The 193,131-nt window shown below is 61.8% G+C and carries 157 protein-coding genes and 4 tRNA genes; 71 read left to right on the forward strand and 90 right to left on the reverse strand.

From position 1 onward, the window contains the following. Positions 1–228: 228 nt before the first annotated feature. The 6 genes from cas4 to ABD833_RS00030 are packed head-to-tail and all read right to left on the reverse strand — an operon-like array spanning position 229 to position 7,100. A complete protein-coding gene (gene cas4 / locus ABD833_RS00005; RefSeq protein WP_345070119.1) occupies positions 229–732 on the reverse strand; it encodes a CRISPR-associated protein Cas4 in 504 nt (167 codons plus the stop codon). Between the two features lie 11 nt (positions 733–743). Then, positions 744–3,059, reverse strand: coding sequence for a CRISPR-associated helicase Cas3' (cas3, locus tag ABD833_RS00010; protein ID WP_345070120.1), 2,316 nt, complete (start codon positions 3,057–3,059; stop codon positions 744–746). A gap of 9 nt (positions 3,060–3,068) precedes the next feature. Beyond that, complete coding sequence (gene cas7p / locus ABD833_RS00015; RefSeq protein ID WP_345070122.1) at positions 3,069–4,007, reverse strand: type I-PGING CRISPR-associated protein Cas7/Csp1; 939 nt, start codon at positions 4,005–4,007, stop codon at positions 3,069–3,071. Between the two features lie 27 nt (positions 4,008–4,034). Further along, positions 4,035–5,702 (reverse strand): hypothetical protein, encoded by a 1,668-nt coding sequence (locus ABD833_RS00020; RefSeq protein ID WP_345070123.1) that lies wholly within the window; start codon positions 5,700–5,702, stop codon positions 4,035–4,037. Continuing rightward, the gene (locus ABD833_RS00025; RefSeq protein ID WP_345070125.1) at positions 5,671–6,402 is read right to left on the reverse strand and encodes a hypothetical protein; all 732 of its coding nucleotides are present in this window, start codon (positions 6,400–6,402) and stop codon (positions 5,671–5,673) included. The genes ABD833_RS00020 and ABD833_RS00025 overlap by 32 nt, the downstream gene beginning before the upstream one ends. Before the next feature lie 23 nt (positions 6,403–6,425). After that, positions 6,426–7,100, reverse strand: a complete 675-nt coding sequence (locus ABD833_RS00030) for a CRISPR-associated endoribonuclease Cas6 (RefSeq protein ID WP_345070126.1) — start codon at positions 7,098–7,100, stop codon at positions 6,426–6,428. Between the two features lie 191 nt (positions 7,101–7,291). Here ABD833_RS00030 and ABD833_RS00035 point away from each other — a divergent pair, with 191 nt between their 5' ends. Both ABD833_RS00035 and ABD833_RS00040 read left to right on the forward strand, forming a co-directional pair. Then, positions 7,292–10,141 carry a bifunctional transaldolase/phosoglucose isomerase gene (locus ABD833_RS00035; protein ID WP_345070127.1) on the forward strand — a complete coding sequence of 950 codons (2,850 nt, stop codon included), beginning with the start codon at positions 7,292–7,294 and terminating at the stop codon, positions 10,139–10,141. Positions 10,142–10,345: 204 nt separating this feature from the next. Beyond that, a complete protein-coding gene (locus ABD833_RS00040; RefSeq protein WP_345070128.1) occupies positions 10,346–10,552 on the forward strand; it encodes a DUF551 domain-containing protein in 207 nt (68 codons plus the stop codon). A gap of 184 nt (positions 10,553–10,736) precedes the next feature. Here the strand turns inward: ABD833_RS00040 and ABD833_RS00045 are convergent, their stop codons facing one another. The 6 genes from ABD833_RS00045 to ABD833_RS00070 form a co-directional block, all read right to left on the reverse strand. Next, a complete protein-coding gene (locus ABD833_RS00045; protein ID WP_345070129.1) occupies positions 10,737–13,286 on the reverse strand; it encodes an alpha-amylase family glycosyl hydrolase in 2,550 nt (849 codons plus the stop codon). Positions 13,287–13,602: 316 nt separating this feature from the next. Next, positions 13,603–13,989 carry a DUF3037 domain-containing protein gene (locus ABD833_RS00050; RefSeq protein ID WP_345070131.1) on the reverse strand — a complete coding sequence of 129 codons (387 nt, stop codon included), beginning with the start codon at positions 13,987–13,989 and terminating at the stop codon, positions 13,603–13,605. After that, on the reverse strand, positions 13,967–14,764 hold the full coding sequence (locus ABD833_RS00055; RefSeq protein WP_345070132.1) for a HipA family kinase: 798 nt from the start codon (positions 14,762–14,764) through the stop codon (positions 13,967–13,969). Before ABD833_RS00055 ends, ABD833_RS00050 begins: the two co-directional genes overlap by 23 nt. Before the next feature lie 667 nt (positions 14,765–15,431). Continuing rightward, entirely contained in the window at positions 15,432–16,790 is a 1,359-nt protein-coding gene (locus ABD833_RS00060) for a leucine-rich repeat-containing protein kinase family protein (RefSeq protein WP_345070134.1), read from the reverse strand. A 581-nt stretch (positions 16,791–17,371) separates the two neighbouring features. Next, complete coding sequence (locus ABD833_RS00065) at positions 17,372–17,593, reverse strand: hypothetical protein (protein WP_345070135.1); 222 nt, start codon at positions 17,591–17,593, stop codon at positions 17,372–17,374. A gap of 293 nt (positions 17,594–17,886) precedes the next feature. Beyond that, positions 17,887–18,078: a hypothetical protein gene (locus ABD833_RS00070; RefSeq protein ID WP_345070136.1), complete on the reverse strand. Its 192-nt coding sequence runs from the start codon at positions 18,076–18,078 to the stop codon at positions 17,887–17,889. A 777-nt stretch (positions 18,079–18,855) separates the two neighbouring features. Between ABD833_RS00070 and ABD833_RS00075 the strand changes: the two genes are divergently transcribed. Beyond that, entirely contained in the window at positions 18,856–21,201 is a 2,346-nt protein-coding gene (locus ABD833_RS00075; protein WP_345070137.1) for a bifunctional YncE family protein/alkaline phosphatase family protein, read from the forward strand. A 112-nt stretch (positions 21,202–21,313) separates the two neighbouring features. Here the strand turns inward: ABD833_RS00075 and ABD833_RS00080 are convergent, their stop codons facing one another. Beyond that, positions 21,314–22,402: an AI-2E family transporter gene (locus ABD833_RS00080; protein ID WP_345070138.1), complete on the reverse strand. Its 1,089-nt coding sequence runs from the start codon at positions 22,400–22,402 to the stop codon at positions 21,314–21,316. Positions 22,403–22,700: 298 nt separating this feature from the next. Here ABD833_RS00080 and katG point away from each other — a divergent pair, with 298 nt between their 5' ends. Then, positions 22,701–24,953 carry a catalase/peroxidase HPI gene (gene katG / locus ABD833_RS00085; protein WP_345070139.1) on the forward strand — a complete coding sequence of 751 codons (2,253 nt, stop codon included), beginning with the start codon at positions 22,701–22,703 and terminating at the stop codon, positions 24,951–24,953. Positions 24,954–25,214: 261 nt separating this feature from the next. Here the strand turns inward: katG and ABD833_RS00090 are convergent. Both ABD833_RS00090 and ABD833_RS00095 read right to left on the reverse strand, forming a co-directional pair. Continuing rightward, positions 25,215–25,286, reverse strand: a tRNA-Glu gene (locus ABD833_RS00090). 194 nt (positions 25,287–25,480) lie between these two features. Beyond that, positions 25,481–25,552: transfer RNA gene (locus tag ABD833_RS00095), tRNA-Glu, on the reverse strand. A gap of 358 nt (positions 25,553–25,910) precedes the next feature. Here ABD833_RS00095 and gap point away from each other — a divergent pair. From gap to ABD833_RS00110, 3 genes are all read left to right on the forward strand, one after another. Then, positions 25,911–26,918, forward strand: a complete 1,008-nt coding sequence (gene gap, locus ABD833_RS00100) for a type I glyceraldehyde-3-phosphate dehydrogenase (RefSeq protein ID WP_345070140.1) — start codon at positions 25,911–25,913, stop codon at positions 26,916–26,918. Between the two features lie 116 nt (positions 26,919–27,034). Beyond that, a complete protein-coding gene (locus tag ABD833_RS00105; RefSeq protein WP_345070141.1) occupies positions 27,035–27,913 on the forward strand; it encodes a diacylglycerol/lipid kinase family protein in 879 nt (292 codons plus the stop codon). A 260-nt stretch (positions 27,914–28,173) separates the two neighbouring features. Continuing rightward, the gene (locus ABD833_RS00110) at positions 28,174–28,524 is read left to right on the forward strand and encodes a translation initiation factor (RefSeq protein WP_345070142.1); all 351 of its coding nucleotides are present in this window, start codon (positions 28,174–28,176) and stop codon (positions 28,522–28,524) included. 86 nt (positions 28,525–28,610) lie between these two features. Here ABD833_RS00110 and kdsB read toward each other — a convergent pair whose 3' ends face one another. Next, positions 28,611–29,363, reverse strand: coding sequence for a 3-deoxy-manno-octulosonate cytidylyltransferase (kdsB, locus tag ABD833_RS00115; RefSeq protein ID WP_345070143.1), 753 nt, complete (start codon positions 29,361–29,363; stop codon positions 28,611–28,613). 252 nt (positions 29,364–29,615) lie between these two features. On the opposite strand from kdsB, the gene ABD833_RS00120 reads away from it, so the two are divergent. From ABD833_RS00120 to ABD833_RS00135, 4 genes are all read left to right on the forward strand, one after another. Beyond that, positions 29,616–30,590, forward strand: coding sequence for a septal ring lytic transglycosylase RlpA family protein (locus tag ABD833_RS00120; RefSeq protein WP_345070144.1), 975 nt, complete (start codon positions 29,616–29,618; stop codon positions 30,588–30,590). A 334-nt stretch (positions 30,591–30,924) separates the two neighbouring features. Then, complete coding sequence (locus tag ABD833_RS00125) at positions 30,925–31,683, forward strand: TIGR02757 family protein (protein WP_345070146.1); 759 nt, start codon at positions 30,925–30,927, stop codon at positions 31,681–31,683. A gap of 408 nt (positions 31,684–32,091) precedes the next feature. Next, positions 32,092–34,512, forward strand: a complete 2,421-nt coding sequence (locus ABD833_RS00130; protein ID WP_345070148.1) for an endonuclease MutS2 — start codon at positions 32,092–32,094, stop codon at positions 34,510–34,512. Positions 34,513–34,809: 297 nt separating this feature from the next. Beyond that, positions 34,810–35,205, forward strand: coding sequence for a cupin domain-containing protein (locus ABD833_RS00135; RefSeq protein ID WP_345070149.1), 396 nt, complete (start codon positions 34,810–34,812; stop codon positions 35,203–35,205). A 183-nt stretch (positions 35,206–35,388) separates the two neighbouring features. Here the strand turns inward: ABD833_RS00135 and ABD833_RS00140 are convergent, their stop codons facing one another. The 5 genes from ABD833_RS00140 to ABD833_RS00160 all read right to left on the reverse strand — a co-directional run bounded on the left by ABD833_RS00140 (position 35,389) and on the right by ABD833_RS00160 (position 42,006). Continuing rightward, positions 35,389–37,683 (reverse strand): phospholipase D-like domain-containing protein, encoded by a 2,295-nt coding sequence (locus ABD833_RS00140; RefSeq protein ID WP_345070150.1) that lies wholly within the window; start codon positions 37,681–37,683, stop codon positions 35,389–35,391. Positions 37,684–37,819: 136 nt separating this feature from the next. Beyond that, complete coding sequence (locus tag ABD833_RS00145; RefSeq protein ID WP_345070151.1) at positions 37,820–38,203, reverse strand: fibronectin type III domain-containing protein; 384 nt, start codon at positions 38,201–38,203, stop codon at positions 37,820–37,822. Between the two features lie 247 nt (positions 38,204–38,450). After that, positions 38,451–39,473 (reverse strand): UDP-N-acetylmuramate dehydrogenase, encoded by a 1,023-nt coding sequence (murB, locus tag ABD833_RS00150; RefSeq protein WP_345070152.1) that lies wholly within the window; start codon positions 39,471–39,473, stop codon positions 38,451–38,453. A gap of 117 nt (positions 39,474–39,590) precedes the next feature. Further along, on the reverse strand, positions 39,591–40,997 hold the full coding sequence (locus ABD833_RS00155; protein ID WP_345070153.1) for a sugar MFS transporter: 1,407 nt from the start codon (positions 40,995–40,997) through the stop codon (positions 39,591–39,593). Between the two features lie 139 nt (positions 40,998–41,136). Beyond that, positions 41,137–42,006, reverse strand: coding sequence for an SDR family oxidoreductase (locus ABD833_RS00160; RefSeq protein WP_345070155.1), 870 nt, complete (start codon positions 42,004–42,006; stop codon positions 41,137–41,139). 147 nt (positions 42,007–42,153) lie between these two features. On the opposite strand from ABD833_RS00160, the gene ABD833_RS00165 reads away from it, so the two are divergent. The 8 genes from ABD833_RS00165 to ABD833_RS00200 all read left to right on the forward strand — a co-directional run bounded on the left by ABD833_RS00165 (position 42,154) and on the right by ABD833_RS00200 (position 51,183). Further along, positions 42,154–43,335: a THUMP domain-containing class I SAM-dependent RNA methyltransferase gene (locus ABD833_RS00165; RefSeq protein ID WP_345070156.1), complete on the forward strand. Its 1,182-nt coding sequence runs from the start codon at positions 42,154–42,156 to the stop codon at positions 43,333–43,335. Positions 43,336–43,618: 283 nt separating this feature from the next. Continuing rightward, positions 43,619–44,434: a mechanosensitive ion channel family protein gene (locus ABD833_RS00170; RefSeq protein WP_345070157.1), complete on the forward strand. Its 816-nt coding sequence runs from the start codon at positions 43,619–43,621 to the stop codon at positions 44,432–44,434. 125 nt (positions 44,435–44,559) lie between these two features. Further along, positions 44,560–46,797 (forward strand): DNA helicase RecQ, encoded by a 2,238-nt coding sequence (gene recQ, locus ABD833_RS00175; protein WP_345070158.1) that lies wholly within the window; start codon positions 44,560–44,562, stop codon positions 46,795–46,797. Positions 46,798–46,960: 163 nt separating this feature from the next. Continuing rightward, the gene (locus tag ABD833_RS00180; protein ID WP_345070159.1) at positions 46,961–47,662 is read left to right on the forward strand and encodes a DUF2306 domain-containing protein; all 702 of its coding nucleotides are present in this window, start codon (positions 46,961–46,963) and stop codon (positions 47,660–47,662) included. A 31-nt stretch (positions 47,663–47,693) separates the two neighbouring features. Further along, a complete protein-coding gene (locus tag ABD833_RS00185) occupies positions 47,694–48,479 on the forward strand; it encodes a hypothetical protein (RefSeq protein WP_345070160.1) in 786 nt (261 codons plus the stop codon). Positions 48,480–48,622: 143 nt separating this feature from the next. After that, a complete protein-coding gene (locus ABD833_RS00190) occupies positions 48,623–49,429 on the forward strand; it encodes a helix-turn-helix domain-containing protein (RefSeq protein ID WP_345070161.1) in 807 nt (268 codons plus the stop codon). A gap of 136 nt (positions 49,430–49,565) precedes the next feature. Beyond that, entirely contained in the window at positions 49,566–50,285 is a 720-nt protein-coding gene (locus ABD833_RS00195; protein WP_345070162.1) for a pirin family protein, read from the forward strand. 184 nt (positions 50,286–50,469) lie between these two features. Continuing rightward, complete coding sequence (locus ABD833_RS00200) at positions 50,470–51,183, forward strand: GAF domain-containing protein (RefSeq protein ID WP_345070163.1); 714 nt, start codon at positions 50,470–50,472, stop codon at positions 51,181–51,183. A gap of 44 nt (positions 51,184–51,227) precedes the next feature. Here the strand turns inward: ABD833_RS00200 and ABD833_RS00205 are convergent, their stop codons facing one another. Further along, positions 51,228–52,220, reverse strand: a complete 993-nt coding sequence (locus ABD833_RS00205; RefSeq protein WP_345070165.1) for a Brp/Blh family beta-carotene 15,15'-dioxygenase — start codon at positions 52,218–52,220, stop codon at positions 51,228–51,230. A 203-nt stretch (positions 52,221–52,423) separates the two neighbouring features. Continuing rightward, positions 52,424–53,191 (reverse strand): bacteriorhodopsin, encoded by a 768-nt coding sequence (locus ABD833_RS00210; protein WP_345070166.1) that lies wholly within the window; start codon positions 53,189–53,191, stop codon positions 52,424–52,426. Between the two features lie 661 nt (positions 53,192–53,852). Here ABD833_RS00210 and ABD833_RS00215 point away from each other — a divergent pair. Both ABD833_RS00215 and ABD833_RS00220 read left to right on the forward strand, forming a co-directional pair. Then, entirely contained in the window at positions 53,853–54,230 is a 378-nt protein-coding gene (locus tag ABD833_RS00215) for a transposase (protein ID WP_345070168.1), read from the forward strand. Then, positions 54,227–54,811, forward strand: a complete 585-nt coding sequence (locus tag ABD833_RS00220) for an IS630 family transposase (protein WP_345070309.1) — start codon at positions 54,227–54,229, stop codon at positions 54,809–54,811. The genes ABD833_RS00215 and ABD833_RS00220 overlap by 4 nt, the downstream gene beginning before the upstream one ends. Before the next feature lie 117 nt (positions 54,812–54,928). On the opposite strand, the gene ABD833_RS00225 is transcribed toward ABD833_RS00220, so the two are convergent. From ABD833_RS00225 to ABD833_RS00245, 5 genes are all read right to left on the reverse strand, one after another. Continuing rightward, positions 54,929–56,794 carry a M2 family metallopeptidase gene (locus ABD833_RS00225; RefSeq protein ID WP_345070169.1) on the reverse strand — a complete coding sequence of 622 codons (1,866 nt, stop codon included), beginning with the start codon at positions 56,792–56,794 and terminating at the stop codon, positions 54,929–54,931. A 422-nt stretch (positions 56,795–57,216) separates the two neighbouring features. Further along, positions 57,217–58,161, reverse strand: a complete 945-nt coding sequence (locus tag ABD833_RS00230; RefSeq protein WP_345070170.1) for a zinc-dependent peptidase — start codon at positions 58,159–58,161, stop codon at positions 57,217–57,219. Between the two features lie 200 nt (positions 58,162–58,361). Beyond that, positions 58,362–58,559 carry a hypothetical protein gene (locus tag ABD833_RS00235; RefSeq protein ID WP_345070171.1) on the reverse strand — a complete coding sequence of 66 codons (198 nt, stop codon included), beginning with the start codon at positions 58,557–58,559 and terminating at the stop codon, positions 58,362–58,364. A 190-nt stretch (positions 58,560–58,749) separates the two neighbouring features. Then, positions 58,750–60,132 carry a DEAD/DEAH box helicase gene (locus ABD833_RS00240; protein ID WP_345070173.1) on the reverse strand — a complete coding sequence of 461 codons (1,383 nt, stop codon included), beginning with the start codon at positions 60,130–60,132 and terminating at the stop codon, positions 58,750–58,752. Between the two features lie 316 nt (positions 60,133–60,448). Next, positions 60,449–61,393 (reverse strand): YihY/virulence factor BrkB family protein, encoded by a 945-nt coding sequence (locus ABD833_RS00245; RefSeq protein ID WP_345070174.1) that lies wholly within the window; start codon positions 61,391–61,393, stop codon positions 60,449–60,451. A 102-nt stretch (positions 61,394–61,495) separates the two neighbouring features. Between ABD833_RS00245 and ABD833_RS00250 the strand changes: the two genes are divergently transcribed. After that, a complete protein-coding gene (locus ABD833_RS00250) occupies positions 61,496–62,014 on the forward strand; it encodes a DUF2062 domain-containing protein (protein WP_345070175.1) in 519 nt (172 codons plus the stop codon). Between the two features lie 291 nt (positions 62,015–62,305). Here ABD833_RS00250 and ABD833_RS00255 read toward each other — a convergent pair whose 3' ends face one another. The 6 genes from ABD833_RS00255 to ABD833_RS00280 form a co-directional block, all read right to left on the reverse strand. Continuing rightward, positions 62,306–62,932 carry a hypothetical protein gene (locus tag ABD833_RS00255; protein WP_345070176.1) on the reverse strand — a complete coding sequence of 209 codons (627 nt, stop codon included), beginning with the start codon at positions 62,930–62,932 and terminating at the stop codon, positions 62,306–62,308. A 107-nt stretch (positions 62,933–63,039) separates the two neighbouring features. Beyond that, positions 63,040–63,996 (reverse strand): enhanced serine sensitivity protein SseB C-terminal domain-containing protein, encoded by a 957-nt coding sequence (locus ABD833_RS00260; protein ID WP_345070177.1) that lies wholly within the window; start codon positions 63,994–63,996, stop codon positions 63,040–63,042. Between the two features lie 225 nt (positions 63,997–64,221). Beyond that, positions 64,222–64,650: a c-type cytochrome gene (locus ABD833_RS00265; RefSeq protein ID WP_345070178.1), complete on the reverse strand. Its 429-nt coding sequence runs from the start codon at positions 64,648–64,650 to the stop codon at positions 64,222–64,224. Continuing rightward, positions 64,647–65,339, reverse strand: a complete 693-nt coding sequence (locus tag ABD833_RS00270) for an SCO family protein (RefSeq protein ID WP_345070179.1) — start codon at positions 65,337–65,339, stop codon at positions 64,647–64,649. Before ABD833_RS00270 ends, ABD833_RS00265 begins: the two co-directional genes overlap by 4 nt. Then, a complete protein-coding gene (locus ABD833_RS00275; RefSeq protein ID WP_345070181.1) occupies positions 65,336–65,773 on the reverse strand; it encodes a hypothetical protein in 438 nt (145 codons plus the stop codon). Before ABD833_RS00275 ends, ABD833_RS00270 begins: the two co-directional genes overlap by 4 nt. A gap of 78 nt (positions 65,774–65,851) precedes the next feature. After that, a complete protein-coding gene (locus tag ABD833_RS00280; RefSeq protein ID WP_345070182.1) occupies positions 65,852–66,328 on the reverse strand; it encodes a DUF4112 domain-containing protein in 477 nt (158 codons plus the stop codon). Positions 66,329–66,497: 169 nt separating this feature from the next. On the opposite strand from ABD833_RS00280, the gene ABD833_RS00285 reads away from it, so the two are divergent. Continuing rightward, positions 66,498–67,487: an aldo/keto reductase gene (locus ABD833_RS00285; protein WP_345070183.1), complete on the forward strand. Its 990-nt coding sequence runs from the start codon at positions 66,498–66,500 to the stop codon at positions 67,485–67,487. Between the two features lie 435 nt (positions 67,488–67,922). Here ABD833_RS00285 and ABD833_RS00290 read toward each other — a convergent pair whose 3' ends face one another. Beyond that, the gene (locus ABD833_RS00290; protein WP_345070185.1) at positions 67,923–69,371 is read right to left on the reverse strand and encodes a diadenylate cyclase; all 1,449 of its coding nucleotides are present in this window, start codon (positions 69,369–69,371) and stop codon (positions 67,923–67,925) included. Between the two features lie 216 nt (positions 69,372–69,587). On the opposite strand from ABD833_RS00290, the gene ABD833_RS00295 reads away from it, so the two are divergent. Continuing rightward, positions 69,588–69,845 carry a hypothetical protein gene (locus ABD833_RS00295; RefSeq protein WP_345070187.1) on the forward strand — a complete coding sequence of 86 codons (258 nt, stop codon included), beginning with the start codon at positions 69,588–69,590 and terminating at the stop codon, positions 69,843–69,845. A gap of 125 nt (positions 69,846–69,970) precedes the next feature. Here ABD833_RS00295 and ABD833_RS00300 read toward each other — a convergent pair whose 3' ends face one another. Then, positions 69,971–71,188 (reverse strand): BaiN/RdsA family NAD(P)/FAD-dependent oxidoreductase, encoded by a 1,218-nt coding sequence (locus tag ABD833_RS00300; protein WP_345070188.1) that lies wholly within the window; start codon positions 71,186–71,188, stop codon positions 69,971–69,973. 147 nt (positions 71,189–71,335) lie between these two features. Between ABD833_RS00300 and ABD833_RS00305 the strand changes: the two genes are divergently transcribed. After that, positions 71,336–72,523 (forward strand): cation:proton antiporter domain-containing protein, encoded by a 1,188-nt coding sequence (locus tag ABD833_RS00305; protein WP_345070189.1) that lies wholly within the window; start codon positions 71,336–71,338, stop codon positions 72,521–72,523. Positions 72,524–72,681: 158 nt separating this feature from the next. Here the strand turns inward: ABD833_RS00305 and ABD833_RS00310 are convergent, their stop codons facing one another. Next, positions 72,682–74,460, reverse strand: a complete 1,779-nt coding sequence (locus ABD833_RS00310; RefSeq protein ID WP_345070191.1) for a chloride channel protein — start codon at positions 74,458–74,460, stop codon at positions 72,682–72,684. Between the two features lie 779 nt (positions 74,461–75,239). On the opposite strand from ABD833_RS00310, the gene ABD833_RS00315 reads away from it, so the two are divergent. After that, complete coding sequence (locus ABD833_RS00315) at positions 75,240–75,464, forward strand: hypothetical protein (RefSeq protein ID WP_345070192.1); 225 nt, start codon at positions 75,240–75,242, stop codon at positions 75,462–75,464. Between the two features lie 613 nt (positions 75,465–76,077). Here ABD833_RS00315 and ABD833_RS00320 read toward each other — a convergent pair. Continuing rightward, positions 76,078–76,512, reverse strand: coding sequence for a nucleoside deaminase (locus tag ABD833_RS00320; protein ID WP_345070193.1), 435 nt, complete (start codon positions 76,510–76,512; stop codon positions 76,078–76,080). 215 nt (positions 76,513–76,727) lie between these two features. After that, entirely contained in the window at positions 76,728–79,673 is a 2,946-nt protein-coding gene (locus ABD833_RS00325; RefSeq protein WP_345070194.1) for a PD-(D/E)XK nuclease family protein, read from the reverse strand. A 126-nt stretch (positions 79,674–79,799) separates the two neighbouring features. Here ABD833_RS00325 and ABD833_RS00330 point away from each other — a divergent pair, with 126 nt between their 5' ends. Next, positions 79,800–79,997, forward strand: coding sequence for a GldL-related protein (locus ABD833_RS00330; protein WP_345070195.1), 198 nt, complete (start codon positions 79,800–79,802; stop codon positions 79,995–79,997). Positions 79,998–80,076: 79 nt separating this feature from the next. Here the strand turns inward: ABD833_RS00330 and ABD833_RS00335 are convergent, their stop codons facing one another. Both ABD833_RS00335 and ABD833_RS00340 read right to left on the reverse strand, forming a co-directional pair. Further along, the gene (locus ABD833_RS00335) at positions 80,077–81,369 is read right to left on the reverse strand and encodes a TCR/Tet family MFS transporter (protein WP_345070196.1); all 1,293 of its coding nucleotides are present in this window, start codon (positions 81,367–81,369) and stop codon (positions 80,077–80,079) included. Positions 81,370–81,615: 246 nt separating this feature from the next. After that, entirely contained in the window at positions 81,616–85,068 is a 3,453-nt protein-coding gene (locus ABD833_RS00340) for a UvrD-helicase domain-containing protein (protein ID WP_345070197.1), read from the reverse strand. A 103-nt stretch (positions 85,069–85,171) separates the two neighbouring features. On the opposite strand from ABD833_RS00340, the gene ABD833_RS00345 reads away from it, so the two are divergent. Then, on the forward strand, positions 85,172–85,720 hold the full coding sequence (locus tag ABD833_RS00345) for a DUF4274 domain-containing protein (RefSeq protein WP_345070198.1): 549 nt from the start codon (positions 85,172–85,174) through the stop codon (positions 85,718–85,720). A gap of 52 nt (positions 85,721–85,772) precedes the next feature. Here ABD833_RS00345 and ABD833_RS00350 read toward each other — a convergent pair whose 3' ends face one another. Then, positions 85,773–86,192 (reverse strand): acyl-CoA thioesterase, encoded by a 420-nt coding sequence (locus ABD833_RS00350; protein ID WP_345070199.1) that lies wholly within the window; start codon positions 86,190–86,192, stop codon positions 85,773–85,775. Positions 86,193–86,619: 427 nt separating this feature from the next. On the opposite strand from ABD833_RS00350, the gene ABD833_RS00355 reads away from it, so the two are divergent. Beyond that, on the forward strand, positions 86,620–86,811 hold the full coding sequence (locus ABD833_RS00355) for a cold-shock protein (RefSeq protein ID WP_073110051.1): 192 nt from the start codon (positions 86,620–86,622) through the stop codon (positions 86,809–86,811). Between the two features lie 501 nt (positions 86,812–87,312). Beyond that, positions 87,313–89,214, forward strand: coding sequence for a DEAD/DEAH box helicase (locus tag ABD833_RS00360; RefSeq protein WP_345070202.1), 1,902 nt, complete (start codon positions 87,313–87,315; stop codon positions 89,212–89,214). Between the two features lie 97 nt (positions 89,215–89,311). Here ABD833_RS00360 and ABD833_RS00365 read toward each other — a convergent pair whose 3' ends face one another. Beyond that, complete coding sequence (locus ABD833_RS00365) at positions 89,312–89,764, reverse strand: PA2169 family four-helix-bundle protein (protein ID WP_345070203.1); 453 nt, start codon at positions 89,762–89,764, stop codon at positions 89,312–89,314. A gap of 413 nt (positions 89,765–90,177) precedes the next feature. Between ABD833_RS00365 and ABD833_RS00370 the strand changes: the two genes are divergently transcribed. After that, the gene (locus ABD833_RS00370; protein WP_345070205.1) at positions 90,178–92,631 is read left to right on the forward strand and encodes a TonB-dependent receptor; all 2,454 of its coding nucleotides are present in this window, start codon (positions 90,178–90,180) and stop codon (positions 92,629–92,631) included. Positions 92,632–92,856: 225 nt separating this feature from the next. Here ABD833_RS00370 and ABD833_RS00375 read toward each other — a convergent pair whose 3' ends face one another. Next, entirely contained in the window at positions 92,857–94,113 is a 1,257-nt protein-coding gene (locus tag ABD833_RS00375) for a BaiN/RdsA family NAD(P)/FAD-dependent oxidoreductase (RefSeq protein ID WP_345070206.1), read from the reverse strand. A gap of 233 nt (positions 94,114–94,346) precedes the next feature. Next, positions 94,347–95,201: an NAD(P)-binding domain-containing protein gene (locus tag ABD833_RS00380; protein WP_345070207.1), complete on the reverse strand. Its 855-nt coding sequence runs from the start codon at positions 95,199–95,201 to the stop codon at positions 94,347–94,349. Positions 95,202–95,312: 111 nt separating this feature from the next. On the opposite strand from ABD833_RS00380, the gene ABD833_RS00385 reads away from it, so the two are divergent. After that, complete coding sequence (locus ABD833_RS00385) at positions 95,313–96,182, forward strand: SDR family oxidoreductase (protein ID WP_345070208.1); 870 nt, start codon at positions 95,313–95,315, stop codon at positions 96,180–96,182. Between the two features lie 224 nt (positions 96,183–96,406). Here ABD833_RS00385 and ABD833_RS00390 read toward each other — a convergent pair whose 3' ends face one another. Both ABD833_RS00390 and ABD833_RS00395 read right to left on the reverse strand, forming a co-directional pair. Beyond that, a complete protein-coding gene (locus tag ABD833_RS00390) occupies positions 96,407–97,258 on the reverse strand; it encodes a LysM peptidoglycan-binding domain-containing protein (RefSeq protein ID WP_345070209.1) in 852 nt (283 codons plus the stop codon). Between the two features lie 80 nt (positions 97,259–97,338). Beyond that, positions 97,339–97,638: a hypothetical protein gene (locus tag ABD833_RS00395; RefSeq protein WP_345070211.1), complete on the reverse strand. Its 300-nt coding sequence runs from the start codon at positions 97,636–97,638 to the stop codon at positions 97,339–97,341. Positions 97,639–97,743: 105 nt separating this feature from the next. Here ABD833_RS00395 and ABD833_RS00400 point away from each other — a divergent pair, with 105 nt between their 5' ends. Then, a complete protein-coding gene (locus ABD833_RS00400) occupies positions 97,744–98,502 on the forward strand; it encodes a glycosyltransferase family 2 protein (protein ID WP_345070212.1) in 759 nt (252 codons plus the stop codon). 110 nt (positions 98,503–98,612) lie between these two features. Here the strand turns inward: ABD833_RS00400 and ABD833_RS00405 are convergent, their stop codons facing one another. From ABD833_RS00405 to ABD833_RS00420, 4 genes are all read right to left on the reverse strand, one after another. Continuing rightward, complete coding sequence (locus ABD833_RS00405; protein ID WP_345070213.1) at positions 98,613–99,353, reverse strand: DUF4386 domain-containing protein; 741 nt, start codon at positions 99,351–99,353, stop codon at positions 98,613–98,615. Between the two features lie 419 nt (positions 99,354–99,772). Then, positions 99,773–101,071: a metal-dependent hydrolase family protein gene (locus tag ABD833_RS00410; RefSeq protein ID WP_345070214.1), complete on the reverse strand. Its 1,299-nt coding sequence runs from the start codon at positions 101,069–101,071 to the stop codon at positions 99,773–99,775. Positions 101,072–101,163: 92 nt separating this feature from the next. Next, positions 101,164–103,407 carry a S46 family peptidase gene (locus ABD833_RS00415; RefSeq protein ID WP_345070215.1) on the reverse strand — a complete coding sequence of 748 codons (2,244 nt, stop codon included), beginning with the start codon at positions 103,405–103,407 and terminating at the stop codon, positions 101,164–101,166. Between the two features lie 108 nt (positions 103,408–103,515). Continuing rightward, a complete protein-coding gene (locus tag ABD833_RS00420; protein WP_345070216.1) occupies positions 103,516–104,016 on the reverse strand; it encodes a YkvA family protein in 501 nt (166 codons plus the stop codon). Between the two features lie 261 nt (positions 104,017–104,277). Between ABD833_RS00420 and ABD833_RS00425 the strand changes: the two genes are divergently transcribed. Continuing rightward, entirely contained in the window at positions 104,278–104,808 is a 531-nt protein-coding gene (locus tag ABD833_RS00425; protein WP_345070218.1) for a DinB family protein, read from the forward strand. A 386-nt stretch (positions 104,809–105,194) separates the two neighbouring features. On the opposite strand, the gene ABD833_RS00430 is transcribed toward ABD833_RS00425, so the two are convergent. From ABD833_RS00430 to ABD833_RS00440, 3 genes are all read right to left on the reverse strand, one after another. Continuing rightward, a complete protein-coding gene (locus tag ABD833_RS00430) occupies positions 105,195–105,815 on the reverse strand; it encodes an AlbA family DNA-binding domain-containing protein (RefSeq protein ID WP_345070219.1) in 621 nt (206 codons plus the stop codon). Positions 105,816–106,028: 213 nt separating this feature from the next. Beyond that, positions 106,029–106,907 (reverse strand): SDR family oxidoreductase, encoded by an 879-nt coding sequence (locus ABD833_RS00435; protein WP_345070220.1) that lies wholly within the window; start codon positions 106,905–106,907, stop codon positions 106,029–106,031. A 165-nt stretch (positions 106,908–107,072) separates the two neighbouring features. Beyond that, a complete protein-coding gene (locus tag ABD833_RS00440) occupies positions 107,073–107,501 on the reverse strand; it encodes a DUF3127 domain-containing protein (RefSeq protein WP_345070221.1) in 429 nt (142 codons plus the stop codon). 150 nt (positions 107,502–107,651) lie between these two features. On the opposite strand from ABD833_RS00440, the gene ABD833_RS00445 reads away from it, so the two are divergent. After that, positions 107,652–108,611 (forward strand): isoaspartyl peptidase/L-asparaginase family protein, encoded by a 960-nt coding sequence (locus tag ABD833_RS00445; protein WP_345070222.1) that lies wholly within the window; start codon positions 107,652–107,654, stop codon positions 108,609–108,611. Between the two features lie 132 nt (positions 108,612–108,743). Here the strand turns inward: ABD833_RS00445 and ABD833_RS00450 are convergent, their stop codons facing one another. Both ABD833_RS00450 and ABD833_RS00455 read right to left on the reverse strand, forming a co-directional pair. Then, a complete protein-coding gene (locus ABD833_RS00450; protein WP_345070223.1) occupies positions 108,744–109,637 on the reverse strand; it encodes a cyanophycinase in 894 nt (297 codons plus the stop codon). Between the two features lie 117 nt (positions 109,638–109,754). Further along, positions 109,755–111,539: a M1 family metallopeptidase gene (locus ABD833_RS00455; protein ID WP_345070224.1), complete on the reverse strand. Its 1,785-nt coding sequence runs from the start codon at positions 111,537–111,539 to the stop codon at positions 109,755–109,757. Between the two features lie 281 nt (positions 111,540–111,820). Between ABD833_RS00455 and ABD833_RS00460 the strand changes: the two genes are divergently transcribed. The 3 genes from ABD833_RS00460 (at position 111,821) to ABD833_RS00465 (ending at position 115,529) form a co-directional block, all read left to right on the forward strand. Beyond that, positions 111,821–113,572 carry a L,D-transpeptidase family protein gene (locus ABD833_RS00460; protein ID WP_345070225.1) on the forward strand — a complete coding sequence of 584 codons (1,752 nt, stop codon included), beginning with the start codon at positions 111,821–111,823 and terminating at the stop codon, positions 113,570–113,572. 426 nt (positions 113,573–113,998) lie between these two features. After that, positions 113,999–114,562, forward strand: coding sequence for a helix-turn-helix domain-containing protein (locus tag ABD833_RS19285; RefSeq protein ID WP_425553543.1), 564 nt, complete (start codon positions 113,999–114,001; stop codon positions 114,560–114,562). A 796-nt stretch (positions 114,563–115,358) separates the two neighbouring features. Then, the gene (locus tag ABD833_RS00465; protein ID WP_345070227.1) at positions 115,359–115,529 is read left to right on the forward strand and encodes a hypothetical protein; all 171 of its coding nucleotides are present in this window, start codon (positions 115,359–115,361) and stop codon (positions 115,527–115,529) included. 110 nt (positions 115,530–115,639) lie between these two features. Here ABD833_RS00465 and ABD833_RS00470 read toward each other — a convergent pair whose 3' ends face one another. Both ABD833_RS00470 and ABD833_RS00475 read right to left on the reverse strand, forming a co-directional pair. Next, a complete protein-coding gene (locus ABD833_RS00470) occupies positions 115,640–116,113 on the reverse strand; it encodes a hypothetical protein (RefSeq protein WP_345070228.1) in 474 nt (157 codons plus the stop codon). A gap of 189 nt (positions 116,114–116,302) precedes the next feature. After that, entirely contained in the window at positions 116,303–117,682 is a 1,380-nt protein-coding gene (locus ABD833_RS00475; protein ID WP_345070229.1) for a DEAD/DEAH box helicase, read from the reverse strand. Between the two features lie 235 nt (positions 117,683–117,917). Here ABD833_RS00475 and ABD833_RS00480 point away from each other — a divergent pair, with 235 nt between their 5' ends. After that, positions 117,918–118,472, forward strand: coding sequence for an NUDIX domain-containing protein (locus ABD833_RS00480; RefSeq protein WP_345070231.1), 555 nt, complete (start codon positions 117,918–117,920; stop codon positions 118,470–118,472). A 76-nt stretch (positions 118,473–118,548) separates the two neighbouring features. Here the strand turns inward: ABD833_RS00480 and ABD833_RS00485 are convergent, their stop codons facing one another. Next, on the reverse strand, positions 118,549–119,100 hold the full coding sequence (locus tag ABD833_RS00485) for a hypothetical protein (RefSeq protein WP_345070232.1): 552 nt from the start codon (positions 119,098–119,100) through the stop codon (positions 118,549–118,551). Positions 119,101–119,337: 237 nt separating this feature from the next. Between ABD833_RS00485 and ABD833_RS00490 the strand changes: the two genes are divergently transcribed. The 6 genes from ABD833_RS00490 (at position 119,338) to ABD833_RS00515 (ending at position 124,518) form a co-directional block, all read left to right on the forward strand. Further along, positions 119,338–119,547 (forward strand): hypothetical protein, encoded by a 210-nt coding sequence (locus ABD833_RS00490; RefSeq protein WP_345070234.1) that lies wholly within the window; start codon positions 119,338–119,340, stop codon positions 119,545–119,547. Continuing rightward, a complete protein-coding gene (locus ABD833_RS00495) occupies positions 119,544–120,425 on the forward strand; it encodes a UDP-2,3-diacylglucosamine diphosphatase (RefSeq protein ID WP_345070235.1) in 882 nt (293 codons plus the stop codon). The genes ABD833_RS00490 and ABD833_RS00495 overlap by 4 nt, the downstream gene beginning before the upstream one ends. A gap of 36 nt (positions 120,426–120,461) precedes the next feature. Then, entirely contained in the window at positions 120,462–121,472 is a 1,011-nt protein-coding gene (locus ABD833_RS00500; protein ID WP_345070236.1) for a glycosyltransferase family protein, read from the forward strand. Positions 121,473–121,514: 42 nt separating this feature from the next. Continuing rightward, the gene (locus tag ABD833_RS00505; RefSeq protein ID WP_345070237.1) at positions 121,515–122,984 is read left to right on the forward strand and encodes a GH1 family beta-glucosidase; all 1,470 of its coding nucleotides are present in this window, start codon (positions 121,515–121,517) and stop codon (positions 122,982–122,984) included. 66 nt (positions 122,985–123,050) lie between these two features. Beyond that, complete coding sequence (locus ABD833_RS00510) at positions 123,051–123,614, forward strand: GNAT family N-acetyltransferase (protein WP_345070238.1); 564 nt, start codon at positions 123,051–123,053, stop codon at positions 123,612–123,614. Between the two features lie 37 nt (positions 123,615–123,651). Continuing rightward, on the forward strand, positions 123,652–124,518 hold the full coding sequence (locus ABD833_RS00515) for an ADP-ribosylglycohydrolase family protein (RefSeq protein ID WP_345070239.1): 867 nt from the start codon (positions 123,652–123,654) through the stop codon (positions 124,516–124,518). Positions 124,519–124,889: 371 nt separating this feature from the next. Here ABD833_RS00515 and ABD833_RS00520 read toward each other — a convergent pair. After that, positions 124,890–124,963, reverse strand: a tRNA-Asp gene (locus ABD833_RS00520). A gap of 250 nt (positions 124,964–125,213) precedes the next feature. Here ABD833_RS00520 and ABD833_RS00525 point away from each other — a divergent pair. The 4 genes from ABD833_RS00525 (at position 125,214) to ABD833_RS00540 (ending at position 130,392) form a co-directional block, all read left to right on the forward strand. Beyond that, a complete protein-coding gene (locus ABD833_RS00525) occupies positions 125,214–125,369 on the forward strand; it encodes a hypothetical protein (RefSeq protein WP_425553545.1) in 156 nt (51 codons plus the stop codon). A gap of 439 nt (positions 125,370–125,808) precedes the next feature. Next, the gene (locus ABD833_RS00530; RefSeq protein WP_345070241.1) at positions 125,809–126,207 is read left to right on the forward strand and encodes a PD-(D/E)XK nuclease-like domain-containing protein; all 399 of its coding nucleotides are present in this window, start codon (positions 125,809–125,811) and stop codon (positions 126,205–126,207) included. An 885-nt stretch (positions 126,208–127,092) separates the two neighbouring features. Then, a complete protein-coding gene (locus ABD833_RS00535; RefSeq protein ID WP_345070242.1) occupies positions 127,093–127,554 on the forward strand; it encodes a hypothetical protein in 462 nt (153 codons plus the stop codon). A 498-nt stretch (positions 127,555–128,052) separates the two neighbouring features. Continuing rightward, on the forward strand, positions 128,053–130,392 hold the full coding sequence (locus ABD833_RS00540) for a T9SS type A sorting domain-containing protein (RefSeq protein WP_345070243.1): 2,340 nt from the start codon (positions 128,053–128,055) through the stop codon (positions 130,390–130,392). Here the strand turns inward: ABD833_RS00540 and ABD833_RS00545 are convergent. Both ABD833_RS00545 and ABD833_RS00550 read right to left on the reverse strand, forming a co-directional pair. Beyond that, the gene (locus tag ABD833_RS00545) at positions 130,379–130,711 is read right to left on the reverse strand and encodes an integrase core domain-containing protein (protein WP_345070244.1); all 333 of its coding nucleotides are present in this window, start codon (positions 130,709–130,711) and stop codon (positions 130,379–130,381) included. The two genes, ABD833_RS00540 and ABD833_RS00545, sit on opposite strands and share 14 nt — an antisense overlap. 525 nt (positions 130,712–131,236) lie before the next feature. After that, positions 131,237–131,310 (reverse strand) — tRNA-Asp (locus ABD833_RS00550). A gap of 300 nt (positions 131,311–131,610) precedes the next feature. On the opposite strand from ABD833_RS00550, the gene ABD833_RS00555 reads away from it, so the two are divergent. From ABD833_RS00555 to ABD833_RS00575, 5 genes are all read left to right on the forward strand, one after another. Further along, positions 131,611–132,558: an acetyl-CoA carboxylase carboxyltransferase subunit alpha gene (locus ABD833_RS00555; RefSeq protein WP_345070312.1), complete on the forward strand. Its 948-nt coding sequence runs from the start codon at positions 131,611–131,613 to the stop codon at positions 132,556–132,558. 84 nt (positions 132,559–132,642) lie between these two features. Beyond that, positions 132,643–133,488, forward strand: a complete 846-nt coding sequence (locus tag ABD833_RS00560) for an MBL fold metallo-hydrolase (protein WP_345070245.1) — start codon at positions 132,643–132,645, stop codon at positions 133,486–133,488. Between the two features lie 18 nt (positions 133,489–133,506). Then, on the forward strand, positions 133,507–134,268 hold the full coding sequence (locus tag ABD833_RS00565) for a patatin-like phospholipase family protein (protein WP_345070247.1): 762 nt from the start codon (positions 133,507–133,509) through the stop codon (positions 134,266–134,268). A 134-nt stretch (positions 134,269–134,402) separates the two neighbouring features. Further along, complete coding sequence (locus tag ABD833_RS00570; RefSeq protein ID WP_345070248.1) at positions 134,403–134,978, forward strand: 1-acyl-sn-glycerol-3-phosphate acyltransferase; 576 nt, start codon at positions 134,403–134,405, stop codon at positions 134,976–134,978. 56 nt (positions 134,979–135,034) lie between these two features. Further along, positions 135,035–135,529, forward strand: a complete 495-nt coding sequence (locus tag ABD833_RS00575; RefSeq protein WP_345070249.1) for a hypothetical protein — start codon at positions 135,035–135,037, stop codon at positions 135,527–135,529. A gap of 163 nt (positions 135,530–135,692) precedes the next feature. Here the strand turns inward: ABD833_RS00575 and ABD833_RS00580 are convergent, their stop codons facing one another. Then, a complete protein-coding gene (locus ABD833_RS00580) occupies positions 135,693–136,355 on the reverse strand; it encodes a DUF4159 domain-containing protein (RefSeq protein ID WP_345070250.1) in 663 nt (220 codons plus the stop codon). Positions 136,356–136,520: 165 nt separating this feature from the next. Between ABD833_RS00580 and ABD833_RS00585 the strand changes: the two genes are divergently transcribed. Both ABD833_RS00585 and ABD833_RS00590 read left to right on the forward strand, forming a co-directional pair. Further along, positions 136,521–137,102, forward strand: a complete 582-nt coding sequence (locus tag ABD833_RS00585) for a Crp/Fnr family transcriptional regulator (protein WP_345070251.1) — start codon at positions 136,521–136,523, stop codon at positions 137,100–137,102. Positions 137,103–137,148: 46 nt separating this feature from the next. After that, entirely contained in the window at positions 137,149–137,874 is a 726-nt protein-coding gene (locus tag ABD833_RS00590) for a hypothetical protein (protein ID WP_345070252.1), read from the forward strand. A 13-nt stretch (positions 137,875–137,887) separates the two neighbouring features. Here ABD833_RS00590 and ABD833_RS00595 read toward each other — a convergent pair whose 3' ends face one another. Beyond that, a complete protein-coding gene (locus ABD833_RS00595) occupies positions 137,888–138,604 on the reverse strand; it encodes a 16S rRNA (uracil(1498)-N(3))-methyltransferase (RefSeq protein WP_345070253.1) in 717 nt (238 codons plus the stop codon). Positions 138,605–138,668: 64 nt separating this feature from the next. Between ABD833_RS00595 and ABD833_RS00600 the strand changes: the two genes are divergently transcribed. Then, positions 138,669–139,427 carry a plasmid pRiA4b ORF-3 family protein gene (locus tag ABD833_RS00600; RefSeq protein WP_345070254.1) on the forward strand — a complete coding sequence of 253 codons (759 nt, stop codon included), beginning with the start codon at positions 138,669–138,671 and terminating at the stop codon, positions 139,425–139,427. A 127-nt stretch (positions 139,428–139,554) separates the two neighbouring features. Here ABD833_RS00600 and ABD833_RS00605 read toward each other — a convergent pair whose 3' ends face one another. Then, the gene (locus tag ABD833_RS00605) at positions 139,555–140,340 is read right to left on the reverse strand and encodes a S1/P1 nuclease (protein ID WP_345070255.1); all 786 of its coding nucleotides are present in this window, start codon (positions 140,338–140,340) and stop codon (positions 139,555–139,557) included. 446 nt (positions 140,341–140,786) lie between these two features. Next, positions 140,787–142,406 carry a phosphoenolpyruvate carboxykinase (ATP) gene (pckA, locus tag ABD833_RS00610; RefSeq protein ID WP_345070256.1) on the reverse strand — a complete coding sequence of 540 codons (1,620 nt, stop codon included), beginning with the start codon at positions 142,404–142,406 and terminating at the stop codon, positions 140,787–140,789. Between the two features lie 251 nt (positions 142,407–142,657). Between pckA and ABD833_RS00615 the strand changes: the two genes are divergently transcribed. Then, on the forward strand, positions 142,658–144,394 hold the full coding sequence (locus ABD833_RS00615; protein WP_345070257.1) for a peptide MFS transporter: 1,737 nt from the start codon (positions 142,658–142,660) through the stop codon (positions 144,392–144,394). Between the two features lie 201 nt (positions 144,395–144,595). After that, a complete protein-coding gene (locus tag ABD833_RS00620) occupies positions 144,596–145,162 on the forward strand; it encodes a transposase (protein WP_345070259.1) in 567 nt (188 codons plus the stop codon). Between the two features lie 243 nt (positions 145,163–145,405). Here the strand turns inward: ABD833_RS00620 and groL are convergent, their stop codons facing one another. From groL to ABD833_RS00665, 9 genes are all read right to left on the reverse strand, one after another. Further along, complete coding sequence (groL, locus tag ABD833_RS00625) at positions 145,406–147,046, reverse strand: chaperonin GroEL (RefSeq protein ID WP_345070260.1); 1,641 nt, start codon at positions 147,044–147,046, stop codon at positions 145,406–145,408. 41 nt (positions 147,047–147,087) lie between these two features. After that, a complete protein-coding gene (groES, locus tag ABD833_RS00630) occupies positions 147,088–147,378 on the reverse strand; it encodes a co-chaperone GroES (RefSeq protein ID WP_073109933.1) in 291 nt (96 codons plus the stop codon). Positions 147,379–147,622: 244 nt separating this feature from the next. After that, positions 147,623–148,018 carry a preprotein translocase subunit SecG gene (secG, locus tag ABD833_RS00635; protein ID WP_345070261.1) on the reverse strand — a complete coding sequence of 132 codons (396 nt, stop codon included), beginning with the start codon at positions 148,016–148,018 and terminating at the stop codon, positions 147,623–147,625. Further along, the gene (locus tag ABD833_RS00640) at positions 148,018–149,346 is read right to left on the reverse strand and encodes a hypothetical protein (protein WP_345070262.1); all 1,329 of its coding nucleotides are present in this window, start codon (positions 149,344–149,346) and stop codon (positions 148,018–148,020) included. Before ABD833_RS00640 ends, secG begins: the two co-directional genes overlap by 1 nt. 279 nt (positions 149,347–149,625) lie before the next feature. Continuing rightward, positions 149,626–150,159, reverse strand: coding sequence for an LptE family protein (locus tag ABD833_RS00645; RefSeq protein WP_345070263.1), 534 nt, complete (start codon positions 150,157–150,159; stop codon positions 149,626–149,628). Continuing rightward, the gene (locus tag ABD833_RS00650; RefSeq protein WP_345070264.1) at positions 150,140–151,471 is read right to left on the reverse strand and encodes a sigma-54 interaction domain-containing protein; all 1,332 of its coding nucleotides are present in this window, start codon (positions 151,469–151,471) and stop codon (positions 150,140–150,142) included. The genes ABD833_RS00645 and ABD833_RS00650 overlap by 20 nt, the downstream gene beginning before the upstream one ends. Before the next feature lie 55 nt (positions 151,472–151,526). Beyond that, complete coding sequence (locus ABD833_RS00655; protein WP_345070266.1) at positions 151,527–151,901, reverse strand: four helix bundle protein; 375 nt, start codon at positions 151,899–151,901, stop codon at positions 151,527–151,529. 68 nt (positions 151,902–151,969) lie between these two features. Beyond that, positions 151,970–153,409 (reverse strand): tRNA (N6-isopentenyl adenosine(37)-C2)-methylthiotransferase MiaB, encoded by a 1,440-nt coding sequence (miaB, locus tag ABD833_RS00660; RefSeq protein ID WP_345070268.1) that lies wholly within the window; start codon positions 153,407–153,409, stop codon positions 151,970–151,972. 325 nt (positions 153,410–153,734) lie between these two features. Further along, positions 153,735–153,971, reverse strand: a complete 237-nt coding sequence (locus ABD833_RS00665) for a hypothetical protein (protein WP_345070270.1) — start codon at positions 153,969–153,971, stop codon at positions 153,735–153,737. On the opposite strand from ABD833_RS00665, the gene ABD833_RS00670 reads away from it, so the two are divergent. Then, on the forward strand, positions 153,970–154,608 hold the full coding sequence (locus ABD833_RS00670) for a CatA-like O-acetyltransferase (RefSeq protein ID WP_345070271.1): 639 nt from the start codon (positions 153,970–153,972) through the stop codon (positions 154,606–154,608). The two genes, ABD833_RS00665 and ABD833_RS00670, sit on opposite strands and share 2 nt — an antisense overlap. A 79-nt stretch (positions 154,609–154,687) precedes the next feature. Here ABD833_RS00670 and ABD833_RS00675 read toward each other — a convergent pair whose 3' ends face one another. The 6 genes from ABD833_RS00675 to ABD833_RS00700 form a co-directional block, all read right to left on the reverse strand. Continuing rightward, positions 154,688–155,998, reverse strand: coding sequence for an anthranilate synthase component I family protein (locus ABD833_RS00675; RefSeq protein ID WP_345070272.1), 1,311 nt, complete (start codon positions 155,996–155,998; stop codon positions 154,688–154,690). A 119-nt stretch (positions 155,999–156,117) separates the two neighbouring features. Continuing rightward, on the reverse strand, positions 156,118–157,632 hold the full coding sequence (locus ABD833_RS00680; RefSeq protein ID WP_345070273.1) for a tetratricopeptide repeat protein: 1,515 nt from the start codon (positions 157,630–157,632) through the stop codon (positions 156,118–156,120). A gap of 148 nt (positions 157,633–157,780) precedes the next feature. After that, on the reverse strand, positions 157,781–158,533 hold the full coding sequence (locus ABD833_RS00685) for a zinc ribbon domain-containing protein (RefSeq protein ID WP_345070274.1): 753 nt from the start codon (positions 158,531–158,533) through the stop codon (positions 157,781–157,783). Then, positions 158,523–159,623: a Nif3-like dinuclear metal center hexameric protein gene (locus ABD833_RS00690; protein ID WP_345070275.1), complete on the reverse strand. Its 1,101-nt coding sequence runs from the start codon at positions 159,621–159,623 to the stop codon at positions 158,523–158,525. Before ABD833_RS00690 ends, ABD833_RS00685 begins: the two co-directional genes overlap by 11 nt. Positions 159,624–159,752: 129 nt before the next feature. Continuing rightward, positions 159,753–161,162: a dicarboxylate/amino acid:cation symporter gene (locus ABD833_RS00695; protein WP_345070277.1), complete on the reverse strand. Its 1,410-nt coding sequence runs from the start codon at positions 161,160–161,162 to the stop codon at positions 159,753–159,755. Between the two features lie 132 nt (positions 161,163–161,294). Then, positions 161,295–161,984 carry a uracil-DNA glycosylase family protein gene (locus tag ABD833_RS00700; protein ID WP_345070279.1) on the reverse strand — a complete coding sequence of 230 codons (690 nt, stop codon included), beginning with the start codon at positions 161,982–161,984 and terminating at the stop codon, positions 161,295–161,297. Between the two features lie 355 nt (positions 161,985–162,339). Between ABD833_RS00700 and lpxK the strand changes: the two genes are divergently transcribed. From lpxK to ABD833_RS00720, 4 genes are all read left to right on the forward strand, one after another. Next, entirely contained in the window at positions 162,340–163,395 is a 1,056-nt protein-coding gene (gene lpxK / locus ABD833_RS00705) for a tetraacyldisaccharide 4'-kinase (protein ID WP_345070280.1), read from the forward strand. A gap of 7 nt (positions 163,396–163,402) precedes the next feature. Continuing rightward, positions 163,403–165,352 carry a putative porin gene (locus ABD833_RS00710; protein WP_345070281.1) on the forward strand — a complete coding sequence of 650 codons (1,950 nt, stop codon included), beginning with the start codon at positions 163,403–163,405 and terminating at the stop codon, positions 165,350–165,352. Between the two features lie 62 nt (positions 165,353–165,414). Further along, the gene (locus tag ABD833_RS00715) at positions 165,415–166,041 is read left to right on the forward strand and encodes a MiaE family protein (protein ID WP_345070282.1); all 627 of its coding nucleotides are present in this window, start codon (positions 165,415–165,417) and stop codon (positions 166,039–166,041) included. Positions 166,042–166,127: 86 nt separating this feature from the next. Next, entirely contained in the window at positions 166,128–166,592 is a 465-nt protein-coding gene (locus ABD833_RS00720) for a hypothetical protein (RefSeq protein ID WP_345070284.1), read from the forward strand. 69 nt (positions 166,593–166,661) lie between these two features. On the opposite strand, the gene ABD833_RS00725 is transcribed toward ABD833_RS00720, so the two are convergent. Both ABD833_RS00725 and ABD833_RS00730 read right to left on the reverse strand, forming a co-directional pair. Then, positions 166,662–168,518 (reverse strand): glycoside hydrolase family 2 TIM barrel-domain containing protein, encoded by a 1,857-nt coding sequence (locus ABD833_RS00725; RefSeq protein WP_345070285.1) that lies wholly within the window; start codon positions 168,516–168,518, stop codon positions 166,662–166,664. Between the two features lie 203 nt (positions 168,519–168,721). Beyond that, on the reverse strand, positions 168,722–169,999 hold the full coding sequence (locus ABD833_RS00730) for an asparagine synthetase B (protein ID WP_345070286.1): 1,278 nt from the start codon (positions 169,997–169,999) through the stop codon (positions 168,722–168,724). Positions 170,000–170,231: 232 nt separating this feature from the next. On the opposite strand from ABD833_RS00730, the gene ABD833_RS00735 reads away from it, so the two are divergent. Together ABD833_RS00735 and ABD833_RS00740 are read left to right on the forward strand one after the other, a co-directional pair. Continuing rightward, positions 170,232–171,470 (forward strand): ABC transporter permease, encoded by a 1,239-nt coding sequence (locus tag ABD833_RS00735; RefSeq protein ID WP_345070287.1) that lies wholly within the window; start codon positions 170,232–170,234, stop codon positions 171,468–171,470. A gap of 945 nt (positions 171,471–172,415) precedes the next feature. Further along, positions 172,416–173,084: a hypothetical protein gene (locus tag ABD833_RS00740; protein ID WP_345070288.1), complete on the forward strand. Its 669-nt coding sequence runs from the start codon at positions 172,416–172,418 to the stop codon at positions 173,082–173,084. Positions 173,085–173,519: 435 nt separating this feature from the next. On the opposite strand, the gene ABD833_RS00745 is transcribed toward ABD833_RS00740, so the two are convergent. From ABD833_RS00745 to ABD833_RS00765, 5 genes are all read right to left on the reverse strand, one after another. After that, positions 173,520–175,625 carry a tetratricopeptide repeat protein gene (locus tag ABD833_RS00745; protein ID WP_345070290.1) on the reverse strand — a complete coding sequence of 702 codons (2,106 nt, stop codon included), beginning with the start codon at positions 175,623–175,625 and terminating at the stop codon, positions 173,520–173,522. Positions 175,626–176,951: 1,326 nt separating this feature from the next. Continuing rightward, positions 176,952–177,386 (reverse strand): hypothetical protein, encoded by a 435-nt coding sequence (locus ABD833_RS00750; RefSeq protein WP_345070292.1) that lies wholly within the window; start codon positions 177,384–177,386, stop codon positions 176,952–176,954. 344 nt (positions 177,387–177,730) lie between these two features. After that, a complete protein-coding gene (gene mtaB / locus ABD833_RS00755) occupies positions 177,731–179,077 on the reverse strand; it encodes a tRNA (N(6)-L-threonylcarbamoyladenosine(37)-C(2))-methylthiotransferase MtaB (RefSeq protein ID WP_345070294.1) in 1,347 nt (448 codons plus the stop codon). A gap of 189 nt (positions 179,078–179,266) precedes the next feature. Continuing rightward, the gene (locus ABD833_RS00760) at positions 179,267–181,975 is read right to left on the reverse strand and encodes a M14 metallopeptidase family protein (protein WP_345070296.1); all 2,709 of its coding nucleotides are present in this window, start codon (positions 181,973–181,975) and stop codon (positions 179,267–179,269) included. A gap of 423 nt (positions 181,976–182,398) precedes the next feature. Beyond that, positions 182,399–184,255 (reverse strand): LTA synthase family protein, encoded by a 1,857-nt coding sequence (locus ABD833_RS00765; RefSeq protein ID WP_345070297.1) that lies wholly within the window; start codon positions 184,253–184,255, stop codon positions 182,399–182,401. 283 nt (positions 184,256–184,538) lie between these two features. Here ABD833_RS00765 and ABD833_RS00770 point away from each other — a divergent pair, with 283 nt between their 5' ends. Next, a complete protein-coding gene (locus ABD833_RS00770) occupies positions 184,539–186,728 on the forward strand; it encodes a glutamine synthetase III family protein (protein WP_345070298.1) in 2,190 nt (729 codons plus the stop codon). A gap of 129 nt (positions 186,729–186,857) precedes the next feature. On the opposite strand, the gene ABD833_RS00775 is transcribed toward ABD833_RS00770, so the two are convergent. Next, positions 186,858–187,286, reverse strand: coding sequence for an STAS/SEC14 domain-containing protein (locus tag ABD833_RS00775; protein ID WP_345070300.1), 429 nt, complete (start codon positions 187,284–187,286; stop codon positions 186,858–186,860). Between the two features lie 46 nt (positions 187,287–187,332). Between ABD833_RS00775 and ABD833_RS00780 the strand changes: the two genes are divergently transcribed. Together ABD833_RS00780 and ABD833_RS00785 are read left to right on the forward strand one after the other, a co-directional pair. Then, a complete protein-coding gene (locus ABD833_RS00780; protein ID WP_345070302.1) occupies positions 187,333–187,494 on the forward strand; it encodes a hypothetical protein in 162 nt (53 codons plus the stop codon). A 24-nt stretch (positions 187,495–187,518) separates the two neighbouring features. Beyond that, positions 187,519–188,613 carry a DUF6438 domain-containing protein gene (locus tag ABD833_RS00785; RefSeq protein WP_345070303.1) on the forward strand — a complete coding sequence of 365 codons (1,095 nt, stop codon included), beginning with the start codon at positions 187,519–187,521 and terminating at the stop codon, positions 188,611–188,613. 124 nt (positions 188,614–188,737) lie between these two features. Here ABD833_RS00785 and ABD833_RS00790 read toward each other — a convergent pair whose 3' ends face one another. After that, positions 188,738–189,259, reverse strand: a complete 522-nt coding sequence (locus ABD833_RS00790; RefSeq protein ID WP_345070304.1) for a hypothetical protein — start codon at positions 189,257–189,259, stop codon at positions 188,738–188,740. A gap of 147 nt (positions 189,260–189,406) precedes the next feature. On the opposite strand from ABD833_RS00790, the gene ABD833_RS00795 reads away from it, so the two are divergent. Further along, a complete protein-coding gene (locus tag ABD833_RS00795) occupies positions 189,407–190,384 on the forward strand; it encodes an NAD(P)H-quinone oxidoreductase (RefSeq protein WP_345070305.1) in 978 nt (325 codons plus the stop codon). A gap of 342 nt (positions 190,385–190,726) precedes the next feature. After that, positions 190,727–192,796 (forward strand): (E)-4-hydroxy-3-methylbut-2-enyl-diphosphate synthase, encoded by a 2,070-nt coding sequence (gene ispG / locus ABD833_RS00800; RefSeq protein ID WP_345070307.1) that lies wholly within the window; start codon positions 190,727–190,729, stop codon positions 192,794–192,796. The last annotated feature ends 335 nt before the right edge of the window (positions 192,797–193,131 follow it).

The following is a 193,131-nucleotide window of genomic DNA, read 5'->3' on the forward strand; positions in this document are numbered from 1 at the left end:
ACCGTTTCCGAACGGCTGAAATGGAGGCTGCTTGCATCCAACAAAACTAACTCAAACAGCTTCTAAACAGATAGTAGGTTTTTCTCATCGGACCACGGATTTATCGGATTAGACGGATGACGCGGATTTCGTAGTCGATTGAGCTGAATACGCGAATACTTTCGTGCTCTTCCGGCAACCGGCAACACACAACTGGCAACCGGCAACTCACAACTTACAACCGGCAACTCATTCCCCCACGTAGCAGAACTCGTAGTAGCTGCACTGCTTGCAGAGCGGCTTGTTGATGACGGGTGGGCACTCCGTACTGCTTACGATCTGCTCAATGGCAGCTTCCCACTGCGGAATGGCAGCCCGGTCGGCGTCGGTGAGCACCACGGTTTGCGTCTGGCGTAGCTTGGGGTATTCCAGTATTCCGGTTGGCCCGGATACGCCATGTCGTTCGAGCACGTAGAGGTAGTATTGGAGCTGCGCGATGCTGGCGTGTTCCAGCTTATCGGAGCGCTTGATTTCGTGGATTACCCGATCCTGCGGATCATAGAAATCGATCTTGATACCGTCGATCTGAATTTCGCGGTAGCGCGCCGCCCGTTGCGGGTAGCTGGTCAGGTGCAGCAGGGAGCCATCAGCCACGTTGTCATGCGTCTGCTGAAAGCTGATGCCGTGGTGAAACAGCCACAGCTTGCGGTGGCAGATGTGGTAGTAGTTGACGTGCTTGCCGGTGATGCGCATAACAGTATCTGTTAATCGTCCATATCATCGTTTCTTTCCTGCGCTTGCTCATAAAGCATCAGGCCCATTCGAGAAGAATAGTATTTGGGCTTCACAATGAATATTTCTTCGGCGTCGCTACCAATATGGATGGTGTGCTTTTCCAGCATACCCAGCTTGATGCCCCGGCTGTACTCATAGATTGGGATAGTAATGCTGTACAGCAAAGCCCATTCACGGAAAGCAAACCAGTTGGGAAAGGTTGACGGGTCGCTGTCATCTTCTGGGAAAGGTGAATAGGTTACGTTTGCGAAAACGGCCTTTTGAGCATCAATATCACGGCTTTTCCAGGCGTGCGTGGAATCGTCTTCTTGGTCTATTTCCTCGAAGGGCAGAATGAGCCAGTTGGTTTTCACTGAGTCCTCCAACTTTCGTCGGTTGTCCCGTACTTCTGCGGTTTCAGGCACTACTTCAGGGTATAGATCATTCACCAAATCCACAAACCGCTGGGCTGAGTACCGGCCGGGTTGTAGCCACGTCTGAGATTTGCGTAGAGTATCTGTCATTTCCCAGCCTACGCCTTTGCGAAAATGCCCGTACGGTGCGGGATAAAAACGGAGCTTGCCCTCCTTGTCTAGTTGGTGAGGCTCTACGAGGTACAATTCGCCTACCACATGATTGCCGCCCTTGTCTTTAAAGCGGGCCAAGCGGCCTACACGCTGCGTCAGGCGGTCAATCGGGCAGAGGTCGGAAATCATCAGGTTTGTGCTGATGTTAACGCTCAATTCACCGATTTGGGTGAGAATAGCCACGCCGTGCTGCCGGTTCACTTGCCAGGCCTCAGTGCCCAGCATCCCTTTGAGTTGCTCCTCAATGGTCGCTTTGTCTGGCTCCGTGAAGCGGGAGTGATAAAGCACTACGTCATCAAAGCCACGTTCCGCAAACCACCGTCGGTAAGCCTGCGCCCGCCGGACCGTGTTGGCATAAATAATCAGCGGAGTTCCGTCGAGGCCGCGCTGCAGGAGTTCGGCAACATCGTCCGGCGACGCGCACGGCCCGGCTTGGTAGAGGCGGCAGCGGGTTCGCTCAGAATCGGAGGTGTCTTCCTGAATCGTGTCGGTGAGTTGCCCGGCATCTGCATAAAGTTGGCGGGCCGATTCCGGGATGGTGGCGCTCATCACCAGTACGGACACATCCAGCAAACGCAACGCCCGTAGCAGCACCACCATGTTGCGCTGAGTGAAGTCGTCGTAAAAGTCGGCTTCATCAATCACTACACAGCTGTGCGCCAACGCCCAGAAGATGCCGTGATGGTCTTCGCGGGCACCCGTCAGGCAAATGCACAGGTGGTCAATAGTCGTGACGGTAACGGGCGTTTCCAACTGCCGGGCGTAGGCCAACTCCTTTTTCCAGTCGGCTTCGCCTTGCACCGTGGGCTGGGCTTTAGCCTGAAACCACGCGCTGGAGTGATATAGGCCAGTACTGCTCAAGGCTTCCGTCACGGCAATAGACAAGGCATTAGCCGTAAAGCGCGTGGGCATAGCAATGACCAACCGATCGGCCCGGCCCATTTCTATCTGTCGTTGCGCCCACAGCAGCGACGCATCAGTTTTACCGGCTCCAGTAGGAGCCCGCAGAATGGCGAATGGCTCATCCCATATCTGCGTAACTAATTGCTGAACGCCTCTTTTCTCGCTATGAGGGAACGTGTAGGCAAACGGCCGGAAGGCGGGCACCGGCTGACCTTCTTCCAGGGCACTGGCGCGGTGGTCGGCGAGTTGCAAAATAGCTCTTGGGCCGTCGTATTCGTAGCGTCGCGCAATGGCCTGGTCGAACGCATCCCGTAAAGTTGGGTCGGTAAATTCACCGCCTTTGCTGACAAAATGCTTCCAAAGGGCCTGGTAGTTCAGCGTTTTCTGCCAACGTTTCTCGTGCTTCTTCCCAAGTTTGCCGTGGTGGGCCGCAATAGCTGTGTAGCCGCAAACAGGAAGTGCCTTGTCAGCCGAAAGGTTGAGCCGTACCAACGACTCCATTTCGTGTCGTATGCCGGCCTTTTGCAGATTTGCCCCGGTGGTAAAGCCGCGTCGCAGAAACTCCTGGTAGTCTTGCTGACACGCCTGCTGCCAGTCGTCGTGCAGCTTGCCTTCATCGTGCCAACGGGCCGCCGTATCTACCAGCGTAGGCAGGTTGCGACCGGTGCGGGCCAAGTACTTCTGCGCCAGGAAGGGCCGCGCCGCAAGCAGACGGGCGGCCTCCTCCTGTACGTGTTGGGTATGGTCGGCAAGCGTAATGGGCTGGCTGGAGCCGTCCGCTTGTTTTTGCCCTTTTGGTTTGGCGAGCGGCTCCATACCCGAGGCCTATTTCGTGTTGGTTTCAAACTGCGCCGTAGTCAGAAGCGCTGCGCCGGGGTTGGGGTCGTAGAGGGTATTCGCCGCGAGAAATGCTTGCGCCTTCTGGTACGCCTCAAATACACTATCGGCGTCGCTGGCCGTGTCGTCGCCCAGGAAATAGGTGGCTCCCCGCGCTTCCAACTCACGCAGGATATTGCGCTGCTCCGGTGAGCCATCTTCGGCCTTGAAATAGCGGCAGGCTTTGCGGGAAAGGCGGTTGTCAAACACAATCAGCACTTTCTGCGGCTCTCCCGACACGGCGTTCCGAGCTTGGTTGGCGTAGTCGGTGAGCGAAGCCGTGGCTTCCAGCGCCAGCCGGATACGCCGCTTCCGCTCGGCTTCGTCAATGTGCTTCACGTATTCGGTGGCGACGTGCATTTCGCTCTCGTAGCGAAAACGCTTCCGGATACCTACCGCGCAAACATCCACGAAGAAGCTCATCAGCATATCATCTTCCTCCGAGAACTCGCGGGTGGCTAACGCCTGGCTTTTTGAATCGGCTCCTTTTTCTGCCAGCATTTTCAACCGAATAAGCAGATCGCGGCCGATTTCGCTGCTTTTACGGGCTACGGCGGGGGTGGCCGACAGCGGCGCGGTACGCCGGCCCGAATAGCTTTCTTTGGCCGTTTGCAGGAAGCCGCCCAAGTCAGCCCGCAGGTCGCGCTCTACCACGTTGGTTACCCCGTCGCCATTGGAGACGTAGGTGTCGGCTTTCTGTTCGTCGTCGGCATTCAGGCGGTCCAGGGCCGAGAACAGCGCGTGGCGCTGCATCTGCCCGGAAATATATACACGGCCATCGGGCCGGCGCTTGATGGAGGAGGCATTGCCCAAAATCTTTTCGCCGCCATTGGCAATATGGTCGCTCATGGGAGCCAGCAGCGTAACCAGAATTCCTTTGATAATCATAACCTGAGAAGTGAGTGCGTGAAAGAATTAGTTGTTGGGCAGGTCAGAAATACTGACGGGTTCAGTTTCGGCGGGCGTTTCAGCTACGTTTTTTGCCTTGGCTTTGCTGCGCAGACGCATATAGGCTACCAGCAAGTGCGTGGCGTCCTGCTGGGAAATCTCGCCGGTGGCCGTGGCGTCCATGAACCGTTCGGCGGCGGCCGGCGCATCGTCCTGCAACAGGCGGCCGGCGCGGGTGGAAATGCGGAAAAGCAGGTCCTGGGGGGACTTGGCACTCATAGCCGCACTCTCAAATTCCACCAGTATTTTGGCCTTGGCTTTCTTCACCAATTCCTCTTGGTTGGCGACGCCTGTACCAACGTCGTCGCGAGCCACGAGGTAGGCCGTCGTATTGAGCCAACGGCCCAAAGCACCCGCCGACCGTACAATTTCAGAGTCAATGTTCATAAAGTATTCGTTGAAGAGTGGGGCTAGTTCGGGGGCATATTCCGCACGGAACGCCAGAAAATCGATAAAGGCTGGCCGGGAAAAAAGCTGGAGAAACCGGGCGGCCGTGAAGTAGAAAAGTTGGTAGGTGGGATTGTCGTAGCGCCGCTGCACGTCTGGTTCCCGGTACAGCACCGTGTCACGGTACAGACTAGCCAACAGGCTGGATAACTCGTGCTCCAGGGCCAGCCGCGTCACATGATGCCCGAAATGCACCTGCTGAATCTTGTCGTAGGACACGATATAAAGCGGCGCATCAGCTAGGCTGTTCAGGACGCGGGCAGCCCATTCCGTTTCCCTGGCCCGGTGCGCCCAGCGGCCGATGGCCCCCAGCAGTCCAATGGTGCCGAAGGCATCCGAGTTCTGGGGCGCGAACGGGTAGTTGCCTGCATGGAGGCGGGGCCGTTTGTATTCGGAAGTGGTAACGACGGCTTTTTTGGCCTTGGCTGGTTTAACCTGAGTGCTTTCCTTCGGCGGTTGCTTCGCGGGCAGCGTGGCTATCATCAACTGGCTACCTACGTCGCCAACCTGCATAGCATTGAATAACCCAATGAATTGCAGTAAATCCGGCAGCTCTAGATCAGGAATAATAGCAGTATTTAAAATTGAATCCGATGACCCTGACTTCTGCCAGCCGGCAGGTTTGAGCGGAGTAAGCGTTGTAATGATGGTGCAAGCAGCCTCCAATAAGGTGCCTTTGGGCGGCGTTTGGGAAGCAGTACCATTGTTGATTTTAGCGGTAGTTGGCGCAAACGAGCGGCTTAGCTCTACAGCACTACCGAGTGGCTTTTGGGCGCGTAAAGCCTCCAGAATCAATACCGCGTTTTTGAAAGTATCCTTCGCTCCGCCGTCGATGGTAACCACGCTGGGATATAGGTAGAGTCCTTTGGAAGCTAACCCGGCCGACTGCACAAGATTACTGTCTTCCAGCAGTTCGCTTCTGCGCACCGGGGCAAACGTGAGTTCGGTCGTATGCTGCGGGTCATCGAAGGTGCGCATCCGAAAATGTCCCATGCCATCTTCGATAGACAACGCCAATGATTCCCGCAATACATCTTCAGAAACTTCGTCCGCTAATTCGGCCTGAAGAATAGTGATAGCTAAGCCGTAGCGAGAATAGGGGTGCGCCAACTGGTTGAATAAGTCAACCAGAGTTTCTGTGGTCTTTGTCATACCGCTATTGCTGAATAGTCTGCCAGGAAGCTTCAATCCAGCCGTCGTTAGAACCCAGATAGAGCGGAGCCGCTGGGTTGTTGGTAGCAGCTTGCAACGCTTCCAGCAAGGCCGGAGACGTTTCTACCGTTATCCGGTAGTTGCCCGTTGGCTCCACATACTCCCGAGGCGTCGGGCTGGAATAGTACTGCGGGAAGTGGGGGCGGAGTACGCCGATATGTATTTCATCACCTTCCTCAAAATCCTGAAGCAGCGCCGCCCCTTTTTTGGCACTGCCCGCATCAGAATACTTGATGCGTTTGCCCCGCTCGGCATTCATTATCGGAATAGCCTGCGCATCATAGTTGCGGCTGCCGCCGGGGAAGTTCTTGCCCTTCAAATGCTGCGTCCATAAGTCATCATAGTGCATCAACGGCGGCACGATGACCACCCCGAACCGAACATGCCACTGCAGTAAGCTTTGGTAGCCCACGCCGGAGCCGATTACGTCTTTTAGCTTATGCTGTTTTTTCAACTTCGCGAATAGCTGCTTGCGCTCCACATCACTGATGTGCCAGCCTAGGGCGTTTTCCAGCATCCCCCACAGCATATGGTCAGTTGGCTTGGGTTGGCTGCGGTAGTATTTGCCGGGCATTTTGGCTACCATAGAAAGGGGAGCCAAGGCTTCAATTTCCAAAACCGCTCGGGCAGAGAAGTCAGGCGTTTGAAGTAACAGTGATAATTCCTGCTGCATCATGAAGAGAATAAATAGTAAGTCAATTACTCCAGCGCCCCGCACCCCAGCCCCGTCGAGTCGCCCACGCCTACGCACCAGGCGAAACGGATCTGCTCGGCCGTGCCCGTGACAATCACGGGGCACTGGCTGGCGCGGCACTGCACCTGCTTGTAGCGGAAGAGCTTGGTTTTCGCGCCCACGTAGTCCCGGTCGAAGCGGACGGCAGCGCCGGTATCGTCGAGGCCGGCCTGGCAGAGCTTGCGGCGCAGGGTTTGGGTCAGCAGTTCGTCGGTACGCAGATTTTCATAGGTGAAATGGTCGGCCGCGGCCCCCAGTTTGGCTTCCGGTGCGAGGTACTTCACGAACACCGGGCTCAGCACCCGAAACCACTGCTCCCCATCCTGAAACGGGGGCGGCGAAAGCAGCCGGGCATCCCGCACCCGCAGGCCCTGACCCAGCCCGGCCTCCCGCACTACGCCACTCACGAGGGCGTGAATTATGCGCGGGTCGTGGGCGGAAATGGACCAGTGGGCCCCGTCGCGGAACCGCAGGCCGCCGCGGCTGCCCTGGCCGCCGCGCAGCCACGAAAGCGAGTAGAGCGAAAGGCCGTCGTGCAGGTCGTCATCGTGGCCCAGCCAGCGGTGAAAAGCGCCTTTCAGCACCGACAGATGATCGAAGGGGAGCAGCTCGTCGGCCGTCAGGTATAGTTGTAAGCGCATCGATCTGACTAAAGTAACCGGAATGAGAATCTAAATAGATTAGCAAGGAGCACTATTATATTCAGCCACACAACCCCGGCGCTAAATAAAGATCAGGGGGGCGGTGAAGCCCTTTTCCAGAAAATTGCCGGCACCTGTCCGGTTGCCAGAATTCTTTCCTGAACTTTGGCGCTTCCATCAAGCTCCCGTTTATGAACCCTCTCGTTGCCATCCGCGAATTCGACCAAAGCATCTGGCTGGACTTTATCCGCCGCCAAATCCTGATCAACGGCGAATTGCAGCGGCGCATCACCGACGAAGCCCTGCGCGGCGTGACGTCGAATCCGGCCATCTTCGAGAAAGCCATCGGCGGCTCCGACGACTACGATTCGGCCATCCGCAGCCTGGCTTTGCAGAATAAGACCACCGACGAAATATATACCGCCCTGGCCGTAGCCGACGTGCAGCACGCCTGCGACCTGTTCCGCCCGCTCTACGACAGCGCCGACAATGTCGGCGACGGTTACGTGAGCCTGGAAGTATCGCCCGCCCTGGTCAATGATACCGCCGGTACCATCGAGGAAGGGCTGCGGTTCTGGCAGGCCGTGAACCGGCCCAACGTGATGATCAAGGTGCCCGCTACCCTGGAAGGGCTGCCCGCTATCCGTCGGCTCATTGCTGAGGGCATCAATGTGAACGTGACCCTGATTTTCGGCCTGGAGCGCTACCGCCTGGTGGCCGACGCTTTCCTCGCGGGCCTCGAAGACCGGGTGCAGGCCGGTCTGCCGATTGACCACATCGATTCCGTAGCCAGCTTCTTCCTCTCGCGCATCGACGTGCTGCTGGACCCGCTGCTGGAGAAGCTCGCGGCCGAAGGCGGGGAGAAAGGCGCCCTGGCGCAGTCGATGGTGGGCGAGGTGGCCCTGGCCAGCGCCAAGCAGGCGTATCAGATCTACCAGGAGATTTTCAGCGGCCCACGCTACTTAGCCCTGAAAGCCCAGGGCGCCGCTACCCAGCGCCTGCTGTGGGCCAGCACCGGCAACAAGAACCCCAACTACGACGACCTGAAGTACGTCGAGAACCTCATCGGGCCCAAAACGGTGAATACCGTACCGGTTGAGACGCTGGATATTTTCCGGGCCCGGGGCATATCGGCGCACCGGCTGGAAGACGGAGTTGACAAGGCGCGGGAAGTGCTGCGCCGCCTGCCCGAGCTGGGCATCGACCTGGAAGAGCTGACCAACCACCTGGAAATGGATGGGGCCAGGAAATTCAACGAACCCTTTGGTAAACTAATGGCCTCCCTGGACCAGAAGCGTCAGCAGGCGCTAACCGCAACCGTAGTTCCCGCCACGCTGAGCCTGGGCCGGTACCAGGCCGCCGTGGACGCCCGGCTGCAGCAATTCAACGCCAGAAACTTCACCACCGGGTTCTGGAACAAGGAGGCGTCGCTCTGGGTGCCGGATGCCGCCGGCCAGCAGAGCATCCGCAGCTTTATGGGCTGGCTGCGCGTGGCCGAAACGATGGTGGGTGCCGTGCCGGAAATCGAGCAGTTCGTCCACGAGGTGAAAGCGGCCGGCTTCAAGCACGTGGTCGTGATGGGTATGGGTGGCAGCACTATGGCCCCCATCGTATTCAAAGAGTCCTTCACCAAAGGCGAAAACGGCTTGCCGATGTCGGTGCTCGATACCACCGACCCCGGCACGGTACGCCAGATTGCCGACGCGGTGCCGCTGGCCGAAACGCTGTTTATCGTGGCCAGCAAGTCGGGCACCACGGCCGAGCCCCTGGCCTTCGGCGACTATTTCTACGACCGGCTCCGGCAGATCAAGGGCGACAAGGCCGGCGAGAACTTCGTGGCCATCACCGACCCCGGCTCCCAGTTCGTGACCTCGGCTACGGAGCAGGGCTACCGCCGCATCTTCCTGAACTTTTCCGAAGTGGGCGGCCGGTTCTCGGCCCTGTCGTACTTCGGGCTGGTGCCGGCGGCGCTCTACGGGCTGAACATCGGCGAAATCCTGGAGCGGGCCATTCGCATGATGCGGGCCTGCGGCGCCTATGGGGCCGTGGACCACAACCCCGGCCTGGAGCTGGGCGTGGCCCTGGGCGTGCTGGCCCAGCAGGGCCGCGACAAGCTCACGCTGATCGTGCCCGATTCGCTCAGCGACCTGGGCCTCTGGCTGGAGCAGCTCATTGCCGAAAGCACGGGCAAGGAAGGCAAGGGCATGCTGCCCATCGCCGGCGAGCCCGCCCGGGAACCGGCCGTGTACGGGCAGGACCGCGTGTTCGTGTACGTGGGCTACCAGAACGAGGCGGACGCCGCCAACCAGACCAAAATTCAGGCCCTGGAAGCTGCCGGCCACCCCGTCATCCGCATTCTGATGGACGAGCCGCTGGACCTGGGAGCCGAGTTCTTCCGCTGGGAGGTGGCCACGGCCGTGGCCAGTGCCGTACTCGAAATCAACCCTTTCGACCAGCCCAACGTGCAGGCCGCCAAAACCGCCACCGACAGCCTGATGAAGGTGGTGCAGGAAAAAGGCCGGCTGCCCGAAGGCGACGCGCCGAAGGTGACCGAGAATGGCGTGGCCTACTACTCCGCCGTGGGTGGCAGCAGCGCGGCCGAAGTCGTCCACAGCTTCTTCGCTCAGGCCCGCCCCGGCGACTTCCTCAACCTGCAGGCCTACCTGACCGAGTCGGCGGCGCTGAACGAAAGCCTGCTGACGCTGCGCACCCAGGTGCAGGAGCAGCTGCACCTGGCTACCACCTCCGGCTACGGTCCCCGCTTCCTGCACTCCACCGGCCAGTACCACAAGGGCGGCCCCGACCAGGGTCTGTTCGTGCAGTTCACCATGGACCACCCGCAACACGTGGATCTGGCTCTGCCCGGCCGGTCGTATTCCTTCGGCACGTTCAAGAATGCCCAGGCGGCCGGCGACCTGCAGGCCCTGCGCGACTACAACCGCCGCACCCTGCGCATCCACCTCGGGGCCGATGCCGAGCAGGGTCTGCGCACCGTATTGGCCGCGCTGCAGGCGGCCCCACTCGCGGCGAGCAAGGCGTAAAGGCGCATCCTGAAAGGCAGAATGCAAAAAGCCGGAGCGGTAGCTCCGGCTTTTTGTTGGGGTAAACACCCACGGATCAGGCCCGTATGTCCCAGGCTCACGATTTCATAACCCAGGATTTGCCGGGGGGTGCTTACTTTTGGCTCGTGCCGCGGATTTAGCGGTTGCCCCCGGGCCGGGTTTTCATTTACCAGTCGTACTGCCATGGAATGGATTACCCGCGCGGAACAGCTGCCCACGCCCAATCAGCGGGTGCTGGTGTATGTGCCCAGCGCCTGGTTCGATATTATCGTGGCTCAGTATAAGCCCGGCTCGGGCTCCAAGCACGCCTTTATCAAGCCGGATTCCAATGGCGTGGAGCGCTACGTGAAAGGCGTTACCCACTGGATGCCGCTGCCTCCCGCACCCTAGGCCGTGGTGAGTGGTGCCACGACTTTTTGGTCGTGGTACCACTATCGTCGAAGGACCGTCGGCACCGGTAAAGCCCTCACTCAGGAAAGCTGGGACCCGCACTATCGTTGAACGGGACCCACGCATCAGCAACGATAGTGGTACCACGACCAAAAAGTCGTGGCACCACTCACCACGGCCCGCGCTAGTGCGCTACCACCAGCCGCTGCATCGACACGCCCTGGCTCGTCTGGACGCGCAGGAAGTAGGTGCCGTTGGCCCAGGGGCTGGTATCGAGCGTGTGGCTGCGGCCGGCGAAGCTGGTGGTGTGCAGCAGCCGGCCGCTGAGGTCGTACACTTTCAGCTGGACGGAGGATGGCAGAGCCTTGGGAAGTTCCAGCCGCACCAGGCTGGCCGTGGGGTTGGGGTAGAGGCTGAACGAAGTCAGCCCGGCCGCCGCCGCCGTCGGGGTGGGCATGGTCGGGGTGAGGTGGAGCAGCCAGGTCTGGTTGGCGGCTAAAGCTGGTAGGGGAGTAGTCCAGCCGCTGAAGCCGCCCTGCCCGTCGAGGGTGACCTGCCCGGCGGCCTGCCCGGAGTACCGCTCCGTGACCTGGTAGGTGCCGGCCGGCAACGACGACACGGCCAGCGACAGGGCCGGGTTGGCCGCCGCGGTGCTGCTCAGGTTGGCGACCACGACCACGGCTTCCCGCTCATACACCCGGGCGTAGCTGACGATGCTGGCCGCCGCGCCCGTTACGGGCAGCAGGTAGCCTTTACGCAGCGCGGGCTGGGCCATGCGCAGCGCAATCAGCTTTTTGTAGTGGCTCAGCAGGGAATTGGGGTCGGCCTGCATGGTGGCCACGTTGAACTGCGCGTAGTTGCCATTCACGGCCCGCCACGGGGAACCGGTGGTGAAGCCCGCCTGGGAACCCGCCGTCCACTGCATGGGCTTGCGCTTGTCTTCGTCGGGGCCCGCGCCCAGCATGCCTACTTCCTCCCCGTAGTAGAGGAAAGGAACGCCGGGCATGGTCAGGTAGAGGGCGGCGGCCTGTTTCATGCGGGCCATGTTGCCACCCAGCACGCCCAGGGCGCGGTTCTGGTCGTGGTTGGTGAGGAAGGTGGCGTACTGCAGCCTGGGGTAGGTGTTGTTGATCAGCGTGAGCTGATTCCGCAAGCCCGTGGCGCTGCCCGAGCTCACGGCGCTGAGGATGGCGGAGGCCAGGTCAAACTCAAAGCAGGCATCCAGCCGCTGGTTAAGCACGTAGGGTACTACGGTCGGGGTAGGGCCCCAGGCTTCGCCCACGGTGAAAGCATTCGGGTTCACGGCCCGCACCGTATCGTGAAATTCCTCCAGCAGGCTCATCGTTTCGGGCGTATTTTCGATGGTCGACCCATTCTCCACCAGGTACTTCACCGCATCGAGCCGGTAGCCGTCTACCCCCTTCTTCAGCCAGAAGCGGGTGGCATCCCACATGGCGGCTTTAAGCTGCGGATTGCGCCAGTTCAGGTCGGGCATTTCGCTCCAGAAATAGCCGTAGTAGTAGCTGCCGTTGCGCAGGTACCAGCCCGGCCCCGGGTTCGTGGCCGACCAGCGGTACCAGTCGCGGTACGTGTTGGTCGGGCTGCTCAGGGCCTGGGTAAACCAGGGATGCTGGCTGGAGGAATGGTTGAGCACCAGATCGATGATGACTTTGATGCCCCGGGCGTGGGCCGCCGCCAGAAAGGCTTCGAAGCCGGCCATGGTGCCGTAGTCGGCCTCGGTGGCCTTGTAGTTGGTCACGTCGTAGCCGTGGTAGCTCGGCGACTCCATCATGGGCATCAGCCAGAGGGCCGTGATGCCCAGGTCGGTGGTGGTGGCGGGGTTGCCGTCGTTGAGGTAGTCGAGCTTGGCGGTGAGGCCGGCGAAGTCGCCCTTGCCGTCGGCATTGGTGTCGTAGAAGCTGCGCACGAATACCTCGTAGAAGACGGCATCATTCCACCAGTGCGTAGGGTAGCCCGTGAGGGAAGGACCGCAGACGTCGCAGGTGCCGAAGCAGGTGGTAGGCACGGTAGTTACGGCCGCCAGAGCTTCCACCACCCGGGTCAGCTGGCCGGTGCCGTCGTCGGTGCCGCAGGCGGCGGGCACGGCCTCGGCGGCCGTCAGGCGGCTGCCGTTGACGAACGTATACTGAAACCGGCCCGGGGCCGGCAAGGCTACCGTCACCTCGTAAATCTCGTCGCCGTTGGTGTCGCTGAGGGCAATGCTGGTGGGGTCCCAGTTGGCCCCGTAGCCGGCCAGGGCCTGAAAGTTGCCCACCACGTGCACCCCGTCGCGCGAGACCGTCTGCCCGCGCATATTCACGGAGAATACCACCTGCGTCAGGCAGCCGCCGAAGCTGACGGCGGGCAGCCGCCGGTTCGCGGCCCCCAGCGTCACCTGCCGGTTCACGTTGCCGCCGCCATCGTTGAGGCCGCACTCAGCCGGGACGATTTCCGCCCCGGGCCAGGAGTTGCCGTTCACGAACTTGTAGAGGTAAGTACCGGCCGGAACCGTCACCGTCAGCTCGTAGATCCGGTCATTGTCGGGGTCGGTGAGGAGCGTGGTGGCCGGGTTCCAGTCGCCCCCGAAGCCGGCGGCGTTCTGGAAGTTGCCCGCCACGCGCACCCCGGCCGGCGCCACCGTCTGCTGGCTCATATCGACCCGGAAGGTGAGCTGAGTAGCCGAAGCGCCAATGCCACTGGCCAGAAAAAGGAAGAACAGGAAGAGGTGTTTCATGGGTGGGAGTGGGCGGCTGAGGCGTTTTTGTTGCGGAATATTTTCCCTAAAGATAACGGCAATAGGACTTACGCAAAACCCTCCTGGTGCCATTTCACGCAGTGTTTCGCAGGGTTAAACCGCAGTGTTTCGCAGGGTTTAACGTCCTCGCACTGCGAAACACTGCGGTTTAACACGGCGAAACACTGCGTGAAAGCATTTTGCGTAAGTCCTATGCAAGTGCCGCACTCGGCGGGCGGGAAATACTGGCCCCGGCAGCGCCCGGACCAGCAGGGCGGGGAGTTCCGGTCTGAGCAAGGCAAGGTCTGGGAAACAGCTACAGCACCAGCTGACTCAGCAGCCGAAGCAGCGTTGCGGCCGCGTCCTCGCACCGGCCGGGATGCACGGCCGAGGTCTGCACCACGGTGCTGCGGGTGGCCGTGAGCCAGCGGAACCGCGACGCCGGCGGCAGCTGCCCGATGGTGCCGCCTTCCTGCCGGCCCCGGCAGATCTGCTCGAAGGCCCGCAGGCGGGCCGTTACGTCCGTCAGGTCCAGCCCGTCGCCGGCCAGGGCCTGCAGCCGGGCCTCGGGCAGCGCAAACCGGGTTTGTAGAAACCCCTGGGCGGCGCAGTACACGATAACGCCGACGTTGATGAACTCCTCGCGCTCTACCCGGGGCACCACGCGCAGCACGGCGTACTCAAATAAGTGCATTGCGGGCATGTTGAGCTTCCTGAACAAAGGTATCGGCGGTGGCCAGGCGGTGTTCTAAAAACCGCACGTAGTTTTCACGCTGCGCCGCGGCCGACTGGTTGGAGCCCTCTTCCGGGAGCCACTCGTCGGGCACCAGGGCCACGATGGCGCGGATCCGGGCCGGAGTCAGCCGGGCCCGGCTCCCGGCATCCACGCTTGCCAGCTCGGTGGCCTGGGGCAGCAGCACGTGGTCTTTCACCTGGGCAAACGGGCGGCTTTTGGGCTGTGCCCAGTCCGGCCCGGCGTGGTGCACGTAGAGGGCCGCGCCGTGGTCGATCAGCCACAGCTCCTTATGCCACATCAGCATATTGGTATTGCGGGCGGTGCGGTCCACGTTCAGCGTCAGGCAGTCGAGCCACACAATCTGCGAAGCCAGGTACGGCTCGATGGTGGTGACCAGCGCGTCGAAGGTGATGGCGCCGGACAGGTAGTGCAGGGCCAGGTTGCGGCCGGTGCTGGCGCGCAGCAGATCCTGGATTTCCTCGTCGGGCTCGGTACGCCCGAAGGCTTCGTCGAGCTGGCCGAACACCAGCTCCGGCACCCGCAGCCCCAGGGCCCGGGCCAGCTCGCCCACAATGAGCTCGGCAATCAGCGCTTTGACGCCCTGGCCCGCGCCCCGGAACTTGAGCACGTACAAAAAGCCGTCATCGGCTTCCACCAGAGCCGGCAGGGAGCCGCCCTCCCGGAGCGGAGTCACGTAGCGCGTCACCTCCACGGTGCGGAGCTCAGGAATAGATTCGGGCATACAAAGCGTAAAATCAGGAACAGCCAGCGCAAAGGACCGCTAATTACGCGGATTTCCACCTGTATCCGGGGCGTTCCGGCGTGGTGCCACGACTTCTTCAGTCGTGGTACCACTATCGTTGAACGACCACCCCGGCGGAGGCGGCGCACTACACGGGCCTTCTTCAGTCGTGGTACCACTATCGTTGAACGACCACCCCGCACTAACTCAGTCGTGGTACCACTATCGTTGAACGACAACCCCGCACTAACTCACTACTGTTACGCCGGGTGAGATGGGCTGCCGGCTGTGAGAAGTCAGGAGCTAGGGGCTGGAAGCCAGGATTTGAGGGAGCAGGCGTTAAAAGAGGCAGGAACGAAACGGGTGACCAGGCCGACGCGCCTTACATCGGCACCCTGCTCGTCTGCTGCCTTCCCGCTTTCAGCTCCTCAAACCGGGTTTCAGTAATGCCCCGCGGAACATCAGTTACCACTATCGTTGAACGACAATGCCGCCGACGCCGGTGGGTCGACGCCGTCAGGACACCATTCTCATTGAACGCCAATCAGGGCAGTGGCACGAAACCGGGGCCTTTCGCGACTTTACGCGGTACTAGCGTTGGGCGGCGCAGCTGTCATCGTTCAACGATAGTGGTACCACGACCAAAAAGTCGTGGCACCACCCGCCGCTACTGAAGCTGTGCCGCCCGCGGCAGATCCTGCTGGACGGTCGTCAGGGTCTGCAGGATTTCGGCGAACAGCGGCCGCGCCGCCACGGTTGGCTGCGTACACCGCTCCTGCAACGTCTGTAAGGAGTGGGAGGCTGCCGGGGATGTCGCCAGGTCCGGGCAGTGCGCCAGGAGCTCTTCGAGCAGGCAGCCAAATGCCCGCGCTTCCAGGCGCTGCAAGGCCGGGGCAGTTTTGTGATCTTCCGGATCAAAGAAACTGGCCGCCCCAAAATCCCCCAGCAGACAGTCGCCGGCGGGCGTGGTCATGATGTTGTGGGCGTACAGGTCGCCGTGCAGAATGCCGCGGGCGTGCAGGTGAGCGGCAGCGGCGGCAATACCGCGGGCAATGCGCAGGGCGGCGGCCAGCGGGAAAGCGGTGCCGGGGGCGTATACGTCGCGGGTGCAGGAGGCGAAGCTGGGTGGCCCGGCCAGGTTCCCGAACCCCGGGTCAATCAGGGTCAGCACCAGTCCTTCCGCCCCTTGCGGATGCCCACCCACCTGGCCCTCGACGCCCACCAGGTTCGGGTGGGGGCCGGCGCTGATGCAGGCGGCCATTTCGCTGTGCGGCAGTCCGTCGCTGGTCAGGGCACCTTTGAAGAGCTTCACGGCCACGGCCCTGGCCGGGGTACCTTCGCCGGGCTGCCACCGGGCCTGGTAGATGACGCCCGAGGCACCTTCGCCCAGCTGCTGCTCCACCGCCAGCCTGGGCCAGGCGATGGTGTCGATGGGGTGCCGGGCTAGGGCGGCGGCTTCAGAGGGCGCACAAAACGGGTTGCCGGCGTAGGCCAGCCAGCTCAGGCGGGGCAGGGCCAGCAGCCATTCGGGCAGCGCCGTAAGCTGGTTGGCGGCCAGGCGCAGCAGCTCCAGCCGGGTGCAGTTGGCCAGGGTAGCGGGCAGGTCGCGCAGCCGGTTGCCGGCCAGCATGAGCTTTTGCAGGTGCGCACAGTTGCCCAGCTCCGCGGGCACCGATTCCAGCTGGTTGTCGGTCAGGATCAGCCAGCGCAGGGCCGGGGGCAGGGCGGCGGCGGGCAGGGTCCGGATCTGATTGGCCTTGAAGCCCACCATGCTCAGCTGCGGGCACTGCCCCAGCACCCCGGGTACGGCGGTAAACTTATTGTCGGAGCAGAACAGGATGCGCAGCTTGCTCAGCCGCCCCAGGTCAGCGGGCAGCACCGACAGGGCATTGCCCGACAGGTTGAGAATTTCCAGCGAGTCGGCCAGGTTGAAAATCTCGCGGGGGAATTCGGTCAGCCCCGCCGCTAAATTCAGGTATCGGGTGCCGGCCAGCTCTCCGGCGCGGAGTTGGTCAAGGGTGTGCATGGGGCAAAGGTCGCTCGGCCCGGCCAGAGCTGAAACAACCGGGCCCAATACTTACGGGCCCCGGTCGGTATCTCAGCATAGGGAAGCCGGCAAAAAGGGGCCTCGAAGCCCGGGGCCTGTCCCGATGGCCCACCAGGCCAACTGTTTTTTGCGGTCCGCTTGACCTGCCACTCGCGCTACCGGGGCGGCAATAGTACCTGCTGTTCCGCGGGGCATTACTGAAACCCGGTTTGAGGAGCTGGAAGGTAGAAGCCAGGAGTTATAGCGGTTTCGCGAACCATAAAGCCGGAATGTAGAGACGCATATTTGCGTCTTGTCGCCCGCGCCGCTGTTCCGGTATCGTTCAACTACGAGACGCAAACGGGCTTCTCTACATCCGGCTGAGCACACCGTTCGCGAAACCGCTATAGGCTGTTGTAGCCGGTTGCGACAACCGCAAGCCGCACTCGCACAAAACCCATTGTTATAGCGGTTTCGCGACCGGTGTACCCCTTTTAGCGTTCAAGTCTCTGTCTTACAGTGTAAGGCCATCAATAATTAGGCATATCGTTCAAGAAACCGCTATAACTGCAGTATTTTTTTTAGTAAACTACTGTAATTACTTCGCCTTGTTTATCTAATATGAAATTTTTTTCAGGATTTGAGTTGTTAATTTTTTGATTAAGATCTAAATGGTAGATACTAATTTTTTCAGAATCAATATTTATATTTTTCTTTTTTGCATCTAACATTATCCAATAGGGAGCAAAAGCCCAAGTTGTCAATGGAAAAGTCAACCCTGGTAAAAAAAGCATTAAACTCATAAATAAACCTTTTGTTGAATCTCCATAGTCTAATGACCAACAAAACAGAAAGTAGAATACTCCTGTCAAAATTGAATTAAACAGAGGTCTATTTTTATAATAATTGTCTGTCTATTTCAATCTCTAAACTTTCTCTGGTGTCGTCTTGCCATTACCGCTAACGTTCGAGGCTTGGCGATGTGGCGGATTTCGAAGCACAAAACTTCAATTTTGTACTAAACTTCAATTCAAAAACGGAACTTGAATTTAGCACTAAACCCGCCATATTGCCAAACCGATGTTAGTGGCAGTTTTTATTTTTCAGTTTCTTTCTTTTTTTTCTTAAATGTTAGAAATATACTGATAATAAATACTATAAGGTAAAGAAAACCTAATGCTTGCTTTCTAAATACAAAATTTTGAAAATCAAATTCTCTAAGCAATGCCAAACCTAATGGGAATGCTATAAGAGCAAAACCAATATTAAAACCTATTTTATCTTTCATGTTTTTAATGTTTTGTTAGTTGTTTCGTTCGGTTTGGTAAAATTGCCACTAACATTCGGGTTGCCGCTACTCCACGACGCTGCAAGTAGCGGCAATCCGGCCATAGTACGCTACTGAGTAGCGCAATCTAACCCAAATCAGGTGGGATTACGCTACTCCTTGCTTCAGACGCCAAAGTTATCCGACGCAGGGCTGAGGCGCTGGGTGATTCCACGCATATTATAGCGGTTTCGCGAACAGTGTGGCTGCCGGTCCGGCGGCTACCAGCCGTCGGGCCGGTTGTCGCTTGAGCAATGCCGCCTGAACAGCGTTAGCTAACGGAAACCGGCCCGACGGCTACCAGCCGTAGGGCCGGTTTCCGTTGGCCCGGGACGTTCAACACCCGCTTCCGGCGACCAGTCCGGAGCAGCGAGCACTGGCTATACTGTTCACGAAACTGCTATAGCAGCCAGCAGCCAGCATACGAGCCGGTTGCCGATGGAAGGCGCGTCGGCCTGGTCACCCGTTTCGTTCCTTTATCTTTTAACCCCTGCTCCCTAAACTTCTGACTACCAGCTCCTGACTACCAGCTCCTGACTTCTCACCGCCGGCAACCCACCTCACCCGGCGTAACAGCAGATAGTAACCGAAACGTAACATCCGGCTAATCCCCGCCCGGGCGTACCTTCGCGGGCGTACCAAACGATGCTTGTGATGCGACATTCTCTTGTCTGGTTAGCCGGGGCCGCGTGGGCTCTGGCGAGCTGCACTGCCGGTAGCCCCGCGAGGCAAACTGCCGTGGTCCCGACTGCCGCGGAGCAAACGCTGCTGCCCAATGGCTGGAAACTCTCGCCCGCCGGCCGTCAGGTTCCGCTCGGCGACCTGCCGCTGAACCTCATCGTGTCGGCCGATGGCCGGCTGGCGGCCGTGACCAACAACGGCTACGGGGCCAACACCATCCAGCTGCTCGACCCAGCTTCGGGGGCCATCCTCAGCGAGCAGAAAGTGCCGGCGGCCTGGGTGGGCCTGGCCTTTGGGGCCGATAACAAGATGCTGTACGCTTCCGGTGGGCAGCACAACCGCATTCACTGCTTCCGCATCGAGGACCGCACGCTGGTGCCCGACAGCGCCCTGGTGCTGGGGGCGCGGTGGCCGAAGCAGAAAATCGGCGTGGCCGGCCTGGCCGCTGACGCGCGGCGGGAACGGCTCTACGCCGTCACGCGCGAAGACAGCGCCCTGTACACCTTCGACCTGCGCACGCGCCGGCTGGTGCAGCGCACCAGGCTGCCCGCCGAAGCCTACACCGCCGTGCTGGCCCCCGACGGTACGGCGCTCTACGTCTCGCTCTGGGGTGGGGCGGCCGTGGCTATAGTCGATCCGGCCACGCTGCAAGTGGTGGCCTCGGTGCCCGTCGAAAGCCACCCCAACGATATGGTGCTGACCCGCGACGGGCGGCGCCTGTTCGTCGCCAACGCCAACAGCAACTCCGTTTCAGTCCTCGATACCCGCGCGCGGCGCGTGCTGGAAACGCTGAGTACGAGTCTGTATTCGCCGGCTCCTGCCGGCAGCACGCCCAATGGGGTAGCGCTGAGCGCCGATGAGCAGCAGCTCTTCATTGCCAATGCCGACAACAACTGCCTGGCCGTATTCGACGTGGCCACGCCGGGCGTGAGCAAGTCGCTGGGCTTCGTGCCCACGGGCTGGTACCCTACGGCCGTGCGCACCGCCGGCCGCACCCTGCTCGTTACCAACGGCAAGGGGCTGACGTCGCTGCCCAACGGTGAAAGCGGGCCGAATCCGGTCCGCAATCAGTCGGATGAGGCCCGGCAGTACATCGGCAGCCTGCTGAAAAGCAGCCTTTCAGTGCTGCCCGTCCCCGGGGCTGCCCAGCTGGCCGCCTACGCCCGGCAGGTGTACGCCAACACGCCTTATACCAAACAGCGGGAAGCGCAGCCCGGGGTGCCGGCCGGCAACCCCGTGCCGCAGCGGGTAGGGGACGCCTCGCCCATCAAGCACGTATTCTACATCATCAAGGAGAACCGCACCTACGACCAGGTGCTCGGCGACGTGAAGGGTGGCAACGGGGACGCCAGCCTGTGCCTGTTCGGTGAAAACGTGACCCCTAATCACCACGCCCTGGCCCGCGAGTTTGTGCTGCTCGATAATTTTTACGTCGACGCCGAAGTCTCGGCCGATGGCCACAACTGGAGCACGGCGGCCTACGCCAACGATTTCGTGGAAAAGTCGTGGCCCGGCAACTACTCCGGCCGCGGCGGCAGCTACGACTTCGAGGGCGGCCGCGGAGCCGTAGCCGAGCCCAAAGACGGCTTTCTGTGGGACTACTGCCAGCGCGCCGGCGTGAGCTTCCGCAGCTACGGCGAGTTTGTGTACAAGGGTAAAGCCACCGTGAAGGGCCTGCGCGGCCATATTGCCGACGACTACCCGCCCTACAACCTGCTGGTGACCGATGTGGACCGCGAGAAAATCTGGGAGCGGGACTTCGACCGTCTGCTGGCCGCCGGGCAGGTGCCGCGCCTGAGCATCCTGCGGCTGCCCAACGACCATACCATGGGCGCCCGCACGGGCCAGCTGACCCCCCTGGCCTACGCCGGCGACAACGACCTGGCGCTGGGCCGCCTCATCGAGCACCTTTCACAAAGCCCGATCTGGAAAGAGGCGGTGGTGCTGGTGGTGGAAGACGACGCCCAGAACGGGCCTGACCACGTAGACGCTCACCGCTCCACGGCCTACCTGGCGGGCCCGTACGTGCGGCGCGGCGCGGTAGTGCACACCATGTATTCAACTTCGGGCATGCTGCGGACGCTGGAGCTGATCCTGGGCCTGCCGCCCATGAGCCAGTACGACGCGGCCGCTACGCCGCTATGGGAGTGTTTTACCAGCTCTGCCAACGCCCGGCCCTTCGTGGCGCGCCCCGCGCTGGTCGATCTGAATGCCCGCAACACGGCGTACAACCGCAGCTCCCGCCAGGCCGAGGGCTTCGACTTTTCCAGGGAAGATGCTGCCCCCGACATCCCCTTCAACGAGAACATCTGGCACGCCGTGCGCGGTGAGGCCAGCGTGATGCCCGCCCCGCGACGCAGCGCCTTCGTGCGGGCCGCCGCCGAAAAGGACGATGATGACTGAGGCGTTACAGCGTCTTGCAGGGTATGGAGGGAGGCCGCCGGCGTGGTGCCCACGGAATTTCCGGCGCAGGAATCCCGTGGGCACAGTCTTTTGCCGGCCGCTGCTCCCTGGGCTAAGCTTTGCGACGAAACACCCGTTTCACTTGCTTCAGCCACCGGGGCTCGCGCATTTCGTCTTCGAGCAGGTAGGCGTAGGGGTGCAGGGCCGGCACGTGGCTGCACCCGATGCGGATAATGGCCAGCAGGGGCTCAAACAGAATCATGCCCGGAATGCCCCACAGCAGCTCGCCGAGCACCACGGCCACGATGGTGAACAAGGGACTCAGGTGCAGCGCCGACCCCATCACCAGGGGCTCAATAATGTTGTTGTCGATAAACTGGGCCAGCACAATCACCCCGATGGTGGGCAGCACCAGGCCCGATTCGCCGCCGGCCAGGGCCATGACCAGCGGGAAGGCCGCCCCGATGTAGGCGCCGACGTAGGGCACCAGCGTCGGCAGCACGGCAATGACGCTCAATAGCAGCGCATTCTTGAGGCCGATGATGGAAAAGCCGATGGCGTACACGGCGGCTATAAAAACCATGGACAGCAGCCGCCCCACCAGGTACTGGCCGCCTACTTTGCTGATCTGGTCCAGCATGCGGTCCACCTCCGGCCGGTTGTCGGGCGTGGCCAGCTGCAGGGCAAACTGCCGGAACTTGCGGCGCTGCCAGAGCAGGAAAAACAGGTAGAGCAGCACCAGTACCAGCCCGCCGACCACCCCCAGCAGCCCTTTCAGCGAAGTGCCCACGAACCGGCTGATAGACTGCGACACCTTGGCCAGCTGCTCGCGCACCAGCTGCACCTGCTTCTGCGGGGCCACGCCGAACTTCTCCTGCACCAGCTGCTGCCCTTTCGCCAGCTCCTGATCGAGCCGGGCCTGCAGCTGGGGCCAGTCGTCGGCAATGCGGGAACCCTGCTCACTAATCAGCCACGCCAGCCCGCCGATAAAGGCCAGTACCAGCAGCAGGCATACCAGCGCGGCCCCGGCTCGGCCCAGGCCGCGGCGCTCCAGCCAGTTGCTGACCGGGCGCAGCAGCATGGCCAGGAGCAGGGCAAAAGCCAGCGGAATAAAAAACAGGCGCCCCACATACAGCAGGGCCACCGACAGCAAAGCCAGCAGGAGCAGACCATTGGCGCGGGGCAGGGATATGCTGCGCATAGAAAAGAAGAGGAACAAGGATAACGCCCGCGCCGGTTAGAGCTTCGTGGGTCCAGCGGCAGCTGCTGCTGCCTACGGGCGGCTTGAGTTTCCTGTTGCCGCGGCCCGGCCCCCGGAGCCGGGAGATGGGCCGGTTGCCGGCCAGCGCGCTTCATTGCCTGCGCCTGCCGAAGCCCTGCAGCCGCTACGCCAGCTTCCCGCGACCATCCACCGGGTCGCGGAACCTCTCCCCTGGTAAAAGCACAAACTTTTCCGTGAAATTCTCATTATACTGGACGAAGTAAAACTCACTTGCAAGATGGATAACCCCGCAAATACCCCGCCCCCCGAAAACTCAATTCTCTACGAGCTGAATGAGCCCGCGGCCCAGTGCCCGTTTAGCAGCGGCGCGCTGAAGCAAAGCGCCGGCGGTGGTCGCACCAACCGCGAGTGGTGGCCTAACCTGCTGAAGCTAAGTATCCTGCGCCAGCACGCGGACTTGTCCAATCCGCTGGGTAAGGATTTCAACTACGCGCAGGAATTCAGGAAGCTCGACCTGAATGCCGTCAAGCAGGACCTGTTCGACCTGATGACGGATTCGCAGGACTGGTGGCCGGCCGACTACGGGCACTACGGCCCGTTCTTCGTGCGCATGGCCTGGCACAGCGCCGGCACCTACCGCATCGGCGATGGCCGGGGCGGCAGCGGCTCGGGCGCCCAGCGCTTTGCGCCCCTCAACAGCTGGCCCGACAATGCCAACCTGGACAAGGCCCGCCTGCTGCTCTGGCCCATCAAACAGAAGTACGGCCAGAAAATCTCCTGGGCCGACCTGATTGTGCTGGCCGGCAACTGCGCCCTGGAGTCGATGAACTTCAAACCCTTCGGTTTCGGCGCCGGGCGGGCCGATGTCTGGGAACCGGAGCAGGATATTTACTGGGGCCCGGAAACCGAGTGGCTGGGCGACAAGCGCTACACCGATACCCGGGAGCTGGACAACCCCCTCGCCGCCGTGCAGATGGGGCTCATCTACGTGAACCCGGAAGGCCCGAACGGCGAACCGGACCCGCGGCGGTCGGCGCACGACATCCGCGAAACCTTCGGCCGCATGGCCATGAACGACGAAGAAACGGTGGCCCTGATTGCCGGCGGCCACACCTTCGGCAAAACCCACGGGGCAGCCAACCCCGGCGAACACGTGGGCAAGGAGCCCGCCGGAGCCAGCATGGAAGAGATGGGCCTGGGCTGGCGCAACAGCTTCGGCCAGGGCCACGGCGGCGACACCATTACCAGCGGCCTTGAAGGCGCCTGGACCCGGACGCCCGCCCAGTGGAGCAACGACTACTTCGATAACCTGTTCGGCTTCGAGTGGGAGCTGACCAAGAGCCCCGGCGGGGCGCACCAGTGGCGGCCCGTAAATGGTGGCGGTGCCGGCACCATTCCCGATGCCCACGACCCGGTCAGGAAGCACGCCCCCTTCATGCTCACCACCGACATTGCCCTGCGGGTAGACCCGGCGTATGAGGTGATTTCGCGCCGCTTCCACGAGCACCCGGACCAGTTCGCCGATGCCTTTGCCCGGGCCTGGTTCAAGCTCACCCACCGCGACATGGGCCCGAAAGAGCGGTACCTGGGCCCCGAAGTGCCCACCGAAGAGCTGCTCTGGCAGGACCCCATTCCGACCGTTACCCATCAGTTGGTTGACGACCAGGACGTCGCGGCCCTGAAAGGCCGGATTCAGGCTTCCGGCTTGTCGGTGACCCAGCTGGTCACGACCGCCTGGGCGTCGGCGTCCACCTACCGCGACTCCGATAAGCGGGGGGGCACCAATGGCGGGCGTCTGCGCCTGGCACCCCAGAAATACTGGGCCGTAAACAACCCCGCCGAGCTGGCGCCCGTGCTGAAAACGCTGGAAGGCATTCAAGCGGAGTTCAACGGCGCCCAGGCCGGCGGTAAGCAGATTTCGATGGCCGACCTGATTGTGCTGGCGGGCGGCGTCGGCGTGGAGCAGGCCGCGCAGCAGGCCGGCCAGCCGGTTACGGTTCCGTTTACGGCCGGCCGCGCCGATGCCTCCCAGGCCCAAACCGACGTAGTGTCGTTTGCGGCCCTGGAGCCGGCCGCCGATGGCTTCCGCAACTTCCTGAAGTCCCACCACAAGGCGGCGGCCGAGGAAATGCTGGTCGACAAAGCCCAGCTTCTGACGCTGACCGCGCCCGAGCTGACGGTATTGTTCGGGGGCCTGCGGGCCATCAACATCAACTTCGACCAGTCGCAGCACGGCATCTTTACCAACCGTGCAGGGGCCCTGACCAACGACTACTTCGTGAACCTGCTCGATATGGGCACCACCTGGCAGGCCACGTCGGAGGCGCAGAACACCTTCCACGGCCGTAACCGCAAAACCGGGGAAGTGAAGTGGACCGGCACCCGGGTAGACCTGATCTTCGGCTCCAACTCCGAGCTGCGGGCCCTGGCCGAAGTGTACGGCTGCTCGGATGCTCAGGAGAAGTTCGTGCAGGACTTTGTGGCGGTGTGGAGCAAGGTGATGAACCTTGGCCGCTTCGACCTGGCCTGATGGTAACGCCGTTGGGGCGGCGGGAGTACCGCTATAAAATTGAGTAGCAAAAAGAGGTGGCCTTGCCAAAGGCCACCTCTTTTATTTGGCAAAGCTGCCCGGCCGCGCTGACTTTCGGTTCGCCGTCCTGGAGGAAGAAGTGCTGTTTTCAGGGGAGTTTTTCGGAGTAGGGATGGGGAGGGTCTGCAAATGCAGGCCACAAAAAAAAGCCCGTCTCCAAAACTGGAAACGGGCTTTCTTAGTCTCAAAACGAGCGGAATGTAGTCCGTAGGGGAATCGAACCCCTGTTGGTAGAATGAAAATCTACTGTCCTAACCCCTAGACGAACGGACCAGATACGGTGCCGACCTCGTTTTGATGATGCAAAGGTAACAAGGAAGCAATGCAGCGCAATACCTGATCCAAACTTATGTCCGGATGGCCGGCCGAACCGGCTGCCCCCCGGCAGCAAGCCAAGCCGGAGATATTGCTGAAAAACAAAAATGGCCTCTACGCTAACGTAGAAGCCATTTCAAAACGAGGGGATGTAGTCCGTAGGGGAATCGAACCCCTGTTGGTAGAATGAAAATCTACTGTCCTAACCCCTAGACGAACGGACCAGATAGTGTGCCGACCTCGTTTTGATGATGCAAAGGTAGCAACGCAAACCGTTGACGCAATACCTGGTCCCGAAAAAAGGTGCCGCAGGAAGCAAATGGGCTGACTTTCAGGGGAAAAATTTTTTGGCGGCGCGGGTTTCGGGACCATCGGCCGCGGGTTCCGGCCGGCGGGTATCGGAGCAAATGAACAGGGGCGGTCGGAGGCTTGAGCGGTAGGGAAGAGGCGGGGCGCCGGAGCCCGACAGGCCGGCTATTTCGTTATCGTACGGATTGATTTGGCGAAGTTGGCTGCTCCCTGTACCTTCGCTCCGCGTTTCCACCCGGTGCAATCGAGTACCGTTAACCCCCATTCCCCATTATGGCTAAAATAAAAGTCGCCATCAACGGCTTCGGCCGCATCGGCCGTCTGACGTTCAAGTCGCTGCTCGGCCGCGACAACGTGGAAGTAGTTGCTATCAACGACCTCACCGATAACAAGACGCTGGCTCACCTGCTGAAGTATGACTCCGTGCATGGCCGCTTCGACGGCACCGTAGCCTATGATGAGGAAAGCCTGACGGTAAATGGCGTGCGCATCGCGGCCCTGGCCGAGCGTGACCCCAAGCTGCTGCCCTGGGGCAAAATGGGCGTGGATATCGTCCTCGAATCGACGGGCCGCTTCGTCGATGAGGCTGGCGCAGGTCAGCACATCACCGCGGGGGCCAAGAAAGTCGTGATTTCGGCTCCGGCCACCGGCGACATCCCAACCGTCGTGCTGGGCGTAAACGAAGACATCCTGACCGGCGACGAGACCATCATTTCGAACGCCAGCTGCACCACCAACTGCCTGGCCCCAATGGCTAAGGTGTTGGACGAGGTATTCGGCATCGAGAAAGGCTACATCACCACGGTGCACGCCTACACGTCCGACCAGAACCTGCAGGACGCGCCGCATAAAGACCTGCGCCGCGCCCGCGCCGCCGCCTACAGCATCATCCCCACCAGCACCGGTGCCGCCAAGGCCGTGGGCCTGGTACTGCCCCAGCTGAAAGGCAAGCTCGATGGTTTGGCCATGCGCGTGCCCGTGCCCGATGGCTCGATGACCGACCTGACCGTAGTGCTGAAGAAAGAAGCCACCAAAGAGCAGATCAACGCCGCCCTCAAGGCGGCCGCCGAGGGCCCGATGAAAGGCATCATTGAGTACACCACCGACCCGATTGTCAGCATCGACATCGTGGGCAACCCGCATAGCTGCATCTTCGACTCGGAGCTGACCTCCGCCAGCGGCACGCTGGCCAAGGTAATCGGCTGGTACGACAACGAAACCGGCTACAGCACCCGCACGGCCGACCTGATCCAGAAGCTGGGTGAGGGCATGAGTAAGTAAGCGCTGCCGTAAAGCGACTACCTGTGAGAAGCCTGCCCGGTTCGGGTGGGCTTTTCTGTTGGGGCCGGTTCTGTCTTTTCCAACCTTTCCGGCACCGCCGCGTTTTTGTGCCGACTATGCCCGCCAAGCCCCGCCTCTGCTTTCTGATTAACCCCAAGTCGGGCACCGACCGGCGGCAGGATGTACCCGCGCTTATTGCCCGGCACCTCGACCACGCGGCCGTGGACCACGAAATCCGCTTCACCCAGCACGCCGGCCACGCCGAAGCGCTGGCCCGGCAGGCCGCGGCCGAAGGGTTTCGGACGGTGGTAGCCGTGGGCGGCGACGGCACGGTGAACGAAGTAGGGCGGGGGCTGCTGGGCACGGCCACGGCCCTGGGCATTCTGCCGCGGGGCTCCGGCAACGGTCTGGCCCGCCACCTGCAGATTCCGCTGAGTCTGCCCGCCGCCGTGCAGCGCGTGTGCCGGCCCACCTTTCAGCGCATCGACGTGGGCCACATCAACGGGCACGCCTTCTTCTGCACCGCCGGGCTGGGGTTCGACGCCCACGTAAGCCGGCACTTTGCCCAGGCCGGCACCCGGGGGCTGAGCACCTACGTGAAGGTGGCCCTGCGCGAATACCGCCACTACCGCCCCACCGCCGTAATGGTGACCCTGAACGGCCAGACCCTGCAAACCGACTGCTACGTGCTGGCCTTCGCCAATGCCGCCCAGTACGGCAACAACGCCTACATCGCGCCCCTGGCCGATATCCGGGACGGGTTGCTGGATGTCTGCCTGATTGATGCGCTGCCCTTCGGCCGGGCCGTACGCGTCGGGCTGGGGCTGGCTCTGGGCAACCTGCCCGCCTCCGGGGCGGCCATATTCCACACCAGCAACCATATTCACGTCCAAACCGCCGCTCCCCTGGGCTTTCACATCGACGGCGACTACGTGGGGGAAGCTCACGACTTCGAAGTAGCCCTGACCCCGCTGGCGCTGGAAGTAGCCACGTAGTGGTAGTGCTGAAACGGTAAATTTTCAGGTTCTGTCATCCTGAGCATATCGCGCTTTAAGCGGTGACGAAGGACCTTCCTCTTCGCTGCCACCAACCCCTGTTCAACGCCCACAGCCCTTTTTCGCCCCCAACAGGAAAGGGCTTTGCTCAGTTAAGCGCCTTCCCTGCTACACAACCAGGGAGGTCCTTCGCCGGTGGACGCCAGATGAGGGATGACCGCCGACCCGCCCGCTCACGCGCCATTTCATAAATTCGCCCCATGAAAGCTGATAAAAACCGCCATAGCCGCGAAGGCATCGTGTACTCGACCAGCGCCGACTTTGAGTACCAGCACGGCGCCGCCGAAGAAACCCCGACGCTGCCGCCCCCGCAGCAGAACCTGCGCGTGCAGCTCGATAAGAAGTCGCGCGGGGGCAAGCAGGTCACGCTCATCACCGGCTTCGTGGGCCAGGATGCCGACCTGCAGGCCCTGGGCAAGCTGCTCAAAACCAAGTGCGGCGTGGGCGGCAACGCCAAAGACGGCGAAATCCTGATCCAGGGCGACTTCCGCGACAAAGCCCTGGCCGTGCTGCTGGAGCAGAAGTACAAAGCCAAGAAAGCCGGCGGGTAAGGGGTTAATTAGTAATTAATAATTAGCAATTAAGAATTGCCCCATTTCTCCTGAGAGGGGCGTTAATCGTAACCCATTACTAATTCTTAATTACTAATTCTTAATTGCCGCAAGGCTCTTCCCACGTCTTCCGGGGTGTCGATGCCGATGGTTTCGAGGGTGGTTTCGGCGGTGAGGATGCGGTAGCCGTTTTCCAGCCAGCGCAGCTGCTCCAGGCTTTCGGCCTGCTCCAGCGGGGAAGGCGGCAGCAGGGTGATGTCGGCCAGCACGTCGGGGCGGTAGGCATAGAGGCCGATGTGGCGCAGGTAGCGGTGGTAGCCCAGCCAGTGGGCCGGCTCGTGCTGGCGCTGGAAGGGCAGGGGATGGCGGCTGAAGTAGAGCGCGTAGCCCTGGGCGTCGAGCACGACTTTGGGCAGATGCGGGCTGAACAGCTCCTCGGTGCTGATAACCGGCTTCACCAGCGTAGCCAGCTGGGGCCGGGGCTCCTGTTGGAATAAATCGACCAGGGCATTTATCTGGGCGGGGTGAATAAAGGGCTCGTCGCCCTGGATGTTGATGATGCAGTCGGCCACGGTGCCGAGCTGGCGGTAGGCGTCGAACACCCGGTCGGTGCCGCTGGGGTGGTCGGCGGCGGTGAGGATGGCTTCGCCGCCGAAGCTTTCTACGTGGCGCAGGATCCGGTCATCATCGGTGGCCACCACCACCCGGCTCAGGTTGGCCTGCCGGGCCTGCTCCACCACGCGCTGAATCATGGACTTACCACCCAGATCGACCAGCGGCTTGCCGGGCAGGCGGGTGGAGGCGTAGCGGGCGGGGATGATGCCGATGGCGTTGAGCATGGGAGTGGAGTGGAAGGGCAGAACGAAGCGGAAGGAGCCGAAAGTAGCGGGATTTTGGCTTGGGAAGCAAAGAGGCCCCAAATTGGCTAAGCGCCGGGTAACCCACCCGCTAATCCAAGCCTTGCGGCCGATGGGCCATTTGGGCCGCCCACCCAACGATTATTTATTTATCTTTCGGCAGCCTTTAAGCTGCTGACCGCGGGCCGCTCTTCTGATTCATAGTCCCTGGTCTTTCCCCCGCAAACCGTCCGTATGACCCGTTTTTCGTTGCTGTTTGCCGCCTTTGCCTGTTCTGGTTTTGCTGCTTCGGCCGCCGTGCGGCCCACCATTCTGCCCGATTCCATCGGCGTGGAATACCGTAATAATAAAGTCCTGATCAAGCACCGCGTCGCGCCCGGCGAAACGCTGTACGGCATTTCGCGCCGCTATAAAGTGCCCGTGGAGCAGATCGTGGAAGCCAACCCCAAGCTGGAAGGAGCCCTCGGGGCCGGCCAGATTGTGCTGGTGCCGCGCACCCGCGTGGTGCTGACTCCGCCCGGTGCGCCTAAAACGGCCACCGCGGCCGGCCCGGCGGCCGCACCCAACCCGGCCGCCCGGGGCCTGGCCGCTGATGCCCGGGGCAACAAGGTATACAAGGTGGAAAAAGGCCAGACCCTGTTTTCCATTGCCCGCCGCTTTGGCCTGTCGCCGGCCGACATAGCCCGTCAGAACAACATGGCTGCTGACGCCGGCGTCCGCATCGGCCAGACGCTGATTATCGTGCCTGCGGGCGGTGCTGCCGCCGCGGTACCCCCGGAAGCTGCGCCGGTAACGAAAGCTGCTTCGGTGCCGGCCCCCACCAACCGGCCCGAGCGCGGGGACGAAACCGAGCGGGAAAAGGAGAAGGAAACGGCGGGCGCTACTGCCGCCGTGCTGCCGCCCGCGAGGGAAGAGGCTCCCGAAAGAGTCAGCGAAATCGTCCGCAAGGTGACGGAGAACGGGCTGGCCGCCGTTATCGAAGGCGGCGGTACCGACAAGTACCTGGCCCTGCACAAAACGGCCCCGGTGGGGACTATCATGCAGGTGCGCAACATCATGAACGGCCAGTCGGTGTACGTGCGCGTGATCGGGCAGCTGCCCGATACCGGTGAAAACAGCAACGTGCTGGTGCGCATCTCGCGCCGCGCCGTGCAGAAGCTGGCCACGCCCGACTCCCGCTTCCGGGTCGAAACGTCCTACGTGCCGTAAGGCAGAAGACTTGTTCCTAAATACAGAAAAGCGCAAATTCAGCGGTCATGCTTCATCTGGCGTCCGCGCAGTCGAAGCATCTCTACCGCTTTGTTGCTGTAGCATTGATTACTAATGCGGTAGAGATGCTTCGGCTGCGCGGACGCCAGATGAAGCATGACGTTCTTTTTTCATTATTGCTTATTCGGGAACAAGTCTAGAAGCTAGAAGTCAGGAGTTAGAAGCCAGAATCCCTGGCAGCTCGGCGGGTATGCTCGTGGCTGGATTCTTCTTATGTATTCAGAGCCGCTAGCTATCTTCAACTCCTGACTCCTGACTTCTAGCTTCTTCCGAGTTGACTCACGCCCAGACTCTGCAGCTGCTGGAGCAGCGCTACGCCCACTACAACCGGCCCGCGTTCATCCAGGACGACCCGATTCAGATTCCCCACCGCTTTACGCAGCGGGCGGATATTGAAATCAGCGCCCTGTTTGCCGCCCTGCTGGCCTGGGGGCGGCGGCCCACCATCATCAGCAAGGTCACGGAGCTGCTGCGCCGCATGGACGACGCGCCCCACCAGTTCGTCACCCAGCACCAGGAGGAGGATCTGAAAAAGCTGCTCGGCTTCTGCCACCGCACGTTCTGCGACACCGACCTGCTCTACTTCGTGCACTGGCTGCGCTGGTACTATGCCGACCACGACACCCTGGAAGATGCCTTTCTGACCGGCAACACCCAGCGCGAGCGGCTGGAAAACTTCCATACGCTCTTCTTTAGCCTGCCCGACGCGCCCCCGCGCACCCGCAAGCACGTGGCCACGCCCGCCCGCGGCTCGGCCTGCAAGCGCGTGAACATGTACCTGCGCTGGCTGGTGCGCCGGGATGATAAAGGCGTGGACTTCGGCCTCTGGACCCGCCTGCCCATGGCCGACCTGATCTGCCCCATCGACGTGCACGTGGAGCGCCAGGCCCGGCAGCTGGGGTTATTGACCCGCCCGGTAGTAGACTGGCGCGCCGCCGAGGAGCTGACGGAGAACCTACGGCAGTTCGACCCGGCTGATCCGGTGAAGTACGACTTCGCGCTGTTTGGGCTGGGGGTGGAGGAGAAGCGGTAATGCGTTTAGCGGTTACGCTCATCCCGAAATGCGTATTCGCGCCCCGGCGTTAAACAGCTCCCGCATCGAGACTACAGGGAGCTCGTCTCTACAACCGTCCTCCGGTTTTTTGCGCCCCGCTACATCACCCCGCGGCGGTTTCACAACCGGTGAACGTGCCGGTCCGGCGGCTCTTTTCAAGCCGTCGGGCCGGTTGCCGCGCGCACGAGCACTTCTGCCGGATATAGCACCGTCAGCTGACGGCGACCGGTCCGACGGCTGAAAAGAGCCGCCGGACCGGCGCAAACGACACGGATACCATTCGTGAAACCGCTACAACTAATTAGTAACCCCGGCGAATCTTTCGCCCGGCCCCGAATGTTTACTTTTACATTCCTTTCTGAATAGCCCTATTACGCAGCACCTGATTTGATTCTTCCCCAGAACTTCGAGCACAAAATTGGCTTCGCGCAGCTGCGCGACATGCTGGAAGGCCTGTGCCTGAGCGCCCTGGGTCGCCAGTTCGTGGCCAAGATGAGCTTCCAGACCAAGCACGACCAGCTGCTGAAGCTGCTCCAGCAGACCGACGAGTTCCGCTTCCTGCTCAACAGCGGCGCCGACTTCCCCAGCCAGCACTACCACGACGTCAACCCCCACCTGGTGCGGGCTGCCCTGCCCGGCGCTTACCTCGACGTCAGCGCGTTTTTCGCCGTCAAGATGAGTCTGCGCACCATCCGTCAGGCCCTCACCTTCTTCACTCAGGCCGAGGAAAGCCTCTACCCCACGCTGCGCCTGCTCGGCATCGGCGTGCAGGTCGACCGCAACCTGCTGGCCAACCTGGACAAGGTGGTGGACGACGACGGCAACGTGCGCGACAATGCTTCCCCGCTCTTGTCGCAGCTCAAGCAGGAGCTCATTGGCCGCCAGGGCCAGCTGCGCAAGCAGATTGCCGGCATCCTGCGCCACGCCAAGTCGGAGGGCTGGGTGCCGGGTGATGCCGAGCCCACCATCCGCGGCGGCCGCCTGGTGCTGCCCGTCATTGCCGAGCACAAGCGCCGGGTGAAGGGCCTGATTCACGATGAGTCGGCCTCGGGGCAGACGGTGTTCATTGAGCCGGAAGCCGTGTTTGAGCTCAACAACGACATCAAGGACCTCGAAAACGGCTACCAGCGCGAGCTGATCCGCATCCTGACCACCCTCACCGACCAGCTGCGCCCCCACATTCCGGACCTGCGCAAAGCCTACCAGTACCTGGGGCTGCTCGACTTCGTGCGGGCCAAAGCTCTGCTGGCCCGCCGCCTCGAAGCCACCCTGCCCACGCTGGACCCGCGTCCGCTGATCCGCTGGCAGACCGTGCGCCACCCGCTGCTCTACCTCACCTTCAAGGAGCACTTCAAGGACAGCCCCCGCGAAGTGGTGCCGCTCGACATTGAGCTGAACCCCGACCGCCGCATCCTGCTGATTTCGGGTCCGAACGCCGGGGGCAAGTCGGTGAGCATGAAAACGGTGGGCCTGGTGCAGTACATGCTCCAGTGCGGCCTGCTCATTCCGGCCGCCTACGGCTCGGAGGCGGGCATGTTCGACGACATCTTCCTCGACATCGGCGACGAGCAGAGCCTGGAAAACGACTTGAGCACGTACTCCTCCCACCTGCTGAGCATGAAGCAGTTCGTGACCCTGGCCAACAAGCGCAGCCTGGTGCTCATCGACGAATTCGGTACCGGCACCGAGCCGGCCCTGGGCGGGGCCATTGCCGAGGCCGTGCTCGACCAGCTCAACCGCGCCCGCGCCTTCGGCGTGATTACGACCCACTATACCAACCTGAAGAACTTCGCCGAGCGCACCGAAGGCGTGGTGAACGGGGCCATGCGCTACGACCCCGAACGGCTGCAGCCGCTCTACCGCCTGGAAATCGGTAAGCCCGGCTCGTCGTTTGCCATCGAAATTGCCCGCAAAATCGGCCTGCCCCGGCAGATTGTGGAGCGCGCCACTCAGCTCGTGGGCAAGGACAAGATTCGCTACGACCGGCTGCTGGAAGGCCTGGAAAAGGAAAAGGCCGAGCTGGAGCTGCGCACCGCCGAAGCCGAAAAAGCGGAGCGGCGCATGAAAAAAGCCGCCCAGGAATACCAGGACCTTAAAAAGCACCTCGACGAAACCACCCTCGAAGTGCTGCGCGACGCCAAGGCCAAAGCCAAGCTTTTGCTCCGCGACACCAACCAGCAGATCGAGGCCACCATCCAGGAAATCCGCATCGGCCAGGCCGACAAGGAAAAGACCCGGGATGCCCGCCACAAGCTCGACACCTTCGTGCGCGAAAAGCTCCAGCTGGAGCCGCCCAAGCCCAAAGCCACCCGCGAGCTGGCCGACGCCGCCACCCTCAAAGCCGGCGACAAAGTGGCCCTCATCGGCCACGACGGGCACGGCGAAATCATGAGCGTGAAGGGCAAGACGGCGGAGGTTTCCTTTGGCGGCATGAAAACCATCGTCAAAGTGGCCATGCTCGAAAAGCTGGGCCGGGCCGAAATCCGGGAGCGGGAGAAAAAGTCCGAGCGGCTCAGCTACGCCGTATCGGGCGCGGGCATCGACATGACGGGCCGCATGAGCAACTTCAGCCCCAACCTCGACCTGCGCGGGGAGCGGGCCGAAGACGCCCTGCACAAGATCATGGCCTTCGTCGACGACGCGGTGATGTTCGGCATCCCGGAGCTGCGGGTGCTGCACGGCCGCGGCAACGGCGTACTGCGCCAGGTAGTGCGCGACTACCTGCGCTCCGTCCGGGCCATTGCCAGCGTCGCCGACGAGCACGCCGACCGGGGTGGCGACGGCGTGACTATTGCGGTGTTGAAGTAGGGCAAGCAGGGCAGTATCCCGACAAAGCTTATATTAGCTGAAGTCGATACTGATTGGTATTCCGGGCCGTCAGCCACGCTACCCCGGTAGGGTGGCTGACGGCCCGGGGGGCTTCACCTCTACAGCGCGGAAGTCATGGAAAGAAGAAAATTTATTCTGACCACGCTTGCGGTGCCGCTGACCGCTCTGCCCGGTTTCCCGGGCCAGGGCAAACGGTCCGGACCGGGGTTCAAAGTAAAGGCCGGGGAAGGCCGGCGGCATGGGCACCTCCAGCTTACCGGGGTCAACGTCAATAGTATGGATGTAAAGGTCTCCGGCCGGGATACGGCGGGGGGCCTGGCCATCTTCGAGCAGACCAGCCGTTCCCCCGGCCGGGGCACCCCCCTCCATATCCATCCTTTTCAGGACGAGGTTTTTTACGTGCTCGAAGGCGAGTATTACTTTCAGGTAGGCGCGGAAAAATATTCCCTCACTACCGGGGAATGTATTTTTCTGCCCCGCCAAGTCCCTCATTCCTGGATTCAGGTAAGTGCCACGGGCCGCATGACCGTCACGTTCCAGCCCGCCGGCAAGCTGGAAGAGTTTTTCGTGGCCCTGGCCGCTTTAAAGGTCCCCCCGACCCCCGAAGAACTGGCCCGGATTTTCGCGGCCCACGATATGCAGATAGTCGGGCCGCCCGTGACCAGGGGGTGAGGATGTGCCGCTAAGCTCCGGCCTGGTAAAACCCGCGAAGCGAGGGGCGGATAGTACGCTATGTGCGCCAACGCCTGCAAACCCGCTACGCTTGCAGCACCCGCCCAGCCGGAGCACAGCAACCATAAAAAAGGCGGCCCCCGATCCGGGGGCCGCCTTTTTGGGCCTTGTAATCAAGGATGGTTACTCCACTACCACGCGGCTGACCTGCGTCGATTCGGGCGTTACGATCTGGACCAGGTACAGGCCGGCACGCAGCCGGGTGGCGTCCACGCTCACCTCCTGGCCGTTGAGGGGCTGGGTTTGCGTGAGCACGACGCGGCCGGTGGCGTCACGCATCGTGATGGTGGCCAGGCGGGCCTGGGCCGCCTCAATGCGCAGCTGGAACCTGCCGGTGGTCGGGTTCGGGTACACTTGCACGCCGGAGCCCCGCACCTTGCCATTGCGGGTGGCCAGCACCAGCACGCAGGGCGTAATGCCTTTGTTCTGATCCGTGATACGGCGGTAGAACTCCTGGTAGTACTGGTTCACCACCTTCGCATCGTGGACGATAAGGGTGTTTTCGTCGTTTTCGGTGTTGGCCGACAGGCTCCAGTTGTGGGAGCCCACGAATACCTGCGGATCGGAAGCCGAAGCGCCGGCGTCCATGATGGCGTACTTGTGGTGCATGATGCCGGGCACGTTGTTCACCAGGGCCCGGGCGCCGACGGCGGTTTTGATGGTGCGGAAAATGCCGCCCGAGGCCGGGCTGCTGGTCGTGTCATCGACCAGAACTTCCGAGCAGCCGGCAATGCCGCGCAGCAGCACCTGGTCGCGGATGGCGCGGCCAAGGTCGCTCTGGGTGATGAGCATGGTGGCAATGTGCAGGTCGTTGTCGGCGGTCTGAATGGCTTCGATCAGGCGGCCGTTCACGTTGTCGGTCGGCGAGAACCACGATTCTACGCTCTTGCCGCCGATGTTGAGGTAGTGGGGAGTGTTGTCGGTTTTGCGCGAGCCGAACAGGGCCGTAGCCTGGGTGCCGGCACCCCACATTTCGTTCATCTCGATGCTGTATACCCGGGCCAGCGACTGATCCTGAATGGCAATGGCGTTGTTGCGGTCGGAGCTGAGCTGGGCCGGCGTCCAGTTGGTTGAGCCGGTCCACACCCACGGAATGTTCGGGTTGGCGCTGTTGGCGTCGATAATCACGAACTTGTTGTGCATGATGTTCATGGCCGTGTTGCGGCCCAGGCGCGGCACGCTGGCCGTCAGGTTCTGCACGCTGGCGTTGAGGTTGTCGGCCTCAAACAACACCCGCACGGCCACGCCCCGGGCGTGGGCCGCGTTGACGGCCGTCAGAATAACCGGGCTGTTCCAGTTGTAGACGGAGATGTCCAGCGTCTGGGTGGCCTTGTTGATGTAGCGGGCCACGGTGTCGGCAATAGCGCCGTTGGGCAGGTACACGGCGTTGTTGCCGGGCAGCGCCAGACTGGTGTTCACCGGGTTGGTGAAGTAGGTGCGCATCTTGCCCGACGACAGCGAGGCCGTAATCATGGGCACCACGCGCGACTCCGACAGGCCCACCGAATTGGTGGAGCTGGCTTTCACGTGATACACCGTGGCGGGCTGCAGACCCGTAAGGGCCAGGCTGTGCTGGGTGACGCTCGTAGCGCTGGTTACCGCCGTGAAGGGACCGGTGGCGGAAGTGGAATATTCCAGCTTGGTGTTGCCGGCGTTCTGGGTCACGAAGCCCACCGTGAAGCCGGTGGTGGTGATGTTGGCAGGCCGGGGCGAGGTAATCAGGTTCGGCGTGTTGCCCTGCAGAAAGTCGGTGTAGAGGCGGGGCAGCAGCTGATAGCCAGTGATGCCGGGCGCCGTGTTGGTGAACTGGCTCATGATGCCGATGGCGTCGAACACTCCGGTCGGGGAGGGCTTGCCGATCAGCCCGTTGGGGCCGTTGGAGCCGGCATTGACGAAAAGCACCGTCGCGGCGTTGTTGTTGATGCGGAAGGTGGTGCTGGAAAACGCCGTAACGGGGCTTCCCGCCACCGTGTTGATGGAAGTCAGGCCGTTGAAGCGCACCAGCTGTCCTTCGTACTGCTCGGCGAAAGCGGCCGAAATACCCGCCGCCGCGAACACCACGGGCACGGGCATAGGCCGGTTGCCGGCCAGTACCGTAACGGAGGTGACGGGGTCAAGCTCCAACAAACCGCGAAAATTCTTGAGCGTCCCGGTCACCTGGATACTATCCCCCTGGTTGATGCCCGCCACCAAAGCCGGGGAGTAGGCCGCAATGCCGGCCGTACCATCCTGCAGGTAGCGGATGTCGCGCAGCTCCGGACCATTGGTGACCACGCCCCGCACCGTAACCGTGGCACCGGACGTGTTAAAGGCCGGACCCTGAGCCCGGGCCGCGGCAATACTGATAACCGTCTGAGCCAGCGCCGCCGGCAGACTTACCCCAAGCGAAAGCAGGGCCAGAAGAGTAAATTTTTTCATGCAGATCGTAAAAGTGACAACCGAAAAGCTTAGTGGAAATTCAGGGGGCAAATATCCTGATTTTCAGCCAATACCCCGTCAGCCCCAGGTTAGGGAAATGTTATAAAGTTGGCGGTGGGCGTTGCCGCGCCCGGTCCTATTCGCGGCCGGGCGCGACTGCCGCACCGCGCAGGCGGTTGGAGGGGCGCTTTTGGGTATCCGTGCTCACGGGCCCCGCCGCGGCCGAGGAGGTTCCTGCGCCATTCACCGACGACACCTTCACGGAGTAAACGATGCCCGGCGGCAGGTTTTTCAGCACCACGTTGCGCCGGGTAGTGGGGGTGACGTTCATACCTACAGTGCCCGGTTGAGCGGTTTTACCGTACTCCACCTTCGTGTCGCCGGCATTCTGGGTGGTGAAAGCGACGGTGAACCCAATGCTGGTCATTCCCGTGGGCACGGGCTTTTCCACCACGTTAGGCAGCCCTTCGCCCAGCCCCACATCACTGTACAGACGGGGTAACAGCTGACCAGGCAGCATGGCAAAAAGCGTAGCGTTCCTCCTACCTGGAGAGAAAGGCGAGGGAGTTAACGTGAGAAAGAGGTCCTCCCGAAACCCTGGCACGTCATTGCGAGCATTCGGCGCCTGAAGCCGAGGCCGGGGAGTCTCGTCTGCTGACGTTGCCAGCCTGATCTGACTACCATGGCCCGCGGGATATCTCGCTAGGGCGCGACCTGACGTTCTTTCGACTGCCTGAACCGCTTCATGCAGCAGGGCGAATATCCAGTCACAGAATATTCACCTCCGGGTGGAGCTCTACGCCAAACTTCGCCCGCACGGAGGCAATAATCTCGTGGGCCAGGTCGCGGATAGCGGCTCCCTGGGCCCCGCCGTGGTTGACCAGTACCAGGGCCTGCTGGTCGTGCACGCCGTGGGCCCCGAAGCGGCGGCCTTTCCAGCCGCACTGCTCGATGAGCCAGGCGGCGGGCACTTTTACGCCCCCGGGCACGGAGTAGCCGGGCAGGCCGGGGTAGTCGGCTTTAAGGGCTTCGTACTTGGCCCGGGACAGCTCGGGGTTTTTGAAAAAGCTGCCCGCGTTGCCGATCTGGGCCGGGTCGGGGAGCTTGCTGCGGCGGATGCGGATGACGGCCTCGCTCACGTCCTGGGGGGTGGCGGCCTCGATGCCCATGTCGGCCAGGGTAGTGCCGATGGCCCCGTAGCTGGTGTTGAGCTGGTGCCGGCGGCGCAGGCGCAGCACCACGCCCGTCACGATAAACTGGTTGCGCAGCGGACCTTTAAACACGCTTTCGCGGTAGCCAAACCCGCACTGCTCGTAGGTGAACGTGCGCAGCTGCCCGGTGCTGATTTCCACGGCCTCCAGGTGGTCGAAGGTGTCCTTCAGCTCGGCCCCGTAGGCCCCGATATTCTGCAGCGGGGCCGCGCCGACGGTTCCCGGAATCAGCGACAGGTTCTCAATGCCACTCAGCCCCTGATTCAACGCGTACTGCACCATGCCGTGCCAGGATTCGCCCGCCCCCGCCCGGACCAGGGCCGTGTCGGTGGCCTCATCCTGGGCCGTTACTTCCAGGCCCAGAATTTCGTTTTTGAGCACCACGCCCATAAAATCCTGGGTGAAAAGCAGGTTGGAGCCACCGCCGAGCACGAGCGTCTCCTGTTGCTGCACCTCGGGCAGCGCCAGCAATGCCCGCAGCTCCTCCACGCTGGCAAAGCGGGCAAACAGGCGGGCCTTCACGTCGAGGCCAAAGGTGTTGTAGGCGCGCAGGGAAACGTTTTGTTCGAGCAGGGGCATGGGCTGCGTTTTTGGTTATTGGTTTTTGGTTGTTGGTTTTTGGTTGTTGGTTTTTGGTTGTTGGTTTTTGGTTAACTCTACCGAAACCAGCCCAACAACCAAAAACCAACAACCAGCTTACCGTACCCGGTAGCCGCTCAGGGCGTAGAACAGCAGGTATACGTAGCAGAGCATGGGCACCACGAAGGCCACGCGCAGGCCGCCGCCGTGGGTGGCAATGAAGCCCATCAGCGGCGGAATCAGGGCCCCGCCCACGATGGCCATAATCAGGTAGGAGGAGCCTTGCTTGGTGAACTGGCCCAGCCCGGTAATGGCCAGCGGAAAAATCACCGGCCACATAATGGAGTTCATCAGCCCGCAGAGCACGATGAGCCACAGGGCCGTTTCGCCCTGGCTGAGCAGGGAAGCCCCGACCAGCGCGGCCCCGGCCGCGCAGACTGCCACCAGCAGGGCGCGGTTGGGGAAGCGCAGCAGCAGCGGAATGCCCACCAGCCGCCCGATCAGCGAGCCAAACCAGTACGACGACACCAGCACCGCGCCCACGGCTTTGGTGAAGCCGCCGGTAGTGTCAATGGGCTCGGCCTGCTGGCCGAAGAGCACCAGGGCGTAGTTGGTGGCCACGTTCAGGCCCCGCACCAGACTCTGGGTGAAGCCCGACAGCTGCTGAATGCCCTGGCTTTCGCCGTAGCGAATCAGAAACGAGCCCAGCCCGACTTCCACGCCCACGTACACGAAAATAGCCACGATGCCGAGCACCAGATGGGGGAAGCCCAGGGCGCTGGTACGGCGGGTAAGCGCTTGTCCGGCAGTAGTTTCAGTGGCATCATCGGCGTCGATGCCCTCGAGGTCGGGCAGCCGGACCAGGAAGAAAAAGACGCCCGCCAGCACCACCAGAAACGCGGCCAGACCCATATAAGGGCCTTTTACGAGCTGCGACTCTTCGCTCAGGCGCTGGGCCAGGGGCAGGGTTGCCAGCCGGGCTTTCAGCGCCACCGAGCCGCCGAACAAAATCAGGCCGCCCACCAGCGGGGAGAGGCTGCCGCCGAAGTTGTTGGCCACGCCCACGATGCTCACCCGCGCCGCCGCCGACCGGGCCGGGCCCAGCACACTCACGTACGGATTGGCCGCCACCTGCAGCAGGGTGATGCCCGCGCCCAGCACCGCCAGCGCCGTGAGAAACAAACCGAACTGCCGGGAGTCGGCGGCCGGAATGAACAGCAGGGCCCCGCCGGCCATCACCAGCAGCCCCACGACGATGCCGCGCTGGTAGCCGAGCTTTTTCAAGACCCAGCCCGCGGGCAGCGACATCAGAAAATAGGCCCCGAAAAAGGCCGACTGTACGGCCGAGGACTGCAGATCAGTGAGCTGGCAGACGTCCTTGAGGTAGGGCATCAGCACGTCGTTGAAGTTGGTGACGGCCCCGAACAGGAAAAACAGGGTCGTCATCAGCAGCATGGGCCCGGCGTAGGAGCGGGCCGGGGCGGCAGTGGTGGCGGGAGCAGCAGAGGAAAGAGGAACGGCCATGCAGGCGGGAGTGGGAAAGAAGTGGGCCTTAAAGATAGGCATTACCCGCAAGGCCCGCCGCCCCGCCGCCCCTGCGCCAAACGAAAACAGCCAGCCCCCGCTGAAGGAGCTGGCGGCTGACGGCATCGGCCGGGAGCGCCTAGCCGTTGACCACGTCGCCGCCGTTGGGGTGCAGCACCTGGCCCGAGAAGTACGAGGCGTCTTCCGAAGCCAGGAACACGTAGGAGGGCGCTACTTCCGACGGCTGCCCGGCGCGGCCCATGGGGACGTTGTGCCCGAACAGGGGCAGCTTGAGCAGGCCCAGTCCCGTCACGAACGGCGTCCAGATCGGGCCCGGCGCCACCGCGTTGACCCGGATGCCCTTCTTGATGAGCTGCAGCGACAGGGCCCGCGTGAAGGACACGATGGCGCCCTTGGTGGACGTATAGTCGATAAGCTGCTCGTTGCCTTTGTAGGCATTCACCGAGGCCGTGTTAATCACGGAGTCGCCTTCCCTGAGGTGCTTCAGCGCCGCCCGGGTGATGCGGAACATGGCGATGATGTTGAGGTTGAAGATGCTGTCCAGCTCGTCGTCCTGGAGGTCGGCGAAGTCGTCGTGCCAGGTTTGCTCGGCGGCGTTGTTGACCAGCACGTTGAGCTGGCCGTACTCGGCCACGGTGCGGTCCACGATCTGCTGGCAGAAGGGCGGCTCCCGCAGGTCGCCGGCCAGCAGCAGGCAGCGGCGGCCTTCGGCCTGCACCAGCTGCTGGGTTTTCTCGGCGTCTTCCTGCTCGGTGGGGAAGTACACGATGGCCAGGTCGGCGCCCTCGCGGGCAAAGTGCACGGCCACGGCCCGGCCGATACCGGAGTCGCCGCCGGTGATAAGCGCGATTTTGCCCCGCAGCTTGTCGGCGCCCTGGTAGGTGGCGCGGATGTACTCGGGCGCCGGCGTCATTTTGGCTTCGATACCGGGCTTGCCGGCCCTCACATCCTGGTGTTGCGGGGGAAAGAGACTTGGCTGGTCAGACATGCGGTAGGAGGTGAAGAGGTGGGGTAAAGCAGATCTAACGCAGGCCACGCCGTAGGGTTGACGCTACCGGCGCGCCGGATAAAGCCGCGCATTCCAGGGAAGAATCCCGACCTTTGCCGCTTCACTTTACTTCTAATGCCCCGCCCCATGTCCGAAAACCGCCGCGACGCTTCCTTTTTTATGACGGCCACCACCCAGTTCGGGCTGGAGGAAGTGCTGGCCCAGGAGCTGCGCCAGCTGGGAGCCAAGATTGAGAAGATCGGGCAGCGGGCCGTGGAATTCACGGGTACCAAGCAGCTGCTCTACGAAGCCAACCTGTGGTGCCGCACCGCCGTGCGCATCCTCAAGCCCTTCGCCCACTTCCAGGCCCCCGACGAAAAATCCCTCTACCGCGAGGTGGGCCGCCTCGACTGGAGCGAGTATATCGGGGCCGACCAGACTTTCGCCATTACGGCCGTGGTCAACAAGTCCTCCTTCGAGCACTCGCTCTACGTGGCCCAGCTCACCAAGGACGCCATCGTGGACCAGTTTCGTAACCGCACCGGCGTGCGGCCCAGCGTGGACGTGAAGACCCCGGATATTCGTCTGCACCTGCACATGATTGAGAACGAAGTGGTGCTCAGCCTCGACTCGTCGGGCGACTCGCTGCACCGCCGCGGCTACCGTCAGCAAACCAACGCCGCTCCGCTCAACGAAGCCCTGGCGGCGGGGCTGCTGCTGCTGACCGGCTGGGATGGTAAAAAGCCGCTTATTGACCCCATGTGCGGCTCGGGTACTCTGCTCACCGAGGCGGCCCTGATTGCCCAGCGCATTGCCCCCGGCCTCTACCACCAGGGCAAATTCTGCTTCCAGAACTGGGCCGACTTCGACCTGTCCCTCTGGGAGTCGGTGCGCATGGATGCGCGCGGGGCCCGGATCGACGAACCCCAGGCCTATCTGGCCGGCTCCGACCTGTCGCCGGAGTTCATCGAGCTGGCCCGCCAGAACGTGGCCGCCGCCGATCTGGAAGACTACATCCGCCTGGCGGTGCGCGACGTGAAAGACGCCGTGGCGCCCGCCAACGAAGCGCCCGGCCTCGTCATCATGAACCCCCCCTACGGGGAGCGGATCGGGGAGGAGGAGGAGATGGACGCGCTGTATAAGACCATCGGCGACACGCTCAAAACCAGCTTCCCGGGCTACGACGCCTATATCTTCACCGGCAACCTGGAAGCCGCCAAGCGCGTGGGCCTGAAAGCCTCGCGGCGTACTCCGCTCTTCAACGGCCCCATCGACTGCCGGCTGCTCAAGTACGAGCTCTACCAGGGCTCCCGCAAGGTAAAAGAGTAACTGAGGTTACGCCGTGGGCGGCGGGTTGCCGTCTGTTAGAAGTTAGAAGCCAGGAGTTGAGGAAGCAGGGGTTAAAGAGGAAGGAACGAACGGGTGCCCAGGCCGACGCGCCTTGAATCGGCAGCCGGCCCGTACTCAGCCTCCTAGTTTCTGCCTTCCCGCTTCTAGCTCCTGACTTCTAACTCCTAGCTCCTGAAACAGGGTTTCAGGAATGCCCCGCGTCACCTCAGTTGCTTATACTCACCCCAGCTTGCCTGTCCTCACCCCACCGCCGCCGCTCCCTATGAACCAGCTTACCACCTACGCCCAGCAGCTCCAGACCTTGGTCGTGCTGTATCTGCCCCGAGTATTTATGGCCGCGCTGGCGCTGGGAGTAGGGTGGTGGGTGATTGGTCGGGTCAGCCGCGTTATTGCCAAAACCACCGCCCGGCTCGACGTCTCGCTCCGCTCGTTTCTGACCAGTCTGGTCAACATCGTGCTGAAAGTGCTGCTGCTGATTTCAGTGGCCGGGATGGTGGGCTTCGAAACCACCTCGTTCGTGGCCATTCTGGGCGCGGCGGGGCTGGCCGTGGGCCTGGCCCTGCAGGGCACGCTGGCCAACTTCGCCGGTGGGGTGCTCATCCTGATCTTCAAGCCCTACGTGGTCGGCGACGTGATTGAGAGCCAGGGCAAGTCGGGGGAAGTGCGGGAAATCCAGATTTTCAATACCATCCTCGTCACGCCCCAGGGCGACACCATCATTCTGCCCAACGGGGCCACCTCCAACAACGTCATCGTCAATAAAACGGCCCAGAACCGGGCCCTGGTCGAAATTCCGGCCGAAATTGACGCCGCCAACGACCTGGCCACCGTGCGGGCCTGGGCCATTCCGCTCATGCTGGCCGATGCGCAGGTGCTGCCTGATCCGGCCCCCGAAGTGGTCGTGACGGCGCTGAAGCCCGGGGGCATGGCCGTGGCGTTTCGGGCCTACACCCACGCCGGCCAGAACCTGCCCGCCTACGGCCGTCTCATTGAGCAGCTGCAGCAGGCGCTGGGCCGGCAGGGCGTGAAATGTCCGGTACCGGTGTCGCACACCTACACCCGGGTGCTGCCGGAGTAGAGCGGGGGCCAGGCGCAGAGGAGCAGTTCATGACCGGGTGGTAGCGCACGATTTTCAGGCGGCTGGGGTTAGCATACTCTGACAAAACTGCCCGAACTCCCGTTTTACCGTCGTATTTTTACCGCATGTTATTTGCCCCCGAAGCCCTCACGCCGACGCTCGAATCGGCCCGGCGCGTCCTGAAACAGTATTACGGCTACGATTCCTTCCGCCCCATGCAGGAAGACATCATCGCCAACATCATGGCCGGCCACGACACGGTGGTGCTCATGCCCACCGGCGGCGGCAAGTCCGTGTGCTTCCAGGTGCCGGCCGTGGTGATGGAGGGCGTGTGCGTGGTGGTGTCGCCGCTGATTGCCCTGATGAAGGACCAGGTGGAGGCCCTCAAGGCTAACGGCATCTCGGCCGAGTATATCAACAGCAGCGTGGGCCAGGCCGAGCAGAACTCCATTGCCGGCGACTGCCTCAACGGCCACCTCAAGCTGCTTTACGTGAGCCCCGAAAAGCTCGTCTCCCCGGGCTTCACGCAGTTTCTGAAGCGCCTGCGCATCAGCATGTTCGCCATCGACGAGGCCCACTGCATCTCGTCCTGGGGCCACGACTTTCGCCCCGAATACACCCAGCTCAAGCTGCTGCGGGAGCAGTTCCCGCAGGTGCCCATCATTGCCCTGACGGCCACCGCCGACCGCCTCACCCAGCGCGACATTCAGCAGCAGCTGAAGATGCACGAGCCCCGGGTGTTCCTCTCCAGCTTCGACCGGCCCAATATCAACCTCATCGTGCGCCCCGGCCAGGACCGCGTAGCCGGCATCCTGGAGTTTATCGAGCGCCACCCTAACGAGTCGGGCATTATCTACTGCCTCTCGCGCAAGCAGTGCGAAACGCTGACCCAGAAGATTCTGGCCAAGGGCATCCGCGCCGGCTTCTACCACGCCGGCATGACCTCTAACCAGCGCAGCGCCGTGCAGGAAGGCTTTCTGAAGGACGACCTGCAGGTGATCGTAGCCACCATTGCCTTCGGTATGGGCATCGACAAGAGCAACGTGCGCTGGGTAATGCACTACAACCTGCCCAAGAACATCGAGGGCTACTACCAGGAAATCGGGCGCGGGGGCCGCGACGGGGCCCCGGCCACGGCGGTGCTGTTCTACAGCTTCGCCGACGTGATGAGTCTGCGCGACATGCTCACGAAAGACAACCCCAGCGTCACCCAGCTCAACCTGACCAAGCTGGAGCGGATGCAGCAGTTTGCCGAGGCCGCCAGCTGCCGCCGCAAGATCCTGCTCAACTACTTCGGCGAAACCCTGCCCCAGGACTGCGGCAACTGCGACATCTGCCGCAACCCGCCCACCACCTTCGACGGCACGCTCATTGCCCAAAAGGCGCTGTCGGCGGTGGTCCGGATGCGGGAGCGGGGCAGTATCGGCCTGCTCATCGACGTGCTGCGCGGCATGCGCAACCAGGCCGTGCTCAGCGGCGGCTACGACCAGATCAAGACTTACGGCGCCGGCGCCGACCTGCCCTATCTGGACTGGTACAGCTACATCCACCAGATGCTCAACGACGGCCTGCTCTACATTGCCTACGAAGAGGGCTACGCGCTGAAAATTACCGAGCTGGGCAAGCTCGTGCTCCAGGGCCAGCGCCAGCTGCCGATGAAGAAGTTCCAGCCCGCCGAGAAAGCCGAGAAGCTGCCCCGGGGCAAAAAGGCTCCGCGCGGCAGCGGCAAAACCACCGACGCCGGCTCTGACCTGTTCGAGAAGCTGCGTCAGCTCCGCAAGCGCATTGCCGACGAGCAGAACGTGCCGCCCTACGTGGTTTTCTCCGACGCTACCCTCCAGGAAATGGCGGCCGAGCGGCCGACTTCCCGCGTGGCCATGCTGGCCATTTCGGGCGTGGGTATGAAGAAGTTCGAGAACTATGGCGAGCAGTTCATCCGCGAAATCCTGGCCCAGGGCGGCACCCCCACGCCCGATGACGCCGCCGAAGCCGACCAGCAGACTTCCCTCGACCCCGAAGATGAGCAGGTGCCGCGCCCCCGCCGCACCCGCGAGGCCGGCGACACTCACGACAACACCTTCCAGCTGCACCGTCAGGGGCTGAGCGTGGACGAAATTGCCGAGCGCCGCAGCCTGAGCCCCGGCACCATCCGCTCCCACATCGAAACCCTCTACGCCAAGGGCCAGCCCATCCGCCTCGAGGAGTTCCTGAGTCAGAGCGAGTACGCCGAAATCATGACGGCCCGGGCCCAGCTCGGTGGCGAGCCCCAGCTGCGCGACCTGTTCGACCACCTGCGCGAGAAGTACGACTACTTCAAGCTCCGCCTGGCCGGGCTCTACCAGCAGCGGCTGAGCGGGAAGTAGGAAGGAAGAAGGCATAAAAAAGAACGTCATTCCGAGCGCAGCCGAGGAATGACGTTCTTTTTTATGCCACGCTGAGCCCCACCGAAAAAATATTCCCTCTATTCAATCATAAGAATATACCAGCCGCGTTGTACTGGCCGCGCCCCGCACCAACCTGCTGACTATGCCCGCTGCCCCAACTTTCCCCCGCACCCTGCAACTTCTGGCCGGCGCCCTGGTAGCCGCCTTCGCGGGGCTGATGGCGACCAAAGTCTGGCCCTACCTGAGCTTCGAGCCGGGCATTCATTTTCTGACTACCAAGTCGGAGACGACGAATGCCAACGGGCTGTTCCGGGTGGGGTTTTACGTACACATTACCAGCAGCCTGTGGGTGCTGGCGGCGGGGCTGGTGCAGTTCTTCCCGCGCTGGTTTCCGGGCCGCGCCACGTTGCACCGTAACCTGGGCAAGCTCTACGTGGCCTCCATTCTAGTGCTGGCCGCGCCTTCGGGACTGATTCTGGCCGCCTACGCCAACGGCGGACTGGTGGCCAAAGTAGGTTTCACGCTGCAGTGCGTGGTGTGGTGGCTCAGCACCTGGCAGGCTTACCGGCTGGCCCGGCAGCGCCGCTGGGAAGAGCACACCGCCTGGATGATCCGCAGCTTCGCCATCACGCTGGCCGCCCTGAGTCTGCGCGCCGAAAGCTACCTGCTCTACTACCTGTTCGGCACCAAGCCCATCGAAACCTACCTCACCGTGACGTGGCTGTCGTGGACGGGCAACCTGGTGCTGGCCGAAGTGCTCATTCAGGCCGGCGCGGCCCGCCGACTGTTGCGCGGGGCGCGGTTTGCGGCTCCGAAAGTATCCGCTGAGGCCGTGGCGGCTTAGTTAACCCGACAATCCACTTTCCTGCTTTTCCATGAAACTGCTACTGCTTCTGCTGGTGCTGTCGGCTGCCGTACGGGCTACCCCACCCACCAAATTATCCCGGCCGGCGGCCCGCAAGCCCGCAGTTGCCTTGTCGTCCCCGGTATTTTTCCGGCAGCACAACCTGGCGCCGCTCTGGGCACTGAATGCGCAGTCGGGCCAGCCGCAGGTGCTCATTGGCTGCATGGGGCCGCAGTATCGGCGGCTGGAACTGGTCTACGAAAGGGTGCGGCGCGATAGTAAGAACCGGCAGTTGTACCATGTGTGGGGCCAAAGCCGGGAGCGGGAGCGAATCATGCCTTTCCGCGGCACCATCCTGCTGACGGCAGTGAAGAAGGTGCGCCCGCAACACCCGGCCGAGGACTTCCGGGCCCTGGCGCACTACCAGGCCGCCGGCCGGTTCCGCTTCCGCGAAGACCCCGCCGGGGAAGGTAGCGGGCAGCTTTCCGGCACGCTCACCATGACCTTCTCGCGCGTTGCCGGCGGCCTGGCCTACATGCCGGGCCAAAGCGGCGGCTGGGACTACCCGATGCCTGGCGAAGGCAGCCGGTTCACCAGCACCTGGACCAGCGCCGCCCACCCCGAGCCGGTGAAGCTGGTGTGGGCCACCAACTTTATGGACATTGCCAACACGGTCATCGAGCGGTTCCTCATCGGCGACCGGGGCGTGCACATCAACCCCAAGTACGCCCGCCTGGGCTGGAGCCGCTACTGGGAAAATGACGAGTGGTGGGCCGAGGCCGGTACCGTTGTGGCCCGGACAACCCCGCTACGCTGACGCAGCCGGGGCCAACGGAATGGAGGGGGACTTTTTACGAAAAAAATTAAAGCTAATTGAATTAGTAAATCAGCGGCATTGTTGCTAATTTCACGAGCCGGTTTCCCTTTGATGTCGAAGCCTTTCCCGGCTCCCTATCCGCGATGATTAACACGAACCTGAAATTCTGGCGGCGCGAACTGAGCCTGACGCAGGCCCAGATGGCCGAAAAGCTGAATATAAAACGCTCCCTGGTAGGGGCGTACGAAGAAGGCCGGGCCGAGCCCAAGCTCAGCACCCTGGTCAACATGGCCCGCCTGTTCGGCATCACCCTCGACTCGCTGGTGACCAATGACTTCACCAAGAAGAGCGTTCAGAAGGCGGCCCTGCGCCAGCTGGAGCCCGTCGCTTCTACCGATCCGAACCCCACGCGGCCGGCCGGCAACCTGCGCATTCTGGCCCTCACCGTCGATAAGGACCAGAATGAGAATATTGAGCTGGTGCCGCTCAAGGCCAGCGCCGGCTACCTCAACGGCTATGCCGACCCCGAATTTATTGAGGAGCTGCCCAAGTTCCGCCTGCCCATGCTCAGCACCGGCGGCACCTACCGGGCCTTCGAAATCGCCGGCGACTCCATGCTGCCCATCGCTTCGGGTACCGTCATCGTGGGTCGCTACGTCGACGACTGGCTGACGCTGAAGGACGGCACGCCCTGCGTGGTGGTGAGCAGCAAGGAAGGCATCGTGTTCAAGCGCGTGTTCAACCGCCTCAAGGAAGGGGCCACGCTCTCGCTGCACTCCGACAACCCCGTGTACTCGCCCTACGAAATCGACGTGGAGGACGTAGTGGAAATCTGGGAAGCCAAATCCTATATCAGCAGCACGTTCCCTATTGCCGACCTCTCCCTGACGCGTCTGGCCAGCATTGTGCTCGATTTGCAGCAGCAGGTCAGCACCATGCGGAAGGTATAGGCTCAGTTCTTTGAAAGATAGCCAAGCCAGTTCGTCCCGTCGAGCTGGCTTGACGCTTTTGGGGAGTTGCTAACTTCGCCCCGCCTTGGCGCGTATGCGGTAGGCAGTTTGCCCCCAGTCTAACCTTCCGACCACCATGCTGAAATATATTCCCGCCTCCGACCGTCATCATGCCGCCCCCGTGAGCTGGCTGAGCAGCTATTTCCTGTTTTCGTTTGCGGATTATCACGATCCTAAAAACATGCACTTCGGGCCGTTGCGGGTATTCAACGACGATAGTATCGCGCCCAACTCGGGCTTTCCCCAGCACCCGCACTCCGAAATGGAGATTGTTACCCTGGTGCTCGACGGCGAGGTAACCCACGAGGATACGATGGGCAACAAAACCAGTATCCCGAAAGGAGAGGTGCAGCGCATGACGGCCGGTACAGGTATGGCCCACGGCGAGATGAACCGCTCCGACAAGCCCCTGCACATCTACCAGCTCTGGTTTCTGCCTAACCAGAAGGGCCTCGCCCCTAGCTACGAGCAGAAGGACCTTAACTTTCTGGATTCCAAAAACGAGCTGATACCGCTGGTGTCGGGCCAGAAAGTGCTGGAAGACGTGGTGTATATGAACTCCAATTCTACCATCTACTGGTCGAATCTGAAGGAAGACAAGGAAATTGAGTTCAAAACTTTTCCTATCCGCAATACCTTCCTCTACGTGCAGGAAGGCACCATCTTCGTCAACGGCACCGAGCTGGGCCCTAACGACCAGGCCCGGATGACCGACGAGCACGTGGTGCAGATCCGGGCCAAAAAGGCTGCGCAATTCATTCTGATTGACTTGCCCGCCAGCGAAGCCAACTACTAGAGCGTGTGGACACTTAACGAAAAAGGCGGTCATGCTGAGCTTTCCGAAGCATCTCTACCGCTTTTTTGCGGCAAAACGTTCGGTAGAGATGCTTCGACAAGCTCAGCATGACTGTTTCAATGGCTTCAAAGGCCCTTTTAGCTAAGTGTTCACACGCTCTAAATAACGGGGTGATTCCCACTATATGACCACCAATTTTCCGGATTCCCTGGTGCCCGCCCACGACGCGGCCCGGCTGCGGACGCTGCACCAGTACAACATCGTCAATACCACCCCCGAGCCGATTTTTGATGACTACACGGCTTGGGCGGCGCAGCTGTTTAATACCCCCATTTCCCTGATTTCTCTCGTTGATGACGAGTACGTGTGGTTTAAGTCGGTGACCGGGGCCGAGGGAATTTCCGGCCTGCCGCGGGTGGAAAGCATGTGCTCGGCCGCCATTTTACAGAACGAGCCGGTGGTGACGTCCGACTATAAGCCGGAGAGTTGCACCCTCATCAAGCCCGATGTGGCCCAGGCTATTGGGCTGAAGTTCTACGCCGGGGCCGCGCTGCAAATGCCCGATGGGGCCCGCGTGGGGATGCTGGCCGTTATTGGCCGGGAGTTCCGGCAGATTTCGGAGCGGGAAAAAGCCGTGCTGGCCCGACTGGCCGCGTTGGTCAGCCAGACCATCGATCTGCGGGCCCGCTATCTGAAAGGGCAGCAGCAGGAAGAATGGGAAACAGCCCAGAGCGAGCTGGCCGACACGCTGGACGAAAACTCCGCCCTGGCCCGCTACCTGAACTCCCGCAACCAGGGTATCGACTACGAGGACGACGAAGTAGCCCAGCTTATCGGGCGACGCCTGGATGGCCTGGCCAGGGTATTGAAGCGGCGCATGGCGCAGGTGGCGGGGTAGACTGAGCGCGAAGAGCTAAACTGTTTCTGGCTGAAAAGGGTGTTTCAGCGCCAACGGGCAGCATCCATGCCTAGCGTCACGAGAAGTGCGTGCGGCAGAGTGACGACTGAAGCTACCAGCAGGGCCAGACTCACGAAGACCGACCCCGTAGCCGCCCGCGACCAGGCTACGCCGTACAGTATGGCCAGACCCGCCAGGCTGAGGAGTAGCAGGGGGGCGGAGCGCCGCAGGAAAAAGCCCAGCTCAGTTCGTAGGGCCGGTCGGCGGCTAAGCAGCGGACGACCCATGAGCTGATTCATTCGCAGCACGTGCTGTAAGCTGTGCCAAAACACAAAGTACACGCCGGCCGACAAAATCGGGGCCAGAGCCATGAGTAGGATGGTAAGCAGCAGCACTTCCAGCATATCCGTTCGGGCCACCCCGCCCCGGTTCTGGCGGAAGTAGCTACCCCACAGCAGCAGGTGCCCCACGGCTACCGAGGGCCCTAACAGGACGGCGGTTTGGGCAACGGCCACCGCCCTCACGGGCATTGCACCGCCCAGCGTCAGCAAATCGTTGATGATGGTTCTTGTTTCCTCGGGCCAATATCCCAGGGGCACGGCAAACAGCAAACCGCCGCGCAACAGGCTATGGGCTATCCATTGGCCGCGATTAGGGGCAAGCGCTGGTGCATCGGCCGAACCCCAGTGCCAGGCCGTCAGCCCAAAAAACAGGGCTACTGCCGCTGCGGGTTGCCACCACCAGAGCAGACCCACTGCTAAGGCCAGCCCCAGGTAGCCAATCAGAAAGCCCGCCCAGTAACGGAGCCGTTCGCGGGCCAGGGCCGGATGAGTGGCCGGCACCACAAACTGGTCGCAGGCCCCGTGGGCAACCCCCAGCAGCAGCATGCCGGCTAGTAGTAGCGGGGCCAGCAGCCAATGGGCCAGGCCAGGGGCCAGCAACCCCACTGCCACCGCCACCAGCACAAACCCGTAGGATGCGCGGCGGGGCAGAGCGGCACCCCAGGCAGGTCGATTGATAAGCGTAAGCGGTGACATTATGTTCCGTGATAGTATTCCAAGCTCGTAACCTTCGCGCAAGCCCTAAGGCTGGTAACCCCTTATAAAGTCATTCCCGCCCCCGCAAAGAATTTGTGGAAAGCGGGAATGAGCTTATGAGTACCGGTGAGTACCCCATCAAATCAGGTATTCAGGCCGACATAGCAGTTTGGCAGCGCGTCTGCCCGTACCTGGTTTTAGCGCTAAGCAGTCGGGGACAGTTCACGAACGGCCGCGGCGCTTTTGCCGGAAGCCGCAATGCCGTACACGACCAGGCCAAACCCGATCTTGTTGATGGCATCAGCAATGTTGTAGAACAGGTCGACGTTGGAGGGCTGCCAGCCTAAGCCGATGTTCAGCAAGCCACCCGGCATGCACATGTAGCCAATCGGGTAAATGGCCCAGCCAACGAGGACAAACCACGCCAATGCCCGGATACCCTTGATGACAATGGCGTCACCGGTGCTATTGGCCAGCTGCGCTACCTCGCCAAACCAGGCGCTGTAGAGGATGTATACGTAGCCCAGCGTAGAGAGCGTACCCCACAGCATGGAGTGCCCGGCGGAGCCATCGGTAAAGGCTTCGCCGATGTAGCCGGTCACCAACATGAATACGGCGGCTGCGATAAGCTTCCACAGCAAGCTGATTTTAGCCCCTGCCGCCTTGGTCAGCAGGTAAAATTCCACGACCATCAGCGGCACCGTAAGGGTCCAGTCGATGTAGCGCAGGGCCGTGGGCGTCTTACCGGTAGACAGGTAATAGTCGCGCATGTAGTAATAGTGGATGGCGGCAATGCCCGTGATAAGGGCTGACACCAACAGGGAAAGCTTCCACTTGCCCTCTACACTCCCACGCTCGGCAAAGAAGAAGACCGAGGCCGCTAGCATCGCCATGTACCCGGTAAAAAACGTGAAAGCAACCGGATCGTCAACCCGAATGTCGACTAGACCGAACAGTACTGTTGTGAGCATTTTGTTGAAAGTTTTAGGGTGAATTGTTAATCAATCCACATATATAGCTGAAAATTCCTTTGATGCCGCAACACTTAGTGGATTAGAGGCTAACTATTTTTTATCCTGCTGACTATGAGGAGTAATATGTAGAATCAGGTAAGCCGTTATTAAGCCCGGCCAAAGCCGCGCGCTGACAGCGTGATACTATTGGTGAGGTAGCAGCGGATGGCTGACCAATGCCTTGTTCTCCGTGCGATTAGGATCAATCCGCGTTTCAGATCAGCGCGTATCCAGCGGTCCGCAACCGGAACGGGAAGCCGCCCCGGCCGGGCTGGCCGCTCCCTGCACTCCTGCAACCAGAGTCTCGGCGACGAAGATGAATGGAGTAGCCCAGCTCATCGAGCGGCGTCTGGACAGCGTGGGCAAAGGGCTCAAGCGGCGGATGGCGCAGGCGGCGGGATACAGCGGTTTCGTGAACGGTGTGGCTGCCGGTCCGGCGGCTTTTTCAGCCGTCGGGCCGGTCGTTGCTTGAGCAATGGCACCTGAACAGCGTCAGCTAAGGGAAACCGGCCCGACGGTTGAAAAAGCCGCCGGACCGGGACATACACCGTTCGCGAAACCGCTATAGCGGATCCGTGAACGGTTCGGCCATATTTTACCGGAAGCCGTAGACCAGTGGATGAAACCGTACTCGCTTGATTTACGCACCCGCGTGGCCGTCGCCTGCCACGCGCCGGGCGCCTGTAAGACGGAGGTGGCGCACCGCTTTGGCGTGAGCCGCTCGTTCGTCAAAGACCTGGTGCGCCGGCAGGCGACCACCGGCTCGCTGGCCCCCAAGCCCGCCCGGGGCGGGCGGGCCCGCTACCTCGACGCCGACGCGCAGGCCTGGCTGGTGGCCTACGTCGGCCAGCACGCGGATGCGACGCTGGCCGAGTTGGGCGCCGCCTGGCAGGCCCAGGGCGGGCGGCCCGTGGGCCAGACCTGTATCTGGCAGGTGCTGGACGCGCACCGGCTGCGGCGTAAAAAAAAAGCCAACACGCCGCGGAACGCGACCTGAAGCGGGTCGGTGAGGCACGCAAGCAACACGTCGAACACGTGTGTACCCGCTCCGACGTGGCCCGGTTTCACTTCCTGGACGAAACGGGCTTGCGCCTGGACTACGCCCGCACCCATGCCCGGGCTGTTGGCGGGGCCCGCGTGGGCGGGGCGGGGCCGCTAAGCCGGGGCCGGTCACTCACCTTGATCGGGGCGCTTTCCGGGCGCGGGATCGGGGCCGGGCAACTGCTGGACCGGGCGCTAACCCAGTGCGGCTTTGCCTTCTATGTGGCCTACTGCCTGGCCCCGACGCTGCGCCGCGGGGATGTACTGGTGCTCGACAACCTGCCCGTGCATCACCCGACCGGCTTACGCCAGTGGCTGGCCAAGCGCGGCGTGGAAGTCGTGTTTCTGCCGCCCTACTCGCCCGACTTCTCCCCCATTGAGCAGGCCTGGAGCAAGCTCAAAAGCAAGCTGCGCACCGGTGCCGCCCGGTCCTATGACGCCCTGAAAAACGCCTTGTACGAGGCCATCGACTTGATTACCAGCCAGGACGCCAAAAACTGGTTTGACCACTGCGGCTATCACACCCAAGTTGCCTGATAAGTGGACGAACCGTTCGCGAATCCGCTATAAGTGATAAAATGATAAAAGAGTGATACCAGAAAAAGCCTCATCCGTAACCGGTGAGGCTTTTCAATTCCTGTAGACGGCACAAATCTACATCGTGTATCTGCGTCCCTTGTTCTGCTGCTTCAAATACACCATCAGCGGCTGGAAATACTCGACCATGGCGCGGGCGGACAGGTCTTCGCCGGTTTTCTCTTTCAGCACGGCCCGCCAGTCCTTGCTAGCGCCGGGGCGCATGATGTCGGCCAGGAAGGTGCCCACTTCCTTGCTGCCGTAGTAGTTGGTGGCGTGCGGGTCCTGCTTGAGGATTTTCCTGGCAATGTGGTCGTGGAGCTGGAACAGGATGACGTACGATAGGGCGTAGTCGTAGTACTGGGCGGGGTCGTCGTTGATGTGGGTCTTGGTGGCCGGGTCGAGGTACTGCTCGCCGCGGGCGGTGGGCGGCACGATGCCCTGGTACTTTTTCACCAGCTCCCACCAGCGGGCGTTGAGCTGGTCAGCGGGGAGCTTATCGGCGTAGAAGCTGTTTTCCCACTCGCTCATCACGCCCGAAGAGAAGGGAATGAAGGTCACGTAGTGCAGCGCTTCCTTGAGCAGCGTCTGAGTCTGGTCAGTTTTGGCTTTCGGGTCCTGCAGGCCCAGGCCCACCAGAAACGGCTTCTGGGTGGCGGCCAGGCCCATCAGGCTGCCCATGGCTTCGTGGTAGGCGCGGTTGGCCCCGGCCCGCAGCAGCACCGGCACCCCGGGGTTGGTGTAGGTGAGGTAGTAGTAGATGTGGCCCAGCTCGTGGTGGGTGGTTTCGTACCACTCGGTGTTGGGCTCCACGCTCATCAGGCTGCGCACGTCCTGATTGAGGTCCATGTGCCAGGCCGAGGCGTGGTTGTTCTTCTTGTAGGCTGCGCCCTTGGGCAGCGGGTACAGACTGCTTTTCTCGTAGAACACCGGCGGCAGCGCCGGGAAGCCCAGGCTCTGGTAGAACCGCTCGGCCTGCTTCACCTGCCACTCCGCGCCCTTTTTGGCCAGCGTAGCGTCCAGGTTCACGCCTTTCACCTCCACCATGGCGCTCCAGTCCTGACCCCAGCGGTTGGGCAGCCAGGAAGCGGGCAGGTAATCGGGTACCTGCTGCACCTGGTATTTCCTGGCCAGCTCGTAGCGGGCGTAGGTGTGCAGCTCGCGGTAGAGGGGGCGCAGCTCGTCGTTGATCTTACGCACCAGCGTCATCATCTCTTCCCGGCTCAGACCGTAGTCGGAAGCCTGGTAGGTAAAGTAGTCGGGGTAGCCCAGGGCCTGCACGGTTTCATTGCGCAGGCCGCGCAGGTTCAGCAGCCCGTCCTTGAGCGTGGGGCCGATGGCTTTGCTGGCTTCCCAGATGGCCTGGCGCTTTTTGGGGTCGTTTTCCTGGCGCAGCAGCTCGTCGAGGTCGTTGGTCGTGACGGACTTGCCGCGGTACTTGTAGTCGAAGCCGTAGAGCTTTTCGGTTTGCCGGGTTTCGGCCTTGATGCGGCGCTTCACCACGGCGGCAATGGTCTGGGGCGAGTTGGCGGCGTTGTAGAGGGCCGCCTGGAGCTGCTTGATCTGGAATTCCTGGAGCTGGTCCTGGTGCCCGAGCAGCTGGCGCAGGTTGTTGATGTTGTCGGCGCTGCCGGTGAAGGCGGCCATGGCCTCGTTGGCCCGGGCCGTGGCCACGGCGTTGGTCGAGTCGCCGGCCACGATGCGGGTGTTGGAGCGCCACTCCGCCGCCGTCGACTGGGTGTAGAGCCGCTGGTACTCGGGGGAGTAACCCGCCAGAAACTCATCGGCCTGCCGGCCCCAGTCGACCGGCGCGGGCGGGGCCGCCGGCGGAGCAGTTTCGGCGGTGGTAGTTGCGGCAACAGGGACTTTGGCGGTGGGGGCGCAGGCCCAGAGTGCCGGGCCCAGCGTGGCCAGGGTCAGGCCGGAGACGAGGAATTTCTTCATGAGAAGTACGAGGAAGCCGTGAGAATTCTGGCCGCCAAAGTACTACTTGCCGCCGAAGTAATGCGAGCTGGTCTTGCGCTGTCCTTGCGAGGCCAAAGGCCGAAGCAATCCGTCCGCTGAAATGGACCGAGTCTGTTTAAAGCAAAAGCCCCGACGTTGGCCTACGTCTTGTCCTTCCCCAAACCTTTTGTAGCGGCCGCCCCGGAGCTTTCACGCAGGGTCCCGCAGGGTAAAAGCGCAGGGTCTCACCGTGTTTTCACTGAATGGCACTGCGAGACCCTGCGCCTTAACCCTGCGGGACCCTGCGTGAACTACATCCGGGTAAGCCCCGACGTTGGCCTACGTCAGGGTTTACTGAGGGAACCAGGGGTTCTTTATTGCCCCGGACGGATTGCTTCGCGTAGCTCGCAAGGACCGAAAATCTAGGTGGCCTGCTCCGGCTGCAATAAATGGCAGTCCTTATACTTCCTGCCGCTGTCGCAGGGGCAGAGGTCGTTGTGGCCGAATTTACGCCGGGAGCGGAGGGTTTTCAGCCACTCGCGTGGGTCAGTGGCAAAGCGCAGGAAGCGCTTCTTCGGGTTCTGGCGCAGGGCCCGGGTGAGCAGCTGATACAGCTCGGGATGGTTTTCCTGGAGCTTCTCCGGCTTCTCGAAGAAATACTCCGTCACGACGGCGAAGAACTCGGCCTCATTGGTGCCGCCATAGGAGTTGATGTCGGAGTTGCCGGCCCGGATGGCTTCAATTTCGCGGGCCATTACCTCGGCCCAGGGCTGGAGCAGCTCGGGCGGCAGGGCCAGGCCGGGCACCCCGTCAATCACGCCATCGGCTTGGTCTAGCAGGTGGGCGAATTCGTGGATGCCGACGTTCTGCTTATCCATGCCATCCTGAAAGCCCTGCTCGAGCGAGGCCTTTGACAGGTGCATGTAGTGGGAGGTCTGGAAGTTGCGGACGCTGCCCAGCAGCTGGCCCTGCAAGGGCGTCGTTTCCTGGTTCGGGTTGCGGGCTTCCTGCCAGGCATCGGGCACGATAAGCACCTCGCTCAGGTTGCCGTATTCCCAGTCGCGGAAACCGAAAATGGGAATGACGGCTGAGGAGGCCACCAGCACCCGGGTCACCTCGTCGACGTCGGTTTGCACGCCGGTGATGCGGGTCCGGGCCAGGAAAACCTGGACTTCGCGCTCGAAGCGCTTCTTCTCGTCTTTCGACAGCGACAGGTAAAACGCCACGCGGGTGGCCAGGATCTGCCGCCATTCCGCCGGAAAATCGGCGGCCAGAGCGGCGGCTTTCACCCGGGCATCGCGGCTGACGTAGCGGTAAAACAGGAACAGCACAACGGCCAGCACGGCCAGCCAGACCAGGTAATTCATGGCCCCGTTAACGATGGGGGCAGGTTTAGGTTGTAGCGTAAGGTGGGCTCCAGCCCGATGTAGAGACGCGACACTTCGCGTCTCAATCGTTGCTGATGGTATTTATGCTCCTCGCGAAGCGGTTCGCGAAAACACAGTAGGGTGCGGGGCTTGCCCCCGCCCGTGGTAGAACGAGTATAAGCGGCGCATTGCCGGGGCGTTCAACGCCAGGGACGCGAAGTAGCGCGGCCGTACCCTGCTACCACTGCGGCAGACTCCCGGAGCTTGTCGCGCAATAGCTGCTGCAAGCCAGCGTCCAGGAACGGATACGTATCCGGAATGCGCAGAATAATGACGGGCGTATCGACCAGCGCGGTGCCGAACTTCTCCCGCAGCCGGTCGGCGTGGCGGCGCTCCATCACGAAGATGGCCTCGGCCCAGCCCAGGTGCCCGGCCGTGACGCGCGCCCCCGCCCCGGGCTCGGTACCGGCCGCGCGGACTTAGTAGTGCGGGTGCGCGTCGAAAAGCCGTTCGGCCGTGAGGCTGCGCCAGCGGTTCTGGCTACAGATGAACAGTAGCTGACGGGCGTCAGCGGGGACGGAATCTGGTTTACTCAACAACCGAAACGCGAATCTTGCGGCCCTTGATCTTGGCCCCCGTCACGCGCTGGGCCACTTCCTGGGCCTGCATCCGCGGCACGGCCACGTAGCTGTAGTGGTCGAATACTTCGATGTGGCCGACGTCGGCGCGCTCCAGGCCGCCGTGGGCCACGAACGTACCCACCAGGTCGTGGGCGCTGACCTTATCCTTGCGGCCGGCCGAGACGTGCAGCGTGATGCTGACCGGCTTGGGTGCTTTGGGGGCCGCCGGCGGCAGGGCCGGGGCGTGCAGGGGCTTCCACTGAATGCTTTCGGCAATGGCCCATTTCTGCACGTGGGTCTGCTCGTGGGGCGTGGCCAGAATGTGGGCCGTGCCCACGGCGCCGGCGCGGGCCGTGCGGCCAGCCCGGTGCTGGAAGGCATCGGCCTTGTCGGGAGCGTCGTACTGAATCACGGTGTCGAGGGCCGTCACGTCGAGGCCGCGGGCGGCTACGTCGGTGGCTACCAGCACCTGGGAGGAGCCGTTGCGCAGCTTCATCAGGGCTTTGTCGCGCTCGGGCTGGGGCATTTTGCCGTGTAGCACCTCGGCCGCCACGCCCCGGCCCTGCAGGAAGCGGGTCAGCTCCACGCACCGGTCGCGGGTGTTGCAGAACACCAGGGCGCGGCCGGTTTCGGGCTGGCTCAGCAGGTGGAGCAGGGCGGCGGGCTTCTTCTCCACGGGACCGACCTGGCCCAGCAGGGTCAGGTTTTCGGGCAGCTTGCCTTCTTCCTCCGACGACTGCACCACCCGGGGACGGGTGAGGTTGTTGCGAATCAGCAGCAGCACCTTGTCCGACATCGTGGCCGAGAACAGCAGGGTCTGGCGGCGGCGCGGCAGGCGCTTCACAATCTCCACCAGCTCATCCTGAAAGCCCAGCTCCAGGAGCTTGTCGGCCTCGTCCAGAATCAGCACCGTGAGCTGGTTAGGCACGATGGAGCGGCGCTCAAAGTGGTCGAGCAGGCGGCCGGGGGTGGCTACCACGATGTGGGGCGGCTGGGTGAGGGAAGCGGTTTCCTCGCGGAACGCGTGGCCCCCGTAAAAGGCCGCTACCCGCAGGCCTGGCAGGAACTTACCGAGTTTCTTGAGCGCGTCGCGCACCTGCAGAGCCAGCTCCCGGGCCGGCACCAGCACGATTACCTGCACGGCATCGAGCTTCAGATCGAGGTTCTGCAGGATGGAGAGGCCGTAGGCGGCGGTTTTGCCCGAGCCGGTGGGCGCCTGGCCGGCTACGTCCTGCCCGGCGAGGGCCATCGGAATTACCTGTTCCTGAACGGGGGTGGGGGTGGTGAAATTCAGCTCTTCCAGGGCTTGCAGCAGGGAAGGGGCGAGGCCAAGGTCGGCGAAAGAGGGCATGCGAAACGAAAAAGTTGACCGCAAAGGTACGCCGGATTTTGGCGGGAGTCCGCAGCGGAGTGGGCGGGTAGCGGCTCGAAGCCGGAAGCTGGCGGAAGTCCAAAGCCGCAGGCGGGGCTTCCGGCCACCGGCAAGAAGTCCGTCCCCGGACTAACGGGAGTGGAAAGACCCTTTTTGCGGCGGTTATGCAAGTCTGGAGACTTGCGGCGTGTCGGGGCTGGAAGTCACACCGGCTGCGCCGGCTTCAGACTGCCGCCAGAATGCGTTTGGGGCAGCGGACCGGATAGCAACCGGCTTGAAACGACTTTCAGGATTGCTACTCCCTTTCTGCCGGCAGGTCGACCAGGCGGTAGCGCACGGCGTTCTTTTTGGGGCGGATGTCGATGCCCGCGTAGTGGGCGTAGGCTTTGGTGAAGCAGGCCCCGAAGTAGAAAATCATGGCGCAGTAGAACACGAACAGCAGCACCAGCACGATGCTGGAGGCCTGGCCGTAGATGGGCCCCAGGTTGCGCGGCACCAGCAGATGGCCCAGCACGAACTCGCCCAGGTCGAAGAGTACGGCGGTGAGCACGGCTCCGCGCCGCACCGCTTTCCACGGGACGTGGGCGCTGCTCAGGTTACGAAACGTGACGCTGAACCACACGGCCAGAATCAGCAGGGACGTAATGTGGTTGAGGCCCTGCACCAGGAAATAGGCGAAGTCGGCATCGAAGTCCTGGATGTAGTCGGCGAAGAAAGCCAGGGCGGCATCGGTCAGGAAAGCCAGCAGCGACAGCAGCCCGGTGGCCAGCAGCAGGACCAGGGAGCGGGCCCGCTCCTTCACGATTTTAGCAAAGCGCCCCGTCCGGCGGGCCGGGCGCACCTGCCAGAGCTCGTTGAGCGAATTCTGAATGACCACGAACAGGGTGGTGGAGACGAACAGCAGAAAGCCGAACCCCAGCCAGGTGAGCAGGCGGCTGCGCTCCACATTGGTCACGTTGAGCAGAATCTGCTCGACCAGCTCGGCCGCCGAGGTGCCCAGCAACGCCGAAAGCTTGGCCAGCAGCAGCACCCGCACCCCCGAGGCCGTGTACAGCGACCCCAGCACCTGGATAAGAATAATCAGGATGGGGGGCAGGGCAAACGTGGTGAAGAACGCCGTGGCTGCTCCCAGTCGGAGCGGGTCGTGCATGCCCAACTCGGTGCCCGCGCGGCGCAGCAGGAAAAAGAAATCGGTCCAGACTTTGGCCCGGGGCTGACCCGGCTCACGTACTTTTGTCATCGAAAGGGCGTACTTCCCGCGGCGCAGTGCCATTTGAAGGCGGGCTACGAAGGTAACGCGCCGCCGCCGTAACGCCCCGCTTTCCTTACCGTCCCGATTGTCGTGTCTGCTCCGCTACCGCTTCTTCCGCCGCCTACTCCGCCCCGGCCCATCGGCTGGGTGCGCCGCTACCTGCTCGACCCGCTGCGCAATCTGCTCCGGCAGGGGCTCACGCCCTCGCAGCTTTCCCTGACGGTGGCTTTGGGTGTGGCGTGCGGCCTGGTGCCAATATTGGGCGTTACGACCCTGCTGATCACCTTTCTGGCCGTGCGGCTGCGGCTGAACGTGGCGGCCATGCTGCTGATCGGACATCTGATGAGCCCGGTGCAGATGCTACTCATTATTCCGATGCTGCGCCTGGGCGCGCTGGTCTGGCCCAGCGAAAAAATGCCCGATCTGACGTTGGAGAAGCTGAAGTATTTGTTTGCGCACGACTGGGGGGGCGCGGTGCAGCTGCTCTGGCACGCCAGCGTGGGAGCGGCCGTGCTCTGGGCCCTGGGCATGGTGCCGCTGGTGCTGATCCTGAACTTCGGCCTGCGCCCCGTGTTCCGCCGCCTGCTGGCCCGACAGGGCAGGTATTAGGGCAGGTCCGAGCGGAAATTGCCCCGTTATTTAAAAGGCCAACTTTTAACACAGTTCATGTTAAGGGACAAAAGGGAAAGATTGCACTTCCCCACTGCCCCTGAAATCCTGTTTGCCCAGGCCCGGGAATGCGTCTGGTTTCGGGTTTACGAAACTCATCCCTTCTGCCAGTTTCGTGAACTTTGAATCGTAGACGGGTTTCGTAAACTCGTGCCGACCAGCAGGGGGGATTTAGGCACTGGGTGCCGAGCTGCTGCTGGTCGCTCAAGTAAAGGAGCGTTTTTAAATTTGCTACTTGTGCCAAGCCAGTGCGAAATCCAGCCGTGGCTGCAGACTTTGCTGCACTCGCGTGATTTTGGCCACGGCCCCGATGCTGCCTTCCACATATAGCCGCGAACCCAGCGGTAGGCGCATACCATACTTCAACCCCACCGGGTAAGCGACGCGCAGTTCGGGCACCTCAACCAAGTTGCCGGTGGCGAAGGGAATTTCGGCCAGTAGCGCAAAGTAACGGGCGCAGTTGGCGCGCACGTCGCGGCCATGCAGCTTGCGCTTTTCCAGCGTCGTGTAAAGGCGGGCTTCGGCAAGGGCATAGGGCGTAATACCATTGGTCTGGTAGCTGCGCCCGAAGGATTTGTCCAAGACTTCAATGAATCGGGCACCAACGGGCGGCGGGGCGTCGGTGTCGTAAAACGAATAGTGTACGCCCAGCCCGTACAGCACCGTGATGCGGTCCGTAAGGCCGCGCTCCTGCGAGACAGCCAGCCCCAGGTAGTTGATGCCAGCGGCTGTTATTACCTTTTCCACCTGCGCTACGGGAGGCTCGGGCGCTATTGCGGACTGCGCTTGAACTGAAAAGGGCCGCACTAAGGCGATGAGTAGCGCGGCGGCGCTCAGGTGGATGCCGGGAAGTAACATAAGTGGTCCTATAGCGGAAAGAGGGTCAAAACTAATGCCCAAGTAGAGGATATAGGATTGCCAGAAACCAAGTTCAGCGAAACGGTTGTTTCGGTATTCTCCAAACCCTAAACCCGCTTGTAAATCGGCTCTACGGTGGTGAAGTACTGGTTGAGCGGCTCTGCGGCATTATTGGGGTCGAGTACCAGCACGTCGACCAGCTCATGGTCGCTGATGTTGCCCTGCACTACCGGGCCCAGCTCCTGCAGGAAAGCGGCATCATTATCGTCGGTGTGGAAGGCCAGCAGCAGGCGGGGTGGGGCCGAGTTATCCTGCAGCTGGGCCTGGGCAATGTACACGGCCTGGATAGCCGGCTTCTCCGCGCTGAATGTACGCAGGGCCTCAAGCAGGGGAGTGGGGTAATCGGCGGGCTGACCCAGCATAACGGGAATCTGCTGCCCCAGAGCCTCAGTGCCGCCGGGGAACAGGCGACCCGCCAGCAGGTCGGCCAGCTCATCGGCCGGGAGCAGCTTGCCGGCGGCCGAGAATGGGTTCAGGGCGCATTCGGCCCCCTGCACCATCTGGAAGAAATCGAGGCCCCGAATGCGCAGGTAAGGCACCGAGTCGACCTCCATGCCGCCTTCGTAAAGGCGCTCTACGGAGCTGAATACCGGAATCTTGCCGTCGTTGAGCACCTGCAGCTGAATTTCCATGCCCTCGGCGGGCTGGACTTCGCCACCCGGCTCACCCTCTTTGGGCTGCATCACCAGCACCAGCTCTTCCCCCAGCAAAGCCCGGTAGAAATCCGGGCGGGCTTCGGGCTGATTGGCTGCGCTCATCAGCAGCTGCTCCAGAATATTGACCGGCTCAAACGGTGGGGCCTGGGGCAGCGGCGGCATGAGCGGCATTGGGGGCATTGGCGGAATGGCGGCCGGCACCGGCGAGGTGTAGCTGGCCCCTTTATAGCGCGGCCCGGCCGGGGCGGCCGCGGCAGCATCGGAACCAGCCGGGGCCGGGGCCGGAGTGGTGGGCGCGGCCGGCGCGGCGGAATCTTTTTTGGATTTCAGAAAGTCGAACAGACCCATGACGAAAAAGTGGATTGGATACGCAAGCTAGCGAGGATTGCGGAAGATTTCAGCCTCCCCGGCCCGTAGAAATGACTTTGTTCGTAGCCGTTTGGTTCCCAAAGAATTGGCCGCCGCCAGGGCCGGGGCCAACGATCATGAGGGTGGGCCGGTCAGCCGGCCGGGGGAAAGCGCTGCCTCCCGAAGGTTGGCAGTGGGCCAGCACCGGGACGACGGATGAGAGGGCTACTGGCCGTCGCTGGCTCCGCAGGCCTGCAGCTGCTCCGAGACTTCCCGAATGGTGAACACCTCCTGCTCATTGCCCCAGGATGTCTGCACGAAGTTCAGCAGGTTGGTGATCTGCGAGTCGGTGAGGTGGGAGTCGGCGGCGGGCATGGGCTGGTTGTACTCGATGCCATTCACCACCAGCGGGCCCTGCACCCCCTTGCGGATCAGGCAGGCCAGCGCAGTCCGGTTCTTCGCCAGATAATCGGCTCCGGCCAGGGGCGGAATCAGGCGCTTGAGCCCTTCGCCCTGCGCTCCGTGGCAGTTGGCGCAGTGCGAGGCGTAGATCTGGCCGCCCTCGTTCTGCCGCTCGGTAAAGCAGCCCGACAGGCCCAGCGCCGCGCCCAGCAGGGCCGCCGCTCCCAGCAGCAGGGGTCGGAAGATTCTCATCGGCCGGCTTTCTGATCCTGCTCCACTTCCCTGAGCAGCACGGGCAAATCGTCCAGCAGGCGCTGCACTTCCAGGGGGTTCATGCCGTCGTACACTCCCCGGATGCGGCGCTGCGGATCAACCAGGGCGAAGGCCCCGCTGTGGGCGTAGCCGCCGGGTACTGCCTTATCAACCTGGGCCGCCGTCATATAGGCGCGGGCCAGGGCAAAAATCGTGTCGTGGGGAGCGGTGGCAAAGTGCCAGCGGGCGGCATCCTGGATCCCCAGCCGCTGGGCGTAGTCGCGCAGCACCGGGATGGAATCGTGGGCCGGGTCGATGGTATGGGACAGGAAGTTTACCCGCGGGTCGCCCTTGAACTGGTCGTACACGCGCAGCAGCTCGCTCTGCATTTTAGGGCAGATGCTGGGGCAGGTGGCGAAAAAGAAATCGGTGATATAGACCTTGTTGGCAAAGGTCTGATTAGTGATAACCTGCCCGTCCTGGTTGGTGAGGCGGAAGGCGGGAATCGTGGCGTATAAGGTGTCGGCGGCGCGGCCATCGGCCCGGGGCCGTACCTCCCGCTCCCCGATGTAGGGCAGGCGGTCAGTGGCGGCCGTATTGGTATCGGCAGAGCAGGCAGGCAGCAGCCCCGTGCTGCCCAGGGCTGACAGGCCAACGAGGAGGGCGCGGCGCAGAAAGTTAAAGGTCATTGAGCGGAAGGTTTGGGCGAAGCCGCAGCCTGCTGCAGTACCAGGCGGGCCGAATCGAGGCTCCGGGTCATGAGGCGGGCAACGGAATCAATTTTAAGCTGCTGCACCGCGAAATACGCCAGCTTGCGCGGCCCGGCTATACTGTCGGCCGGGCGCTGGTAGTGGTGCATCCAGTCCATCATGGCCGCGTCGGCAGTCAGCAGAGCCCGGCGGTGGCGGCCGGCGGTTACGGTATCAACTCCCGGGGCGCCCTGAAGTTTCTGCCGCAGGTCGTAGAGCTCATCCATGCGGGCCATAAGGGTGTCGTGGCTGGCCAGCACGGCTTTTTCAGCCTGCTCGGCCTGCTGGGCGGGCGTAGGCCGGGGGCCGCAGGCCGCCAGCGAAATCAGCGTCAGCGCAGTCAGGCCCGGGAAAACAAAGCGGAGGATTTTCACGCCCCAAAGCTACAACGCGAAGGGCGCAGTAGCACGGCTCCGCCCGCAAATCGAAAGGAGCCCGGCGGGCGGCGGGGCTTACTGAACGTAGTTCCAGCCCCAGCGCACGAGCTGGTACCCGGCCCAGCCGGTCAGGGCAAACGTGGCCAGCAGCCCCAGCATGACTACCACCAGTAAGCCCCGGCCGCTGCCGCTGTGCCTGCCTTCGGCATAGTGCCGGCGCAGCAGGGCTACGTTGCGCTCATTGCTTTTGAAGGCGAAGTCGAAGAGGTTGCCCAGCAGGGGAATGGCCCCGACAAGCGTATCGAGCAGGATGTTGAGGGCCATGCGCACCACCACCGCCCCGCTGGCCCCGTGGCGCATCATGGTCATAAGCAGGGCCCCCGACACGGCCAGCGTCGACAGGTCGCCGACAACGGGCAGCAGGCCCAGCAGCGGGTCGAGGCCGAAGCGGAACTGCGTACCGGGCAGGCGGAACTGGCTGTCCATAAGGTGAGCCACGCGCTCCACCCAGCGCAGGCGCTCATCGGCATCGAAGGAAGTAGGGGCAGACATGGGTTGGCGGCGGACGGGCATCATCGGCAGGGTTTTTCCGTCTTAAACGAAGCCGGCTGAAAAACGACGGTCCCGGCGGGGCAGATTAAACCCCCACCCCAGCCAGGGAAGGCCGGTATCCGTAGGAGTTACGGCCCATTATTCTCGGCTCCCCTTACAACAACTCGTTATGGAAACCAGAACCCTGGGCCGCACCGGCCTGCGCGTATCCGCCCTCGGCCTCGGCTGCATGGGCATGTCCGACTTTTACGGGCAGCCCGACGACGCCGAAAGCACCCGGACCCTGCACCGGGCCTGCGAGCTGGGCGTCACCTTCTTCGACACGGCCGACATGTACGGCCCTTTCAAAAACGAGGAGCTGGTGGGCAAAGCCCTGCGCGACCGGCGCGACCAAGTGGTGCTGGCCACCAAGTTCGGCATCCTGCGCGACCCCAACGACCCTGTCAAGCGCGGCATCAGCGGCCGGCCCGAGTACGTGCGTCAGGCCTGTGAAGCCAGCCTCAGGCGCCTCGGCACCGACTACATCGACCTGTACTACCAGCACCGCGTCGATCCGGCGACGCCCATCGAGGAAACCGTGGGCGCGATGGCCGAGCTGGTCAGCGAAGGCAAGGTGCGCCACCTGGGTTTGTCCGAAGCGGCTCCCGCCACCGTGCGCCGGGCCGTGGCCGTCCACCCGATTGCGGCCCTGCAAAGCGAGTATTCGCTGTGGAGCCGCGACCCGGAAGATGAGATTCTGGCGGTCTGCCGCGAGCTGGGCGTGGGCTTCGTGCCCTACAGTCCGCTGGGCCGGGGCTTTCTCACGGGTCAGATTCAGCGCTTCGACGACCTGAGTGCCGACGACTACCGCCGCCACACCCCGCGCTTCCAGGGCGAGAACTTCCAGCGCAACCTCGATCTGGTAGCCCGGATCCGCGACTTGGCCGCCCAGAAAAGCTGCACGCCCGGGCAGCTGGCCCTGGCCTGGGTGTTGGCGCAGGGGGCTGAGGTGGTGCCTATTCCCGGTACCAAGCGCGTGACCTACCTGGAAGAAAACCTGGGGGCGCTGCAAGTATCCCTGACCGCCGCCGAGCTGCGCCAGATCGACGAAGTAGCGCCCGTGAATGCCGCCGCCGGCCCCCGCTACCCCAGCGCCATGATGGGGTCCGTGAACGGGTAGATTTTAATGTGCGAATGATTAATGTGGAGAATGGGCTAAATGACAGAACTACATTTGAAGCTGTTTAGTAATTCGGGTTTTTTTAAGCGTTTGTCATCCTGAGCAGAGCGAAGGACCTTATCACGCCTGGTATTTTGTCAAGCGAGTACCATTCAGCCGTGATAAGGTCCTTCGCTCTGCTCAGGATGACAGCTTTTTCAACTTCCTAAACAGCTCCTTTAGCCCATTCCCCACATTAATCATTCGCACATTAAAAAATGTTACCGAGGCTGTTTAGGGTTTCGAAAAAGCTGTCATCCTGAGCGGAGCGAAGGACCTTATCACGTCCGTACCACTTGGAATTAGGCCAACATGAGCAGTCGTGAGAAGGTCCTTCGCAAGCGGACGCCAGATGAAGGATGACAAACGACGAAAAAACCGAAACCCCAAACAGGTTCACCGCTTCATCGGCGGCAGCAGGTCAATCAGGCCATCTTCGCTGACTACGATGGCAATGCAGGCGTAGCGGCTGCTTTCCACGTAGCGCAGGGCCGAATTGTAGCGGGAGCCGCGGGAGGAGTCGCCCTTTTCGGTAGCCAGGCCATCGAGAATGGCCCCGATGGCGTAGCAGGTGCCGGCCGGATCGATAAACACCGCCCCGTCGATGTTGGTGACCAGGCGCAGCACCGAGGGCGTCATGATGCGGGGCGTCACGCGGAAGCACTGGCGGGTGAGGCGCACCGCTTCCCTGGCCGCGCCCTCGGAGATAACCAGGATGGTGCCGTTGGTTTGCCGGCTGGCTTTCTGGGTCAGCTCCCAGAGGTAGGCAATGCCGGCGGCGTCCACGGCCGGAAACACGCGGTGAATGGCGCGGGTGAAATTCTGCTCATCTACCCGCCCCTGGGGCAGGCGGGGCGTGTTGGTCACTACCTTCATCATCACCTGCCCGTTGTGGCTCAGGTCCCAGCTGTAGTGCTTGGTAAAGTGAACGGTAAACAGGGGCTCGTAGTGCGGATCGGTGGAATCGACGAGGTGTCCCAGACCGAACACATTGGAGGCATCCGTGATCAGGGCAGTGCGGTCCTCGCTCAGCTCCAGCAGCTTGCGGATAGAGCGGTGGTCGCGCAGGGTAATGGGGCTTTCCAGGGTCAGCACTGGGACCACAGCCGGGTGGTGGCGGCGGGCCACCAGCATGGTGCCGATGCCTTCGTCGCCCTCGTGGCGCAGGGCCGCCACGCCATTGCAGGCATCGTAAAGGCCGTGGTTGCCGGCGGCGGGCCGCAGCATGAAGCGGCGGCCGGCGGCGCGGAGCACTTCGTTGTAGTCGCGGTCCAGCACGGGCCGGTCGTCGTCGAGGTCCGTTTCGCGCAGGCCCCGGGAGCAGTCCTGCAAAAACTCCTGCACCGCCGCCGACAGCAATGAGTTGGACCGCAGGCCCACCTGGGGTGGCAGGGCATAGTAGCTGTGGTAGGTTTCGGCCGAAAGCTGCAGCACCACCACCACCAGGTAGCCGTTCAGACTCACCGGCAGGGAGCAGAAGCTGATGCGGTCTTCCCCGTGGTGCTCAATCAGGCCCTGGAGCAGCTGCTCGGTGGCGCTGCGCATCAGGTCGTACCAGCGCAGCTTCTCAAACCGGTCGTGGTCGGTGGGGTGCAGGTGATAAACCACTTCGCGGGGGCCGTCGGGCTCCAGGGCGGCGGCGCGGAATTTCACGTCGGCAAAATCAGCGGGCTGGTAGCGGTGGCCCGGGGGCTCAACGACTACGGCCTGGGGCTCGTCGGTTTCGCGGGCGGAAGCCAGGCCGAGCAGAAAAACCTCGGGCTTCAGATTACGGTCGAGCAGATTGAAAACACCATCGGCAAAGAGTTGGGCCGTGACGCGAAACAGGCTTTGGTGGTCCCACATGGGCAATTGGGGGCGGGGCAAACGGGCGGGTGGAAAGGGCGTGAACCGGAAGGTACGGGAAAACGCCGCGGAAGGTGGGGCGGGCGGGCCGTAAGATTCTGCCGGGCTTCGCTCAACAACGATGGCCCGATCAGGTTATGAGAGCAGAAACCCCCGCCCCGGCTTGTGAATAGTCGGCAACGGGTGTAACTTCGGAGACCCAGCCGTTGCCCTGCCATGTTTTTCGATATCATTCTGGCTTTTGCGTGTGCCCTGTCGTTTTTACCCCTTACCACGGGGTATTGCGCTTACAGCTACGGCCGCTCGTTCTGGCTGTGGTTTGTCCTGGGCTGGGTGCTGCCCATCGTCTCGTTCTTCATCCTGTTTGCCCTGCTCTACCGCAAGGAAATGAATGGCGGCGAACAGGCCCTGGCCGAGGCCAAAGCAATCCTGGCCGCCGCCGAAGCCCGGAGTGTGCGGATCGAAGAAGAATAGGAAAAACCAGGCTGATCCTGCTACAGCAGCTTCCCCGGACCAGTAACCTGGGTGCTGTTTTCCGGCCAGGCTTCGGCTTCGATCCGCACAGCGCGCTGGCTTTTCAGGCGTAACCTGCCCCCGCATTACCGCGCCGCCAGCCATGCCTGCACGCCCCGGGCGGCCCAGGCCCCGGTGCTGAAGCAGCCCTGGAGCAGGTAGCCGCCCGTGGGGGCTTCCCAGTCCAGCATTTCGCCGGCCACGAATGTGCCGGGGCGGCGGCCCAGCATCAGCTGCTCGTCCACCTCTTCCCAGGCCACGCCGCCGGCCGTGGATATAGCCTCGTCCAGCGGCCGCAGCCCCGTTACGGGCACCGGTAAGTGGTGCAGCAGGTGGCCCAGGGCTTCGGGCGTGGCGGTGGCCTCCGCCGGCGCCAGCTCCCGCAGCAGCGTCGGGACAGGGTGGCCCAGGCGCAGGGTTTGCTCCAGGAATGCCGCCAGCGACTTACCCCCGCGGGGCTTCCGCAGCTTTTCCCGGAGCTGCTCCGGCGTCAGGTCGGGCTTGAGGTTGAGCAGGAGCGGCGCCGGGTTTGCGGTGGCCAACGCGGTCCGCAGCGCGGGCGTCAGGGCGTAGACCGGCGTACCTTCCAGGCCATAGTCCGTGAGCATGATTTCGCCGCGAATCAGCGGGCCGCCGCAGCTCAGGGCCACGTTCTTGAGCGGTACCCGGCCGGTTTTTGCCCGCAAAAAGGCCGACCACGCTACTTCCGCCCCGCAGTTGGCCGGGGCGAAGGGCACGCACCGCACCCCGATTTCCTCAAAAGCGGCGACCCATTGCCCATCCGAACCGGTTTTGGCCCAGCTGGCTCCGCCCAGGGCCAGGACGGTGGCGGCGGGCTGGACCCCGAACTCCTGCCGGGTTCTCTCATCGCGCAGCCGTAGTCCCGCAGCGGTGAAGCCCAGCCAGCGGTGGCGCGTATCGATTTCGACGCCCAGGGCCTGCAGCCGGAGCAGCCAGGCGCGGAGCAGCTCCGCCGGTTTGTAGCTGGCCGTCGGAAACACCCGGCCGCTGGTGCCCACGAAGGTTTCCAGCCCCAGGCCGGCTACCCAGTGGCGCAGATCAGTGGGGGAGAAGTGGGTCAGAAACCGGGCAAAGTGGTTCTGACGCGGGCCGTAACGGGTTTCAAAAGCCGCCCCCGGCTCGGCGTTGGTCAGGTTGAAGCCGCCGTGCCCGGCTACCAGAAACTTGCGCCCCACCGTGGCCTGGGCCTCGTATACCCGCACGCGGTGGCCGGCTTCAGCTAAGTGCTGGGCCGCCAGCAGTCCGGCCGGACCACCCCCGATAATGGCAACAAAAGAAGACATACGCCGCAGTAAACCGGCCGCAAGGTACGCGGGCTGCCGTTGTGAGCTGCCGGTTTCGGGTGGCTCGTTGCGGACTACGGGCTGGAATCAGCAAAAAAACTGCCGCGGCCGTATAGCCGGGCTGATCGTTACACCAAACCAGCGCTTATGGGGCCGTATACTATTCTGATCGGGCTGAGCATTGCCGTCATCCTGTCTTACCTGTTCGACCTCGCGGCCCGCGCCACCAAGGTGCCGTCGGTGCTTATGCTGCTGCTCACCGGCATTGCCCTGCGTCAGGCCGCCGACTACACTGATGCGGTCATCCGGATTCCGCCGGTGGTGCTGCAGCTATTCGGCATCATCGGTCTGATTATGATTGTGCTGGAAGGCGCCATGGACCTCAAGCTCAGCCGTGACAAGGCCCCCCTGATTCGCCGGTCTTTCCTGGCCGCGTCTTTGATGCTGGTGGTACAGGCCGGGGCCATTGCGCTGCTGCTGCACGCCTACGTGGGGGCGCCGCTCCAGACTTGTCTGGTCAATGCCGTGCCCCTGGCCGTTATCAGCAGCGCCATTGCCATTCCCAGCGTGGCCAACCTGCTGGGCGAAAAGCAGGAGTTCATCGTGTACGAAAGCACGTTTTCCGATATCCTGGGCATCATGTTCTTCAACTTTGCCCTGCAGGATGATTTCGCCCAGGGCATTTCCGTCATCACCTTTTCCCGCGACGTGGTGGCCGTGGCCCTGGTGGCGGTGGTTAGCACGGCCGTGCTGGCGTTTCTGCTCGACCGGATCCGGCTGCACATCAAGTTCTTTCTGATTTTCGCCTTCCTGATCCTGATCTACAGCCTCGCCAAAAAGCTGCACCTCTCGTCGCTGCTGGTGGTGCTGGTATTCGGGCTGGCCGTGAACAACGCGGAGCTGTTTCTGAAAGGCCCGCTGCAGCGCTGGTTCCGGCCCGAGCGGCTGGCCGGCGAGCTGCACCAGTTCAAGAGCATCACCGCCGAGTCGGCCTTTCTGATTCGCACGTTCTTCTTTCTGCTGTTCGGGTTTTCCATTACCATCAGCAGCCTGATCAGCGTCACTCTGCTGGTGCAGGGGCTACTGATTGTGGCCGTGCTCACGCTTATTCGCTACCTCTACCTGCGCTTCGTTGCCCGCACCAGCCTTATTCCCGAGCTGTTCATTGCCCCCAAGGGCCTGATCACCATTCTGCTGTTCTACAGCATTCCGCCGCAGCATTCCATTGGCGAAGTCAGTGAAAATATCCTCTTCATCGTCATCCTGCTCACCGGCATCCTGATGATGATTGGCCTGCTGCTGGCCCGCGAAGAGCCGGAGCTGGGGGAGTATTGAGTTGCCTGTTGTGAGTTGCCTGTTGCCAGTTGCCAGTTGCTAGGTTGTTCTGCTGGCCGTTAGATACTGGCAACTGGCAACTGGCAACTCACAACTGGTAACTGGCAACTGGCAACTCACAACGGGCAACTGGCAACTGGCAACTCACAACGGGCAACTCACTCGGTTTCCTTCAGCAGTTGCCGGCGGTAGTTGGAGAGGATGACGGACTTGCGGATGAAGCCCACGTAGCGGCCGTTGCTGGAAACGGGCAGGGCGTACACGTCCAGCTGCTCCATGCAGCGCAGCGTGTCGAGCATGGTATCGTCGGGGTTGACAATGGCCGGGGGCGGGGTCATCAGGTCGCGCACCCGGGTGGTGGTGTAGTGCTCGTCGTCGAACAGCGCGTCGCGTACGGTATCGAGCGTGACGATGCCCACCAGGCGGCCCCCGTCGTCGACCACCGGAAACAGGTTGCGGTGGGCGTGGCGAAACACGGTCACCAGCTCCCCCAGGGTGCTCTCGGGATGCACCTGCACGTAGTCGGTCTGAACCAGGGAAAGCGGATCAAGCTGGGACAGCAGGCCCCGGTCGCGGTCGGCGTGCATATGCACGCCCCGGGTCACGAGCTTGCGGGTGTACACGGAGTACGGCTCGAAGTACTTGGTGATCAGGTAAGAGCTGGACGAAACCACCATCAGCGGCACGAACAGGGCGTAGCCCCCGGTGATTTCCGCAATCAGGAAGATGGCCGTGAGCGGGGCATGAATCACCCCGGCCAGCGTGCCGGCCATGCCCAGCACGATGAAATGCACCTCCGAAATCGGATACACCCCGCTCAGGTTGATAAGGCGGGCAACGATGAAGCCCATCAGCGCCCCGGCAAACAGGGACGAGCCGAACATGCCCCCGTTGCCGCCCGAGCCCACCGTGACGCAGGTAGCAAACACCTTGAGCAGCATACTGGCCGCGGCTACCAGCAGCAGGATCCACACGTTTTCGTCGCGGTACACCGAGAAGATGGAATTGTCGATCAGGTGCTCGGGCTGCCCGCTGAGCATGAGCTGCACGATGTTGTAGCCCTCGCCGTACAGCGGCGGAAACAGGAATACCATAATGCCCAGCCCGAACCCGCCCAGCACCACCTTGCGGAACGTGCCGTGCCAGCGCTCAAAGAACTTGTCGGACCAGAAGTAGATCCGGATCATGTATACCGACAGCAGGGCCGTAAACAGTCCCAGCAGCAGATAAAACGGAATGCCCTCCACCGGCCAGCTACTGGTAATGAGTACGAAGGGCTGACCCGCGTACAGGGCTTTGGAAACCACCGTGGCCGTGGCTGAGGAAATCAGCAGGGGAATGAAGAAGGGGGCCGATAGCTCGGAGAGGATAACTTCCACCGCGAACAGCACCCCCGCAATGGGGCTGTTGAAGATGGCCGCCACGCCCGCCGCGGCCCCGCAGCCGACCAGCAGGCGCCGCTCGCGCTGGCCCACCCGCAGAATCCGGCCCAGGTTGGAGCCCAGCGCCGAGCCCGTAACGGAAATAGGGGCTTCCAGACCCGCCGATCCGCCGAAGGAAACCGTCAGAAAGGAGGTGATGAGCTGCGAGTAGAGCTTGCTGCGCGGCACGATACTGCTTTGCCGGGCAATGTTGTAGATGATGGGGCCGATGCCCCGGCTCAGGGTGCCATTGAGAAAATAGCGGGTGAAAATCACCGTCAGGGCAATGCCGATAATGGGGTAGAGGAAAAGGGCAAACACGCGGTCCTGCTCCGGCACCCAGGCGTAGAGCAGGGTTTGCACCTCGTGGACCGAGGTTTTTACGGCTACCGCCGCCAGTCCCGCCAGGGCCCCAACCAGCACGCTTACCAGAATCAGGTAGACCCGGTCGTTGACGTGACGCAGACGCCACAGCAACAGAGGACGCAGCAGCCGATGAAGGTAATTTTTGGGCATTGACTAAACAGTAGCGGTTGGTCGGCCCCGCTTCACCGTGACCCCGACCCTTCTACCTCAACGCATGATACTCAAAAAGGGGTATTAACTGGGTGTGAAACCGGAAAAATAACCTCCCCTGTCCTTCGTCGGGCCGGGCAGTTCAGGGCCGCGCTGCTGCACATCTCCTGCGAGCGGGGCCGGGGGAACAGCGAGAGAAAAGCAGTTGAAACGTACCGCAGTCATTTGTTGCGGGGCGTAAAAACGAAGTCGCTGAGCCAGGAAAAAGAGCCCGGGATGATGGCTGACTGCCTCAAAAAGGGACAGCTGTTTTACTCTTACAGCGGGTTCATGATTGGTGTACGCTCCGGTCCGGCGGCTTTTTCAGCCGTCGGGCCGGTCGCCGCCAGAACAACCCGCCAGCATGAACCAATATCCGCGAACTTCGACCGGCCCGACGGCTGAAAAAGCCGCCGGACCGGAGCCAATGACCGGTCCACCGCTTCCGAAACCGCTGTAACGGATGATCATTTTCAGAGAAGTAATTCAGCACTATAGAACGGGCTACTCGTTGTAAAAAAATGTAATGTTCTGCACTGCTGGCTGGCGGTAATTAGCAGAGGCTATTTTTTACGATATCCATTCTGCCATTGGGAAGGAAAGCGTAAATTATTTTTATCAGGATTTATTTTTTTAGTCCGGCAACCTGGTTAGTGATTGGGCGTAAGGAAATTTGTAGTTTCTTTGTTTCAGAAATTAAAAAGGCACAACCCACAAAATTTACCATGGCAACAACAGATTTGAATAAATTTCAGCAGCTTCTGAAAAGCGCGGAGAGCAACGAGCTAGTGCTGAGCCAGGTTCGCAAGAGCATGGATAAAGTGCGTACCCTGCTCGATGAGATGAACGCCATCCTCGATCCGGCTTATTCCCCGGAGCGCAAAGAGCGTAAGCCCCGGGCCGCTTCTACCGGTACCACCGGAGCCCGTCGTGGTCGTCCAAAGAAAGATCAGTCGGCTGACTAGTTTGGTCGATTCCTGAAACAGCAATACCCCCGACAAGCCATTGTCGGGGGTATTGCTGTTTTGATGCTATAGCCCAGGCAGATTTTTGGCCAGGCAAGTAGAGGGTGCTCGATTAAAAAAAATGACAATTACATCCAGTATTTTACTGAATTAATGCTGATTTGCCAGGGCTTTTTGATCAGCAGAAGATGAAGCTGTTAGAGTTGTTCCCAAATACTAAAAAGGAGGCGTCATGCTTCATCTGGCGTCCGCGAAGTCGAAGCATCTCGCGTGCTGACGCTGGAATTAGCAATCAGACATCAGCACGCGAGATGCTTCGACTTCGCTCAGCATGACGTTCTGTTTTTTTGGATGTTTGAGTATTTGGGAACAGGTCTGTTTAGTAATTCAACATGTTTGTCATCCTTCATCTGACGTATGCTTGCGAAGGGCCTTCCTCGGATATCCTGTCAAGCCGGGTTAAACGAGCAAAGCCCTTTCCTATGGCGCGGAGAAGGATTTTGTGCGTTGAAAGGCGTTTTAGAGGGCTGCGGGAGGAAGGTCCTTCGCTCTGCTCAGGATGACAGCCGACAAAAAAAGTCGAATTACTAAACAGCTTCGATTTATAATTTGCTTACAGCTCCATAATATCCTCGTTCCAGAGCGTAGGTTCGGCTTCGATAAATTCCGCCATCATCTGCACGCACTCGTCCAGATCGAGGTCAACTACTTCTACGCCGTGGCTTTCCATAAACTCGCGGGCCCCGTCGAACGTGCGGGATTCGCCCACGATTACCTTCGGAATTTTAAACTGCACGATGGTGCCGGCGCACATAAAGCAGGGCATGAGCGTGCTGTAAATTACCGTGTCGCGGTAGGTGCGCTGGCGGCCGGCATTGTTTAGGCAGTCCATTTCGCCGTGCTTAATCGGGTTCAGCTCCTGCACGCGCTTGTTGTGGCCTTTGGCCACAATTGCACCGTTGCGCACGAGTACCGAGCCGATGGGAATACCGCCTTCCCGGCGGCCCAGGCGCGCTTCATCAATGGCGGCTTGCATGAATTCATCCATGGTAGTTAGGTTTTAGGAAAACGCACAAAGCGCGTTTTAGTGGAAAGCAAAGGTAGGGCTGGCGAATATAGCGCGGTGCCGCGCAATGTTGGCGTAGGAAAAAAAGAACGTCATGCTGAGCGAAGTCGAAGCATCTCGCGTGCTGACTTATGATTAGTAACTCAACATCAGCACGCGGGATGCTTCGACTTCGCTCAGCATGACGACGGATTAAATTACCGCGCACAGATTCCCCGGTACGGGCAATACTCACAGCGCTTCAGATCGTCGGTTTTGCGGATTGGCTCGGCGGGGTCCAGGATGTGTTTCGCTAATTTCCCAATCAGCGCCTCGCTGGCCTGGAGAAACGGCTGGCCGTCGGCGGTAATAAACGACATATCAGCCGTCAGCAGCCCTTCGCTGATGCTGCGCAGGGACATAATGGCGGCGTCGGCGGCGGGGCGGCCCTGGCTTTCGAGCATGTAGCGGTAGAGCCAGAGCTGCCGCACCTTTTCCGGGCCGGATTCGCCATCCGTCAGCAGCTTTTCGAGGGCGGCGGGCGCGTCGCCCTTGCTGTTGAGGCGGAGCTCCGCCGCCCGCACCATCCCGGTTTTGTAGTCCACCACGCGCAGGCGGCCGTCGGGCAGCTCGTCGAGCCGGTCGGCGGTGCCGATGAGGCGCACGGGCAGGGTGGTGCCATCGTCCAGGGATATGAATACCGTGGCGTGGAGCTTGGCTTCGAGGCCTTTGATGCGCAGCGGCAGCATGTTGGGCTGCGCCGGCAGGCTTTCGAGGTAGCGGCGCACGAGCTGCTCGGCCACCTGGCCCAGCACGTGGTTGAGGCCTTCGTCGGGGCGGGCATGGTGCTCCTCTTCGGCCTGCCAGAGGGCGTCGGCCACTTCCTTCGGCACGCGCAGCAGCAGGTTCGGAATGTCGTCGGCGGTCAGCTCCCGGCTGTCCTCGGCGAAGGGCAGCAGCAGCATTTCCAGGGCCTTGTGCACGGCCGTGCCGAAGCCGTCGGCGCCCAGCTTTTCCTCTACCTCATCGTTCTCGCTGAATTTGGCCAGGCGGTTGAAGTAGAAGCGCAGCGAGCATTTCAGGTACTCGTTCAGGGCCGAGGGCGAGAGGCCGTTTTCCAGCCGGGCGCGCAAAGCCGCCAGCATTTCGGCATCTTTTTCCAGCACCAGGTCGCCCTCGTAGCCATCCGTCACGGCTTCCTCTTCCACCACCGTAGCCGTGAGATTGAGCAGGGTGAGGTTGGGGTTCTGCGGAGCTAAGTCGTGCTCCAGCTGGAGCAGAAAGCGGCTTCTTTCGCCGGTGCGGGTGCCTTCGGCCCCGGGCAGCACGTGCACCAGATCGACGTGGCGGGCGCGCTGGAGCAGGCGCCAGAAGGTGTAGGCGGTGGCGGCTTCGTGGTCGGCGTAGGTGGGCAGCTGAAACTGGCTGAGCAGGTCGTAGGGAAACAGGGAGCCGTGGCGCTTGGGCGCCGGCAGCACGTTCTCGTTGCAGCTCAGGATGATGACGTGGTCGAAGTCCAGGGCCCGGGTTTCGAGCAGGCCCATCACCTGAATATCGGCAATGGGTTCCCCGCTGAAGGGCAGGCGGGTGCTGGTCATCTGGTCGTAGAGGAAGCGGCGGAAGGAGCGCACCGACAGCCGCTGCTCCCGGCAGTCGAACACCGAATCGAGCCGCTTGACCAGGGTATAAAACAGGTACAGGTACTCCGCCTCGATGGCCGAATGCTGGTCCTGGTACACCTGTTTGAGCAGGTTGATGAGCGTGTAGCAGGCCGCGATGATGTCGTCGCAGGTGTCCCAGGTTTTGAACAGGGCCTCAATGAGCGGGTGGTGCTGGCCCAGCTCTTCCAGCTCAGTGGCGGGCAGCAGCACGGCGTTGCGCCGCACGATTTCGCGGCACACCTTATCCAGCAGCCCGTGGTACCGGGGCTCGTTTTCCTGGCGGTTCTGCCAGAGCTGGAAGCGGCGCAGAAACGGGTGGCCCAGCAGCTTGGTCACGGCCAGGTGGTGGTAGCGGGGCACGCCGTAGTCCTGGCCGTCGGCGCCCTCGCGGATGCCGGTGAGGTGGACTTCAAACAGCAGATCCACGAGGTTGAACAGGGGCGTGCTCTGGAAGCTCAGACCCATGGTCACGTTGTAGTCGGGCACCACGGAGGGGGGCAGGCCGTGGAGCACGGGCAGCAGCAGGGTTTCGTCGGGCAGCACGATGGCCACGGTGCCGGTGGGGTGGCGCTGGCGGGCTTCGGCCAGGAGCTGGCCGGCCACTTTGCCCTGCATGCTGGCATTGGCCACGCCCACGAAGCGCACCTCCCGCTCCAGCCCGCGCAGCAGGTTGGCCGGACCGCCAAACACCTCATTAGGCAGCTCCCAGCGCTGGCGGTAGCGGCGCAGGTGCTGGCCGGCGCGGTTGGGTGAATCCTGGTCCAGGTAAAACGCGTCGCCGTCGAAGCGCACCTCGGCCCGACGCTCTTTGAGCAGCAGCTGAATCAGCTTTTCCTCGGCCCGGGAGAGGTAGCCCAACCCCAGAAACACGTGCTGGGGCAGCTCTTCACCCTGGTTGATACGGGCCGTGAGCTTATCCACCGCCAGCCGGTAGGCCAGGCCGGGGTAGGCCACGTGCTCTTTGATCATGCGCTTACGCAGCTCCCGGTACACCTTTTCCAGGTCGTCCCAGAACTTGAAGTAGGCCCCCGTCATCGACTGGGGCGCGGGGTCCTTCGACAGCTCCCAGCGCTCCAGCGCCTTGGCCTGCGACAGGTACTCAAACACCTTGGCCGGCACGGCCAGGTTCTGGTCGAGGCTGGAGAAGTCCTGGAGCAGGAGCGCCGACCAGCCCACGAACCGGTCGAAGTCCAGGCTCGGGTCGATGTCGCGCAGGATGTCGAACAACATGAGCTGAAGCGTGATGGGCTCCTCGACCTGCACGCCGGCCAGCTCCACCATGTAGTCTTCCATGGCCGCCACGCGCGGGCTCCACAGCGCCTCGCCCGCGCCGGTGGCCATGGCCAGCTCGTTTTTCAAATACACCACCGCCCGCCGGGTAGGCACCACCACCACCAGCTCCGAGAGGTCGTCCGGGGCGTAGCGCGTGGTCAGCTCGCGGGCCATCTGGGCCAGGAAAGAGGTGGTGGCGACGGTAGTAGGAGTTGGGGAAGTGACGGGCATAGCGGGTAATCCGGAATCGTAGCCGTTCAAGAGGCCAGAGAAGGCTTAAAAGTAAGCGGTGGGGAAATAGCCGAAGACAATACCTCGATATTGCCTCCTGCCACCAAAGGCCTGCAATACTTTTTTATGAAAGCGAAATACGGCCTTATTCTGTTTGTTCTGGGTTTTTGCCTCCAACTGGTCGGAGCGCTGTTCAAGATCATGCACTGGGTACCTGGGGATACGCTGCTGATTATCAGTACGACGCTGATGGTGGCGGGAATGCTGCTGTTCGCATACAAGCGGCTCACCCACCCGAAAGTGAAGGACTTTCTGAACCGGTGAATAGCGCTGCCCGCATACCTGGCTCCGGCTGAGCTTGTCCTGTTTCGGCGCAGGCTGATTGCGGGAAAACAGCGGCCCTTTACCGATGCGCCTCCGTGGCATTGGGCTCCACCAGCTCCCTAGCCCCCGACGTAGCAGCGGGCACTACGTAATTAGCCAAGGAGCGCATAGCCAGCAGCATACTGATGACCGTGAACACCGCCCCGGTCAGAAAGGCCGCGCCGGGGAAATGCACGGGGGCTTCGGGCCCGGTGAAAAACGAGAACAGGTTGGTCATCATCGGCGGGCCCACAATGGCGGTGAGGCTGACCAGGCTGGTCAGCGCCCCCTGCAGCTCGCCCTGTTCATTGGCCGGCACCTGCCCCGACATGATGCCCTGCAGGGCCGGACCGGCAATGCCGCCCAGGCAGTAGGGCACCAGGAAGGCAAACATCAGCCAGCCCTTATCGGCAAAGGCAAACAGCACGAACCCCACCGCGTACAAGCCCAAGCCGATAAACACCGAGCGTTTCGGTCCCAGCTTCGGATTGACCACCCGAATCAGCAGGCCCTGCACCAGGGCCGTCATCAGGCCCACGGCCCCCAGGGAATAGCCCACCCACTTCTCCGTCCAGCCGAACTTGTACATGGTGTAGTACGCCCAGGTGCTCTGCGTGGCGTGGCCCGCCAGGTAGATCATAACCAGGGAGCCCACCATCCCCAGAATCACCGGGTAGCGCTGAAGCTGCCGCAGGGAGCCCACCGGGTTGGCCCGTTTCCAGTCGAAGCGGCGGCGGTGGTCCTGGTCCAGGGACTCGGGCAGGATGAAGTAGCCGTAGAGCCAGTTGCAGAGCGTGAGCCCGGCGGCGGCCAGAAACGGTACCCGCGGCCCATACTGCCCCAGCAACCCCCCGATTACCGGCCCGATGATGAAGCCCAGCCCGAAGGCCGCGCCAATCAGGCCAAAGTTCTGGGCCCGCTTTTCGGGTGGGCTGATATCGGCGATGTAGGCCGAAGCCGTGGAGAAGCTGGCCCCGGTGATGCCCGCAATGATGCGCCCCACGAACAGCCATCCCAGGCTGGGCGCGAAGGCCAGAAACAGGTAATCGAGGCCGAAGCCGAACAGGGCCACCAGCAGCACCGGCCGCCGCCCGAACTGGTCGGAGAGGTTGCCCAGCACCGGTGAAAACAGGAACTGCATGCTGGCAAAGGCAAACATCAGCCAGCCGCCGTACCGGGCCGCCTCACTCAGCCGCTCAGCCGGCGTGAGGTGCCCGCCCAGAAACTGGCCAATCAGCTTGGGCAGCACCGGAATGATGATGCCAAAACCAATCACGTCCAGCAGTAGCGTAACAAAGATAAACCCGAGAGCAGCCTGGCGTTTGTCGGACATAGCAGAGAAAATGGGCGGGGCCACAAGGTAGGCAGGACGCGTTGCTTATTCTGTCATCCTTCATCTGGCGTACGCAGCGCGAAGGACCTTCCTCGGATAGCCCGGACATCATTTTAATTGAGCAAAGCCCTTATCCGTTGCGTGCGGAAAAGGGCTTTGGGCATTGAAAGGAGTTTGGCAGTGACGAAGAGGAAGGTCCTTCACTCCGCTCCGCTGCGTTCAGGATGACAGACGAGTTTTTTGGTCCTAGAACACCACTACCTCTTCCGTATCAAAGTAGTAGAGCACGCACTGCACCTCGTGGTAGCGCAGCTGCCGGAATAGCTTAGCGTACTGCTGCAGGTGCTGGCGGTGCTGGTCTTGGGGCGGCGGAATTTTAAAGTCCAGCAGCGTGACGCGGATTCCGGCGCGGCTGCGGGCCCCGCTGAGCGCCTCAAACACTACCCGGTCGGGCTTGTAGTCGCGCAGCTTCACGCCGCCCACCAATATTTCCCGCTCCGTCTCCACCGATACCTCCGGGCTGAAATACCGGGCCAGGGCCGGGTTGGTGACCACCTGCCGCAGCTTGGCTACCAGCTCCGGCTTCTCGCGCAGGCTAATCAAGCCTTCGGCTACGAGCTGGGTGGCCACGCGCTCCACATCCGAGGCCAGCACGAGGCGGCGCAGGGCGTAGTGCAGCTTGCGGTTCCACTCGTTGCGCACCTGCTGCTCGTCGAAGTCGAACACCGTGCTGGCGTGGCGGCGCAGGCGCAGCCGCTCCTCCCAGGGCGCGGTAGCCAGATTCAGGAGCGGATAGTCGGTAGGTTTCTCGGTTTTGGTTTTTGGTTTTTGGCTTTTGGCCCCGCTGCCCCGGGCCAGTACGAAAGCCACCTGCTCGTCGTCCCATTGGTTGGTATCGACCAAAAAGCGGTGCAGCAGCTGGCTCACGGTGCGGGCCGCGGCTACCGGCGCATCGTCGGCGGCGGCTTTGGTGGGGCGGGGCCGCTCGGCAATGGCGTAGAGTCGGTGGCGGGGGCGGGTGAAGGCCACATAGAGCATGTTGAGGCCTTCGAGGAAGGTTTTTTCCCGCTCCTCGGTGTACTGGGCGGCCAGTGGCGTGTGCGTCAGGGCGCTGCTGAGCGGCACCACGGCCACGGCCGGCATCTGGCTTAGCGGCTTATCTTCCTCGGCCAGCCGGCCCCAGAGCAGGGTGTTGCGGTGGGGCTCCAGGCTCCAGTCGGCAAAGGGCACGATGACCACGCCGTAGGCCAGGCCCTTAGCCTTGTGCACCGTGGTGATGGTAATGGCGTCGCGGCCGCCGGGGGCGTTGATGCTCAGGGCGCTTTTGCGCTGGTCCCAGTAGGCGAGGAAGTTGTTGAGGTTGTTGCCGAAGCGCAGGCTGTATTCCAGGGTCAGGTCGAGGAAGCGGAACAGGTACTCACTCTCGCCGTTGCGCCCCAGCAGCCCGAACGTGCCGATAAGCCGCTCGGTCAGCTCGTACAGGCCCAGGTTGCCGACCTCGTGCTCCTGCACGTCGTAGCCCAGCTCGCGCAGGTGGTCGAAAAAGGGCTCGGCCGCTTCCTCCTTCGCCAGCTCCCCGATGATCCGGGCCCGGGCCGGCGTGGGTGCCAGCCGCCGCACTACTTTATCCACCAGCAGCAACGCCTCGGCCCGCGACAGGGTATCAATGGGCTGATTCAGCACCCGGAAAATGGCCACCAGCAGGTTCACCACCTCCGCGAATTCCAGGGACAGGGAGTCGGCCGAAATAATGGCATAGCCGCGCTCCTTCAGAAACTTGGCCACCAGCCGGCTGCTGTTGCGCGTGCGGCAGAGCACGGCCACGTCGCGCAGCTCGAAGCCGTCGCGCAGGGCCTGCTCCACCAGCTGCAAAGTCAGGTAGAGCGTGCTTTCGTCGTAGTCCAGCGTAGCGCCTTCGCGGTGGCCGGGCAGCATCTCACCGGTGTACGCGCTGGCAGTGGGGGAGAAGTGGCGGGCCGGCGCATCGTTTTGGGTGAAGAGGATTTCGACGTGGCCGGCCTCACCCCCCCTGGCCCCCTCTTGCTTAGGAGAGGGGGGCGAGGGGTGAGGTACTTCCTGCTTGAATCCTTCGTCATAAATTCCCTGCACCAGCCCAAACTGCGGGTGCGTCCGGCTCACCTGGGCGAAGAAGTCGTTGTTGAACCCGATAATCTCCGCCGCCGAGCGGAAGTTGGTATTCAGCGACACCGATTCCAGGGTCTGGTCCAGCGTCAGGTACCGCTCGCGCAGCAGCTCCTGCATCTCGGGGTCGGTGGCGCGCTTATACAGGTGTTCGGTTTCGCCCTTGTGCAGGCGCAGAATCTGCTCCATTTCCCCGCCCCGCCAGCGGTAGATGGCCTGCTTGGCGTCGCCTACGGCCAGGCTCAGGTTGTCGGTCGATACGGCGTTTTCGACCAGCGGCAGCAGGTTGTTCCACTGCAGCACGGAGGTATCCTGAAACTCGTCGATGAGCAGGTGCTGGTACCGGTCGCCGAGCCGCTCGTAGAGAAACGGTACCGGCTCGGTGAGGACGATGCTGGCAATACGGCGGTTGAATTCGCTGATGAGCACCACGTTCCGCTCCCGGCTCAGCTGGTCCACAATCTTGCTCAGCTCGCTCAGCAGGGAGGCATGAAACAGGTAGGGCTGCATCCCGCTCAGCAATAAGTAGCCGGGCAGGTGCAGAGCCCGCAGCTGCTCCAGGTCCCGGAAGGCGTCGTGCAGCGTGGGCCTGATGGCTTCGATGCGGCTTTTGAACGGCTCCTTGTCGCCAGCCCCGCTGCTCCACTTGCCCGAGTCGGCCACTTTGCTGGCGGTAGCGGTAGGGGTGTTGCCGTCTTCGAGCCAGCGCGCCCACTTGGAGAAGTGTGTGTACACGCCGTTGGCTCCGCCCGCCAGCTGCGCCGGCTCCAGCCCCTGGCTGCTGATGGCATCCAGCGCCTTTTGCGCCGCCAGCTGCACTTCAGCCTCAATCTCCTGCCGGCGCTTGCGAATAGCTTCGTGGAGGCGGCGGAAGTCCTGCATCGTCAGCAGCTGGAGCTGGCCCACGGCTTCGTGCACGCTTTCGTTGAACAGGTACTTGCCGAACTTCACCAGCTCGTCGGGCAGCGTATTCCAGCTTTTGCCTTCCTCGGCCTTGCCCAGCGCGTACTCCGCCAGCGTTTTCGACAGCAGCGCCGAGTTGGGGTCGCGGTTCACCTTGTCGAGCAGTACGGCCACGGCGCTTTGCAGCACGGCCTCGGTATCCAGCTCCACCTCAAAGGTGGCCGGCAGGCCCAGCTCCCGGGTAAAGGCCGTCACGATGCGCTGCACGAAGGAGTCGATGGTGCTGACGGCGAAATCGGCGTAGTGGTAGAGCACCAGCCGGAAGGTTTCCTGGGCCCGGCGCTGCACTTCCTGCTGCTGTTCGGCTGCGGTATCGAGGCGGCGCGGCAGCTGCCCGGCGGCCCACAGCTCGGCCGTCACTTCGGCCAGCAGCGGTTCGGCCTGACCTTCGGTAGGATAAGCAAACCGCCGCAGGGCCCCGATAATACGCTCCTTCATTTCCCCGGCCGCGTCGTTGGTAAAGGTGATGGCCAGGATGCTCTTGAAATAAGCCGGGTCTTCCGAGCCCAGCGCCAGCTTCAGGTATTCCTTGGTCAGCTGGTAGGTTTTGCCGGAGCCGGCGGACGAGGAATAGATGCGGAAGGTGGCAGGCATAGGAGAGGGGAATAGCAGGGTGCAAAATAGCGGATAAGCGCCGGGAACCTTACTTTTGAAGGGCGCTTACACCTACAAATACTTTCAGTAAACCAATAATTCGATGAGATTAATAGGTGTAAAAAGGACGAGGTTCATCGTTGATAATTTTTTTGAACAATCGTTTCAAGGGAAAGAACCCGGCAAATCTCAGTTTGATAAACTCAACTCATCCACAGAGCTACATTACCTTGCCTCCATCTATAACTGGGATGATGGAACAGCGTTATTGGAATGGGTTGTGAACCATTCCAAATGTGATAGAGCAACAGCATTGATGATATTCTGGCGCTCAGAGCCGGATTTCTACACTCGTTTCAATAGTGAGAGCGAAGCTGATTTTGAAGCTGATGTATTCAGGCTGGTAAGATTGATAGTTTCGAATTTTGAAGCCAATAAGTACAAGAAAGCCAGTTTAGAGTATAATCCTGCCAAAGAAGGATATGATGTGGATTACGTCGATCCGAAGGAGAAATGGAGTATTCCCAACAACCTCAAGATTTCGGTTAAAGGAAGCCAGGTTTACTCTGTTGTAGATATAATGAATAGTTTGAAGTCATGGCTGAAAGCCTTGCAGAATAGGCGCAGGAGGCAAAAGCGAAGAAAAAGGTAACACCTGTATTGAAAGCGGTAATGTATTAGCGGCTTTCAGTTTGTAGCTTACCCTATACCGCCTCCCGCAGCCGCTTAATCACCTCCTCCGTCACCCGCCGCGGCCGCAACGTCTGCGGGTCGAGGAAGGCCCATTGGGTTTCGGCCTCGCAGAGCAGCGCGCCGTCGGCCACCCGCTCGATGCGGGTGAAGCGCTGGGACTGCGCCCCGCGTACGTCGCCCACCCAGGTGGTGCAGCGCAGCTCGTCGCCCAGCAAAGCCGGTTTCAGGTAGCGGATGCGGTGTTCCATCACCACCCACATATAAGGAGTAGGAGCGGCGGTGGGTGGGTAGGCCGTCAGCCAGTGGGCGCTGGCAATATCCTGCACCCAGCGCAGGTACTGCACGTTGTTAGCGTGGTTGAGCTCGTCAATATCGGCTGCCACGACCTGGATGGTGTGGGAGAAGCGGAAGGATGCGGTGGTGTTATCCATAAGTGGAGGCAAAGAAACGGCTTGTTCGTCAGAAGGCCGGGGGTAGAGGCAACGGGCAGCCGGGAGAAGCCTAAGCTGCTTCTTCCGGCTCCGAATGCGGCGCGCCGCAGGGGTAAAGTCCGGCCTTCTACCACTGCCCGCCGGGTCCGAAAGGTGGGTTCAGCGCCGAATGAGCACCGGCCGCTGAATATTTATGGGTGGTTCACAAAAACTTAAAACCCGCTTTAAACGGAATAGCGGCAGTATTTGGCCCGGTCCGCCACCCACCCGGCACTTTATCCGTCACCCACCCTAACTACTCTGGGGTAAAGTCGTATATTTGCCTAAGTCTTAGAAACGTGCATCACGCCATCTGCAAGCTGTTCCGCAAGGGGCCATAGCAGATTTCATGGCCACTTTGCTTAGATGACATACATAATCAAACAACATGCAGACAGGAACAGTAAAATTCTTCAATGACACCAAGGGCTTTGGCTTCATTAAAGTAGACCAATCAGGTGAAGACATCTTCGTTCACGTAAGTGACCTCGTTGATGAGATTCGCGAAAATGACAAAGTGCAATTCGAAGTTGCACAGGGCAAAAAAGGCCTCAACGCCGTAAAGGTGTCGTTGGTTTAGTTTGACCTCTCATCTTCGGATGAACCAAAGAAGCCCGCAGCAATGCGGGCTTCTTTGCGTTCAGGGTATTTCCTGAGAAATTACCTGTCATCCTGAGCGTAGCGCAGCGGAGTGAAGGACCTTCCTCTTCGGGTCTGCCGAACTCATTTCAGCGCCCAAAGCTCTTTCCCGCACCCTATGAAGAGAGCTTTACTCATTTAAAAAGGCCTGTGCGCTGCTCAGAGGAAGGTCCTTCGCCGGCTCAGGATGACAGGCTGGTTGTGATAACCTCCACAATAGAGTTTAGGCATCCTGCTTTTTATAATAAAATTCTCATACCTTTGCAGCCGCATTGAGAACGGCCATGTTCCGCGCAGCATTGGCTGCAGTAATCTAACAGGCTGGCCGCCTTCGTCTTCCGTCCGTTGCTTCCGTCGCTTGTCGTTGTTGTTGAGTGGGAGAGGAACGTCGCTGAATAAGCTGTTTTCAGAGCTAGTGTCTCCCATTCCATCAAACTAAGTCATGGAAAAAGTAAAATTTGAAGAGCTGAATCTCTCGGAAGAGATGATGCGCGCAATTTCGGACCTCGGCTACGAGGAAGCTTCCCCGATCCAGACCGCCGCTATTCCAGTCCTCATGGCGGGTCAGGACGTTATCGGTCAGGCCCAGACGGGTACCGGTAAAACCGCCGCGTTCGGCATTCCCGCCATCGAAGGTGTTGATACTGACAGCCGCGCCGTCCAGGTGCTGATTCTGTGCCCCACGCGTGAGCTGGCGGTGCAGGTTTCGGGCGAAATCCAGAAGCTCGGTAAGTATAAGCGTGGTCTGGCCGTCGTGCCGATCTACGGTGGTCAAAGCTACGACCGGCAGTTCCAGGCTCTGGAGCGCGGCGTGCAGATCGTAATCGGCACGCCCGGCCGCGTGATGGACCACCTCGAGCGCGGTACGCTGAAGCTGGATAAAGCCACCAAGATTATCCTCGACGAAGCCGACGAAATGCTCGACATGGGCTTCCGCGAGGACATCGAGATTGTGCTGAGCAAAATGCCCGAGGAGCGCCAGACGGTATTCTTCTCGGCCACGATGAGCAAGCCGATCATGGAGCTCACCAAGAAGTATCAGAAAAACCCGCAGATCGTAAAAGTCAACCACCAGGAGCTGACCGTTACGAACATCGAGCAGATGTACTACGAGGTGCGCAACCCGATGAAGAAGGACGTGCTGTCCCGTATCATCGACATGTACAACCTCAAGTCGACCATCGTATTCTGCAACACGAAGCGCATGGTCGACGAGTGCGTAGCCGAACTCCAGGCCCGCGGCTACTTCGCCGACGGTCTGCACGGCGACATGGGCCAGCAGCAGCGCCAGAACACCCTTGACAAGTTCCGCAAGGGCACGCTCGAAATTCTGGTCGCCACCGACGTAGCCGCCCGCGGCATCGACGTGGAGAACGTGGAAGCCGTCGTGAACTACGATTTGCCGGCGGACGAAGAGTACTACGTGCACCGCATCGGCCGCACCGGCCGCGCCGGCAAGCTGGGCAAAGCCTTCACCTTCGTGAGTGGCCGCGACATCTACAAGCTGCGCGACATCATGCGCTTCACCAAGGCCAACATCAAGCAGGAGCGGATTCCATCGTTTGAAGATGTGTCGGAGGTGAAAACCACGCTCTTCCTGGCTCAGATCAAAGACATCATCGAGAAAGGCAAGCTGGAGAAATACGTCACCCGCGTGCAGCGTTTGCTGGATCAGGAAGAAGGCATCACGTCGCTGGACGTGGCCGCTGCTCTGCTCCGCATGACGATGAAAGAAGACAAGCAGGCCGAGAAGAGCCTCGAAGCCGGCCGCCAGCAAGGCGCCGTGCGTCCGGGCTTCACCCGTCTGTTCGTGACGATGGGCAAGAAGGACCGGGTGCATCCGCGCGACATCGTGGACCTGATTGCCGAAAACACCGGCCTGACAGGCAGCAAAGTCGGCGACATTGCCCTCTACGACAAGTTCAGCTTCGTCGAAGTGCCTTCCGAGTTCGTGGAAGAAGTTATCGAGAAGCTTGGCCGCAGCTCTATCCAGGGTCGTCCGGTAGCTTTCAACATTGCTACGCCGCGTCAGGAAGGTGATGCGCAGCAGGAAGGTAACACCCGGGGCCCCGGCGGATTCGGTGCCGAAGATAATCGTCCCGCTCGCCGGGCTCCGTATGGCAACCGCGAAGGTGGTAGCTCCTACGGTGGTGGTCAGCGTGGCGGCAGCAGCTTCGGCGGCAACCGCGGCGGCAGCTCTTACGGCAACCGGGAAGGCGGCAGCAGCTACGGCGGCGGTAGCCGCGAAGGTGGCTCATCGTACGGTGGCGGCTATAAGGGCAAGCGCGAAGGCGGCAGCTCGTATGGCAGCGGCGGCGGTGGCTACAAAGGCAAGCGCGACTAATCGGCGCAACGTTTAAGCACTAAAAAAGCCTCTCCGATTATCGGAGAGGCTTTTTTGTGTTTGAGGTACCCGTGGGGAAAGTCCCTGCGATTGGCGATTACTTCTTCTCGGAAGCATCGCGCAGGCTGCGCATTTCGTCGTGGCCCTGCTGTATGCCCTGGTACTGCTTTTCGATTACGGTTTTCAGGCCGGCGGGCAGGTCCTGGGCTTTGAGGGCCGTCTGGTAAGCTTTCTTGGCGTAGTCTTCGCCCCGCTCGCACTCAGCGAGAATACTGTGGCGGTCTTTGCTGGTGACGATGCTTTTCAGGTTGATGAAAGCCCGGTGAATGGTGCCCGTAACGGAGCTTTCTTCTTCGGGATGCAGGTTGAGCTTGTGCATCTGGTCTTCCAGCTCCGTGATGTAACCGGACCGCTGGGCCGCGTATTTCTTAAAGGTCTCTTTCAGGTCCGCGTCTTCCACGTCGGTTATCGCCTCGGCGTAGCCTTTCTGACCATCCTTGAGCGTTTCGATAAGTTCGTTGGCGAGGGCTTGGGTTGCTTTGGTTTCCATGGGGTAGTGGGGTAGAATTGAAGGAGGGGAAACGAATTAGTGTTTCTCTTTACTGCCCGGGCGCTGTTTGGGTTGCGGCGGGTAGTCTGCCGGACGAAGGAGCCCGAGCTGTTCCAGGTAGTCAAAGGCGTGCTTTATTCGTGGATTCCGCTGTGCAGCAGTCCGGCCGGCGGCGCCGGGGTCCGGGCGGGCAGCCACGCCGCAAAGGTGGCCAGGTCGGCCGGCGGCCCGCTGGCGGAGCGGGGTTACTCAAAAGCTTCGGCTTGCTCTAGGAGCTGCTGGAGAAGGCGGTAATTTATACTGGGTAAAGCAACAAAGACCCTCGGCGAAAGGGGGGTGAAAAAATACTTGGTGGATAAGCATATAGCATTTGATTTAGTTTGTGTGGTATCAAACCAAATAAGCCCAATATCATGCGACTTTTCTACCTGCTTGTCTTGTTCCTGCTGGCTTGCGGACACGCCGGGTTAGCCCAGAATACCGGGGTGCTCAGCGGCACCGTACGCGACCGGGCTACCCAGCAAACCTTGCCGGGCGTGACCGTGGCGCTGGAAGGCAGCACCCTGGGCACCGCTACCGACGAGCAAGGTCGGTTTCGGCTGACTGACATCCCCACGGGCAGCTACAATGTGCGCGTAAGCTTCGTCGGCTACGAATCCTTGCTGCGCGCCAACGTGGTTATCACTTCCGGCAACGCCAACATTGTGAGTTTGGAGCTGGTGCCGGCGGCCCAGGCGTTGGGGGAGGTGACCGTGACGGCCAGCCGCGCCATTCGGGTGGCTACGGCCGAAACTCCCCTGAGCGTGCAGCGCCTGAGCGTGGAGGAAATCAAGAGCAACCCGGGGGGCAACTTCGACATTTCCAAAGTGGTGCAAAGCCTGCCCGGCGTGGGCGGCGGTGGCACCGGCGGTACGGCGGGGTTCCGCAACGACATCATCATCCGGGGTGGGGCCCCCAACGAAAACGTGTACTATCTCGACGGCATCGAGGTACCGGTCATCAACCACTTCCAGACCCAGGGCTCGGCCGGCGGGCCGGCGGGCATGCTCAACGTGTCGTTTATTGAGGACGTGACGCTCAGCTCCTCCGCTTTTAACGCGCGCTACGACAATGCCCTGAGCAGTGTGCTGCAATTCCGGCAGCGCGAGGGCAACCCCGACCGCACCCAGGGCAACGTGCGCCTGAGCGGTACCGAAGTGGCGGCTACCCTGGAAGGCCCACTCACCCAGAACACTACCTACCTGGCCTCGGTGCGCCGGTCGTACCTGCAGCTGCTGTTTAAGATCATCGACCTGCCCATCCGACCCGATTACTGGGATGCGCAGTTTAAAGTCACCACTAAGCTGTCGGCTAAAACCAGCATTACCCTGCTGGGCCTGGGTGCGCTCGACCATTTTGAGGTAGCCGTGCCCCGCAAGTCGACGCCCGAAAACGACTATATCCTGCGCAACACGCCCTCCAGCGACCAGTGGAACTACACCGTAGGGGCTTCGCTGCGGCAGCTCCTCCCGCAGGGCTACCTCAACGTGGCGCTGAGCCGTACCCAGCTCGACAACCAGGTCGATTTCTTTGAAGGCGGCACCGCGTTCCGGGGCGATGAAAGCCGGCGCGTCTTGCTTACCCGCTCGGGTGAAGCCGAAAACAAGCTGCGCGTGGACGTGAACAAATCGGTGGGCAAATGGCAGTATGCCTACGGGACCGTGGGGCAGTGGGTGGAGTTCGACTCGCGCTACTTCAACCGCCTGCGCCGGGCGGTGCTCAACCCCGACGGCACCGTGCAGCAGCCGGGCGTAGACGTGACCTTCACCTCCGACTTGTCGTTTGCCCGCTTCGGGGCTTTCGCCCAGGTTACCCGTTCCCTGCTGCCCGCCGATCGGCTCACGCTGTCGGCGGGCTTGCGGGCTGATGGCAACTCGTTCACCGACGACGGGGCCAACCTGCTGCGCACGCTGTCGCCGCGCCTATCGGCCTCCTACGCCTTGGCCGATAAGTGGAACCTGAACGCCAGCGTGGGCCGCTACTACAAAATCCCCCCTTCCACGCTGCTGGGCTTCCGCGACGAAACCGGCCGGCTGGTCAATAAAAACAACCGCTACGTTGCCAGCACCCACTATGTAACGGGCCTGGAGTACCTGCCCACGCCCAGCACCCGCTTTACGCTGGAAGGCTTCTACAAGCAGTACCGCGACTATCCGGTGAGCGTGCGCAACGGCATTTCCCTGGCCAATCTGGGCAGCGATTTTGTGGCGCTCGGCAACGAGGCCGTACGCAGCACCGGTCGGGGCCGGGCCTACGGCAGCGAGTTCTTCTTCCAGCAGAAGCTCACCAAAAACCTGTTTGCGGTGGCCGCCTACACCTTGTTCTGGAGTGAGTTCAGCGGAGCCGACGGCCGCTATAAACCTTCCGCCTGGGACACGCGCCACCTGGCTTCGCTGCTGCTGGGTCGCAAGTTTAAGCGCGGCTGGGAGATGGGCCTCAAGTACCGCTTCGCGGGTGGTGCGCCCTACACGCCCTTCGATTTCGAGGCGTCGCGCCAGAACTACCTCACCCTGGGCCAGGGCATTTTCGACTTCCGCCGCCTGAATACCGAGCGGCTGAACAGCTTCCAGCAGTTCGACTTTCGCCTCGACAAGAAAATCAACTGGCCTCGCCTCACCCTGGATCTGTACCTGGACGTGCAGAATGCCTTCGTGCTGAAAAGCCCGGCCCCGGCCAGCTACACCTTCGAGCGCACGCCCGACAACAGCGACTTCGTGACTACCGACGGGCAGCCCGTGCGCCCCGACGGGTCGAACGCCGTGCCTACGCTGCTGCGCAACGATGCCGCCACGGTGCTGCCTACCATTGGCTTTATCGTGGAGTTTTAACCTGTTCTCACATCTCTGCCGGGATGGCCACCGCCACGCAGGCGGGGGTATTTGCTGCTTGCCGGGGCCCCGGGATGCGGCGTCTCACCGAGCTGCCGTACCGGATCTGCCGCCAGACCGGGTGCCGGTGGGCATACCCGCGGCAGGCCTCAACCCCAACGGCGCAGCGTTGTGTCGCGGGACCTGACAGCCTGCTCCGGGTGAAAATCCTTGGCGCGAAAGAGCCTAACGGCCAGCTTCTTTGGGCTGGCCCAGGGCCCGCCCGGCCAGGAAACCGGTGGTCCAGGCGGCCTGGAAGTTGAAGCCGCCGGTGATGCCGTCGATGTCGAGTACCTCGCCGGCGAAGTGCAGGCCGGGGTGGAGGCGGCTTTCCATGGTTTTCATGCTCACCTCGCTGAGTGGAATTCCGCCGCAGGTCACGAATTCCTCCTTAAAAGTAGTTTTTCCCCGCACGGCCAGCGGCATGCGCAGCAGCAATTCAATCAGTCGGTTCTGGGTTTTGGCCGGCAGCTCGCTCCACCGAACTTCGGCGTCTACCCCGGCCTGCTCCGCCAGGTTGCGCCACAGGCGCTGCGGCAGGCCGAACAACGCATTCGACAGAACTACTTTCCGGCCGTTATCGGTGCGAAAGGCGTGCAGCCACTGGCGCAGGGTTTCTTCGGTATAGGTCGGAATCCAGTTGACCAGGGCGGAGCCGATATACTGCAGCTCGTGGAGGCGGCGGGCGCCCCAGGCCGAGAGCTTCAGCACGGCCGGGCCGCTGATGCCCCAGTGGGTAATCAGCAAAGGCCCTTCGTAGTCCAGCTTTTCGCCCGCCAGCACCACCCGCGCGTGGGGTACGCTCACGCCCATCAGCTCCTTGAGTGGTGAGGCCGGCACGTTAAAGGTAAACAGGGACGGCACCGGCTCCACCACGCTGTGTCCCAGGTCGCGCAGCCAGTTGTAGCCCTCCGATTTGGGCAGGCCCCCGGTAGCTACCAGCAGGCGCCGCACCGTCAGAACCCGGGGCGCCGCGCCGGTCAGGTGCAGGGCAAAGCCGCCGCCCGGCAGCGGCTCAATACGCTCCGCGTTGGTGCTGGTCAGCACCCGGACGCCGGCGCGGTGGGCGGCGTCGAGCAGGCACTGGGCAATAGTTTCGGAGGAGTCGGTGGTGGGAAACATGCGGCCATCGGCCTCGGTCTTAAGCGGTACGCCCCGCTTTTCGAACCACTGCACCGTATCCTGGGCCCCAAACTGATGGAAAGGCTCCTTGAGCTGTTTGGCCCCGCGCGGGTAGTGCTGGATCAGCTGAGCCACGGAGCCGCAGTTGTGGGTCACGTTGCAGCGCCCCCCCCCCGATACGCGCACTTTGCCGAGCAGCTTACTGGTTTTTTCCAGCAGATATACGGTAAGCTTTGGGTTGGCCTCGGCGCAGGCAATGGCGCCGAAAAACCCCGCCGCCCCGCCCCCCAATACCGCTACCGTCAAATTGATGTCATTCACCCCGCAAAGATAGACCACGGATTCGTCCGGATTTTTCGGACCACGGATTCGTCCGGATTTTTCGGACCACGGATTCGTCCGGATTTTTCGGATTGGTCGGATTTTGGGGACGATGCCCTGAAGTTAAGAAAGGCCACCCGTCCGGGTGGCCTTTCTGATTAGAAGTTGCTGCCCGGGCGTCGGCGCCAACTACAAAATCCGACTAATCCGAAAAATCCGGACGAATCCGTGGTTCAGCAATAATCCAGCGCCGTTATCAGGTTGTCGCGCTGGAACTGGTAGGGGAGGGTGCGGTGCAGGAAGCTGCTGTCGATGAGCTTCCCGGTGCGATTCTTTTGCGCGTCGAAAGTGGGGGGGGCAACCCCAAGCTTCTGGGCCGCCGCCGTGTAAAATTCCTGGCGCGAAGGGTGCTGACTGGAACAGGCGTTGAAGGTGTAGCCCCAGGCGTTTTCGCGAATGATGCTGGTCAGCAACCCAATGCAGTCGTCGAGATGAATCAGGTTGACCGGCGCCCCGGCATTGGGCAAGCCCTGCCGGCCGGCCAGAAAGCGGCCCGGGGGGCGGTCCGGCCCAATCAGGCCGCCAAAGCGGACCACGGTGCTCAGCCACTGTCCGCGCCGGGGCGTGAAATGCCCCTCGGCCCGCAGCAGATCAGAGGACGCGTCGGGGGAAGAAACGGCGTCGGCTTCCTGCATCGTGCGGGGCGCATCGGGGTACACGCTGGTCGAGCTGACGAACAGCACGTGGCGCACGCCCACGGAAGCCACTACGCTGCCAACGGGGCGCAGCAGGCCCGGATAGTTGTTGGCGGCCGCTGCCCGGGGCGGCACGTTGAGCACCAGCACGTCGACGCCCGTGAGCATGGTGCGCAGCGTATCGGCGTCGGTGGGGGTAAAGTCGGTGCCGAGGCGCAGCAGGTAGGGCGTGATGCCCGCGTCGCGCAAGGTGAGCAGCTGGTTGGGGGTAGTGGTAGAGCCGACCACGGAATAGCCGGCGGCAACCAGGGCCTTGGCCAGGGGCAGGCCGAGCCAGCCGCAGCCGAGCACTGCCACTGTCAGGTTGGAAGAAGAAGTAGCAGATGCAGTCATGGAAGCCAAAGGTGGTAAAAATTCCATCACCAGATTTGTTGGCGGGCAAAAGCCAACAAATCCCGTTCTTGCAGGCCGTCACCTCTTCTTTTCAGCCCTTCACCAGCCCTTATGCCAGCGTATACCCAACCCATGCTCCGCGACAACGCGCTCCAGGGCAAAACCATCGTCGTCACCGGCGGCGGCACCGGCCTGGGCCGTGCCATGACCACGTATTTCCTCCAGCTGGGGGCCAACGTCACCATCAGCAGCCGGAAGCTCGACGTGCTGGAAAAAACCGCCGACGAGCTGCGCCAGCAAACCGGGGGTAAGGTGCTGGCCGTGCAGTGCGACGTGCGCAAGTACGACGAAGTGGAAGCCATGCTCCAGCGGACCATCGACGAGTTTGGGGGAGTAGATGTGCTGCTCAACAACGCCGCCGGCAACTTCATTTCGCCCACCGAGCGCCTCTCCCACAAGGCATTTGACGTCATTGTCGACATCGTGTTGCGCGGCTCTTATAACTGCACGCTGGCGTTCGGCAAGCGCTGGATTGCCGATAAGAAACCCGGTACCATTCTCAATATCGTGACCACCTACGCATCCGTGGGCTCCGCCTACGTGGTGCCGTCGGCGGCCGCCAAGGCCGGCGTGCTGGCCATGACCCGCTCTTTGGCCGTGGAATGGGCCAAGTACGGTATCCGCTCCAACGCCATTGCTCCCGGCCCGTTTCCGACGGAAGGCGCCTGGAGCCGGCTGTTTCCCGCCCCCCTGGCCGCCAAGCTCGACCCGGCCGCGTCCGTACCGCTCAAGCGGGTAGGCGAATACCAGGAGCTGGCCAACCTGGCCGCTTACCTGGTATCCGACTTCTCGGCCTACGTGAACGGCGAAGTCGTGACCATCGATGGCGGCGAGTGGCTTAACGGGGCCGGCGAATTCAACAAGCTGGAAATGATTCCGCCCCCGATGTGGGACGAAATCGAAAAAGCCATGCGTCGCTAGCCCCCGGATTCCGGACCACGGATTCGTCCGGATTTTTCGGATTGGTCGGATTTCGTGGACGATTACCTTGAATAAGAAAGGCCACCCGGACGGGTGGCCTTTCTTATTCAAGGTTGCTGCCCGGGCGTCTGCGCCAACTACAAAATCCGACCAATCCGAAAAATCCGGACGAATCCGTGGTCCGGAATCCAGGGCAATCCGAAAAATCCGGCCGAATCCGTGGTTCAGATTTTATAGCCTTTATAGTTCTTGGTGAACTCAGCGGCTGGAATGGGCTGGTTGGCGACGACGTCGGAAAACTCGAATTTCTCGAACAGGCCTTTGTCGTCGTGCACCTGCACCACCAGAGGCAGCAACAGCTTCTGATCGACGCAGATGATGGTGCGCTTGCCGTAGCCGTTGGGGACCTGCAGGGTTTTACCCGCCGGCACGGGCTCGTCCGGCGCCAGGCCATTGCGCTCCATGATGCGGTATTCGCCGCAGCTGAACCGGTCGGCAATGTTGGCCACGGTTTCGGGCTTCGTGGTTTTGTAGGTCACGTAGCGAAACTGCGGGAAGTCGGAGCGCAGAATGTAGCAGGGGCGACCGGTGATGGTGGTGTCGCCGGCGTAGCGAAAGCTGTGCTCGAAGGAGTGGTCCTGGCGCAGCGTAGAGCCTTTGATAAGGTTGGCAATGGTGCCAAAACCGGCGTCGAGCACGCTGTGGTGCTGATTGCGGCGCATGAGGGTACTATTGGGGTCGAGGCTCAGCGTCACGTACGGAAAGCTATTGGGATACACCCAGGCGTCGCCGTCATTCTGGCCCGTCACCCAGAGCACCTCAATCCCTTTTTCGTTGCGCAGATACACCCGCAGCGGATTGAAGCCCATCTTCATGGCCGTGCGGGCCTGGTTGTACTTCGTGCCGGCCCGCTCCTGGGTCCGCACGTTGCAGCGCAAAGTTTTCAGGCTTTCAATGGCCGTGGTGAGCCGGACCATAAGCTGGTCCGTGGTAAGCTTAGGGGTGGGGGCCGGGGCCGCCGCGAAGGCGGTAAGCAGGATAGCCGCAAAAACCGGGAGCCGGAAAAAGTGAAGCATGCCGAACGGAAGCTAGTAGAATAGAAGCGTAAAAAAGCGCTTTAGCAGAAACCAGGCCGGAATACAGCATCCGGAACCAGCTAATGGAGGCTGCTACGCGGAAAACGGGCGGCCATACTGTCGAATACGAACAGCTCAGCTACCGCCACCTGCTCGAAGAAGCGAAACAGCGGAAACTGTTCCACCACGGCCCGGATCACGGCGGCGTTCTGCCCGTTCATCGTAATCCCGCCGCGGGTGCCGTTGACGCTGATGGCGTAGGCCTCCACCACGTGTTCCTCAATCAACGGGTTAATTATGGCCCGGTGCTGAGGAATCAGGGCCAGGAAGTCCTCATTAAAGTTCGCGGAAAAACGGACGGTGACTGCAAATCGGGCCATGATGCGGTGGGCAATTACCTCTGGGATAAACACCACACCCCGCTACAAAGTTGGGTGCCAGCCGGGCCAAGTAACTTTTTGCCCAAAAAAGCAGAATAGGCAGGTATGAACTTCACCATTATCACCCCCAGCCACAACCGCCGCCAGTACCTGCCCGAAGCCATCGCCAGCGTACGGGCCAGCGTCAGCGCTCCGCTCGATATTGCGTTTGAACACCTTATCTACGACAACGGCTCCACCGACGGCACCCCGGAGTGGCTGCCCACGGCCGCGCAGCAAGCGGGTTCCCCGCTGCGCTACTGGACCCATTCGGAGCCCCTGCGCGCCGGCCATGCCCGCAACCTGCTCATCCGGGAAGCCCGCCCCGATTCCTGGCTGGTGCCCCTCGACGACGACGACCTGCTGCTTCAGCGCAGCCTCTACCACTATGCCGATCTGGTGCAGCGCCACCCCGGCCGCCCCTGGTTCGTGGCCGACTTCCTGCGCCTGGATGAAGAGCGGCGCTACCTGCCCGGCGAAGACTACTACGCCTGGCGCTTCGACTCGCCGCGGGCCATGCTGCACGCCGTTTTCAAAGCCGAGCACTTCATTCAGGGCAACGTGTGCTACGGCAAAGCGCTGTTTGATGAGGTAGGCGGCTACGACGAGCAGCTGCCCATGGCCGAGGATCTGGACCTGTACGTGCGCTTCCTGCTGGCCGGGCACCTGCCGGTCGTGTCGCCCCATATCAGCCACCTGCACCGCTTTCATAGCAGCAACGTGAGCATTGGCGTCGATGCGAACAAGCACAACGAAGACCTGGGGATTATCTACGACAAGTATGCGCCGCGGCTGCAGGCGCTGGGCGTGGTACGGCCGCAATGATAAGGCTGCGGAGGCCGTCGGGCGGCTCGTCGTCCATCCGTCAGCCGGCCGGCGCGAACGACGAGCCGCTTGCATGACTTCAGCTGAGCAATCGACCTGGTCTTACCGGCTCAGAAGCGGCTACTACGGCTCACCCGCGCGTGCCACTGCGCGCTATCCACCCCCTTTACCAGCAGCCACAGGCACAGGGACGATTCACCGATCAAGGGCAGCAGCAGTATAGCCGGCAGGAGCACATCGGCCAGGGCCGGGGCAAAAAGCGCCGCCGAGCAGGCCACCAGATACCCTCCCCCGGCTATCTGCATCAGAATACCGATAAGTCTGGGGAAGTAGCCGGACTTAAAAATCAGGTACCCATTTACCAGGCATGTGAAGCCAAAAAAGAGCAGCGCAATGTTGAAGGCAAGATCATGCGACTTCAGCGCCAGGTTGGCCAGTATCGGCAGCTGCTGGGGGCCAAAAGCGGGCTGGTACCCGGTATTTTCCAGTATCGGCAGTACCAGCAGCAGAAATACCTTGCTAACGGCCTCCACCGCCAGCGACACCAGATTGAACAAGACGGCCAGCTGCACCAGTTTTTTGCTGACGGGCCGTAGCAACAGGTATTCAATCCAGAGCAGGGGAACGGCACATAGTACGACGAGCACATTGGCCGCGACGCCGAGGCGCCAGAGAGCCGGCGAGGCGAGAATGTTGTGCGCCGTGGCCCCGGCATCACCCGATATAACCAGCTTACTGGTGACGAACCCCTCCGCAAAAGCCCCGAACAAGATAATGACGAGGTAGAGCCCGCCGCCGAGGCGGGCATAGCCCAGGGGCGAAGTTTCAATCGAACGAGCAGTTGTGGACATCTCTTCCAGGGTTGATGTTGAAGGAGGGTTTTTCCGGGATAATTCGGGCGCCTAAGGCCAGAACGGTAGCCGAAGAAAAGTACGGCTGGCCGGGCGCTGGCCGCTGGGGTGGCGGTGGGTGAAGGTAGCCCGTTTTGTCCCGCAGTAGTCTGCATTATCGTTGCATACCAGGGCACCCCGCCAGAGTCTTCGCTGTTGCCGGCGTCTTAACTGAGGCCAGGCCCCGATTTCCAGCATTGACCTACTTCCAGCCTCCTGCGAATAGCGGTTGTGGGCGTCCGGTCCGAGGATGGCAGGTGGTCGACACGATTGGTATACTCGTCGCGCAGTAGGGTGCGGGGCTTGCCCCCGCCCGTCGTGGAACGAACCACTTCGCAAGGAGGATAACCCAGCCTTTCGGCCCTAAAGGGCGGGAGCTTTTAAGGCTGTTTGAAAATAATGCCGCCCTTCAGCACCAGCTTCACCTGCCGCAGGGCCATGATGTCCTGGGTGGGGTCGTTGGGCACGGCAATGATGTCGGCCAGCAGGCCGGGGGCCAGGGTGCCCCGGTCGGGGAGGTGAAAAAGCCGGGCGTTGCCGCTGGTAGCGGCCCGCAGCACGACCAGCGGCGTCAGGCCGTAGTCCTGCACCAGCAGCTCCAGCTCCCGGGCGTTGTCGCCGTGGGCGAAGACGCCCGCGTCGCCGCCGATAGCCAGCGTGACGCCGCTTTTCAGGGCCGCCGCCATGCTGAGGCGCTTTTGCTGCAGGCGCTCGGGCAGCGGAGTCTGGCCGGGAGCCCAGCCCCGGTAGCGTGAAATGGCGTCGCCGGCGGCCACGGTGGGGCACAGGGCCACGCCGCGCTGCTTCATGAGCCGGAACACTTCCGGGGTGCCCGCGTCGCCGTGCTCAATGGTTTCGACGCCCGCCAGCGTGGCCCGGCGCATGCCTTCGGGCGTGGAAGCGTGGGCCACTACGGGCCGGCCGGCCGAGTTGGCCGTCCGCACAATCAGGTTCAGCTCGTCCTGGGTAAAGGTCGGCCGGGACGGCTCGTTCGGCCCCCAGCGGTAGTCGGCGTACACCTTGATGATATCGGCCCCCTTGCCAATCTGCTCCCGCACGGCCCGGATGATCCCGTCTACGCCGTCGGCCTCCTGGGCACCCTGCGGCACATCGACGTCGGCGGAGAGCTTGGGGCCGTAGCTGCCCGTGGCTACCAGTGCCCGGGTGGCCACCAGCAGGCGCGGCCCGGGAATCAGGTTCTGGTCGATGGCCTGCTTCAGGCCCACGTCGGCGTAGTCCGCGCCCTCGGAACCCAGGTCCCGGGCCGTGGTGAAGCCGGCCTCCAGGGTGCGGCGGGCGTGGACCGTGGCGCGGGCCACCCGCAGCGCCTGCGACTCCAGCAGCACCTGGTCGTTCCACGTCGTCTCATTATAAGGGTGCAGCAGCAGATGCGAATGCCCTTCAATCAGGCCCGGCAGCAGCGTCAGCCCCGGCAGCTCCAAGGTCTGGGCCCCCACGGGAGCCGTAATCTGGGCCGCTGGTCCCACGGCCTTTATCCTGGTCCCTTCCACCAGTACGGCCCAGCCGGGGTGCAGGTCCTGGCCATCGAAGACGGCGGCGGGGCGTAGCAGGATAGCGGGAGCGGCGGAAATCTGGGCGACAGCCGGTGGTATGCCGGCAAAGCCGAGCAGAGCCGCCAGCCCGAAGGCCAGCGGGCGGATTGGAGAAGAGGGAAGCATCGGCAAAAGATAGCCGGAAAGAAACCGGATATCCGAAAAAGCGCCGCCGGAATTTGAATCCGGCGGCGCTGGGAGCGGGTTGGGAAAAGCAATCAGGCCCTTACTTTTCGCTTCACCTTCATCTTTTTAACTTCCGGCGCGGCCGGCTGATTGGGGCTGCCGACGAGCGTCATTTCCTTCACCAGGTGGCCGGCCCCGGCGTATTTATCGACCACGAAGAGCAGGTAGCGCACGTCCAGGGTGATGTTGCGCACCCGGTCGGGGTCGTACATGATATCGGACATGGTGCCTTCCCAGTTGCGGTCGAAGTTGACGCCGATCAGCTCCCCGCGGCCGTTGATAACCGGGGAGCCGGAGTTGCCGCCGGTGGTGTGGTTGGTGGCAATGAAGGCCACCGGCACCGTACCGTTGACGGCGTAGGGGCCGTAGTCTTTGGCCTGGTACAGCTCCGCCAGCCGGGCCGGCACTTCAAAGTCCGGGTTGGTCGGATCGGCCTTTTCCATCAGGCCGTCGAGGGTGGTGTAGTAGTCGTACTGCACGCCGTCGGCGGGCTGGTAGCCGGCCACCTGCCCGTAGGACACGCGCAAAGTCAGGTTGGCGTCGGGGTAGAACTTCCGGTCGGTCTGCATCTGGCGCAGCCCGGCCAGGTAGGTGCGCGAAAGCAGCGCAATGTTGTCGGTAGTTGAGGTGTACACGGGCAGAATGATGGCCCGGTAGTGGCTGATAACCGCCGTAGCCAGCTGGTAGGCGGGGTCGTCGGTGAGGGCGCGGGCGTTGCCCTGGGCCAGCTCGTCCAGCACCGCGGCGGCTCCGGCCGCGGTGGTCAGGCGCGAGCGGCGGAAAAGCTGGGCGGCGTATTTCGTCCAGCCCGCGGGGCCCGGGTACTGCTGCTGCAGCGCCTTCACGTAGTCCGGCACCAGAGCCGGTGGCGTCCCCCCGGCGTACAAGGCCAGCAGGGCGGCGGCTACTTTCTGATCGGTGGGTGCGCTGTAGTTTTTGAAAAAGCCCACCCGGCCTTTCTTCGCCTTGTCGGCCGCGGCAGCTACTTCGGCGGCGGGTCTTTTCTGGGCTATCAGCTCGGGCAGGTGGGCAAGGCTGTTGGCGTAGGCCAGCAACTCCACGCCCAGCACGGCTTCCGTCACATAGTCGCGGGCCAGGGTATAGTCGCGCCCGGTACGGTAGTTTTGCTCGAAACCGGCCAGCAGCGGCCCGTAACCGGCTTTGCGGGCATCGTCGCCGCTTTGCACCCACTGGGTGAAGCGGGCTTCCTGCTCCTGCTTACGCGCCACGGCGTCCAGCTTTTTCAGGCCCCGGGTTTCGCCGATCCACTTTTTCCAGTAGTTGGCAATGCCGGCATACTTGGCCGCGTACTGAATCCGGACCTGGTCGGAAGCCTGCATGTCGGCAGCAAGCAGGCGTAGCTTGGCCTCCCGGACTTTCACCTTGGCCGGGTTCGACACCGAGTAGGTTTCAGCCACGCCCCACGACGTGAGGTACTCGTTGGTACGGCCGGGGAAGCCGAGGACCAGCGTGAAGTCGCCGGGCTTGATGCCGCTGAGCGAAATAGGCAGGTGGTGGCGGGGCTTGAAAGGCTGGTTGGCCGCCGAGTAGGGCGCGGGCCGGTTATCGGGGCCGGCGTAGATGCGGAACAGGCTGAAGTCGCCGGTGTGGCGGGGCCAGGCCCAGTTGTCGGTGTCGCCGCCGAACTTGCCGATGGCCGACGGCGGCGCGCCCACCAGCCGGATGTCGGTAAACACCTCCGTGACAAACAGATAATACTCGTTGCCATTGAAAAACGGCCGGATAAACGACTGGTAGTGGGTGCCCTGCACCGCCGCCTGCGCCACGCGCTGGATGTTGGTCTGCACCAGCCTCTCCCGGTCGAACTCGGTGATGCCGGTGGTGGGTACGCCGACCAGAATCTGCGCCGTAACGTCCTCCATGCGAACAATAAACGTCGCCGTAAGGCCCGGATTGGGCAATTCTTCGGCGCGCTGCATGGCCCAGTAGCCCTTGGTCAGGTAGTCCTGCTCCACCGACGAATGGCTCTGGATCTGGCCGTAGCCGCAGTGGTGATTGGTGAGCAGCAGGCCCTGGTCGGAAATGATTTCGCCGGTGCAGCCCCCGCCGAACTGCACCACGGCATCCTTGAGGCTACCCTGGTTGACGCTGTAAATCTGTTCGGCGGTAAGCCGGAGGCCCTTTTGCTGCATGTCGGCCTCGTTGAGCTGCTTGAGCAGCAGCGGCAGCCACAGGCCTTCGTCGGGTGGCGCGGCCCAGGTGGCAACGGGGACAATCAGCAGCGCCAGCAACGCCAGCCGGGAGAGAATACGCATAGTGCAGCAGGGTGGTAGGGTACGAAAATACGCGTTGCGGGCCGAAGCCCGGCAAAAAAGCCCGCGCTGGGCGGCGCGGGCTTCGGACGGGCTTCGACCAAAACGGGGCTACGAATGGCCCAGCTCCGCTACCGCCGGTTGGGTTGTGTCGCCCAGGGCGGGGGCGGGGGCGACGCCGGCGGCCGAAAGAGCCGAGGTGCTTTCCCAGGCCTGGAAGCGGGAAATCTCGCCCTGAAACCTGGTGATAAACCAGCTGATCAGGCTCAGGTCATCCAGGAAGCCGATAACCGGAATAAAGTCCGGCACCAGATCTACCGGCGACAACACGTAGAGCAGCACGGCTACGCCGGAAACGACGGTGCCCCCTTCAATCTGCCGGTACGCGCCGCTGATGTAGGCCCGCACCAGGCGCACCAGCGTCTGGGCCAGGTCGAAGAGCTGCCCGAAAGTACCCTTGGCGCTTTTTTTATCGGCCAGCTTTTCGGCCACTTCCTTCAGCACGATGGCAATCTGGAAGGGCTTACCCAGCAGCTTGCCGGCGCGGGCAATGAAAACGTTGAAGATGGCGTTTTTGGAGAGTTTAAGACCTTTTTCGGCAAGAGACGACATACGCGGAAATTGAGAGTAGAAAGTGGAGGGCTTTACGAAACCGTATTTAAATGGTTGATGAGGCCCTTAACATCGGCAACCCCAACGCGCCGGGCTGGTGAACCAGGCGCGGCGGGTTGCCCCGGGCCCGGGTCAGCCGGGGCAGCGCGGTTTGCTGCCCCGGCGGGTTTCGCCAAGCCGGAGCCCGGGGGCGCCCTCGAAAGCCGATGCGCCCGGATTGCGTATTTCTTCTACCTTCGTCCCGCAATACCCCGCCCTGCTATGTCAACTGCTCGCCCTCAGCCCGGCCAATACGTGGCTTATTTCGACAACTACATCAGCCGCGTACCCGCCGGGGCCGAACCGCTGACCGTCCTGGCGGAGCAGCCCGCCGAATTGCGCCAGCTCATTGGCGGCCTCACCGAGGAGCAGGCCCTGACGGCCTACGCCCCCGGTAAGTGGACCATCAAGGAAATGCTGCTGCACATCATCGATACGGAGCGCATTTTCGCCTACCGCGCCCTGCGCATTGCCCGCGGCGACCAGCAGCCCCTGCCCGGCTTCGACGAAAACGCCTACGCCGAGGAGTCCGGGGCCAATGCCCGTTCGCTGAGCGACTTATTTCAGGAATACGACGCCGTGCGCCAGGCCACGCTGACCTTGTTCCGCAGCTTCACGCCCGCGCAGCTCGACCGCACGGGGACGGCCAGCAACAACCCGCTTAGCGTGCGTGCCCTGCTGTTTGTATTGCCGGGGCACGAAGCTCATCACCGGCATATTTTGCGCGAGCGGTATTTGCCGCTGCTGCGCTAGTTACCTTCGCACAACACCTTCCAGCGCGCCTGCGTTAAGGAATGGTAGTTTATTTTCTCCCCTAACCATTTTGCACCATGGCTAAAGCACAAGACGCCCGCAAGGAAAAAAAGAAGGAGCCGGCCAAGACCACGAAGGAAAAGAAGGCCGCCAAAGACGAGAAGAAGAAATCTAAAAGCAGCAGCAGCGAATAGCTGAAACAAAAGCTTAACCAGGAAGGGGAGTACCCGGCATTTGCCGGAGTGCTCCCCTTCCTGGTTTTTAAGTTGCTGGTCAAGCGCTTAGCCTGATTGGGGTTGGCCGCATCTAGGCGGAGCTTTCAGAGCTCAACGCTATACTCGTTGTGAAGTGGTTTGTTCAACGACGGGCGGGGGCAAGCCCCGCCCCTACAGCGTGTAGTAGGGCTCTTTTTCTTTGTCGTGGTGGTGGAGGTAGCCGTGCAGGGTTAGCTTGATCAGGGTTTGGTAGGCCCGGCGCTTGCCCAGGTTGCCCAGCTTCATGTACTGCGCCAGGGTGATGCGGGGATATTTGCGCAGGTATTCCAGCACGGCCAGCTCGTGGCGGTTCAGGGGCAGTGGTTCGAACCGGGTGGGCTGGTCCCGTTCCAGCGCCCTTTCGGTGAGGCCGCTGGTTTGCACGCTTTCGTCGCGCACGCGCACGTAGCCGCGCCAGTCGCCCTCGGCTACCTGGGCGCGGTGGGGCTTGCGGGTGCTTTCGGCCACCGTCACGATGATGACGGTGTGGCCATTTTCCTCGGTTTCCTCAAAGTGCAGACTCAGCGGGGGCTCCACGTACTGCGCGGCGGCCAGCTGGAGCAGGTACATTTCCTCTTCCGCGTCGCGCACCCCCACCACGCGGCCGGCGTCGTCGACGCCGATGAGCACGTGGCCACCGTGGGTGTTGGCCAGCGAAGTCAGGGTGCGGGAAATGCGGGTCGGGTGGGTGGTTTTCTTCTTGAATTCAACCCGCTCGCCTTCCCCCTGTCTGATCAAGCTGTGGAGGTCCATGGTTGTTGGTTGTTGGTGGGTGGTTGTTGGTTGACGTCCGAATGGAAAATGAGCAGGCCATCACGGCCGCCCGCCCTGGTGGTTTTTGGTTGACGTCCGAAGCTATGGGGCTGAGGGCTTCATCTATTCACAAGGCCCCCATTATGACATGATTGGCTAAAAACCAAAACCCACCCACCAAAAAACCAAAAACCAAAACCCAAAAACCAACACTTACCCGATGCCGGTTTCTTCCGCCGAAATCTGCCACAGACGGCTGGCTTCGGTGCGGTTCTGGGCGTTGCCGGACAGCAGGCGGGCGGGCTTGCTGTGCTTGAAGTAGCGCCCGCTGACGTGGGCTACCTCCGGGGCCGAGGCCAGAAAGATACTGGTCTGCGCTCCGCGCTCCGGGCTGACCATGAATGGCTTGCCCAGCCCCCACATCGTTTTCAGCAGCCAGGAGCTGTTCGGATTCACCAGGCCCGTATCTACAATGCCGGGGTGCAGGCAGTTGGCCGTGATGCCCGTCAGGTCGAGGCGGTGAGCCAGCTCGTTGGTGAACAGGATGTTAGCCAGCTTGGAGTCGCAGTACGCGGCAAACGAGCTGTACTTGTCCGGGTCGTTGCGGACTGCCTGCGAGGCTTCGATTTCGCCCAGCCAGTGGCCGTCCGACGCTACGGTAACCACCCGCGCCTTGCCGGCGGCGTCGAGCTGGGGCAGCAGCAGGTTGGTCAGGGCAAAAACCGACAGGTGGTTCGTCACCCAGCTCAGCTCGTGGCCTTCGGTGGTAATGCGAAGGGGGCCCGGCATCACGCCCGCGTTGTTGACCAGCACGTCGAGCTTCTCGTAGCGCCGGCCGACTTCGGCCGCCAGCTCCCGCACGTTGGCCAGCAACGACAGGTCGCAGAGCAACACGTCAACCAGGGCTTCGGGCACGGCGTGCACAATGTTGGCGCGGGCTTTTTCGGCTCGCTCGGCGTCGCGGCATACGAGCACCATGCGGGCGCCGCGGCGGGCCAGCTCCCGGGCCGTAAAGTAGCCGATGCCACCCGAGGCCCCGGTGAGCAGGATAGTTTTGCCGTGCAGTAATTTAGGATCCACAAATGCGGCCATAAGGCGAAGGAGAAGTCAGCAGACGAAACGGCCCACCGAACGGGGGCCGGGTATTAACGCTAAACCGATACCGGGAAGTTTTACTTTTTCGCGGCGGCCCACCAAGCAAAATGCCGTTTCCTCGCGGAAACGGCATTGGGTAGCCAAAACAAAAAGCGGTTTCGCTTAGAAAGGCAAATCGTTGTCGTCGTCGCCGGCGATGGGAGCGGCGGGCTGAGCCCGCAGATTCGGATTCTGGTTCTGAGCCGGCGCCGGAGCGGCGGCGCGGGGCGCGGCCTGCTGGCTGTAGCCTCCGCCAGCGGGAGCACCACCACCGGAGCCGGCATCAATTTTCCAGGCTTCGAGGTTGGTGAAGTACAGCATCTGGCCGTTCTTATTGAAGCCGCGGCCGCGCAGGTTGAAGGTAACCTTTACTTCGTCGCCTACTTTGAAAGGGTCGATGAGGGCCGTCTTGTCCTGCACCAACTGAAATTTGATATGCTCAGGGTATTGGCCATCCTGAACTTCCAGCACGAACTCGCGCTTGCGGAATTTCTCACTCACCTGCTGTTCGTCGAAGATTTCGTGCAGGCGGCCGGTAGTGTCGTAAGCCATAAAAAGGAATATTAGAAGGGGTGTGAAACGTAAACAAACGTACGAAAAAAAACGCGTTTCGGCTAGGTGAGCCGGGGGAAATCCGCCCCCGATCCCTGCGTATCTTTACCCGGTAGTTCCGCTCAATCCGCTCAGAATCCCCTTCTCCGCATGAATTCTTCCTTCGCTTTAGCCCTGCACGGTGGGGCCGGTACCATCTCCCGCACCCTGATGACCACCGCCGCCGAACAGGGCTACCGGCAGGCCCTGCAAGCCGCCCTCGAAGCAGGGTATGATGTTCTTCGTCAGGGTGGTCCGGCGCTCGATGCGGTGGAAATAGCCGTGCGCAGCCTCGAAGACTGTCCCCTGTTCAACGCCGGCCGGGGTGCGGTTTTCACGCACGAGGGGCACCACGAAATGGATGCCGCCATTATGGATGGCCGCGACCGGGCCGCCGGGGCCGTGGCCGGGGCGCGCACCGTGCAAAACCCGATCCGGGCCGCCCGGCTGGTGATGGAAAAAACCGACCACGTGCTGCTGGCCCACCCCGGCAACGACGCGCTGGCCCGCGAGCATGGCCTGCCCACGCAGCCCGCCGCCTACTTCTTCACCCAGCACCGCTACGACCAGCTTCAGGAAGCCCGGGCCGACGGCAAGATGCGCCTCGACCACAGCGAAGCCAAAGCGCCGCTGCCCACCGAGGACCCCAAAAAAAAGATGGGTACCGTGGGTGCCGTGGCCCGCGACCAGCACGGCAACCTCGCCGCCGCCACCAGCACCGGCGGCATGACCAACAAGCGCTACTCCCGCATCGGCGACTCCCCCATCATCGGCAGTGGTACTTTCGCCGACAACCGCACCTGCGCCATCAGCTGCACCGGGCACGGCGAATTTTTCCTGCGCGCCGTAGTGGCCCACGACATTTCCTGCCTGATGGAATACCGCGGGCTGAGCCTGGCCGAAGCCTGCCGCATCGTGGTGCACGAGAAGCTCGCGCCCGTCGGCGGCGAAGGCGGCCTGGTAGCCGTCGACGGTCTGGGCAATATTGCCCTGCCCTTCAATTCCGACGGCATGTACCGCGCCAGCCTGTCTTCCGCCAGCCCACTGTACATCGGTATTTACAAGGACTAACTCCCGCTGAAAAAGCCGCCCTATATACAAGGAGTGAAAAGCATGACATTTATTCCTTCTGGGTAGACTAAGAACGCCGGCCTTCCCGTGGAAAGCCGGCGTTTTTATGGGGTCGCCGAAAGGGGAGTGGCTTTACTCCACCGGGCTGTGGCTCGTGACGGGCGAAGGAGTCGGCACGGGCAGGCGCAGCGTTTTGTCGGCGTAGAATTTCCGTTCGGTGATATCGTAGACGTTGCCTTTGGCCAGCACGTGCATGGTCACATTCTCCAGCGAAATGGGCGTGCCCTTTTTGGCGGCGGCGGCATTGTTGTGCTGAATGTTGTGGCCGTCGAGGATGATGACCAGATTGGAGCCGATGGTTTCGATCAGGCAGCCGTCGGTGATGAGGATGCCGGTGTCTTCGCCCAGCCCGATGCCGATCAGCTTGGGGTGCAGGGCAACGGCCTCGATCAGGCGGCCGAAGCGGCCGCGCTTCACGAAGTGGGAATCGATGATGGTGTTGCGGGTCAGGCTCAGGCCGGTGCCCATTTTCACGGCCCCCTTCATGAGGGCGTCGGGCACGCTGCCGCCGCGAATCATGATGTGCGACATGGCCATGGCCCCGGCACTGGTGCCGGCAATGACGAAGTTGGGCTCAGTGTAGTAGCGCTGCGTCAGGCAGTCCAGAAATTCGCTTTCCCCGAACATTTCCTTCAGGCGCGACTGGTTGCCGCCGCTCATCATGATGATGTCGGCCGCGAGCAGGCGGGCCACATATTCGGGCTCCCGCGCGTCTTCGGGCGTGCGGATGTCCATAATGCCGATGTTCAGGCAATTGAGCATGGCAAACGACGAAACGTAAATCTTGCTCACTTCCTCCGGAATCATAGACGCCGTGGTAATGACCTCAATGCGCGGATCGGTCTTGCCCGACTCGAGCACGACGCGCTTGATGATGCCGAGCTCGAAGAAGTTCAGGTAGTACTTCTTTTTGGTGCGGGGGTTGGGATAAGTGCCTTTATCCTCATTGCCACCGATGGCAATCAACTTCCCGAGTGGTTTCTGTGCTTTCAACGCGAAAAATCAACTTAAAGAAAACGAAAGGTAATAACTGCCGATGGGCAAGCAAGGTTCACGCCACATACTTGGCCGCTGAGCCGTAATTTATCCGGCCCGGCCCACCAGGGTGTCAAACGTGCTGGTGGCAACGGAATGGTAATTGGGCCGGGCTTCGGCATACAACGCCTGAGCCCGCGCCCGGCCACCGGGCGTATTGAGCAAGGCCTTATAGAGCGGGATCAGAAATTTGCGCCGGCCCACGTGAGTCAGGAACTGGTGCAGGGCTTCGTCGGCGGGGGCGTAGCCGGCGGCAATGGTCCGCGGAAACCAGGCGGCCAGAATTTCGGCGTTGCCGGATCGGGTGAACCCAAAGGCGGCGTCCAGGTCCCGGACCTGGGCCAAAGAAAGCGGCGGCAGGCCGTGCAGAAAGTGAACCCACTCGTGGCTGCTCCAGGCGGCTACGTCGGGGGCGGCGGCCGGCGTACCCTGCTGCCAGCCGCGGAGTGCCTCGTCCACGGCCGCGAAGCGGGCGGAGCTTACCGGTGGGGCTACCGCCGGAATACCCGGGCCGTTGATCCAGGCGTCGAGCTGGAGCTTCCCGGCCAGGCCCGGCGCCTGATCCAGCAGCTCGCTGCGCAGGTAAGCCACGAACGATTCGGTATCCATCGACTGAAAGCTGTGCCGGGCGAAGTACTCCTTAATAAAGGTGTCCAGCTTTGCGCGCCCTACCAGGTGCTCCAGGGTGAGCAGGAGGTAGTCGCCTTTTTCGTAGGCAATGTCGTTGAGGCCTTCGTCGGGGTCGCGGCCGGCCAGGTCGAGGTGGAGGTGGGTGTCTTGGCTGGCGGCCCCCAACTCCTCTATCGTATGGAGCAGGCCGGTGTGGCCCAGCACCTGGAGCATATCGGCATAAGGTCGGCCGTAGAGCTTTTCCATAATGCGCCGCTCGAAGTAGACCGTGAAGCCTTCGTTCAGCCAGAAGTCGTTCCAGGTAGCGTTGGTCACCAGGTTGCCCGACCACGAATGGGCCAGCTCGTGGGCCACCAGACTGGTCAGGCTCCGGTCGCCGGCCAGAATAGTGGGCGTTACAAATGTTAAACGCGGGTTTTCCATGCCGCCAAACGGGAAGGAGGGGGGCAGTACCAGCAAATCGTACCGCTCCCAGCGGTAAGGACCATACAGCTCTTCGGCCGCGCCCACCATTTTCTCCAGGTCCACGAACTCGTGCGTGGCTTTGGGCAGCGTAACGGGCTCGGCGTAAATCCCGGTGCGGGTGCTGAGGGGCGCAAACTCCACGTCGCCCACGGCCAGCGCCATCAGGTAGGCCGGGATGGGCTGATCCATGCGGAACGAGTACTCGCCATTGGCGGCGCGGGTCTGCGGATTTTCGGCGCTCATCAGCGCCAGCAGCCCGGCGGGTACCCGCACGCGGGCCTCGTAGGTGAAGCGGATACCGGGCGAGTCCTGGCACGGAATCCAGGTGCGGGCCAGGATGGCCTGCGACTGAGTGAACAGAAACGGCTGCTGCCGGCCGGCGGTCTGCGCCGGGGCCAGCCACTGCAACGCGGCCGCGCCGGGCGTGGTGCGGTAGCGCAGCGTAACGGTGGTCGTGTCGGGCCTGATCGTGACGCGCAGCGGCTGACCCAGCGTGGCATCATCGGCGCCCAGCACAAAGGAGGTAGCCTCCCCGGAGGGGCCACCGAGCAGCGCGGCCTCAATTTCAAGGTGACGGGCATCGAGCCAAAGCTCCGTAGCCCCGGTGTGGTTGTCGAGCGTCCAGGTGGCCTGGCCCGTCAGGGTGTGGCTGGCGAAATCGACGCTTAGGTCGAGGGCGAGGTGGCGCACCTGAACTTCAGCGGGGCGGGCATAGCTGTGCGGGTCGGGCGTAAGCATAGAGCAGACGGGGCAGTGAGAGCGGAAGAAGAGTTGAGCCCTCCGAGGTGGCAGGCGGCAAAGATAAGCCAAAACCCGCCGGGCACTATTGGCTGGTACGCAACAGTGCGGGTAAAGGCAAAACGCCTAACTTGCACCCACTGGTGGAATACTGCCGGGCAGACAACCCAGCGCCCCGGAAAACAGTAAGACGCGCAGTGCCCTGAAACCGGGTTTGGTTAGCTTTTTGACTAACCCTTCTCAGGCACCCACTGCCCTTTCTACCACCTCCAGTGAAATCCATGAACCAAGCAATTCGTCCTACCTTCTTCACCACCCTGCTGTTCTGGCTGATGAGCCTGACGCTCGTTACCGCGTCGTGCAGTCAGGATCAGAAGGATACCGCTCAGGAAGCAGAGTCCGGCGGGGGCTTGTTCGGCACCGGCCCAGCCGGTGGCGCCCAGCCTACCCTCGACAGTGTGTACATCACCCGGGCTATGAACGCCGAGCCGGCCTTCAAGCCGCAGCTTCTCTGGGCCAAGAAGTTCTACCGGGAGCGGGAGTTCCGCCTCGGCTGGTTTCGTAACCACGAGGTGGTGCCCCAGGCCAAAACTCTGCTCAGCGTCATCAATAAAGCCGCCGACGAAGGTCTCGACCCAAAGAACTACAAGATCAAGGACTTCGATAAGCTGTTTGCCGAGCTGGACAAAGCCCAGGGCGACTCCACTAAGCGCAATGCCCTGGAAAAGGAAATCGATGTGGCGCTGTCCGGCACCTATTTCAACTATGCCTCTGATTTCTACCGGGGTACGGTGAATCCGCGCGAAGTGAAAGGCATTGACTGGGATGTGAAGCGCAACAAGATCAAGCTCCACAAGGCGCTGATGACCATCCTGAAGGAGCGCGAAAGCACTTACCCGTACTACGAGTTTGAGCCTTTGCACCCGGAGTATGATGGCCTGAAGAAGGCCCTGGCCCAATACCGCACGATTCAGCGCAACGGCGGCTGGCCTGCGCTGCCCGCCGGCACCAGGCTGAAGCCCGGCGACGCGTCGCCCAATGTGACGCTGCTGCGGCAGCGCCTGCTGGGCACCCCGGCCCCGGTGGCGGCTACGGAAATGCCGGCCCAACCGGTGGCTGATGCTGGAACCACCCCGGATCCGGCCCCCACGTACGACGCGGAACTGGTGGCGGCCGTCAAGGAATTTCAGCGGGATATGGGGCTGAAAACAGACGGTATCGTCAGTGGCGAAACGGTGAAGCAGCTCAATGTTCCGGTGTCGGACCGGGTGCGCCAGATCACCGTGAACATGGAGCGGTGGCGCTGGGTCCCCAAGCGTTTCGAGAAGGACTACCTGCTCGTGAACATCCCCGACTATAAGCTTCACGTCATCGAGAACGAGAAGGAAGCCTTCACCATGCGCGTCATCGTGGGCAAGACCCTGAACGCTACGCCCGTGTTCAGCGACAAGGTAGAATACGTGGTGTTGTCGCCCTACTGGAACGTGCCGTGGAGTATTATCGAGAAGGATCTGAAGCCTAAGCTGATCAATAATCCGGCTTATCTCGACCGCCTCGATATGGAGGTGGTGCAGGGCTACGGCAAGAAAGCGGTAGTGGTGAGCCCGTCTTCCATCGACTGGTCGAGCATTGAGCAAAAGACTTTCAAATACACCGTGCGCCGCCGCCCGGGGCCTAAGAATGATCTGGGGGAAGTGAAGTTTATCTTCCCCAACTCCAACGACGTGTACCTGCACGATACACCCCACGACGAGCTGTTCAGCCAGGGGAAGCGCGGGTTCAGCCACGGCTGCGTGCGGGTGGAGGAACCCCTCAAACTGGCTGAGTACCTGCTGCGCAACAAGCCCGGCTGGGATATGCAGACCATTCAGGATACCATCGCGGAGCGCCGCGAAAAGCATGTATCGCTCAAGGAGGCGCTGCCCGTGTATCTGGTTTACTTCACCTCCTGGGTAGATGAGGCGGGCCACGTTAATTTCCGCGACGATATCTACGGGCACGACAAAGCACTGGCCCAGGAGTACTTCAACTAATCAGCACGAAGCAGGTTTCCTGCTCTTTGTCTGAATCCGATACGACGCCCCGTCTGCATCCGCAGGTGGGGCGTTCTGTTTTCGCTCAGCCAGGCTTGGCCTGCATTGCTGTCGTCTTCAGGTAGTATAGTCCAACTGTAGCATTCTCTACGGCAGCAGGCCCCACGGCGGGTCACGTGTCGTGCTTGCCGCGTGATGCTCTCATTGAGTTTCCAGAGTGGTCTGAGGATAAGCAATCGGGCAAGAAAAGGGGAGAGCCTCAGTTTACATATGTAAAACATATGTAAACTGAGGCTCTCCCCGCAAAAGGGGCTAATTCCAAAAGTAAACTGACGCAAAGGGAGGGTGGAACGGAATGCCGGTTCCTGTGGCGAATCCTACTGCCCGAAAGATTCGGTACATTTGTAAATAAACCTACTTTCAGGCATGGTTGAGCGGATTCGAGATATTCTAAAGGCCCGGCAGCTGACCCCGACGCAGTTTGCGGACGCTATCGGCCTGGCCCGCCCCATCGTCAGCCATATTCTGAGCGGCCGTAATAAGCCCAGCCTGGAAGTCATTCAGAAGATAATTGCCGCCTTCCCGGATCTGTCATTGCCGTGGCTGCTCAGCGGCTCCGGCGCCATGACGGCTACCGCACCGGTCATGGCGGCTTTACCGGCACCTACGAGCCCCGCAGAGCCTCTGCGGGCACCGGAAAGCAGAGCGGCCCCAAAGCAGGTCCGTCCGCTCTTGCCGGAGCCAGCGCCGGAAGCTGATATCCTGCCTCAAGCCCCCGCCGTTCCGGAAAGGGTACAAGTGCCCGCGGTACCCGTCCCAGCCCCGGTACCGCCCGCCGAGCCAACGGCACCGGTCACTGCCGCCGGTTCTGCTCCGCCCGACTCAAGGGCGCTATCCTTAGCGGTTTCGCTGGGGGAGCCCGGGAAACGCATCCGTCGCATCGTTATCTTCTATCACGACGGCACTTTCGCGGATTATCAGCCGGAATAAACCAGCGTTACGTGGCACTGACCGGCTATGGGTGCTGCCGATATCAGCAGCGCCCGCGCCCTGCGGAGTGGAGTGCAATCCGCTGAGCGGTAAGAAGCTATTATTCCAGCCGGTACAATTTGGCAGAGTACCGTCCCTTTAGCGCAGGTACAAGGGTGATTAGTAAAATAACAGCCCGGAAAAGCGTTAGTAATGCATACTTGATATAACGGGATAATTATAAAAATAAGCTCAGTGTTGGAGGAGGGTGTGAATCCTTTTTAACGTAGTTTAATTCTCTATTTATCAAGATGTTGTCGTTGTATTTATGAATTGATTGATTAGGTTATAAGCGCTGGTTTATGGCAGCGGATTTATGTTTCATAAGTTATAAAAACAGCTTTGCCGCAGAGGGGTGGTACCTGAAATAATGAAAAGCATATCCTGCTAAGAAGGTTGACCAGGAGATGCCAATGAAAAAGCCAAAACGGAAGGTGCTTCAGCGCGCTAATACCATTAGCTGCCGGTCAGGTAAGGCCGGCACAGCGTCACCGGCAAACAGCTGGGCTTTCCTCTGATCACGGGCGGTAGCCGCACCGCCAGGAAACGTACTCCGACAGTACTATTTTTGCAATTGTAATACGGCGCTGGCGAAGTACTGGTCCTGGCGGTGGGTGCTGTTGATAACAAATGTGTTGATCGCGCACTGGTTGCTGCCCAAACCTGCAACAGGGAATGGCGGCGGCTGGAAAAAGCCGGGCGCAGAGTTACCAGGATAAAGCTTGGGAGTTTTGGGGGTGGTGCTTATCTTTGGGTTATGAAAAAGTCTCGTCTGCTCCTTCTGTTTGCCGTCTGCTCTTCCTTCTACCTCACTTCCTGCGAGCAAGCTCCCGATGCTGAGAAAGACCCCAACGCCGATGCGGCCTATAAGCGTAGCCACCGGACCGAAGGGTACCGCGATGCCCAGCGCAGCAACGCCGGCAACTAGCCCCCTGGAATGGTAAGGCTGACCTCATAAGCCTCATCTATAAGCAAAGCCCCACCCGAAGCATATCGGGTGGGGCTTTGCTATGCGCGGTGGACCGCAGTAGAAAAAGGCTAGTGGCTGACCAAAGCCGCGGAGAACGTCAGGTCGGGGAGCTCAATACCTGCCAGGAGTGAGGTTTCGAGTAGCTCGGCCCAGGTACGCAGGTACAGCACCACGTCGTCGCGCTGGTTATGGCGCAGGGCATTGCGGCGCTCGAATGGAATAGCGGCCCGGATAGTGGCATCAGAAAGTCGTTCGAGGTGAGCCAGGTCGGCGCGGGTAAAGCCCAACGCCAGCATTTCATCAATGGTCTGGTCGATGGGCAGACCGCTGGTGGGGCAATAGTCGTTGATCTGCCGCTCCCAGTCGCCGTAGCGCTGCATGGCGCGGGTGTGAATTTCGGCTTTGGTGAGGTGGGTGATGGTCTGGGCCAGGTGGCCGCAGTTGCAGCTGCCCATATGGCCCCACTGGTAGGGTGCCTGGGTGGCGAGGCGCTGAGCCGTGTTGCGCAGGGCCTGAATAACGGGAAGGGTGCTCTTGGCCATATAAAACGAGTTTCAGGAAAATCGAGGGTTGAAGAAAAACGTTACCTCGGTAAGTCGAAAAATAAGGTTTTTGTTTCGGCCGGCCAAGGGAGGGAAGGCTGCGGGTGATTCGGAAACGGCCCGGATAAAAAAAGCGCCCGGCTTTAAGGCCGGGCGCTTCTCAGGAATGCTTAGCTGAGTACCGGCGCTCTACCGGCCGCTGTTGCCGCGAAACGGACGGCGCGGCTGGCCGCCCGCCCCGGCGGGCCGCTCCCGCTCCCCCGTCGGCCGGGAGCCCCCGCTACGGCCTCCCGTAGCGGCCGGGCGCGACTCGCCGCGGCCGGAGCCCTGGCGGGCATCCCCACGGCCGGGCCGGGCCGGGCGACCAGCCGGACCTTTCGGGCGCTGAATAGGCGGGCCCCCGGTGAGGGGCACGGGCACTACGAAAGGGCTGAAATAAGGATGGTCGGAGATAACCGGGATTTCCCGGCGAATCAGCTTCTGGATGTCCTGCAGGTAGGCGCGTTCCTCTTCGTCGCAGAAGGTGAGGGCCTTGCCGTCGGCCCCGGCCCGGCCGGTGCGGCCGATGCGGTGCACGTAGGTTTCGGGCTCGTTCGGGACTTCGTAGTTGATCACGTGAGTCAGCTCATCCACGTCGATGCCGCGGGCGGCAATGTCGGTGGCCACCAGCACGCGGGTGCTGCCGGCTTTGAAGTTGGACAACGCGCGCTGGCGGTGGTTCTGCGACTTGTTGCCGTGAATGGCTTCGGCCGGAATGTTAGCCTTGGCCAGGGTCTTCACTACTTTATCGGCACCGTGCTTGGTGCGGGTGAAGACGAGCACGCGCTTGATGGCCTTGTCCTGCAGGATATGCTCCAGCAGCTCGGGCTTATCGTTTTTGGGCACCATGTACATCGACTGGGTGATGGTGTCGGCAGTACTGGATACGGGCGTGACGGCCACCTTCACCGGATTCGGCTTCAGGATGGAGCTGGCCAGTTCCTGAATCGTGCCGGGCATGGTAGCCGAGAAAAACAGGGTCTGGCGCGAGGTCGGCAGCTTGGGCAGGATGCGCTTGATATCGTTGATGAAACCCATGTCGAGCATGCGGTCGGCTTCATCAAGCACGAAGACTTCGATGTGGCGCAGGTCCACAAAGCCCTGGTTCATCAGGTCGAGCAGGCGGCCGGGGGTGGCAATCAGGATTTCCACCCCGCGCTTCAAGGCGTTGACCTGGGGCGTCTGGCCCACGCCGCCGAAAATAACGGTGTGGCGAATGGGCAGGTGACGGCCGTAGGCGGCAATGCTTTCCCCGATCTGGATGGCCAGCTCGCGGGTGGGCGTGAGCACCATGCAGCGAATGCGGGAGTGCGAATGGTTTTCCAGCTTGGCCGTCTGGCTCAGGATCTGGAGAATGGGAACGGTGAAAGCCGCCGTTTTGCCGGTGCCCGTCTGGGCCACGCCCAGCAGGTCACGGCCGTCGAGCACGTGCGGAATGGCTTGCTGCTGAATAGGAGTAGGGATGGTGTAGCCTTCCTCGTGCAGGGCACGCAGGATGGGCGGAATTAGATTGAGTTCGTCGAACGTCATCAGAAGGAAAATGGGGGAAAAAAAGGCCGCGGCACTGGTTGAGACGGCCGGATGCAGCCTTTTTCAGAAAAAGCAGGCTGCGGGTACAAAAAAATAAAACAAGAAAAAGGGGGCGCCAAAGCCCGGAGGACCAAAGGGCACGAAGCCGGATTGGTCAGTAAACGTATAAGCCCAACAGAAAGCCAGTGGTTTTCGGCTCCATTTTGAAAAAACTATTTACTCTTCCGAACGCCCGATGAACGTCACCGACCGCCAGATTCTCTACGATGGCCACTACAAACTTAGTCAACTTCTGGTGCAGGACGGCGACGAGCAGCTCAAACGGGAGCGGTTTGAGCCCGGTCAGGCCGTCGCGGCCCTCGTTTTCGACCCGCAAAAGCAGCGCTACCTCTGCGTGCGTCAGTTCCGCATCGGGGCCGAAGCCGAAGTACTCGAAATTCCCGCCGGCATGCTCGACAAGGCCGGCGAAAGTCCCGAAGAGGCCATGCGCCGCGAGATTCAGGAGGAGCTGGGCTACGAAACCGACACGCTCGAACCCATCGCTACGGTCTATGCTTCGCCCGGCAATAGTGCCGAGCTGATCCACCTCTACTACGCCGAAGTAAGCCGCCAGACCGGGCCCGGGGGCGGCGCCATCGACGAGCACGAGCAGCTGGACGTCGTGGCGCTGAGCCGGCAGGAGCTTATCGGGGAGCGGTGGCAGGATGCCAAATCGCTGATAGCCGTACAGTGGGTGCAGCTGCGAAATAGACGCCCGAAGCGGGAGGAGCCGGCTTCCCCATTTGTATAAGCTGCCTGCCACCAGGCCGGGTCAGGGCGAAACCTGATCCGGCCTGGTGGCAGCAGATTACCTGCAAATACAGCTTCTACCTGACCTCCACGATGTATTCGAAGCTGTGCTTCAGCTTCGCGTCGGCAATGGTGAGGGTCAGGGGCTGGGGCGTTTCCATTTTAACAAATGGAATACTGCGCACGCTCTTGTACTGATCCTGGTTCCAGAAGCGGCCGGAGCCGGGGGCGAGGACCTGGGTGAAAACCTCCTTGCCCTCCTTGTCCTTGGCCGACAGCGAAAGCAGGGACGGGTCGGCATTCGCGGCTCCGCGGCGGTACATCGTCACCGTTAGCTCGCCGCCGGGGGGCAGCAGGCGGAGGCGCCGCTGGTAGGTGCTGTCGGCCCAGCGGTTCATTTCGCGCTGCGCGTCGATGGCCGTCAGCATCTCGGCGTAGGGGCGGTAGGCCACGCGCGTCATGGTGGCGTCTTTCTGGGAGTCCTCGTCGGTGTTTTTCGTCACGTTCTGAACCAGGGCGCACTCTTCGTCTTTCCTGGGACGCATGTAGCGCTTGCGCTCGGGCGTAATCATCTGGGCCGAAGCCGCCAGGGACGACAGCAGGGTAACGAGGAGGAGAATTTTTTTCATCAGGGAATAAGGGTAGAAACGGAGCCGGGGCCAACCGGGCCGCGGCGACCCAAAGGTACGCAAGCGGCGGGTAGTCGGGTGCCGCCCCGCGTTCAAATGCCGTGCCGGAACGACCGATTTGGGTCCTTACCCGGCCAACTTTTGGAGCCGCTGAAATTTGACACAGCCATAATACCTGCGTAACCCCGGCATCATCTTCGAACACGACCTTTGAAATGGGCCCAACGTCTTGACTTTATGCACGCTCCCACCACCGTTCCCTTGCTGCGCCGCCTTGTGCGGGAACTGGCCTACCTGTTGTTTCAGGGGGCCCTGTTGCTGGCTTTCGTCGGCCGCTCGGCGGCGGGGCTATGGTCGCCCTTTCGCCTGGGGGGCGACGAGCGCCAAACCACCCCGACCCGCCCGCGTCCCCGCGCCCGGCTGACCCATAATCCGGCCCTTGGATGAGTGTGACCAAAAAGCGCCCCCGCCGCAAAGTTGAGCTTGTCGTCGTCTCCGACGTGCACCTGGGTACCTACGGCTGCCATGCCGCCGAGCTGCTGCGCTACCTGAAAAGCGTGCGCCCCAAGGTGCTGGTGCTCAACGGCGACATCGTCGATATCTGGCAGTTCAGCAAAAATTACTGGCCCGCGGCGCACATGCGGGTGGTGCGCCACCTGGCCGGCCTGGCCGCCAAGGGCACCAAAATTCACTACCTCACCGGCAACCACGACGAGCTGCTGCGCAAATTCGCCGGCACCCGCCTGGGCAACCTGCGCATCGACAACAAGCTGGTGCTGGACCTGCCCGAGGGCAAGGCCTGGCTGTTTCACGGCGACATTTTCGACGTGACCATGCAGAACTCGCGCTGGCTGGCCAAGCTCGGGGCCCAGGGCTACGACTTACTGATCCTGATCAACCGCGTCGTCAACTTCCTGCTCCAGAAGCTGGGGCGGCCCCGGGTGGCGCTGTCGAAGGCGGTGAAGGATCGGGTGAAGGGGGCCGTGAATCTGGTGAGTGACTTCGAGCAGACCGCCGCCCGCATTGCCGTCGACAGCGGCTACCGCTTCGTGGCCTGCGGCCATATTCACCAGCCCGAAATCAAAACCGTGACCACGCCCGAGGGGGAAGTTATCTACCTCAACTCCGGCGACTGGGTTGAGAACCTGACGGCCCTGGAATATTCGGCCGCCACCGGCTGGCACCTCTACCGCTACGCCGACGACCCGGCTATGCAATGCCCCGCCGATGCTGAAACGGACGCCGCCGACCAAGCCGCCGACATGCCCGTGGCGGAGCTGCTGACCAGTCTGCTGGCCGAATTCAAGCTGAACAATGCCGTCTGACGTACCGCTGGTATAGTCGTCGCTCTACTCCAAAAAATGCCCCGCATTCTCTACGCCATTCAGGGTACCGGCAACGGCCACCTCAGCCGCGCCCTCGACATTGTTCCCCTGCTGCAACAGCATGCCAGCCGCGTCGATGTGCTGGTCAGCGGCCCGCCCGCCGGTATTGAGCTGCCGTTTGCGGTGAAGTACCGCTGCCACGGCATGGGCTTTATCTTCGGCAAAAACGGCGGCCTCAACTTCGTCAAAACCTTCTGGCAGCTCAACTCGGCGGCTTTTCTGCGCGAAGTGCGCCAGCTGCCGGTAGAAACCTACGATCTGGTGATTAATGACTTCGAGCCCGTGTCGGCCTGGGCCTGCCAGCTGCGCCAAGTGCCCTGCGTGGCGCTGAGCCACCAGAGCGCCGTGCTGAGCGACTACGCCCCCCGGCCCCGGGAAGATGACCTGATCGGCCGGGCCGTGCTCCGCCACTACGCCCCCGTGACGGCCCGCTACGGCTTTCACTTCGACCGCTACGAGCCGGGGATTCATACGCCCGTCATCCGGCGGCAGGTGCGCGAGCTTACGCCCCGAAACGACGGCCACTACACGGTATATCTGCCCTCGTTCGACGAGGAAACCCTCGTGCGCCGGCTCCGCTACCTGAGCTCCGCTACGCGCTGGGAGGTGTTTTCCAAGCACAGCACCCAGGAGTCGGAGCACGGCAACGTGCGGGTGCGGCCCGTGAGCGGCGCGGCTTTCACCGCCAGCCTGGCCCGCAGTGCCGGGGTGCTGTGCGGGGCGGGCTTCGAGACGCCCGCCGAAGCGCTGTACCTGGGCAAGAAGCTGCTCGTGATTCCCATGAAAAACCAGTACGAGCAGGCCTGCAATGCCGCCGCGCTGGCCAAAATGGGCGTGCCGGTGGTGAAGGGCCTGAAGGACCGCCACCTGACGGGCCTCGATGAGTGGCTGCAATCCGGCCGGCCGGTGCCGGTGAGCTACCCCGATGAAACGGCGGCCGTGGTGGGTAAGCTGCTGCTCGAACAGCTGCCCGGGGCGGTGCGGTAGCGCGCCGCGTTCTTTCCTGATTTCCGCCTACGCTTTCCTCCCATGTCTGATCTAGCCGCGACCCTGCCGGCCGCTTTCTTTCCCCCGACCACGCCCGCGGCCTTTTCCCGCGCCGACTTCGGCCCGGACTTCCGTTGGGGCGTCTCGGCCGCGGCCTACCAGACGGAAGGGGCCTGGAACCAGGACGGTAAGGGGCCCAGCATCTGGGACGAGTTCGTGCGCCGTCCCCGCCGGATCCGGCGCGGCGAAACGGCCGACGTCGCCTGCGACTTTTACCAGCGCTGGCCCCGGGACCTGGACCTGCTGCACCAGTTGGGTATTCCCGACTTTCGCTTTTCGGTGGCCTGGTCCCGCGTGCTGCCGGAGGGCACCGGTGCCGTTAATGCCGCCGGGCTGGACTTCTACGACCGCCTCATCGACGGCTGCCTGGAGCGCGGCATCACGCCCTGGGTTACGCTCTACCACTGGGACTTGCCCGCCGCCCTGCAGCGCCGGGGCGGCTGGGCGAACCGCGACGTGGTGGGCTGGTTCACCGACTACGCCCAGCGCGTGGCCGCCCGCCTCGGCGACCGGGTTCCGCACTGGATGGTGCTGAACGAACCCATGGTGTTCGTCGGGGCCGGGCAGCTGCTGGGCCTGCACGCGCCGGGCCGGCGCAGCCTGGGCGGATTCCTGGCCTCGGTGCACCACGCCACGCTGGCGCAGGCCGAGGGTGGGCGGGCATTGCGGGCCGCGCTGCCCGCCACGGCCCAGATCGGCACTACCTTCTCCTGCTCTTACCTCACGCCCTGGCGGCCCGTCCTGCCCCGCGACGTGCGGGCCACCCGCCGCGCCGATGCCCTGCTCAACCGCCTGTTCGTGGAACCCGCCCTGGGCCTGGGCTACCCGATGGCCGATTTGCCCCTGCTCAGCTGGCTGGACCGCTACATCAAACCCGGCGACGAGGACCGCCTGCCGTTCTCCTTTGACTTTCTGGGCGTCCAGAACTACACCCGCGAACTGGTGCGCTACTCGCCCTACGTTCCCCTAGCCTGGGCTTCGCTGGTAGGAGCCAAACAGCGCGGAATGCCCTATACCCAAATGGGCTGGGAGGTATACCCCGAAAGTCTGCACCATATGCTGCGCCAGTTCAGCGCCTACCCCAACGCCCCCCGGCTGCTGGTGACGGAAAACGGCGCGGCTTTTCCCGATGAAGTAAGTGCCGACGGCCGCATCCGGGACCCTGCCCGCCAGGCGTATCTGCGCGCGGCCATCGGGCAGGTGCTGCGGGCCCGGCGCGAAGGCGTGCCGGTCGAGGGCTACTTCGCGTGGTCCTTCACCGATAATTTCGAGTGGGCCGAAGGCTACGAGCCCCGCTTCGGCCTGGTCGGCATCGACTTCGACACCCAGCAGCGCACGGTGAAGGATTCCGGGCGCTGGTACCAGCAGTTCCTGGCGGGGGAGCCGGTAGGGAGTGAAGCCGGGCGGCCGGGGGAAGGGGCCACCCAGGCCAGCGCGGCCGACGGGCGGTAAGCGCCGGGGCGGCCCCGCCAGCGCCGTTTACCGCGGCGCGCGGGGAGCTTTTTCTATCTTGGGGCCATGCAACCCGTCCTTCCCCACCTTCCCTATACCGGTACTGTTCCGATCCTGGAAACCGAGCGGCTCACCCTGCGCGGCTGTCAGCCCGCCGATTTCGCGCCGTTTATGGCTATGTGGTCGGAACCCGACTTCTACCGCTTTCTGGGCCAGAAACCACTGTCGGAGGAAGACGCCTGGACCAAAATGCTGCGCACCGCCGGCCATTGGCCCCTGATGGGCTTCGGCTACTGGGCAGTGGAAGAGAACGCTACGGGCCGGTTCCTGGGCATGGTTGGTTTCTCCGACTTTAAGCGCGCTATCGAGCCTTCTGTTAAAGGACTGCCCGAAATCGGCTGGGTGCTGGCGCCCAGGGCCCACGGCCAGGGCTACGCCACCGAAGCCGTCCGCGCTGCGTTGGCCTGGGGCGATACCCACTTTCCGCCGCTACGTACCGTCTGCATCATCGGCCCGGATAACCGTGCTTCGCTGCGGGTAGCCGAGAAGTGCGGGTACAGGCTGTATGCCCGGACGATCTACAAGGAAGAGCCGGTTCTGCTGCTGGCACGGCAAGAGGCCCGGCTGTAGATTTGCGTTCTTCCGGATCATTCTATAACGAGAGGCGATGGCTGTTTCTGCTAAGTTTTCGCCTCCAGCCCGGGCTATCCGCGCGGCACTGCCCGGGCTGGCCGTCGGCGATGCCCTCGGGGTGCCGGTAGAGTTTTCCAGCCGTGCCGCCCGCCGCCGCGACCCGGTGCTGAGTATGCGCGCCCAGGGTACCCACAATCAGCCGGCCGGTACGTGGTCGGATGATGCCGCGCTGGCCTTCTGCCTGGCTGAGGCGCTTGCCGACGGTTTTTCCGTGGCCAAAGTAGCCGAAAACTGCGGCCGCTGGTACTACCAGAACTTCTGGACGCCCCACGGATCCGTTTTCGATATCGGCGTTACCACCCGCGAAGCCCTTCACCGCCTGAAAGCGGATCCTACTCTGCTTCTGGCCGGCGGCAAGGATGAGTACAGCAATGGCAATGGCTCGTTGATGCGGATTCTGCCACTGGCTTTCTACCGGCCAGCGGAGCTGCTGGCAAGCCGCTTCCAGCTGATTTTCGACGTGTCCGCCGTGACGCATGGTCCCGTTCGCGCGGCCGTAGCCGGCTTTCTGTACCTGGAATTGGCCCGGCACCTGCGCGCCGGACTCGCGCCCGCCGCAGCCTATGCCCGGCTCTGTCAGGAGGCCCCGGCGCAATTACGTCAACTCACTATTCCCGCTGCCGAAGCCGACCAGTTTGAGCGGATCCTCCGCGGCCGCCTGCCCGACGTGCCCGAAACGGCCATCAATAGCCGGGGCTACGTGCTGCATACCCTGGCAGCGGCGCTGTGGTGCCTGCTGCGCTGCGACAGCTACGCTGAAACCGTACTGGCGGCCGTCAACCTCGGTGATGATACCGACACGACCGGGGCCGTGGCGGGCGGTCTGGCGGGGCGGGCGTAGGGGGAAGCCGGAATTCCGCCCGCGTGGCTCGCCGCGCTGGCCCGCCGCCCGGATATTGAAGACCTAGCGGCACGGATGGCGGCGTCGTTGGGAGAAGAGAGTAGCTGAGCTTCTACAGCTTAGGCTGGGCGGACACTTAGCTAAAAGGGCCTTTGAAGCCATCGAAACAGTCATGCTGAACTTGTCGAAGCATCTCTACCGAACGTTTTGCCGCAAAAAAGCGGTAGAGATGCTTCGACAAGCTCAGCATGACCGCCTTTTTCGTTAAGTGTCCACACGCTCTAGGCTGGGCGGAAATTAAAACGCAAAAGCCCTTCAGCATATGCTGAAGGGCTTTTAAACCCAAAAGGCTTTCCGAAGAAAGCCTTTTGCGGTCCGGACGGGACTCGAACCCGCGACCTCCGCCGTGACAGGGCGGCATTCTAACCAACTGAACTACCGAACCATTTGCTTCGCCGGAAAACCATCTGCTTTCCGCTAAAGTGTTGCAAAAATAGAAGACTAATCCGGACTATCCAAGCGGGGGAGACGGTAAAAAACTGGTTTAGTGACCGGGGAGCGTGTAGTCGGGTGAAAACTAGGGGCATAGAATAGGATATATTTTTTGGTCTTCTAAGCCCGGCAGGGCGCAAACAGGCTTTTGCTAACTCCGAAACCCGCGCTAAGCCTGGCGCCCGGCCGCCGCTTACCTGGGCATGAAGCCCGAGGGCATCCGCAAGGCCCGGCGTGCGGGCCGCCTCAAGGGCGTGCGCATCAACGAGAAGGAGTGGAGCTTCTACCGCTCCGAGCTGAAACGCTACCAGAGTCGCTACAACCGCCGTTTGGCCACCGACGAACGGCAAGCCGCCTGACGCAAAGCAACCACCAGCCGTTGCTGGTTTACTGGATATGGTTTACCCCTTAACGTCCAGTACCATGCCAGGGCAAACGCATGAACGAACGGTCAAAGGCATTTGCTGCATCTGAAGCCACTTCACAAAGCCGCGAGTCTGAAACCCAGTTGCGGCAAAAGTGCCTTCAGTTGCTGGAAACGCTAGTGCTCAATGTTCATGCGTTTGCCCTGTGCTTTAACGGGTCTGGCAAAAAGCTGTTGTCAATCAAGCTATGCCAAGCGGGGCCTGCCTGCGCAAAACGTGCCAGAATATGCCCTGCCACCTGCTCCTCCAGCCCCGCTGCCCTGGCCTACGGCACCGCCTTCCACGCCGCCACCCCGGAGCCCGCCACCTACGCCCGCACTCCCGACAAATGCCCGTGGGAGCAGCTGGCCCGCCACATACGCCGCCAGTGCTATTGCTGCGACCTGCTCTACCGCGGCACCCCGAGCTAACCCACACGGCCATCCACACCGCTACCGGCGTGCCGGTGAAGGTGCGCCCCGATCTGCTCGTGCGCCGCCCCGCCGGCCGCCGCCTCACTCTCATCAACTTCAAAACTACCAGCTGCCGCGACCGGACCCACTTCCTGGCCACCATCGAACAATACGACTACGACCGCCAAGCCGCCTTCTACTTCGACGCCCTGCAGGCCGACCGCTTCCTCATCATCGGCGTGCAGAAGAAGGCACCCCACGCCATCTGGGTGTTCGACGCCACCGCTGCCCCGCACCTCCTCGAGCAGGGCCGCCGGAAGTACGCCGCTCTGCTTCGCCACCACATCCGGCAGACAGACAGTGGTGCTGCGGAAGTGTGACGCCATATATCTCTGCCGACCGCCTTCTAAGCGAGCAAGAGGAGAGGCGAAGAAACGAGGCATGCTGGCGCAAATCGGTAGACTGTGCAATGGAGTAGAAAAACACATCTTTACATACGCTTAATGATCAATATATCAATTATTTAAGGTATATAGTTATCGTGAAATTACAATACCAGGCTCTTGGGAAAAGAAAATTCAACCCCCATTGACTTGGTTTAAACTAAAAATTTATATATTTACTTATGTTTAGTTGGTTGGCCGCACAACAGGCCGACTTCGGTCCCCTCGCGTCTCACGGACGCGACTGCCCTCTTTCCGCCTCATAGCCGCGTTACGCCTTAGACGTAGAAGGAGTATGTCCTCGCGAAGCGGGGGTCTACCTGGCTCCCCGCAGCAGTTGCCTCAGCGCGGTTGCGCCCGCATGTTCCCGCTGGCTCCGGCATGGTTACCCCGTTTTTGTGCCTTTTCCTGATGGGCAAGCGGGATAAGGCCTGCCCTCCCCGGCTCCCTTTTTGGGGTGCCCAAAAAAGTACGTCTTGTGTTTGGCAACTCCAGCCGCTATTGGCGCGGTTGGGCCAGGGAAAGCGTTTACATCCTTGTGTCACTCAGGAAACGACGCATGCTACAGGCACCCAAATGGGTTATAAACAGCAGTAGCCCCGACAGAGACACATGGGCCTGCTGGCAGTAAAAAGCCCCATCAAGTCATTGCTCCAGGAGCCTGTCGAAAATTAGGTGGGGCCTATGTTTTCGACACTCCAAAAACGCCGTTCCGGGCAATTCCAAATATCCCGCCTTGTACTGATCCAACAACGGGTATGCCGTTTTTGGCTTGTTTCGAGGTCAGGGGCATTCGCCAACGCTGATTTTTAACAGGCTCTTATGGAAAGACATCCTGAAATACTAAGATTATTGGTTGTCTTTTTTTGCCTGCTTTTCTTGGGGTGTTTGAACCCTAGAATTCCTGGGGCTGCAAGTGTTGAAAGTTCGCCCTTAATAGGAGAATGGGTGATAGTGGAGCAGACAACTACACCGCTGATGATTATTCCACTTTGTAGACCTATTCAAAAAGGTACAACCGTCAAATTCACGCAAACAACCTTTGAAGTTTACCTCAACGCCTCGGGAAATACGTGTGATACTTACGCTTACAAGGCCAGCAATAACCACCTCACTTTTATAAAAGCAGATATGCTTTTCTTATGTACTTATGAGCTAATGCCAAATAGCTTAAAGTTGACTTCCACTAATTTTTTTATTCCGGCTGAATCAGAAAATCCTGGTATTAAAAAGGAGATTATCGCTACCAATCAAAGCGTTATTATCACACTAAAGCGAAGATAACGTGTTCAAAAAAAGCGCTGTGTAACATGTATTCTGTAAGCCATAATACTCTTCGTATTCACGTTTTTTTCAATGCGTAGCGCATATCAGTATCACCCGCTATTCATATTCTACGAGGAGCATAAATATCGGTATAAGCTTGCAAAAAAATTGAGCATTCACCTTTTAACCTGCATTCTCATGAAAACGCCTTTTTACCTGCTGTTTCTTTTGCTGTTGATGGGATTAAGTCTTCCTGCCTACGCTCAAAAAGCCCTCTATATCGGAAAGATTGAAGAGGTGGCCGCGCTTTATAAAACCCAAGTTCAATCAGTGGCAAACAAGGCCGCGAAACCAGCCGAACAAGTACGTTATCAAATGCCTGGGTATGAGCTATTGCTCCGACTACAATCAAGCAAGACGGAAGGAACCGCCCGGTTATTTTTTGGCGACGTCAACAACATAAAAGGTAGTCATTTCAACCTTAAAGTATCAGCCCGGGAGGCCTCGGGAACGATTGTGCTGACCGACCAGAAGAAGTTTTACCGCTTCTCCTCCACTGCCGCGGGCCTGGTGTATCTGACCGAGGAAGACATTGATAAAGTGCTCTGCGTTGGGCTGCCCAAGGTCCTGGCGTCTTCTGCCCCAACGCAAACGGCGAACCGGACGACCGCCATCCCAAATCACGAAAGCCTTCCTGGCGCGGGGGCGGTGTTGTACCTCGACTTTGACGGCCAGACGGTGTCGGGTACGCTCTGGAATACTAACTTTAACGGCGGTAATCCCATCGTAGCGGCCGCATCGACTATGACCACAGCCGTGATGACCGAGATATGGAAACTGATGAGCGAGGATTTCCGCCCTTTTGCTTTGAACGTGACCACCAGTGAAACGGTTTTTAACAGTGCTCCCGTTGGTCGTCGCATGCGGGTTATTTACACGCCAACCACCGATTTTTACCCCGGTGCGGGGGGAGTGGCCTACGTGGGTTCCTTTACGTGGGGAGCAACGTCCAGAGGTGAAACGCCTTGTTGGGTATTTAACGAAGGCATCAAAGGTGCGGGAGAAGCGGGGTCACACGAGGCCGGGCACACGCTGGGGTTATCACACGATGGCAGAATCTCTCCTGCCGAAGAATATTTTGCAGGCCAAGGCTCCTGGGCACCCATCATGGGGGTAGGGTATGACGAACGAGTCGTACAATTCAGCAAAGGCGAATACCCTTCGGCCAATAATACCGAAGATGATTTACTTAAAATAAGTACCCAGAACGGCTTTGGATACCGTCCGGATGACCACGGCAACACCATGGGTACGGCTACTCCATTGGTTCAAAACCCCGCAGGCAATGCATTAGCTGCCGATAACGGCGGGATTATCGAAACCCGAGGGGATGAGGACGTGTTTCGTATTTCCATCATCGGCGGGTCGGCCTTCATTAGGGTTGAGCCCATCTATCCTGATTACCTCAACTTAGTTGTGTTGCTCACGCTGCGCGATTCGGGTGGAACCATCATGGCCACCACCACCGCCGGTGTAGCCACGCCGCTACTGGACGCATCGTTAGATCTACCCTTAGCGGCCGGCACGTATTACTTGTCCGTTGACGGCGGCACGGGCTCCCTGGGCGCCGACTCGGATTATGGCTCCCTGGGGGCATATACAATTGCCGTCAGGCAATGCGCCGTGCAGGCCGTGACGCGGAACGTGAGCGTGGTCCTGAATGCCGCCGGCCAGGCGACCGTGACGGCGGCGCAGGTCGACAACGGCTCGACGGCCTCGTGCGGCATTGCCTCGCGGCAGGTAGCGCCCTCGACTTTTACCTGCGCCAACATCGGCTCGAACCTGGTGACGCTGACGGTAACCGACAACAGCGGCAATAGCTCCACGGCCCCGGCCACCGTCACGGTGAGCGACGGGACGGCCCCCACCGTGGTCACCCAAAACGTGAGCGCGACGCTGGCGCTCGGCACCGCGTCCATCACGGCCGCGCAAGTAGATAACGGCAGCACGGACAACTGCGGCATTGCCAGCCGTGGCCTGAGCCGCATGACCTTCAGCTGCGCCGACCTGGCAAATAGCCCCATTTTGGTGACGTTGACCGTGACCGATGACAGCGGCAACGCGAGCACCGGCACGGCCTCGGTGACGGTGGTGGGCACCATTCCCGTCCCAACCATTGCCGTGACGCCCTCGACGAGCGTCTTCACCGGCGGCATCCCCACGAACCTGTACCTGGGCTACGGGCCGCAAAGCGCCACGCTCACCGCGTCGGGCGGCGTGAGCTACGCGTGGAGCCCCGCCGCGGGCCTGAGCAACCCGACCATCGCCAATCCGGTGTTCACGGCCACCATGCCGGGCACGTTCGCCTACACGGTGACCGCCACCAGCGCGTCGGGCTGCACGGCCACCGCGAGCGTGACCCTAACTGTCGTCAACGCACGCTGCGGCAGTAAGAACGACAAGGTGCTGGTCTGCCACCGCGGCAATACCCTGTGCATTGCTTCCGCGGGAGTACCCGCCCACCTGAACCAAGGCAATCAGCTCGGTGCCTGCCCGGCCGCTCGCCTGGCCGGGCCCGTGCCTACATCGGGCAGTGCCAACGAACTGGCCGTGTACCCCAACCCGGCCGGGGACCAGGCCACCGTGTCGTTCCGCACCCCGCTTGATGGCAACGCCCAGGTCATGGTCTACAACGCGCTGGGCCAGCGCGTGGCCTCTCTCTACGAGGGGGCGGTGAGCGGCGGGCAACTCTACGCCTTCCCGCTGCACACCCAGAACCTGGCCACCGGCTTGTACCAGTGCCGCCTGGTGGTTGATGACAAAGCCGAAACGCGGCGCTTGATTATCGCGCGGTAACCGCCGGCCGCTGTACGTGTCTCGTCCGGCTATCTGTTGACAGGAATACGGCAAGGGCCCCGCTCGGATTTTCCGGCGGGGCTTTTTGCTTGCGAATGGATTTGGTTGGAGTTAAATAGTTCAGGGCCAGGTGCGGACGTTCCTCGTTGTAGAGGTGGACGGCCTGCTGGACCAGTAGGCGGGCCCGGGCCAGGTCGTTGGGGAGCACAAACAGGAATTTGTCTTTCAAAATGCCGTTGACGCGCTCGGCCAGCGCGTTCTGGTCGTAATCAGCGCCGTCGGTCATCGAGCACCGCAGCCCGGCGGTGTGCAAGGCCACTTGATGCGCATCGAAGGCATACTGGCGGCCGTGTGCCGGCTGGCGTGAACGTGGTGGCCGACAATGCGGCGGGAACAGGCATCGGTGACCAGGCTCAGGTAGACCGTGTCCTGGCGGGGGGAGGGATAGTTGATATCACTGACCAACAGCTGATTAGGAGTCGTGGGTTTGGGGCCTCCTTGACCAGGTTGGGGTACTTGTGGGAGCGGTGATGCGAATCGGTGGTCCTGGTGTAGCGGCGTTTAGGGGCGATGAGCAGCGCTCTTTCGCGCAGCAGGGTACACAAGGCGTTGCGCCCGCAGCCGACTTCGCCCACCACGGCCAACTTAAAAGGACAAACCGTAATCGCGCTGATTACGCCGCGCAAGCGGTTTAAACCCAGTTTTCGTGACGACTTGTGGAAAAGTTGTCAACAGATAGCCGGACCGGGTCTCAAATCCCGAACCGTCCCAAAGCAAAAATCCCGTAAAAACGCTTCTGCTTCCAGATTTGCGTCTTTACGGGATTCATGGCAACTACTAGTTGCGGTCCGGACGGGACTCGAACCCGCGACCTCCGCCGTGACAGGGCGGCATTCTAACCAACTGAACTACCGAACCATTTGCTTCGCCGGAAAACCATCTGCTTTCCGCTAAAGTGTTGCAAAGGTAGAAAGAGGTTTGAGAATACCCAACCTCACCCCGGATTTTCCCCGGAATGAGCAGTAGCGCGGAGCTTTGTGGCTGTTTTTCAGCGCTATTATTTTTCAAAAAATCATTCCCGGGCCCCCGCGCCACCCGTGCGGGCGTTTCACTTACCTTTGCTGGCCGCGGCTAAACCCGGTATTTGTCGATAACCTTCGGATATTAGCGGCCCGCTTCCCTCTTTCTGCACTCTACTGACGCACGTATACTTTGGCACTGCTCCTCGATTTCGAACAACCGATTGCTGCCCTCGAAGGCAAGCTGCGCGAAATGCAACAACTGGCTCTTGATAGCCAGGTAGATGTATCGGAGGCCGTAACGGCCCTGGAGGCCAAAATCAAGGCCCTCAAAAAGGAAACCTACGCCAACCTCACCCGCTGGCAGCGCGTGCAGCTCTCGCGCCACCCCGAGCGCCCCTACACCCTCGATTATATTGAGGGCATGGCCGATAAATTCGTCGAGCTGCACGGCGACCGGACCGTGGGCGACGACAAGGCCATGGTGGGCGGCTTCGCCGATCTGGGCGGCCGCTCGGTGATGTTCATTGGGCAGCAAAAGGGCCGCAACACCAAACAGCGCCAGTTTCGCAACTTCGGCATGCCCAACCCCGAAGGCTACCGCAAGGCCCTGCGCCTGATGAAGCTGGCCGAGAAGTTTGGCAAGCCCATCGTGACGCTCATCGATACGCCCGGCGCGTTTCCGGGCCTGGAGGCTGAGGAGCGGGGGCAGGGCGAGGCCATTGCCCGCAACCTGAAGGAGATGTTCCTGCTCAAGGTGCCCGTTATCTGCGTCATTATCGGCGAAGGCGCTTCCGGCGGCGCTCTGGGCATTGCCATCGGCGACCGGGTGCTGATGCTCGAAAACACCTGGTACTCGGTGATTTCGCCCGAGTCGTGCTCCAGCATTCTGTGGCGCTCCTGGGACTATAAGGAGCAGGCGGCCGAAGCCCTCAAGCTGACGGCCACCGATATGCTGAGCGCCAGGCTCGTGGACGGCATCGTGAAAGAGCCCCTGGGCGGGGCCCACACGGCCCCCAATAAGATGATTGACGCCCTGCGCAAAACCCTCATCAAAACCCTCGACGAGCTGGAAGCCCTGCCCGCCGACGAGCGGATTTCCCAGCGCATCGACAAGTTCTCCGCCATGGGCGTCGTTATTGAATGAACAATTATCAATGAGCAATGAACAATTAGTAGTTCGGCGGCTCCTGATAACTGCTCATTAATAATTGCTCATTGATAATCGCAGATGACCGTTCATACCCTCGATACCGGCTTGTTCAAATTGGATGGCGGCGCTATGTTTGGCGTGGTGCCCAGGAGCCTGTGGCAGAAGCTGAACCCGCCGGATGCCAACAACATGTGTACCTGGGCCATGCGCTGCCTGCTGATTGAGGACGGCAAGCGCCTGATACTCGTGGACAACGGCATCGGGGAGAAGCAGGACGAGAAGTTTCGCGGCCACTTCTACCTGCACGGCGACGACACGCTGGAAAAATCCCTGCGCAAGCTGGGCTTCACCGCCGCCGACATCACCGACGTCTTCCTCACTCACCTGCACTTCGACCACTGCGGCGGCTCAGTAGTCCGCACTGCGGCCGATACGCTGGCGCTGGCGTTTCCCAACGCCACGTACTGGTCGAATGAGGCGCACTGGGACTGGGCCGTGCAGCCGAATCCGCGGGAGAAGGCCAGCTTTCTGAAGGAGAACATCCTGCCGATTCAGGAAAGCGGCCAACTGCGGTTCGTCGATAAAAGCAACGTGGCGGAGCTGCTGCCCCAGTTTCGCGAAATCATCTTCGCCGACGGCCACACCGAGAAGATGATGGTGCCGGTGCTCAACTACAAGGGCCGCACCCTGGCCTTCATGGCCGACCTGCTGCCCTCGGCCGGCCATATCCCACTGCCCTACGTGATGGGCTACGACATGCGCCCCCTCATTACCATGGCCGAGAAGGAAGCCGTGCTGCGCCGCGCCGCCGCCGACAACTGGGTGCTGCTGCTCGAGCACGACCCGACCAACGCCTGCTGCACGGTGCAGAACACCGAAAGGGGCGTGCGCCTGGCCGAAACCTTCCGCCTCGAAGACCTGTAACCGCTGCCCTTCGACCCGATGCAGAAAATAGGCGTGGCGTTGTCGGGAGGGGGAGCCCGGGGCATTGCCCACCTGGGCGTGCTGGCCGCGCTGGATGAGCTGCGGATTCCGGTGGCCCACCTGGCCGGTGTGAGCTCCGGGGCCATTGCGGCCGCGTTTTACGCCGCCGGCTTTTCGCCCGCCGAGATATTGCGGCTGCTGGCCACCACCAACGTGGCCCGGCTGATGCGCCCGGCCTTCAGCCGCTACGGCCTGCTGCGCCTCGATGCCGTGGAGCAGCTTTTTGTCCGCCACCTGGGCCTCGATGCCACCTTTGCTGACCTGAAATACCCGCTTACGCTCGTGGCTACGGACCTGGTGGAGGGCGTGTCGGTCTACTTTTCGGAAGGGCCGCTGATTCCGCCGCTGGTGGCTTCGTCGGCGGTGCCCATCGTGTACCGGCCGGTGGAGTACCAGGGGCGGCAGCTCGTGGATGGCGGCCTGCTCAACAACCTGCCCGTGGAGCCGCTGCTGGACCAGGGCCTGCGCGTGATTGGGGTGCATTGCAACCCCATCAACCACGCGGCCCGCGTTACCAACTTCCGCAACCTGATTGAGCGCACCCTGCAGCTGGCCATCAATGCCAACACCATTCCGCGCCAGCTGCGCTGCGACGTGCTGATTGAGCCGCCCGAGTTGCGCCTGTACCGGCCCCTGGGCTACCGGCGGGCTCCGGAGCTCTACGAAATCGGCTACCGCTACACCATGAGCCTGGCCGAACAGCTCCATGCCCTGGTTTAACGAACTGATTCGCCGTAGCCGGTTTCCGACCTATATTGCGGGGTATACCGCGCCGCAACGCGGGATTCACCCGCTCAACCCCTTGGTTTTTAACCCGCCCGCCCACTTTACGTTGGCGTTCGGAAATACCCTTTATGCCTAAAGCTCCGCATACCCCCGCGTTCTGGTATTATTTCTCGCAGCTATGGTTCTGGCTGACCGGCTGGAAACTGCATTCCGCGGTGCCCCCGGACATCAAAAAGGCCATGATGATTGCGGCACCCCACACCAGCAACTGGGATCTTCTGTACGCCCGCGGGGCCTTCTTCCTGATGAACGTGCCGGTACGCTTCACCGTGAAAAAGGAGTGGGTCGATAACCGGTACGTGGGCTGGCTCATGCGCTCCCTGGGCGCGCTGCCCGTGGACCGCAGCCGCAACAATAGCCTCGTGGATGGGATGGTTCAGCTCTTCAACCAGAACGAGGAGATGGTGATTCTGATCACGCCCGAAGGCACCCGTAAATTTCAGCCCAAATGGCGCAAGGGCTTCTACTTCGCCGCCATGGGCGCAAAGGTGCCCATCCTGCTGGGCTTCCTCGATTACAAGAACAAGGAAGCCGGCGTGGGTCCCGCCTTCTGGCCCACCGGTGACTACGAAGCCGACACGGAGCAGATCAAAGCCTTCTACCGCACCAAAACCGGTAAGTATCCGGAAAAGGGTATCCGCTAAATCGTCGGGACCTTAACTCTCACTACCTTTTCCATTCCCCAACTCATTCTCCGCCCATGGAAAAGGTCCAGATGCTGCTGCTGATTCTGCTGGGGCTGGGCGTTTTCGTCTGGCGGCTGGTGCAGAAAGCCCGGGAAACCGCCGCTCAGGAAAGCCGGGAGCGGCCCAATGCGAAGGTGCCGCCCTTGCCCAACACCTCGTTTCAGGAGCTGCTGAAGCAGATGCAGGCCCAGAATGAAACCGGGCAGCAGCAGACGGGACCGACGGCGGCCGAAAAAGCGGCCGAGTTCCAACGTCAGGCTCCGCCGCGCGAAACTTCCCAGCAGAGTGCCCGGCGGGCGGCCCAACCGGCGCCGTTGCCAACCACCGGCAGACCCGCGCAGCGCCCAACGGAACTCCAGACCCGCCGCGCGGCTACCCCGCTGGTGCAGCTGGCGGAACCCACCACGTCTGATTCCACTCGCCGCCGCGTCGGCGACATGCTCCGCAACCCGGCCGACGTGCGCGCCGCCTTCGTGCTGAGCGAAATTCTGAAGCGCAAGTTTGAGTAGCTGAGCAATGCGGGTGGTGCCACGACTTTTTGGGGTCGTGGTACCACTATCGTCGAACGCGCCTGGTTACCAGCCGGCGTGACGAGGTGTGGTTCAATACGCCAGGCATCAGCAACGATAGTCGTACCACGAGGCCCGGCGGGCAACTCGTGGCACGACGCGCTTAGTCCTGAGTCAGGGCGTATGCCATCAGGTTGGCCCCCATGCGCAGGGCGGCCTCGTGGCTGGCGGGCGAATCTTCGGGGTAGGTGCCCAGGTCTTCCCAGCCGTTGCCCAGGTCGCACTCGAAGCTGTAGAAGCTCACCAGCCGGCCTTTGTAGAGCAGGCCGAAGCCCTGGGCCCGCTTGCCGTCGTGCTCGTGCACTTTGGGCAGGCCCTTGGGGAAGGCGAACTTCTGGTGATAGATCGGGTGGGAGTAGGGCAGCTCCACGAAGTCCAGCTCGGGAAATACCTTTTTCATCTCCGGCCGGATGAACTTGTCGAGGCCGTAGTTGTCGTCGATGTGCAGGAAGCCGCCGCCGGTGAGGTAGCGGCGCAGGTTTTTGGCTTCCGCGTCGGTGAAGGACACGTTGCCGTGGCCCGTCATGTGAATGAAGGGGTAGGTAAACAGCTCGGGCGAGTCCAGCTCCACGGTGGCCTCGTCGGGGGCGATGTTGGTTTTGAGGGTCTGGTTGCAGAAGCGGATCAGGTTCGGCAGCGAGGTCTTGTTGGCGTACCAGTCGCCGCCGCCGCCATAGTGCAGCTTGGCGACGCGGAAGCTGTAGGTAGGGGCGGCGGCCGTGAGGGCAAGAAGGAGCAGAGCGGAGAGCAGCAGGTTTTTGAGCATGAGGAAAGAGTAGGACGCGCGTAACAGTCTACAAAGTAACGCCAGGGTGGCAAAGTTCAGCGCCGGCGCGTTGGCCAGCGTCCCAGTGGTTTGCGGGGCCGCCGCCGATTTGCGTAGTTGCGGGGCGGGCTAAGGCTCAGGGATACTAAATTCCGCGAGAAAAATATGACTAAGGAAAAGCTGCAGCATTTTCTGCAACGAACGGGCTTTATCACGGCGGCTCAGGCGGAGGAAATTGCCGGGCAGTTCCGGCCCCGGGTCCTGGCCCGCCACGGGATGCTGCTGGAGGCCGGCAAAGTCAGCGACGACTACTTTTTTCTGGACCAGGGCTTTATGCGGGCCTTTGCCTACGACCCGCAGGGCAACGACACCACCACCGCCTTTTATGCCGCGGGCCAGCTGGTGTTCGAAGTAGCCTCTTTTTTCAACCGCACCCCTTCGCGGGAGTATATCCAGGCCCTGACTGACTGCCAGGGCTGGAGTATCCGGTACCAGGAGTTGAACGGGCTGTTTCATGCGCGGCCGGAGTTCCGGGAGTTTGGCCGGGCCATGCTGGTGCGGGGCTACGCGGGGCTCAAAGACCGGATGCTGGCCATGATAACCGAGCAGGCCGCCGTGCGCTACGAAGCGCTGCTGCGGGCCCAGCCGGAAATCCTGCAGCATGCTCCGCTCAAAAACGTGGCTTCCTACCTCGGGGTCACCGATTCGTCGCTGAGCCGCATCCGCAAGGGGAGCAGCAAGAAATAACGGTTGCCGGCCGTTCTTGTCATTTGACAAGCAATAGCCGCGGCCGATGGGGTTCCTTTACCGCAACCAACCCCACCCCGCGGCCATGGAAACGATACCAGTTGCCCTTCATCTTGCATTCGGTCTGACCACGGCCTTGGCAGTTTGGCTGTTTTACCGGGCCGCGCACCGCTCCGGGCAGGTTTTAGCGGTACTGCTGTCGTGGCTGCTGATTCAGGGCGCGGTGGCGGGCAGCGGCTTTTACACCGTTACTGATACGCTGCCACCCCGGCTGGCGCTGGCGCTGGGACCGCCCCTGTTGGCTATACTGCTGCTGCTGCTGACAAGCCGGGGCCGCCGGTTTGTGGATGGGCTGCGCCTGGAAACGCTGACGCTGCTGCACGTGGTCCGGATTCCGGTTGAGCTGGTGCTGCTGGGGCTGTTTCTGCACCGCGCCGTGCCCCGGCTCATGACCTTTGAAGGTCGCAACTGGGACATTCTGACCGGCCTGACGGCCCCTGTGGTGTGTTATCTGGCGTTCCGCAGGAAGCCGCCCGGCCGCCCTGGACTGCTGATATGGAACGTGCTGGGGCTGGCCCTGCTCTTCAATATCGTGGTCAACGCGGTGCTGGCGGTGCCCGGACCCCTGCAGCGCCAGGCGTTCGACCAGCCCAACGTGGCCATTCTGCACTTTCCTTTCGTTTGGCTACCCGCGCTGGTAGTACCGCTGGTGCTGCTGGCTCATCTGGTAGCCATGCGCCAACTGTTGCGCGCACCGCTGACTTCAGAATAGGCAGTGGTTTACATCAGGAGTTGCTCAGCTCCCGCGCCAGGTGCAGCGTAAACACGGCCGCCAGGGCGGCCGTTTCCGTGCGCAGCCGGGAGGTGCCGAGCGTCACCGGCCGGATACCCCGCCCTAAAGCGAGCTGAATTTCGGCCGGGGTGAAGTCGCCCTCGGGGCCAATGAGCACGCAGCAGTTCGTACTCAGGGCCGCTACCTGCGCCAGGGCCGTCCGCTCGCCTTCTGCCAGGTGGGCAATGAAAGTAGTTTCGGCAACGGTTGCGCCCACGAAAGCCGCGAAGTCGGTCAGCTCATCCAACTGCGGCAGCCACGCCTGGCCTGATTGCTTCAGGGCGCTGACGGCAATTTTCTCCAGTCGCTCCAGCTTCAGCTCCCGCCGCTCGGAGCGGGCACAGCGCAGGAAGCTGATGCGGTCCACGCCAATTTCCACGGCTTTCTCGACGAACCACTCCAGGCGGTCGAGGTTTTTGGTGGGGGCCACGGCCACGTGCACGAAGTAAGGCCGGGGCGCTACCCGTTCCTCGTGTTCGATGTGCAGCTGGCAGCGTTTAGGGTTGGCGTCGGCTACGGCCGCCTGAAACACGCCGCCGCGGCCATCGACCAGCACTACCGCGTCGCCCACGCCCAGGCGCAGCACCCGCACGGCATGCTTGCTTTCGTCTTCGGAGAGGAGGTAGGTGGTCTGGCCGGCGGGCAGGTCGGGGGCGAAAAAGGTGAGCATAGCGGAGGGAAGTTCGAATACGGCGTGTAAATTGGGCTAATTAATCCCAACCAGCCGCCCCGCCATGGCTAACCTGCTTCACCTCAAAGTTGCGCTGCGCTACATTACGCCGCCCATCTGGCGGCGCGTTGAAGTACCTGATACGCTTACCTTCTGGGAGTTGCACTTCGTGATGCAGGTGCTGTTCGACTGGCAGAACTGCCATCTGTTTGAGTTCCGGCAGGGGCGGGGCAGCATCAACGATTTCCTCTCCGGCTCGCCGCCCGTAGCTCCCGGCGACGAGGATGATATGCCCGAGTGGCAGCGGGACCCCCGCAAAGTCAGCCTGAACGAAATCCTGACCGCCCCCAAGCAAAAAGTAACCTACGTCTACGATTTCGGCGACAACTGGGAGCACGAAATCGTGGTCGAGAAAGTCGTGCCGCTGGCTCCCGGCCATCCTACGCCCGCCGTGCGCTGCCTGACCGGCCGCCGGGCGGCCCCACCCGAAGATATCGGCAGCGTTCCGGGCTACGAGATGCTGGTGGGCCTGCTGGCCGAAAAGGCCGCCGGCACGCGCAAGCGCCTGCCCAGCGAGTATGCCGGGCTGGGCAAATTCGACCCCGAAGAATTTGACCTGCCTTCCTTCAACCACGATCTGGCGCTGCTGGGGGAAATCGTGGCGGAACAAGATGCCATGCTGGCCGAATACACCCGGCAGCTCGGAGGCCCTGTACCCGACATTCGCCCCGCATTCGACGTGGAGGCGCTGCTGGCCGCGCTGACGGCCACTCTGCCCAAGCTACCCCCGGCTCCGCCGAAACCAAAAAAGCCGAAGCCATAGCGTACCCTGACCCCCTGCAGCCGCAGCCCGTTGGCGGGAGTGGTCGGGCTGGGCCGGCGCGCAGCCCCGGGGCCCGCTCCGGGTCCGGGAGCTGCTTCCGCAACGGACCGTCCGAAAAGCGGGCGGGCTACCCCAGCGTAGCGTTCAGTACCTGGGCCAGCCGTACGCCGGCCTGCTCGATGCGCTGCTTCATCAGCTCGGCGTGCGCGGGGTAGTAGTTGTAGTCGATATCGGTGCCGGTAGGAGCTTCTTTATAAATCTGCTCGCTGCTCTGGTACGACTCCCAGAACCACTGTTCCATCGGCGTTTGCTGCCACTGCCGCACCTGCCGCCCCCGCAGCTGGCGGTCGTATTGGTCGGCCATTTCGGTGTAGGTCAGGCCCTGATAGTCGAGCAGGCCGCTGTCCCAGAGGCTGTGCAGGTTGGTTTCCTTGCCCCGGAACTTCACCTTGATGTCGTTGCCGCCCTTGTCCTCGGCATGGCCGGCGTGCAGGGGCTGGTGCGCGTCGCCCACCAGATGGACCACAAATTTCAGCGCCGCCACGCGCTCCGCGGCCGTCTTGCTCGGGTCTTTCAGCTCCCGGAGCTTGGCTTGCAGCACGTTGTAGGCGTTGGGCTCGGTCTGGGCCCGCAGCGCCTGCAGGTACTGCTCCTGGTTGAGTCCTGCCGCGGTGTTGACGTAGTGCCAGGGGGCGGTGGACTTGAACTCCGGGTAGTACCGAACCTCGTCGGGCCAGGTACTCACCAGCGTCAGGGTTTCGGAGCCCAGCAGCCGTTGAACCTCGCGTTTGGCTTTGGCGGAAAGGTGGTGTTCGGCAATCTTTCCCACGGCCCGGTGACCATCAACGCCCCAGGCGCGGAGGCAGAGCGGGGTGAGTATCAGAAACAGCAGGGGCAGCAAGCGCTTACGCATAGAAAAGCAGTAGGAAGAAAAGGCAAAAGGCGGCGCAAATTAGCTGGAAAAACTAAGATGGTCCGATATAAAAAGCCCCGCCGGCATGCCTGTCCTTCCCCACATCTTTTCCAGCGGCAGCGATGAAGTCTTCACGCAGTGTCGCGCAGTGTTAAAGCGCAGTGTCTCGCTGTGTTGTTGCTGAATGGCACTGCGAGACACTGCGATCCACCCCTGCGGGACACTGCGTGAAGCACATCCGGGCAAGCCCACCTCTTGAGCCGTCTTCGCAACGGTAGCGTAAGGACCCTGTTTCGCCGGCTGGCCCCGCTTTGCCAGCGGTGGAACGACTAGGGAAACACCAAAAAAAGCCTTCCCGGCCGCATGGCCAGGAAGGCTTTTAAGATGTGGGTAAGGTCAAGCCGGCAAGTGCGGGCGGGGCTTTTCAACCAGGGTAGAGCGAATAACTAGGCCGGCACGGCAGCCATTTTCGGCGCACCGGCCAGGATTTCCTCGTTGGCGAAATCGGCGTACTTCCGGAAGTTGGTCACGAACTTATCAGCCAGCGACGAAGCCGTTTTGTCGTAGGCTTCCTTGTCGGCCCAGGTGTTGCGCGGGTCCAGGATGTCGGTAGGCACGTTCGGCACGGAGGCCGGAACTTCCACCCCGAAGATGGGGTGCTTGGTGAACGTCACGTCGTTGAGCTCCCCGTTCAGGGCGGCCGTAATCATGGCGCGGGTGTAGCCCAGCTTCATGCGCGAGCCTACGCCGTAGGCGCCGCCGGACCAGCCGGTGTTGATCAGCCACACGTTTACGTCGGGGTTCTCGTCCATTTTCTGCCCCAGCATCTCCGCGTATTTGGTGGGGTGCAGGGGCAGGAATACCGCGCCGAAGCAGGCGGAGAAGGTAGTCTGGGGCTCCGTGATGCCCATTTCGGTACCCGCTACCTTCGCCGTGTAGCCACTCATGAAGTGGTACATGGCGTGGCTCTTGTCGAGCTTGCTGATGGGAGGCAATACGCCGAAGGCATCGGCCGTAAGGAAGAAGATGTTCTTCGGCGCATCGGCTACCGACGGCTCAATGGCGTTGTCGATGAAGTGGATGGGGTAGGCCGTACGGGTATTTTCCGTTACGCTCTTGTTGGCGTAGTCCACGGTGTGGGTGCCGGGGATGAAGCGCGTATTCTCCACGATGGAGCCGAACCTGATGGCGTCCCAGATCTGGGGCTCCTTTTCCTGGCTCAGGTCAATGACTTTGGCGTAGCAGCCGCCTTCGAAGTTGAAGATGCCCGCGTCCGGCGTCCAGCCGTGCTCGTCATCACCAATCAGGCCCCGGTTGGGGTCAGCCGACAACGTGGTTTTGCCCGTACCCGAGAGGCCGAAGAATACGGCCGTATCGCCCTGCGCGCCTACGTTGGCCGAGCAGTGCATGGAAAGGGTGTTCTTCTCGTGGGGCAAGAGGTAGTTCAGCACCCCGAAGATGCCTTTTTTCATCTCGCCGGCGTAGCCCGTGCCGCCAATCAGAATCATCTTCTTGGTGAAGTTGAGAATGGCGAAGTTGGACTGACGGGTGCCGTCCACCGCCGGGTCGGCTTCGAAGCCGGGGGCGCAGATGATGCTGAAATCGGGCGTCCAGGTGGTGTCGGCGCCGGCGGCCGGACGCAGGAACATATTGTAGCAGAACAGGTTGTGCCAGGCCTGCTCGTTCACGATGCGCAGCTTCAGCTGGTAGTCGGGGTTGGCCCCGGCGTAGGCTTCGCGCACATACAGCTCCTTGTCGGCCAGGTAGGCCACCATCTTCTCGTGTAGTTGATCGAACTTCTCGGGGGCGAAGGCAATGTTGATGTCGCCCCACCACACGCTGTCGGTGGTGTTGTCGTCCCTGACCACGAAACGGTCCTTGGGCGAGCGGCCGGTGAACTTGCCGGTGTCGGCCATAAGCGCGCCGTTATCGGTGAGCGTGCCCTCGCCATTGCGCAGGGCGTGCTCCACCAGCTCGGCGGGCGTGAGGTTCAGATGGACCTGGGAGGCTTGGGTGAAACCCAGCGGCGCGAGGCGGTCGAGGGCGTTGGCGGCGGTGTTCTGCATGGGCCGAAAACGAGAAAAATAAGGGTGGGAAGAAGGGGAATCAGAAGACAAAATTAGACAAAAAAACCAGCCGGCCACGGAGTCAGGCCATAAAGGGCCGGAAGGCCGCGAAAATTCGCTGCCTGCTGAGTGCTCTACAACCGGATCAGGGCCTAACGGTTGCCACTTGCGAAAGTTTTGTAGTTTTACCAACCACCCGTTGGGTTACCACCGGCGGTCCTTTCTCCTTTCCAACACTTCACTTCTTTTTCATGCAAACGACCTCCGCTGCGCGGGAGCAGCAGCCCATGGCCGCCTCCACCAGCCACCCTAAGGGCCTGTACGTGCTCTTTGCCACCGAAATGTGGGAACGATTCAGCTATTACGGCATGCGGGCCCTGCTGTCGCTGTACATGCTCAAGGCGCTCCTGATGAACAAGGAGATGTCGTCGCTGATCTACGGCAATTATACCTCGCTCGTGTACCTGACCCCGCTGCTGGGTGGCTATATGGCCGACCGCTACTGGGGCAACCGCCGTTCTATTCTGGTAGGCGGGCTGCTGATGGCGGCCGGACAGTTTGCCTTGTTTTTCTCGGCTTCAATGTACGGCGCCGGCCAAACTGAAGTGCCCCAGGCGCAGCTGCTGCTGTTTTTTCTGGGCCTGGGCTGCCTGATTTTCGGCAACGGCTTCTTTAAGCCCAATATCTCCTCGATGGTTGGTTCGCTCTACCCCAAAGGCGACACCCGGATTGATGCGGCCTACACCATTTTCTACATGGGCATCAACCTGGGCGCGTTCATGTCGCCCCTGGTCTGCGGTACGCTCGGCGACACCGGCAACCCGGCCGACTTTAAGTGGGGCTTCTTGGCGGCCGGCATCGGCATGCTGATTGGCAGCCTCACGTTTGAGCTGCTCAAACACAAGTACGTGATTACCGCCGAAGGGGCCCCCCTGGGCGGTAAGCCTGAGCGCACCGTGGAGCATTCGCCGGTCGTGCCCGTGCAAACCGCCGGGCCGGTACGGGCCGAAACTATTGCCCGGCCCACGAAGAGCTTCGCCAGCAAGCTGCCCATGCTCATCGGCCTGTTTGTGGTCGTATACGCCGCCATTGCCTGGCTCATGAACCGCGACTGGATTGGCGCGCTGGTGTTCTCGGCTATGATTGTGGCCCCCATCACCATCCTGACCGACCCGACGCTCACTTCCCGGGAGAAGCAGAAGATCTACGTCATCTTTATCCTGAGCTTCTTCGTGATTTTCTTCTGGGGCACGTTTGAGCAAGCGGGCGCGTCGCTCACCTTCTTCGCTGATGAGCAGACGGACCGGACCCTGGGCGCGTCGGTGGTGCCGGCTTCCTACTTCCAGTCGGCCAACGCCTTGTTCATTATCATCTTCGCGCCAATCTTCGCCTTGCTCTGGACTTGGATGGGTAAGCGCGGCACGGAGCCGTCGTCGCCGCTGAAGATGTCCATCAGTCTGATGCTGATGGCGGTGGGCTACCTCATCATTGCCTTCGGCGTGAAAGGCGTGGACGCCAGCACCAAAGTGAGCATGTTCTGGCTGATCACCATGTACATGGTGCACACGTTTGCCGAGCTGTGTTTGTCACCCATCGGCCTGGCGCTGGTGAACAAGCTGGCTCCGGCCCGTTTTGCCTCGCTGCTGATGGCCGTGTGGTTCCTGGCTACGGCGGCCGGTAATAAGCTGGCCGGTGTGCTGTCGGGGCTGTATCCTCCCGGCCCCGGCGAGTTTGCCAAAGCCTCGAAGGAAGGCATCAACCTGCCCGCCATCCTGAACGGGACCACCCAGGCCACGGCCGACATAACGGCGAAGCTGGCCGAGCTGGAGCTGACGGCCCACTGGCCTTCGTTCCTGGGCTTCCAGATCACGAGTCTCTACGACTTCTTCATGATTTTCGTGGGCCTGTCGGCGGTTGCGTCGCTCATCCTGTTCGTGCTTTATAAGCGCCTGAACACCATGATGGCCGAGCCCGTAACGGCGTCGTAAGCAAGCTGATCATCCACAAGAAAAAGCCCCGCAGGACTCCGGTCCGGCGGGGTTTTTTCGTGAGCGAGTGGTGCCACGACTTTTTCCAGTCGTGGTACCACTATCGTTGCTTATGCCTGTCTGCCTGCCTGTCGTTCAACGATAGTGGTACCACGACTGGAGAAAGTCGTGGCACCACTGCGGCAATTCGTATCTTATGGTATGCATCTGCAACCCGGCCACTGCTACTATATCTATAACCGCGGCAACAACCGGGAACGTATCTTCTTCACCAGGGAAAATTATCTGTTCTTCCTTCAGAAAATCCGCCGGCATCTGTTACCGCATATGCGGCTACTGGCCTGGTGCCTGATGCCCAACCATTTTCATCTGCTGGTGCAGGTACGGGAGGAAACATCGATGCCAGCTTGTGGGGCGGCTTTTCGGGTGTTGCTCAGTTCGTATACCCGGGCTATCCAAAAGCAGGAGCAACGCACCGGTTCTTTGTTTCAGCAACAGACCAAAGCCAAGGATATGCTCGCTGGGGACGGGCATTATGGGCTAACGTGCTTCTGCTACATTCATCAGAATCCGGTGCGGGCGCAGCTTATTGCTGAAACAGCCCGCTGGCCCTGGTCATCCTACCCCGACTACCTTGGGCTACGGCCGGGTACGTTATGCGACCAGGAAACGGCCCGGGCCTTATTGGACTTGCCAGATACGGCAGAAGAACTACGGCTTCTGACGCTGGCAATTATGCCACAAGAGAAAGTTGATTCATTATTTTGAGGTAGCGGATGTGGTGCCACGACTTTTTTGGTCGTGGTACCACTATCGTTGAACGACAGGCAGGCAGGCAGGCAGGCAGGCAGGCAGGCAGGCAGGCAGGCAGGCAGGCAGGCAGGCATAAGCAACGATAGTGGTACCACGACTGAAAAAAGTCGTGGCACCACTCGCTCACGAAAAAACCCCGCCGGACCGGAGTCCTGCGGGGCTTTTTGCTTACTAAGCCGGAGGCTTAGCGGCCGATGTTTACATCATGCCGCCCATGCCGCCCATGCCGGGGGCTCCGCCGCCGTGGCCGCCATCTTTGTCGGCTTCCGGCTCGTCCGAAATCACGCACTCGGTGGTCAGGAGCAGGCCGGCAATCGACGCGGCATTCTCCAGGGCCAGACGCGTTACCTTGGTTGGGTCGATGATACCGGCCGCCATCAGGTTCTCGTAACGATCCTCGCGGGCATTGTAACCGAAGTCACCTTTGCCTTCGCGTACTTTCTGTACCACTACCGAGCCTTCGCCACCGGCGTTGGCGACGATGGTCCGCAGGGGAGCTTCGAGAGCCGTGCGGATGATGTTCACGCCGGTACGCTCGTCGCTGTTGTGGGTGTTGATGGCTTCCAGCGAGTCGAGGGCGCGCACCAGGGCTACGCCGCCGCCGGGAACCACACCTTCTTCCACGGCCGCGCGGGTGGCGTGCAGGGCATCGTCGACGCGGTCCTTCTTCTCCTTCATCTCCACTTCCGTAGAAGCGCCGATGTAGAGAATGGCCACGCCGCCGGACAGCTTAGCCAGACGCTCCTGCAGCTTCTCCTTGTCGTAGTCCGACGTGGTGGTGCCGATTTGCGCCTTGATTTCGTTGATCCGGGCGGTGATGCCAGCTTTCTCACCCTTGCCGTTCACGATGGTCGTGTTGTCCTTGTCGATGATGATCTTCTCGGCCGTACCCAGGTATTCGAGGGTAGCAGAGTCGAGCTTGTAGCCGCGCTCTTCCGAAATTACCGTTCCGCCGGTCAGCACCGCAATGTCTTCCAGCATCGCCTTGCGACGGTCGCCGAAGCCGGGAGCCTTTACGGCCGCGATTTTCAGCGAGCCGCGCAGCTTGTTTACCACCAGCGTAGCCAGGGCCTCACCGTCCACGTCTTCCGACACGATAACCAGCGGCTTACCGGTCTGAACTACCTGCTCGAGTACGGGCAGCAGCTCTTTCATGGTGCTCACTTTCTTGTCGTAGATCAGGACGTAAGGGTTTTCCAGCTCTACTTCCATCTTCTCCGGGTTGGTCACGAAGTAAGGGGAGAGGTAGCCGCGGTCGAACTGCATGCCTTCCACCGTTTTCACTTCGGTTTCGGTGCCGCGTGCTTCTTCCACGGTGATAACGCCTTCCTTGCCTACTTTGTCCATGGCATCGGCAATCATCTGGCCGATTTCGGCGTCGTTGTTGGCCGAAATGGTACCTACCTGGGCAATTTCCGAAGAGTTTTCAATCTTCTTCGACTGTTGCTTCAGGTTCTCCACTACGGCCTTCACGGCTTTGTCGATACCCCGCTTCAGGTCCATCGGGTTAGCACCGGCGGCTACGTTCTTCGAGCCGGCGGTGTAGATGGCCTGCGCCAGTACGGTTGCCGTCGTCGTGCCGTCGCCGGCCTGATCCGCGGTTTTGGAAGCCACTTCCTTCACCAGCTGGGCACCCATGTTTTCTACCGGGTCGCTCAGCTCAATTTCCTTGGCCACCGTCACCCCGTCTTTGGTGATGGTCGGGGCGCCGAATTTCTTATCGATAACCACGTTGCGGCCTTTCGGGCCCAGGGTTACTTTCACGGCATTCGCCAGTTTGTCTACGCCGCGCTTCAGCTTGTCGCGGCCCTCGGTATCGAATTGGATGTTCTTAGCCATCTTATGTGTTACTGGAGATTAAGTCGAAAGGGAAAGGTGCTCTACAGGACGGCGAAAATATCCGACTCCTTCATGATGAGGTAATCGGTGCCTTCGATGGTGATTTCGGTGCCGGCGTACTTGCCGTACAATACCTGGTCGCCCACTTTTACCTGCGGCTGAATCAGGTTGCCACTATCGGCCACCTTGCCTGCGCCTACGGCCACTACTTCGCCCCGCTGGGGCTTTTCTTTTGCTGTGTCGGGGATGATGATACCCGATTTGGTCTTCTCCTCAGCAGCAGCCGGTGCAATGATGACGCGGTCGGCCAGCGGTTTCATGCTTAGTGACATATTGTTCGTTTTGGGTGAAAGGTTTTCAGTATGGGAACGTGAGTCGGCAGGCAACACTTCTTGTGCCAGCCTGCCTCAACCTGACAGAATGGACACTAGTCGGGCCCGGGACCGGGCCGGTTGGGGTAGAAAGCTGCCAAAGCTGTCAGGCGGCAAGGTAGCCGGTCAGCCAACAACGCACAAAAAAACCGCCGGTGGCTTCCTCAGAAACCACCGGCGGAGCAGGTCGGGCAAAAAGACGGGCTTAGTTGGCCGGTACCGTGGCCGGAGCCGGCGTAGCCGCGGGCTGCTGCACCGGAGCACCCGTTGGTGCCGGTGCCGGCGCGGGAGCCGGAGCCGCCGGGCCGGTAGGAATGCGCGTTTCCAGGGCCTTCTGCTGGTTCACGCTGCGAACCGGGCCGGCCGCGCCGGAAGCGCCGTTCAGCACGTGCGTGCCCAGGCTCAGCACCATCAGACCGATGGCGAAGCCCCAGGTCAGGCGCTCCAGCAGGTCGCCGGTACGCTTCACGCCCATCAGGTTGGCTGCGCCGCCGGAGCCGAACTGGCTTGACAGTCCGCCGCCTTTAGGGTTTTGGGCCAGCACCACCAGGGCCAGCAGGAAGCACACGAAAAGAATCAGAACGATAAGGGCAACGTACATTACTCCGAGGGTTTCAGTTGTTGGATTTGGTCGGCAAAATACGCCTTTTTTTCCGGCTGGCGCACCATTAGCTGCTCATATATTTCAATTGCCTTGTCGGTTTTGCCCTGGCGAACCATGATTTTGGCCAGCATTTCGGAGGCCGGCACGGGCACGTTCCGGATGCTGCGCACCGACAAATCGGCCTGCTCCTCAACCGGCGGCACCGTCGGAGCTTTGAGTCGCGGCTGGGCGCGCAAAAACTTGTTGATCAGCTCGAACGATGAGCGGGAAGGCCGCGGAGCCGGCGGGGTATGGGCCTTAATATGGGCCAGCAGCAGCGCATCGGGGGCAAAGAAGTCGTCGGTGGGCAGCGCCTGGGTGAACTCGTCGCGCCCCTGCAGACAGGACCCGAACCGGCTGCCGCCGCCGAGGGCATAGGCCACGTCGGCATCAGCCCGGAAGCTGGGAACAGGAGTCGCTACCGGCGGCTCAGCCGGTTGTTCGTCCTCGTCGATAGTCGGCAGCTGGTACACCGGCGAAATTTCCGGGGTGGTAGCCGCCAGGCCAAACTCAAAGCGGGCCGCGCCGGCTTCCACCGGGGGCCGGATGGGTGGGGCTACGGCCGGCAGCAGGTCGTCAGCAACAACTGCTAAGGCAGTCCCGGCCGTTGCTGCTGGTTCCGGTTCCGTCGCCGACGGTGTTGCTGCCGCCAGCTCATCCGCTGCGGGTTCAGCTACTTCCGCACGGGCTTCTTCCGGAGTTGTGCCGTCCGCTTCGGGAATCGTCAGGGAGGTAGTTGGCTCCGCGTCCTCGGCAGCACCGGGAGTGGGCTGATCCAGCGCTGAGGCCGCCTGGCTGACAGGGTCCGCTGGTTCGCTCGTAGTCTGCGTTGGAGCTTCGGCCTCGGCGGGGGCAGCCGGTTCCGTTAGCTCCGGCTGCTCCATGGACCGGGACTCCGTGGCCCCCGGAGCCGGAGAGTCTTTATTCGCTTCAGCAGCCTCCGGCTCAATTTCTTCCCGCAACTCAGCTTGCGGCTGGACGGCCTCTGGCTCAGCCCCTGTTTCCGGTTCGACAGCCCGCGGGTCGACCGGCGGGGACGCTACCAGCAGGGCCGGTACATCAACCGGCCCTGCCGCAACGATGGCCGGGGCGGGTTGCTCGATGAGCCGGCGCAGCAGCTCCCGGTCGGCGGCGTAGGTGGCGGCGCGGCGCAGGCGCTGGCTGGCCAGCATGCTGCCCTGGTCGTGGGCCGCCTTAGCCAGCAGCACGTGCGCCGTCTGACAATACGGAAACGCGGCCGCCAGCTGCTCCAGCTCCCGGATTTCGGTTTCCGAAATGCCGTTCACATGATCCAGAAGATGTAGCAGCGACGCGCGGGTCATAGGGGTGATTTACGGAGGAGCGGCAGGGCGAGGTCGGGGGAGCTGATAGTCAGTGCGCCCGCCCAACCGGACAGCCCGGCCGGAAGATAAGGAGTGGCTTTAAGGGGCGGCAAAAGTGCATCATTTTAGCCGGTAAACCCATTGTCCTACTATATATAGCTGCGGGGGCCGGCATAAAAAGACAACGCAAGTAACGGCCCCCGCGTTTGGGGGCCCGGGGTTTACCGTCGCTTGGAAGGTTAACTACCAGTTGGCCACCGATTTATTAAACAGGTCAGTGATGATGTTGATGTTGATGCGCCGCAGCGCCGTGGGGTCGTTGTTGATACGGGCTACATCCTGGGCGGCGGGAAAGTCGTCGCTGCTCTGGAAGGTCTGCTCGAAATCCTGCTTGTCGTCTTTGGTATTCGTGAAGCGGACGCGCACCTGAATGGTGAGGCGGTTCACCCCGGCCTGGTCGACGCCGTTTTCCCGCTGAATGGCGGCGGGGGCGAAGTCGTAGGCAATGATCTGGCCCTCAAACTGCAGGTCACCGTCGCGGGGTACGAGCTTGAGGGTGGTATTGCGCTGGAAGTAGTCCTTCACGTCCTCCGTGAAGCGCTGCGACAGGAAGGAGGGGCCGTTGTCGGCGTTGTTCTGGAAGGTCTGGATGGAAATGGTCTTGACCGCCGGATCGATGTTGGTGCCCGTGAAGGAATACACGCTGCATCCGCTCAGCAAAAAGCCGATAGCAACCAGCTGATAGCTAACCGCTTTGCTATACTTGTTCCAGATCATATTGCTTCAGCTTACGGTAGAGCGTGCGTTCCGAAATCCCGAGGTCGTGGGCGGCGTACTTGCGCTTGTTGTGGTGTTTTTTGAGCGCCTTCAGAATCATTTCCTTTTCCTTGGCTTCCAGCGACAGGGTTTCTTCCTCGGTTTCGTGGGGAATGTCTTCCACCCGCTGAGCCTCTTCCTCGTAGCTGTCGTCGTCATCATCCGCCAGCTCGGGGCGGGGCGTGAGGATGTACTCGGCCGCGCCGTCGGAAGACGAAGCGCCCCGGCTCAGGCGGCCGCCGCCGTCGTAGCCGGAGGCCACGTTCAGGTTGTTGAACAGGTGGCTGTTCTGGCGCAGCAGCTCCTGGGCTTCGGCCGGGCGCTGACCGGCGGCCAGGTCGAGCACCAGCTTCTTCAGGTCGGTCATGTCGCGGCGCATGTCGAAGAGCACTTTGTAGAGCAGGTCCCGCTCGGAGTAGGTGCCCGTGCCGCCGTCGGCGCTGCCCGTGGCGGCGTGCATGAGCATGGGCAGGCGGCTGCTTTGCTCGGCGGGCAGGTACTGGCGCAGCCGGGGCGCATCCACGTCGCGCTCCATTTCCAGCACCGACATCTGCTCGGCCACGTTCTTGAGCTGGCGGATGTTGCCGGGGAAGCGGAAGCGCTGCAATTCCACGACGGCCTCCGAATTCAGGGCAATGGGCTTCACGCGGTAACGCTCGGCAAAATCGGTAGCGAACTTGCGGAATAACAGGTAGATATCATCGCCTCGCTCACGCAGTGGTGGAACCGTAATCGGCACCGTGTTGAGGCGGTAGTAGAGGTCTTCGCGGAATTTGCCCTCGCGCACGGCGTCGAGCAGATTCACGTTGGAAGCGGCCACCACGCGCACGTCGGTCTTCTGCACCTTGCTGGAGCCGACGCGGATGAACTCGCCGTTTTCGAGCACCCGCAGCAGGCGGGCCTGGGTACCGAGCGGCATCTCCCCGATTTCGTCGAGGAAGATGGTGCCGCCGTTGGTGACCTCGAAGTAGCCCTTGCGGGCTTCCTGGGCGCCGGTGAACGAGCCTTTCTCGTGGCCGAACAGCTCCGAGTCAATCGTGCCTTCCGGAATGGCGCCGCAGTTGATGGCAATGAACTGCCCGTGCTTGCGCGGCGACAGGGCGTGGATGATCTTGGAGAAGGATTCCTTACCCGAGCCGCTTTCCCCGCTGATGAGCACCGTCATGTCGGTGGGTGCCACTTGGGTTGCCACCTGAATGGCATAGTTCAGCGCCGGCGCGTTGCCGATGATGCCGAAGCGCTGCTTGATGGATTGTATTTCGGAAGGTGTCAAGTTTGGTTTTTGGTTTTTGGTTTTTGGTTTTTGGCCCATACAGAAGCCATCAGCCTCAACCCAATGAACGGTAATAGCGGATAAATCCCTGTACCAGTTGAATACAGTGGACGATTTTCTCTTCAATATATTGTAACTGCTCCTGGTTGATAAAGGATAAATCGAAAGCCAGATAGCACTGCGTTTCCAGTTCGTACAGAGAGCCTCGGGCTAGTACCAGAAACTGAATAGTGTCTTTAGGGTGTTGCCGGCCACTTCCTTCGCTAATGTTGGAGGGAACGGACACAGCGGCGCGGCGCATTTGATTGGTCAGACCGAATTTCTCCTCATCGGGAAATGATTGAGTCAGCAGGTAGATCAGCTTCACCAGCTCCCGGCTATGCTGCCAAACCCGGAGGTCTTTGTAGTTCTGCTGTTCAACTTTATCCATAACCAACGCAATAACTGTCAATTGTTAGAACGAAGCCAAAAACCAAAAACAAACAACCAAAAACCAACCTATACTGCGTCCCCCAGCAACGAACCACCCGTGCCGGTGTGGACGAACACGTTCACGTAGTCACCTTTCTGGTAGTGCTTCTTGGGGAAGATGACGACCTGGTTCTGGCTGTTGCGGCCGCTGAGGTGCTCCTGGCTGCGCTTGGAGAAATTCTCGACCAGCACGCGGTGCATCTTGCCCACGGCCTGCTGGTTGCGGGCGGCGCTGCTTTTCTGCTGCAGGTCGATGATTTCCTGGAGGCGACGCTTTTTCACGGCCAGCGGAATATCGTCTTCGAGCTTGCGGGCGGCCAGCGTGCCGGGGCGCTCGGAGTAGAAGAACATGTAGGCCATGTCGTACTGCACCCAGTCGATGAGGCTGAGCGTGTCCTGGTGCTCTTCCTCGGTTTCGGAGCAGAAGCCCGCAATCATGTCGGTGCTGATGGCGCACCCGGGGCCGAGGATGCGGCGGATGGCCAGCACGCGGTCCTCGTACCAGGCACGGTCGTAGGTGCGGTTCATCAGCTTGAGAATCCGCGAGTTGCCGCTCTGGGCGGGTAGGTGAATGTACTTGCAGATGTTCTCGTGCCGGCCCATGGTGTGCAGCACCTCATCGGTGATGTCCTTGGGGTGGGAGGTGGAGAAGCGCACCCGCAGCGCGGGGCTGATCAGGGCCACGCGCTCCAGCAGCTGGGCAAAGTTGACGAACTCAGCGCCGTCCTCCGACGTCCACTTATAGGAGTCCACGTTCTGGCCCAGCAGGGTCACTTCCTTGTAGCCCTGGGCCACCAGGTCCTGGCATTCGCGCACGATGCTGTGGGCGTCGCGGCTCCGCTCGCGGCCCCGGGTGAAGGGCACCACGCAGAACGAGCACATATTGTCGCAGCCGCGCATGATGCTCACGAAGGCGGTGATGCCGTTCGAGTTCAGGCGCACCGGGGTGATGTCGGCGTAGGTTTCGTCGCGGCTGAGCAGCACGTTCACGGCCTTCTGCCCGCCGTCCACTTCCCGGATCAGGTTGGGCAGGTCGCGGTAAGCATCGGGGCCGACTACCAGATCCACCAGCTTTTCCTCTTCCAGGAACTTGCTTTTCAGGCGCTCGGCCATGCAGCCCAGCACGCCCACCAGCATGCCGGGGTTGCGCTTCTTGTGGCTGTTGATCTGGGACAGGCGCATCCGTACCGTCTGCTCGGCCTTTTCGCGGATGGAGCAGGTGTTCAGCAGCACCAGGTCGGCCTCGGCCAGCTGCTCAGTGGTATCGAAACCCTCGTCGAAGAGGATGGAGGACACGATTTCGGAATCCGAGAAGTTCATCTGGCAGCCGTAGCTCTCGATGTAGAGCTTGCGCTGCCGGCCCGTGCGGGTAGCCGGGCTCACCCGCACGTCCTGGGCCGGCTCGTGGTCGGCGGCCGGCAAAGCAGGCGTATCGAGAAAATCTAAGGTGAACAGTTGCTGCGACATAGGTAGTACAAACACGGAAGGAGGGCAAAGGTAAGTTTTTTGCCCCTAAAATGACAGAATGGCAGGGCTTCGCAAGGTGCGAATGTGTTGAAATGGGGGTAATACTTTAATGTGCTCAGGTGCCAATGGGGGTAATGTGCTAAATGTGGTTCCGCGTCAGTGCGAGGACGAAGCAATGAAGCTGTTTAGGAAGTTGTTTGAAACACTCCAGACGGTCGTGCTGAGCGCAGCCGAAGCATCTCGCGTGGCACCGTTTGATTAGTAATCTGGCGTCAGCCTGCGAGATGCTTCGGCTGCGCTCAGCATGACCGTTCTTTAGCTAAGGCTACGGCAGGTAATCGAGCACCTCGCGCACATCCTGCACGGTGTGAAAAGCCAGGCCGGCCAGCTGCTCGGGCTCGACCCGCTCAAAGATCCAGTTGGCGTGGTAGGGCCCGTGCCCGGCCCGGAAACCCAGCCGCGCCACCGGAATGGAACCGGGCCGCGGGCATAGTCGGGAAAGCGGAGAAAAACCGCGGGAGAGGCCCGCGCCGGCGGTAAAGTTACCGAACTTGCCGCCCATGAAACAGCTGATTGACCTGACTACCTGGAACCGGCGCGAGCATTTTGCCTTCTTTTCGGCTTTTGAAGAACCCTTTTTCGGGCTGGTCGCGCCGGTGAACTGCTCCGGGGCCCAGGCCGAAGCCAAGCGGCTCGGGGTATCGTTTTTCCTGTACTACCTCCACCACGCCGTGCAGGCCGCCAACGAAGTGCCCGAGTTCCGCACCCGCATTGAAGGCGGCCAGGTGTACCGCTACGACCGGGTCCACGCCTCCGCCACCCTCGGCCGCCCCGACCACACCTTCGCCTTTTCCTTCATTGAGCAAAACGATGAGTTGAGCGGCTTCGTGGCCGCCGCCACCGCCGAAATAGCGGCCGTGCAAGCCAGTTCGGGCCTGCGCCTGACCGATACCACCGGCCGCCCCGACGTGCTGCACTGCTCGGCCATTCCCTGGGTGCGCTTCACCGGCCTCACCCACGCCCGCAGCTTCCAGTACCCCGACAGCTGCCCCAAGATTTCCTTCGGCCAGACCTACCAGGAAAACGGCGCTACCTGGATGAATGTGGCCGTGAACGTGCACCATGCCCTGGCCGACGGCTACCACGTGGGCCAGTTCCTGCAGGCTTTTGAGCGGCGGCTTAGCGCCGGAACGGTGTAGAGGCGCGATACTTCGCGTCTCGGCGTTGAACGACTGCGGTGGAACGGCGCGGACGAGTGAGACGCGAAGTATCGCGGCTCTACAATCGTTCTATGCCCAGCACGTCCAGTAGGGCGCGGGCTTTGAGCAGGCATTCGGCGTATTCGCGCGCCGGGTCGGAGTCGTAGGTGATGGCCGAGCCGACCTGGAAGCTGAGGTAGCCGGTATCGGCGCGGTACTGCAGGCTGCGGATGACGACGTTGAAATCGAAGTCGCCGTTGGGCAGCACGTAGCCCAGGCTGCCGCTGTAGAGGCCGCGCTTGGTCCGCTCATACTGCTCGATGAGCTGCATGGCCCGGATCTTGGGTGCGCCGGTCATGGAGCCCATCGGAAAGGTGGCCCGTAGGATATCAACCAGGTCGCGGTCGGGCCGCAGCTTGGCCTGCACCGTCGAAATCATCTGCCAGACGTGGCGGAAAGGGTAGAGGCCGAACAGCTCGGGCACCCGCACCGTACCGGTTTCGGCGACGCGGGCCAGGTCGTTGCGCACCAGATCCACGATCATCAGGTTTTCGGCCCGCTCTTTTTCGTCGTTCAGCAGCCGGGTGCGCAGCTGCTCGTCCTCGGCGGGCGTGGCGCCGCGCCGGATGGTGCCCTTGATGGGCTGGGAAATCAGGCCCGCTCCGGTACGGCGCAAAAACCGCTCGGGCGAGGCGCAGAGCAGGTAGCGGTCCTGCCATTTGTAGAAGCCCGCAAACGGAGTCGGCGAGACCTCGCTCAGCCGCAGAAACGTGCTGACCGGGTCCAGCTTCACCGCTTCGGCGTAGAACTCCTGGCACAGGTTGAGCTCGTATACTTCCCCATTCAGAATATCTTCCCGAATGGCCTCCACGGCCGCCAGATACTCCGCTTTCGGCAGGCGCGGCCGCAGCACCGGGGCCGGCGGGGCGGCCTCTTCGGGAATGTCGGTGGCCAGAATAGCTTCCAGCACGCCCGTCGTCAGCCCGTGGATTTCGACGGAGTCAGGCCGCCAGTAAAGCCAGGTCTGCGGCAGGAAAAAGTGCAGCGCCGGCCATTCCAGACCGTCGAAGTGCCGGCTATGGAGGTTTTCAATCTGGTTCTTGATGTCGTAGGTGATAAACCCGCACCGGGGCGCCGCCGCCGGAGCTTGCCGCCGCCCGATACCTGCCTCCTCCAACGTTTCGGCGGAAGCAGTAGCTGCCGCCGAAACGCCGAGTAACCGGTCGAAAGGCCCGTGCGGGTATTCCAGATCATTCGGCTCGTAGTAGGCGCAATACCGAAACCGCGCGGCCCAGTGCAAGGCTTTAGCACGGAATTCCGCCCGCGTAACGGACAGCGCGGCAAAGGCCAGAGTTTGGTTTTGGGTTTCTGGGTTTTGGGTTTTTGCCACGTTCAATGCCTTTACCTTTCTCGAATCACAACAACCAAAAACCAACAACCAAAAACCATCAACCAAAAACCATCAACCAAAAACCAAAAACCACCAACCAAAAACCACCAACCAAAAAGCTACCGTCCCAGCCCGGCCAGCGCCACTTTGGCTTTGGCGTCGGTGCTGTTCTTGTACTCGTGCTTAGGCGAATCGAGGACCTGTTGAAAATACAGCCGCGCCAGGTTCAGCTGCCCGTCGGTCTGGCAGAGGTAACCCATCTGCAGCGCCGACTGGGGCGCAAAGTAATACGGGGTTTTGCTGCCCAGGGCCATGGTGCGGGTGTAAAACAGGCGGGCCGAGTCGAGGCGGCCGAGGCCGTGGTAGGCGCGGGCGCGGCGGTAGGGGTCTTCGAGCCGGTCGCGCAGGGGCTGGCTGGCGGTGGCAGTAAAGCCGCGGAGCGTAGCCAGCGCCTCCCGGTAGTAGCCGCCGTCGAGCTGGAAGCGGGCCCGGGTCAGCACCCGGTTCAGGGGAAGCTTGCCTTCGTAAAAGCGCTGGGCGTACGTATCTTCCTCCACCACCGTGCGGCCGGGCGCGCTAATCTGGCGGCGGTACTGTTCGGCGGCGGGCGCATCGCCACCCAGCCAGGCGGCCAGGTAGAGCTTGAAAGCGGCGTCCTTACGGTAGTGCACCCCCTGGTACTGCTGCAAAAACTGCTGGTTCGCCCGCCGCGAAGCCGCGTACTGGCCCTGGTAGAGCAGCAGGTCGGCGGCCATGTGGTGGAGGTAGGCTACGGGCAGGTAGGCCGGTCCGGTGGGCCGGGCGCGGTAGGCCGCCAACGCGGCGTCGGTGCGGTGCTGGCGCTTGTTGAGGCTGATGAGCAGGTAGCTGAAGAGCAGATTATCGGGCTGCTGAGCGACCAGCCGGTCGGCCAGGCGCAGGGCTTCGTCGGCTTTTTTGTAGTAGGTTTCCTGCACCAGCGCCAGAATGATCTGGGCTTCGGGCTGAAAGTCGTGGGGACGCTGGGCCGCGGCGCGCAGGTTCTGCCCGCCCAGGGCCACGCTGCCGGGCAGTCCCAGCAGCTTCAGAAACCAGTGGTAGCCCTCGGGCAAAGAGCCGATGAAGAACTGCATTATGCCCAGGGTTTTGCGGGCCGGCAGAAAACCGGGGTAGCGCTGACTGGTCGCCTGCATCAGCTGGTAGGCCTGCCGCAGGCTCCACGCGCCCTGCACCTCGTGCTGGAAGGCCACCTGCGCGGCGGCCTGGTGCAGGCGGATTTCGGCCCGGGCGTAGTCGCGCAGCGGCCCCCGCTCCGCCGACTTCTCCAACGCTTCCAGGCGGCGGTCCTGGGCCGCCACCACCGCTTCGTAGCGGCCGGCATCCTGCCGGATCAGCAGCTCCGTAAAGTCGATGCAGTCGGCCACCAGCAGGGTGCCGGCGCTGGCCGGGGCGCGTTGCAGCTCCGGGCGCAGCAGGGCCCGGGCTGATTCAATACGCAGCTTAAACAGCTCACCGTAAGCCTGGCGCGCCGCCATCGATAGAGTGCTGGTTGAAGCGGGAGTCAGGCCGGCTTCCGGAGCCTGCCGGGTGCTGGTATCGTGCTGAAGCCGGCGGGCGGCCCTGGCGGACAGGGGCCACAGGCTGGTGCCGGCCACCGCCCACCAGCCTGCCAGCAGCAGTGCCCACCTAGTAGTTCGTCCAGTAGTCCGTCCGTTTTTCACCCGGTTCGTGAAGCAAAAAAAAGGAACGGCCCGCGCCGTTCCTTTTTGATAGTCTGATTAGTCAGCAGCCACTGGTAGCCGCTTAAGCTACTACTTTCAAATCGACATCGGCCAGCACGCGGCCACAGTGCTCACACACGATGATCTTCTTGTGCGAAATGATGTCGGCCTGCCGCTGGGGAGGCACGGTGTTGAAGCAGCCGCCGCAGGCGTCGCGCTTCACGGTTACCACGGCCAGGCCGTTGCGCACGTTGCCGCGGATGCGGGTGTAGGCCGTCAGCAGCCGGGCTTCGATGGGCTTCACGGCCTGCTCGCGCTCGGTTACCAGCGTTTTCTCGTCGGCTTCGCTTTCGCCCACGATGGTCTGCAGCTCGGTGTTCTTGTTGGCGAGGTCCTTCTTGCGCTCATCCAGGCGCTGCTTGGTGCCGGCGATGTCGTTGTTTTTCACCTCGATCTGGTACTGGGCCTCCTTGATTTTCTTTTCTGAAATCTGGATTTCCAGGCGCTGCAGCTCCATCTCTTTGCCGATGGCTTCGTACTCGCGGTTGTTGCGCACGTTCTGCTGCTGCTCCTCATACTTCTTGATGAGGCCGTCGGCATCCTTGGCGTTCTGCTTGCGCTGCTTGATCTGGTCGTTGAGCGACTGAATCTCTTCGTCGAACTTGCTCACGCGGACCTCGTAGCCGGCAATTTCATCCTCCAGGTCGCGAACCTCCTCGGGCAGGTCACCGCGCACGCGCCGGATTTCATCGAGCTGCGAGTCGAGGCGCTGCAGATTCAGAAGAGCTTCCAGCTTGCTGGCAACGGTGGTTTCCGTGGAGGGGTTAGAAATCATAACGGACAGGGTTGGTGAGGGTCTGGGCAATTAAGACCGCAAAAGTACTTCCAAAGTTGGCGCCAAGCAAATCCCGGAACAGCTCGCCGGTGAATTGCTCACTTTCAAAATGGCCCACGTCGCAGAGCATCAGCCGGCCCCCGGCCCCGAAGTACTCGTGGTATTTCAGGTCGCCGGTCACGAAGGCATCGGCCCCGGCGGCGCGGGCGTGGCCAATGAGAAAGCTGCCCGCTCCGCCGCAGATAGCCACGGTCTGGATAGGCTGCTCGAACTCGGTGTGCTTCACCACCGGCACGAGCAACGCCGTGCGCAGCCGCCGGCGGAATTCGGCCGGACTCAGCGGCTCGGCCAGCTCGCCCACCATGCCGGAGCCCACGTCCTGATGAGTATTTTCCAGCTTCATGACTTCGTACGCTACCTCCTCATAAGGATGGACCTGGCGCAGGGCGCTGAGCACGCGACTCTGCAGATGCAACGGCAGCAGCACTTCCAGGCGCTGCTCGGCGGTGGTTTCCGGCTGGCCGGGCGTACCCTGAAACGGGTTGGTACCCGCGCCCGGAGTAAAGGTGCCCACGCCGTCGGAGCGGAAGCTGCAGTCGGAGTAGTCGCCGATCTGGCCGGCCCCGGCGGCGTACAGGGCCTGGAGCACGGCCGCGGTGTGGGCGGCGGGTACGTAGGTGATGAGCTTGGCCAGCAGGCCGGGTTTGGGGTCCAGCGTGCGCAGGTTGCGCAGGCCCAGCTTGTCGGCCAGCTTACGGTTCACGCCGTGGCGCACGTTGTCGAGGTTGGTATGGGCGGCGTAGATGGCCACGTCGTTCTTGATGGCCCTGATCAGCGTCTGCTCCACCTCGTTGGCCCCGGTGAGGCGCTTGAGGGGCTTGAACACCACCGGATGGTGGGCCACCACCACGTTGCAGCCCCGCCGGATGGCTTCCTCCACCACCGCCGGAGTGCAGTCGAGGGCAATGAGCACGCCGGTGATTTCGGCCCGCGGGTCGCCGCACTGCAGGCCGGCATTGTCGTAGGATTCCTGGTAGGCGAGGGGCGCGGCCAGTTCGAGGACGCGGGCAAGGTCAGCAACGGTAGGCATGCGGCAGAAGTAAGTGGTCGGCCAAAAGTAACGATGTCGGCGGGCCCGGCGGGCACCCAGGGAACAAGTCGGCGGAAAATTGCTGCCTGCGGTTGCTGAAGCCCCGCCTACCCAATTCCTGCCATTGCCTCAGTTCCCCGCCTGGGCGGGCACTTCCACCCGGGGAATGAGGGCCGCGGGCTCGGCCTGCAATTCCTCGGGCACTGAGCGGCCCTGCAGGGCCAGCTGGTGGCGGGCTTCGTCGAATTCGCCCTCACTTTTGGCCACTACCAGGGCGGCAATGCCGTTGCCGATAACGTTGGTAACAGCCCGCGCCTCGCTCATAAACCGGTCGACGCCCAGCAGCAACGCCACGCTTTCTACCGGAACCATCCTGGTGGCGGCCAGCGTGGAAGCCAGCACGATAAAGCCCGAGCCCGTGACGCCCGCCGCGCCCTTGCTCGTGACCACCAGAATGGCAATCAGGGTGAGCTGCTGGGTAACGGACAGCGGGATGTTGAAGGCCTGGGCCAGAAAAATCACGGCAATGGACAGGTAAATAGACGTGCCGTCGAGGTTGAAGGAGTAGCCCGTGGGAATCACCAGGCCGGCCACCGAGCGGGAGCAGCCGTAGCGCTCCATCTTGTCGATCATGCGCGGCAAAGCCGACTCGGACGACGACGTGCCCAGCACCAGCAGAATCTCCTCCCTGATAAAGCGCAGGTAGGGCATCAGGCGCAGGCCGTAGGAGCGCAGAATCAGGTTCAGCACCCCAAAAATGAACACGAACATGGTGGCGTACACCACCAGCATGAGCTTGCCCAGCGGCAGCAGCGTGGCAACGCCGTATTTGCCGATGGTAAAGGCCATGCCGCCAAATGCGCCGATAGGCGCCAGCTTCATCACTATGGCCAGCACCCCAAACATGGCGTGCGAGAGCCGGTCGAAAGTTTTCATCAGCGGCTGGGCCTGCTGGCCCATGCGGTTCAGGGCCAGGCCAAACAGCACCGAAAACAGCAGCACCTGCAGAATGTCGCCCCTGGCAAAGGCGCCGACCACGTTGTCGGGCACGAGGTGGGTGAAGAACTCTACCCAGTTTATTTCGCCGGCCTGGGCAGTAAACTTCGCCGCTTCCACCGCCTTTTTCGAGTCCTGCAGCACGGCCCGGGCCGTTTCCTGCACGCCCGCGCCGGGTTGGGTCAGGTTGGCCACCACTACGCCGATGGCCAGGGCCAGCGTGGTCACGAGTTCAAAGTACAGCAGGGCTTTGCCCCCCACGCGGCCCACTTTTTTCAGGCTGCCCATGCCCGCAATGCCCAGGACCACCGTCAGAAAGATGATGGGGGTTATCAGCATCTTAATCAGGCTGATGAAGGTATCGGCTACCGGCTTAAGGGCGGCCCCAAAGGCGGGAAACAGGGCGCCCACGGCCACGCCCAGGGCAATGGCCGTGAGCACCTGGACAGTGAGGTTGGAATACAGCTTTTTCATGGCCGGAAACAGGCGAAAGTGGTGGGAGGCCAGCGGGTAGCGGTAGGTGAGCTTTCCTTGTTCATCCACGGTTAGCGTATGAGTGAAACCGTAGACGGTGCTGCTATGGCTCCACCGTCGGCTCTCATCGCCTGGTGAGCGGTACGGTGGGAGGTAAGGCCGCCAAAAGTACGGAAACCAGCTGTGGCGGGGCACCCGGATTTACTTCGCCGTCCGGGTCGCCTGCAATACCGCCGCGTATTGCGCCACGTGGGCGGCCAGGTCGCGGCGCCGGTACTGCATCAGGTAGCGCGGGTGGTCGAGAACGTGAATCTGGTCGAAGAGCGGCAGCTCCTGGTTGAAGCGGGTCAGAAACTCGCCGTTGCGGCGGCCCAGGCACACGGCCACGTGCCGGTGCAGCCCGACTTCCAGCACCTGCTGTTGCAGTGAGCGGTGAATAGCGGGCGTCAGGGCTTTAAGCAGGGCCGGGGCGTCGTAGTAGTTGTAGTTGCGGCCCTGGCGCAGCAGCACCAGCGGGTAGAGGGAGCCGAGAAAGAAATCTTGGTAAAACGCCGCCGGCCCGCCCATTGCGGCAATGACCTCATAGACAAACTGGCTGGAAATTTCCCGGTTCCGGGGCAGTCCGTTGGCAATGCCGCAGCTGTCGGCCAGCGCGACGGGGTCGGTGAAGGCTACGCCGGTGCGGCCGTTGCCCAGGCGGCCGGGGTTGATGCCCAGCAGCGCCACCCGGGGCTGGGCACCGGAGTAGTAGCGGTGGGCAAACTCGGTGAGCAACGCCCGTGGCCCTGGTTCCTGGTAGGGGCTCAGGGCTACCACCTCATCGGGCAGGGGCGCGGCCGGGAGGGGAAAATCGGTCAGGAAACGCAGCAGACGGTCGGCAAAGGAAAGCACAGGGGCGGCGGGGAAGGTAACCGTGCCATACGTAGCCAGAACGATCTAAGCCGACTGGCGGCAGTCCGAAGCCACGCGGCTTGCCGCCCCGGTCGTGAAGCCAGTCGTCAGACTGACGACCGTTGGACGGTTGTTGCGGTTGTCGTTCCGCAAGTCTGAAGACTTGCCGCGTGCCTCGGGCTGGCAGTCGCGCCTGCGGCTTCAGACTGCCGCCAGTTGGCGCCAGTTGGTACGGTGGGCCTTTCGAACAACCGGGCCGCGGCAACGATAGGGGTGCCCGACCAAAAAAGCCGGGGCACCGCTGCACTTAGCGAAGTAGGCGTACTTTTGCGGTTCTGTGATGCTGCCCCGCCCGATGCCCCACGTGCTTGCCTTTCTGCTGTTGCCCTTCGCCTGGCTTTATGCCTTGGTGCTGGGCGTGCGCAACTGGCTCTACGACCGGGGGCTGAAAACTTCCACGGCGTATCCCGTGCCCGTCATCAGCGTGGGTAACCTGCGGGCCGGGGGCACGGGCAAAACGCCCCACGTCGCCTGGATGGTCGGGCAGCTGCTCCGGGCCGGCGAAAAACCCGCCGTGCTGAGCCGGGGCTACGGCCGCCGCACCCGCGGCTACGTGCGGGCCGATGCCGCCGCCACCGCCGCTACCATCGGCGACGAGCCCCTGCAGCACTACCAGGATTTTGGCGGGCAGGTGCCCGTAGCGGTGGACGAGGACCGGCGCACGGGTATTGCTGCGCTGCTCGAAACCCAGCCGGCGCTCACGGCCGTAGTCCTCGACGATGCCTACCAGCACCGCCGGGTGCGGCCCGCGTTCAATATCCTGCTTACCGAGCAGCCGCGGCCGTTTTACCACGATTTCGTGCTGCCGGCCGGCCGGCTGCGCGAAAGCCGCCGCGGCGCGGCCCGGGCCGATGTGGTTATCGTCACCAAATGTGCCCCCGACCTGTCCGCGGCTGACCAGGCCGACATAACGACCCGCATCCGGCGCTATGCCCGGCCGCGGGTGCCCGTGCTGTTTTCGACCTACGACTACGGGCCGCCAGTGGCGGTGGGCGCTGCGGCCCGGCCGGCCGGCGCGGAGATTCTGCTGCTGACCGGCATTGCCCAGCCCGGTCCGCTGCGCGACTACCTGACGCAGGCCGGCTACCAGATTGTACGCCACGCCACCTTTGCCGACCACCACGCCTTTACCCCCGCCGAACTGGCGGCCGTAGTGGGGCAATTACGCCCCGGGCAAAGCGTTTTCACGACCCAGAAGGACGCCGTGCGCCTGCTGGAACCGGCATTGCAGGCCGCCCTGGCCGGCTGGCCCGTTTTTTACATTCCCATTCAGGTCCGGTTTCTGGCCGACGGCGCTGCCCGTTTGCAAAGCCTGCTCCGGCCTTTATTTCAGCCCCAAGCTGTTGTCTGACCTGCTGTTGCTTCTGCGTTTTCGCCTTTCCCGCCTTAATCGGGGCTTCCTGGTTTGGGCGCTGGTGCTCCTGCTGCCCCTGAGCGGGCGCGCCCAGATTGTTGATGATTCCACGAAAGTGCTCTACGGGCCCAAAACCACCCGGGTGCTGTACGAATCCGACATCCTGCGCGAGCAGTACGAGGGCCGCATCGTCGATACCACGCTGACCAATATCCAGCAGCAGCGCAACTGGTTTTACGACTCCACCTTCCAACAGGACCTGGGCAACGTGGGCACGGCCTCGCGCCGCCTGCTGTGGCAGACCAACACCGAGCTCGGCGCCCGCCTGGGCCGCACGGTATTCGACAAGTACACCCGCGACGCTGCCGCTACCCCCTTCTACGATACCAGGTCGCCCTACACCTTCTTCCGCTACAACCAGAGTGGGGCGGGGGAGCAGGTATTTGAGCTCTCGTATAGCCGCAGCATCGGCAAGCAGGCTAACGTGGGGATGTCCTTCGAGCGGTTTGCGTCCAATAAGTCCCTGTCGGCCAACCGGCCGGAAGGCCTGGTGGAGCATAACAACATTCTGTTTTTCGCCCGCTTTCAGAGTAAGGACGACCGCTACCACGCCCTGGCCAGCTTTGGCACTTCGCGCCACCGGGCCGCCGAGCAGGGCGGGATTGCCCCCACGGCGCGGGATCTGGCCCCGAAGGATTTGTTTGGCTACGGCCGGGAGCAGGTCCGGCTGGCCCAGGCCATCAACCGCGACGACCGGGACCGGGCGCGACTGCTGCATACCTACCGCTTACTAGGCCGGGGCCTGACCGTCTACCACGCTTTCGACTGGAGCCGCCAGCTCAATAAATTCACGGATACGTTTACCCCCGGGGTCGGCGACGCGCTGTTCTACCCGCGGATTATTCAAAGCCCCACCGGCACCGACGACCGGGCCGAGCTGCGGCAGCTGGAAAACACCGTCGGCCTGCTGGGGCGGACCGAAGCGGTGGAATACCGGATTTATACCCGCTACCGGCGGGCTTCTCTGGCCTCCCGGACCCGGGTCGGCGACCCCGGTGTACTGCGGTCGGCGTTCCGGCCCAGCCAGCTCACCCCGCTGCCCGACAGCACTTTTGGGCAGCTGTTTTTCGGCGGCACGGCCGCGTTCCGCTACCGCAGTCTGGTGGCCGTCCAGACGGCGGGGGAGCTGAAGCCTTCCACGTCGCTGGGCGAAACCGAGTACTGGTTGCGGGCCACGGCCCGGCTCGGCCCACTGACGGGGGAGCTGCTCAATTCGTCGTACGCGCCCACCCTCACCCAGCAGCAGTTCAGCGGCAACCATTACCAGTGGCTGAACTACGACGCGGCCGACGGCAGCTTCCGCAACACGAACGTGCAGCAGCTCACGGCCCGGCTCGACCAACGCCTGGGAACCCACCGGTTCGAACTTTCGGGCAGCGTGGTCAATATTCTGAATCTGGTGTACTACGACCAGAGTGCCCGCCCCGCCCAGCTCGACGCCGCCAAGCGGCTGCTCATCGGCACGCTGCGCCACCGCTTGCAGCTGGGCCACCTCTTCACCGACAACCAGGCCACCTACACCTACAGCGCCGACGACCGGGGGCTCCGTATTCCGACCCTGGTAACCAACAGCAAGGTGTACTACCAGAGCTACATCTTCAAAAAAGCCCTGTTCAGCCAGGCGGGGGTGGAAATGTATTACCAGTCCCGGTTCAAAGGCTATAATTACAGCCCCAGCACCCAGCAGTTCTACCTGCAGGATCAGTTCACCATCCGCAACTACCCGCTGGTGGACGTATACCTGAGCACGGACATCAAAACCGTGTCGCTGTTTCTGAAGGTGGCCTACGTCAACCAGTTTCTGCTGGGCAAAGACGGCTACTTCACCACGCCCTATTATACGGGCCTGCCCCGCCGCTTCCAGTTCGGCCTGCGCTGGCAGTTTTTCGATTAAAATTTTTCTGTCTGTCATCCTGAGCAGACCGTGCCCCAGGAAAGAAATCTACAAGTACGCTCATGGAAACCCAGCCCGCTTTCAACGCCGAACCCAAGGAGAAAACCATTCTCAAGCTTAAGCTCAATACCGACCCGCGGTGGGTGGATATTGCCAGCAAGAACATCGAGGATATTCTCGTCGACCACGCCTACTGCGAGCAGAAGGCCGCCAGCACCGGCATCTCCCTCATCGTGAAGTATCCAGAGAAAACCCGGCTCGTGGATGAGCTCACGGCGCTGGTAGCCGAGGAATGGGCCCACTTTGAGCGCGTGCTGCTGGAGCTGCGCAAGCGCGGCTTCGCCCTGGGCCCCCAGCGCCGCGACGAGTACGTGGTGCAGCTGCTGACCCACGTGCGCCGCGGCGACCACCGCGACCGGCAGCTGATGGATATGCTGCTCGTTTCGGCCCTGATTGAAGCCCGCAGCTGCGAGCGGTTCAAGCTGCTCTGGCAGCACATTCCGGATCCTGAGCTGAGCAAGTTCTACTACGAGCTGATGGTGTCTGAAGCCGCCCATTTCGTGAGCTACGTAGACCTGGCCAAGGAATACCGCGACCCCAAAGAAGTGGACGTCCGGCTGCAGGAGCTGCTCAAAATTGAGGGCGATATCATCACCAGCCTGCCGGTGCGCGACGACCGGATGCATTAAAAACAGATATTTTTATATATTTTCTGCTTGAAAACAAATAGATTGTCGTTACTTATGCAGTAAATAAAGCGTGGTAATTTTCCGGTATGAAAGCATTTTCTCTTCTGCTACTGTTCAGCGCCGTGGCTTCTTTGGCATTCGGTCAAAGTCCTGCGGCCCCCACCCGAATCGATTTTTGCGGTCAGCAGTATGAGCTGCCCGCCGGGGCTGTCCTGGAGTCGCCGTATGAGGTGAAGGGCGACAAGTTTGACATCACGCTGATATACCTCAACTACAATGCCCTGAGCACCGCGCCGGCTGAGTTTGCCAAGCAGCGCCGCAAAAAAATGAAGGGCGAGCCCCTGCAGGAAATCACCTGCTTCATTCAGGACTCCCCGGCTAAGGCGTACAAGTTTGGCTACCGCACCGAAGCTGGTATGGCCTACGAGCTCATTGCCTACGGCGTCACCAAAGGCCAGCCCGTCCTGGTTCAGATTACCACCGATATTGATCCTTATCAGAGCACTGATATTCCCGCTTTTGCCCGGCAATTCGTGCACCTGGCGAAGTAGCGGGCCGCCGGTAGCTGTTATTAAAAAGGCCGCCCGATACCCCGGGCGGCCTTTTGGTTGATTCCGGTGCTAGGCAGCAGCAGGCTCGCCCGGCGAATTCCGCGAGTTCAAAACTCCGGGTGGCACCGACAGCTCGCCGGTGTACGGGTCGATAACGCCGTTGCGCTCGTCCTCAATATTGGTGGCCTGGGTGTATACGTCGCCGGCAATGGGGCGGGCCCGCAGCTCCCGCTTGAACTCCCGGATTCGCTCGTTGCGCTCTTCCCCGGCTTCGGGGCCGCCATAGTCGGCAAAGCCGAAGCCGCCCCACTCGCTCACAATCAGCGGCTTCTGCCGGCGGTAGAAGAAGGCGTCGCCTATCACGAGCGGGAAGGCGGCCGTACCGATCATCTCACCGCGGATGAGGCGGTCGAGCAGCTCCTGCCAGCGGGACAGGTCGGGGGTGTAGAGGTGGGCCGTGAGCAGGTCCGATTTCAGGCGGCCCTCCTGGGAAATGTGCTGCCAGCCGTCGTTGTCGACCACCAGGAACTGCGGGTGCTCGATGAGCATGTAGTGGTAGGTATCGATGATGTAGCGGCGGGTTTCGGGGTTGGTGGCAATGTCCTGGCAGCCCCAGTCCTCGTTGTATAAGCTCCAGATCACCACCGACGGGTGCGACTCAATCAGGGTGAGCATCCGCAGCAGCTCTTCGCGGTGGTTTTTGCGGCTGCCGGCGCTGGACGTATGGGGGCTGGGCACTTCCACCCACAGCAGCAGCCCCAGCTCGTCGGCCAGGTTGTAGATGCGCGGGTCGATGCCGGCAATATGGACCCGCACCAGGTTGCAGCCCAGCTTCTGCATGGCGTGCATGTGGCGCTGCATTTCCTCGTAGGTGGCCGTGCCGGGCTGGTAGAGGATGCCGTCGAGGTAGGTGGGCTGATTGTTCAGGTAGACGTGCCGCCCCCGGGATTCTATCTTGCGCAGGCCGAAGTTGGTTTCAATCTGGGCCGCGTAACCCTCGGCGTCAATCAAATCGGCGACGAGCCGATACAGGTGCGGGGCTTCCGGCGACCAGAGCCGGGCCCCGGTCATTTCCAGCACCACGCGCTGCTGCTTCTGGCCCGCTTCGAGCCGCAGGGGGAAATCGGAAGCAAACAGCGGGGCGGTGGTCTTGGCGGCACGGCGCGCAAACACGCGCAGGCGCAGGGTGTAGTGGCCCGGGTCGTGGATGCGGGTAGTCAGGTTGAAGCGCACGAGCTGGTCTTCGACCACGCAATCGACGCCCAGGCGGGAGCGGAGGCGGTTGCGCTCCACCATTTCGAGCCATACGCTGCGCACGGCCCCGGTGTAGGTCTGGTACCAGATGCCGCCGCGCTTGTAAATGTGCGACTCCTGCTTGCCGCGAGTGGTTTCGGCGTCCATCGTGTCGGCAATGCGTACGGTGAGGCGGTTGACCAGGTGCAGGTTTTCCTCGCGCAGCTCGTAGGAAAACGACGTGTACTCGCCGTAGTGCACCTCCTCGCCCTCGATGGTGCGCAGCAGGCGGCCATTGAGCCAGACCTGGGTTTCGTAGCCGCAGGCCCCGAAGGTAAGCTGGAACATGGAGCGCGTCAGCGGCTCCTCAACCTCGGGCAGGGTGAATTCCCGCTCGTACCAGGCCACCACTTTGTCGTGCCACCGGGCCAGGGGGGCGTTTTCCTTATCCTGGGCCATGTGGGTTTCGATGGAGCCGGGCCACTGGGCCAAATACTCGTAGTCGTGGCCCAGGTACCAGGCATCACGCCGGCCACTGTCGTCGGCATCGACCCCGAATTTCCATTCGCCATCAAGCAGCAGGTGGTTGTTGAGCCGCAGCACGGCCCGGGGCAGGGGGTTGGCCATTTCTTCCTGGGCCGGCGACTCTTCCAGGCTGCCGGACAGGCTGTAGTTGGTGTGCTCCGAATTCATACAAGGAAATTGGGTGGGACAGGGGCCGCGCAACGGCAACGGCTAGGGTAGCGGGCTATACGATTCTTCTACGGGTTTGGGGTGGTAAGGGGCCCCTTCCATGGGGGTGCATGGCGAGTTGGAATACGGCTGAAAAACAGAAGCCTCATTGTCTGCGAAACAGCTAATGAGGCTTTCAGTACCGGATTTTTCAAGCAGTTAACTCAGGTTTTCTGCTTTTTCTTCTTGGCCGCCGGAAACAGAATGTTGTTCAGAATCAGCCGGTAGCCGGGCGAATTGGGGTGGAGCGACAAATCGGTGGGCTCTTCCTCCACCAGGTGCTGGTAGTCCTCGGGGTCGTGGCCGCTATAGAACGTCCAGGTGCCCTTGCCCAGCGTGCCGTGCATGTAGCGCACTTCGCCGGAGGCTTTGTTGTCGCCCATAATCACCACGTCGGGCTTGATGAGCTGCTTGCGGAACGCCGTGGTCTGGCCCATGAAGCCCTTGACGGTCTTCTCGTGGTTCTGAGTCAGCATGGTCGGCACGGGGTCGTACTTGGCCGAGAAGGTGAAGAGCTGGAAGTAGTCGTTGTCCTCGTACACGCCCCGCTCGCCGGGCTGCATGTCGATGTCGGAGTATTCGTACCGGTACGGGTCCCGCTCGAGCTGAAAGTCCTTGAAGGCCAGGGTGCGGTTGTAGTTGAGCTGCTGCTGGGCCCGCGGGTCGGCGGGGTCACCGTCGTACATGGTTTCCACCATATCCACGCCCAGGCCGGCCAGGGCAATGTCGTAGGTGTCGGTGGCCCCGCACATGGCAAACTGGAAGCCGCCGCCGGCAATGAATTCCTGCATCTTCACCGTCACGGCTCCTTTCATCACGCTCACCTTGGCAAAGCCATTGCGCCGGGCCGTGGCTTCGGCGTCGCGCTGCTGCTGCTGGTACCAGGGGCGGTTGCGGTAGGTGGCGAAGAACTTGCCGTACTCGCCCGTGAAGTCCTCGTGGTGAATGTGCAGCCAGTCGTACTTGGGCAGGTCGCCGCGCAGCACTTCGTCGTCGTAGATCTGGGTGTAGGGAATTTCGGCGTAGGCCAGCACCATCGTCACGGCATCGTCCCAGGGCTGCTTGCCCTGGGGAGTGTAGACCGCAATCTTGGGCGCCTTCTCCAGCTTCATCAGGTCCATGTTGGCGTTGGGGTCGGCTATTGCCGACAGAATGCCGGTGTACTGGGCTTCCGAAATCACCTGGTAGGTGATGCCGCGCACGGCCAGCTCATTTTCCAGCCCCGGGACTACCGCCGCGGCGAAGGAGCCGCCCCGGTAGTTGAGCAGCCAGTCGACCTCCACCTCCTTGCCCAGGAGCCAGTAGGCCATGCCGTAGGCTTTCAGGTGCTCCTTCTGGGTGTTATCCATGGGGATGAAGATGTGGTTGGCCAGCGTGGCGGCGGGCCGGCCGAGCCAGAGGGCCAGCAGCAGGAGAACGGGCAGAATTCGCTTCGGGGCCATCAGGTGCTGCAAAGTAACAGGGCGAGGATAAAACAACCCTACAACGAACAGCCGATTAGAATTCCGTGCGCGTTGCCGGGGCAGGCCTAGGGGCCCAAACAAATGTAGCGAAACAGGGCGGGAGTTTAGGGGAAACCGGTTACCTTGCCGGGCCGGCTGCTATTGTCAAAACGGGTATTCTACCGTTTACAGTCGGATTTATCCCTTGCTCACGGGTTAATTTACTGCCGCCATGCACCTGCTGGAAAATATCAAGGAAGCCTTCCGCTCCATTCACAGCAACCTGCTGCGCACCGTGCTGACGGCCCTTATCGTCAGCATCGGCATCATGTCGCTGGTGGGTATTCTGACGGCTATTGATGCCATCAAGTATTCGCTGAACGCAACCTTCGCCAGCCTGGGCGCCAACTCCTTCGAGATTAAAGCCAAGGGCTACACCAACCGCATGCGGCGCGGGGGGGTGCAGGGTAAAGTCTACCCGGCCATCACCTACCTGCAGGCCACCCAGTACAAGCGGCAGATCGGTAGCCAGGCTCAGGTGGGCGTGTCGGCCTTTATCTCCGGGGCTACCGAGGTGAAAGGCAACGGCCAGAAAACCAACCCCAACATGAACGTGGTGGCCGGCGACGAAAACTACCTGCAGATTCAGAGTTACAACCTCGCCGGCGGCCGGGCCTTTTCGCCCGCCGAGCTGACCAATGGGGCCAACGTGGCCATCGTGGGCGTGGAGGTAAAAGACAAGCTGTATCCCAACCAGAGTCCGGTCGATCAGTACGTGTACCTGCTGGGCCGCCGGTTTCAGGTGGTGGGCCAGCTCGAAAAAAGCGGCAGCAGCGTGGGCGGCGGCGGGGCCGACCGGCTGGTGCTGATTCCGCTGGAAACCGGCAACCAGATGCCCCGGCAGCGCGCCCTCACCTACGATATCAAAACCGCCACCGCCTCGCCCGACAACCTGACCTACCTCACCGGCGAGGCTACCGGCGTGATGCGCGCCGTGCGCCACGACCCGTTGGGTACCGACGACTCCTTCGAGGTGGAAGGCAGCGACTCCATGGCCAGCAAGCTCGATTCGCTGTCCGAAAACCTGCGCGTCGGCGGCTTTCTGGTGGGCTTCATCACCCTGCTCGGGGCCAGCATTGCCCTGATGAACATCATGATGGTATCGGTGACGGAGCGGACCCGCGAAATCGGCATCCGCAAGGCCCTGGGGGCCACGGCGCTCCAGATCCGCCAGCAGTTTCTCATCGAAGCCATCGTAATCTGCATGCTGGGCGGCCTGCTGGGCGTAATCCTCGGCGTGGCCATGGGGAACTCCATTTCGCTCTTCATCGGCGAAGGCACCTTCCTGGTACCCTGGCTCTGGATGACGATGGGGATGGTTATCTGCGTCACGGTCGGCCTGGCCTCGGGCTACTATCCCGCCAGCAAAGCCGCCGCCCTCGACCCCATTGAGTCGTTGCGCTACGAGTAGGATAGCCGGCCCAGTTCCCGGCGGGCTACCGCTATCCTACCACCTCGCCAACCGCCGGCACCGATAGACCGGAGTACCGAACAGCAAGCGCAGCCGCCCGTTATAACCGGGCGGCTGCGCTTGCCCTTGCGCTCATCCGGGTTGTGCGCCCGGCAGTTCTCCGTCAACAGTAGCCACCCCGTTGGCCTCAATGGCCCGGGCTTTTGTGGTCGCCAACATACCGGGCAGCAGGGCGCGGTATCGTTTACCCGATACCCGGCCGAACGGGGGCTTGCTCCGGCCCGTGAACCAGCCCTCGGGCGTAAACCGGGTTTGTCCGTCGGCCGGCCCCAAGGTGCGCTTCACGGATAAGGCTATTTGGCCAACCGTACTTACCCCAGGGCCTCGACGTTTCCGGTAGCCCCGGCCGCTGGCCGGCAAAGCTGGGCTGGGACGTAAACGGGTAGGGCGCAGAACGCTTCAGTAAAAAACCCGGTCACTTCCCCGCCGTCCTTCCAAACGGAAAAGCGCAACAGCCCGCTGCCCGGGAAGTAGAGGTGACGACATCCGCGTCCGGCTGCCACCCGCGGCAGACCCGCGGCTATGGAGGGCATTTCCCGGCCGACGGCAATCTGCGCCCGGTCCTCATCATTGCTAACCGGGTATCCCGTGATGAATTAACGAAACGAGGGCCTGGCCGTGGGGCAGTAGGGCAGGGGATACTGACAGATCCGATCCGCATCCGCATTCAAAAACGGTACAGCCCCTTGGTCAACTCTGCGGTTGAGGTGCCGGCCAGCATTATGGCTGGTTGCCCGAGGAAACCAGAGGCCTGGAGAGCACCACCGAAAAAATAAAATAAGCCGACCCCTGAGCGGGGGAAGTTAGCAGAAAGCCCCTGCCCGCGCACTAGTTATTGCCCATTTGGTGTTACCTTGCCGGGGCAAACAACAACTCCTTTTGGATATGATTGACACCACCGTCGGCCAACGCTTCATCCAGCTTATTTCTCATTTGGGTATATCAAAGAATGCCTTTGCTGCTTCTCTGGATAAGACTGCCACGGTTGTCCAACACCTGGTGGATGAGCGGAACAAACCCGGATTTGACCTTTTGTGTAAAGTATTTGAAGTTTATCCAAATGTATCTAAAGCGTGGCTGCTGCAGGGGCAGGGCCCAATGCTGACGGATGCTTCTGCGTCAGGCGAGGCCGGAGCAACCCAAAATGCTGGTCAGCCTCAGGCGTCGGAGCGGGGCGAAGATCCCGCTGCGGTAGCCAAGTCAGCTGCTAAAGGGGGAGCACACGCGCTGCCGGTCGGGAATCCCGTCGTACCAGTAAGCCCCGCCGCCGCCGCTGAGCCAGCCCCGGCCGCAACCCGGACCGAAGCGGCCGTTGCAGCCGTGTTTTCAGCACCTACGGCCGCCGTTCCTGCCCAGGCGGAAGTGCTGCCGCAGGTCCCGGCCGCCGCCTCAGTTACGCCTTCAACCGGTCAGGAAAGCCTGCAGGCCGCTCTGTATGCTCAGCAGCTGGCGCACCAGCTGACGGTAGCGGAAATGCGGAATCAGCACCTGCTGGAGCAGCAGCGGATGATGCAGCAGATGCTGGATCTGATGCAACGGCAGTTGGCTAGATAAGCGCTCAGGTCACGCAAAAACAAAAGGGTAATGTTCGCGAACATTACCCTTTTGTTTTTTGAATGCAATGAGCTTGCCAGGGAAAGCACTACCCCAATACCGGCACAGGACCAGATGAACCGCACTATCGGAGGTTGAAATGCCGCTGTTGCATCAGGAGGTACTTTTTATTTTTCAAGTATCTAGCAATTACTATGTAAAAACTGCCTCTATTGTCTGGATTTGAGGTTCGTTTTACATAGTGCGGTTCATCTGGGCACAGGACAATGAATACATACCCCTCGGAACCCAGGGCGAGCGACGCGTAACAGCTAGTAGGGGTAGTGCCCGGTCTTCCCCACCGGGGGTAGAATTTATTTGAAATCGGTATCGATGCTTATGCCCGGCACCTGCTGCGGCCTCTTATGCCCGAACCCGCGGTCCGGCAGTGGAACTTCATACTTCTTCGCACAATACTTCCGTCGGAGTAGCCCGGAGGCTAAGGGGTAAGTAAAGCAGGAATTTGGTGTACTGCCTCTCCCGGCTCTTAACGCTGAGGGTGCCGCCATAGCTTTTGCTGATGATATCATAGCTTAGCGACAATCCCAGGCCGGTGCCTTCTCCCGGGGGTTTGGTGGTGAAGAAGGGTTGAAATACTTTTTCCTGCACGGCCGCCGGAATACCCTGGCCATTGTCGCGCACCTGAATCAGAATAGCTTTTTCAGTTTGCAGCGTTTGCACGCAAATTTCGGGCTGGAAAGCCTCGCCAACGTGCTTGCGTTTCTCAGTCACCGCGTAAAGGGCATTGGTCAATAAGTTTATCAATACCCGGCTCAGCTCCTGCGCCACCACCATTACGGGGGCCAGCGCGGGATCCAAATGGGTGACCAGGGTAACGTCGAAGTCCTTGTTTTTTGCCCGCCAGCTATGATAGGCCAGCCGCAGGCATTCCTGGGTCAGGGCATTCAGGTCAGTAGGCTGGCGCTGGCCATTGCTGGCGCGGGAATGTTCCAGCATACTTTTCACAATGCCATCGGCACGGTGCCCGTGTTGGTGAATCTTGGTATGATTCTGGGCCATTTCCACCAAAAGCTCATTCACCATCTGCTGGCTGGCTACCGAGAAAGTCTCTTTGGCCAGTTCCTGCTGCAGCTCCGTTATAAGCTCCATATTCACGTCCGAGAAGTTGGTAACGAAGTTCAGGGGGTTTTGCATTTCGTGGGCTACACCAGCCGTCAGCTCCCCAAAAGAAGCCATCTTCTCGCGTTGTACCAGCCGGGCCTGCGCCGTCTGCAGCTCGGTAAGCGTGCGGTTTAGCTCATCGAGGTGGGCGGCAATCTGCTGGTTCTTTTCGTTCAGATTATGGTTGGCTCGCTGCTTGAGGTAAACGTTGCGCAGCACCAGAGCCAGCAACAACACTACGCCGCCGAGCCCTGCCAGCAACCCGTAAAGCTGCTGGCGCTGGCGGGCCTGTTTCTGGGCCTGCAGTTGCCGGGTTTTAGTGAGCAGGGCAATCTGAGCCTGTTTTTTATCCAGCTCATAGCCGTAGCGCAACGCACTGGTCCGGCGCTGGGTATCCTTGCCGGAGAGCGTATCATTGTAGGCCATATGCAGGTTCCGGTAACGGTAGGCCTGGGCGAAGTCGCGGCGCTGGGCATATACCTGCGCCAGGATATCACTGGCTTTGCGAATGTTCTCGTTGCTATGGGTTTGCTGACTGAGCTGCAGACTGTGCCGGGCCAGCCTGAGGGCACTGTCGGGCTGTTGGCCGAGCAGATACGCCCGGGCCAGCATTAACTCTACCGAAGGCAGATTATAATCGTCGTGCGAGGCGTGGACCAGTTGCCGGGCCCGTAGCCCATGGGCCAGGGCCTGGGCGTGGTTGCCCTGCAAACCGTACACTTCCGCCAGGCTGGTTTCATTACCGGCTTCGCCCTGGGCATCGCCCAACTGCCGGCTCAACCGCAATGCCTGATGATAGTAGCGCAGGGCCAGCGGCCAGTTTTGTAGCATCTGAAACGAGTTGCCGAGTACGTTCAGGGCAAAGAGAACCTGCTGCTGATCCTGGGCCTGCCGGCCGCTTTTCAAGGCCCTGCGCAATATGGGTATTGCCTCAATATAATTACCCGTTTGGGAGTAAATGCTGCCTATGGTAGCCTGCAGGCGCGTAAGGGTCTGCAGGTCGCCGGTTTGCTCGGCCAGGGGCAGCCCCTGCAGGGCCGCGGCTAAGGCGGGGACGGGGCTGCCCTGCAGCAGGTCAATCAGACTTAACTGCAGCCAGGCCCGGCCCAGGCCCCGCCGATCAGCCCGGCGGGTAAACAAGCGCTGCGCCTGCTGCGCATAGTGCCGGGCCGCCTCGTATTCGGTCTGCCGCCGGTACAGCTTACTCAGGTCCAGCAGCACCAGTCCTTCGCCTGCCGAGTCCGCTAACTGCCGGGCCAGGTTGAGGGCCTGGTGGCTGAGCTTCGTGGCCTGCGGCGCGTCGGGAGTGCTGACCGCCTGCGAAAGTGCCAGCAGCCGGCGTACGCGGGTGGTATCAGCCTGGGGGTGGGTGCGCAGCAATTGGCGCAAACTATCGCTCGTACGCGTCTGGCCCGCCGCGAAAAACGCAAGCCAAACCAGGCTCAGAAGCAATAGACCGGCGCGTTGTATCATGCTGGCGGGCGCTAAACATCAGATTCCCGCAGCGGTGGTGCGGGTGGCGTTGGCTCAGAAGCTGGTTGAGTTAGCCTAAGAGCCGTCACAACGGTGTAGAGACGCATACTTGCGTCTCGTCGTTGAACGATAATCGTTGGGCCGGCGCGGCCGACTTCTAAGCGAAGAGGTGCGATTGTGCCCACTCACGGCCTGGCAGTCAGGCCAAAGGCGGAACTGGCACTGGTGCCGGTGGGCAGTGGCGCGGCCCGGACTAAAAAGGTGGTCAGGGCCGCGCAAAAATTCTATGACTACTGTGCTGCCAGTCGCCGGTTGGCTATTGGCAAAACAAGCGGTGCTCCTCGCCTTGGGCCGCTGGGCGGTTGTGAAAAGGGCCTGTCCGCCATGCGGCGAAGGTAATATCGTGCAGCTAAAAATTGGGATTATGGATGCTGCCCCGGGCTCTGCTTTCGGTCTTTTGGTCGTTAAACCTTACGGTAGTCATCGTAACCACCGTAATTCCCGCTTCGACCGGGAACGCCCAACTCTTGTGGGGCCCTGGTTCTGCCTGGGCCCCCGGCAGCTTAGCCAGCTGGTTGTAAATATCCGGGGCCTGGCCCGGACCAGCGACCTGGAAGTGGCTGGGTAGGGTTTGGAGGCTGTTCAGCTTCAGATTACTATCCGTCTTCGTGAAATGTACTTCCTCATTGCCGAGCCGGAAAACAGCCGTGTCGGGTACCTGCGGATAGTCAGGCTGCCCCCAGAGAGAGGCATAAAAATTTATGGTAGCCGCCCATTCGGCATTCGGCACATCTATTTCTGCAATCGGAGTGAGGGTTTCCATGAGTGCAACAGGCTTTAGTGAAAGAAAAGAGATTTATAGAATGAATATAATAAATAATATAAACATGGCAGGGGTTAGCAAACGGCACGTGACTGCCCTAAGCTCAGGTACGGAGTTCTGACTGCACCCAGGAGATTCAACAGCCCGACAGAATGCGGTAGCATAAACAACTTTGCTGGTACGGCTTTGCTCTCCCGGGTTTGACTCATACCGCAGAAAGGTGCGGTAGCAGTTTCGTGAACAGGGTAGCCGGTGCCTGCTGCCCGGGACTGGTCGCTGGGAGCGGATGTTGCGCGTCTGGGGCCAACGACGACCGGCCCGACGGCTGGTAGCCGCCGGACCGGGAGCCACACCATTCGCGAAACCGCTACAGGCTCCTGACCTGGGTCCGCCCGATAAGCTACCGGCAACTAAAAATTAGGATTATGAATTGCCCCCAGAATATTAGTGGTGACAGTTCTAGGATTGGGGATTTCAACGCTTCCCAACGCAATTACAGTGTATCCCTGGCCTACAGGTCGGCAAATCGTATTCGAAACGACGGTGATGGTCTGGAACTCAATATACTTTTTGGCTCCAGGAAGCTTTTTAAGTTTTTCATACTGTGCTTCTGCATCATCCTTACTACTGGCTTTAGAATAGTAGGTGTTTTTGATGAGTTGATTTAGCACCGGGCCCTGGTGGGAACAAATAAAATGCAACTCAAATTCTTCGGGTCTGAAAATTGCTTTCAACGATTGAGACCGGTCAGCTTCAGCTTCTAACACCTCTTCATAAAACTTTACTGTAGCCTCCCAGTCATCAGCCGGCACGACAATCTCTACTGCAGTTGTAAGCGTTTCCATGGGCAGGGCGGGAAATAAGTGGGAAGATGTGTAATGGGCCTAATGTAATAAATAATATAAGTATACCAATTAAGCGAACGGCTGAGTTTGATTTTAGGCGTTGCAACAATAGCCCGAGCAGCTAGCAGCGCAGTGAGTGAAAGCAGAAACATTGACTTTGAGGGTGCCTTTACAGCCCTGAAAAAAAACCGACGGGACGACTCCCGGTACCAGGAAGTATCGTCCCGTCGGGGAGTTGAAAAGACGGTTGTAGGGCGCCCGCTCTGCCGCGGCGGCAGTCAGGGCGCAAAGCCGGAGCAACCAAAGAAACGAACGGTTTGGGGGCAACGCCGCCTTCTTTTTGCCTAATGGTGCAGCATTTCCGCGCCCATTTCTTCCGCCTCCATCAGGTTCTGCGGGTTCACGGCAACCAGGCGCAGGGTCTTCATTTCGCCCACTAATAACGGGTCGTATTTGGCGGCTACGCGGATGTAATTGGGCGTAAAGCCTTCCATCTGGCCGTTGGTCACGTCGTCTTCGAAGAGCACCTCCGTTTCCAGGCCCACGTGCTGCTCGTAGAAGAAGCGCTTTTTCTTCTCCGAGAGACCACGCAGCTGGGTGGTGCGCTCGTGCCGGTGGCGATCCTGCACCCGGCCGGGCAGGGTAGGGGCTAAGGTGTTTTCGCGCTCCGAATACGGAAATACGTGCAGGTAGCTTATGTCCAGGTCGTTGAGGAACTGATAGGTTTCCAGGAAATCAGCTGCTGTTTCGCCGGGAAACCCCACGATAACGTCGACCCCGATGCAGGCGTGGGGCATCACCTGCTTGATCAGGGCCACGCGGTCGGCGTAGAGCTGGCGGCGGTAGCGGCGGCGCATCAGCCCCAGAATCTTATCGGAGCCGCTTTGCAGCGGGATGTGAAAGTGCGGTGCGAAGCGCTTGGAGCCGGCCACGAAGCGGATGATATCGTCGGTGAGCAGGTTGGGCTCGCAGCTGCTGATGCGGAAGCGGCGGATGCCGGTCACTTCGTCGAGGGCCCGCACGAGGTCGTAGAAATCCTCTTTCCGCTCCCGCTCCGGCCCCTGCAGGCCGAAGTCGCCGAGGTTGACGCCGGTCAGCACGATTTCCTTCACGCCCGTTTCGGCCAGCTGCTGCACGCGCGCTACCACGCTCTGCACCGAGTCGGAGCGGCTGCTGCCGCGGGCCAGCGGAATGGTGCAGAACGAGCAGGAATAGTCGCAGCCGTCCTGCACCTTGAGGAAGGTGCGGGTCCGGTCGCCGTAGCTGTGGGCGGCGTGAAACTCAGTGGCTTCGGAAATAGGGGAGGCGTACACCTGGCCGGGCTGGCCGGCGGCGGGCTTTTCGAAGCCGGCCAGAATATCGACCAGCTGAAATTTCTCGGCGGCGCCCAGCACCGCATGCACGCCGGGGATTTCGGCAATTTCCTGCGGTTTCAGCTGGGCGTAGCACCCGACGATGGTCACGAAAGCCTCCGGATTGTGCCTGAGGGCTTCTTTCACCACCTTGCGGCACTTGCGGTCGGCGTGGTCGGTGACGGAGCAGGTGTTGATGACGTAGATGTCGGCCGCGTCTTCGAAGGCTACTTTGCGGAAGCCGCGCTCCTCGAACTGCCGGCCGATGGCCGAGGTTTCGGAGAAGTTGAGCTTGCAGCCCAGGGTATAAAAGGCAACTTTTCTGGTTTCCATTTCCATAAGCAGGGCCGCAAAGATACAGCTTGCCGGAGTTTAAAAGTAACCCAACGGCAGTTTCCCCCGCCGGCCTCCCAAAGCGGCTTACAGCAGGGAAGCAGGCGGCTGCGCGGGGCAAAGCCGCGGCGCAGCCAGCCCGGCCAGACCAGGTGGCCTGGCCGGTTCCCGGATGTGGCCTGTGCGGCTCCGTTGCTACTCGCCGGCCGGGGCGGGACTGGCGCGCATCAGCTGCCCAAAAAAGATACTGTTCAGAAACAGCTTGTTGGTGCCGTACCAGAAGGCGCGGAAGTTGGGGTTATCAACCAGGGAGATAATCCGGCCGGCGCCCACGTCGACAATGTCGACGGCGGCGGAATTGCGCAGCTTGGCCTCGTTGGCCCGGGAAATGAAGCCGCTGGCCAGCGGACGGGCCGTATACATCAGGGGGTTGGCGTAGGGGCTGGCGGCGCGCTCCATGAACACGGTATGGTCGCGGAACAGGAACACGTCGGGGCTGGTGTAGCCGTAGCCCAGCGGGTGCGTCAGGTCGAGCCGGGCGTGGAAGATGGCCCCCGAAATTTCCTGGGCGCTGGCGGTGTTGCGCATGCCCACGTAGGGCCGCTGCGGGAGCGGATTCGCGCCGGCCACTGTGGCCGGAGCCGGCCGGGCCCGGCCGGGGGGAGCCGGAGCCGGCGAAACCGGAGCCGGGCCGACCGCCGGGACGGTACTGGTAGCCCCGGGCGCCAGGGCTGTTTCCGGCGCGGCCGGAACCGGGCCGCCGGCTTTGAATCTGGTGGTGGACAGCCCGTTGTCGGCCAGCCATTTGGCGCCTTTGCCCAGGGCCAGCAGGGTGTTGCCGCGCTGCACCCAGGTGCGCAGCTTCTCCCGGGCCGACGCGGAGATACTGGCGTACGTGCCATCGGAGGCCACGATCACGGTATAGCGGTCCAGATTCAGGCGGTCCAGCGTTTCGGGCGCTACCAGGCTCGGCGTCATGCCGAACCGCTCATCGAGCAGGTGCCAGGCTTCGCCCACATCGGTCGGGCTCACGCCGGGCCCGGCCAGCAGCATGATTTCGGGCTTTTTCAGGGTCACGAAGTTGACGCTGCCCAGCTTGAGCCCCTGCGCCGACAGGCCCGTGGTGATGCCCACCACGTCGAGGCCGTTGGCGGTGGCTACGCGCTGCATCAGCGCATAGAGCGAGTCGGCGGGCATGGTTTGCAGCCCCACCGGCACCAGAATGCTGCCGTAGTCCATTTTCCGGGCGCCAATAAAGAAGGGCTCCGAGGCCACCTTCACGACCAGCTTACGGGCCAGCAGCGTGTTCAGGGCGCGTGGGGCGTAGTAGCCCTGCCAGCTGAAGGCGTAGGCGTAGGCGGTTTTGTCGCCCAGCACGCGGCCCGTGGGGAAGCTCACGCTGTCGAGGCGCGGCCCCAGCAGGCCCCCGGCCGGATCTTTCGTAACGGCCGCCGTGGCCAGCCCGAAGGCCCGGGGCAGGGTCCAGGCCGAAATGTCGTAGAAGATGCTATCCTGAAATGTGGTACGCTCCTCAAACATGGCCTGAATCAGCCGGAACTGGGGCTGGTCGGTGGGCACCACGTAGGCCTGGTCGGGCGCGTAAGTGGTGCCGTTTAGCTTAAGCGCGCTTTTGGGCCGATACACCGCAATCTGGTGCTGGCGGATCACGCGGGCCAGCTCGTAGGCGCGGGCCGGGTCCTGGTCGGCCCCGAACACGTAGGCCCGCACGCCCTGGCCGCGGGCTTCGCGGGCCGCCTGCTGGTAGAACTCGCGCTGGTAGTTCAGCAAGTCCACGCGCAGGGCCTGCACCGCCTCAATAGACGAGAGCGTAGTAGCCACCTGGTTGCGGATGGTGAAGGGAAAACGGACTATGCCGTTTACGCTTTCCTGGGCGTGGCCGCGGGAGCTGGCCTGCTCAAACAGAATGCCCACGGCCCCGTTCACGTCGGGATACGTCGAGCCCTTGCCGTAGTAGAAGTCGTCGTAGTTTTCCTCCGTGAAGTACAGGGAGCCCAGCTTATCCAGCGCCCTGGCGTGGTAGGCCCCGATTTTCTGGGTCAGCTCGAAATTGCGGGCCGGGGTGAGCGGGTGCTTGCGCGAGGGCACGCCGGGCTGGAAGAAAAATGTGGAGTTAGTGCCCATCTCGTGGTGGTCGGTGAGCAGGTTGGGCTTCCAGTCGTGGAACTGCCGCAGCCGCCCGCGCGACTCGGGGTGCTGCAGCGGCAGCCAGTCGCGGTTCAGGTCGAACCAGTAGTGGTTGAAGCGGCCGCCGGGCCAGGCCTCGTTCTGCTCCAGGTTGGCCGGGTCAGCCACCAGGTTTTTGCTGCGGCGGGCATTCACCCAGCCCGAATGGCGCGCGAGGCCGTCGGGGTTGATGCTGGGGTCGACCAGCACTACGGTATTGCGCAGCACCTCATCGATGGCCGGGCCCTGGGCGGCGGCCAGGTAATACACGGCCAGCAACGAGGCATTGGTGCCGCTGGGCTCGTTGCCGTGCACGCTGTAGCCCATCCAGAACACGGCCGGCATCCGGCTCACGTCGAGCTGGCCGGACGCGGCCGGGTCCGTCAGCCGGTGGTGGTCGGCCTTGATCTGGGTGATGTTGCGCTGATTGTCGGGCGAGGTGATGGTGAGCAGCAGCAGGGGGCGGTGCTCGTGGGTGCGGGCATATTCGGTAATCGTTACCCGGTCGGAAGCGGCGTCGACGGCCCGCATATACGTCACCAGCTGGTCGTGGCTTACGTGCCACTCACCCACCTCGTAGCCCAGCACCGCCGCCGGCGTGGGAATGGCCGGGTTGTAAGTCACCGTCTGGGGCAGGTAATAGGCCAGGTTGGAGGAGGTCTGGGCCCGACCCGCAAGCGCCACCAGCAGCGCCAGTAGTAAACCGTAGAATTTTCGCATGGTAAAAAATAAGGTAAGCGTGTTCAGGGAATTCCAGGCTTTCGGCGGAAAGCCTGAGGGAGCCGGCCCGCTTCGCGTGTCGTTTTTTCGGGTGAACCGGACGCGGGGTCGAAATCGCCGGCCCCGGCCGGCGCAATCCTGGTCGGCCGCGCCCGCCGGAGCCCGGGGCGCAGCTATTCGCGGCGATACCCGTTGTTGGGGCCGCGCGGGCAGCTCACGGCCGGCAGAACGTGGTGGTTGGGCATGAAGCGACCAGCAATAGGGAGAACGGACAGCGGGCAACGCGCCAAAGTAGCGCATTTCAGGATAGTGCCCCCGGCTGTTTGCGTGCGCTTGCCCTCAAGCGGGGAAAGTCTGGTCTGAAACGCTCCACGGGCCCAACCAAACGGCCCCCGGATCTGCCCGCCCGCTCTTCCCTCCGACCTACTTCCGCAGAAAATCCCCGAACGATACCTGCTCGTAGGCCTGGCCCTGGCGCAGCAGGGGGCTGAGCCGGGCCGTATCCCCCCGCGTTACGCGGCGGCCCACGTTGTCGTAGCTCAGCTGGCCGGCCGGGGTTACGAAGCCGAATCCGTCGGTGAAGGCGTAAAATGCGAAGGGCTGCCGCACCGGCCGCAGCAAATCGTAGCCCCAGGGGTAGTCCGTGGTGGGGAGCCCGAGCTGGGCCAGCAGCGTGGGGGCCACGTCGGTCTGGGAGCCGAACGTGTCGACCACCCGGCCCCGGGCCTCGGGCCGCAGGGCGCCGCCGGCCAGCAGCAGCGGAATATGAAACTTGCCGGGGCTGTCGATAGCGTCGTTGCCGGGCAGGTGGTGGCCGTGGTCGGCCACGAGCACGAGTAGGGTATTGTCCCACCACGGCTGCTGCCGGGCGCGGTGCAGAAAACGGCCCAGGGCCCAGTCGGTGTAGTACACGGAGTTACGGAACAGGGCCGTTTCGTCGGTGCCGGCAAACCGGCGCGGAACCGGCACGTCGAACGGCTCATGGCTGCTCAGGGTGAAGGCCGTGACGAAAAAGGGCTGGGGCTGCGCTTTCAGGTCGCCCAGCATCCGGTCGAACAGCAGGTGGTCGTGGGCACCCCACTTGGAGTTCTGCTGGCTCCGGGGAAAGTCGGCCCGCTCGGTAAACTGGTCGTAGCCGGCCGCCACGAGGTAGCTTTTCATGTTGGCGAAGGCCAGCTCGCCCCCATAGTAGTAGTGCGACGCGTAGCCCGCCCGCTCCAGCGACTGGCACAGATGGGGCAGGCGCTCGGTTTTGCGCGGGTACTTGATGATGCTGGTGGTAGGCTGATTGGGGTAGCCGCTGAGCAGGGCCACGAGGCCTTTCTGGCTCCGGTCGCCGGCGGCGTAAATGTTGGTGAACAGTACCCCGGTGCGGGCCAGGCGGTCGAGGTTGGGCGTCACGTTTTTTTCGCCCCCCGTGCCGGCCACCAGCTTGGCCGTGAAGCTTTCCAGGATGATGAACAGCACGTTCGGGCGCGGCCCGCGCACCAGGCGGGTAGCGGCGGTATCGGCTCCGGCTCCGGGCGCGTACAGCGCCCGCACCGTACGCTCGGCCACCGAATCGGGCATGAACTGGTACTGGTTGGGGCCGCCGCTCTGCAGAAAAAGTGAGTTGACGACGTTCCAGGGCACGTTCACGGCGGCGTGGTTGGCAAACGGCCGGGCTGAAAAATACACGTCGCCCTGATTGATGGGAATCTGCTGGACGCCCCCGCGCAGGGGCACCGCCAGCAGCGCCAGGTAGAGCAGCCCGGCTGCCGCCGCCCGGCCCCGCCCGAACCCCGGCGGCGGCGGCGGCAGCCGGCCGCACACCTTGGTATAGAGCCCCCACCCGAAAACGAGCAGCCCGGCCAGTAGCAGCGCGAGCAGCAGCAGCGGGGCGCTGCCGGCGGAAGCGGCCATTTCGGCCGGCGAATCCAGGTATTGCAGGGGCGTGGCGTCGAGGCGAAACCCCCAGGCCTGGTACAGCTCCAGGTCGGCCACGGTGAAAAAGGCTACCACGCTGCCCACCACGGCCGAGTAGCAGCGCAGGAGCCGGTCGAGGGCAAAGCGCGGCGGCAACACGCTGCCGGCCGTGAGCAGCCCGAAGGGAAGGATGCTCAGGTAGGCCGCCGCCGACGCATCGAGGCGCAGGCCGTAGCTGAATACGCGGAGGATATCGGCCCCGGAAAGGGAAGCCGCTTTCGGGAAGTGGTAGAGCAGGAAAACGGCCTTCGCCGCCACCAAAAAGACCAGCCAGAACAGAAAATAGCGCAGCTGGAAAGCAAAGCGGTTTCTCACCCGGCAAAGGTAACCGCAGTTTCGGCCCCGGAGAAACCCGGCATCGGTTTCCCTTTCCCCGCCGCTTCGCAGGAAAAGCTGCCGGAAGTTAGCGGGCAATAGGGTAGTTTGCTGTTGAGACCTGCTGTTTCACAATAAAGCCCTTCACACAACAGGAGTTCAGAGAAATTATAACATGATTTTGGCAAAGTAACCTGAAAAATAAGGGGCTATTTGGAAAAACGTCACCATCGGGCTTACTTTTGTCTTCTCAAAGCAAATCCTTTTAGCCTTATTCCACCCAATGGCCATTCTGCGCTTTAAAGCCCTTGAACTTGTTGACCAGCGGAAGCCGGTGACGGTAATTTCCACCGGTGAGCGGCGGTCCGATACGTTCGGCAAAAACGTGTTCAACCTGGAGGCCATGCGGGCCAACATGCCGGGCGAGTATTTCAAAAAGCTACAATCGGCCATCAAGCAGGGTACGCCCGTGGAGCGGTCGGTGGCCGACGCCGTGGCTTCGGCCATGAAAACCTGGTCGATGGCCAAGGGCGCCACGCACTACACCCACTGGTTTCAGCCCCTGACGGGCTCCACGGCCGAAAAGCACGACTCCTTCTTCGACCTGAACTCCGACGGCCGGCCGATTGAAACCTTCAAGGGCTCGGCGCTGGTGCAGCAAGAGCCCGATGCCTCGTCGTTCCCCAACGGCGGCATCCGCAACACCTTCGAGGCCCGCGGCTACACCGCCTGGGACCCGACTTCCCCCGCCTTCATCATCGAGACGGCCGGGGCCAAAACCCTGTGCATTCCGACCATCTTCGTGGCCTACACCGGCGAGGCGCTCGACTACAAGGCCCCGCTGCTGAAGTCGCTGGCGGCTCTGGAGCAGGCCGCCCTGGACGTGTGCCAGTACTTCGACAAGGATGTGAACCGCGTCTCGACCACGCTCGGCATCGAGCAGGAGTACTTCGTGGTCGATAAGGCCCTGTTCGATGCCCGCCCCGACCTGGTGATGACCGGCCGCACCCTGTTCGGCCACGCGCCGGCCAAGGGCCAGCAGCTCGAAGACCACTATTTCGGCTCTATTCCCAGCCGCGTGCACGCCTTCATGCTCGACTTTGAGGAAGAAGCCAACCGCCTGGGCATCCCGCTGCGCACCCGCCACAACGAGGTAGCGCCCAACCAGTACGAGTGCGCCCCCACCTTCGAGGACGCCAACCTGGCCGTGGACCACAACCAGCTCCTGATGGACATCATGGACCGGGTAGCGGAGGTGCACAACTTTAAGGTGCTGCTGCACGAGAAGCCCTACGCCGGGGTGAACGGCTCGGGTAAGCACAACAACTGGGCCCTGAGCACCGATACCGGCGTGAACCTGCTGGCCCCGGGCCGCCGGCCCAAGGAAAATCTGCAGTTCCTGGCCTTCTTCATTGCCACCATCACGGCCGTGCACCGCTACGGCGACCTGCTGCGCGCCAGCATCGCCTCGGCCAGCAACGACCACCGCCTCGGCGCCAACGAAGCCCCGCCGGCCATCATGTCGGTGTTCGTGGGCTCCCAGCTCGACAGCGTGCTCAACGAGCTGGAGCGCACCGCCACGCTGCCCCTGGATAAGGGCGACAACATCTACCTTAAGCTCGGCATCGACAAGATTCCGGCCATCCTGCTCGACAACACCGACCGCAACCGTACCTCGCCCTTCGCCTTCACGGGCAACAAGTTTGAGTTCCGGGCCGTGGGCTCGTCGGCCAACTGCTCCTCGTCGATGACGGTGCTCAACACCATCGTGGCCGAGCAGCTCATCGCCCTCAAAACGTCGGTAGATGCGCGGATTGAGCAGGGCAAGAAGAAGGAAGTCGCCATCGTGGAAGTGCTGCGCGAGTATGTCATTGCTTCCAAAAACATCCGCTTCGAGGGCAACGGCTACTCCGACGAGTGGAAGGACGAAGCCGCGGCCCGCGGCCTGAGCAACATTCCGACCACGCCCCAGGCGCTGGATGCGCTGGTGCGCGACGATGCCGCCGAGCTGTTTGCCCGTCACCACATCTTCTCGCAGGTGGAGCTGCACGCCCGCCACGAGATTCTGCTGGAGGACTACATCAAGAAGATTCAGATTGAAAGCCGCACGATGGGCGACCTGGCCATCAACCACATCATCCCGACGGCGGTGGCCTACCAGACCAAGCTCATCACCAACGTGCGCGGCCTGCGTGAGCTGGGCCTCGACGACGAGCATTCGCAGGTGACGGTAGATACCATTAAAGCCATTTCGCGCCACATCAGCACCATCAAAACCCAGGTGGATGAGATGACCAATGCCCGCAAGGTGGCCAACAAGGTGGAAGACACCCGGGACCGGGCTATTGCCTACTGCGACACGGTCAAATCACATTTCGACCCCATCCGCCGCTCCGTGGACAAGCTGGAGCTGATGGTGGCCGATGAGGACTGGCCGCTGGTGAAGTACCGCGAACTGATGTTCCGGCACTAAGCTGTAGCGGGCAGAATCGGGCCGGCGATGGGTGGGAATTTTTCCCGGCCCCGATTTCATAAAGAGCCGTTCCGGGTGGGGCGGCTTTTTTTGTGCTTCTATTTTCGCACTACCGCGGCGGGAGCAGCGCTAGAGCTGCCGGGCCCCGGACTGCTGAGCCTGGCGCAGCCACGTCCGGGCCTCGCCGATGTCGCTGAACATGCGCATCTGTAAGCGGCCGCCGATACCCAGGTGCATGGCTTCGGCTGACATTGCGGCCAGCGACTCGGGGCTGACCACCTGCGCGAAGTGGGTGAGGCCCTGGGCAATGGCGCGCGGGGCCCAGTCGGTGACTATCCACTCCACGGCGTGGTCCCAGGGGCCGATAACCAGGCGGTTGTCGTTCAGCAGGTAGGCGCACTCGTGCTTGGCCAGGGGATGCAGGCAGGCATCGGCCCCGGCAATAATGCCCACGTACGTTTGGTAGCCTATCCAATTGTTATGCACCCAGTTGTTGGTGGCGTCGTGCTCAATGGTCAGGTATACTTTGCCAAAACCGTTGCTTAATTCTGTTTTCATAAGGGTTCTAACGGGGTTTATAGGCCGAGGACTGGCCAGCGGGCAAATGTACTTCACCTACTTACTCTTCCGCAATGCCAAAATCCCCGAAATCGGGGAAAGTTTCCCGCTCTGGTCCGGTGGTGAAGGCGGCGGACGGGCCGCCGGGAATTGGCCGGGCCAGGGAATATTAGGATTTGGTAATAATGGCCCGCTTTTTGAAAATTAACCTCCGAACCTATTTTCTCCGCCAATGAAACGTCCTCTACTTTCGACTACGGTGCTGCTCCTGAGCCTGGGAGCCCTCGGTTCCTGCACCGTGAACTACTACGGGCTCGACCAGAACCAAACCGCCTATTCCCGCCGGGCTCCGTATCCGTCGCGCCGCCCGGAGCGGCCGGTGTATTATCCCCCGGCCGGGGGTGAAACGGGGGGAGTACGCCCCCCGGCAACCGGCAGCGGCCCCGGTGGCGTCAGGACGCCCCCCAGCGGTGGGCAAACCGGTGGCATCAAGCCGCCGCCCCCCGTACGCGTAGATCCGGTGGGCATTAAGATCCCCACGTCCGGCGGGGAAACGGGAGGTATCAAACCGCCGCCCACGGGTGGCGAAACCGGCGGCATCAAGCCGCCGCCCACGGGTGGCGAAACGGGGGGGATTAAGCCGCCACCACCGGCCGGGGGCGAAACCGGCGGCATCAAGCCGCCGCCGACCGGAGCAGGCCCCACGGGTATCAGGCCCCCGGTGGATATCAACCCGGATGACGTCAAGCCTCCCCGTTCCAGGGTCGGGTCGGTGGGCATTACGCCGCCCCCGGAAAAAGAAACCGGCGGCATCAAACCACCCCCGGTCGAGCCGGAAACGGGCGGCATCAAGCCCCCCCCGCCTTCCGGGACCGGGGGGATCAAGCCTACGCGGGGGCTGGAAGCTGCCGGGGGCCGCGAGGTTGCCGACGCGGAAAGCCAGGAGCCGGTGATGGTGTTTACCAAAACTTCGTGCCTGGGCCCGTGCCCCGACTTCACCGCCAGCATCTGGGCCGACGGCCGGGTAACCTACGTGGGCAAGCAGAACGTGGCGAAAGTCGGGACTTACGAGCTCCGTTTGTCCGCCGCTACGGTATCCGGGTTTCTGCGCGCCGCTCAGAAAATAGAGTTTCGCAGCTATAAAAGCCACTATACCAGCGGGACCACCGATTTGCCGTCCACTATCCTGACCATCCGGCAGGCAGATGGCCACAGCAAAACCGTGCAGGTCGAAGAAAATGCCCCGCCGGCCCTGCAGGAGCTGTTCGCGCACATCAACGGCGAGCTGGATGGGCTGGTAGGCAATACGACTAAGGCCGCTGAATAAACCCGTCGGGGCCGTTTTTCGCCCTTAAAGCAGCAGATACTGAAATGATGCACGGCCCGCTCCCTGAGCGGGCCGTGCATCATTTCAGGCGTAGCCGGAAACGGTACCCGCCAACGCGGCCGGGCTATTTAGCGCCGGGGCTGGTGTTCCGGGGAAGCTGCCGGATTTCCGGCGGCCGGTTATCCCCGGCAACCAGCTCGGCGCTGGTACCGGCATCGGGAGCAATGATTTTCCAGGCGGCATTTTTCAGCTCATCGAGTCGGTGCAGGGTGTCGGCCACGGTAGCGTGGCTTTTTACCTTGTCGAAGAAGCCGGTTGTGACGCCCGCCCGGAACAGGCGCTCCAGCACGAAGGGCAGAATCCAGCCTACGACATTCGTGGCCAGGGCACCGCGCAGGCCGATGCGCAGCAGCAGGCGGGTGGCCATGCGCTCCAGCAGCAGGGCTTTGGCGGCCGGCAGGGCTTTGTTGGTCAGAAAGTCGGTGACCAGCTGCACGTTGCCTTTCCGTACTTCGGCCCGCAGCACGTCCTGCACGGCGTCCAGGGCTTTTTGGGCTACCTGCTGAAACAGGCGGCCGGTTTGCCAGGCCAGCAGGCCGGTAACTCTGGCGGCATTGAACAGGGGCAGGAAGGTGAGCTTTTTCATGATGGGGAGCTGGAAGGCGGGGCGGAGTACATTCGCCGGTAATATAGCCAGGTACGTAGTCCGGCCGGGCCCGGGCCCTATTTTCGAGCGGCGACCCGGCGGCAAATACCGTACACCAGGTCCACAGGATCACCAAAAAAGCAACGTATGAACGCCATAATAATTACCGCGCCGGGCGGGCCGGATGTACTGCGCTACCAAACGCAGCCGCAACCGCAACCCGCCGCGCACGAAGTCCTGATCCGGGTGCAGGCCGCGGGCATCAACCGCCCCGACGTGCTGCTGCGCCAGGGCAAATACGGCGGCAGCGGCGACGTAACCGGCTCGGTGCCGGGCCTGGAAGTAGCGGGCATCATCGAGCAGTGCGGCGCCGGGGTAACGCGCTGGCAGCCCGGCGACGCGGTGTGCGCCCTGCTGGCCGCCGGGGGCTACGCCGACCATGCCGTGGCCGATGCCCGGCACTGCCTGCCCGTACCCGCGGGCTGGACGATGCCGGAAGCCGCGTCGCTGCCCGAAACCGTTTTTACGGTGTGGCACAACGTATTTCGGCGCGGCCAGCTGCGGCCCGGCGAAACTCTGCTGGTCCACGGGGGCAGCAGCGGCATCGGCATCACGGCCATTCAGCTGGCCCACGCGCTGGGCAGTCCGGTGCTCGTCACCGTGGGTAGTGCCGCGAAAGCCCGGGCCTGCGAGGAGCTTGGCGCGGCCAAAGCCATCAACTATAAGGACGAAGACTTTGAGGCGGCCGGGCAAGCGGCCGGGGGAGCTGACGTAATTCTGGACATGATTGGCGGCGACTACACGCCCAGGAATCTGCGGCTCCTGAAAGATGATGGCCGGCTGGTATTCATCAACGCCATGCAGGGCGGCAAGGCCGACTTCAATGCCCTGGATATTATGCGTCGTCGCCTGACCATTACGGGCAGCACCCTGCGCCCGCGCTCCGCCGACTTCAAGGCCGCGCTGGCCGCTGAGGTGGAAAAGTACGTGTGGCCGCTGCTGGTGGCCGGAAAGTTCCGGCCGGTTATCTACCGCACGTTTCCATTGGCTGAGGCCGCCGAAGCGCACCGGCTGTTGGAAAGCAGTGAGCATATCGGCAAAATTATGCTGACGGTAGGAGCGTAGCGCCCTCCGCGCCGCGTCTGTCATCTTGAGCCGCGCGAAGGATCTGCCTCGGATTAGCACTCCAGTTTCTCCATGAAAAAAGCCCTCTACCGTGGCGTGGCAGAGGGCTTTGTCATTTGAAAAAGGAGTGCCGGTTAACCGGGGAAGGTCCTTCGCGTGGCTCAGGATGACAGTCGTATAAAAGGGTCGCCGGCAAGATGGGCTTTTACGCCTTTTTCCATTTGATGGTGCAGCCGATGGCTTTGGTGGAGCTGGTAGCGGCGGGCTTGCCGGCCAGAACCAACGGCCGCGCCCAATCCTTCCGTACCTTTGTTATTCCTTCTGAAACTCCTCCTTCGGGTTATGAATAAAACGTATTGCCCCAGCCTCACCGAGTATAAGCGCCGCCTGTCCCGGGAAGTGAAAATCGGCGACCTGCCCCTGGGCGGCTTGCATCCGATCCGGGTGCAGAGCATGACTACCGTGGACACCATGGACACCCTCGGCTCGGTGGAGCAGACGCTGCGCATGGTGGCGGCCGGCTGCGAGTACGTGCGCATCACCGCGCCCAGTATGAAGGAGGCCCAGAACCTGCTCGAAATCAAAAAAGAGCTGCGCAAGCGTGGCTGCACCGTGCCCCTCATTGCCGACATTCACTTCACGCCCAACGCCGCCGAGCTGGCCGCCCGCATCGTGGAGAAAGTGCGCGTGAACCCCGGCAACTACGCCGACAAGAAGAAATTCGACGTTATCGAGTACACCGACGCCAGCTACGCAGCCGAGGTAGACCGCATCCGGGAGCGGTTCCGGCCCCTGGTGCAGATCTGCAAGCAGTACGGTACGGCCATGCGCATCGGTACCAACCACGGCTCGTTGTCCGACCGGATTCTGAGCCGGTATGGCGATACGCCGCTGGGCATGGTGGAGTCGGCGCTGGAGTTTCTGCGCCTCTGCGAAGAGGAAAACTACTACAACGTGGTGCTCAGCATGAAGGCCAGCAACACCCGGGTGATGGTGCAGGCCTACCGGATGCTGGTGCAGAAGCTCGACGCGGAAGGCCTGCAGCCCTACCCGCTGCACCTGGGCGTGACCGAAGCCGGCGAAGCCGAAGACGGCCGCATCAAGAGTGCCGTGGGCATCGGCACGCTGCTCGAAGACGGCCTCGGCGACACCGTGCGCGTGAGCCTGACCGAAGCCCCCGAAGCCGAAGCGCCGGTGGCCAAAGCTCTGATTGACCGCTACACTCACCGCGCGGCGGAGGCCAGGCCTATTAAGGAATTAGTAATTAGTAATGAAGAATTAAGAATTGATGGGAGTGGTGAAAATGTTCCAGCCGAACCCAATTCTTCATTACTAATTACTAATTATTCATTACCCATAGACCCCTTCCAGTACCACCGCCGCATCACCCGCGAAGTGCTGAACCTGGGCGGGCAGAACGTGCCCCGGGTGATGGTGGATATTTCCCGGCTCGGTGAAGTGGAATATGCCGACCTGCGCGCCGTGGGCCACCTGTACTCGGCATTTCTGGACAAGTTTCAGATGAACGACCTGGGCGCCGACTACGTGTATTCGGGCCAGCGCCCGGTGCCCTTCATGCTGCCCAACGGCCTGAAGGAAGTGGTGGACTACAGCGCCTGGCTGGATGCGGGCGCCCGCACCGACCACTTTCCGGTCCTCAACCAGGCCGAGTACGCCGGGACCGGAGCCAGGCACCCCGAGCTGAACCTGGTGTTCCACAACCTGGCTTCGCTCACCAGCGCGGCCCTCGACCAGCTCCGCCAGGATGCCACGGCCGTCGTCATCCTCTACACCGACAATGCCCACGCCATGCCCGAAATCCGGCGGGCATTTTTTGAGCTGCTGACTAACGGCATCACCAATCCGGTTATTATCAACCGCCAGTATCCGGCCCTCACGCCCGAGCAAACCCAGCTCTACGCCGCCACCGACGTGGGCGGCCTGCTGCTCGACGGTCTCGGCGACGGCGTGGTGCTGACCACCGGGCTGCTGCCCGAGCGCCCCAAAACGGAGTGGCTCAGCACCCTGGACCAGCTCAATCAGCTCAGCTTCGGCATCCTGCAGGCGGCCCGCACCCGCATGTCCAAGACCGAGTACATCAGCTGCCCAAGCTGCGGCCGGACCCTGTTCGATTTGCAGGAAACCACCGCCATGATCCGCAAGCGCACCGACCACCTGAAGGGCATCAAAATCGGTATCATGGGCTGCATCGTGAACGGCCCCGGCGAAATGGCCGACGCCGACTACGGCTACGTGGGCGTGGGCAAAGGCAAGATTGCCCTCTACCGCGGCCAGGAGGTCATCAAGAAATCGGTGCCCGAAGAGCAAGCCGTCGACCAGCTCATCGACCTCATGCGCGAGGACGGAAGATGGGTGGAAAAGGAGCTGGTGGAAGAGCCGGTGGTGGGCTAAGTCACCCCTCGTTTGTCATGCTGAGCTTGTCGAAGCATCTCTACCGCTTCGTTGTGATAGTAATTACCACTGCGGTAGAGATGCTTCGACTTCGCTCAGCATGACGTTCTTTTGGGTGAACGTATATCAGACTTGATTCGGAAAAGGGTGCTAAGTTAACTCGTGCGAGGCAGCCGTAACTTTGGGGATGGATTACATCTGCCTACGCGAGAAGCCGCGCCAGTTCCTTGCCCTGACCAGCCTACAGGTGGCCGAATTTGATGATTTACTCACCGATTTCGCCCCGGCCTGGGAGCGCTACCACCGCTGGCACACGCTCGAAGGCAAGCGGCGGC

Origin of the sequence: Hymenobacter fastidiosus (assembly GCF_039539565.1) — a bacterium.
Classification (GTDB): Bacteria; Bacteroidota; Bacteroidia; order Cytophagales; family Hymenobacteraceae; genus Hymenobacter; species Hymenobacter fastidiosus.

Coding starts and splice junctions, on each gene's coding strand:
- cas4 (WP_345070119.1), bottom strand. CDS start 732: ATGCGCATCACCGGCAAGCACGTCAACTACTACCACATCTGCCACCGC.
- cas3 (WP_345070120.1), bottom strand. CDS start 3,059: ATGGAGCCGCTCGCCAAACCAAAAGGGCAAAAACAAGCGGACGGCTCC.
- cas7p (WP_345070122.1), bottom strand. CDS start 4,007: ATGATTATCAAAGGAATTCTGGTTACGCTGCTGGCTCCCATGAGCGAC.
- ABD833_RS00025 (WP_345070125.1), bottom strand. CDS start 6,402: ATGATGCAGCAGGAATTATCACTGTTACTTCAAACGCCTGACTTCTCT.
- ABD833_RS00030 (WP_345070126.1), bottom strand. CDS start 7,100: ATGCGCTTACAACTATACCTGACGGCCGACGAGCTGCTCCCCTTCGAT.
- ABD833_RS00035 (WP_345070127.1), top strand. CDS start 7,292: ATGAACCCTCTCGTTGCCATCCGCGAATTCGACCAAAGCATCTGGCTG.
- ABD833_RS00040 (WP_345070128.1), top strand. CDS start 10,346: ATGGAATGGATTACCCGCGCGGAACAGCTGCCCACGCCCAATCAGCGG.
- ABD833_RS00045 (WP_345070129.1), bottom strand. CDS start 13,286: ATGAAACACCTCTTCCTGTTCTTCCTTTTTCTGGCCAGTGGCATTGGC.
- ABD833_RS00050 (WP_345070131.1), bottom strand. CDS start 13,989: ATGCCCGCAATGCACTTATTTGAGTACGCCGTGCTGCGCGTGGTGCCC.
- ABD833_RS00055 (WP_345070132.1), bottom strand. CDS start 14,764: ATGCCCGAATCTATTCCTGAGCTCCGCACCGTGGAGGTGACGCGCTAC.
- ABD833_RS00060 (WP_345070134.1), bottom strand. CDS start 16,790: ATGCACACCCTTGACCAACTCCGCGCCGGAGAGCTGGCCGGCACCCGA.
- ABD833_RS00065 (WP_345070135.1), bottom strand. CDS start 17,593: ATGAGTTTAATGCTTTTTTTACCAGGGTTGACTTTTCCATTGACAACT.
- ABD833_RS00070 (WP_345070136.1), bottom strand. CDS start 18,078: ATGAAAGATAAAATAGGTTTTAATATTGGTTTTGCTCTTATAGCATTC.
- ABD833_RS00080 (WP_345070138.1), bottom strand. CDS start 22,402: ATGCGCAGCATATCCCTGCCCCGCGCCAATGGTCTGCTCCTGCTGGCT.
- katG (WP_345070139.1), top strand. CDS start 22,701: ATGGATAACCCCGCAAATACCCCGCCCCCCGAAAACTCAATTCTCTAC.
- gap (WP_345070140.1), top strand. CDS start 25,911: ATGGCTAAAATAAAAGTCGCCATCAACGGCTTCGGCCGCATCGGCCGT.
- ABD833_RS00105 (WP_345070141.1), top strand. CDS start 27,035: ATGCCCGCCAAGCCCCGCCTCTGCTTTCTGATTAACCCCAAGTCGGGC.
- ABD833_RS00110 (WP_345070142.1), top strand. CDS start 28,174: ATGAAAGCTGATAAAAACCGCCATAGCCGCGAAGGCATCGTGTACTCG.
- kdsB (WP_345070143.1), bottom strand. CDS start 29,363: ATGCTCAACGCCATCGGCATCATCCCCGCCCGCTACGCCTCCACCCGC.
- ABD833_RS00120 (WP_345070144.1), top strand. CDS start 29,616: ATGACCCGTTTTTCGTTGCTGTTTGCCGCCTTTGCCTGTTCTGGTTTT.
- ABD833_RS00135 (WP_345070149.1), top strand. CDS start 34,810: ATGGATGTAAAGGTCTCCGGCCGGGATACGGCGGGGGGCCTGGCCATC.
- ABD833_RS00140 (WP_345070150.1), bottom strand. CDS start 37,683: ATGAAAAAATTTACTCTTCTGGCCCTGCTTTCGCTTGGGGTAAGTCTG.
- ABD833_RS00145 (WP_345070151.1), bottom strand. CDS start 38,203: ATGCTGCCTGGTCAGCTGTTACCCCGTCTGTACAGTGATGTGGGGCTG.
- murB (WP_345070152.1), bottom strand. CDS start 39,473: ATGCCCCTGCTCGAACAAAACGTTTCCCTGCGCGCCTACAACACCTTT.
- ABD833_RS00155 (WP_345070153.1), bottom strand. CDS start 40,997: ATGGCCGTTCCTCTTTCCTCTGCTGCTCCCGCCACCACTGCCGCCCCG.
- ABD833_RS00160 (WP_345070155.1), bottom strand. CDS start 42,006: ATGTCTGACCAGCCAAGTCTCTTTCCCCCGCAACACCAGGATGTGAGG.
- ABD833_RS00165 (WP_345070156.1), top strand. CDS start 42,154: ATGTCCGAAAACCGCCGCGACGCTTCCTTTTTTATGACGGCCACCACC.
- ABD833_RS00170 (WP_345070157.1), top strand. CDS start 43,619: ATGAACCAGCTTACCACCTACGCCCAGCAGCTCCAGACCTTGGTCGTG.
- recQ (WP_345070158.1), top strand. CDS start 44,560: ATGTTATTTGCCCCCGAAGCCCTCACGCCGACGCTCGAATCGGCCCGG.
- ABD833_RS00180 (WP_345070159.1), top strand. CDS start 46,961: ATGCCCGCTGCCCCAACTTTCCCCCGCACCCTGCAACTTCTGGCCGGC.
- ABD833_RS00185 (WP_345070160.1), top strand. CDS start 47,694: ATGAAACTGCTACTGCTTCTGCTGGTGCTGTCGGCTGCCGTACGGGCT.
- ABD833_RS00190 (WP_345070161.1), top strand. CDS start 48,623: ATGATTAACACGAACCTGAAATTCTGGCGGCGCGAACTGAGCCTGACG.
- ABD833_RS00195 (WP_345070162.1), top strand. CDS start 49,566: ATGCTGAAATATATTCCCGCCTCCGACCGTCATCATGCCGCCCCCGTG.
- ABD833_RS00200 (WP_345070163.1), top strand. CDS start 50,470: ATGACCACCAATTTTCCGGATTCCCTGGTGCCCGCCCACGACGCGGCC.
- ABD833_RS00205 (WP_345070165.1), bottom strand. CDS start 52,220: ATGTCACCGCTTACGCTTATCAATCGACCTGCCTGGGGTGCCGCTCTG.
- ABD833_RS00210 (WP_345070166.1), bottom strand. CDS start 53,191: ATGCTCACAACAGTACTGTTCGGTCTAGTCGACATTCGGGTTGACGAT.
- ABD833_RS00215 (WP_345070168.1), top strand. CDS start 53,853: ATGAAACCGTACTCGCTTGATTTACGCACCCGCGTGGCCGTCGCCTGC.
- ABD833_RS00225 (WP_345070169.1), bottom strand. CDS start 56,794: ATGAAGAAATTCCTCGTCTCCGGCCTGACCCTGGCCACGCTGGGCCCG.
- ABD833_RS00230 (WP_345070170.1), bottom strand. CDS start 58,161: ATGAATTACCTGGTCTGGCTGGCCGTGCTGGCCGTTGTGCTGTTCCTG.
- ABD833_RS00235 (WP_345070171.1), bottom strand. CDS start 58,559: ATGGAGCGCCGCCACGCCGACCGGCTGCGGGAGAAGTTCGGCACCGCG.
- ABD833_RS00240 (WP_345070173.1), bottom strand. CDS start 60,132: ATGCCCTCTTTCGCCGACCTTGGCCTCGCCCCTTCCCTGCTGCAAGCC.
- ABD833_RS00245 (WP_345070174.1), bottom strand. CDS start 61,393: ATGACAAAAGTACGTGAGCCGGGTCAGCCCCGGGCCAAAGTCTGGACC.
- ABD833_RS00255 (WP_345070176.1), bottom strand. CDS start 62,932: ATGTTACTTCCCGGCATCCACCTGAGCGCCGCCGCGCTACTCATCGCC.
- ABD833_RS00260 (WP_345070177.1), bottom strand. CDS start 63,996: ATGGGTCTGTTCGACTTTCTGAAATCCAAAAAAGATTCCGCCGCGCCG.
- ABD833_RS00265 (WP_345070178.1), bottom strand. CDS start 64,650: ATGAGAATCTTCCGACCCCTGCTGCTGGGAGCGGCGGCCCTGCTGGGC.
- ABD833_RS00270 (WP_345070179.1), bottom strand. CDS start 65,339: ATGACCTTTAACTTTCTGCGCCGCGCCCTCCTCGTTGGCCTGTCAGCC.
- ABD833_RS00280 (WP_345070182.1), bottom strand. CDS start 66,328: ATGTCTGCCCCTACTTCCTTCGATGCCGATGAGCGCCTGCGCTGGGTG.
- ABD833_RS00285 (WP_345070183.1), top strand. CDS start 66,498: ATGGAAACCAGAACCCTGGGCCGCACCGGCCTGCGCGTATCCGCCCTC.
- ABD833_RS00290 (WP_345070185.1), bottom strand. CDS start 69,371: ATGTGGGACCACCAAAGCCTGTTTCGCGTCACGGCCCAACTCTTTGCC.
- ABD833_RS00295 (WP_345070187.1), top strand. CDS start 69,588: ATGTTTTTCGATATCATTCTGGCTTTTGCGTGTGCCCTGTCGTTTTTA.
- ABD833_RS00300 (WP_345070188.1), bottom strand. CDS start 71,188: ATGTCTTCTTTTGTTGCCATTATCGGGGGTGGTCCGGCCGGACTGCTG.
- ABD833_RS00305 (WP_345070189.1), top strand. CDS start 71,336: ATGGGGCCGTATACTATTCTGATCGGGCTGAGCATTGCCGTCATCCTG.
- ABD833_RS00310 (WP_345070191.1), bottom strand. CDS start 74,460: ATGCCCAAAAATTACCTTCATCGGCTGCTGCGTCCTCTGTTGCTGTGG.
- ABD833_RS00320 (WP_345070193.1), bottom strand. CDS start 76,512: ATGGATGAATTCATGCAAGCCGCCATTGATGAAGCGCGCCTGGGCCGC.
- ABD833_RS00325 (WP_345070194.1), bottom strand. CDS start 79,673: ATGCCCGTCACTTCCCCAACTCCTACTACCGTCGCCACCACCTCTTTC.
- ABD833_RS00330 (WP_345070195.1), top strand. CDS start 79,800: ATGAAAGCGAAATACGGCCTTATTCTGTTTGTTCTGGGTTTTTGCCTC.
- ABD833_RS00335 (WP_345070196.1), bottom strand. CDS start 81,369: ATGTCCGACAAACGCCAGGCTGCTCTCGGGTTTATCTTTGTTACGCTA.
- ABD833_RS00340 (WP_345070197.1), bottom strand. CDS start 85,068: ATGCCTGCCACCTTCCGCATCTATTCCTCGTCCGCCGGCTCCGGCAAA.
- ABD833_RS00345 (WP_345070198.1), top strand. CDS start 85,172: ATGAGATTAATAGGTGTAAAAAGGACGAGGTTCATCGTTGATAATTTT.
- ABD833_RS00350 (WP_345070199.1), bottom strand. CDS start 86,192: ATGGATAACACCACCGCATCCTTCCGCTTCTCCCACACCATCCAGGTC.
- ABD833_RS00355 (WP_073110051.1), top strand. CDS start 86,620: ATGCAGACAGGAACAGTAAAATTCTTCAATGACACCAAGGGCTTTGGC.
- ABD833_RS00360 (WP_345070202.1), top strand. CDS start 87,313: ATGGAAAAAGTAAAATTTGAAGAGCTGAATCTCTCGGAAGAGATGATG.
- ABD833_RS00365 (WP_345070203.1), bottom strand. CDS start 89,764: ATGGAAACCAAAGCAACCCAAGCCCTCGCCAACGAACTTATCGAAACG.
- ABD833_RS00370 (WP_345070205.1), top strand. CDS start 90,178: ATGCGACTTTTCTACCTGCTTGTCTTGTTCCTGCTGGCTTGCGGACAC.
- ABD833_RS00380 (WP_345070207.1), bottom strand. CDS start 95,201: ATGACTGCATCTGCTACTTCTTCTTCCAACCTGACAGTGGCAGTGCTC.
- ABD833_RS00385 (WP_345070208.1), top strand. CDS start 95,313: ATGCCAGCGTATACCCAACCCATGCTCCGCGACAACGCGCTCCAGGGC.
- ABD833_RS00390 (WP_345070209.1), bottom strand. CDS start 97,258: ATGCTTCACTTTTTCCGGCTCCCGGTTTTTGCGGCTATCCTGCTTACC.
- ABD833_RS00395 (WP_345070211.1), bottom strand. CDS start 97,638: ATGGCCCGATTTGCAGTCACCGTCCGTTTTTCCGCGAACTTTAATGAG.
- ABD833_RS00400 (WP_345070212.1), top strand. CDS start 97,744: ATGAACTTCACCATTATCACCCCCAGCCACAACCGCCGCCAGTACCTG.
- ABD833_RS00405 (WP_345070213.1), bottom strand. CDS start 99,353: ATGTCCACAACTGCTCGTTCGATTGAAACTTCGCCCCTGGGCTATGCC.
- ABD833_RS00410 (WP_345070214.1), bottom strand. CDS start 101,071: ATGCTTCCCTCTTCTCCAATCCGCCCGCTGGCCTTCGGGCTGGCGGCT.
- ABD833_RS00415 (WP_345070215.1), bottom strand. CDS start 103,407: ATGCGTATTCTCTCCCGGCTGGCGTTGCTGGCGCTGCTGATTGTCCCC.
- ABD833_RS00420 (WP_345070216.1), bottom strand. CDS start 104,016: ATGTCGTCTCTTGCCGAAAAAGGTCTTAAACTCTCCAAAAACGCCATC.
- ABD833_RS00425 (WP_345070218.1), top strand. CDS start 104,278: ATGTCAACTGCTCGCCCTCAGCCCGGCCAATACGTGGCTTATTTCGAC.
- ABD833_RS00430 (WP_345070219.1), bottom strand. CDS start 105,815: ATGGACCTCCACAGCTTGATCAGACAGGGGGAAGGCGAGCGGGTTGAA.
- ABD833_RS00435 (WP_345070220.1), bottom strand. CDS start 106,907: ATGGCCGCATTTGTGGATCCTAAATTACTGCACGGCAAAACTATCCTG.
- ABD833_RS00440 (WP_345070221.1), bottom strand. CDS start 107,501: ATGGCTTACGACACTACCGGCCGCCTGCACGAAATCTTCGACGAACAG.
- ABD833_RS00445 (WP_345070222.1), top strand. CDS start 107,652: ATGAATTCTTCCTTCGCTTTAGCCCTGCACGGTGGGGCCGGTACCATC.
- ABD833_RS00455 (WP_345070224.1), bottom strand. CDS start 111,539: ATGCTTACGCCCGACCCGCACAGCTATGCCCGCCCCGCTGAAGTTCAG.
- ABD833_RS00460 (WP_345070225.1), top strand. CDS start 111,821: ATGAACCAAGCAATTCGTCCTACCTTCTTCACCACCCTGCTGTTCTGG.
- ABD833_RS19285 (WP_425553543.1), top strand. CDS start 113,999: ATGGTTGAGCGGATTCGAGATATTCTAAAGGCCCGGCAGCTGACCCCG.
- ABD833_RS00465 (WP_345070227.1), top strand. CDS start 115,359: ATGAAAAAGTCTCGTCTGCTCCTTCTGTTTGCCGTCTGCTCTTCCTTC.
- ABD833_RS00470 (WP_345070228.1), bottom strand. CDS start 116,113: ATGGCCAAGAGCACCCTTCCCGTTATTCAGGCCCTGCGCAACACGGCT.
- ABD833_RS00475 (WP_345070229.1), bottom strand. CDS start 117,682: ATGACGTTCGACGAACTCAATCTAATTCCGCCCATCCTGCGTGCCCTG.
- ABD833_RS00480 (WP_345070231.1), top strand. CDS start 117,918: ATGAACGTCACCGACCGCCAGATTCTCTACGATGGCCACTACAAACTT.
- ABD833_RS00485 (WP_345070232.1), bottom strand. CDS start 119,100: ATGAAAAAAATTCTCCTCCTCGTTACCCTGCTGTCGTCCCTGGCGGCT.
- ABD833_RS00490 (WP_345070234.1), top strand. CDS start 119,338: ATGCACGCTCCCACCACCGTTCCCTTGCTGCGCCGCCTTGTGCGGGAA.
- ABD833_RS00495 (WP_345070235.1), top strand. CDS start 119,544: ATGAGTGTGACCAAAAAGCGCCCCCGCCGCAAAGTTGAGCTTGTCGTC.
- ABD833_RS00500 (WP_345070236.1), top strand. CDS start 120,462: ATGCCCCGCATTCTCTACGCCATTCAGGGTACCGGCAACGGCCACCTC.
- ABD833_RS00505 (WP_345070237.1), top strand. CDS start 121,515: ATGTCTGATCTAGCCGCGACCCTGCCGGCCGCTTTCTTTCCCCCGACC.
- ABD833_RS00510 (WP_345070238.1), top strand. CDS start 123,051: ATGCAACCCGTCCTTCCCCACCTTCCCTATACCGGTACTGTTCCGATC.
- ABD833_RS00515 (WP_345070239.1), top strand. CDS start 123,652: ATGGCTGTTTCTGCTAAGTTTTCGCCTCCAGCCCGGGCTATCCGCGCG.
- ABD833_RS00525 (WP_425553545.1), top strand. CDS start 125,214: ATGAAGCCCGAGGGCATCCGCAAGGCCCGGCGTGCGGGCCGCCTCAAG.
- ABD833_RS00535 (WP_345070242.1), top strand. CDS start 127,093: ATGGAAAGACATCCTGAAATACTAAGATTATTGGTTGTCTTTTTTTGC.
- ABD833_RS00560 (WP_345070245.1), top strand. CDS start 132,643: ATGACCGTTCATACCCTCGATACCGGCTTGTTCAAATTGGATGGCGGC.
- ABD833_RS00565 (WP_345070247.1), top strand. CDS start 133,507: ATGCAGAAAATAGGCGTGGCGTTGTCGGGAGGGGGAGCCCGGGGCATT.
- ABD833_RS00570 (WP_345070248.1), top strand. CDS start 134,403: ATGCCTAAAGCTCCGCATACCCCCGCGTTCTGGTATTATTTCTCGCAG.
- ABD833_RS00575 (WP_345070249.1), top strand. CDS start 135,035: ATGGAAAAGGTCCAGATGCTGCTGCTGATTCTGCTGGGGCTGGGCGTT.
- ABD833_RS00580 (WP_345070250.1), bottom strand. CDS start 136,355: ATGCTCAAAAACCTGCTGCTCTCCGCTCTGCTCCTTCTTGCCCTCACG.
- ABD833_RS00585 (WP_345070251.1), top strand. CDS start 136,521: ATGACTAAGGAAAAGCTGCAGCATTTTCTGCAACGAACGGGCTTTATC.
- ABD833_RS00590 (WP_345070252.1), top strand. CDS start 137,149: ATGGGGTTCCTTTACCGCAACCAACCCCACCCCGCGGCCATGGAAACG.
- ABD833_RS00595 (WP_345070253.1), bottom strand. CDS start 138,604: ATGCTCACCTTTTTCGCCCCCGACCTGCCCGCCGGCCAGACCACCTAC.
- ABD833_RS00600 (WP_345070254.1), top strand. CDS start 138,669: ATGGCTAACCTGCTTCACCTCAAAGTTGCGCTGCGCTACATTACGCCG.
- ABD833_RS00605 (WP_345070255.1), bottom strand. CDS start 140,340: ATGCGTAAGCGCTTGCTGCCCCTGCTGTTTCTGATACTCACCCCGCTC.
- pckA (WP_345070256.1), bottom strand. CDS start 142,406: ATGCAGAACACCGCCGCCAACGCCCTCGACCGCCTCGCGCCGCTGGGT.
- ABD833_RS00615 (WP_345070257.1), top strand. CDS start 142,658: ATGCAAACGACCTCCGCTGCGCGGGAGCAGCAGCCCATGGCCGCCTCC.
- ABD833_RS00620 (WP_345070259.1), top strand. CDS start 144,596: ATGCATCTGCAACCCGGCCACTGCTACTATATCTATAACCGCGGCAAC.
- groL (WP_345070260.1), bottom strand. CDS start 147,046: ATGGCTAAGAACATCCAATTCGATACCGAGGGCCGCGACAAGCTGAAG.
- groES (WP_073109933.1), bottom strand. CDS start 147,378: ATGTCACTAAGCATGAAACCGCTGGCCGACCGCGTCATCATTGCACCG.
- secG (WP_345070261.1), bottom strand. CDS start 148,018: ATGTACGTTGCCCTTATCGTTCTGATTCTTTTCGTGTGCTTCCTGCTG.
- ABD833_RS00645 (WP_345070263.1), bottom strand. CDS start 150,159: ATGATCTGGAACAAGTATAGCAAAGCGGTTAGCTATCAGCTGGTTGCT.
- ABD833_RS00655 (WP_345070266.1), bottom strand. CDS start 151,901: ATGGATAAAGTTGAACAGCAGAACTACAAAGACCTCCGGGTTTGGCAG.
- miaB (WP_345070268.1), bottom strand. CDS start 153,409: ATGTCGCAGCAACTGTTCACCTTAGATTTTCTCGATACGCCTGCTTTG.
- ABD833_RS00670 (WP_345070271.1), top strand. CDS start 153,970: ATGAAACAGCTGATTGACCTGACTACCTGGAACCGGCGCGAGCATTTT.
- ABD833_RS00665 (WP_345070270.1), bottom strand. CDS start 153,971: ATGGGCGGCAAGTTCGGTAACTTTACCGCCGGCGCGGGCCTCTCCCGC.
- ABD833_RS00685 (WP_345070274.1), bottom strand. CDS start 158,533: ATGATTTCTAACCCCTCCACGGAAACCACCGTTGCCAGCAAGCTGGAA.
- ABD833_RS00690 (WP_345070275.1), bottom strand. CDS start 159,623: ATGCCTACCGTTGCTGACCTTGCCCGCGTCCTCGAACTGGCCGCGCCC.
- lpxK (WP_345070280.1), top strand. CDS start 162,340: ATGCCCCACGTGCTTGCCTTTCTGCTGTTGCCCTTCGCCTGGCTTTAT.
- ABD833_RS00715 (WP_345070282.1), top strand. CDS start 165,415: ATGGAAACCCAGCCCGCTTTCAACGCCGAACCCAAGGAGAAAACCATT.
- ABD833_RS00720 (WP_345070284.1), top strand. CDS start 166,128: ATGAAAGCATTTTCTCTTCTGCTACTGTTCAGCGCCGTGGCTTCTTTG.
- ABD833_RS00725 (WP_345070285.1), bottom strand. CDS start 168,518: ATGAATTCGGAGCACACCAACTACAGCCTGTCCGGCAGCCTGGAAGAG.
- ABD833_RS00730 (WP_345070286.1), bottom strand. CDS start 169,999: ATGGCCCCGAAGCGAATTCTGCCCGTTCTCCTGCTGCTGGCCCTCTGG.
- ABD833_RS00735 (WP_345070287.1), top strand. CDS start 170,232: ATGCACCTGCTGGAAAATATCAAGGAAGCCTTCCGCTCCATTCACAGC.
- ABD833_RS00740 (WP_345070288.1), top strand. CDS start 172,416: ATGATTGACACCACCGTCGGCCAACGCTTCATCCAGCTTATTTCTCAT.
- ABD833_RS00750 (WP_345070292.1), bottom strand. CDS start 177,386: ATGGAAACGCTTACAACTGCAGTAGAGATTGTCGTGCCGGCTGATGAC.
- mtaB (WP_345070294.1), bottom strand. CDS start 179,077: ATGGAAATGGAAACCAGAAAAGTTGCCTTTTATACCCTGGGCTGCAAG.
- ABD833_RS00760 (WP_345070296.1), bottom strand. CDS start 181,975: ATGCGAAAATTCTACGGTTTACTACTGGCGCTGCTGGTGGCGCTTGCG.
- ABD833_RS00770 (WP_345070298.1), top strand. CDS start 184,539: ATGGCCATTCTGCGCTTTAAAGCCCTTGAACTTGTTGACCAGCGGAAG.
- ABD833_RS00775 (WP_345070300.1), bottom strand. CDS start 187,286: ATGAAAACAGAATTAAGCAACGGTTTTGGCAAAGTATACCTGACCATT.
- ABD833_RS00780 (WP_345070302.1), top strand. CDS start 187,333: ATGTACTTCACCTACTTACTCTTCCGCAATGCCAAAATCCCCGAAATC.
- ABD833_RS00785 (WP_345070303.1), top strand. CDS start 187,519: ATGAAACGTCCTCTACTTTCGACTACGGTGCTGCTCCTGAGCCTGGGA.
- ABD833_RS00790 (WP_345070304.1), bottom strand. CDS start 189,259: ATGAAAAAGCTCACCTTCCTGCCCCTGTTCAATGCCGCCAGAGTTACC.
- ABD833_RS00795 (WP_345070305.1), top strand. CDS start 189,407: ATGAACGCCATAATAATTACCGCGCCGGGCGGGCCGGATGTACTGCGC.
- ispG (WP_345070307.1), top strand. CDS start 190,727: ATGAATAAAACGTATTGCCCCAGCCTCACCGAGTATAAGCGCCGCCTG.